Origin of the sequence: Pseudoprevotella muciniphila, assembly GCF_003265305.2 — a bacterium.
GTDB classification, from domain to species: domain Bacteria; phylum Bacteroidota; class Bacteroidia; order Bacteroidales; family Bacteroidaceae; genus Alloprevotella; species Alloprevotella muciniphila.
Genome location: NZ_CP033459.1, coordinates 2,479,016 through 2,709,701 on the forward strand (window position 1 = coordinate 2,479,016; position 230,686 = coordinate 2,709,701).

The 230,686-nt window shown below is 45.6% G+C and carries 184 protein-coding genes, 4 tRNA genes and 3 rRNA genes (2 of these 191 cut by a window edge); 82 read left to right on the forward strand and 109 right to left on the reverse strand.

The annotated features are described in order from the left end of the window. The 6 genes from C7Y71_RS10070 to C7Y71_RS10095 form a co-directional block, all read left to right on the forward strand. Nucleotides 1-1,837 carry the 3' portion of a SusC/RagA family TonB-linked outer membrane protein gene (locus C7Y71_RS10070; protein ID WP_111897571.1) on the forward strand. It extends 1,517 nt beyond the left edge of the window, so the window shows 1,837 of its 3,354 coding nt (coding positions 1,518-3,354); its start codon lies beyond the left edge, outside the window; its stop codon occupies nucleotides 1,835-1,837. 20 nt (nucleotides 1,838-1,857) lie between these two features. Beyond that, entirely contained in the window at nucleotides 1,858-3,276 is a 1,419-nt protein-coding gene (locus C7Y71_RS10075; RefSeq protein ID WP_111897572.1) for a RagB/SusD family nutrient uptake outer membrane protein, read from the forward strand. 41 nt (nucleotides 3,277-3,317) lie between these two features. Then, entirely contained in the window at nucleotides 3,318-4,607 is a 1,290-nt protein-coding gene (locus C7Y71_RS10080; RefSeq protein WP_111897573.1) for a DUF4843 domain-containing protein, read from the forward strand. Nucleotides 4,608-4,658: 51 nt separating this feature from the next. Further along, on the forward strand, nucleotides 4,659-6,305 hold the full coding sequence (locus C7Y71_RS10085) for a PKD-like family lipoprotein (protein WP_111897574.1): 1,647 nt from the start codon (nucleotides 4,659-4,661) through the stop codon (nucleotides 6,303-6,305). Between the two features lie 9 nt (nucleotides 6,306-6,314). Further along, a complete protein-coding gene (locus C7Y71_RS10090; RefSeq protein ID WP_111897575.1) occupies nucleotides 6,315-8,528 on the forward strand; it encodes a tetratricopeptide repeat protein in 2,214 nt (737 codons plus the stop codon). A gap of 124 nt (nucleotides 8,529-8,652) precedes the next feature. Then, nucleotides 8,653-9,030: a GxxExxY protein gene (locus tag C7Y71_RS10095; RefSeq protein ID WP_111897576.1), complete on the forward strand. Its 378-nt coding sequence runs from the start codon at nucleotides 8,653-8,655 to the stop codon at nucleotides 9,028-9,030. Between the two features lie 212 nt (nucleotides 9,031-9,242). Here C7Y71_RS10095 and asnA read toward each other — a convergent pair whose 3' ends face one another. The 3 genes from asnA to C7Y71_RS10110 form a co-directional block, all read right to left on the reverse strand. Continuing rightward, a complete protein-coding gene (asnA, locus tag C7Y71_RS10100) occupies nucleotides 9,243-10,280 on the reverse strand; it encodes an aspartate--ammonia ligase (protein WP_111897577.1) in 1,038 nt (345 codons plus the stop codon). Nucleotides 10,281-10,422: 142 nt separating this feature from the next. After that, nucleotides 10,423-15,081 (reverse strand): translocation/assembly module TamB domain-containing protein, encoded by a 4,659-nt coding sequence (locus C7Y71_RS10105; RefSeq protein ID WP_111897578.1) that lies wholly within the window; start codon nucleotides 15,079-15,081, stop codon nucleotides 10,423-10,425. Between the two features lie 60 nt (nucleotides 15,082-15,141). Beyond that, nucleotides 15,142-17,490 (reverse strand): ATP-dependent helicase, encoded by a 2,349-nt coding sequence (locus C7Y71_RS10110; RefSeq protein ID WP_111897579.1) that lies wholly within the window; start codon nucleotides 17,488-17,490, stop codon nucleotides 15,142-15,144. Between the two features lie 187 nt (nucleotides 17,491-17,677). Between C7Y71_RS10110 and C7Y71_RS10115 the strand changes: the two genes are divergently transcribed. Together C7Y71_RS10115 and C7Y71_RS10120 are read left to right on the forward strand one after the other, a co-directional pair. Beyond that, the gene (locus tag C7Y71_RS10115; RefSeq protein WP_111897580.1) at nucleotides 17,678-18,946 is read left to right on the forward strand and encodes an MFS transporter; all 1,269 of its coding nucleotides are present in this window, start codon (nucleotides 17,678-17,680) and stop codon (nucleotides 18,944-18,946) included. A gap of 164 nt (nucleotides 18,947-19,110) precedes the next feature. Further along, on the forward strand, nucleotides 19,111-20,628 hold the full coding sequence (locus C7Y71_RS10120) for a DUF4301 family protein (protein ID WP_111897581.1): 1,518 nt from the start codon (nucleotides 19,111-19,113) through the stop codon (nucleotides 20,626-20,628). Nucleotides 20,629-20,999: 371 nt separating this feature from the next. On the opposite strand, the gene C7Y71_RS10125 is transcribed toward C7Y71_RS10120, so the two are convergent. Then, complete coding sequence (locus tag C7Y71_RS10125) at nucleotides 21,000-23,327, reverse strand: NADP-dependent malic enzyme (protein WP_111897582.1); 2,328 nt, start codon at nucleotides 23,325-23,327, stop codon at nucleotides 21,000-21,002. 191 nt (nucleotides 23,328-23,518) lie between these two features. On the opposite strand from C7Y71_RS10125, the gene C7Y71_RS10130 reads away from it, so the two are divergent. Together C7Y71_RS10130 and fabG are read left to right on the forward strand one after the other, a co-directional pair. Beyond that, entirely contained in the window at nucleotides 23,519-24,127 is a 609-nt protein-coding gene (locus C7Y71_RS10130) for a TetR/AcrR family transcriptional regulator (protein ID WP_111897583.1), read from the forward strand. 232 nt (nucleotides 24,128-24,359) lie between these two features. Next, nucleotides 24,360-25,106, forward strand: a complete 747-nt coding sequence (gene fabG, locus C7Y71_RS10135; RefSeq protein WP_111897584.1) for a 3-oxoacyl-[acyl-carrier-protein] reductase — start codon at nucleotides 24,360-24,362, stop codon at nucleotides 25,104-25,106. A gap of 15 nt (nucleotides 25,107-25,121) precedes the next feature. Here the strand turns inward: fabG and C7Y71_RS12130 are convergent, their stop codons facing one another. From C7Y71_RS12130 to C7Y71_RS10160, 6 genes are all read right to left on the reverse strand, one after another. Beyond that, on the reverse strand, nucleotides 25,122-25,253 hold the full coding sequence (locus C7Y71_RS12130) for a hypothetical protein (protein ID WP_262883950.1): 132 nt from the start codon (nucleotides 25,251-25,253) through the stop codon (nucleotides 25,122-25,124). A gap of 745 nt (nucleotides 25,254-25,998) precedes the next feature. After that, nucleotides 25,999-26,080 (reverse strand) — tRNA-Leu (locus C7Y71_RS10140). A gap of 299 nt (nucleotides 26,081-26,379) precedes the next feature. Beyond that, nucleotides 26,380-27,063: an FKBP-type peptidyl-prolyl cis-trans isomerase gene (locus C7Y71_RS10145; RefSeq protein WP_111897586.1), complete on the reverse strand. Its 684-nt coding sequence runs from the start codon at nucleotides 27,061-27,063 to the stop codon at nucleotides 26,380-26,382. Between the two features lie 12 nt (nucleotides 27,064-27,075). Continuing rightward, entirely contained in the window at nucleotides 27,076-28,614 is a 1,539-nt protein-coding gene (locus C7Y71_RS10150; RefSeq protein ID WP_111897587.1) for a glycine--tRNA ligase, read from the reverse strand. Between the two features lie 154 nt (nucleotides 28,615-28,768). After that, a complete protein-coding gene (locus C7Y71_RS10155; protein WP_146739339.1) occupies nucleotides 28,769-29,257 on the reverse strand; it encodes a hypothetical protein in 489 nt (162 codons plus the stop codon). A 115-nt stretch (nucleotides 29,258-29,372) separates the two neighbouring features. Continuing rightward, nucleotides 29,373-30,017: a hypothetical protein gene (locus tag C7Y71_RS10160; protein ID WP_111897589.1), complete on the reverse strand. Its 645-nt coding sequence runs from the start codon at nucleotides 30,015-30,017 to the stop codon at nucleotides 29,373-29,375. 355 nt (nucleotides 30,018-30,372) lie between these two features. On the opposite strand from C7Y71_RS10160, the gene C7Y71_RS10165 reads away from it, so the two are divergent. The 5 genes from C7Y71_RS10165 (at nucleotide 30,373) to C7Y71_RS10185 (ending at nucleotide 35,155) form a co-directional block, all read left to right on the forward strand. Beyond that, nucleotides 30,373-30,600 (forward strand): hypothetical protein, encoded by a 228-nt coding sequence (locus C7Y71_RS10165; protein WP_146739340.1) that lies wholly within the window; start codon nucleotides 30,373-30,375, stop codon nucleotides 30,598-30,600. A 148-nt stretch (nucleotides 30,601-30,748) separates the two neighbouring features. Continuing rightward, nucleotides 30,749-31,309 carry a hypothetical protein gene (locus C7Y71_RS10170; protein ID WP_146739341.1) on the forward strand — a complete coding sequence of 187 codons (561 nt, stop codon included), beginning with the start codon at nucleotides 30,749-30,751 and terminating at the stop codon, nucleotides 31,307-31,309. Then, a complete protein-coding gene (locus tag C7Y71_RS10175) occupies nucleotides 31,306-31,872 on the forward strand; it encodes a T9SS type A sorting domain-containing protein (protein WP_111897591.1) in 567 nt (188 codons plus the stop codon). Before C7Y71_RS10170 ends, C7Y71_RS10175 begins: the two co-directional genes overlap by 4 nt. Before the next feature lie 215 nt (nucleotides 31,873-32,087). Then, nucleotides 32,088-34,223: a fibronectin type III domain-containing protein gene (locus C7Y71_RS10180; RefSeq protein ID WP_146739342.1), complete on the forward strand. Its 2,136-nt coding sequence runs from the start codon at nucleotides 32,088-32,090 to the stop codon at nucleotides 34,221-34,223. 299 nt (nucleotides 34,224-34,522) lie between these two features. Continuing rightward, nucleotides 34,523-35,155, forward strand: coding sequence for a hypothetical protein (locus tag C7Y71_RS10185; RefSeq protein WP_111897593.1), 633 nt, complete (start codon nucleotides 34,523-34,525; stop codon nucleotides 35,153-35,155). Nucleotides 35,156-35,606: 451 nt separating this feature from the next. On the opposite strand, the gene C7Y71_RS10190 is transcribed toward C7Y71_RS10185, so the two are convergent. Beyond that, entirely contained in the window at nucleotides 35,607-37,460 is a 1,854-nt protein-coding gene (locus C7Y71_RS10190; RefSeq protein WP_111897594.1) for a bifunctional serine/threonine-protein kinase/formylglycine-generating enzyme family protein, read from the reverse strand. A gap of 12 nt (nucleotides 37,461-37,472) precedes the next feature. After that, the gene (locus C7Y71_RS10195) at nucleotides 37,473-38,792 is read right to left on the reverse strand and encodes a formylglycine-generating enzyme family protein (RefSeq protein ID WP_111897595.1); all 1,320 of its coding nucleotides are present in this window, start codon (nucleotides 38,790-38,792) and stop codon (nucleotides 37,473-37,475) included. A 126-nt stretch (nucleotides 38,793-38,918) separates the two neighbouring features. On the opposite strand from C7Y71_RS10195, the gene C7Y71_RS10200 reads away from it, so the two are divergent. From C7Y71_RS10200 to C7Y71_RS10230, 7 genes are all read left to right on the forward strand, one after another. Further along, the gene (locus C7Y71_RS10200) at nucleotides 38,919-40,286 is read left to right on the forward strand and encodes a hypothetical protein (protein ID WP_146739343.1); all 1,368 of its coding nucleotides are present in this window, start codon (nucleotides 38,919-38,921) and stop codon (nucleotides 40,284-40,286) included. Between the two features lie 12 nt (nucleotides 40,287-40,298). After that, nucleotides 40,299-40,877, forward strand: a complete 579-nt coding sequence (locus C7Y71_RS10205; RefSeq protein WP_146739344.1) for a hypothetical protein — start codon at nucleotides 40,299-40,301, stop codon at nucleotides 40,875-40,877. A 697-nt stretch (nucleotides 40,878-41,574) separates the two neighbouring features. Beyond that, the gene (gene xpt / locus C7Y71_RS10210) at nucleotides 41,575-42,162 is read left to right on the forward strand and encodes a xanthine phosphoribosyltransferase (RefSeq protein ID WP_111897599.1); all 588 of its coding nucleotides are present in this window, start codon (nucleotides 41,575-41,577) and stop codon (nucleotides 42,160-42,162) included. Nucleotides 42,163-42,190: 28 nt separating this feature from the next. Beyond that, nucleotides 42,191-43,384: an anti-sigma factor antagonist gene (locus C7Y71_RS10215; protein WP_111897600.1), complete on the forward strand. Its 1,194-nt coding sequence runs from the start codon at nucleotides 42,191-42,193 to the stop codon at nucleotides 43,382-43,384. Between the two features lie 347 nt (nucleotides 43,385-43,731). After that, nucleotides 43,732-45,807, forward strand: coding sequence for a SpoIIE family protein phosphatase (locus tag C7Y71_RS10220; protein ID WP_193215909.1), 2,076 nt, complete (start codon nucleotides 43,732-43,734; stop codon nucleotides 45,805-45,807). After that, on the forward strand, nucleotides 45,804-46,112 hold the full coding sequence (locus C7Y71_RS10225; protein WP_111897602.1) for an STAS domain-containing protein: 309 nt from the start codon (nucleotides 45,804-45,806) through the stop codon (nucleotides 46,110-46,112). Before C7Y71_RS10220 ends, C7Y71_RS10225 begins: the two co-directional genes overlap by 4 nt. An 84-nt stretch (nucleotides 46,113-46,196) precedes the next feature. Then, nucleotides 46,197-46,997 (forward strand): tyrosine-protein phosphatase, encoded by an 801-nt coding sequence (locus C7Y71_RS10230; protein ID WP_111897603.1) that lies wholly within the window; start codon nucleotides 46,197-46,199, stop codon nucleotides 46,995-46,997. A gap of 215 nt (nucleotides 46,998-47,212) precedes the next feature. On the opposite strand, the gene C7Y71_RS10235 is transcribed toward C7Y71_RS10230, so the two are convergent. Then, on the reverse strand, nucleotides 47,213-47,383 hold the full coding sequence (locus tag C7Y71_RS10235) for a DUF362 domain-containing protein (protein ID WP_111897604.1): 171 nt from the start codon (nucleotides 47,381-47,383) through the stop codon (nucleotides 47,213-47,215). Between the two features lie 256 nt (nucleotides 47,384-47,639). Between C7Y71_RS10235 and porT the strand changes: the two genes are divergently transcribed. Further along, on the forward strand, nucleotides 47,640-48,356 hold the full coding sequence (gene porT / locus C7Y71_RS10240) for a type IX secretion/gliding motility protein PorT/SprT (protein WP_111897605.1): 717 nt from the start codon (nucleotides 47,640-47,642) through the stop codon (nucleotides 48,354-48,356). Between the two features lie 67 nt (nucleotides 48,357-48,423). Here the strand turns inward: porT and trmB are convergent, their stop codons facing one another. From trmB to C7Y71_RS10265, 5 genes are read right to left on the reverse strand one after another with little or no spacing between them, the layout of a single operon-like run. Continuing rightward, nucleotides 48,424-49,197 (reverse strand): tRNA (guanosine(46)-N7)-methyltransferase TrmB, encoded by a 774-nt coding sequence (gene trmB, locus C7Y71_RS10245; protein WP_111897606.1) that lies wholly within the window; start codon nucleotides 49,195-49,197, stop codon nucleotides 48,424-48,426. Then, nucleotides 49,184-49,378 (reverse strand): exodeoxyribonuclease VII small subunit, encoded by a 195-nt coding sequence (gene xseB / locus C7Y71_RS10250; RefSeq protein WP_111897607.1) that lies wholly within the window; start codon nucleotides 49,376-49,378, stop codon nucleotides 49,184-49,186. The genes trmB and xseB overlap by 14 nt, the downstream gene beginning before the upstream one ends. Nucleotides 49,379-49,390: 12 nt before the next feature. Continuing rightward, entirely contained in the window at nucleotides 49,391-50,770 is a 1,380-nt protein-coding gene (gene xseA, locus C7Y71_RS10255; protein ID WP_111897608.1) for an exodeoxyribonuclease VII large subunit, read from the reverse strand. A 4-nt stretch (nucleotides 50,771-50,774) separates the two neighbouring features. Continuing rightward, entirely contained in the window at nucleotides 50,775-52,154 is a 1,380-nt protein-coding gene (locus C7Y71_RS10260) for a S8 family serine peptidase (protein WP_226943445.1), read from the reverse strand. Nucleotides 52,155-52,187: 33 nt separating this feature from the next. Next, nucleotides 52,188-53,207, reverse strand: coding sequence for a branched-chain amino acid aminotransferase (locus C7Y71_RS10265; protein ID WP_111897701.1), 1,020 nt, complete (start codon nucleotides 53,205-53,207; stop codon nucleotides 52,188-52,190). A 225-nt stretch (nucleotides 53,208-53,432) separates the two neighbouring features. Here C7Y71_RS10265 and C7Y71_RS10270 point away from each other — a divergent pair, with 225 nt between their 5' ends. From C7Y71_RS10270 to C7Y71_RS10385, 24 genes are all read left to right on the forward strand, one after another. Next, nucleotides 53,433-54,206, forward strand: a complete 774-nt coding sequence (locus tag C7Y71_RS10270; protein WP_111897609.1) for a hypothetical protein — start codon at nucleotides 53,433-53,435, stop codon at nucleotides 54,204-54,206. Nucleotides 54,207-54,262: 56 nt separating this feature from the next. Beyond that, nucleotides 54,263-55,237: a hypothetical protein gene (locus C7Y71_RS10275; protein WP_146739345.1), complete on the forward strand. Its 975-nt coding sequence runs from the start codon at nucleotides 54,263-54,265 to the stop codon at nucleotides 55,235-55,237. 327 nt (nucleotides 55,238-55,564) lie between these two features. Further along, complete coding sequence (locus C7Y71_RS10280; protein ID WP_111897611.1) at nucleotides 55,565-56,485, forward strand: MotA/TolQ/ExbB proton channel family protein; 921 nt, start codon at nucleotides 55,565-55,567, stop codon at nucleotides 56,483-56,485. A 21-nt stretch (nucleotides 56,486-56,506) separates the two neighbouring features. After that, nucleotides 56,507-57,115 carry an ExbD/TolR family protein gene (locus C7Y71_RS10285; protein WP_111897612.1) on the forward strand — a complete coding sequence of 203 codons (609 nt, stop codon included), beginning with the start codon at nucleotides 56,507-56,509 and terminating at the stop codon, nucleotides 57,113-57,115. Nucleotides 57,116-57,119: 4 nt separating this feature from the next. Next, the gene (locus C7Y71_RS10290; RefSeq protein ID WP_111897613.1) at nucleotides 57,120-57,749 is read left to right on the forward strand and encodes an ExbD/TolR family protein; all 630 of its coding nucleotides are present in this window, start codon (nucleotides 57,120-57,122) and stop codon (nucleotides 57,747-57,749) included. 10 nt (nucleotides 57,750-57,759) lie between these two features. After that, nucleotides 57,760-58,749 (forward strand): energy transducer TonB, encoded by a 990-nt coding sequence (locus tag C7Y71_RS10295; protein WP_111897614.1) that lies wholly within the window; start codon nucleotides 57,760-57,762, stop codon nucleotides 58,747-58,749. 177 nt (nucleotides 58,750-58,926) lie between these two features. Continuing rightward, the gene (locus C7Y71_RS10300) at nucleotides 58,927-59,868 is read left to right on the forward strand and encodes a PstS family phosphate ABC transporter substrate-binding protein (protein WP_111897615.1); all 942 of its coding nucleotides are present in this window, start codon (nucleotides 58,927-58,929) and stop codon (nucleotides 59,866-59,868) included. Nucleotides 59,869-60,034: 166 nt separating this feature from the next. Next, the gene (locus C7Y71_RS10305) at nucleotides 60,035-61,543 is read left to right on the forward strand and encodes a tetratricopeptide repeat protein (protein WP_111897616.1); all 1,509 of its coding nucleotides are present in this window, start codon (nucleotides 60,035-60,037) and stop codon (nucleotides 61,541-61,543) included. 92 nt (nucleotides 61,544-61,635) lie between these two features. Then, nucleotides 61,636-63,216 (forward strand): Gfo/Idh/MocA family protein, encoded by a 1,581-nt coding sequence (locus tag C7Y71_RS10310; RefSeq protein WP_394366627.1) that lies wholly within the window; start codon nucleotides 61,636-61,638, stop codon nucleotides 63,214-63,216. Nucleotides 63,217-63,357: 141 nt separating this feature from the next. After that, nucleotides 63,358-64,464: a nucleotidyltransferase domain-containing protein gene (locus C7Y71_RS10315; protein ID WP_111897618.1), complete on the forward strand. Its 1,107-nt coding sequence runs from the start codon at nucleotides 63,358-63,360 to the stop codon at nucleotides 64,462-64,464. Nucleotides 64,465-64,515: 51 nt separating this feature from the next. Continuing rightward, a complete protein-coding gene (locus C7Y71_RS10320) occupies nucleotides 64,516-65,610 on the forward strand; it encodes an endonuclease/exonuclease/phosphatase family protein (RefSeq protein ID WP_146739346.1) in 1,095 nt (364 codons plus the stop codon). Nucleotides 65,611-65,624: 14 nt separating this feature from the next. Next, nucleotides 65,625-66,716: a nucleotidyltransferase family protein gene (locus C7Y71_RS10325; RefSeq protein WP_111897620.1), complete on the forward strand. Its 1,092-nt coding sequence runs from the start codon at nucleotides 65,625-65,627 to the stop codon at nucleotides 66,714-66,716. A gap of 133 nt (nucleotides 66,717-66,849) precedes the next feature. Further along, nucleotides 66,850-67,008 carry a 50S ribosomal protein L34 gene (rpmH, locus tag C7Y71_RS10330; protein ID WP_111897621.1) on the forward strand — a complete coding sequence of 53 codons (159 nt, stop codon included), beginning with the start codon at nucleotides 66,850-66,852 and terminating at the stop codon, nucleotides 67,006-67,008. A 169-nt stretch (nucleotides 67,009-67,177) separates the two neighbouring features. Then, on the forward strand, nucleotides 67,178-67,915 hold the full coding sequence (locus C7Y71_RS10335; protein WP_193215910.1) for a PASTA domain-containing protein: 738 nt from the start codon (nucleotides 67,178-67,180) through the stop codon (nucleotides 67,913-67,915). A gap of 5 nt (nucleotides 67,916-67,920) precedes the next feature. Next, entirely contained in the window at nucleotides 67,921-68,985 is a 1,065-nt protein-coding gene (locus tag C7Y71_RS10340; RefSeq protein ID WP_111897623.1) for an RluA family pseudouridine synthase, read from the forward strand. 41 nt (nucleotides 68,986-69,026) lie between these two features. Next, nucleotides 69,027-70,013 carry a D-alanine--D-alanine ligase gene (locus tag C7Y71_RS10345; RefSeq protein ID WP_111897624.1) on the forward strand — a complete coding sequence of 329 codons (987 nt, stop codon included), beginning with the start codon at nucleotides 69,027-69,029 and terminating at the stop codon, nucleotides 70,011-70,013. 84 nt (nucleotides 70,014-70,097) lie between these two features. Next, entirely contained in the window at nucleotides 70,098-71,252 is a 1,155-nt protein-coding gene (locus C7Y71_RS10350; RefSeq protein ID WP_111897702.1) for a 1-acyl-sn-glycerol-3-phosphate acyltransferase, read from the forward strand. A 9-nt stretch (nucleotides 71,253-71,261) separates the two neighbouring features. Continuing rightward, a complete protein-coding gene (locus C7Y71_RS10355; protein WP_111897625.1) occupies nucleotides 71,262-71,933 on the forward strand; it encodes a NigD1/NigD2 family lipoprotein in 672 nt (223 codons plus the stop codon). A gap of 106 nt (nucleotides 71,934-72,039) precedes the next feature. Next, nucleotides 72,040-73,101, forward strand: a complete 1,062-nt coding sequence (locus tag C7Y71_RS10360; protein WP_111897626.1) for an esterase-like activity of phytase family protein — start codon at nucleotides 72,040-72,042, stop codon at nucleotides 73,099-73,101. Nucleotides 73,102-73,121: 20 nt separating this feature from the next. Next, nucleotides 73,122-73,724 (forward strand): response regulator transcription factor, encoded by a 603-nt coding sequence (locus C7Y71_RS10365; protein WP_111897627.1) that lies wholly within the window; start codon nucleotides 73,122-73,124, stop codon nucleotides 73,722-73,724. A 191-nt stretch (nucleotides 73,725-73,915) separates the two neighbouring features. After that, a complete protein-coding gene (locus C7Y71_RS10370; RefSeq protein WP_111897628.1) occupies nucleotides 73,916-75,196 on the forward strand; it encodes an adenylosuccinate synthase in 1,281 nt (426 codons plus the stop codon). A gap of 40 nt (nucleotides 75,197-75,236) precedes the next feature. Continuing rightward, complete coding sequence (locus C7Y71_RS10375; protein WP_146739347.1) at nucleotides 75,237-75,995, forward strand: hypothetical protein; 759 nt, start codon at nucleotides 75,237-75,239, stop codon at nucleotides 75,993-75,995. Nucleotides 75,996-76,171: 176 nt separating this feature from the next. Continuing rightward, a complete protein-coding gene (locus C7Y71_RS10380; protein ID WP_111897630.1) occupies nucleotides 76,172-77,224 on the forward strand; it encodes an acyltransferase in 1,053 nt (350 codons plus the stop codon). Between the two features lie 69 nt (nucleotides 77,225-77,293). After that, complete coding sequence (locus C7Y71_RS10385) at nucleotides 77,294-79,126, forward strand: AAA domain-containing protein (protein ID WP_111897631.1); 1,833 nt, start codon at nucleotides 77,294-77,296, stop codon at nucleotides 79,124-79,126. A 95-nt stretch (nucleotides 79,127-79,221) separates the two neighbouring features. Here the strand turns inward: C7Y71_RS10385 and C7Y71_RS10390 are convergent, their stop codons facing one another. From C7Y71_RS10390 to dapF, 29 genes are all read right to left on the reverse strand, one after another. Further along, nucleotides 79,222-80,397 (reverse strand): glycosyltransferase family 4 protein, encoded by a 1,176-nt coding sequence (locus C7Y71_RS10390; protein WP_111897632.1) that lies wholly within the window; start codon nucleotides 80,395-80,397, stop codon nucleotides 79,222-79,224. Nucleotides 80,398-80,411: 14 nt separating this feature from the next. Beyond that, nucleotides 80,412-81,389: an acyltransferase family protein gene (locus tag C7Y71_RS10395; protein ID WP_111897633.1), complete on the reverse strand. Its 978-nt coding sequence runs from the start codon at nucleotides 81,387-81,389 to the stop codon at nucleotides 80,412-80,414. A gap of 79 nt (nucleotides 81,390-81,468) precedes the next feature. Further along, nucleotides 81,469-82,617, reverse strand: a complete 1,149-nt coding sequence (locus C7Y71_RS10400) for a glycosyltransferase (RefSeq protein WP_111897634.1) — start codon at nucleotides 82,615-82,617, stop codon at nucleotides 81,469-81,471. Between the two features lie 6 nt (nucleotides 82,618-82,623). Then, nucleotides 82,624-83,523, reverse strand: a complete 900-nt coding sequence (locus tag C7Y71_RS10405; RefSeq protein ID WP_111897635.1) for a glycosyltransferase family 2 protein — start codon at nucleotides 83,521-83,523, stop codon at nucleotides 82,624-82,626. Between the two features lie 12 nt (nucleotides 83,524-83,535). Beyond that, nucleotides 83,536-84,441, reverse strand: a complete 906-nt coding sequence (locus C7Y71_RS10410; protein ID WP_146739348.1) for an SGNH/GDSL hydrolase family protein — start codon at nucleotides 84,439-84,441, stop codon at nucleotides 83,536-83,538. Nucleotides 84,442-84,567: 126 nt separating this feature from the next. Next, nucleotides 84,568-85,002, reverse strand: coding sequence for a GxxExxY protein (locus C7Y71_RS10415; RefSeq protein WP_111897637.1), 435 nt, complete (start codon nucleotides 85,000-85,002; stop codon nucleotides 84,568-84,570). 108 nt (nucleotides 85,003-85,110) lie between these two features. Further along, a complete protein-coding gene (locus C7Y71_RS10420; protein WP_111897638.1) occupies nucleotides 85,111-86,433 on the reverse strand; it encodes an MBOAT family O-acyltransferase in 1,323 nt (440 codons plus the stop codon). Between the two features lie 153 nt (nucleotides 86,434-86,586). Continuing rightward, nucleotides 86,587-87,882, reverse strand: coding sequence for an O-antigen ligase family protein (locus C7Y71_RS10425; RefSeq protein ID WP_111897639.1), 1,296 nt, complete (start codon nucleotides 87,880-87,882; stop codon nucleotides 86,587-86,589). A gap of 269 nt (nucleotides 87,883-88,151) precedes the next feature. Further along, entirely contained in the window at nucleotides 88,152-89,279 is a 1,128-nt protein-coding gene (locus tag C7Y71_RS10430; protein ID WP_111897640.1) for a glycosyltransferase, read from the reverse strand. 16 nt (nucleotides 89,280-89,295) lie between these two features. Further along, the gene (locus C7Y71_RS10435) at nucleotides 89,296-90,411 is read right to left on the reverse strand and encodes an ATP-grasp domain-containing protein (protein WP_111897641.1); all 1,116 of its coding nucleotides are present in this window, start codon (nucleotides 90,409-90,411) and stop codon (nucleotides 89,296-89,298) included. Then, on the reverse strand, nucleotides 90,412-91,143 hold the full coding sequence (locus tag C7Y71_RS10440; RefSeq protein WP_111897642.1) for a PIG-L deacetylase family protein: 732 nt from the start codon (nucleotides 91,141-91,143) through the stop codon (nucleotides 90,412-90,414). 7 nt (nucleotides 91,144-91,150) lie between these two features. Continuing rightward, complete coding sequence (locus C7Y71_RS10445; RefSeq protein ID WP_111897643.1) at nucleotides 91,151-92,218, reverse strand: acyltransferase; 1,068 nt, start codon at nucleotides 92,216-92,218, stop codon at nucleotides 91,151-91,153. Between the two features lie 3 nt (nucleotides 92,219-92,221). Further along, complete coding sequence (locus tag C7Y71_RS10450; protein WP_111897644.1) at nucleotides 92,222-93,184, reverse strand: glycosyltransferase; 963 nt, start codon at nucleotides 93,182-93,184, stop codon at nucleotides 92,222-92,224. An 18-nt stretch (nucleotides 93,185-93,202) separates the two neighbouring features. Further along, the gene (locus C7Y71_RS10455; RefSeq protein WP_111897645.1) at nucleotides 93,203-94,156 is read right to left on the reverse strand and encodes a glycosyltransferase family 2 protein; all 954 of its coding nucleotides are present in this window, start codon (nucleotides 94,154-94,156) and stop codon (nucleotides 93,203-93,205) included. An 11-nt stretch (nucleotides 94,157-94,167) separates the two neighbouring features. After that, nucleotides 94,168-94,998, reverse strand: coding sequence for a glycosyltransferase family 2 protein (locus C7Y71_RS10460; protein WP_111897703.1), 831 nt, complete (start codon nucleotides 94,996-94,998; stop codon nucleotides 94,168-94,170). Continuing rightward, nucleotides 94,995-95,567 carry a serine acetyltransferase gene (locus tag C7Y71_RS10465; protein WP_111897646.1) on the reverse strand — a complete coding sequence of 191 codons (573 nt, stop codon included), beginning with the start codon at nucleotides 95,565-95,567 and terminating at the stop codon, nucleotides 94,995-94,997. The genes C7Y71_RS10460 and C7Y71_RS10465 overlap by 4 nt, the downstream gene beginning before the upstream one ends. Nucleotides 95,568-95,569: 2 nt before the next feature. Beyond that, entirely contained in the window at nucleotides 95,570-96,787 is a 1,218-nt protein-coding gene (locus tag C7Y71_RS10470) for a glycosyltransferase (protein WP_226943447.1), read from the reverse strand. Between the two features lie 98 nt (nucleotides 96,788-96,885). Continuing rightward, nucleotides 96,886-97,869: a glycosyltransferase gene (locus C7Y71_RS10475; protein ID WP_111897705.1), complete on the reverse strand. Its 984-nt coding sequence runs from the start codon at nucleotides 97,867-97,869 to the stop codon at nucleotides 96,886-96,888. A 314-nt stretch (nucleotides 97,870-98,183) separates the two neighbouring features. After that, complete coding sequence (locus C7Y71_RS10480) at nucleotides 98,184-98,744, reverse strand: GNAT family N-acetyltransferase (protein WP_226943448.1); 561 nt, start codon at nucleotides 98,742-98,744, stop codon at nucleotides 98,184-98,186. Next, nucleotides 98,741-99,697 (reverse strand): hypothetical protein, encoded by a 957-nt coding sequence (locus C7Y71_RS10485; protein WP_111897647.1) that lies wholly within the window; start codon nucleotides 99,695-99,697, stop codon nucleotides 98,741-98,743. The genes C7Y71_RS10480 and C7Y71_RS10485 overlap by 4 nt, the downstream gene beginning before the upstream one ends. Further along, nucleotides 99,698-100,906 (reverse strand): ATP-grasp domain-containing protein, encoded by a 1,209-nt coding sequence (locus C7Y71_RS10490; protein ID WP_111897648.1) that lies wholly within the window; start codon nucleotides 100,904-100,906, stop codon nucleotides 99,698-99,700. Continuing rightward, nucleotides 100,906-102,006, reverse strand: a complete 1,101-nt coding sequence (locus C7Y71_RS10495) for a DegT/DnrJ/EryC1/StrS family aminotransferase (RefSeq protein ID WP_111897649.1) — start codon at nucleotides 102,004-102,006, stop codon at nucleotides 100,906-100,908. Before C7Y71_RS10495 ends, C7Y71_RS10490 begins: the two co-directional genes overlap by 1 nt. A gap of 6 nt (nucleotides 102,007-102,012) precedes the next feature. Further along, nucleotides 102,013-103,470, reverse strand: coding sequence for a lipopolysaccharide biosynthesis protein (locus C7Y71_RS10500; protein WP_111897650.1), 1,458 nt, complete (start codon nucleotides 103,468-103,470; stop codon nucleotides 102,013-102,015). 2 nt (nucleotides 103,471-103,472) lie between these two features. Further along, nucleotides 103,473-104,993 (reverse strand): lipopolysaccharide biosynthesis protein, encoded by a 1,521-nt coding sequence (locus C7Y71_RS10505; RefSeq protein ID WP_111897651.1) that lies wholly within the window; start codon nucleotides 104,991-104,993, stop codon nucleotides 103,473-103,475. Between the two features lie 41 nt (nucleotides 104,994-105,034). Beyond that, the gene (locus C7Y71_RS10510) at nucleotides 105,035-106,129 is read right to left on the reverse strand and encodes a polysaccharide pyruvyl transferase family protein (protein ID WP_193215911.1); all 1,095 of its coding nucleotides are present in this window, start codon (nucleotides 106,127-106,129) and stop codon (nucleotides 105,035-105,037) included. A gap of 91 nt (nucleotides 106,130-106,220) precedes the next feature. Next, complete coding sequence (locus tag C7Y71_RS10515) at nucleotides 106,221-108,725, reverse strand: GumC family protein (protein WP_111897653.1); 2,505 nt, start codon at nucleotides 108,723-108,725, stop codon at nucleotides 106,221-106,223. 54 nt (nucleotides 108,726-108,779) lie between these two features. After that, nucleotides 108,780-109,565: a polysaccharide biosynthesis/export family protein gene (locus C7Y71_RS10520; protein ID WP_111897654.1), complete on the reverse strand. Its 786-nt coding sequence runs from the start codon at nucleotides 109,563-109,565 to the stop codon at nucleotides 108,780-108,782. A gap of 354 nt (nucleotides 109,566-109,919) precedes the next feature. Beyond that, nucleotides 109,920-111,167, reverse strand: coding sequence for an LL-diaminopimelate aminotransferase (locus tag C7Y71_RS10525; RefSeq protein ID WP_111897655.1), 1,248 nt, complete (start codon nucleotides 111,165-111,167; stop codon nucleotides 109,920-109,922). A 12-nt stretch (nucleotides 111,168-111,179) separates the two neighbouring features. Further along, the gene (gene dapF, locus C7Y71_RS10530) at nucleotides 111,180-111,992 is read right to left on the reverse strand and encodes a diaminopimelate epimerase (protein ID WP_111897656.1); all 813 of its coding nucleotides are present in this window, start codon (nucleotides 111,990-111,992) and stop codon (nucleotides 111,180-111,182) included. Nucleotides 111,993-112,152: 160 nt separating this feature from the next. On the opposite strand from dapF, the gene C7Y71_RS10535 reads away from it, so the two are divergent. Continuing rightward, nucleotides 112,153-113,754 (forward strand): CTP synthase, encoded by a 1,602-nt coding sequence (locus C7Y71_RS10535; protein ID WP_111897657.1) that lies wholly within the window; start codon nucleotides 112,153-112,155, stop codon nucleotides 113,752-113,754. A gap of 13 nt (nucleotides 113,755-113,767) precedes the next feature. Beyond that, nucleotides 113,768-115,432: an asparagine synthase B gene (gene asnB / locus C7Y71_RS10540; RefSeq protein WP_111897658.1), complete on the forward strand. Its 1,665-nt coding sequence runs from the start codon at nucleotides 113,768-113,770 to the stop codon at nucleotides 115,430-115,432. Between the two features lie 60 nt (nucleotides 115,433-115,492). Here the strand turns inward: asnB and C7Y71_RS10545 are convergent. The 5 genes from C7Y71_RS10545 to C7Y71_RS10565 all read right to left on the reverse strand — a co-directional run bounded on the left by C7Y71_RS10545 (nucleotide 115,493) and on the right by C7Y71_RS10565 (nucleotide 119,269). Next, nucleotides 115,493-115,563, reverse strand: a tRNA-Gln gene (locus C7Y71_RS10545). A gap of 121 nt (nucleotides 115,564-115,684) precedes the next feature. Further along, on the reverse strand, nucleotides 115,685-117,439 hold the full coding sequence (locus C7Y71_RS10550; protein WP_226943451.1) for a bifunctional metallophosphatase/5'-nucleotidase: 1,755 nt from the start codon (nucleotides 117,437-117,439) through the stop codon (nucleotides 115,685-115,687). Further along, nucleotides 117,420-117,914, reverse strand: a complete 495-nt coding sequence (locus C7Y71_RS10555) for a dihydrofolate reductase (RefSeq protein WP_111897660.1) — start codon at nucleotides 117,912-117,914, stop codon at nucleotides 117,420-117,422. The genes C7Y71_RS10550 and C7Y71_RS10555 overlap by 20 nt, the downstream gene beginning before the upstream one ends. 27 nt (nucleotides 117,915-117,941) lie before the next feature. After that, nucleotides 117,942-118,736 (reverse strand): thymidylate synthase, encoded by a 795-nt coding sequence (locus C7Y71_RS10560; RefSeq protein ID WP_111897661.1) that lies wholly within the window; start codon nucleotides 118,734-118,736, stop codon nucleotides 117,942-117,944. Beyond that, nucleotides 118,733-119,269, reverse strand: a complete 537-nt coding sequence (locus tag C7Y71_RS10565; protein WP_111897662.1) for an NUDIX hydrolase — start codon at nucleotides 119,267-119,269, stop codon at nucleotides 118,733-118,735. The genes C7Y71_RS10560 and C7Y71_RS10565 overlap by 4 nt, the downstream gene beginning before the upstream one ends. Before the next feature lie 79 nt (nucleotides 119,270-119,348). On the opposite strand from C7Y71_RS10565, the gene C7Y71_RS10570 reads away from it, so the two are divergent. The 6 genes from C7Y71_RS10570 to dnaA all read left to right on the forward strand — a co-directional run bounded on the left by C7Y71_RS10570 (nucleotide 119,349) and on the right by dnaA (nucleotide 126,860). Then, complete coding sequence (locus C7Y71_RS10570) at nucleotides 119,349-120,683, forward strand: methyltransferase RsmF C-terminal domain-like protein (protein ID WP_226943453.1); 1,335 nt, start codon at nucleotides 119,349-119,351, stop codon at nucleotides 120,681-120,683. A 10-nt stretch (nucleotides 120,684-120,693) separates the two neighbouring features. Continuing rightward, a complete protein-coding gene (gene prmA, locus C7Y71_RS10575) occupies nucleotides 120,694-121,548 on the forward strand; it encodes a 50S ribosomal protein L11 methyltransferase (RefSeq protein WP_111897663.1) in 855 nt (284 codons plus the stop codon). A gap of 61 nt (nucleotides 121,549-121,609) precedes the next feature. Further along, nucleotides 121,610-122,941: an MATE family efflux transporter gene (locus C7Y71_RS10580; protein ID WP_111897664.1), complete on the forward strand. Its 1,332-nt coding sequence runs from the start codon at nucleotides 121,610-121,612 to the stop codon at nucleotides 122,939-122,941. 74 nt (nucleotides 122,942-123,015) lie between these two features. Further along, entirely contained in the window at nucleotides 123,016-124,317 is a 1,302-nt protein-coding gene (locus C7Y71_RS10585) for an N-acetylmuramoyl-L-alanine amidase family protein (RefSeq protein WP_111897665.1), read from the forward strand. A gap of 107 nt (nucleotides 124,318-124,424) precedes the next feature. Continuing rightward, nucleotides 124,425-125,480, forward strand: a complete 1,056-nt coding sequence (locus C7Y71_RS10590) for an MlaD family protein (RefSeq protein ID WP_111897666.1) — start codon at nucleotides 124,425-124,427, stop codon at nucleotides 125,478-125,480. A gap of 45 nt (nucleotides 125,481-125,525) precedes the next feature. Continuing rightward, the gene (gene dnaA / locus C7Y71_RS10595; RefSeq protein ID WP_111897667.1) at nucleotides 125,526-126,860 is read left to right on the forward strand and encodes a chromosomal replication initiator protein DnaA; all 1,335 of its coding nucleotides are present in this window, start codon (nucleotides 125,526-125,528) and stop codon (nucleotides 126,858-126,860) included. Between the two features lie 40 nt (nucleotides 126,861-126,900). On the opposite strand, the gene C7Y71_RS10600 is transcribed toward dnaA, so the two are convergent. From C7Y71_RS10600 to C7Y71_RS10615, 4 genes are all read right to left on the reverse strand, one after another. Then, nucleotides 126,901-127,395 carry a hypothetical protein gene (locus C7Y71_RS10600; protein WP_111897668.1) on the reverse strand — a complete coding sequence of 165 codons (495 nt, stop codon included), beginning with the start codon at nucleotides 127,393-127,395 and terminating at the stop codon, nucleotides 126,901-126,903. A 67-nt stretch (nucleotides 127,396-127,462) separates the two neighbouring features. Next, nucleotides 127,463-128,086, reverse strand: coding sequence for a radical SAM protein (locus tag C7Y71_RS10605; protein ID WP_111897669.1), 624 nt, complete (start codon nucleotides 128,084-128,086; stop codon nucleotides 127,463-127,465). Between the two features lie 171 nt (nucleotides 128,087-128,257). Further along, entirely contained in the window at nucleotides 128,258-130,453 is a 2,196-nt protein-coding gene (locus tag C7Y71_RS10610; protein ID WP_226943455.1) for a DUF349 domain-containing protein, read from the reverse strand. Nucleotides 130,454-130,603: 150 nt separating this feature from the next. Beyond that, nucleotides 130,604-131,533: a magnesium transporter CorA family protein gene (locus C7Y71_RS10615; protein ID WP_111897670.1), complete on the reverse strand. Its 930-nt coding sequence runs from the start codon at nucleotides 131,531-131,533 to the stop codon at nucleotides 130,604-130,606. A 256-nt stretch (nucleotides 131,534-131,789) separates the two neighbouring features. On the opposite strand from C7Y71_RS10615, the gene C7Y71_RS10620 reads away from it, so the two are divergent. Beyond that, entirely contained in the window at nucleotides 131,790-132,764 is a 975-nt protein-coding gene (locus tag C7Y71_RS10620; RefSeq protein WP_193215912.1) for a glycoside hydrolase family protein, read from the forward strand. Further along, nucleotides 132,743-133,357: a methylated-DNA--[protein]-cysteine S-methyltransferase gene (locus tag C7Y71_RS10625; protein ID WP_226943457.1), complete on the forward strand. Its 615-nt coding sequence runs from the start codon at nucleotides 132,743-132,745 to the stop codon at nucleotides 133,355-133,357. The genes C7Y71_RS10620 and C7Y71_RS10625 overlap by 22 nt, the downstream gene beginning before the upstream one ends. Nucleotides 133,358-133,496: 139 nt before the next feature. Here C7Y71_RS10625 and C7Y71_RS10630 read toward each other — a convergent pair whose 3' ends face one another. Then, nucleotides 133,497-134,123: a hypothetical protein gene (locus C7Y71_RS10630; protein ID WP_111897673.1), complete on the reverse strand. Its 627-nt coding sequence runs from the start codon at nucleotides 134,121-134,123 to the stop codon at nucleotides 133,497-133,499. 149 nt (nucleotides 134,124-134,272) lie between these two features. Here C7Y71_RS10630 and C7Y71_RS10635 point away from each other — a divergent pair, with 149 nt between their 5' ends. The 3 genes from C7Y71_RS10635 (at nucleotide 134,273) to C7Y71_RS10645 (ending at nucleotide 137,102) form a co-directional block, all read left to right on the forward strand. Next, complete coding sequence (locus tag C7Y71_RS10635; protein WP_146739349.1) at nucleotides 134,273-134,887, forward strand: carbohydrate-binding family 9-like protein; 615 nt, start codon at nucleotides 134,273-134,275, stop codon at nucleotides 134,885-134,887. A 120-nt stretch (nucleotides 134,888-135,007) separates the two neighbouring features. After that, nucleotides 135,008-136,087, forward strand: coding sequence for a redoxin domain-containing protein (locus C7Y71_RS10640; protein WP_111897675.1), 1,080 nt, complete (start codon nucleotides 135,008-135,010; stop codon nucleotides 136,085-136,087). A 205-nt stretch (nucleotides 136,088-136,292) separates the two neighbouring features. Next, nucleotides 136,293-137,102 (forward strand): M15 family metallopeptidase, encoded by an 810-nt coding sequence (locus C7Y71_RS10645; RefSeq protein WP_111897676.1) that lies wholly within the window; start codon nucleotides 136,293-136,295, stop codon nucleotides 137,100-137,102. Between the two features lie 62 nt (nucleotides 137,103-137,164). Here C7Y71_RS10645 and C7Y71_RS10650 read toward each other — a convergent pair whose 3' ends face one another. Both C7Y71_RS10650 and recJ read right to left on the reverse strand, forming a co-directional pair. Continuing rightward, nucleotides 137,165-139,078 carry a RecQ family ATP-dependent DNA helicase gene (locus C7Y71_RS10650; protein ID WP_111897677.1) on the reverse strand — a complete coding sequence of 638 codons (1,914 nt, stop codon included), beginning with the start codon at nucleotides 139,076-139,078 and terminating at the stop codon, nucleotides 137,165-137,167. Then, the gene (recJ, locus tag C7Y71_RS10655) at nucleotides 139,075-140,793 is read right to left on the reverse strand and encodes a single-stranded-DNA-specific exonuclease RecJ (RefSeq protein ID WP_111897678.1); all 1,719 of its coding nucleotides are present in this window, start codon (nucleotides 140,791-140,793) and stop codon (nucleotides 139,075-139,077) included. The genes C7Y71_RS10650 and recJ overlap by 4 nt, the downstream gene beginning before the upstream one ends. A gap of 275 nt (nucleotides 140,794-141,068) precedes the next feature. Between recJ and hflX the strand changes: the two genes are divergently transcribed. Together hflX and C7Y71_RS10665 are read left to right on the forward strand one after the other, a co-directional pair. After that, entirely contained in the window at nucleotides 141,069-142,340 is a 1,272-nt protein-coding gene (hflX, locus tag C7Y71_RS10660; RefSeq protein ID WP_111897679.1) for a GTPase HflX, read from the forward strand. A gap of 32 nt (nucleotides 142,341-142,372) precedes the next feature. Further along, nucleotides 142,373-144,862: a glycoside hydrolase domain-containing protein gene (locus C7Y71_RS10665; RefSeq protein WP_111897680.1), complete on the forward strand. Its 2,490-nt coding sequence runs from the start codon at nucleotides 142,373-142,375 to the stop codon at nucleotides 144,860-144,862. Between the two features lie 37 nt (nucleotides 144,863-144,899). Here the strand turns inward: C7Y71_RS10665 and C7Y71_RS10670 are convergent, their stop codons facing one another. From C7Y71_RS10670 to C7Y71_RS10720, 11 genes are all read right to left on the reverse strand, one after another. Next, entirely contained in the window at nucleotides 144,900-145,529 is a 630-nt protein-coding gene (locus tag C7Y71_RS10670) for a glutathione peroxidase (RefSeq protein ID WP_111897681.1), read from the reverse strand. 8 nt (nucleotides 145,530-145,537) lie between these two features. Further along, nucleotides 145,538-146,059: a low molecular weight protein-tyrosine-phosphatase gene (locus tag C7Y71_RS10675; protein ID WP_111897682.1), complete on the reverse strand. Its 522-nt coding sequence runs from the start codon at nucleotides 146,057-146,059 to the stop codon at nucleotides 145,538-145,540. 85 nt (nucleotides 146,060-146,144) lie between these two features. After that, nucleotides 146,145-147,296, reverse strand: a complete 1,152-nt coding sequence (locus C7Y71_RS10680; protein ID WP_146739350.1) for a hypothetical protein — start codon at nucleotides 147,294-147,296, stop codon at nucleotides 146,145-146,147. A 227-nt stretch (nucleotides 147,297-147,523) separates the two neighbouring features. Continuing rightward, nucleotides 147,524-151,081, reverse strand: coding sequence for a pyruvate:ferredoxin (flavodoxin) oxidoreductase (gene nifJ, locus C7Y71_RS10685; protein ID WP_111897684.1), 3,558 nt, complete (start codon nucleotides 151,079-151,081; stop codon nucleotides 147,524-147,526). Between the two features lie 149 nt (nucleotides 151,082-151,230). Continuing rightward, entirely contained in the window at nucleotides 151,231-152,412 is a 1,182-nt protein-coding gene (locus C7Y71_RS10690) for an AAA family ATPase (RefSeq protein ID WP_111897709.1), read from the reverse strand. 218 nt (nucleotides 152,413-152,630) lie between these two features. Then, nucleotides 152,631-153,677 carry a FecCD family ABC transporter permease gene (locus C7Y71_RS10695; RefSeq protein WP_226943461.1) on the reverse strand — a complete coding sequence of 349 codons (1,047 nt, stop codon included), beginning with the start codon at nucleotides 153,675-153,677 and terminating at the stop codon, nucleotides 152,631-152,633. A 7-nt stretch (nucleotides 153,678-153,684) separates the two neighbouring features. Next, nucleotides 153,685-154,824 carry an ABC transporter substrate-binding protein gene (locus C7Y71_RS10700; protein WP_111897686.1) on the reverse strand — a complete coding sequence of 380 codons (1,140 nt, stop codon included), beginning with the start codon at nucleotides 154,822-154,824 and terminating at the stop codon, nucleotides 153,685-153,687. Between the two features lie 74 nt (nucleotides 154,825-154,898). Next, nucleotides 154,899-156,041 (reverse strand): MraY family glycosyltransferase, encoded by a 1,143-nt coding sequence (locus tag C7Y71_RS10705; protein WP_111897687.1) that lies wholly within the window; start codon nucleotides 156,039-156,041, stop codon nucleotides 154,899-154,901. Nucleotides 156,042-156,263: 222 nt separating this feature from the next. Continuing rightward, nucleotides 156,264-157,052 (reverse strand): Omp28 family outer membrane lipoprotein, encoded by a 789-nt coding sequence (locus tag C7Y71_RS10710; protein ID WP_111897688.1) that lies wholly within the window; start codon nucleotides 157,050-157,052, stop codon nucleotides 156,264-156,266. A gap of 14 nt (nucleotides 157,053-157,066) precedes the next feature. Continuing rightward, nucleotides 157,067-158,830 carry a DUF6029 family protein gene (locus C7Y71_RS10715; protein WP_226943464.1) on the reverse strand — a complete coding sequence of 588 codons (1,764 nt, stop codon included), beginning with the start codon at nucleotides 158,828-158,830 and terminating at the stop codon, nucleotides 157,067-157,069. Between the two features lie 9 nt (nucleotides 158,831-158,839). Further along, nucleotides 158,840-159,358: a peroxiredoxin family protein gene (locus C7Y71_RS10720; RefSeq protein WP_111897689.1), complete on the reverse strand. Its 519-nt coding sequence runs from the start codon at nucleotides 159,356-159,358 to the stop codon at nucleotides 158,840-158,842. Nucleotides 159,359-159,896: 538 nt separating this feature from the next. Between C7Y71_RS10720 and C7Y71_RS10725 the strand changes: the two genes are divergently transcribed. From C7Y71_RS10725 to rrf, 5 genes are all read left to right on the forward strand, one after another. Then, nucleotides 159,897-161,429 (forward strand): 16S ribosomal RNA (locus C7Y71_RS10725). A 216-nt stretch (nucleotides 161,430-161,645) separates the two neighbouring features. Further along, nucleotides 161,646-161,719 (forward strand) — tRNA-Ile (locus tag C7Y71_RS10730). A 30-nt stretch (nucleotides 161,720-161,749) separates the two neighbouring features. Next, a tRNA-Ala gene (locus C7Y71_RS10735) sits at nucleotides 161,750-161,823 on the forward strand. A gap of 188 nt (nucleotides 161,824-162,011) precedes the next feature. Next, nucleotides 162,012-164,904: ribosomal RNA gene (locus C7Y71_RS10740) — 23S ribosomal RNA — on the forward strand. Nucleotides 164,905-165,003: 99 nt separating this feature from the next. After that, nucleotides 165,004-165,114 (forward strand): 5S ribosomal RNA (gene rrf / locus C7Y71_RS10745). The 16S, 23S and 5S rRNA genes sit together here with 2 tRNA genes alongside, the layout of an rRNA operon. Before the next feature lie 133 nt (nucleotides 165,115-165,247). On the opposite strand, the gene glyA is transcribed toward rrf, so the two are convergent. The 12 genes from glyA to C7Y71_RS10805 all read right to left on the reverse strand — a co-directional run bounded on the left by glyA (nucleotide 165,248) and on the right by C7Y71_RS10805 (nucleotide 176,400). Continuing rightward, nucleotides 165,248-166,522 (reverse strand): serine hydroxymethyltransferase, encoded by a 1,275-nt coding sequence (gene glyA, locus C7Y71_RS10750; protein WP_111898862.1) that lies wholly within the window; start codon nucleotides 166,520-166,522, stop codon nucleotides 165,248-165,250. A gap of 50 nt (nucleotides 166,523-166,572) precedes the next feature. Further along, nucleotides 166,573-167,139, reverse strand: a complete 567-nt coding sequence (locus C7Y71_RS10755; RefSeq protein WP_111898861.1) for a flavin reductase family protein — start codon at nucleotides 167,137-167,139, stop codon at nucleotides 166,573-166,575. A gap of 10 nt (nucleotides 167,140-167,149) precedes the next feature. Next, nucleotides 167,150-167,599 (reverse strand): aspartate carbamoyltransferase regulatory subunit, encoded by a 450-nt coding sequence (gene pyrI / locus C7Y71_RS10760; RefSeq protein ID WP_111898860.1) that lies wholly within the window; start codon nucleotides 167,597-167,599, stop codon nucleotides 167,150-167,152. 17 nt (nucleotides 167,600-167,616) lie between these two features. Next, the gene (pyrB, locus tag C7Y71_RS10765; RefSeq protein ID WP_111898859.1) at nucleotides 167,617-168,564 is read right to left on the reverse strand and encodes an aspartate carbamoyltransferase; all 948 of its coding nucleotides are present in this window, start codon (nucleotides 168,562-168,564) and stop codon (nucleotides 167,617-167,619) included. Nucleotides 168,565-168,661: 97 nt separating this feature from the next. After that, nucleotides 168,662-169,216, reverse strand: coding sequence for a thiamine phosphate synthase (locus C7Y71_RS10770; RefSeq protein WP_111898858.1), 555 nt, complete (start codon nucleotides 169,214-169,216; stop codon nucleotides 168,662-168,664). A gap of 120 nt (nucleotides 169,217-169,336) precedes the next feature. After that, nucleotides 169,337-169,705: a preprotein translocase subunit SecG gene (gene secG, locus C7Y71_RS10775; protein WP_111898857.1), complete on the reverse strand. Its 369-nt coding sequence runs from the start codon at nucleotides 169,703-169,705 to the stop codon at nucleotides 169,337-169,339. A 4-nt stretch (nucleotides 169,706-169,709) separates the two neighbouring features. Next, nucleotides 169,710-170,531 carry a tetratricopeptide repeat protein gene (locus C7Y71_RS10780; protein ID WP_111898856.1) on the reverse strand — a complete coding sequence of 274 codons (822 nt, stop codon included), beginning with the start codon at nucleotides 170,529-170,531 and terminating at the stop codon, nucleotides 169,710-169,712. Between the two features lie 30 nt (nucleotides 170,532-170,561). Then, the gene (lptE, locus tag C7Y71_RS10785; protein WP_111898872.1) at nucleotides 170,562-171,068 is read right to left on the reverse strand and encodes an LPS assembly lipoprotein LptE; all 507 of its coding nucleotides are present in this window, start codon (nucleotides 171,066-171,068) and stop codon (nucleotides 170,562-170,564) included. A gap of 28 nt (nucleotides 171,069-171,096) precedes the next feature. Next, nucleotides 171,097-172,110: a sigma 54-interacting transcriptional regulator gene (locus tag C7Y71_RS10790; RefSeq protein ID WP_111898855.1), complete on the reverse strand. Its 1,014-nt coding sequence runs from the start codon at nucleotides 172,108-172,110 to the stop codon at nucleotides 171,097-171,099. Between the two features lie 153 nt (nucleotides 172,111-172,263). Beyond that, nucleotides 172,264-174,471: a S9 family peptidase gene (locus C7Y71_RS10795; protein WP_111898854.1), complete on the reverse strand. Its 2,208-nt coding sequence runs from the start codon at nucleotides 174,469-174,471 to the stop codon at nucleotides 172,264-172,266. A gap of 12 nt (nucleotides 174,472-174,483) precedes the next feature. Beyond that, complete coding sequence (locus C7Y71_RS10800) at nucleotides 174,484-175,404, reverse strand: hypothetical protein (protein ID WP_146739456.1); 921 nt, start codon at nucleotides 175,402-175,404, stop codon at nucleotides 174,484-174,486. 261 nt (nucleotides 175,405-175,665) lie between these two features. After that, nucleotides 175,666-176,400, reverse strand: a complete 735-nt coding sequence (locus tag C7Y71_RS10805) for a nitroreductase family protein (RefSeq protein WP_111898852.1) — start codon at nucleotides 176,398-176,400, stop codon at nucleotides 175,666-175,668. Nucleotides 176,401-176,601: 201 nt separating this feature from the next. Between C7Y71_RS10805 and C7Y71_RS10810 the strand changes: the two genes are divergently transcribed. The 7 genes from C7Y71_RS10810 to C7Y71_RS10840 all read left to right on the forward strand — a co-directional run bounded on the left by C7Y71_RS10810 (nucleotide 176,602) and on the right by C7Y71_RS10840 (nucleotide 186,003). After that, nucleotides 176,602-178,791, forward strand: a complete 2,190-nt coding sequence (locus tag C7Y71_RS10810; RefSeq protein WP_111898851.1) for a glutamine synthetase III family protein — start codon at nucleotides 176,602-176,604, stop codon at nucleotides 178,789-178,791. 230 nt (nucleotides 178,792-179,021) lie between these two features. After that, nucleotides 179,022-180,821 carry a dihydroxy-acid dehydratase gene (gene ilvD, locus C7Y71_RS10815; RefSeq protein ID WP_111898871.1) on the forward strand — a complete coding sequence of 600 codons (1,800 nt, stop codon included), beginning with the start codon at nucleotides 179,022-179,024 and terminating at the stop codon, nucleotides 180,819-180,821. Between the two features lie 26 nt (nucleotides 180,822-180,847). Continuing rightward, nucleotides 180,848-182,548, forward strand: coding sequence for a biosynthetic-type acetolactate synthase large subunit (gene ilvB, locus C7Y71_RS10820; RefSeq protein WP_111898850.1), 1,701 nt, complete (start codon nucleotides 180,848-180,850; stop codon nucleotides 182,546-182,548). Between the two features lie 5 nt (nucleotides 182,549-182,553). Next, nucleotides 182,554-183,195, forward strand: a complete 642-nt coding sequence (gene ilvN, locus C7Y71_RS10825; protein WP_226943467.1) for an acetolactate synthase small subunit — start codon at nucleotides 182,554-182,556, stop codon at nucleotides 183,193-183,195. A gap of 32 nt (nucleotides 183,196-183,227) precedes the next feature. Then, entirely contained in the window at nucleotides 183,228-184,271 is a 1,044-nt protein-coding gene (gene ilvC / locus C7Y71_RS10830) for a ketol-acid reductoisomerase (RefSeq protein WP_111898848.1), read from the forward strand. A gap of 122 nt (nucleotides 184,272-184,393) precedes the next feature. Next, nucleotides 184,394-185,143, forward strand: a complete 750-nt coding sequence (locus C7Y71_RS10835; RefSeq protein ID WP_111898847.1) for an acyl-[acyl-carrier-protein] thioesterase — start codon at nucleotides 184,394-184,396, stop codon at nucleotides 185,141-185,143. Nucleotides 185,144-185,175: 32 nt separating this feature from the next. Then, complete coding sequence (locus tag C7Y71_RS10840; RefSeq protein WP_111898846.1) at nucleotides 185,176-186,003, forward strand: VanW family protein; 828 nt, start codon at nucleotides 185,176-185,178, stop codon at nucleotides 186,001-186,003. Between the two features lie 181 nt (nucleotides 186,004-186,184). Here C7Y71_RS10840 and C7Y71_RS10845 read toward each other — a convergent pair whose 3' ends face one another. Both C7Y71_RS10845 and C7Y71_RS10850 read right to left on the reverse strand, forming a co-directional pair. Next, nucleotides 186,185-186,703 carry a DUF4488 domain-containing protein gene (locus C7Y71_RS10845; protein ID WP_111898845.1) on the reverse strand — a complete coding sequence of 173 codons (519 nt, stop codon included), beginning with the start codon at nucleotides 186,701-186,703 and terminating at the stop codon, nucleotides 186,185-186,187. A 375-nt stretch (nucleotides 186,704-187,078) separates the two neighbouring features. Next, on the reverse strand, nucleotides 187,079-187,960 hold the full coding sequence (locus C7Y71_RS10850) for a DNA-binding protein (RefSeq protein WP_111898844.1): 882 nt from the start codon (nucleotides 187,958-187,960) through the stop codon (nucleotides 187,079-187,081). Between the two features lie 221 nt (nucleotides 187,961-188,181). Here C7Y71_RS10850 and C7Y71_RS10855 point away from each other — a divergent pair, with 221 nt between their 5' ends. Continuing rightward, the gene (locus tag C7Y71_RS10855; RefSeq protein ID WP_111898843.1) at nucleotides 188,182-189,267 is read left to right on the forward strand and encodes a phosphotransferase enzyme family protein; all 1,086 of its coding nucleotides are present in this window, start codon (nucleotides 188,182-188,184) and stop codon (nucleotides 189,265-189,267) included. 75 nt (nucleotides 189,268-189,342) lie between these two features. On the opposite strand, the gene C7Y71_RS10860 is transcribed toward C7Y71_RS10855, so the two are convergent. The 13 genes from C7Y71_RS10860 to ubiE form a co-directional block, all read right to left on the reverse strand. Continuing rightward, a complete protein-coding gene (locus tag C7Y71_RS10860; RefSeq protein WP_111898842.1) occupies nucleotides 189,343-191,391 on the reverse strand; it encodes a CotH kinase family protein in 2,049 nt (682 codons plus the stop codon). Between the two features lie 337 nt (nucleotides 191,392-191,728). Beyond that, nucleotides 191,729-192,103 (reverse strand): dihydroneopterin aldolase, encoded by a 375-nt coding sequence (gene folB, locus C7Y71_RS10865; protein WP_111898841.1) that lies wholly within the window; start codon nucleotides 192,101-192,103, stop codon nucleotides 191,729-191,731. A gap of 1 nt (nucleotide 192,104) precedes the next feature. Next, nucleotides 192,105-194,660: an adenosylcobalamin-dependent ribonucleoside-diphosphate reductase gene (locus tag C7Y71_RS10870; RefSeq protein ID WP_111898840.1), complete on the reverse strand. Its 2,556-nt coding sequence runs from the start codon at nucleotides 194,658-194,660 to the stop codon at nucleotides 192,105-192,107. A 232-nt stretch (nucleotides 194,661-194,892) separates the two neighbouring features. Continuing rightward, nucleotides 194,893-196,155 carry an ABC transporter permease gene (locus C7Y71_RS10875; RefSeq protein ID WP_111898839.1) on the reverse strand — a complete coding sequence of 421 codons (1,263 nt, stop codon included), beginning with the start codon at nucleotides 196,153-196,155 and terminating at the stop codon, nucleotides 194,893-194,895. A gap of 53 nt (nucleotides 196,156-196,208) precedes the next feature. Beyond that, a complete protein-coding gene (locus C7Y71_RS10880; protein ID WP_111898838.1) occupies nucleotides 196,209-197,810 on the reverse strand; it encodes a DUF4836 family protein in 1,602 nt (533 codons plus the stop codon). Nucleotides 197,811-197,985: 175 nt separating this feature from the next. Then, on the reverse strand, nucleotides 197,986-198,873 hold the full coding sequence (locus C7Y71_RS10885; RefSeq protein WP_111898837.1) for a zinc ribbon domain-containing protein: 888 nt from the start codon (nucleotides 198,871-198,873) through the stop codon (nucleotides 197,986-197,988). Between the two features lie 154 nt (nucleotides 198,874-199,027). Further along, nucleotides 199,028-199,516: a hypothetical protein gene (locus C7Y71_RS10890; protein WP_111898836.1), complete on the reverse strand. Its 489-nt coding sequence runs from the start codon at nucleotides 199,514-199,516 to the stop codon at nucleotides 199,028-199,030. A gap of 118 nt (nucleotides 199,517-199,634) precedes the next feature. Further along, a complete protein-coding gene (locus tag C7Y71_RS10895; protein WP_146739455.1) occupies nucleotides 199,635-200,078 on the reverse strand; it encodes a hypothetical protein in 444 nt (147 codons plus the stop codon). 161 nt (nucleotides 200,079-200,239) lie between these two features. Continuing rightward, nucleotides 200,240-200,650 carry a LytTR family DNA-binding domain-containing protein gene (locus C7Y71_RS10900; protein ID WP_111898834.1) on the reverse strand — a complete coding sequence of 137 codons (411 nt, stop codon included), beginning with the start codon at nucleotides 200,648-200,650 and terminating at the stop codon, nucleotides 200,240-200,242. 246 nt (nucleotides 200,651-200,896) lie between these two features. Further along, on the reverse strand, nucleotides 200,897-201,976 hold the full coding sequence (locus C7Y71_RS12070) for an A1S_2505 family phage non-structural protein (protein ID WP_226943469.1): 1,080 nt from the start codon (nucleotides 201,974-201,976) through the stop codon (nucleotides 200,897-200,899). A gap of 254 nt (nucleotides 201,977-202,230) precedes the next feature. Further along, the gene (locus C7Y71_RS10910; RefSeq protein ID WP_111898833.1) at nucleotides 202,231-203,028 is read right to left on the reverse strand and encodes an NUDIX hydrolase; all 798 of its coding nucleotides are present in this window, start codon (nucleotides 203,026-203,028) and stop codon (nucleotides 202,231-202,233) included. A 125-nt stretch (nucleotides 203,029-203,153) separates the two neighbouring features. After that, the gene (locus C7Y71_RS10915) at nucleotides 203,154-203,906 is read right to left on the reverse strand and encodes a shikimate dehydrogenase family protein (protein WP_111898832.1); all 753 of its coding nucleotides are present in this window, start codon (nucleotides 203,904-203,906) and stop codon (nucleotides 203,154-203,156) included. Between the two features lie 12 nt (nucleotides 203,907-203,918). Continuing rightward, a complete protein-coding gene (ubiE, locus tag C7Y71_RS10920; RefSeq protein ID WP_111898831.1) occupies nucleotides 203,919-204,656 on the reverse strand; it encodes a bifunctional demethylmenaquinone methyltransferase/2-methoxy-6-polyprenyl-1,4-benzoquinol methylase UbiE in 738 nt (245 codons plus the stop codon). Between the two features lie 187 nt (nucleotides 204,657-204,843). On the opposite strand from ubiE, the gene nagB reads away from it, so the two are divergent. Beyond that, nucleotides 204,844-205,635, forward strand: a complete 792-nt coding sequence (nagB, locus tag C7Y71_RS10925; RefSeq protein WP_111898830.1) for a glucosamine-6-phosphate deaminase — start codon at nucleotides 204,844-204,846, stop codon at nucleotides 205,633-205,635. Nucleotides 205,636-205,720: 85 nt separating this feature from the next. On the opposite strand, the gene C7Y71_RS10930 is transcribed toward nagB, so the two are convergent. After that, complete coding sequence (locus tag C7Y71_RS10930; protein ID WP_111898829.1) at nucleotides 205,721-207,685, reverse strand: NAD(+) synthase; 1,965 nt, start codon at nucleotides 207,683-207,685, stop codon at nucleotides 205,721-205,723. Between the two features lie 35 nt (nucleotides 207,686-207,720). After that, a complete protein-coding gene (locus C7Y71_RS10935; RefSeq protein ID WP_111898828.1) occupies nucleotides 207,721-208,677 on the reverse strand; it encodes a diacylglycerol/lipid kinase family protein in 957 nt (318 codons plus the stop codon). A 393-nt stretch (nucleotides 208,678-209,070) separates the two neighbouring features. On the opposite strand from C7Y71_RS10935, the gene spt reads away from it, so the two are divergent. Beyond that, nucleotides 209,071-210,276 carry a serine palmitoyltransferase gene (gene spt / locus C7Y71_RS10940; RefSeq protein ID WP_111898827.1) on the forward strand — a complete coding sequence of 402 codons (1,206 nt, stop codon included), beginning with the start codon at nucleotides 209,071-209,073 and terminating at the stop codon, nucleotides 210,274-210,276. A gap of 137 nt (nucleotides 210,277-210,413) precedes the next feature. Here the strand turns inward: spt and C7Y71_RS10945 are convergent, their stop codons facing one another. The 5 genes from C7Y71_RS10945 to C7Y71_RS10965 form a co-directional block, all read right to left on the reverse strand. Next, nucleotides 210,414-211,877 (reverse strand): Do family serine endopeptidase, encoded by a 1,464-nt coding sequence (locus tag C7Y71_RS10945; protein WP_111898869.1) that lies wholly within the window; start codon nucleotides 211,875-211,877, stop codon nucleotides 210,414-210,416. Between the two features lie 403 nt (nucleotides 211,878-212,280). After that, complete coding sequence (locus tag C7Y71_RS10950) at nucleotides 212,281-213,126, reverse strand: zinc ribbon domain-containing protein (protein WP_111898826.1); 846 nt, start codon at nucleotides 213,124-213,126, stop codon at nucleotides 212,281-212,283. Between the two features lie 47 nt (nucleotides 213,127-213,173). Next, a complete protein-coding gene (locus C7Y71_RS10955) occupies nucleotides 213,174-213,959 on the reverse strand; it encodes a Nif3-like dinuclear metal center hexameric protein (protein WP_111898825.1) in 786 nt (261 codons plus the stop codon). Between the two features lie 144 nt (nucleotides 213,960-214,103). Then, a complete protein-coding gene (locus C7Y71_RS10960; RefSeq protein WP_111898824.1) occupies nucleotides 214,104-214,961 on the reverse strand; it encodes a glycoside hydrolase family 25 protein in 858 nt (285 codons plus the stop codon). A 215-nt stretch (nucleotides 214,962-215,176) separates the two neighbouring features. Continuing rightward, nucleotides 215,177-218,353, reverse strand: a complete 3,177-nt coding sequence (locus C7Y71_RS10965; RefSeq protein ID WP_111898823.1) for a sialidase family protein — start codon at nucleotides 218,351-218,353, stop codon at nucleotides 215,177-215,179. A gap of 285 nt (nucleotides 218,354-218,638) precedes the next feature. Between C7Y71_RS10965 and clpB the strand changes: the two genes are divergently transcribed. The 3 genes from clpB (at nucleotide 218,639) to C7Y71_RS10980 (ending at nucleotide 222,777) form a co-directional block, all read left to right on the forward strand. Next, nucleotides 218,639-221,221: an ATP-dependent chaperone ClpB gene (gene clpB, locus C7Y71_RS10970; protein WP_111898822.1), complete on the forward strand. Its 2,583-nt coding sequence runs from the start codon at nucleotides 218,639-218,641 to the stop codon at nucleotides 221,219-221,221. 149 nt (nucleotides 221,222-221,370) lie between these two features. Further along, nucleotides 221,371-221,901 carry an HD domain-containing protein gene (locus C7Y71_RS10975; RefSeq protein WP_111898821.1) on the forward strand — a complete coding sequence of 177 codons (531 nt, stop codon included), beginning with the start codon at nucleotides 221,371-221,373 and terminating at the stop codon, nucleotides 221,899-221,901. A gap of 18 nt (nucleotides 221,902-221,919) precedes the next feature. Further along, a complete protein-coding gene (locus tag C7Y71_RS10980; RefSeq protein ID WP_111898820.1) occupies nucleotides 221,920-222,777 on the forward strand; it encodes a hypothetical protein in 858 nt (285 codons plus the stop codon). A gap of 162 nt (nucleotides 222,778-222,939) precedes the next feature. On the opposite strand, the gene C7Y71_RS10985 is transcribed toward C7Y71_RS10980, so the two are convergent. The 5 genes from C7Y71_RS10985 to C7Y71_RS11000 form a co-directional block, all read right to left on the reverse strand. Next, the gene (locus C7Y71_RS10985; protein ID WP_111898819.1) at nucleotides 222,940-223,416 is read right to left on the reverse strand and encodes a putative signal transducing protein; all 477 of its coding nucleotides are present in this window, start codon (nucleotides 223,414-223,416) and stop codon (nucleotides 222,940-222,942) included. 26 nt (nucleotides 223,417-223,442) lie between these two features. After that, entirely contained in the window at nucleotides 223,443-224,468 is a 1,026-nt protein-coding gene (locus tag C7Y71_RS10990) for a DHH family phosphoesterase (RefSeq protein WP_111898818.1), read from the reverse strand. Between the two features lie 5 nt (nucleotides 224,469-224,473). Beyond that, nucleotides 224,474-225,118: a ribulose-phosphate 3-epimerase gene (gene rpe / locus C7Y71_RS10995; protein WP_111898868.1), complete on the reverse strand. Its 645-nt coding sequence runs from the start codon at nucleotides 225,116-225,118 to the stop codon at nucleotides 224,474-224,476. Nucleotides 225,119-225,242: 124 nt separating this feature from the next. Next, entirely contained in the window at nucleotides 225,243-225,368 is a 126-nt protein-coding gene (locus C7Y71_RS12135; protein ID WP_262883952.1) for a hypothetical protein, read from the reverse strand. A gap of 195 nt (nucleotides 225,369-225,563) precedes the next feature. Continuing rightward, nucleotides 225,564-226,148 carry an RNA polymerase sigma factor gene (locus C7Y71_RS11000; RefSeq protein ID WP_111898817.1) on the reverse strand — a complete coding sequence of 195 codons (585 nt, stop codon included), beginning with the start codon at nucleotides 226,146-226,148 and terminating at the stop codon, nucleotides 225,564-225,566. A gap of 216 nt (nucleotides 226,149-226,364) precedes the next feature. Here C7Y71_RS11000 and C7Y71_RS11005 point away from each other — a divergent pair, with 216 nt between their 5' ends. Both C7Y71_RS11005 and C7Y71_RS11010 read left to right on the forward strand, forming a co-directional pair. Continuing rightward, the gene (locus tag C7Y71_RS11005; RefSeq protein ID WP_111898816.1) at nucleotides 226,365-227,264 is read left to right on the forward strand and encodes a TIGR01212 family radical SAM protein; all 900 of its coding nucleotides are present in this window, start codon (nucleotides 226,365-226,367) and stop codon (nucleotides 227,262-227,264) included. A gap of 302 nt (nucleotides 227,265-227,566) precedes the next feature. Next, nucleotides 227,567-230,686, forward strand: the 5' portion of a protein-coding gene (locus C7Y71_RS11010) for a fasciclin domain-containing protein (RefSeq protein ID WP_193215914.1). 63 nt of this gene lie beyond the right edge of the window; the window shows 3,120 of its 3,183 coding nt (coding positions 1-3,120); its start codon is at nucleotides 227,567-227,569; its stop codon lies beyond the right edge, outside the window.

Here is a 230,686-nt window from a genome sequence, read left to right on the forward strand (position 1 = left end):
CACGCAAGCCAACCCCTACTATCCGATGAAGAATGCAGAGGGCGGCTACGACCTCATTCTCGACAACCATACCGGCACGGGAAGCGTGCTCATCACCAACCCGCTCTACAATGCCACGACGGGCGTGAAGGACATTTCAAGGAACACCACCATCGCCACAACGATGAACATAGAATACCGCCTGCTGCCCAACCTGCGCTTTACCGAACAACTGTCCTACACACGGGGCATGGCGCGCACGGAAGTGTTCTATCCGGCTGACCACACCATGTTTGCCACAGAGACAGACCTCACCAAGAAAGGGTCGTACAGCAAGAATACGGGCGAGATGACGTCGTGGTCGAGCAACCTCGGCGTGAACTGGAACGCACCGGTAGGAAAGCACCTCTTCAGCCTCTTCGGCAACTGGACGGTGAACGAGGACCGCAACAACTACGTGAACCTCTACGCCACAGGTTTCCCTGACCGACACATGGACGATTTCATCTTCGGCTACACCATGAGCACCAACCCAACCGGCACAGAGGCACTCTCGCGCGCCATGGGGCTCATCACCCAGTTCTCCTACAGTTACGACAACCGCTATTCGTTCGACTTCAACCTCAGCGCAGAGAACTCTTCACGATATGGCGACGACCATTCCATGACACCTTTCTGGTCAACAGGTGTCCGCTGGAACGCCTATCGCGAGAAATTCCTGCAAGGCAGGGTGTCCAACCTCGTGTTCCGTGCCAACTATGGTGTAACGGGCGAACAAAATTACAATCCCTATCAGGCTATAGAATTCTACACCTACAGCCAGACCATGAAGCCCTATACGTCGTTCACCACACTCGGTGCAATGCTCGCCGGACTGAACAACACCGAACTGGGCTGGGCTAAGACGCACAACCTCAGCCTCGGCGTGGACATAGGCTTCTGGAAAAACCGCATCAATGCCACGTTCAATTATTACAACAACATCACCAAGCAACTACTCACAGAGTACGACCTGGCACCCTCCACCGGCTTCCGGTCGCAGGTGATGAACGCCGGCGAACTGCAAAACCGCGGTTTCGACATAACGCTCAATGTCATAGCCCTTCAGAACGTGAAGAAACAACTCTACTGGACCATTTCTGCAAACGCCAACCACAACAGGAACAAAATCCGCAAGATTTCCGACTATCTCCGCAAACTGAACGAAGCACAACTTGCCACAGCCGGTGCACCGCTGCCCGTCTATCAGGAAGGGCAGAGCACATCCACGCTCTACACCGTGCGTTCATTGGGCATCGACCCTGTAACAGGTCAGGAAGTCTATCTCAAGCGCGACGGAACAAAGACGTTCACGTGGGACGCAGCAGACAAAGTGCCCGTAGGACATACCACACCCGACGTCAGCGGAACCATCAGTTCTTCGCTCTCATGGCGCGACTTCACGGCAACAGTGGGCTTTACCTACCACTGGGGCGGTGTGCAGTATAACCAGACACTCGTCGATAAACTCGAAAACCGCAGCATAGCCTTCAATATGGACGAGCGTGCTGCAGAAAACCGTTGGACCACACCAGGCGACGTGGCAATGTACAGACCCATCGACCCGGCAGGCTCGCAGACACCGCAGAGCAGCCGTTTCATCATGGACGACAACGAACTCAAATGCTCAACCATCAGCCTCGGCTATCGTTTCAGCAGCAACAGGTACAAGTTCCTCCGTCCGCTTAGTATAGACATGGCAAGCCTCTCGTTCACTACCAACGAACTCTTCCGGCTGTCCTCCATCAAGATGGAGCGCGGACTCGGCTATCCTTTCGCACGTAGTTTCACGTTCTCACTAAATATCATATTCAAGTAAAGCCTGAAAAAAGAACTGCAATGAAAAAATATATATTATCATCCATTTTGATGGCAACCGCCCTCCTCACGAGCGGATGCTCCGACTGGTTTGATGTCAGTCCGAAAACCGACATCAAGGCAGAAGAACTCTTTACCACAGAGAACGGCTTCCGGAGTGCTCTCGCAGGACTGTATATCTCCATGACGGACGATGATGCTTACGGCGACAACCTGTCTTTCGGCATGCTCGACCAGATGGCGCAACTCTATGATATGATACCCGACGGAACAACGTCGCGCGATGCCATCTACATCTACGACGTGCATACCAACGGCTACGACACCAAGACCAAACTCGAGCGCTCGTGGCTGAAGGCATACAACATCATAGCCAACTGCAACAACCTCCTAAAATGGCTCGACGCAAACGGTGCAGAAGTCATACGAAGCAGTCAGGACCGCGACAACCTACGGGCAGAAGCACTCGCCATTAGGGCTTACCTGCATTTCGACCTCCTCAGAGGTTGGGGACCGATCTACAAGAACGACAGCACAGCACGCTGCATCCCTTACCGCACTATAGCCGATGCCAGCCGTCAGCCGCTGCTCACCGCCAACGAGGTGGCACATAAGGTGCTCAACGATCTCAACGAAGCGATGCGCTTGCTTTCCTATGAGAAAAACCTCAGTCTCGCAGCAGACAAGGAACGTAGATTCAGATTCAATTATTACGCAGTAGAAGCACTCATGGCGCGCGTGTACTGCTGGATGGACGATGCCGATAATGCAGTGCTCCACGCACAGAATGTCATCGCAAACAGCGGACTGACGTTGCAGACATCAAATGCCGGCGACCCGGTGCTGTTCAACGAATGTCTCTGTGCACTCAACCTCTACAGAATGTCTGACAATATGTCCGCCAAATTTGCAGAAGGTCCGAAGTTCACTACACAGTACTATATCGGTACACAGTCCCTCAACACCATCTTCGAGTCAACAGGAACAAGCAGCGATGTTGATTTTCGTGCCAAGTCGGCGGCATTCATACGCTATGATGCACAGCAACAGGCAATCTCGCGGAAATATATAGACAATCCCAACGGCGCCATACCACTCATCCGACTGCCGGAAATGTATTATATCCTGGCGCAGATGTCGCCACTCGAAGAAGGTGCAAAATACGTCAATGCCGTGAGAAACGCGCGTGGATATTCCACATCGACGAATATCAGCGAATTCTTCGACGAATTGTATCGCGATGATGTGATGGATGCTGAAGTGAGGAAGGAATTCTATGCAGAAGGACAGTATTTCTTTTTCCTCAAGCAGCATGAAATCACATGGTTCTACAACTGCCCCGCAGGTTTTTCTGCAGAGAAGTTTGTCTTCCCGCTGCCTGATGCAGAAATAGAATATGGGTGGACGGCAGACAGTGCAACGCAGGAGACTGACAAATAATGAACTGAAATACCTATAGCAAAATAAAACACTCTTATGATATGAACAAATTGCTGAATTACATACTGTCAACAGTCATCGTTCTCACGTTCTTCTCGGCATGCACACAGGAGGAAGTGGACGTCTTCGCGCCCGGTAATGATGGTGCCTATTTCAGACCGAACAGCAATGGCAGCATGGACACCACAGTGAACTTCGCCAATCATCTGCTCGACGAAACACCAGAAGTGTCCATACCTATTGACGTCTCCATTCTCGGCTATATCAACGGCACAGGAACGCGGCGCGCAGTCATCAAAACTAAACCCGTTGAGGGCTATGACATGGCTGATGTGGCAGTGGACGAACTCGTCTTCGAAGCGGGCGAATATCAGAAATCGGTGAACGTCAGGGTATCGCCGCCCGACACGATGGGGAAAGTGTATGCCGTATGTCTCTATTTCGATAGCGAAGACCCGGCATCACAACTCGGAATGGGCATCAATGGCAGAACGGAATTTACGATATATGTCACGGAAAGTTATTCACGCCCGTCCAACTGGAACTCCAGCCTCTCGCTTTATCTCGGGGCATGGAGCGTGGAAAAGCACAAATTCATGGTGCATGTTCTCCACGACGACCAGTACACACAGTCGAGCAACTGGGGAGATTTCTCTAATTTCAACAAACTCGCAGTGGATAGTGCAAGGAAGTATAATCAGGCACACCCCGACGATCCGCTGCCGTTTGCCATTCCCTTCGTGGAGTATTGTACATACGACACACCGCCCTACTATTGGGGACCGCAGCAGGAGAAGTTCTTCGGCACATATACCTCACAACACTTCGTCTCGCTCGCAAAGGCTCTCAATATGACCACACAGAACGAGGTCGCTCTCGTCGGGACCAACGATGAAGCAGTACTCGCAGAGAACAACAGGCAGGCAGTGAGGGGCATGATGGTGCAGTATAACGAATATTACAGTTGGTACTATCTCAATGCGACAGACTATGAGGATTTTATCAATATCCCTGTTTTGCCAAATATTGATTACGACGTGGTGAAACCCAAGATGTGGAGCGAAGAACCCTCTGCAGAAGTGGTAAGAAACTATTACGGAGAGTATTCGCCGGAAAAGTATAGATTCATCCTCAGGACCCTTTCGGCAGCGCTCGGCAGCAATTTCACGCTTGCACGGCTCTTCCCGATGGATATCTTCTATGACTTTAATGGTCAGCTGAATGTGAATTGGAACAGCAAACTCGATGGCGAAAATCTCATGAAGCAGTATCACGACATCGTAAAGGCTGCATACGACAACACTCCGGGATTAGGATTCGAAATACCATAATACAGCATTTTTATCACACTTTCTATTGTTTTTCATAAGAAACGTACAACAATGAAAAGAATAACATATTGCCTGACCATATTGACCGCCCTGTTGCTCTCTTCGTGCTATGAAGATAAAGGCAACTACGACTACGATTTTGAAAATCTCAACTCGGTGGACGGCATCACCTTCAGTCCGACACCCTATAGGGGTATTCACGGCGAAACAGTGGAGTTTATCCAGCCTATGGGTAATGATACCGTAGGCAGATTATTAGCCACGGTGGAGCAGTCCATCGGAGAAAGTATAGACAACCTCGATTTCAAGTGGACAGTGACGGGAGAAGACTTCAGCGGAGTGTTCTATACGAAAGGGTATGTTGACCTTCCGCTCAAAGCAGGGCAGACTACAACCTATAACGTCATGCTCGAAGTGAAGGACCCTGTAACCACACTTGCACACTATGCGAAAGTGTATGTTTCCACACGTCCGCTCTATAAGAACTCGCTCTTTGTACTCCATGGTACAGGACCTGGCGCCATGAAACTTGGAAATGTGTCGCAGATAGGAGACCAACACCAACTCTATGCCGATGCCTGGGAGTATGCACACCCCGGCAGCGAAAATCCTTTTGCATACGCAGTGGGCATGACGTATGGTGCCTATTACGACTTCAAAATAGGTGAATCGGTCAATCTCGCAGTGTTCAACAATAACGGCACATCCGGCATTTATAATCCATACGGACTGGTACAGAAATATTCTGCCAACTATGTGTTGCCGCAGACGGGAGAGGCTTTCATCGTGTCGAAATATGGACAGGCAGGCGATGCAACAACCCTCACAGACTACCATTATGTCATAGCACGCGACGGAAGAGTGGCTATGGCAAGGTCGTTCCTGTGCTACCATATTCCGGCGCTGCAAACCACTGACCCGCTTGATGTGGGGACAGACTATGAAGTCACGGCAGGAGCCATTCTCGGAAGCAATACCGTGTTCTGGGATGCCAAGAACCAGCGGTTCATCTATGTGGGCAAAGGCGACTTTTTTGGTATGGACGAAGCAAACGCACGTGAACAGGCACAGATGACAATGCCTATGCTTGATGCAGAGGTGGATTTCTCAAAACTCTCCGCAACGCTCTCTCCAAAAGGAAAGACAGCCCTGTATGCCTATGTGAACGACCGCGAGAACTACGAATATGCGCATGCATTCTTCATCTTTGCTGACGCAGCAGGAAATATGTATCGCTACGAACTCACACCCAAGGATACGAAGGGCGGTGCAGGTGCTGACGAACCCGCATACACTATTGAGGCAATGCGACTGCCAAATATTCGGACAACACAACTGCGGACAGGCACGCTGACGTATAATGCACTCTTCTCCACTAACTACCTCTTCTATGCCAATGGAGGGGAAGTGGTGCGCTATAACGCACAGAACGGCGACAAACAGACCGTCTATCAGGCACCGGATGGATGGAGCGTGTCGTGCATCAAGTTCCGCACAGGCGACCCCAACGCGTTCTCTGGCGACCTCGGCAGATGGCTGTCCATAGGAATGACAAAGGGCAGTGAAGGTGCAGTGGCTGAAATGCGACTCACCAATTCGGCGGATATCGACAATACCGTTGCGCCTGTTCTGCATACAGGGTTCGGTCCGGTAGTGGATGTGCAGTTTGCACCGCTTTATTACTATCAGTCGGAATAAAAAAATGAAATGAAACAAAAACTGATTTTAGTATTCTTCTCGCTGTTCGCTCTGAATATGGTGCGTGCGCAGCACATTGCCGATCTTTCGCGTCTCGTGATGGAGGCAGAAAAGGGTGATGCACTCGCCATGACACAACTCGGAAAACTCTATCTTCAGGGAGAACGCATAAAACCTGACACTGCGAAGGCGTATGCCTATTTTCAGAATGCTGCAAGGCAAGGACTGCCGGAAGCAGCCTACTATCAGGCAAAATGTCTGGAGAACGGCTATGGTATAGTAGTTGATGAAGAACGCGCCGTAAGACTGTACGAAACAGCCTTTGAATGGATTGTGCAGCAGGCAGACAGCGGCAACCTTGAATGTCAGTTATTCCTCGTGCGGCGTTATGCAGAAGGTATTGGTACGGAGCGCGATATGCTGAAGGCTGCGGTCTGGATGGCAAAAGCGGCAGAGGCAGGAAGTCCTGAGGCGCAATATGCCCTGAGCCACTGTTATAATTCGGGCGAGGGGGTGAACAAGGACGATCAACTTGCTGCACGATGGTGTCTGACGGCTGCCGAAAACGGACTCGCCGAGGCGCAATATGAAACGGCACAGAGGTTCTTCAGGGGAGAAGGACTCAATAAAAGCGAATCGAAGGCTGTCAGTTGGCTCACAAAGGCAGCCGCACAGAATTATGGTCCTGCACAATATGCCCTCGCACAATGCTATGAAGAAGGTACGGGGGTGAAGCGTCAAGCCGAGAAAGCCAAACTCCTGTATGAGCAGGCAGCACAGAATGGTGTGAACGAGGCTGTCCTGAAAACGGCGCAGACATACGCCACGAAAGGCGATGAAGCAGCAAAGGCTGTGGAGTGGCTCAGGCAGGCTGCCGCTCAGGGCGATGATGCAGCGATGTGTGAACTCGCGAAGAGATACATGAAGGGCGATGGGGTGGAGAAGGATGTTGCAAAAGCCGCAGAACTCTACCGCAAGGCAGCGCAGAAGGGCAATCCTGAGGCACAGAATGCCTGGGGAGACTGTCTGCTTAATGGAGTAGGGACGGAGAAGGATGTGGAGCAGGCAGCAACTATGTATGCCAGGGCAGCAGAGAAAGGGTATGCCGTGGCACAGAGAAATCTCGCAGACTGTTACCTCGAAGGTATAGGAGTGGATAAGAATTCGGCACTCGCTGCAGCACATTACCTCTCAGCAGCCAATCAGGGCGACATACAGGCACAGAGTGCACTCGGCGAATGTTATCTCAGTGGAGTGGGAGTGGATAAAAATCCTGTTCAGGCAGTCTTGTGGCTTACGAAGGCAGCAGATGCCGGAGATCCGGCAGCGCAGGAAAGTCTCGGAGAGTGTTACTACAATGGAGACGGGGTGAAGAAAGACCTTAAAAAGGCTTTCCGTCTGTACGAAAAAGCAGCAGAGGCAGGCGATGCCGATGCGCAGTATAGCCTGGGATGGTGCTACGAGAAAGGCGAAGGAACAGGACGCGACATGAAGAAAGCAGTGGAGTGGTACACCAAGTCTGCCATGCAGGATAACGCAGAGGCGCAGTGCTGTCTCGGAAATAGGTATTACAATGGTGAAGGCGTGGAGCGCAATCTGCAAAAGGCAGCGGAGTGGTATGAAAAGGCTGCAGATGAAGGAGTGGCAGAGGCGCAATACAATCTGGCACTGTGCTATCTCAATGGAGAAGGGGTGGAGAAGAATGAAAGTATGGCAAGACGCTACCTCGAAGATGCAGCAGAACAGGATCTCGCAGATGCGCAGTTCAGGCTCGGAGAATGTTACGCCAACGGTATAGCCGTAACGAAGGATATGGAAGAGGCTGTGGCATGCTATGAAGATGCTGCCGAACAGAACCATGCCGAAGCGCTCAATGCCCTCGGCGACTGCTATTATCTCGCAAAAGGCGTTAGTCAGGACTATAACCGTGCCTTCAGTTATTATCAGAAAGCAGCCGAATTAGGAAATATGGCGGCTGTCAACAATATAGGCGATTGTTATCTCAACGGGCGCGGCACACCGTCTGACCATAAGCGTGCCGTACAACTCTTCCGCCAGGCAGCAGAAAAGAATGTACCCGATGCCATGTACAACATAGGCTGGTGCTACGAATATGGCAAGGGCGTCTCGCAAAGCAAGACAATGGCGAAATATTGGTACGAAAAAGCAGCAAAGGCAGGACAGAAAAACGCCGTCATTGCCTTACAAAGAAACAATCTCTGATTACAGCTGAATATAAAGAAATAATTGTCAGCTCTTTGATTATATGAACTCTCGCAGATTACGCTGATAGCGCAGAAAAAATCTGTGAAGTCAGCGAGCGACAAACAAGAACTAAGTTCGATATATGAACGAAGACGAAATAACATACAAAATAAGGGGAGCCATCTTCAAAGTGTACAACGAACTTGGTCCTGGCCTTTTAGAATCTGTCTATGAGGCTGCACTACTATATCAACTTCGCAAAGATGGTTTATATGTGGAGAGTCAGAAGAGACTCGATGTATATTTCGATGGCAACTTGCTTCCTGTGGATTTCAGACTTGATATTGTAGTAGAGGACAAAGTAATTATTGAACTGAAATCGGTTGAGATGTTGAAAGATGTGCATAAGAAACAACTGCTTACTTATCTGAAAATATCCGGAAGAAAAATCGGGTTGCTTGTAAACTTCAATACAACCGATTTGACAAAAGATATTGTGAGAATAGTGAATGGATTGTAAAACTCATTGAGAGACCTCTCGCAGATTGAAAACTCGCAGATTGAAAACTCTCGCAGATCTCGTAGATTTACGCAGATGATGTAGTAAAAATCTGTGAAATCAGCGAAATCAGCGAGCGAAGACTTTGATTGAAAACTCTCGCAGATCTCGCAGATTTAGGCAGATGATGCAGTAAAAATCTGTGAAATCAGCGAAATCAGCGAGTGTCTCAACTAAATAAGGGGTATATTGGCAGCGGAGCATTCTTCGCGCATCGCCTGCGGCCAGATGCTGGCTTGTATCTCACCGATGTGGGCTTTCTGCAGATAGTGCATGCAGAGGCGTGACTGTCCTATACCACCACCAATCGAGAGCGGCAGGTCGCCGTTGAGCAGGCGTTTGTGGAAATAGAGTTCAAGGCGGTCTTCTTTGCCCGATTCATGAAGTTGGCGTAAGAGTGCTTCCTTGTCCACACGGATGCCCATCGAACTGAGTTCAAGACCCTGTCCGATAACGTCGTTCCACACCAGTAAGTCACCATTCAATCCTTTAAAGCCTTCAGCATTGGGTGTGCTGTAGTCGTCATAGTCGGGAGCACGTCCGTCGTGCGGTTTACCATCAGACAATTCACCGCCAATACCTATGATGAATACTGATTTGTGAGCGCGACAGATGGCATTCTCGCGTTCTTTAGGCGTCATGTCAGGATACATGCGGCAAAGTTCATCGGAGTGGATGAACGTGATTTTTGGAGCCAATACGGAACCCAATTGCGGGAAACGCTCACGAATGAGGAATTCCGTGCGAAGCATGGCATAGTAGATGTTTTTTACCACACCTTTCAGGTAGTCCAGCGTGCGCTGTTCGGCAGTAATCACCTGTTCCCAGTCCCATTGATCCACATAAAGTGAGTGAATGTTGTCGAGTTCTTCGTCGGCGCGGATGGCGTTCATGTCGGTGTAGATGCCATAACCAGGCTTTACTTTGAAATCGGCAAGCGTCAGGCGCTTCCATTTGGCAAGCGAATGTACCACTTCCGCCTGAGCATCGTTCAGGTCTTTCACGGGGAAACGAACCGGGCGTTCTGTTCCGTTCAGGTCATCGTTGATACCCAGACCACTTTGAACAAAAAGGGGACCGGTCACACGACGCAGATGAAGACCTGTAGATAGGTTTTCCTGAAAAAAATCCTTGATAAGTTTGATGCCCTGCTCTGTTTCGTATTTGTCGAGCAGGGGACGGTAGCCCTCAGGCTTTATCAGTTTGCTCATTGCTCTCGTTTGTTATAAATTGCGGCAAAGATAATGACATATCGCGGATAAAACAAACGTTTTTCTTTTATTTTTCAAGAAAAACGCTCATTTTAATTAAAAAATTGCATAATTATAAATAATTGCTACATTTAAGTTGCAATCAATCATTCTTACCTTTTCCTCGCTGTTGTATCTGAAGCAGAGGTTGTGGTTGCATCGCAGCGGGAGCAGGTGCGTTGGGCGTTTTCTCTGGCTGAGGGCCACCCTTTTCACCTGGTGTTGCGCTTTTCGTCTTAATCGTTTGTCTATCCGCTTTTTTTGTCGTTCCCTTTTCCTTTTTGGTTGTTTTGTCCTTCTTCTTGTTCCGCTTGGTCTTGCGACTGAATAGTTCGCTAATGTTGTTGAAGTTGCGCTGTACCACGATGCCGACACCCTGTGTGGTGAGTGAGTTCTTGGTGAAATAGCGGTCATTGGTCTCGTTATAGGCTTTCAGGCGTATTTCGCCGCGCTTAGTCAGCAGGTATTGCACGTCGAAGTCACCCACGAAGTTGTCTGTGTTGGTCTGTGTGGAGCGGTAGCCGAAGTTGCCGTTCACGAGCAAACGGTTGTTCAGCAGACGGCCGCTCATCAGTCCCAGCGCCTGCATATCTGTCCACCCGTAGTTGCCCGTGCTGACGTTTGTGCCGAATGTCCAGTTCGACGAACCCATGGCATTGGAAATGACATTGTTGATTTGTCCGCTCAGAGTGTTGGAGATGAAAGAATTGACAGCGCCGGTAGATTGCGACTGTGTGGCAGCAGCGGTGGTGTTGGCATAATCGTAAGTATAGAAGCGTCCCACGGCAAGCAGATAGAGTATCTGGCGGTTCATCTCTTCGTCTGTGCTGATGAGCGATTTCACCATCTGTGAAACATCGTCGCTCACAGTGGGAAGACGTAGGCCGAACTTCACTTCCGGAGAACTGACCTTGCCGTTGAAGGCGAGTGTGCAGTCGGCGCGCACATTACCCGTACCCACGCCTGTGCCGAGATTGAGGTCGCCAAGTGAGGCAGATGGCACGGTATAGACGGCATTGAGGTGGAGTATGCCGTCGAAGGGCTTGCCGTTGAATTCCACGCTGCTGCCTTCTTCGAAAGTGAAGTCCTTGCGGATAACGTCCTGTATGCTCATGCGGTAGGTGCCGTGGTCAACGTTGAACGTGCCGAACATCTGGAAGTTGCCTTTGTTGTAATACGTGGCACTGATGGGGCTGCTCCCATAGATGAGTATGTCGTCGCCCGATTTCTCGTCCATGATGATGCGCAGACCCACATCGGGCTGCATGTCGATGAGCATGTTCATGTGGATGTCGAGCGTCTTCTCGTCCTGTTGTTTTATATCATTCTGATTCTTCGCGTGTGTGGCAGTGCCCGTGGATTCTTTGGCATGAAGTGCTGCCATAAGCAGGCTGTCTGTGCCCGACGCAGCAAACTTCGATGGTGTCTCGCGGAAGGTGAGGAGGCTCGAAGAAGCACTGTAGTCATCGGGCGAGTCGATGTAGTAAGTAAACGTGGTCTTCTTCTCTGGTCGCATGTCGAAGTTGGCAGTAAGATCTCCTGGTTTGCCGTCTATGCTGATAAGACCGCTGCCGTAGGCCGTGGCGGAAAATGGCAGGTCAGACGTGCGTGGGCGGTCATAGATGAGCATGTTGTCGGCATTGAAGTTAAAGGTGTAGCGCCAGTTTCTCAGATAGTCGTGAAGAACAGTGCCCTCTATCGTGGCAGTGCCGCCCTTGGGACTATGCGCCACACCATCGGAGAAACTCATTCTTGTGGGCTCAAGCACAGCATGAACCTTGTCAATCACATATTCACAACCGTTGATGGGCAGTTCGCCTGTTGCAGAACCTATGAGGTCGCCCGTAATCTCTACGTCCTTAAACGTACCGCCAATATGGGCATAGCCTGTGGCGCGACCTTCTATGTTCTTTAATATGCCGCCTATGTAGCGTTGAAGGAAGCGTATGTTCATATTGTCGGCATTGATGCCTATGTCGAGCCTGTTGTCTGCTATGGGGATAGTGCCTTCAACCTCCGAACGGTTCTTGCCGTCTCTGATGATGCCATGAAGATCCACCACCATGTTGCTCAGGTTGATGCCTCCGGTGATGTCGGCCTCGCCAAGGAGACCGTCGTTGAGCATGAAGTCTTCTATGTGAATACTGCTGCGGATATCCGGTGCACCGTCTTTGAACGTAATAAGGGCTTGACCTGAAGCAATACCGTCGAACTTAAGTGGCTTCAGATGTACGAAGTTGAATACATAGTCCAGGTCGATGCGCTGAAGATTAGCAGTGATGGCATCTTCAGAGTCTTTGGAGAAACGTCCGTTGACAGTGAGTATCTGGTCTTCGTGACTGAGTTTGAAACGCTGCACTTCGAAACTGTGGGCATCCCAGATGAAATTGCCGGATGCTATATCCCAAACAGAATCGTTGTAGAAAACTTCCGAGGGGCGCAGCATGGTGAACATGCGTTGTTCGCCATTGCTTTCGTCAATGCTTGTAATGGTGCTGATTTCACCATGGAATTTCTTGCTTGCCATGTCAGCCCAATTCACTGTGATGTCGAGGTCTTCATTACGTGTCAGTGCTTCTACAGACATCTTCATGTGCATTCTGCCCAATGCTTTCTCACCCTGTGCAAGAAGAGTGTAGTCCAGACCTTCGCCGTTGAGGTACAGGCTGGCATTGTCTATGCTGTTGCCGTCGATGTCCACCTTTTCGCTTTCCACGTTGAGTGTTGTCCTGCCGTTGCTGCGCAGATGCCCGTAGGCGGATATGGGACCGCTGAACTTCACAGGCAGGCGCACAAGAGCATTAAACACCTCGTCGTTCTTGTAGTCGATGCGGAATTTCCACTGAGGATTGGCGCCTGCATACGTGGCAAGATTGTTGGCTTGAGGAAAGGGAGAATAAGAAGCAAATTGGGGCAGGGCGGTGTTCATGATGTGATTGACACATGCCTTGAAGGCTTCCGGTGCGAGCGGTCCGTCTATGTCTGCGCTGGCAAAGTCGGTGTCAAGCAGCAGGTGGTGGCCCAGTTCTGAAGGAGATATGCTGAGTGCCACACTGTTGAGAGCATAGTTCAGTCGCGCTGATTTCACACTGAAACGCGAAAGGTTCAGGTCGGCTTTGGCTTGTGCTAAATTGAGCGTGTTGAACTGGGCTGTACCTTCAAGATTGAAGATTGGTGCACCCAGCCCCGTGCTGATGCCAAAGTCTTCGGGGGCAAGGTGGGAGATGTTGGCTGTTATTCTGCCATCGCGTACGTCGTTGGCGCTGATGGTGCCTTGTAGCGAGGCAGTCAGTACAGCCGATGGGTCTTTCGAGTCGATGTCTGCCTCGATGTGTTCGCCGTCAGTCCTGCCCTTCACATGGATGTTGCGATATGTGCGGCCGCGGAAGGTGGCTTGCGACAGGTTGACATCAGCATCTGTCAGGGGGAAGGCACTGCCGCGGAGCGTGGTTTTGCCTTCTATGCTGACGGCAAGGTTATCAGGCAGGTCGGAACGATCCAGCAACGAGGCGAGGGCGAAACGGTCTGTACTGGCTTTGCCGGATATGTCGTTGCCGTTGAATGTAACGTCGGCTTTGACGTTGCCCAATGCAGTTTCGGCATCGCCTGCAACATGGGTAGCACCCCCATTCTGCCATTCTGCCTTGCCTTTGAAGGCCACATCGCCGAGGCGTGCTGCCATTACAGGCAATTCTGCGTTTGTGGCAAAAGTATAAGCCTTACTAAGAAATGCACGATTGATGCGCATCTCGCCCACGTCGGCTTTGATGCCGCCAATCCCGTTCCCCTTGCGCAAAAGGTCGAAATTGCCCGATACGTGAAAGGTGTTGCCGGCATTGGCGAGGTCGAGGTTGGTCAGTTGTAGCAAAGCGGGGTTGAGACCTAATTTTGTATTTATGGTAAATGTTTCGTGCAAATTTGCCAGACGCGGAACGAGCGGAGCAATGTCGTCGGTACTGACTATGGCGTTCTTCAGCGTGGTGTTCAGGCGCAGTGTACCTGCAATGTCGCTTTCCGAGAATGTTGCCGTAAATTCGTCCTGTTCTATGCGCGTTTGCGGCAGTTCGAGCAACAGACGGGCAAGATGTACATAACCTTTTTTTGCATGAAGGTCCATGCGCAGACGCTTGATGTCGAAACCGCTTTGTTCGTGGGCGGAAAACGACCGCACACGCAGGTGAATACTGTCATTAGTGAGGCGTTTGAGACTGAGGTTGGCATCTATGTCGCTCACGTAGAGGTGGCGTGGGTCGAGGCGGTTCGACTGGCGGGGAGTGTCTTGCTGATTGTAGTGTACGCTGACGCGACGAATGATGAGCGAATTGATGCGCAGGTCAAGTTCAGACGGACCTTCTTCTTTCTTCTTGAAGGCATCGATGACGAACTGACAGTTGAGCGGACTGTCGGCATCTGCCTTGCTGAGGTTTACTTTAGCGTCGAGCAGTCCGATGGAGCGCAGACGTACCTTGCCTTCGAGAAGCGGACGGATCTCTATCTTCCCCGAAATCCATTTGGCGTCCAGCATGTCGCGGTGGTCGCGGTCCTGCATCTTAACGTCATGAAGCGTAACCTTATTGAACAAACCAAGTTCCGCACGACCTATTTCAACAGGTGCACCAACTTTCTCCGAGAGCATTTTCGCGGCTTCCCTGCCCAGCCATTCCTGCACAGGACCATAGTTCACGGCGAGCAACAGCAGCAAGTACGCGCCAAGTATCGTGGCGAGCACTATGCGGGCGGTATTTCGAAGGAACTTGTGCATGGATTGTCGGAATGAAGGGTTAAATGTCTCTGTGTCGTCGGGGAATGTGGTTTGTAGGGGTTATCCTATTATTCTGAATGCAGCATACTTTATCAGCAACTTCTTTTCGCCAACGTTGTCAAAAACTACTGTAATCTTCGAGTTTGAGCCTTCTTCTTCGATGGTTTTGACCCGTCCCTCGCCGAAACGGCCGTGTTCGATGCGCTGGCCGACACTGACGATGCCGTTGGGGGTGCTTATGCTGTCCACATTCCTGGCTGTGTCATCTGATTTTCTGAGACGTTGCAGGCCTGTGGTAGAGCGGGGCGGGACAGTGCCACCTGATGACGAAGAACCCGTTGCCCTGTGCCAGTTGTTGCTTTTGGAAGAACGCGTGCCGAAGATGCTGAAAGAGCCCGTGCCGTATGAACCGGTGGAATTCATGAAGACATTCTTTCCGGCACCTTCCGTTTTGGAACTCTTGTCCAGACAGGAAGCATCAATCTCATCGAGAAACGGGCTGGGGTCGCATATCTCTGTCTTGCCATACCGAAAGCGGTTTTTGCACCATGTGAGAATACAGCGTTTCTTGGCACGTGTTACAGCCACGTAGAACAGTCGCCGCTCTTCTTCCAGTTCAGCAGATGAAGCGAAATGACTTTCTGATGGGAAAAGTCCTTCCTCCATTCCTGTGATGAATATGGTGTCGTACTCCAGACCCTTTGCAGCATGAACCGTCATGAGCGTAACCTTGGGACTGCCGTCATCTGTCTTGTCTGTGTCGGTAAGCAGCGACACCTCCGTCAGGTATTGGCTCAGTGAGGCAGACTCTTCGCCCGACATCTCTCTGCGTTCTTCTGCAAAATGGGCAATGGAGGCAAGGAGTTCGTCCACATTCTGACGCTTCGACTCAGAGTCGTCGTCCGTCAGCAAGTCATTTTGAATGCCGCTGGTTGTAACAACGTATTTCGTGGCTTCTACAATGTCCAGTGTCTTCTCTTTTTCGCGGAAGTCGTCAATGAGTTGCAGGAATATGCCCAGTTTCCCCAATGTGCCTTTGTTCAGGTCGGCACCCATCTCTGTGGGGTGCTGGCAGGCTTCCCAAAGACTGCAGCCATTGTCGCTGGCGGCTTGCTGAAGTTTGCCAAGGGTGGTACTGCCGATGCCTCTTGCAGGATAGTTGATGACGCGGCGCAGCGCTTCGTCATCATGAGGATTGATGATGAGACGAAGGTAGGCTATCACGTCTTTTATCTCCTTGCGCTGGTAGAACGACAGTCCGCTGTAGATGCGATAGGGAATGTTCTTGTCGCGCAATGCTTCTTCGATGGCACGGCTCTGGGCGTTCGTGCGGTAGAGGATGGCAATGTCGTTAAGTTCAGTATGGTCGCGCAGGTGATAGTTTCCTATGAACTTAGATACGATGATGGCTTCTTCCTTGTCGCTGTAAGCCGAAATAACCTTTATCTTTTCACCTTCAGCCTCTTCGCTGAATACATCTTTGTGGATTTGCCGTTTGTTGTGGGCAATAATGCTGTTGGCTGCGCGCACAATGTTTTTCGTGGAGCGATAGTTGCGCTCAAGTTTCACAATCTTAGTGTCCTTGAACTGATCGCTGAAACTGAGAATGTTGCCGATGTTTGCTCCGCGAAAACTGTAGATGCTCTGTGCGTCGTCTCCTACCACGCAGATGCAGCCGCCGGGAGCCAGTTGCATCACTATGCGGTGCTGGGCATAGTTGGTGTCCTGATATTCATCCACGAGGATGTACCTGAAGCGGTCGGCATATTTCCGTCGTATGTCATCGTGGTCGCGGAAAAGAAGAAATGTCATCAGAAGCAGGTCGTCGAAGTCCATGGCATCGCTTTGCTGCAACAACTCGTTATAGCGCTTGTAGATGCGGTGCGTCTCGCTGATGTTGCGCGCGGCATTCCTGCGCATGATGGCAGTGTCGGCAGCGTAGGCGTCAGGCAGGACCAATCGGCTCTTGGCTTCTGAAATGCAAGACAGGATGCGGGCTGGCTTGTAAGTCTTATCGTCCAGACCCATCTCTTTCACTATGCGCCGGATGACTGACTGGCTGTCAGTGGTGTCATAAATAGTGAAGTTGGGGGAATAGCCTATGTTTGCTGCCTCCTGACGCAAGATGCGGGCAAAGATGGAATGAAAAGTGCCGGACCAGATATGACGCGTGCGACCCTCGCCAATGAGTTGCTCTATGCGGCGATTCATCTCACGGGCTGCTTTGTTGGTGAAGGTGAGCGACAATATCTCCCATGGCTTATAGCCGTTTTCCAGCAGATATGCCACCTTGTATGTCAGCACACGAGTCTTGCCCGACCCCGCACCTGCAATCACCAGCAATGGGGCATCGGTCAAGGTTACCGCTTTGATCTGACTTGCGTTCAGTTCTTTTTCTAATTCCAACATTCCACTGCAAAAATAACATTTTCACGCCACATTAGAGAAATAATTTGTAATTTTGCTTAATGTTTTCGCGTGTTTTTGTCTGTTTCAATGATTTTCAGTGTGATACAACAACTTTGCGAAACACCCAATCACCTACTTTCAGGGATTGACTGACAAGTTTAAAGTAAACAATATCACATAAAAAACAATGAACAATTCTTTCATCAAAATTCGCCTTACGGCGATGAATTTTATGCAGTTTGCCGCTTGGGGTGCATATCTCACGTCGATGGGCGGTTACTTGTTTGCCTCGGGTAATCCCGATATCATAGGTTGGTTTTACAGCATTCAAGGCATCGTGTCCATTTTTATGCCTGCAATTATGGGTATCATTGCAGACCGTTGGATAAACGCGGAAAAATTGCTTGGGCTCTGCCATTTAATAGCTGGAGGACTTATGATAGCAGCCGGTGTATATGGCGTGCAGGCAGGTGATGCTATGGATAAATGGACGCTTTTCACGCTTTATTCTTTTAGTGTGGCGTTCTATATGCCAACGCTCGCATTGTCTAACAGTGTGGCCTTTACGGCTTTGACCAAAGCAGGTCTTGATACTGTTAAGTCTTTCCCTCCCATACGTGTGTTTGGAACAGTTGGCTTTATTTGTACAATGTTAGCCGTTGACTTTGCGGGCTATCAACACACTGCAATGCAGTTTGTGGTAAGCGGTGCTATCAGTGTTCTGCTGGGTTTGTATGCTCCGACACTTCCCACTTGCCCAACCAGTAAAGACAAAGGGAAGAGTCTGGCAGAAGCGCTTGGCTTGAAAGCCTTTGCTTTGTTCAAGGACTATCGGATGGCACTATTCTTTATTTTCTCGTTCTTGTTAGGACTCCAACTTCAAATCTCCAACGGCTTTGCTAATGGTTTTATCAGTTCGTTTGCTGAAATTCCCGAATTTGCCGACACCTTCGGAGCGAAGCATGCCAATGCGCTCATTTCATTGTCGCAAATCAGTGAAACGTTATGCATATTGCTCATACCTTTCTTCATGAAACGTTTTGGCATCAAGCGTGTGATGGCGATTGCGATGGCGGCATGGGTGCTTCGGTTCGGTCTCTTCGGATTGGGCAATCCGGGCAGTGGAGTTTCATTGTTTATCCTTTCGTGTATCGTGTATGGTGTTGCTTTTGACTTCTTTAATATCAGCGGCGCACTCTTTGTCGACAAAAATACCAATGCTGACATTCGTTCTTCTGCTCAAGGGCTTTTCATGCTGATGACCAATGGTCTTGGGGCTACGGTAGGCTCGCTTGCAGCACAGGCAGTAGTGGATAAATATGTTAACACACAGACCGAGGCCTTAGCTAAAGTAGAAGGTTGGCAAACATCGTGGTTCATTTTTGCTGCATACGCACTCGTGGTGCTCGTGCTCTTCCTCTTATTCTTTAGGGAAAAGAAAGAAAAAGCAGCATAAGTAATAATACCATATTTCAGAAACGGGGGAGGACATCACTAAGAATGGTGTTCTCCTTTGTTCTTATAGGACTTCTTGAAAAAAATATGCGGAAATGTAAAAAAATGTGAAAAGAATGGAAATAAATTGTTAAATTTGCGGCATAACCCATAAAAATAAAGGACATGTTTACCGAAGAAGACAAAAAACAATTAACTGAAAAAGGTATTACCGAAGAGCAGGTGATGCATCAGTTGGACTGCTTCAAAACAGGTTTCCCCTTCCTGAAACTCGTCAGCGCAGCATCAGTAGGCAATGGCATACTGACCCCAGGAGAGTATGAGGCAAACGAGTATCTTGCTGCATGGGATGAATATCTCGCCGGCGACCACAGAATCGTGAAATTCGTGCCGGCATCAGGTGCAGCAAGCCGCATGTTCAAGGACGTGTTTGCCTTTGTTGATGCACCATACGATGTGCCGACCACAGACTTCGAGAAGTATTTCTTCGACAATATAGGCAAGGCAGCGTTCAAACCCACGCTTGATGCCACCTGTGTACGACTCTATGGAAAGAATGTCGATGCACTCGTTGCAGAAGGAAAATACAAGGAAGTGGTAAAGGCTTTGCTCGGAGCAGAGGGCATGAACTACGGACAACTGCCAAAGGGTGTGCTCCATTTCCACAGTTATGGCGGTGGCGCACGTACGCCCGTGGAGGAACACCTCGTGGAAGGTGCACTCTATGCACGCCAGCAGAATGGAAAAGTGAACATACATTTCACGGTGTCGCCGGAGCACAAACAACTCTTCGAAAACCTCGTCAGCAGCATCGTGCCAAAATATGAAGAAAAGTATGGTGTGAAATATGTGGTCAGTTTCTCAGAACAGAAGAGTTATACCGACACCATAGCCGTTACGCCCGACAACGAACCCTTCCGCAATGATGACGGGTCGCTTCTTTTCCGTCCGGCAGGCCATGGCGCGCTCATCGTCAATCTCAACGACATCAATGCAGATGTTATCTTTATCAAGAATATTGACAACGTGGTGCCCGACAGGCTTAAAGAGGATACCATTCGCTATAAAAAACTCATTGCAGGTGTGCTCGTCAGTTTGCAAAAGCAAATCTTTGCTTATCTCGAAGAACTGGAAAGTGGTGTGGCAGAGGATAAGTACCGCGAAATGCTTTCGTTCATCGAAAACAAACTGATGTGCCGAAACGAAAAGACTGCCACAATGTCAGATGCAGAACTGCGCGAATATATCGCAGGAAAACTCAACCGGCCTCTGCGCGTCTGTGGTATGGTGCGCAATGTGGGCGAAGCAGGAGGCGGTCCGTTCATCGCTGTAAATCCCGACGGATCAGCATCGCTGCAAATTCTCGAAAGTTCGCAAATTAACGTGAACGACCCGAAAGAGAAGGAAATGTTCAACCTCGGCACACACTTCAATCCGGTAGATCTTGTTTGTGCCACAACGAACTACAAAGGGCAATCATTCAATCTTCCCGATTATGTGGATCCCGCAACGGGTTTCATCTCTTCAAAGAGTAAAAACGGGCGTGAACTCAAAGCGCTCGAACTGCCGGGACTCTGGAATGGCAGCATGAGCGATTGGAACACGGTGTTCGTGGAGGTTCCACTTACCACATTCAATCCCGTAAAAACAGTCAACGACCTCTATCGCGAAGAACATAGATAAATCGCTCTGACCAGAATAAACAGCACGAAGGCATCCCAACATATCTTCAGGGTAGCCTTCTTGTTGTAGTGATACCTTTATATCTTAACAATATTTCTATAAAATCTGCCAATTCATCTATTTTATTTGGAGGCAGATTTCTGATTTGCTATTTTTGCATCGTCTTGTTGAGCATTGCTCTTCAATGTCAGGCTACGAAGCCTCATAGAACTTATGTCGAGTTATTTTTAGGTGTTTGAGATAACAGTCGTTTATTGTTCAAGGAACATACAAACGACTGTTATTCTGTATTTTTGGGGCATATAGAATTGTTAGGATATATGGGTTTTCCTATTCAGAAAAGTACGTATAGTCTGAATAGAAAAAATCAGTCAACTCTCAACGACTTTCAACTTCCTCCTGTCCTGAGGAACGATGCAGATGCGCCGTTCCTCAACTATGGCGTCGAGAACAGCCACTGCTGTGATGTTCACAATGTCATCAACCGATGACTCGAAGTCGGTGAAGTGGATGGGTTTGTTCAGTCCCATCTGTATGGGGCCGATAACCGATACATCGTCGCTCATCGTCTTGAGCATCTTATATGATGAGTTGGCAGAGTTGAGACAAGGGAAGATAAGCGTATTCACATCGAGTCCTTTCAGGCGTGTGAAGGGGTATTTGTCGTCGCGAAGAGTCTTGTCGAGCGCAAAGTTAAGCTGCATCTCGCCATCGATAGCCAAATGGGGAAACTCCTCCTGCATGCGCCGTACTACTTCGTGCACCACCGTAGGACTACCTGCTTTGTCCGTACCGAAATTGGAATAGGAGAGCATAGCCATAACGGGAGTGCGGTTAAAGAAACGTACAGTGTCGGCAGAGAGCTTCGTAATGTCGAGCAGTGTCTCGAGGTCTGGGTGGCGATTGATGAGCGTGTCTGCCACGAAGAATGTGCCTTTCTTTGAATTGATGATGTGCATCGTGCCGAAGTGTTTATACTCTGGCTGTATGCCGATGACTTCCTCTGCCACCTTGATGGTGTTGCTATATTTAGTGTAGAGACCTGTGATGAAAGCGTCCGCCTCGCCTGTCTCAACCATCATCATGCCGAAGTAGTTGCGCTCGTACATCTTGTCGTTCGCTTCCTGATAGGTATATCCTTCGCGCTGTTTCTTCTCGGCAAGGATGTGCGCATAGCGGTGGCGGCGGTTGGCTTGGTCGTCGCGGCGCAGGTCAATCACTTCCACACCGTCCATGTTTAGCTGCAGATCATTTGCCAGTTTGTAGATGCGATCAACATTGCCGAGCAGGATGGGCTTGCAGAAACCTTCTTCCTTCGCTTTCACGGCTGCCTGAAGCATGGTGGTGTGAGTGCCCTCTGCATAGACAACGCGCTTGGGATCGCTGCGCGCAGTGTCATACAGGTTCTGTGTGAACTTCGTCTCTTGCCCCATGAGCTCGCGCAGTTGCTGCTTGTAGGCTTTCCAGTCCTTGATGGGACGACGTGCTACACCGCTGTCCATAGCGGCTTTTGCCACTGCCATGCTGACCTCTGTGATGAGGCGCGGATCGATGGGCTTTGGAATGAAATAGTCGGGACCATATTCAAATTTACGCACATCGTAAGTGCGATTAACGATATCAGGCACAGGTCGGCGGGCGAGTTCCGCTATGGCGCGGGCAGCAGCCATCTTCATCTCTTCGTTGATGGCAGACGATGCCACGTCGAGTGCGCCGCGGAAGATGTAGGGGAAGACGATGACGTTATTGATTTGGTTGGGATAGTCCGTGCGTCCGGTACTCATCAGTACGTCCGGACGCGCTGCCATAGCGTCTTCGTAAGTGATTTCGGGTTCCGGATTAGCCAAGGCGAAGATGATGGGGTGGTCAGACATAGAACGCACCATGTCCTGTGAGAGAATGTTGCCCTTCGAAAGACCAACGAACACATCTGCACCCTCCAACGCCTCTGCCAGTGTGTTCACGTCCGTGCGGCTTGTTGCAAACTCACGCTTCTGCTCCGTAAGACCCGGGCGGTCGGTACGGATGGGGCCTTTTGAGTCGCACATCACGATGTTCTCGTGGCGGGCACCGAAAGCGCAGTAGAGGCGTGTGCAACTGATGGCGGCTGCACCGGCACCGCTGACCACGATTCTCACGTCCTCAATCTTCTTGCCTGCCACGTCGAGCGCATTGAGAAGACCGGCGGCACTGACGATGGCGGTGCCGTGCTGATCGTCATGCATTACGGGAATGTCGAGCTCCTCCTTCAGTCTGCGTTCTATCTCGAAACACTCAGGTGCCTTGATGTCCTCAAGGTTGATGCCGCCGAATGTGGGTGCTATGCGTTTCACTACCTCGATAAACTTGTCTGGGTCTTTCTCGTTGATTTCAATGTCGAACACATCGATGCCGCCATAAATCTTGAAAAGTAACCCCTTACCCTCCATCACGGGCTTGCCACTCATAGCACCGATGTCGCCAAGGCCCAACACTGCCGTGCCGTTTGAAATCACTGCCACAAGGTTGCCCTTCGATGTGTATTTGTATGCCTCATGCGGGTTTTCCTGTATCTCAAGGCAGGGGAATGCCACACCCGGGCTGTATGCCAGCGATAGGTCGGTCTGAGTGCGGTAAGGCTTTGTGGGTACTACTTCTATCTTGCCAGGGCGACCTTGTGCATGATACGTTAATGCAGCTTCTTTAGTTATCTTTACCATAAGTCTGATATTTTTTTTGAAAGAACGTGCTGTAATTAATTTATACGCAAAATTAAGAAATTTTGAGCATTTAGTTAAGAAGAAAACGCAGTATGTGGAATGTATAGAACATGAAACCCAAAAAAAACAGAAACTTTTTTAAAAATTTCCCATAAGTGTGTAACTTTGCAGCACAAAAAAAATAGTGTGCAATGTCAGTAAGTAAAACCCGTCAAAAACTGGTAGATGTAGCAAGGGAAATGTTTGCTCGCAAAGGTTTCGACAATACCACGATGAATGATGTTGCCCAGGCCTCACAGAAGGGCAGACGGACGCTATATACCTATTTCCGTAATAAAGAAGAACTCTATAATGCCGTGGTGGAGTGCGAATTGGATCGTCTCTCGGAAACGATGGACGAACTTGCCAACCGCAATATAGCACCTGAGCGCAAACTCTTCATGCTGTGCTATGCACACCTCAATTCCATTAAGGAAACCGTCTTGCGAAATGGTACGCTCCGGGCACAGTTCTTCCGTAACATCTGGATGGTGGAGAAGGTGAGGCGCACATTCGACCGTGAAGAACGCGATATCTTCAAGCGTGTACTGGCTGAAGGTGTGGAAAATGGTACATTCAAGGTGGATAGCATCATATTGATGGCGGATATCTTCCATTTTTCCCTTAAAGGACTTGAAGTTCCCTTTATTTATGACCGTCTCGGACCTGGAGTCTCTGAAGAACAGGCCGAACCTATTGTTATGCGACTCATAAGTCGTGTGCTCGGTATGGAACCTGCTGAAATGTGGGAACTGAAATAGTATAATCCAAGTTTCCACTTGCTTGAAGTAAAAAAGTGAGCGAATATTGCGGAGTTAAAGAAGTTAAAGAAGTTAAAGAAGTTAGCGAAGTTAACGACGATAGTGTTGGACCGATAACTTCAAAAAAAGAGGTAATGTCGTTAACTTCGAGCGAAGCGATAACTTCAGTAACTTCGATAACTTCAGAAAGTTGAGTAGTATAAAAACATAAAAACAAACAATAAGAAAGAAAATGGGATTACTAACAGGTAAGACCGCGCTCATTACGGGTGCGGCACGCGGTATCGGAAAGGCTATCGCGTTGAAGTTTGCCGAAGAAGGCGCAAACATAGCATTCACCGACCTCGTTATCGATGAGAATGGTAAAGCCACGGAAGCAGAAATAGCAGCCAAGGGCGTGAAGTGCATCGGATATGCATCGAATGCAGCCGACTTCGCTCAAACCGAAGAAGTAGTAAACACAGTCAAGGAAGAGTTCGGCTCAATCGACATTCTCGTCAACAATGCAGGTATCACGAAGGACGGACTCATGATGCGCATGACCGAACAGCAGTGGGATGCTGTAATAGCAGTCAATCTTAAGTCGGCGTTCAACTTCATCCATGCGTGCACACCCATCATGATGCGCCAACGCAGTGGCTCCATCATCAACATGGCAAGTGTGGTAGGTGTTCACGGTAATGCAGGTCAAAGCAACTATGCCGCATCAAAGGCAGGTCTCATCGCACTCGCCAAGAGTGTGGCGCAGGAAATGGGTAGTCGCGGCATCCGTGCTAATGCGATAGCACCGGGATTCATCGAAACAGCCATGACAGCATCCCTGCCCGATGAAGTACGCAAAGAATGGGTGCAGAAGATTCCTCTCCGCCGAGGCGGACAGGTGGAAGACATCGCCAATGTGGCAACCTTCCTCGCCAGCGAACTATCAAGTTACGTTAGCGGACAGGTCATCCAGGTAGATGGCGGTATGAATATGTAAAACGCACAGGAAGTATCAAAAAGATACATCAAGATTGAAAGGCATCGCACAGACGGTGCCTTTTTTAGTGTTCACAGTGTTCACAGTGTTCACAGTGTTCACGGTGTTCATGGCGTTCATGGCGTTCACAGCGTTCACGGTGTTCATGCGTTCACGGTGTTCACACTCCTCAAGCGTGAACGCGTGAACACTTTCGCTTAAATTATCAGGTAACAAACTGAATATCAGGTGTCTATGTAAATAAATAGGTATTCACGCTATTTGTCCGATAATATATATTATATATAATTATAATTATATAATAACATGAATTACCATTAAATATCAGAATGTTATTTTTCAAGAATTGGAGAATTATAGAATTTATTTCACTTCCGATTATCTGAAAAGGTGTCGCTGGAGGAATTAGGTTGAACGGGAAATAATAATTCTCAAATTTTCAAATTCTTGATAACTTGATATATTATCACTTATGGTTGTTGAGTAAATTGATATTTCAAAAGAAATTCCAAAATGTTCAGGTGTTCACATTATGAGAACATGTACACTTGAATGCCGTGAACATTTGAACATCATGAACATCGTAACACCGTGAACGCATCCTGGTTTATGATAAATGCTTGATATTTAGTTTGTTAAGTGGTCGTAAAGTTCAAGTGTTCACGCGTTCACGCTTGAGGAGTGTGAACACCGTGAACGCATGAACACCGTGAACGCTGTGAACGCCATGAACACCATGAACGCCATGAACGCCATGAACACTGTGAACACTCGATATTTGTATTGATGATAAATGTCTGTAAAGCGGGTGAAAGGTCGCCAAAAATGGCATAAAAAATGCCAAAAGTGAGATAATAAGACTGATTATCAAACTTTTGGCAAAATCTTGTTGTGCGCCTGACAGGACTCGAACCTGCACGAATTGCTTCACCAGATCCTAAGTCTGGCGCGTATACCAATTTCGCCACAGGCGCTTTTGCGGCGCGAAGATACGACTTTTAGTTGGAATAATACGCAAAAGTGGAAATAAACTTACGCGGTGTGGCTTGCAAGGTTGCAAGTTATTTTCAATTCATGTTTTGCAAGTTCCACTTGTTAGAAGTTAACGAAGTTAGCGAAGTTAAAGAAGTTAACGACGTATGTTTTGTCCAACAGAGGGCCATTTATATCCCGCATGGTGGTATCGTCGATAACTTCGTTACCTCTGTTAACTCCGAGCGTAGCGATAACTCCGTAAAGTTGAGTTTGCAATTTTTCTTTGCCTTACCAGTCGTTACCAGTCGCCTGCGATTTGTCCCTTTCTGTAGATACCCTTGAGTTGTATGGTAAAGGTGAGCATGGAGTGCTTGGGTATGGAATTTGTGGCGCTTTCGCCGTATCCCAGTTCGGGATGTATGTAGATGCGCCAGAGGTCGCCGATGTGCATGTGTTGAAGGGCTGTGGCAAAACCCTGTACGTTGTTACTCACAAGCAAGAGAGCAGGTGTGCAGAGTTTGTCGCTGAAAGTTTCGTCTTCGTTAACACTGGTGCCTGTGTTGGCGAAAAGATAACCATTAGGATGACCACTTGTAGGAATGAGTCTGCCAACATAGTTCGCACGCACGCTATCACTATAAAGTGGAACAACAGTTCCCGTGCCTTTGGCTATGATTTCAACAGGTATGCTGTCCGAAGTGTTGAATGTGCCGTCTGTAGGTATTGTATAGTTTCTGAGTATGCGCCAGTTGCAATGGTCTTCCCAGTCGGTGCCATAGTTCGCCTGTGCGTTCTTGATGGCTTGTTTTGCCTGCTGCAGGCGAGATGCGAAAGCCGAGTCGTTGCGGGCAGTCCAGTTACTGTATTCATCGACAACGTCCTCGTTGGTTTCTTCGCACGAAGTCAACAGTGGCGAAGCGAGCAGGATAACCAAAAGTACTCTCCCTAAATTGCGCAGCCAGGCGGATGTGGTTGTAGTCATCGTTTTTCTGTCTTAAACTAATTTTTTGAGCAATGATGTAATGCTTACCTTGTCCTCGATGAGTTCGCGAAGTTCGCTAATTTTCACACGTTGTTGCTCCATCGTGTCGCGGTTGCGCAGTGTAACTGTATCGTCCTTGAGTGTGTCGTGATCCACTGTGATGCAATAGGGAGTGCCCACTGCGTCCTGACGGCGGTAGCGCTTGCCGATGGTGTCCTTTTCTTCGTATTTGCAGTTGAAGTGGAACTTGAGGTCATCGAGTATTTCGCGAGCCTTTTCGGGCAGACCATCTTTGCGCACGAGTGGCAGAATGGCGAGTTTTGTAGGAGCGAGGGCTGCAGGCAGTTTCAGCACGGTGCGCGTCTCGCCGTTTTCGAGTTGCTCTTCCATGTAGGAATGACACATCACGGAGAGGAACATGCGGTCCACGCCTATACTTGTTTCAATGTCGTACGGCGTGTAACTTTCGTTTGTTTCGGGGTCGAAGTACTTGATGCTTCGTCCGGAGTATGTCTCGTGCTGCTTGAGGTCGAAGTCTGTGCGGCTGTGTATGCCTTCCACTTCCTTGAATCCGAATGGCATCTTAAACTCAATGTCGCAGGCTGCATTGGCATAGTGCGCCAGTTTCTCGTGGTCATGGAAACGATAGTTTTCAGCACCGAATCCGAGTGCCTGGTGCCACTTCATGCGCATTTCCTTCCATTTGTTGAACCATTCTATCTCTGTGCCCGGCTTAACGAAGAACTGCATCTCCATCTGTTCAAATTCGCGCATGCGGAAGATGAACTGGCGTGCCACAATTTCATTGCGGAAAGCCTTGCCAATTTGTGCAATACCGAAAGGAATCTTCATGCGCCCAGTCTTTTGCACATTGAGATAGTTCACGAAGATGCCTTGCGCTGTTTCTGGACGAAGATATATGGTTGAAGCACCTTCGGCTGTGGAACCTACTTCAGTTTTGAACATGAGGTTAAACTGGCGTACATCGGTCCAGTTGCGTGTGCCGCTAATGGGGCAAACAATGCCCTCATCGAGAATGATTTGCTTGAGGCCTTCAAGGTCGTTAGCATTCATGGCATCGCTGAAGCGCTGATGCAGGTCGTCGCGTTTCTTCTGGTTGTCGAGTACACGAGGATTTGTGGCGCGGAATTGGGCTTCATCAAAGGCTTCACCAAAACGCTTGCGTGCCTTAGTGATTTCCTTTGCGATTTTCTCCTCATACTTGCCAATCTGCTCTTCGATAAGCACATCGGCGCGATAACGTTTCTTCGAGTCGCGGTTGTCGATGAGTGGATCGTTGAAGGCATCCACGTGTCCCGAGGCTTTCCAGATGGTGGGGTGCATAAAGATGGCGCTGTCGATGCCCACGATGTTCTCGTGGAGCAAAACCATCGACTGCCACCAATATTGCTTAATGTTGTTCTTGAGTTCTACACCATTCTGCGCATAGTCATATACAGCGCCGAGGCCGTCGTATATTTCACTCGAAGGAAATACGAAACCATACTCCTTGCAATGCGACACTATTTTCTTGAAAACGTCTTCTGCCATGTTTTTTTGTTTTGTATGGGTTTTGCAAATCAAATCTCTTGCCAAACCTTGAATTTTTTAATTTTGTGCAAAATTAACACTCATCGCGCAATAGGCAAAATGCGCGAGTGTTTTTATTCGTGGAGTGTTCTAAAAACTCTATTTTGACGTTCGGTTAAAAGTTTCCTTTAGCAAAGAAATCGGGATAGTAGGAACGCAGTTGTTTGCGGAGCACTTCGCCAAGCACCTTGCTACCGAGAATGAGTTCGGCATCGCGTGTGTCTGTCTCTATGTAGATGCGCTGTATGGTGGCATCGAGGAGGCGGCGCAGGTCGGGCAGGGTGATGTCGTACTTCACCTGGTAGAGGCGGAACATGATGCATCCCACGCGCTTGGTGGTGAATACTTCTGCATTTTCTGCAGCGCGGAGGATAATGCTGCTGTCGCCCTTCAGTTCGAATTCTATTTCCCGTCCTTCGGAGGTCATGTTCACCGTGGGGTCGCCGAACTGAAACTGGAGTTGCATGTTGCCGTTGCTGCTACGTACGGGGCGTACGCGGCAGAACGAATTGCGGTCGCGGATAAAGTCTTCGAACACAGCCTGTTGCGCCATGATGCAGACGGGGAGAAAGAGAAGCAAAATCAGGAATGGTATTCGTTTCATCTTAGTCGTTATTTCTGCACAAAGATAGTCTTTTCTGTAAAATAACCACGAATTACACCAAATACACTAATATCCACTCTCAACTCACAACTCTCACACTCACAACTATCCACTTTCAACTCTCCACTTCCTCTTCTTCCGTTTCCTTTTCAACCTTGCGGAAAGTGATGCCGCCTCGCTGTCCACAGACGTATGGCATGATAGAAGTGTTTTCTGACTTATGAAGTTCGATGTATAGCGGTGCGCCTTTCACGAACAGGCTTGCGAGGAAGGTGTCGCCAGGTTTCAGTCTCGTTTTCTCGCTGTAGGTTACTTCGAAATGCAGACTGCCGTTATATTTCACGTGGCACACGCGCCCCGGCTCCCAATATAGTTCCACTTCGTCGCCCACCCTCAGTTCGGTAGGCACGTTGATGGTTCGCCCTGCGAGCGGTGAGGAAGGGGTGGGCTTGTCCGTGCCATCGTCTGCGGCGAGAAAGTCTTCCAAGTCTTTGTATCCGCATAGGCGTGCCAAAGTGTTGAGCGTGTGGCGACTCGGTGTATTCTTTGCTTCCACATAGCCCCACACGCGCTTCAGTGTGGAAAGACTGATCAGGGCGTCCAGCCTGTTGTGTATCTGCAAACGCAGCCAGTCAAAATCCCTCGGTGTGGCTAAAGACCTGCCCACAGCCGTCTCTACTGCTGTGCGCAAGGCCGCCACTACTTCGGGGCTGATTTTTATTGTGCTAACTTCGTGTTCCCTCGATTTCTCTTTCTTCATAATAATTAGGAATATATACTCGCCTTTCAGTCAAATCTTCTGCAAAGGAACTAAAAAAATGCACTTTTTTCTGCTCGGTGGACCTAAAATCCCCGATATAGACAAAATTGAACCAAATTGAACCAGCTATATCCGAATTTTTTGTTATTATTTTGTAAGCTTCAAATGACAAAATCTATTAAACAAATAAAAAAATAAACAATGAAAACAACAAATAACACAAAAACTCTTATGACAATGACAAATCTACGAAATGCTGTAATGTCATATCCCACTTGGACTTTATTTGATGGATTCATAGTGGAAGCGAATAATCTAACTTCCTACAACAAATTATTAAAAAAATAGAATGCACATGGCACAACAAGTAAGAGTCGGAACATTCATATATAGGATAAACCCAAATAACGATAAGGAATTGCAACGCTGCTCGTATGGCAGTAGCAGTTGGAGCAGAGTGGCAGAGTTCAATGGTTACCACATTCTGGATTTGTTGCTAATGCCTAACGGAAAAGATATAGAGGTATATACTGACCGCTATGTCTATGTGCGTGAAAATAGTGGCAATATTCGGAAAAGATGAGGTCATATAAGTTGCGGAAAAGTTTTGCTCTATCAACTGTTGATAAGACATGTTCTCAACGAGAGTAAAGTAAAAATTCGCGCTTTATATGTTATAGTTTGATAATAGTTTAACTCGTCACATTTTATTCAATCAAATATTTTAAATTATGAAAAGTTCTAATAATAGAATGTTAATGGTCCTATATGGCGCAGCAAACCAAGGCAAGACACTTGAGTTGTACAATCTACTGATTGCTTTGGTATGCGGTGGTAGCATTAGCCCAGGATTAGCAAAAGCTCTTTCGTCTTTCAAGAAAAGGAATGGGAGTTATATTGACAATCGTTTTGTAATTGATTATGAAGGAGCCATCATCGTTATTTGTTCTGGTGGAGATACTTGGAGTATATGTAAGAAAAATACACAAGTATTTGATGCCTCTATAAAGCATGGAGTAATTGTATATCGCGTGACAAGTAGTGGCATTGATAAGATGACCTCAAGTGACATTGAATCTATTAAGAAGGCTGATAAGCCTATAGTTTGTGTCACCGCTTGCAGACCATCAGGCGATGCGTATGGTGCCTTCAAGGTTTTGCACGCTTATAGTGAGAAAAGCATCATGGAGTATGACAATCAAGTTTGGTTGCACAAAAAGAGAAACATATCAAAACTTCACGAGATGCATACAATTATAGATAACTTTATTAAGAAAGGTCAAATAATATGAAACCAAAAAATTTATTATTCCATCTGCCTCATTCGGGAATGCTTGGGGCGATGAGCAAAGCTTTGCTGGTGGCAGCCTTCTTTACGGCAGCATCGGCTGCATGTCATGCACAAAGCACAGATGACGGCAGCATGATGCATGTATATACGAAGAACAGCACGGAAGCCGCCTTATATCAGCTGGACGATATCAGAAAAATTACGTTCAGCGAGAAAGGCGTACGTGTCTGGAACACCGATTTGCCTACGGAATATCCGTTTGCCAAGCTAAACATCATTTCTTTCAGGGACAGGAATAGCATCAGGCCGACAGGCGTCGGGACTATTCCTGTTGACGACAGCCTTGTCAGCATCGGTTACAACAAAAACAATGATGTACTGACAGTGAAGAGCGATGCCTATATGGATGGTGTCATCGTCTATAACTCTCAAGGGCAGCAGGTATCAGCAGACAACAGCAAGCGTCAGCTTTACCGCATATCCCTGAAAAATGTAGGAAAGGGAGTATATGTGGTAAGAGCCAGGGGACTGCATGGTGAGACCATCAAGAAAATCTTAAAGTAATAACGTAAACTTTCGCAAATGATTATTTATCAAGTTATCAAGAATTAGAGAATTAAAGAATTTATTCTCAAAACAAACTATCTTAATCAGAATTAATTAAAGGAGGGTTTGAATGGGAAAATAAATTCTCGTATTCTTATTATTCTTGACATATAAACAAATACTTGCGAAACTTGAATAACAACTAATAAATAGATATCATGAAAAAGATATATATGAAAAAGATATATTCTTTACTTGTTCTTTCACTGTTTGTGGGCTTGCAATGCTTCGGGCAACGATACATCAAGCTTTATCAGGATGATGTGGTAATCAAGCAACTGTCCACTGAAGAGATAGACAGCATAAGCATTACAGAAACCGAACCGCATATCGTCAATTTTTGGTATGACGGTAAAATTTTCCTGAATTACAACGCTGCAGGGATAGACAGCATCACTGTAACCAATAATGGAAAACCGCCACTGTCATACGCGGGAGTCGTAGCATTCAACAGTGAACTCAAAATAAAGGACTTGGATATTCTCGCTCCCTCTACAGCAGATGAATATGAAAACTTCATTAAATACGATTTGACTCAAAAAAATGGTACGATATTGTACTATGCATTTGACAAAGCCTTGAACATATTGCACGATAATGCCAACAACATTGTAACACCTCTGGAGAGTGTACATGTCATTACTTTTACTGATGGTTTGGACCAAGGTTCATTGATGCTGACTGACAAGTATGGTTCTTCAGTGGAATACCTTAATGCGCTCCGCAATCGTATGGCACAAACAAAAGTATCGGGCTTGTCTCCTCAATTCTATTCTGTTGGTTTGCGCGGCTCTGATGTCAGCAATGTAGAGCTGTTCAGACAAAATCTCAGAGGCCTGGCTTCTTCGGACGCAAATGCTTTTGAAGTGAACAGTATCAATGAAATCGGTTCTAAGTTTTACGATATAGAGAAACAGATTCAAAATGTCAGCACGCGTCAGTCTATGACTTTCAAGGTTCCCGGTGTTGAAAGCGGGACACGAATGCGCTTTGTCTTTGACAATCAGGCGGCAGAAAACAGTCAGCTTTACATAGAAGGCACGTTCAATCTCCAGGACCGTTGTCTCCATGATGTTGTCTATCATGGTATTAAAGCCGTGTCCGGTAAGACCATACAAGGCACCCAAGATGGCATCTTTTTGACTTATACATTTACAGGCATGCATCGGGAAACGGGAACCTCACTTATTCCTACTTCTTCTGTAGCACATTACTATAAATATCCTTCTTCTACATCGTGGCAATATAACTCAGAATTTTCCGGCACAACCAGTTCTCAGGAGAATGTCTCACATACCGGTACTGCCATTCTTCTCATTATCGACTGCTCCAGTTCCCTGACGGACGAAGATTTCTGGCAGATACGGCAATCTGCCAGCTCTTTCCTTAGCGGCGTTGCTGACAATGCAGAACGTTGGAAGTTGTCTGGTCCTCAGAATTTCAAAGCAGTGTTTGATGAAAACAAGAATGTTGTGAATCTTTCTTGGGATGCCGTAAATTATGCGCAGAGTTATCGAGTATATCGCAGTAGTGGCTTAAATGGAAATTACACATTAGTGGCAGATAATGTAAAAGGAAACTCATGGACAGATGAAAGTCCGTTGCAGGCTTGTTGCTATAAAGTAAGTGCAATATACTTAGGTGGAAAAAGTATATTAAGCGAAAGTATTTATTATGGCCTTGAATATATTGATTTAGGCTTGCCCAGCGGTCTGCTGTGGGCTACGTGCAATGTAGGCGCAAGCAAGCCCGAAGAATACGGCGACTATTTCGCCTGGGGTGAAACTAAACCTAAGGCAGATTACTCTTGGAGTACCTACAAGTGGGGCAGCGGAGAGAGATGGCTCACGAAGTATAACCCTTTTCTATCTTATGGCGCGAATAGCTTTACGGACAGAAAGATAACACTCGATCTTGCCGATGATGCCGCCTGCGCCAACTGGGGCGGTGAATGGCGTATGCCTACGAAGGCAGATATTAAAGAACTTTTGGATAATACAAGTACTCAGTGGGTAGATAATTACAACGGCACAGGTGTAGCAGGTATGCGCTTCACAGGTGCTAACGGCAATGACTTATTCCTTCCCGCTGCGGGCGACCGCGCCGGCACTTTGCTCAACAACGCAGGTTCGGACGGGTACTACTGGTCGAGTTCGCTCGGATGTGATGTCTCTGATAGCGGAGAAGCAACTGGCCGCCCGTGGGAAGCACGCGAACTGTACTTCAGTTCCTACGGCGCCTGGTGCGGCCCTGGCGGCAACCCCCGCTATGTTGGATTCCCGGTTCGCCCTGTGCGCCCCAAGAACTGACAGTGCATCCTTCCCCAAGGTGCAAAACCCACCCAACCATTTTCTTGGCGCTCTCCCTTCCCAAGGGGCGCAATACAGGGCTTTAGCCCGCGCCCCGCAAAAGGGAGCGCGTCAGGAGAATGAGTAACAAATAAAGAACGCTTTTTGTATTGCTCCGCTGGAGTTTATTCGTAAAACAAAATAGTTACAAAATATAACTAAGTATTGCTTATGCCGAACTAACGTTAAATTTAGTGAAGAAATATTCAAATTGTTAATTAGTAAAACCTCGCGATGTAAAGGATAATCGTAAAAAGAAGATGCTGGTAATAGGTAAACATTTGAAAAGATATCAACATCCACTGACACGGAAAGAAATCGTAGAATACGACTTTCCTGAAGAATGGGACATGGCGAAAAAATATGTGCAAACATTGGCTCATATGCAGACAGAAATCATAGAGCAAATAAAAAAAAGTAAGAATCTTTTGCCGCAAAAGTACGAAGAACTAAAGGGAAAAGATGCACAGATGAGACTTCTCAATTACATTCGTTTGTGTTCAATTTATTCACTTGCAAGTGAGCTCTTTGCAGCAATAAACGATTGTTGCATAAATTTGGCTGACGCAAGTAACTCAGGAGATCGGGATGGCATCGATGATGCAAAGCATCAGCTTGCTGAGCTGAGTAAAGCCAATTTAAATATATATATTACTGATGAAGTTTCAGGCTTTATGCGTTTATGCAATTTGTATGTTGATATGAAAAGGAAAATAAACATTATTGGTCCTTGTACAGTCTTTGGATTTTACAGTTGGACCCTGTCTGACATAATTGGAACAATAAATGGGTATGGTTTATGCAATGAAGGCTTATGGGAAGCAGCCGTTCGTGGTTCTTGTCCAAATAGCGTTATTGATGTTGAGATGTTGTTGAATGACGAAATAGTATGAATATATTAAATAGTTTTAGAGAGCGTTTGCTATGTAAATATAAACTTCCACAGACCAAGGGTTGAGTGGGAGTTTTTGATGAATACTTGCATTTCTTTGGAATTTCTAATTTATTAAACTATGTGTCTTGTCCTGAAATAGGTTGTGACTGCTCGCTCTGTTGGCTAGCGTAGTCAAGTTGAAGCAATATTTTCCTAAATTTGCAAGATTTCTCGCCTTTAGGTGACTTCTTTAATTTTTTTTGATACACTTTCAAAAGTATTGTGAATCAAACATTTACGCCAACACTTTTTGTCTATATATGCTTTTGCGCTTACAGCGCGCCAATGCTTATGATCATATTCACCCAGGACGTTGCCCTGGGCTATGAGCTTTTGGGGCTTTCAGCCCGTTTACCGGACACCAATATAAAACAATAGCCTCGTTAACCGACTTTTTCACTATTCCAAGATTATTGCACTGCCAGCACGAGTCGTAGTCCGAGGCGTGGTACTCTTGTGCTGGGCAGGAACCAGTTTCGGTCGGTGATTCGCTGGCCCCGGGCATCGTCGGAGAAACTGCCGCCGCGTGCTGCGTATGTGCTTCCTTCGGTCGGTCCTGTGGGGTTGTTTGTGGCGAGGCTGTCGTAACTGTTCTGGTAGATGTCCTGACAATGCTCCCATACGTTGCCGCTCATGTCGTATAAGCCGAGTTCGTTGGGCTGCTTTTTGGCGACAGGGTGTGTCCGGTGTTTCATTCCACTATGGCTGTTCTCTTTATACCATGCCACGTCGTCCACGCGGTTGGAGCCGCTATGCAGAAATCCGTGCGCATGGCGTCCGCCGCGTGCGGCATATTCCCATTCTGCTTCTGTGGGCAGGCGGAAGCGGCAGGTGGCGAGCGTCGGGGGGAGCAGGTCATGGCGCAGGGCATTGAGCCTTTCGATGAAGAGGAGACAGTCTTGCCGTGAGACATTTTCCACGGGATTTTCAGGTGAAGGAAATTTTGATGGGTTATAGCCCATTATGGCTTCCCATTGCTGCTGTGTAACTTCGGTGCGTCCGATGTAGTAGTCATCGAGACAGACGGGTCGCGTGGGGAGTTCGTCGTATTCGAAATGTAGAATCTGTTCGGCTGTTGCACCCATGGTGAATGTACCGCCTTCCACCTGTGTAAGGTGGAGCGGCACGCTGTCGGGGAGCATGACGGTCAGCGGTACGCTTTGGCTGGGCGAGGCTTCCTGAATGGGGTAGTTTCGCTGTGAGAATATCAGGTATGCCGCTCCTGCTATAATCAGGACGAAGAGAGCGTCTATGAATGCTCCGTATCTGAAGGTGTTTTTCTTGGTTGTGGGTGTTTCGTTAGTCGTTTCGTCCGTAGTAGGGGCGCTCTCCGTGAAGATAAATCCTGAGGGCGCTTCTTCGTCGGGTTCGTCGGTGGTTGCTGTGGCGAGGATGCTGTCGGAGGGCTGCGCCTTGTCTAACAATTCGATTGCTTCCTGGGCACTTTGAGGACGCTGCCTGAAGTCGCGTGCCAAGCATGTACGGATAAAATCTTTCACTCCCTGATCTGCTCCGTCGATATGCAAGTCGTTGCTGATGGCGTGGGGCGTGGTCGGTAATGGTGGTATTTTTCCTGTCAGTAGAAAATGGAGTGTGGCACCTACGGCATATATGTCTGTCCAAGGACCGATGTTTTTGGTGTCGCGGCATAGTTGTTCTATTGGTGCGTAGCCTGGAGAGAAGAGCAGTTCGTTTTCTCCGGTTGTGAAATCAGCATCAAGGAGTATGCTTGCGCCGAAGTCTGTCAGTACGGCGTTTTCATCATCATCGAGAAGGATGTTTGTGGGTTTTATGTCAAGATGACAGATGTTGGCACGATGGAGGACCGTCAGGGCGTTGAGCACTTGCCTTGTGTAGTCTGTAGCCTGCCGTTCGGTGAGTTTGCAAGCGTGTGTGTAGAGTGTGCCCTTCGCGAGGTAGTCCATCACGAAATAGGCTGTGCCACCCTCCTCGAATACGTCTGTCACGCTGACAATGCCCGGATGGTGCAACTCGTGCATTCGCATTGCTTCGTTGAAGAAGCGGTTGCGCAGGTGGTCGAATGAAGGTGTTTGCGATTTATAGGTTGTCAGGATGTCGCCTGTTTTTTGTTCGCGATGGTTGATATGTTTCAAGTAGAACTCCTTAACAGCCACAAGCCTGCTACCATCCGGGAAGTGGCTGTCTGTAGCAAGATAAGTGTTCGCGAAACCTCCGCTACCAAGGTGTTGCAGCAATCTGTACCGAGATGCGAGGATAGTGCCTGATGGGAGGAATTGTGTCATGAAAAATTGCCTTTATTGCGTCTGTACTTTTGGCGCAAGAACGATGCGAAAACCTAAATCAGATGCGGGAACATTCGGATAGCAAGCATGTCGCATGCAAAGCGAGGATACGTTTGCCGACAGGTTGTAGCAACTGCCCCGTATGACTCTGTAATGGGTCTGTGTCGTGTTGCACGGATTGAGAGTTGGGCTGCGATGGTAATATGTCACATCGTAGAAATCCATGCACATTTCTCTGACATTGCCGCTCATGTCGTATATACCGAGTTTGTTGGGCGTGAGTGTCTTAACCCGATGTGTACTATTCCTGCTGTTGTCCGCCAGCCAAGCCACTTTCCTGAAATCATTGCTCCCACTGTAGCGCAGATTTTCTGCTTGGTTACCTCCACGTGCGGCATATTCCCATTCTGCCTCTGTGGGTAGGCGGAACTCCCATCCTGCGTATTTTCCGAGCGGCATATTGCTGCGTCGGTCGTTTAGTAGTTTTAGGAAAGTCTGCGCATCTTCCCATGTGATGTTTTCTACGGGATGGTTGGTGCCTTTATGGATAGAAGGATTGTTGCCCATTATTGCTTCCCACTCTCGCTGCGTTACCTCACACTGCCCGATGAAGAAATCATCCAAAGTGACGGAATGTACGGGCTTTACTTCGGCATAGGTATCTGCCTGTTGCTCAAGCGTTGCGCCCATGACGAACGCGCTGCCAATAACGGGTATGAGCGTATGTTCTATATTGTTTGCAAGGGGTATGACGAGTTTCTGTTGATTTACGGCGATTGTGGGACCTGCTATCGGGGCAGGAGAGGGGGTGGTGGGGATGTCGGCGGTTTCGGCAGGTGTGCGGAGTGCCTGCCAGAGACATAATGCACCTATCGCGAATGTCGCAAGGAGGGCTGCCAGAGTTATGATGCTGCGCTTCCCGAACTTTCTCCTTCCTATGCTTTGGGACAGGTCCGTGTCGTAGATGACGATGTAGTCTGTGCCATGCTCATGAAAGAAATCCGTGGCTCTTGTTTCATGCGGTTTCTTTGCACGGGATAATTGTTCTGCCGCTTCGTGGAAGCGTTTGCGCCTATGCTCGATTTCCGTTGCAGCGGCAGAATCTTTCAGAACGATTTCTCCGGTTTGTCTGTTGCGCGTGTTCAGTCCGGGGATGAAGAACTCCTTAATAATCAACTCGCGCGCTGCATCTTGAAACTTCGTATCGGTGGCGATATACACGATGCACTGCCCGTCGTGGCCTATATGGCGCACAATGCGGTAGTGCCCTGCGAGCACTGTGCCTTTTGCAAGCGGGCAGTATGATGTTGAGCGTGGAGAGTTTAGAGTCAATGTCGAAATTCAACTATATTTGCAAAATTGCAAAAAAATGTTGAATAAAAGCATGATATTTTGCAGTAAGTGTTAAAAGTGCTATTTTTACGGCATGAAAGCGTAGAACTTTAAAAAACGTATGCCATGAGAAAATCGATTATAGTTTTCGTGCTATCGTTTATAGCAGGTGTTTCTTTTGCACAATTCCCTGTGCCACATGCTTCGTGTGCAGGTTGCGGTGCAAGTGATGGTCGTCCCCATAGTAGAGGTTGTCCATACGGTGGATCAGCGGAGGATGACGACGACGATAATTCTTCGACCAGTAGCACACCGTCCACACCTTCCAAGCCATCTACACCATCCAAACCATCAACAACTACCACTCCAAAGCCTGTTGAACGACATTTGTTAGATTATAAGTGTAATTTATGTGGTGCAACAGTTAAAGCCTATAGTGTGAATGATGCCATTAGAGACTTTGCTGTCAATCCTTGGTATCACAAGCCTACATGTCAGAATTACAAATCAAAGCCAGGACAGAACCAAAGCCATAGTCTGAAGGACTACATGCCGCGTCCCGAACAACCTGCTCAGCAGAACCATCCGAAGCCCGAGCCGCCATTGGCTTGCCCCATAGCGCAGCGCTTGCCGCAATTCTCCAGCATAAACGAGGAGAGTGTTCTCTATAACAATCCTCAGAGCCTCGAAGGCAGACACGAATGGGGCGAAGTGGATATGGAGGCGGTAGAAGCCTATAATTCCAGACATTCTTATGATGGCATACCTCTACATTATAATACCGAAGATTATACGCATACGGCTGGCAATGCTGTTGTGTTAGGTGCTATCATCGAAGTGGATGGTGTGGTGAGCAAGGTATATCACATCTTTGTGAAAGGACCTAATGGTAAGTATGTCCCTGCAAAACATTTCTTACAGAAGCATGAGAATGAAGGACGTGACCATCGAGGGAACTTAAAGAAATCACGTCTGCGCACTGTTGGCTTGCGTAGTGAGGGTGCGTTCATCGTCAAAGAATATGATGATAATGGCAGGGGCTATTATATAGAGGTTATATCAACAAAGACGGGTGAAGTAATCGCAATGGGCTATAATATCTCATTTCCTGCATACAAAGTGGACGGAAAGTGTTTGGTTTTGGAAGAACCTGACGATAGTAGAGGACAGGGGATAAGAGATATTTATTTCCTGAAAAACGAAGAAGGAAAAACAATAGTACTTGGTAATCAACTCAACTTTTATGACGATGCCATAGTGGTCAATTCAGATAACTTATACAAACTCTGTAATTGGTACGGGGAACCGTTCAAGGTACCCGATGGCGATTGGAATGAGTACTTCGTTGATGTAAAAGCCTTTAACAACAATGGATCGTACTATATTATTGAGACAAAAAATCACCATTTTGCAGTTGTGGGACGAGGCTTCAAACGAGTAGGAGGCTTATACAACTCCGCAGAAGAAGCCCATGCAGCATGGGCAAACAGATAAAAACCGCATGAAATGAAGAAGGCGAAGCAACTTATTCTCCTGTCTGCATTATTGCTGGCTATGCTGCCTATAAAGGCGCAGGTGAGCAATCCTATCCTGCAGAAAGTGGAAATACCGACGGACACCATCATCGACGTTCCGCAGGTGGCGCCCGTGCCTGGCAGTAACCCGTCGTGGACTGATCCGCAAAAAACGAGAGTGCTGCCCGATTCGCTTATCACTTTCCGGGATGGCGGCATAAAGCGCTTCTGCGTTCGGAACAAGCAAATTGACACGAACCGCGACGGAGAGATCTCTGTCAGAGAAGCCATGCAGGTGGAGGGGCTGAGCCTTATGAGTTTTAAGTCGTTTATATGCATTATCAGCCGATACGACGACCTGAAGCATTTCCCCAATCTGGAATGGCTGCACGCTGGTTCTTCGAAGGCGGACACACTCGATGTGTCGGGAAATAAGGCCTTGAAAGTGCTTGATCTGAGCGACTGCCGCGCACTCACCACAATCATCGTCGCCAAAGGCTGCAACCCGGAAATCATCATGCCCCGAAATCTCTATGACGGGAAGGAACCGGAGGTGATTGTCAAGGAATGATGACTTCCTGAAATAATGTTTTTTTGAACGCGAAAGGCGCGGTTTTTTTTTGGAACGCGAAGGACACTAATTTAACGGATATTGTCGCTCTGGAATGGATTTTTGCCATTGCTTCGCTTGGCGATTGCACGGATGGCTGCGCGGTGGATTTTCTACATGAATTTCCATGAATGCCCATGAATTTTTACCTGGACAAGCGTGTACGAACGTTACAAATATGGCGGTCCCAGCGGGACGCAACAGCATAGGCAGGGGTGGAAGGAGCGAAGCGACTGAAACCCCTGTTATATGCAGAAGAATATCATGAGCCCAGTATGGGCGGCACAGAAAATATTACCACATTTTGCACATTTCTGTATCGCTCCGCCGGAGCTCTGTATGATGGGTCTGAACATAACAGGGGTTTTATTCACTCCGCTTCGCTCCGTTCATTTCACCCCTGCCTATGCTGTAACGCTCCGATGGAGCTTACTCGTAGGATGCCGGCAGATTTATTCTGCATGGGTCTCCGTGGATTTCCGAGAATTTTCTTAAAAACTATCGGATTTCATAGTAACCTTTTAGGAAAACGAATTACGCGTCCTTCACGTTCTAAAACTCGCATCAATCCATGAGACTTATTTCTCTTTTTTTACAGGACACCAATTATTTTTTATACTTTTGCAAATGATATCTGTAATCACGACATAGAACAAAAATGGATGAACTGAGACAGCGAATAATGAAAGAAGGACGTGCCAAGTCTGAAGGCGGTATAGTTTTGGTGAGTTCCTTTATCAATCATCAACTTGATCCGCAGTTGATGATGCATTGTGGAGAGGAGTTTGCCCGTCTGTTTCAAGACCAAGGTATCAACAAAATCGTTACCATTGAGGCTTCGGGCATTGCACCAGCCATTATGACCGGCTATCTTATGAACCTGCCTGTCGTTTTCATCAAGAAGAAAACACCAAAAACTGTAGATGAATCGTGGAAGTCGTGGGTATGGTCGTTTACGAGAGGCGACGAGACCACTGTCTGCATCGACCGCCGTTTCCTGACGGACAAGGATCGCATACTTTTCATTGACGATTTCCTTGCGGACGGACATGCCTCAGGCAGTGTTATCCATTTATGCCGTCAGTCGGGTGCGAAAATCGTGGGGATGGGTTTTTTGGTAGAGAAAGGATTTGCACAGGGCGGCCAGTTCTTACGCGACCACAATATCAACTATCATGCTCTTGCCACCATCACCCGTATTAACGAGGACAACACTATCGAACTTGCTGATGATATTCACTTCTAAATCTAAATTCTCAATATAATCCAACAATATGATTACTCAACTGACAAACAATGGCGGAAAGGTTACGCTGACACTCGTTGGCAGGCTTGACACTGTGGCTGCGCAAGAATTAAATGCCGAGTTGCAACCATTGCTGGCAAAACAGAATAGCATAGAAAGCCTCGTGGTGGATGCGGAGGGTTTGGAATATATATCCAGTTCCGGACTACGCATTCTCCTGACACTGACAAAACAGTACAAGGATTTTCGTATCATCAGTGTACAACCGGCAGTGTATGATGTGCTAAATATGACAGGATTCACAAAAATCATGAATGTAGAGCGTGCACTTCGCAACCTCAGCGTTGATGGATGTGAAATTATTGGTATTGGCGGTGTGGGTACTGTCTATCGTTTGGACGACGACACGATTATTAAGGTATTCCGTGAGGGCACGACGATAGAAGAAGTGCGTGGCGAGATTAACATGTCGAAGGAGGCTTTCGTCATGGGTATGCCAACTGCCATATCGTTTGATGTGGTGAAAGTGGGCGGTCAGTATGGCTTGGTATATGAGTTATTGGATGCAGACACCTTAAGTGCTTGCATCAAGCGCGAACCGGAGCGCATAGACGAGTTTGCCCGTAGGTATGCGGAACTCTTCCGGCAACTTCATCAGATTGACGTTCCTGCCTCCAGCAGTGTGCCATGCGCCATGGAGAACGAACGGAAGCAAGTGATGCATATTCGTCGCTACTTCCCGCAGGAAAGTATCGACCTGCTGATGCAGATACTCGATGCGATTCCCAATGGTCGCAGTTTGCTGCATCTCGACTTGCAGACCAAGAATGCAATGGTTCAGAATGGAGAACTAATGTTAATCGATATGGGCGAAGTAGGATATGGTCATCCGTTGCTCGACCTCGGACACGCTTATTCGGCTATGGTAACGTTGGTTGGAGACTACGAGAAGATTATCGGCATGCCCAAGGCTTTGGGTGTGGAACTCTGGAATCGTGCCATCGGATATTACCTTGAAGGCCTGCCCGCAGATGTGGTGGAACAACGCAAACGGCAAATTGAAGTGGTTTCGTGCGTCAGAAACTTCAGTTGGCTCGCTCTGAGTGATTCGTTCCCCGAAGAGGTGGTAAATGAATGTAAGGACGTTTTCGAGGAACGCGTTGCTTCCCGACGCGATTATATTCTCGATGTATGCAAGACTTTCGGAGATTGGCAAATCTAAAGGGGCGTTCTATAAATAACGATAAGTAAGGCGATTCAACTTTCTGAAGTTATCGCTACGCTCGGAGTTTGCGAAGTTGAAGAAATAGAAGAAGTTATCGCTTAGCTCGAAGTTAACGAAGTTAATGAAGTTAACGAAGTTATCGACGATACCTTGGAACGATAAATAACAAAAGAAGAAAAAAATAGAAGATAACATCAGCATTAGTACCGTCGTTAACTTCGAGCGAAACGCTAACTTCGTTAACTTGAAGTAAGTGGAACTTGCGAAACTTGATTAAGGTGAGATAAAGTCAGATAATGCAGAAAACACAGAAAAAAATAGTATCAAGTAAAAACCGCGCCAGTATGTGGATACTGATTGTGGCTGCCGTAGTGCTGGAGGGCATAGCATGCTTTCAGTATTTTTATAGCAGATCAGCCATCCGTAAAGAAGCAGAGCGGCGTGCCAAGACAGAACTTTGCCGTGCTGAACTGGAAATAGAAATGCACACCATTGAGATGGAAACGGTAGCCAAGACCTTGGCAATGATGGCTGAAAAATATGTGGACATGCCGGATTCCATCTTCGCATCCACACGATCCATGGTCGCAGCGGTAAATAGTACGAGTAGTTTGGCTGTAGCCTACGTGCCTGGCTACTTCCCGAGTCAAGGCACATATTTTGAAGCATGTAGCAGTCGCATCTCGGATGACAGCATACACACCCGGCAGATAGGTAGTGCTGCTCACGACTATACGCAGATGGAGTGGTACAAGAACGGATTGGAGAAAGATTCCTGCTGGTGGACTGAACCATATCTTGACGACTCAGGGTCGCAGACATGGGTGGTCAGTTGTTCGTACCCGGTTCGTAAGAATGGTAAAGTGGTGGCAGTTGTGTGCGTGGACCTGTCGCTCGACTATCTGCAGAAACTTTCCGAATATCTGCAGATATACCAAGGCAGTTACTACTCCATACGTTCTTCAAAGGGCGTGGATATCGTAGCCAGTCCTGACACCGTTGCAGGACGCGATTATGAAATCTTCCATGAGGAAATTGACGCCACTGGATGGAATATCTCAATTATCATTCCTGACGATGTGATTTATGCAGAACTGAAACGCGTCAGTCTGATCCTAAGCGGTCTGATGCTGCTTGGTTTGGCTCTGTTGCTGTTTATTCTTTATCGTTCTACTAAGAATATCGCCAAAATAGTTGACCTGAGCAATCAGCAGGAGCGCATAGAGAGCGAACTCAACATCGCACGCAACATTCAGATGGCTATGCTGCCGACACGTTTTCCGCCATTCGAAAACAATCCTAATCTGACTGGCTATGGCGTTGTGGTTCCTGCCAAGGAAATTGGCGGAGACCTGTTCGATTTCCTAATCCGCGATAACAAATTGTTCTTCTGTATCGGCGATGTGAGTGGAAAAGGCGTGCCGGCTGCATTGGTAATGGCAGTAACACGCTCACTCTTCCGCAGTTTTACCAAGAATATAGACAGCCCGGCGCAAATCGTTTCGCAGATGAACGGCAGCCTTTCCGAAGATCCGGACAATCAAAACATGTTTGTAACACTCTTTATAGGGGTACTTGACCTCAACTCCGGGAACCTTCGCTACTGCAATGCAGGACATAATGCACCTGTGCAAATAACGAACAGTCAAAGTAAAACGGCTAATGGTCAATACGCAATGGTCGATTGCATCGCCAATATCCCGCTTGGTATATTGGCAGGATTTGATTACCAGGAGCAGGCCATGCAGATGGCAGTAGGAGACTCCCTGTTTTTATATACCGACGGGCTGACGGAGGCAGAGAATGAACAGCATGAACTCTTCGGCGAGCAAAGAATGTTGCAAACCATCAGGCAGTGGGATACACAAATATCTGCTGCTGAAAGTATTGCCGCTATGCAGGAAGCCGTATCTGACTTCGTGGGCGATGCTATACAGAGCGATGACCTGACGATGTTTACATTTCGCTTTTTAAGTCCCCCGCCAACGTCTCACCACTCTCTCGTCATGCGAAACGATATTGAACAAATCCCAACTCTTGCTGAATGGGTGGACTCACTCGAATTGCCGCAAGATATGAATATGACCATAAATCTTGCGATAGAAGAGGCGGTGAGCAATGTGATGCTTTATGCCTATCCTGAGAACGAAAGCGGACAGGTTCTCGTTGAGGCAGATAAATCTCCCGACATGGTGGTATTTACCATTACCGACTCCGGCAAACCATTCGACCCGACAGCGCAGGCCCAGCCAGATATTTCGTTGTCTGTTGAAGAACGGCCTATAGGCGGACTCGGCATACACCTCGTGCGACAGATTATGGACGTAATAAAATATGAGCGCAAGGATAATAACAATATCTTGACGCTCATAAAAAAGATTCAGAAATACCCAAACGACAACGACCTGATAAACCAATGAAAGTATTTATTATCAACGACGAACCTATCTGCGTAAAGTTGCAAGGTCGCTTAGACACAATGGCAGCAGTAGAAGTTACACCCGATTTCCAAAGCCTCAGTCAATATGCAGACCGACACTTAGTTCTTGATTGTGGCGAACTGGAGTATATCTCTTCATCCGGATTGCGCCTTCTGCTCGCTCTACGCAAGGAAGTCGCCGCGAAAGGCGGCAAGTTGCAAATTTGCAATTTGAGCAAAGATATCCTGCAAATCTTCAATATCACAGGTTTAATAAGTCTGTTCGATATAGATGTGCCCCAATAATTTCTGTTTCAGTGGCTACATGGCAAAAACAAGTGCCATAAAACGTTCCTTATGAGACAATAAAATACGCTTACCTATAATCAATTGAATATAGATTTTGAAAATATCGTAAATGCCCGCGATCTTGGCGGGCTAAATGCTACCGGCGGACGACAAGTGCGCTACGGTTGCCTGATGCGTACAGCCCACTTGCACGACGCCTCCGATGACGACGTGCAGCGTCTGTGCAATGAGTACCACATAAGACGCATTTTCGACTTCCGGTCATTAGACGAAGCCAAATATATGCCTGACCGAGACATACCGGGCTCCGTGCACCACCTGTTGCCAACCATCGATATGAGCGAGGAAAAACGTACTGGAAAGGCTATACCCGAAGAGGCGTTCCTCGATCTTGAAAGCCACATTGTCAACTACTCATTTTATCCCGAAGTGCAACAGATGGCGGCAGATATGTATCCCTCTCTCATTCGTAGCGAATACTCACAACTTCAATATGCCACCTTCATGCGCCTTATCATCGAAACGCCGGACGGAGGTGTGTTGTGGCATTGCTTTCAAGGTAAAGACCGTACCGGATGGGGTGCTGCATTCCTGTTGTCAGCATTAGGTGTCAGTCGCGATGACATCATCAGAGATTTTGACCTCTCCAATGCAGCCTATACCGGTCTTGTCGCAAGGCTATGCAAAGACGTGGAAGAACGAGGTGGAGGTGATAGAGAGAAGGAAGTCATAAGAGCATTTATGGGGGTAAGTACAAATAACTTCAAGCGTACCCTCAACCTTATCGACCAGGAATACGGCTCAATGAATGAGTACCTCCGGAACCAACTCATGATTACACAGAAAGACATACGGACACTCCGAAAGCGCTATCTTCATTGATTTCCCGACTTCGACCTTGTATATCCTTCGTAAACCAAATGTAGAATTATAGAACAGGAAAGTAACCTTATTTATTTGGGATCAGCAGATAAAGTAGGTTGGTCAACAGGTTTTTACGGATAGGATTCAGCGGAGCGATTCAGTACTATTAGGTCTATAAAAATAAGAGGATATGTCGTACTTGGCATATCCTCTCGTTTTTTTTGTGTTTGTTGTTATTCGCCTGGAATGATTGCTCCTGATGGGCAAACGTCAGCGCATGTGCCGCAGTCAACACATACATCGGGGTCGATTGAGTAGATGTCGCCTTCAGAGATTGCTCCAGCGGGGCATTCGTCGATACATGTGCCGCATGCTACGCAGCTGTCAGTGATTACATAAGCCATAATAGTGATAGATTAAATTGTTAATGTGTTGTCTTATTTGTTCGTAAGGCAAAAGTAGGTACTTTTTTCAAAATACAAAGGATTTGTGAATATTTTTTTTGCACGTTGAGTGTTTTTTGAGTAATAAAACGCTTTAGAGCGAGTTATTTATAATGAGGCAGATGAAAAGAAATGTTCTTTTCTCGAAAGAAAAATATAATTTTGCAGTGCAATGTGTCGTAAGATGTTTTGCATTATTAAAAGTATGACTGAAAGAATGACACATATAAGAAAGGTTTTTGTCCTCATGCTTCTGATGCTTATCGGGGCAGGGACTACGTTTGCACAGGAGCGCAAGTTGCAGAATAAGCCTTACATAGACCAGCGCCGGCTGCACTATGGCTTCTTTATCGGTATGCACGACCAGGGGCTTTCATTGGAGAATGCGGGTGCTATAGATCCTGCTACGGGCAAACAGTGGACGGTGAAGAACGACCATGCCAACTTTGGGTTCCATGTGGGTGTGTTGGGCGAACTGAAATTGCATGAAAACCTGGCGCTGCGCGTCGTTCCTACGCTATATTTCGGTTCGAAACATTTTGAGTTTTTTGACCAGAGTACGGGCGAGAAACAGTCGCAGGATATGAAGTCAACCTATATTTCTGTTCCTGTCCACCTAAAGGTAACTGCACCGCGCTGGAACAATTACCGCCCATATGTGGTAGGGGGTGTGAACATGGCTTACGACCTTACCACAGGTAAGCACACCCTGCTCCGCACGAATGCTTTCAACCCAATGGTGGAAGTGGGACTTGGCTGCGATTTCTACCTGCCTTTCTTCAAACTCATACCTGAACTGAAATTCAGTTTCGGTCTCGGTAATGTTCTTGACAAGAAGCGCGACGACCTGATGGAGAGCAGCGACATTATCTATACTAATGCCGTGAATAAAGCCACTACCAATATGGTAACGCTGACGCTCTATTTCGAGTAAAACCGAAGCGAAAAATATTTTCGTTATTTCTATCGCTATTTTTGAATTCTATCAAGCGCTTTCAACTTTATTTACTCACACTTAACCCTGACCTTTTGTTTCGGTTATAACTGCGGTATTCGTCAAGAGGAATCTCTACGTCAGGTTCCACAAGAACGCCTTTTTGGGGTAAGTGAAACTTGATATATTTAATGCTAAGTCCTCTTGATATCCATTGTTGTTCATAGTAAGTCTGTATGCCGAGAATGCGTTGCATTTCGGCATCTTTCGTATGGGAGAGTGTGTTGTATAGGTCTTCGGTACAAAAATCTACGGGCAAATTATTCTTTTCAACCAATAATTTGGTATAAGTGAAAAGGAAATTGCTGTCGGTCTTTACGTGGATTGTGCCATTGTCGGTAAGGAAGCGTCGGTAGCGTTCGAGAAAGTATGAGGATGTGAGGCGCTTCGTAGCCTTCTTCATCTGCGGGTCGCTGAAGGTGAGCCATAGTTCGCTGACTTCATCTGCCTCAAAGAAATGGTCGATGAACTCGATGTGCGTCCTGAGAAAGCCTACGTTGGTCATGTTGGCTTTAAGAGACTCCGTGGCGCCGGTCCACATTCGGGCTCCTTTGATATCTATGCCGATGAAATTCTTGCTGGGAAATAGCCTCCCGAGCCCTACGGTATATTCACCCCGTCCGCATCCCAGTTCAAGCACGATGGGGTGGTGGTTCCTGAAGAAATCAGTGCCCCACTTGCCGCGCAGATGGAAGTCTGAGCCTTCTTCGGGGAACGGCACTTCCACGACGTGTGGGTAGTTTGCCATATCGGCAAACTTTGCCAGTTTACCCTTCCCCATCTTCGAGAATCTTTTTTACGTCGTTTTCCACCTTGTTAAGGCGTGTTTTGCAGAATTTCAGCAGTTGTTGTGCTTCTTTAAGGCGTGTGCTGACGTCGTCGATGTCGAGTTGTCCGCTCTCGAGTTCGCTGACGATTTCCTCCACGCGCTCAATGGCTTCTGTGTAGGTTTGTTTTTCCATATAATTATTATTTCAGGGTTTCTTTTTATGTGAGATGCTCTCCACTTCGCTCTCAATGTAGCCATGTTCGAGCCGTGTGGTGATGCGGTCGCCGGGTTTTAATGTATCGGTGCTGTGCAGGGCTTTTCCGTTGTGTGTCGTTATGCTGAACCCGCGTTTCAGTGTGTTTTGCGGGTCAAGGATTTTTAATGAATTCTCTGCTCGGGTGATGGCATTTTGCTGGTCCTTGAACAGGTCGTTGGCGGCATGACGTATGCGTTGAGGCAGGATTTCCATGCTAATGCGTGCGTTTTGCAACTGTCGTAGGGTTGCGGTGTGCAGGCGTGTGGTGAATTGCTGCAGTTGCGTGAGCCTTTGCCGCGAGAACGTTGCTGATGCCATCTGCAGGCTTTGCTCGCACGCATGAAATCTTCGTTCTTCTCGCCTTATGACGTCAATGGCTGCTGTCTGCAGACGTAGTGAGGTGTTTTTTAGCCATTGCCTGTCGTTGTCGATGAGCGATGAAACACCTTCGAGAAGGCGTTGCCCGAGGTCATCTACAAGGTCGCATTCTCTCTGCTGTCGCTCTATGAGGAAGGCTGCCACAGCCGTAGGCGTCTTCAGGCGTGTGTTAGCCACGAAGTCGATAACGGTGTCGTCCCGCTCATGGCCAATGCCTGTCAGAATGGGTAGTGGGAATTGCGCCACGTTTGCCGCAAGCAGATAGGACTCGAAGCCCATGAGGTCGGAAGTGCTTCCTCCGCCGCGTATTATTGCCACCGCATCCCAGCAGTCTGTTTCTTTTGCTATTTCCTCGAGTGCTGCGATGATGCTCGGCTCTACCTGATTGCCCTGCATCACGGCCTCGAAGAGCCTGACGCGGAAGTGAAGCCCGGATTCCTGTATCTGTCTCAAAAAGTCGCCGTAGCCTGCTGCCCCGTTGCTCGAAATCACTGCTATGCGGTTGAGCGGGCGGGGTAGGGGTAGTTCCTTGTTCAGGTCGATTACGCCGTCCTTCTCCAGTTGGTCGAGTATCTCCTGCCGCTGCCGTGCCTGGTCGCCGAGTGTGTAGGTCGGGTCGATGCCTACGATGTTTAGCGACAGCCCGTAAATGTCGTGGAAATCAATCTGTACTTCCGCAAGAATCTTCAGGCCCGACTCCAGTTCCATGCCCGTACCATTCCTAAAAAGGAGTGAGAGCATGGGGTATAGCGACTTCCAGATGTGAGCATTGGCTCGTGCCACTATCTGGTTCGACTTTTCTGCCTTCTCGATGAGTGTCATGTAGCAATGGCCGTTTGCAGCCACGTGTACATCACTCAGTTCGGCAGTAATCCAATAGGAATGCCGGAACTGTAGCGCAATGGTCTCTCTTATGAGCGCATTGAACTCGGTCAGCGACAGATGCTCCACACCATTATTGGTTTTTCAGTATTTCGTATGCCTTCCACATGTCGGGTATGCCATACCCATAAATTTCATCAGGATTGTCGTATCGGTCTCCTGCGCGGTGTATGGCATCGATAATCAGTTCAGGGCGTTTGTCGGGGAATGCCTGCATCAGGCAGGTTACTGCTCCGCAAAGTATGGGACATGAGAAGGATGTGCCATCTACGTGAGTGATGCTGCCATCAGTGTCGAATGCACGGCACGATTGCCCCATCGCCATCGCGTCAGGTTTTACTCTGCCGTCGGCAGCAAAGCCTTGAGAAGTGAAACTGGTGGCATAGCCGTCAGCACGCACAGCACCTACGGCCAGCATGTCTTTGCCATCGGCAGGAGTGCCTATTTTTCTCCAAGGTTTGTTTCCGCTGTTGCCGGCACTGTTAAGTACCATTAAACCACGACTTGCAGCCAACGATGCAGAGCGGCTGTTGATGGCTGTGACACCATCAAGTGTGGCATGGGTATGGTTGAGCGAAACGTCGTCGAAAGTATTGTATCCAAGTGAACTCGTTATAACGTCAACACCAAGGCTGTCTGCAAATTCCACTGCTGCGCACCAGTTGTCCTCCTCTACGGGAAACTCCGTTGCGCCGTCTTCGCTTTGCAGGAGATAGAACGAAGCGCCTGGGGCTGTTCCGACAAGCACGTTAGGCACGTTGGCACCTATACATGAGAGCACCATCATGCCATGCGAACCGTCAAGGTAGGTGTCCATGTCAGGGCGCACGAAATTCTTTGTGCCCAGAATGTTTACAGAGGCGAGCCCTGCTATCTTGTCTGCATTATGGAACCCGCCGTCGATGACGGCGATGGTCATGCCTTCGCCCTTGAAGCCTGCTTCGTGGAGTTTCTGACCATTTATCAGTTCTATCTGTCGTTTGCCGGCGCCATAGAAGTCTTCTCTCTTCTCCGTTCTGTCGGTTACGTTGTCGCGTACAGAAGGCAGCGTGAGACTCTTTGGTGAGGAATAAACCAATTTCACTGAGTCAACGAATGCCAGGCGGCTCACCTTGTCCATTGTCTTTTCTTTCTTTACTTCGACAACGGCGGTGTTGTTCCATTTGCTGACGTTGCAAACCCTTGCGCCTGTCTTTTGAATAGCGGCAATGTAGTTGGCGCTTACAGGCAGGTCGTGCTCATCAACGGCAAGGTTGAACTTTTTGCGTCGTTCGATGGCTTTCTGAGAGAGGAAAGCCTCAGGGTTTTCCACACTATACCCGCAGTCTGCTTTGTCGTGCAGATATACACGGTATTTATAAGTCTTTTCAGGCTGTGTGGTCGAGGTGAAAATCTGTGCGAAACCTGTTGTGGCAATCATGGCAACTGCCATGGCGATGAGTCTTTTCTTCATGTCGGTGTTTGTTTTTTTTTTTGAGGTGCAGTGTCAATCTATTACGGTGTTCCACCCATGAATGTCGGGCTCTATGCCGTACTGTATGTTGCGGAACTTGTTGTAAAGTTTTTCGCTGATGGGACCTGGTTTGCCGTCCTTCGAGATGACATATTCTTTTCCGCTCTGCAGATCGACAATCTTGCCGATAGGACTGATTACTGCAGCAGTGCCTACTGCTCCTGCCTCCTCGAAGGTCTCGAGTTCGTCTTCCGGAATCTGTCGGCGTTCCACCTTCATGCCAAGGTCGATGGCAAGTTGCTGCATGCTCATGTTGGTAATCGATGGCAGGATGGAAGTGGACTCAGGTGTGACGTATGTGTTGTTCTTGATGCCGAAGAAGTTGGCTGCGCCACATTCGTCGATGTATTTCTTCTCCTTTGCATCGAGGTAGAACTCACTGGCATATCCGGCATCGTGGGCTAACTTGTTGGCAAGGAGCGATGCTGCATAGTTGCCTCCCACCTTGTATATGCCTGTGCCGAGCGGTGCAGCGCGGTCAAAATTCCTGACAATGGCATAATCGTTCGTGGCAAATCCGCCTTTGAAGTAAGGTCCTACAGGTGTGACGAAAATGAGGAAGAGGTATTCGTCGGCAGGATGTACCCCAACCTGTTCTCCAGTGCCGAGGAGCAGCGGGCGTATGTAGAGCGATGCTCCGCTTTCGTAAGGCGGTATGAATTCCTCGTTGAGTTTGATGACTTTCTTTGTCATTTCCACGAAAAGTTCCGTGGGTACTTCCGGCATCAAGATGCCTCGGCTCGTGCTTTGCAGGCGTGCTGCGTTCTCTTCGATGCGGAAGATGCGAATTTTTCCGTCGGGGCAGCGAAAAGCCTTCTGTCCTTCGAACGCTTCTTGGCCGTAGTGAAGACATGTCGCCGCCATGTGTATGTTGATGATTTCAGAAGAGGAAACTTCTATTTCTCCCCATTCTCCGTTGCGCCAATAGCAACGTACGTTGTAGTTTGTTTTGATGTAACCGAAAGGCAAATTGCCCCAATCAAATGAATCCATTTCCATATTTTTCGTTTATTCAATTTGGTCGCAAATTTACGCTATTTTTATTGAAGAATTCTCTTTTACGGTGTTTTTTTAATATAAGGCGAAGCAATATTGCAAAAATGTGATGCTCGCACTTCAAAAATAAGTAATTTGTTTTTGTTTATTTGTTTTTTTATGCTTATTTTTGCAGTGATTTAATATAGTGTTTGTATATATAATCACTTAATATAAGAAACCATGAAAAAAACTATTTTTTTGATCCTTGGACTTATTGTAATGCTGCCAGTATGTGCTCAAAAGCAAGACAAAGAACTATTCAATCATGTGTCTCTCGGTGTTTCACTCGGTACAGATGGTATTGGTATCGAGGCGGCTACACCTATAGGACACTACGTGCAAACACGTGTTGGAGTTGGAATTATGCCTAAATTTTCGTATAGCGACGACGTGCATATTTATACTTCAAATACACTTGGAGACGGAATGGAGTTGGAAAACACTGTAAAAGCAAAAGGCGTTCTTCACAACACCACGTTTAAGTGGCTCTTTGACATTTATCCCTCTAAGCATAGTGCTTTCCATTTTACAACAGGTTTCTTCCTCGCTAACGAAAATGTAGTAAAAGGTAAGAATACCACGACCGATCCATTACTAAAACATGGAGGCGCAATACTTATTGGCGGTCAACCCTTTGGTGCCAATCAAGCCGGAATCGCTAATGTACGTGTCCGTGCAAACAGTTTCCGTCCATACGTTGGAATTGGGTTTGGACGTGCTGTGCCTAAAAAGCATCGTTTTGCCATTACATGCGATTTGGGCATGCAACTTTGGGGAAAGCCGAAAGTTTACGCCTATAATGATGATATCCTACATGGCGGCATGAAGGAAGTCCGTTATCAGGATATTGATAAAAACAGTAGTGCCGCAGACTGCCGAGATGCTATAAGAATCGCAAACCGCATTTTTGCATGGCCAGTAATCAATATACGTCTGAATGGCAAAATCTTCTAAAATTTCGACTATTTAAACAAATACTTCAAATCAATTCACTTAAAAAAATTATTTCAATGAAAAAGTTGTTTATTCTTATGGCCTTAATGGCCCTTCCATTTGCAATTACAAGTTGTGGTGGCGATGACGATGTCAGTGGCGGTTCAGAAACTGGCTATGTCGGAAAACCTCTTACCAAACCCAAGAATTCCGACCTTTCTGATAAATATTACGGAATTACAGACAAGAGCAAACTTCCTGCTGAAATTGAAGATGTGCGTATATATGTACTTGGTGATGGTTATGCTCTCGTTCTTTCTAAAGGCGGAGATATTTTGGGAAATTCTGCTCCTTCGGATAAGGCCCGTAAGTATCTTAAAAATGCAGATGAAACAGATGTTTATGCTCACACTTGCAAGATAACCCAAACGGCGAATGGTGTTTTCACACTCGATATGTATGGTACGCTCGATATAAATAAAAATGCTATTACATTCAGCGTAGGTCCGATGGCACAGCAAGAACTTATGCTTTCCGTACTCACTTCCGGTGTGCTTACTTCTACAACGCTTGTTGATAACCTTTGCCGCGATTGGAACATTATTCAGACCAATATCGAAGTTACGGGTGGTGATCTTGGAAGTGATGGCTATTCCAAGAATTTCAAGTTTAATGATGCCCGCGACCTGAATGTTATCGCAACCGATATTGATGGCCAACAGAAACTGAAAAATGTACAAATGAAGCAACACCTCGGAGACCGTTGCACAAAAATTGACCACATCACTCTTTCACGCACAGGAAAGATAACTGTGGCATACGGTAACGGGCTTGTAGATGTAGGTGATTTGCTAAGTATAGCAAATAACGGAAATGTTTCAATCGAATGGCCCAATGTAAACCTTTGCAATGAATACCTGCGTGGCGAACTTGGCGTTACGGCAAAGATTGAAAGTAATTGCTTGCGCCTTGCGTTTAAGAGTAAAGTTATGGGAAATGTGGCGGAACCTTACAACGTAAAGGTTGAATTCGTTATGGAATGGGCGAATTAATGAAACCATGACTGACAATAGAAAGGGAGCATAAAAGTTCCCTTTTTTTTGTATTTTTATGCTGTATTATCTTAAGGTCCGCAAATTTTTCTTCAATTTTATTTTTACATTTCATATTCTCTGTTTACCTTTGCCGAATAAAGTGTATTTACGAAAGTGCTCTATAATAATCAAACATCATAGAAAACGTTAATTTTCAGTTGATTGTATTTTTGTTGGACTATACAAAGTATCTGCAGCATAGAACTTACTTTTCGTTGTACTAAATATAAAATTCAAATAAAATCAATAATCAAAACTAAACATTTAACAACAAAAAACAAAAAAATGGAAACAAAAAACACGAATGCACCTCAGAGTGCACCTAAGGCCCCTGCAAAGGCAGCGCCTAAGGCTCCCAAAGCCGCTCCTGTAAAGAAGGAAAGCAAAGGCTTTACCGGCATCAAATCCGGTTTGTCTGTAATCTGCGCATGCGCTGTTCTTGCTGTATGTATCTACCTGTTTATTTTCGGTGCCATTGGCAACTTCCAGGGTGGCGAATCTGCAGGTGCTCCGTTCTCTTTCTTGACAAGCGGTGACGTAGAACTCAGTCCTGCGAACCTTATGGGTACGGTTTACAAAGGTGGTTTCGTTGTGCCTATCATCTGGACACTTCTCCTCACTGTAATCGCCCTTGCTATTGAGCGTTTCTTTGCGCTTCGCACTGCTTATGGTAAAGAAAGCCTGGCTAAGTTCGTTGCTAAAATCAAGAGCGCGCTCACAAAGCACGACCTCGAAGGTGCAAAGAAAGTTTGCGATGCTCAGAAGGGTTCTGTTGCAGCAGTAGTAGGCGCTACTCTGAAGAAATATGCAGAAATGGACAGCAACGAGCGTCTGACCAAGGAGCAGAAACTTCTTGCTATCCGTCAGGAACTTGAAGAGGCTACTGCTCTCGAAATGCCTATGCTTCAGGAAAACATGCCTATCATCGGTACTATCGTATCTCTCGGTACACTTACCGGTCTTCTCGGTACGGTGCTCGGTATGATCCGTTCATTCGGCGCTATGAACGCTGGTGAAGGTGGTGCTGACTCAGCTGCACTTGCTACCGGTATTTCCGAGGCTCTTGTAAATACGGCTTCCGGTATTGCAACTGGTGCTGTTGCTACAATCGCTTACAACTACTACACAAATAAGATTGACCGTTTGACTTTCAGCCTCGACGAAGTAGGCTTCTCAATTGTAGAAACTTTCAACGCAACCCACTAATCATAAAAAGGTAAATAAGACATGGGACGATTTAAAATCAATAAACAAGACACGTTCATCGACATGACGCCGATGAGCGACGTCATGGTCCTGCTGCTTACCTTCTTTATGCTTACTGCAACATTCGTCAAGGAAGAACCGGTAAAGGTCGTAGCCCCCGGCTCTGTGTCTGAAATCAAAATTCCCGAGAGCAACCTGCTCACCATCTTCGTAGAGAAGAATGGCAAGGTTTTTATGAATCTGGATTCACCTGCACACATGCAGGCTATGGCCGATAATATGAGCAACAAACTGAACCTGACCCCTGCAGAAATGAAAGATTTTGTACAGGTGCCTATGTTCGGTACGCCCATCGGCGCTGTGAAGTCCTGGCTCAAGCAAGACCCTCAAGTGCGTAACAAGACATTGACGGATGATCCCAAGGCGGGCATTCCCTGCGACACTACATCGAGTGATGAACTTCGTGTATGGGTAGAGGCTGCACGTAAAGGTTGTGGCGATGATATGCGTATCGCCATTAAGGCTGATAAAAACACTTCATACGCTGTCATTAAGAAGGTAATGGCTTCATTACGAGCCATTCACGAGAATAAGTATAATTTGATTACTGCACTCAAAAACGAAGAATAAGACAATGGCAAAGACTGGTAAAAGTAAACAGAAAAAAATGAATGCCCGCGTCGACTTTACGCCGATGGTGGACATGATCATGTTGCTTGTCACGTTCTTCATGCTGTGTACCACGCTCATCAAGCCACAGACCATGGAAATTGCCATGCCTGCCGACTTGGAGACAAATGAGGAAAACAGTACACAGGTAGAGGAGTCAAAAGCAGTGACACTTCTTCTCGACGAAGGCGATGCTATCTATTATTTCGAAGGAATACCCGGTCAGGCTACTCCCGAAAAGACCACCTATGGTAAAGGTGGCGTTCGCGACAAACTGCTCCGCAAGAACCAAGTTGCCTATCAGAAGATTCAGCAACTGAAGAAGGAGTTCCAACTCCAGCAGAGTTCTGACCCGCAGACTTTCGCAAAGAACAAAGAAGCATACGAAGCCAAAGTGAAGGAGATTACAGGTGGCGACGACACGCCAAATGTGATTATCAAAGCATCGGACAAAGCAACATACTACAATCTTGTAGATGCACTTGACGAAATGAAAATTTGCAACATCGGTAAGTTCATGATCAACGACTTTACTGAAGATGACCAGAAGATACTCGATGAAGCAAAAGGTATAGGAACACCAACAAACCAATAAATTCTGAATTATGGCAAAGATAGATTTAAAATCAAAAGAATGGGTTGACCTCATTTTCGAAGGCCGTAACAAGGAGTATGGTGCCTATAGACTGCGTAAGAACGCAGGTAAGCGTACTTTGTACGCTGTGATATGGGTGGCTGTCGGTATTGTTGCTATTCTTATGGCAGTAGGTCTCTATATGGGTGTTAGCGCTGCTATCGCTTCCATAAGTGATGATTCTGCCACCGAACTTTCCAACCTCGAATATGAGGACAAGAAACAAGACGAGAAGAAAGAAGAGGAGAAGAAGGACGAGCCCAAGCAGATTGAAAAGCCCAAGCAGGAGGAACAGGTACAGCAGACCGAAGTACAGCAAGACCAGCCCAAACAGGCTGAGGTGGCTCCTCCTAAACTTGCTCAGGACCTCCAGCAGTTGACCAACGTAGTCGTAAAGAAGGACAACGAAGTTAACAAGGAGAGTGTCATGAAGGCTCAGGATGACGTCATGAAGAACACTGCAGCTATATCCGACCGCGCCTTCAAGGGTGTGAAGGGTGGCGACTTTGCTACTTCTAAAGACTATATTACGAACGACCGCAATGCAGGTGTAACAGGCAACAAGTTCTCTGGCCCCGGTAAGAAGGAGAGTACGGGTACCGCCCCGAAACTCGACGTGAAGAACGTGGCTAAGAACGCAGCAAAGGACGACTCACACATCGAGCGTCACCCGGCTGTTGAAGCCAAGTATCCTGGTAACTGGATACAGTACTTGCAGTCGCACCTGAAGTACCCGGCCATTGCCATTGAGCAGGAGGTGCAGGGTATCGTAAGAATCGAGTTCGTAGTAGGCAAGGACGGTTCCATCTCGCAGATGAAGGTCCTCAAGTCTCTTTCCAAGGAGTGCGATGCAGAAGCCATGCGCGTTATTCGCAGTGCCAAGTGGACGCCGGGTAAGGACGAGCAAGGTAACGCTATTACTTCAATCAAGGTTCAGGAAGTGCAGTATGTGCTCCAGTAATCTTGACAGAGTATCTATAACTAAAGGAGGGGTTTTTGAAACCTCTCTTTTTTTTGTTTATGCAAAACGCTATCATTTTCTCAAAAAACCGGAATAAATTGCTTACCTTTGTAGTTGTTCTTGACAGGAACATATCAATCATGTTTAAAAAAAGAATAAACAAACACAAGATATAATATGAAGAAGTTATTTTATTTGTTTTCAGCAGTAATATTGTGCTTTTCCTGCACAGGCAAGACGAATACTGATGCCAAGGCAGTGCTGTCGAAAGACGAAGTGAAAGTTGCTATCGATGAAACTTTTGCACCTATCATGGAGGAAGAACTGGGCTCCTTTTCGCTGCTTCATCCCGATGCCGACACCTTGCCCATTTATTGTTCTGAAGACAGCGCTGTGCGCATGTTCCTGTCCGACTCTGTTCACATGGCAATCATTACACGCAAAATTTCAAAAGAAGAGGAGCAATACCTCAAGAGCCGCTCCTACAAGTTGATGCAGGCACCCATTGCGTCTGATGCCTTTGCGTTGATTGTCAATTCTCAGAATAACGACACACTCATTGCGCTCGAAGAAGTGAAGGGTATTGTCAACGGGTCTATCAAGCAATGGAACCAACTTGCCAATTCCAACCGCTCAGGCGACATTAAACTCGTTTTCGACAAATCAGGATCGAGCACAGTTCGCTATATGAAAGACTCTCTGAATAATGGCAAGGACCTTGCCCCGAATGCCTTTGCGCAAGGCAGCGCAGAGAAAGTGATTGAAGCCGTGAATCACGACCCCAATGTGATAGGTGTGGTAGGTGTTGATTGGCTGAAGGAAAGAGGCGACTCTACGCTCGCCAATTTCAATGGGCTGGGTTTCAATGTGATGAAGGTCAGTGCGCTACCGCTTGCAAGTGCGCAATACAAACATCCGTATCAGTATTATATTGCCACGGGTGCTTACCCACTTGTGCGTCGTGTCTATGCCGTATGTAAAGACCCGCTTGTCAAGAGCAAACTCAAACTTTTCTACCACTTCCTCAAGGGTGAGCGCGGGCAACTCATCATTTGCAAAAACTCGCAGTTGCTTCCCAATAGCCCTGTCTTTGTCAAGAGTGTGGCGATAAAGAATTAAACCTAAGAGAAAGAAAGTTGTCATTGTTATATAATAACAAGTGATAGCAAAATCGAGAAATTCGCAACATCATGCAACAAAATCCGTAAAGTTTGTAGTTTGCCGCGTTTTTTTTGTAATTTTGCATTCACGCAAAAATGTCTAAAATAATATAACAAACAAACCAATGAGAAAGAAACTGATTTACAGTGTTATCATGGGCCTCGTGTTCATCTTGGGTTCACAGAACGCCCTTGGACAGGCTGAGTATGAAAAGTACGTGAAGTCCGAAACACCGGACTCCTCAATTTTGCTGATGGCAGACGAGGTACTCGCCCTTGAAATGGACGATGCTGAAAAAGCCACAAAATTGATTGAGAAATTGTATAAGAAAGTGCAGAAGAAGCCATATCAGATGATAGGTCTCTCCAACTACTTCCTTCAGAAGAAGTCCATTCCAACAGCAAAGATGACGGCAGAGCGTGCCTATAAACTCTTTCCCGAAGATCCCAGCGTAATGATTCAGTTGGGCGATATTTATCAGAGCATCCGTGCATACGGTAAGGCTACGCAGTATTATGACGAGGCTTTGAGCAAAGACCCTGAAAACCTTTATGCCATGACAATGGCTGCCTATCTTTACAAAGATACCAATCCTGCAAAGTGTGTGGAATATCTGCAGATGATGGACAAGGTGGCTCCCTCGAGCGTAATGGTAAGCCGCTATCTCGGCGACATCTATTATGGTGACAGCCAGAACGACAAGGCGCTTGAGAATTACGTGAACTATTACAAGATTGTTCCTCACGATATTGACAACCTCAACGAAAACTCTTGTATCAATTATGTGGCATTGCTCCGCATGAATGAAAAGTATGATGAGGTTGAAACTCTATCTACCGAACTTAATGGAGTATTCCCGAAGAATACTTTCTTCAAGCGTTCCATTATCGATGCTATCATCAGTACAAGGTATGCTAACCTTAGCGAAGAAGACATTAACCGCGTTATAGAGAAGTCAGACTTTGTCATCAATAATGAGTTGCCCGACACTTCATACAACTATCGCGATTATGCCTATCTGGCAGAGGCTTATAAAGCAAAGCAGGAGTATGATGAATACATCAAATGGGCAGAAAAAGCCATTCAGAAAGAGCCTCGTGCAGCCACAACCCTGTTGCCTGAGATAGCTGATGCTTATTCAAGAGCAGGTAACTATGACAAGGCCATCGAAATGTGTGAGAAATTCATCGCAACAGGTGATACACTCGTACAACCCACCGACTATTTCTTCCTCGCAGGCTATTATGGCAACAAGGCACTCAAACTTGAAGGAGCAGAGCAGGAAGCCGCTCTTGCCAAGGCAGAGGAAATCTACGACAATTACGAAACTATGGTTGACGTGGACGAACAGTATCGCGGCACATTTATGATGGCAGAGTACTACAACGCACTTCAGAACACAGACAAGATGGTTGAATACTTCGTCTTCGCACTCAACAAGATGGGAGAGCCCAATGATGTGAACAAGGCTCACTACGTTCGTGCCAACAAGATGCTCCTCGGTGTTGAAACAGATAAAGATTCTCCCGATGTGGCAAGTATCAAGAAATACTGCTCCGCCATTCTCTCTGTCGATCCGGAAGATGAATTTGCTAATAACGTGAATGAAATTCTCAAGCAGAACGGTCTCTGATTGTCCTTTGAAATAATTAATCTTAATATACAACAATTTATACAACAATTATGAAATTCAAGAAAGTTTTATCGTTCGTGGTGGTTGCTGCGATGGCATTGGGCATCCAGTCTGTGGCTCAGTCGCTGTCTCCCTCTACTACGTGGCATTGGAACAAGGGTACTATCGTAGTTGATACTCCGGCACGTCCGGCAGGACAGAAGTCTGCACTCGGTCTTACTGTTGAGAAACTTCCTGTTGTTCGCGTGGCTTTCGTAGGCCTTGGTATGCGTGGCCCCGGTGCCGTTGAGCGCTTTACCTACATCCCTGGTGTAGAAATCGTAGCCCTCTGCGACTACGTTGAGGCACGTGCAGAAGCATGTCAAAAGTATCTCCGCAAGGCAGGTCTTCCTCCAGCACAAATCTTCAGTGGCGAAAAAGGCTATGAAGAAGTATGCAAACTGCCTAACGTAGATCTCGTTTATGTGGCAACAGACTGGGACCATCACTTCCCTGTAGCAAAGTGCGCTCTTGAGAATGGCAAGAACACTGCCATCGAAGTGCCCTCTGCCATGAATTTGGAACAGTGCTGGGAACTCATCGACCTCAGCGAAAAGACACGCAAGCATTGCATGATTCTTGAAAACTGCTGCTACGACTGGTATGAGATGAATACGCTCAATATGGCTCAGCATGGCGTGTTCGGCGAAGTGCTTCGTGCCGAAGGTGCTTACATCCACAACCTCGACGACTACTGGGATGATTACTGGAAGAACCCTGACGGCAGCGATCCCGACCAACTCGGCTGGCGCATGAAGTACAACATGGAAAACCGTGGAGACGTTTATGCTACTCACGGACTTGGCCCTGTGGCACAGGCTCTGGATATTCACCGTGGCGACCGTTTCACCACCCTCGTTGCCATGGACACCAAGAGTGCTCACGGCAAGGAATATGTGGAGAAGAAGACCGGCAGGCCTTGCAACAACTTCCGCAACGGCGACAACACGACAACGCTTATGCGTACAGAAAACGGCAAAGTGGTTGAAATTCAGCACAATGTAATGAATCCGCAACCATACAATCGCCTTTATAAGTTGAGTGGAACTCGTGGATATGCAACAAAGTATCCAGAAGAACATTATGCAATTGATGCCAACCAACTCAAGGCTACAGGACATAAGCCAAAATTTGACAATTTGACTTCACATGGCTTCATGCCTAAGGCTGAACAAGATGCACTCAAAGCACAATACGAACACCCCATATTGAAAAAATATGGTGGATTGGCAAAAGAAGTAGGTGGTCATGGTGGTATGGACTTTATCATGGACAGCCGTCTTGTTTATTGCTTACAGAACGGGTTGCCTCTCGATATGGACGTTTACGACCTTGCTGAATGGTGCTGCCTTGCTGAACTTGGCACACTCTCGATGGACAACAACTGTGCAAGCGTAGCATTCCCCGACTTCACTCGTGGTGAATGGAACGTTGTAAAGGGTTTTCGTCATGCTTTCGCTAATGCCGACGATGAAGCAGAAGCAGAAAGAGTTGCAAAGGACTTTACTGCCAAGTTGAAGGAAAAGGCTGCGGCTGACAACGTATGGGAAAAGTACGATAAAGCAAAGGCTAAGGCTGCTGAAAAAGCCCAGAAGGCTGCAGAAAAGGCTGCCAAGAAAGCCGCTAAACAATAATCAAACCATACAAACTTTTTAATATGTGGCGGGAACGAGCAATCGTTCTCGCTTTTTTCATTTGAAACTTAGAAGTTTATCGTCAAAAAATGTTATTTTTGCAGTAAGATAATAACTTCAATTTAACCATTCTATAACAAAATGGACAGAACCTTAAGTTGCTTTTTTGCGCTTTTGCGGGCAGGTTTGTGGGGCCATCCGATAGACGTGAGTCTCTTTGAGAATTTTACTGACTGGCAGGAAATACAGCGTTTGGCACGTGCTCAGACTGTGGTTGGTGTAGTTCTTGAAGGTATCTCTTCCCTGCCTCAGAATATGCGCCCTGTGAAGAGCGAGTATATGCAATGGCTCTCTTTGGTGATGCAGATAGAGAATGCCAACGATATGCTCAATGATGGTGTAACGGAGGTTTATTCCATGTTTCGCAAGGCAGGTTTTGAGGGTGTATTGCTGAAAGGACAAGGTATCGCTCAGTATTATCGCGAGCCCCGACATCGTCAGCCGGGCGATATTGATCTTTATTTTGGTGAAGAAAACTATCAGACAACTACCAAGTTTATTGAGGATTCGGGCTTCGCTCTCGAGATGGAAACATCATACCACAGCAGTTTCAAGTATGGTGAAATTGAGGTGGAAAACCATCGCGTCTTCGTAGATTTTTATAATAATAAGAACAAGAAGAAACTTCGCATTTGGCAAGGCCGGCAAGACGAATACACTAACGCTGCTTTTGTCCACAAAGGCATAACTGTTCCCACTCTCTCGCATCAGACCAATGCCGTGTATATCTTCCTGCATCTGCTCCACCATTTCCTGCAAGTGGGCATCGGACTGCGACAAGTGTGCGATTGGGCGGTTTATCTCACTGTAAATCAGAAGTATATCGATAGCAAACAGTTTGCTGCCGATTTGGAGTATCTTCCGATAAAGCGTGCAGCAACTGCATTCGCATGCCTCTGTGTAAACTATCTGGGCATGAATGCTGAAATGTTCCCTTTCCCTGTTGATACAACTCAGGCGCGTAAAGATGGTGAATGGTTAGTTCGCGATGTGATTGTGGCTGGCAATTTTGGTGATGACATCCTGCAGCATTTCAAGACAAAGCACAAGTGGGAAAGGATAAAGGCATATTACAAAGCCGTTAAGCGGCATTTAAGTGTTTACAGGCTTTGTCCTTCTGAAGTGAGGGCTTATCCCTTGAAATGGCTCAAGTCGAAGATAAAGAAGGAAGAATTTTACGAGCATTAAGTAGGTAAAATAGTAAGTAAGGTGAAGGGCGATAGGGACGAAAAGAGAAAAATGGATGTAAGGAAAATACTGAAAGTTATGAGATGGGTAGCCACATTTGTGGCCATACTTTCAGTATTTCTCCTTACACTATGCTCTCTCAGTGTATATATTAACCCTGAAAGGTGTCAGTATGTCTCCGTTTTCTGCCTGCTCTTTCCGCTGTGGCTTGTCATGTCTTTGACGATGACGGTGGTTGTGCTGTTTTATAATCGCAAACTCGCCCTCGTGCTTTTTGCTGTTTTATGCTGCAATATACCGAGCATAAGGAACTATTGCCCGCTGAATTTGCCTGTGTCAGCCGAAGAGGTAAAAGGTCAAACACTGAAGGTGATGTCTTACAACGTACAAGGTTTCGGACTTGCCGCCAAAGGAGAGAAGTCGCTCCACGCTTTCAGGGCTTTTCTTGACACTTGTGATGCTGATATCGTGAGTTTTCAGGAGGGCTCGTTCAAAAAGGTCGTAGATACATGTCTGATTGCTCCTGCGAGAAGGAATTATCCATATTTCATGAAGAACAAAGGTGTGTATTGGCATAGTTGGGTAGGCGTGTTTTCAAAGTATCCCATTCTGTCGTATGAAACGATTGATACCACAGGCAACAATATTTGCTGCGCTTTCAAAGTGGAACTGCCGAAAGGAGATACACTTATCGTGGTCAATGCCCACATGCCGAGTCTTCGGCTCTCTGCAGAAGAACGCCTCTTGTTGAAAGATGTCATCGATGTGGCTCATAAAGAAACGAACAATGCAGGATTTCCTTCGCTCATCGCATCAGTGTGTGCCGCAGGGAAACTACGGGCACGCCAGGTGGATAATATCTGTAACTATCTGAAACTCCATCAAGGCGAGAATATTATTCTGACAGGCGATTTTAATGACACTCCTGTGTCGTATGCACACCAACGAATTAGCGATTACCTCCAGGACTGTTTCAAGGCGGTTGGCAATGGTATAGGACGAACTTTCAATAAAGATGCGCTCTATGTGCGTATTGATAATGTTTTTTCCTCGGAATGGTGGAAACCTGTTGCATGTGAAATCAGGGACGATGTCCACTTGTCCGATCATTATCCGATTGTGTGCACCCTGAAGCGTACAGAGTAAGAAATATACGAGATATGCAAGCATTCTTCGAATTGATAGAAGTTACCACCGGCAAACGTGCGGCTTTGAGCGAGACCTTGAATGAAGCACAGTGGGAGACTTTGCTGCAACAGATTAAGGAACAGACGCTTATAGGTCCCCTTTACTACGGTGTAACAAAGTTGCCTAAGGAGCAACAGCCCGATGCTGAATTTATGCTTAGTTGGTGTGCTATGGTGGAACGGATCAAGCAGATAAACCGACGCATGAACGCAGCGGCTGTAAAATTGTATGCAAGGCTGAAACAAGATGGTTTCAACAACGTCTTGCTCAAGGGGCAAGGCGTGGCTCAACTCTATCCTGACCCGTTGCTCCGTACACCTGGAGACCTGGACTATTGGATAGCCGGCGGACGTGAGAAAGTGGTGGACTATGTGCGCCACTATTTCCCGACTATGCCTGTTGTTTACCATCACATGGATTTTCCAGTGTTCAAAGACGTCTCCGTCGAGGCTCATTTTATGCCATCGTGGATGTATTCCTACTTCACGAACAAGCGCCTTCAGGCATATTTCAGCGAGCATGAGGCAGAAGAGATGCAGCATGAGGTGGAATTGCCGGAAGGAGCCGGTCGCATAGCCGTGTCGTCGGTGTCGTTCAACCGTATCTATATCCTTGTCCACACCTATCGCCATCTTCTTGATGAAGGCGTGGGTCTGCGGCAAGTGCTCGACTATTATTTTGTCCTGAAACATTCCAAGACTGATGCTGCCACGAAGGCTGAGACTGTCAGAGTGCTCAGGAGACTGAAAATGCTCCGTTTCGCTGCTGCCATGATGTATGTGCAGCAGGAACTTTTTGGTTTGGAGGATGAATACCTCATCGTCGAACCTAATGAACGGGAGGGGCGTTTCTTTCTTGATGAAATCATGGAGGCAGGCAATTTCGGGCATCATGACAGTCGGTATCTTTATAAAGGCAGCGACAAGGAATCGCGTAAGCATTATTTCTTCCGCAAGCAGCGACGCAATTTCCGCTTTCTTACACACTATCCTTCAGAAGTGCTTTGGCACCCGGTGTTCAGAATTTGGCAATATTTCTGGAGGAGAAAGAACGGATATTTGTAAAAATAAGAAGGAATAAATTTGCGGAGTAAAAATAAATGCTTAACTTTGCCGCCCGAAAGTATCCCTTGCAGATGTAATTGTGAGTTGAATAGGGGATAATGATAACAAGCAAACAATAAAAATAAGATAGAAAATGAAAAGAACTTTTCAACCGCACAACAGAAAAAGAAACAACAAGCATGGTTTCCGTCAGCGTATGCTCACGGCTAACGGACGTCGCGTGTTGGCGGCTCGCCGCGCAAAGGGCCGTAAGAAATTGACAGTTTCAGACGAAGTACACGGAAAGAAATAATACGTTTCCGGTAACCTCGTCGGCTGATGCTGGCACTAATCTTAAGGAGAGAGGTAGGTTTTTTGTTAAAACCAATACTTCTCTCATTTTTTTATGCTAATTTTGCGCATAGAATTGTGGATTGGTAAGAATGGTCCACAGCAAAAAGTTTAACACTATACGCTTCGATATGAATATCTTTAGGAAGATACCTGGTCTTCTCACCTCGCTCAACTGTCTCGGCATGTTGGTAATATTGGCATTGCTGATTTATTTTGGGTATAACATGCTTAGCGGTTATACTCATCATGGCGAAAGCACAAAAGTGCCAAACGTTTTTGGCAAGTCGTACGACGAGGCCAAGAAAATTCTGGAAGATGCAGGACTCACGGTTGAAGTTTCCGATACGGGCTTTGTAGATTCTTTGAAAGCAAATGTGGTATTGACTCAGTCGTTGCGCCCGGGCGACAATGTGAAACCCGGACGAATTATAGAACTCTCTGTTAATGCCGATCACCCGCTTCCCAAACCATTGCCCGACCTTGCAGAGAATTCTTCACTTCGTGAGGCACAGGCGCGTTTGTTGGAAGAAGGTTTCAAACTTGGCGAAGTGGAATATGTGCCGAGTCCCGACCGCGATTGGGTGATTGCCGTCAAGTCGAATGGCAAGAATGTCATGGCAGGCGATTTGGTGTCAGTTGTAACGCCGGTTGTTCTTGTAGTGGGTGATGGAAAGAAAGTTGAAGTCTTCAATGGCGAGGAATATACGAAAGATCCCGAATTCAAGACGGACACAGTTCTCGTAACTGAATTGGGAAGTCTGGGTGAAGGTGATGTTATTCTTGACCATCCTGAATACATTGGTTTCGAGAATGAAATAGACGACATCAAGACTGCATTAAAGCCTGGCAACAAATTAAAACCGTAGCCCAGATGCAGGACGATTTTGAAGGATTGCAAGATTTCGATGATGCGGTCAGTGAAGAAGCCGAGGGGCTGTATGAGCATTTTCGGGTAGTGGCGGACAAGGGACAGGAACTGCTCCGTGTGGACAAGTTCCTGATGTACCATCTGCCTAACACTTCACGCAACAGAATTCAGCAGGCTGCAACGGCAGGTTTTATCCATGTAAATGATAAGCCGGTTAAGAGTAACTATCGCGTTAAACCCCACGATGTTGTAACGATGTTGCTCGACCGCCCGCGGTATGACAGCACTATCGTTCCAGAAGACATCCCACTCGACATAGTATATGAAGACGAAGCCCTGATGGTCATCAACAAACCTGCGGGGCTCGTTGTGCATCCGGGGTGCGGCAACTATACCGGTACACTTGTGCATGCTGTGGCATGGCACCTTCGTGATAATCCCCAATACGACCCCAATGACCCGGGGGTAGGCTTAGTGCATCGCATAGACAAGGATACGTCTGGACTGCTTGTTGTAGCAAAGACACCTGAAGCAAAGTCGAATCTTGGCATACAGTTCTTCAACAAAACCACTCGCCGCAAGTATCAGGCCCTCGTTTGGGGCAATGTGGCATCGGAAAAAGGAAGGATTGAAGGGAATATCGCGCGTAATCCGCATGACAGATTACAGATGGCTGTATTTCCACCAGATAGCGAGATAGGTAAGCCCGCTGTGACGCACTATAGTGTACTTGAGCGTTTTGGATACGTCACATTAGTGGAGTGTGTGCTCGAAACTGGCAGGACACATCAGATACGAGCCCACATGTCTCACATAGGGCATCCGCTCTTCAATGATGCCAGATATGGTGGCGACCGCACACTTCGCGGAACTCAGTCGGGTACTTACAACACCTACATTCGCCATTGTTTTGAAATCTGTCCGCGTCAGGCACTTCATGCCAAGACTCTGGGCTTTCGCCATCCTGTAACGGGTCAGGAGTTGGACTTTACGAGCGAACCTGCCGCTGATATGGCTGCGTTGCTCAACCGGTGGCGTACTTACATTGGTGGGCTGAAAAATGCCTGACATTCAGAAAAGGATAATAATAAACAAATATAAAAAAGGAAATGAAAAGAAGAATTGCAATAGTTGCAGGCGGCGACTCATCAGAGCACGATGTGTCGATGAGAAGCGCCGACGGGCTGATGAGTTTCATGGACCATGAAAAGTACGATTGTCTCGTGGTGGACATGGCAGGCGACAAATGGACCGTGCATTATGGTAGTGAGCGTCTGCCCATCGACAAAAACGACTTCTCGTTCACAACAGCCGATGGTAAACATAATTTCGATTTCGCATATATCACCATTCACGGGACACCTGGCGAAAATGGAATTCTTCAAGGCTATTTCGACCTCATTGGCTTGCCTTATTCCACCTCCGATGTGTTAGTGGAGTCGCTGACTTTCAATAAATTCGCCCTTAATAATTTCCTGAGGGCATATTCCCAATTCCACCTGAGCGATTCCATTCTAGTACGCAGAGGTATGGCGCGTCCTGCTGATGAAGCCATTATTGAGCGTTTAGGTCTGCCTTGTTTTGTAAAGCCCAATGCCGGTGGCAGTAGTTTTGGTATTACGAAGGTGAAAACTTTGGAAGACCTGGCGCCTGCCATAGACAAAGCCATGAACGAGAGCGATGAAGTGATGATTGAAAAACTCATGGTCGGCACGGAAGTAACGTGTGGCTGTTACCACAATGGTACGGAAATCATCACATTCCCCATTACGGAAGTGGTTACAACACAGGAGTTTTTCGACTACGATGCAAAATACAATGGTAAAGTGGACGAAATCACCCCTGCACGTATAGCGGATGAAACTGCCGCTCGTGTATCAAATCTGACAAAAGAGATTTATGCCATTCTCAACTGTTATGGTATTATTCGCATTGACTATATTCTCAGCGGTGAACGCGGCAATGAGGAAATAAATATTCTCGAAATAAATACCACGCCCGGGATGACGGTAACGAGTTTTATTCCGCAGCAAGTGCGGGCAGCAGGTCTCGATATCAAGGACGTGCTCAGCCAGATCATTGAGGGGCGCTTCTGAAAGGTAAATAACCGGCGGAGAGGTTGGCAAAGGGGAGTGGATTTGCAGTTATAAACGTATTTGTTAAAAACAAAACATCCAGCCATGAATATACCATCTGAATATGATGAAATCAGACCTTACGAGCCCGAGGAACTTCCAGAGGTTTTCAAGGAATTGTTGGCAGATTCGCAGTTTCTTTCTGTAGTGAACCTGCTTCCCGTTTTGGGCGATATGCCGCAGCAGGACTTACAGGGAGCATTGTTATCCTGCAAGACCAACCTCGACTTTCAGAAACGGCTGATTTATCCCATACTGAAGCACTTGCTCAGTAAGGCCGCCACATCGTACCGTATCAATGTCAGTGCACTCGCAGACAAGAAGGGTGCTTACACTTATATCTCCAATCATCGAGATATAGTGCTCGACTCAGCCATTCTGAGCCTGTTGCTTTTGGAGGATGGTTTTGAGGATACGGTGGAGATTGCTATTGGCGATAACCTGTTGGCATATCCGTGGATAGAAAAAATCGTGCGGGTAAACAGGGCCTTTATTGTCCGTCGTTCGCTCGGTATGCGTGAGATGCTGGCGAGCAGTAAGCGACTTAGTGGCTACATCCACTTTGCCATCAACGAGAAGAAACGCAGCCTTTGGATCGCTCAGCGAGAGGGCAGGGCAAAGGACTCCAACGACCGAACGCAGGAGTCGCTCATAAAAATGCTGGCGATGGCAGGAAACGGTTCTCCTGCTGAATGCCTTTCGCAGATCAATATCGTTCCACTCTCCATCTCCTACGAGTACGACCCATGCGACTTCCTGAAAGCCAAGGAGATGCAGCAAAAACGCGACAATCCTGCACATGTAAAGAGCCGTGAGGACGATTTGCTGAATATGCAGACAGGTATTTTCGGCTTTAAGGGCGATATCCACTATCAGGTTGCTCCGTGCATCAATGCCTGGCTGCCGGAATTGGCAGGCTTGCCTAAAGGTGATTTCTTTGCAGAAGTGGTGCGGCGTATAGATAAAGGCATCCACTCGTCTTACAAACTTTTCCCGGGGAATTATGTGGCAGCAGACCTCCTCGATGGTACAGATAACAGCAACTATTATACCCCTGAAGAAAAAGCACGTTTCGAGAAATATCTGGCAAGTAGGGTAAAACTGGTTGATTTGCCGGACAAGGATGAGGACTTCCTGCGCAACCGTATCCTTGAGATGTATGCAAACCCTTTGAAAAACTATATAGGTGCAAAAGTATAATATAAGTAAATGACTCGTTACACCCCACTTCGCTCGCATTGTCATAGTTTCATATTTTTCGTTGTGTCTTTGGTTGCTATGCTATGCCTTACTTCGTGCGGCAACGATGATGACGGCTTTCTCGATGCATATACCAACGCTCTCGGTGAGTTCAGGACGAATCATAATGGCAAGGTTCAGACTTTCCGTCTCGATGATGGCACCGGATATTCGCTGACTAACGACGTCAGCGGTCTGACGGCAGATAGTGTTTATCGTGTGCAGGCACTTTATATTGCAGGAGAAGACAGGGTAACGATAACACAATATGTAGAGGTGCTGGCGCCTATGCCGAGACAAATCGAAGAGGGCAAACAAAAAACGGACCCTGTGAACGTGTCTGCTTTCTGGAATGGCGGGCGATATGTCAATCTCAGGTTAGCATTGCTCACTCAAGGGAATACGCACTATTTCACGTTCATTGATCAAGGTACGGATACACACGAGGATGGCACGCGAGTGAAGCGGATTATGCTTTATCACGACCAAAATGGGAATGGCACCTATTACACACGGGAACTGTTCATGTCGTGTCCTGTTTATCAATATGCAGGAGATTTGCAGTCGGGCAAAGACTCTCTGGCTTTAACCATACATACTTACGAAGGCGAAAAGACGTATAAGACGCGTCTGGCATTCTGATACCCCTAAAAACCTATAAATACAAAATAAATCGTAACTTTGCAATCAAAGACATACCGAAGGAAGACTAACGAAAGTTTTCATTAGGTTTTATAAGAAAAGAATCATGCGAAAAATAATTTTTTTGACACTCAGTATCGTAGCGTTGACCGTTTCAGCGCAGCGTGTGGAACTTCTCAAACAGCAAAAATTGTCACAATGGGCAATCGCACCAGGTAATTATAGCGGTATCACTCCGCTTGGCAATGACCGCTATGCTGTCGTAAGCGACAAAGATTCCGCCGATGGATTCCATATATGGAAAATAGAACTCAACTCAGGAACAGGTATCGTGACGAACGTTGAAGACGAAGGTTTTTTTGCAAATCCTACTCCTAAAGTGAATCATAACGGCATCAGTTTGCGTGATTGTGAAGATATTGTCTATTTCAAACCAGCCAACACTGTCTTCATTTGTGGCGAAGGCGATCAGGAGATTCTTGAGTATGCCATGGACGGTAAGCCAACCGGGCGTCGTCTTGAGGTGCCTGCCATGTTCGGCAAGGATAAGATATCTGCCAATCTCGGTTTTGAAGCATTGGCTTACGACGAAAAGAACCACTGCTTCTGGACCATGACAGAATCCACACTACCCGCAGACGGTCTGCACACCTCTCCGCAAACACCGAGTATCCTCAATGTGATGCGACTATTGTGCTTCAACGACAGCCTGAAGTGTATTGGTCAGTATGCCTACCGCATGAATGTCGGTACTACCAAGAAAGACGGCACGCACTATGCCTATGGTGTGCCGGCTATGACGGTGTTGCCCGATGGCACGTTGCTCGTCATGGAGCGTGAAGCCAATGTCTCGACCACAAAATTACGCGGCGAGACATTCATAAGAATTTTTACCGTTGAGCCCACAAAAGATAACCTCGTGGAAGAGAGTGAGAGCCTGCGCAATTTCGATATAACAAAGTTTGTGCAAAAGCGACAACTCACCTCTTTCAGCACAAAGGTCAACCCGCCCAGCGTACAACTCGCCAACTATGAAGGCATGTGTGTCGGTCCCACGCTTGAAGCCAATCGCAGAACGCTTTTGCTTCTCAACGACTCGCAGAACAATGCCGGAATAAAAATTGCCCATCTCAAGGACTATATCAAAGTGGTCATCCTTTATCAATAACCGCTTAAGAAGTCGATTGCTTGAAACCTGCTATCGCCATAATATCACCGAATACGCTCGCTGCAGTAGGCCTCTCGGGGCTTATACAGGGTATGATGCCAATGGCGAGTATAAACATTTTCCGCAACTACAAGGAAATGTCGGACGAGGGTGATGAGCAGCAGTATTTCCATTATTTCATCACTGCAAGCGTACTCCTCGAGAATCCCAAGTTTTTCATCAGCCATCAGCACAAAACGCTTCTTCTCGTAGAAGGCGACTCAGCAGGTAATATACCTGCGCAGTTTCGTAAGATAGACATCAGTGTGCCCCACAACGAATTGGTCAAAAGCCTGATGAGGCTCGAACAGTCTGTTCATGGTGCTCACAGGGAACAACCCGAACCGGTTAGGGTGGCACAGTCGCCTCTAAAGCAAACTGCCCTGACGCCGCGTGAAACGGAGGTGCTCCGACTCCTTGTGCTCGGAAAAACCAACAAAGAGGTGGCAGCCGACCTGAATGTAGGCCTGACAACAATCATCACTCACCGAAAGAATCTAACCGAAAAACTCAATATCAAGACACTCTCCGGACTGACTGTGTTTGCCGTGTCGCGCGGCATCGTGAAAGTGGAGGAAATTTAGGGGAGGGAATAACGGGCGGAAACCGTTTCACAATGTAGGATGTATGTTTTTTGAAAATCAAAGGTTATAATCGTCGTGCATCTTGTTAAACAATGTTACATGATGCATTACTTCACGGATAAATTGTATTTTTGTACCATAAATAGTAAAATAAAGAAGCAGGCAAAATAAGTTTGCCGCAAAGAATAATTATGGCAAAAGGAAAAGTAGATGCACTTTTAGGTATCGTCTTTGGTGACGAAGGAAAAGGAAAAGTTGTGGATTATTTCACACCACGATATGATGTAGTAGCACGTTTTGCAGGGGGACCTAATGCTGGTCATACCATCATTTTCGACGGCAAGAAATTTGTGCTGCGGTCTATACCAAGCGGTATTTTCGACGAGGGTAAGTTGAATATCATCGGTAATGGTTGTGTTATTGCGCCCGACCTTTTCATGGCAGAAGCGAAAGAATTGGAAGCCGCAGGTTATAGTCTTACAGAACGCTTACACATCAGTCGCCGCGCACATCTCATCCTGCCTACGCACCGTTTGCTCGACCGTGCTTACGAGGCTGCTAAAGGCAAGAACAAGGTGGGTACCACGGGTAAGGGCATAGGTCCCACCTATAGCGACAAGGCTGCGCGTATAGGCCTTCGCGTTGGTGACATTTTAGAAAACTTTGAAGAGAAATATGCTCGTCTCAAGACTCGCCACGAACAAATCCTTCGCGACATGAACTTCACCGATTACGACATTGCTGATGAAGAACGTTTGTGGATGGAAGGTGTGGACTATATGCGCAAATTCCGGCTAACCGATACGGAGATAGAAATCAATCGCTATCTCGAAGAGGGCAAGACTGTGCTTGCAGAAGGCGCACAAGGTTCACAACTTGACATAGACCACGGAACATATCCCTTTGTGTCGTCATCGAGCACCACGGCAGGTGGCGTTTGTACTGGTCTTGGTATCGCACCGAATAAGATTGACCGTGTGTTCGGTATCTTTAAGGCATATACCACTCGTGTAGGCGCAGGACCATTCCCAGTGGAACTCTTCGATGAGACTGGCGACAAAATCCGCGACATCGGACATGAATACGGTGCTGTAACGGGTCGTAATCGCCGCTGCGGCTGGCTCGATCTTGTAGCACTGAAATACACTATCATGATAAATGGTGTAACCGACCTTATCATGATGAAGGGCGATGTGCTTGACGAGTTCGATACAATCAAGGTTTGCGTGGCTTACCGCAAGGGAGAAGAAACGATCACCACCATGCCATACGACACAGAAGGTTGGGAGGCTGTGTATGAAGAACTTCCCGGATGGAAAACCCCGCTATCAGGTGTTCGTACTGTTTCAGAGTTTCCACAGGCGTATCAGGATTACATCGATTACATAGAGCGTGCGCTCGACACTCCGATTTCCATAGTATCCGTCAGTCCTGACCGCGAGGCGACTATCGTACTCCGCAAAATTGAGTAAGCCGACTAACAATCATAAAAAACTTCAAACGACAAAACCTATGAGATGGCTCACAGTCTTTATGCTCCTCCTCTCTGTGCCGGCTATGGCACAGGAATATGCTGTTCAGGATTCGGCATTCGCAGAGCAGGCATACAGTCAGGGTGGTTATGCTGCGAATGAGGAATGTGGAAAGGATGACACACCTTTCAGCATAGCCATGCCCATGTATAATGGTCTGTATGGCTCGCCATATATGTTCGGCGGGTATTATGGTGGTGCTTATGATCTCTGGCATCTTCATCAGGGCTTCAATGTACAACTTTCCGCCGGTGTTACTGTAGCATCGGGCAGGCATACACCAAAAGGAGCAGGCTTTGGACAAAGCATATCGTTGGCATACGCCGGCAAACTCAATCGTAATTTCTCCTATGCCGTTATTCTGCAAGGGATGCACAGCACATGGGGACCGGTGCGCAATGTAGGCGCAAGTGTGTCGGGTATAGTGGCTTATCAGCCCTCCGACCGTTTCACTCTTTATGCCTATTTCACGAAGAGTCTCATGAACCATCCCTCGCGCAGGATGATGCCTTATCCTTTCTATGACGAGCCGGCGATTGACCGGATTGGTGCAATGGCAGACATTAAACTCGGAGAGACCAGTAATCTGAGAATAGCCGTAGAAATGGCGCGCATGAAAAATGCCTACTTCGATGGCGACTACTATGCGGGTTATAATCCCTATGAGCCCTCAAGAAACTACGGCTTCGGACTCCATCGCTCTATGCTGCCCTTCGGAGGATATACCATACCGTATTAGGGAAAAATTCTCAAGATGTTGTTTCTTTCTTGGATAATCACGATACTTAGGAACTTTCCTTGGACTGAGAATTCAATAGATATTTTACACTTTTTGGAAGACTCCAATTAGTAGCACGTATTGTTGGATAATTGGAGTCTAAGCGTAAATAATTTGGATAATAAGATTGTATAATTATGAGCAAATACAGAGAGACGGCAAACTGTCCGATAATTCAGGAAAAGAAACATCCTCAGCAAAGGGCTCTGAATCTTGAACTTTTGCGCATAGTCGCCATGTTCATGGTTCTCGTTATCCATTATGACCTTCCTATTAGAGGGATTCCTACAGTAGAGTTGTGGCAATCTGATTCGGGTAGCGTAAGTCTTACCATTATTATTCAATCTTTTGTTGTGGTATGTGTTAACTGCTTTATACTAATTTCAGGTTATTTTGGCATCCGCTGGAAGTGGAAGTCATTTAGTAATCTAATGTTTCAGATATTGTTTTTCATACTTGTAGCATATATCGCATCTCAATTTTTAATAACAGAGACAGCGGTGCCGAAAGGGATCTTATCATTTTTTTTGACAAAATTTACGACTATTTGGTTTATAATCGCATATTTAGGCCTTTATATGATTGCTCCCGTTTTGGAAGCATATATTGCTACAGTTTCTGTCCGTCAGTTGGCAACGTTTATAATGGTGTTTTATGGATTTAGTACATTCATGGGATACATTTTGAGATGTTCGCCAGAATTCAACGAGGGAATGAGTTTTGTAAGTTTGGGTGGAATGTATCTTATAGGAGGACTATTAAGAAAAAGCAAAGAATATCTTAAAAAGATAAAAGAATGGTATGCTTTTGCGGGATATTTGATTTGCGCTATTATGCTGACATCAATATTTCTGTTTGAACTTTATATGGGGTACGATCATAGTCCGTTAGGCACTTTGAATCCAATAGTGATTATAGAAAGTGTCTGTCTTTTTGTGTTTTTCCTAAAACTGCAAATATCAAATAAGTGGCGAAGAAGCATATTGTTCTTCTCTTCTTCAGCATTTGCTGTTTTTTTGCTGCATGTTTATATAAGGAATACTTTTGATACACTATGCACATGGGCACATAATGTTTCTAAAGGCTCGTTTTTCTGTGTATTAGCAGTTCTAATAGGGGTATTTCTGTTGTCTGTGCTTGTTGACAAACTTCGTCAGATTTCATTCAGGGCGTTAATGAATTTGTTTTAGAGTGGAGTCGTTTTTATGTCAACCAAACATAATTCATTTTCTTTGCAAAAACAGCGTGCCCTCCTTCGCATGGAATACGAACATGAGAAGGAGGAATTTCGTCGTGAGACGGAGGCAATGGGCATCGACCGCAAGGTGAAGCGAGGGGAGTGTTGGTATCCGGTGAGCGTGGGGCGATATTACTACAATTCGCTCAACCGCCTCGTTATAGAGATTTTTCGGATAGACGATACTGAAATTGAGCATAATTTCGAGTATGGTCGCAGTCTTACTTTCTTTGAGCAAGATGCCTCAGGGATGTTGCATTATGTCAACTTCTCGGGTTCGGTAAGTTATGTTGATGGTGACCGCATGGTCGTTTGTTTACCTCATGAGGATGCTGCCGCAGTCTTGCAGAATGCAGAGCGTCTTGGTGTGCAGCGTAACTTCGATGAACGCACCTATCAACTCATGTTCGATGCGATAGACCGTACAATGGCAGCGGAGAAGGGAAGGGTAGCACACCTGCGCGATATTTTTCATGGCGGTGTGAAACCCGAGTTTGCGCCTCCGCGCATGCCTGTCAGTCTGCCTTGGCTCAATCCTTCGCAAGAAAGGGCAGTGAACGATGTATTGCGTACGCGGGATGTACTCATTGTTCACGGCCCTCCCGGTACGGGTAAGACCACAACGCTCGTTGAAGCGATTAGTGAGGTGCTGCGGCGCGAACCGCAAGTCATGGTATGCGCACAGAGCAATACGGCAGTGGATTGGATAGCGGAGCAACTCTACGACCGTGGCATCTCTGTCCTTCGCATCGGTAACCCCACTCGCGTTACTGACAAGATGCTGGCACAGACCTACGAACGCCGTTTCGCCGACCATCCCGATTATCCACAACTTTGGCAGATACGCCGCAATGTCCGGCAACTCCTGTCGTCGCCGCGCAAGGAGCGTGCAGCGAATTTCCATCAGAAGATTTCGCGTTTGCGTGAGCGGGCTGATGAACTTGAGATACGCATCCGCTATGCTTTGTTCGACACCTCGCGCGTCATAGCGTGTACGCTCGCTGGTGCTGCTAATCCTGTGCTGTCTGGTCAACACTACCACACTCTCTTCGTTGATGAGGCAGCGCAAGCACTTGAAGCGGCTTGTTGGATTGCATTACAAAAAGCCGATCGTGTGGTCTTTGCTGGCGACCATCAGCAGTTGCCACCGACGGTGAAATGTCCGGAGGCGATGCGCAGCGGTCTCGGAGTGACGCTGATGGAACATGCCGCGAAGAAACTTCCTGAATGTGTGCGGTTGCTCACTGTGCAGTATCGAATGAACGAGGAACTTATGCGTTTCTCTTCTGATTGGTTCTATGACGGAAAACTCACGGCAGCACCGGAGGTACATCATCGGAGTATTCTGTCCGACCTTGATGCCCCGTTGCAATGGGTGGATACCGCAGTGCTTGATAGCGGCGAAGAGTTTGTGGGTAATGGCTATGGTCGCATAAATAAAGAAGAGGCACAACTCACAGTGCGTGTGTTGTGCCAATATGCCGACCGCGTGGGGATGCGGCGGTTGTTAGATGAATGCGTCGATATCGGCGTTATTTCGCCCTATCGCGCGCAGGTGCAATATCTACGTAAAATTATTCGTCAGTGTGCAACACTCAAACCACTTCGCCGCCAAATCACGGTTAACACAGTGGATGCCTTTCAAGGACAGGAGCGCGATGTTATAGTGGTTAGTCTTGTGCGAGCCAACGAACAAGGCGACATCGGTTTCCTTCGTGACTTGCGTCGTATGAATGTAGCGATGACGCGTGCGCGGATGAAACTTATTATTCTTGGTAATTCTGCAACGCTTTGCCGCCATCGGTTCTATCGCGAACTATTCTGTCGGTGTGATTTAGCGGATTTTGACGATTAGTCTTGCTCTGCGTGGGGTAGTCCTCCATATAATTCTTGCTAAGGCAAGCGAGCATAGAATAACATGAATTACCATATAATTTTTGGTAATTTGAATTATTTTTTTTGACATTTCTCGTGCGTAGCACGACTTACGATTGAGCGGAAGCGGTTGTAGAATTGCTCGGAGCTGTATTGAGTCGTGAGTTTTTCAAAGGCTGCGTGTCCGAGCGTGGTGATTTCTTCTTCTGGTGCGTTCCAAAGGCGCACGACTTGCTGTTCCAGGTCGTTGATGTCGTTAGGCTTAAAGAGTCTGCCGATGGCGTTTCCTCCCTTGCCGATAATCTCGCTAAAACCGCCATGGTCGGGTCCGATGGTGGGTTTACCCTGGGCTGCAGCCTCAAGAATCGCCATAGGAAAACCTTCGTAGCAACGACTGGGCATCACGATGAAACGAGCATTTCTTACGAAATCCTCATATTCTTGTCCAGAAATATGCCCCATTAGAGCAATATTTCCAGGCATTTCATCTATGCTGCCTTCCCGCAAGGCACCGGCGAACTTGAAAGGTATATCAGGATGTTTGCGTGCCACTTCCAATAACAGGTCAAATCCCTTTTCAAAACTTAGCCTACCACAATATGCCACATAGTAGCCTACCTTATACTCTGGCTCTGTCGTAGCGTCAAGAAAGTTCGGGTTGACGGCAATTTTTCCTTCAGGTATCCCTGCGGCGATGAGTTTCTGTCGCTGAAAATCCGTGATGCACGAAAAAACATCTACATTGTCCAGAAAAGCTCTCGTGCGTCTTGCATGAACACTACGTAGGGTGTATGCCAAAGATTTCAGCCAATTCCCTTCGCAATTATGTTGCAGACACCCCCATTCGCTATGTCGCTCTAAACATTCTTCACAAGGTAACCCGCCTCGCATAAAAAGTCCTGTAGGGCATATCAATCGGAAATTATGTACCGTCATAATAACAGGTACTCCCGCTTTTTTGCATTCCGCTAATGCCGCCGGACTGATGAAAGGAAAGACATTATGCACATTCACCACATCCGGTTGCTCTCGCTCCAGCGCCTCACGCATACCGCGTACACCGTCCGGCGAGTATATCCCGGCAAAGAAACTTCGCACTTTGCCTCTCAAAGACTCACGCACACCTGCCGTAGTGCGCTCATAGCGACATACTTCATCTCCATGAGCCGCCAAAATAGCCGCAATACGGTCAACAACGGCCTCCTCACCGCTATACTTACCGTAGGCGTTATGTGCTATGAGGACTTTCATTTCTTTTTATACCTTTAGCCAATAAGATATTTCCAAAAACCACAAGGGTATTTTTTGTTAAGCCAAATCGCCGCTTTTTCTTGTAAATATGCTAAAACAATACCACCTAAAAGTAAAATGGGAAATTTTATTGTCCAACTAAAATTTAATTTAGTACAAACGTTAAAGAATGGTGTGTGATATAAGTATATCCACAAGGTGTGTGATCCAATGAATACTGTAAATTTATTTATAAAAGGAGTGAAGAATTTTCTTAATTGATAAAGAAGTAAAGAAATACCTATGCCATAAAATATAAAATAAGACGTTGGTGGATATTTATAATTGTTGATTGGTATTATCCCGCTCCAGCCATTGTTGATATGGTAGTAAATGAATAAAGATACAATACTTATACACCAAATTGTTATTTCCTTGATGTTACGTTCCTTCAACCCTGTCGCAGCAAGAAATACAATGCCGTATCCCAAACCATACAGTACAAATTCTCTAATGAAATAATTGTCCATACAAAATTTAGTGCTTACAAGATAAGTTTGCAGAGCAATCAGTAACAGACAAAATATTGCAATGAATTGTTTTATACACTTACTCAGCCAAAGCATGAAAGGGGTTAAGATGGCTACAAGAAGGAATACCTTAATAATCCAGCCCCAACTATATCCGGTCTCTAATAAGAAACTTCCAATGACGTGTTTCCTTGTTATGCCAAAATCTATTCCTGCTAACTTGAAGATGAGAACCAATAAAAAATAGGCAATGAAAAAAAGATATGTTGGAATAAGCAGTCTTTTTGTTCTTTTCCAAATAAATGATTTATATGAATGAATCTCTTTGCCTGCAAAACAAAGTCCGGAAACGAAAACCATCAATGGCACATCAAATGCACGAACGTGAAAAAGAACTGTGTCTGGACTTATGCTATGTGCTAAAACGATAAGCACCATACCTATGCAGCGCATAAAATCTATGGATAAGTCGCGTTGTGTCATATTGTATATTTTGCTTGAGTTAGAGATTTGTGTATTCTATTGAAAAGATAAATGTTTCTAATCTTGAATGCTTGATAGACTATTTTTGATATTTCTTTATCATATCTGCTATAGCATGATAACTGAAAGCATCTTTCATCTTTTCTGCATTGTGCTTTTTATTGATGTAGAACCCCTCTTCTTTTATAGTCTCAATGGCATCCTTTAACTCCTCTTTATTGCCTGTTTTGAGGTAGATGCCATTGTCGTATTCTATGTAATGACTTGTGTTTCCTGATTCTTTGACAATAAGCGGTGTCCCGCACGATATGGCATCCTCTATCAGTGAAGTATGAAGAAGTGGCCATACTGCAACATCTGCCAATTTTAGCAATGATAGAGTCTCTATTCTGTTGCACCAACCTATGGAAATAATATCCTTATTATTGTTTATCTTTTGTTTTACAGCATCATCACATTTACCGAAAAGCAATAGACAAATGTCGGGATAGGATTCCTTTAATTCTTCTACGGCTTCAATAAGTTCCAACGTACCCTTATCTTTACCCATTTTTCCACCGCTTACAATGATAAATTTATCTGTAGGAATGTGGAACTTTTTGCGTAGTTCGTCGCGTGAATCTTTTATACTGTCAACAAGTTCCGTGTCTCCGCCAAGAGGTAAAAGTTCTATCTTCTTTTTTCGTATGCGATATCGTTTGTTAAGATATTCGCATCTTAAAGGTGATACACCAAAGAACTTTTTGACAAAAGGACTAACAATGAAACCTATAAAAGGCAACCATATACTATCGTTGCAAAGCAACCATAATTTGTTTTTCGACTGGTTGATATAGTCAGCGTGGCTATCTACGAAAAGAGTGGTCTTTGGGTGAAAAATCTTGTAAATTGTACTGACAACGAGTGAAGAACTGTCAATGCCGTGATGAAAGATGATGTCAGGTCTTTCTTCTTTAAGAATGCGGTACACCCCCCTGCAAAAAAAAGATGAATTTGTCGTATTTAGCGAGCACTTCATCTTTCTTATTCTTATCCCATCGAATGTGTACTCATCTCCCTTCTTCAATATTTCGTCAATGTCTTCTTGGCTCATTGATACAGGGAAATGGCAAGTGTCTGTTATTACCACAACGTTGTCTCCTGCCAGTTTTTGGTATTTAGGCAGAAGATTGTCTTGATAACCCCATCCGTCAGTGTAATGATGTGTAACATTGACAATTTTCATCATTATTCTTTATTGAGTTTTTTTCAAAGGAATAATGTTTATCAAAATATACGCGTATAGTTTGTAATTGAAAACATTGTATTTCAATGCTTTCAGCGCTTCTCTGATGCTATTCTTTTTTTCGCCTAATTGGTAATAAATGGCGCATCTCATCTTGTGCCAATGCGAAATATAACTTTTTATGCCCTTTATTTGAGGAAACGATTCCTTAAGGATACGCAATTCTTGAGACACAATGTCAATGTCTGCAGGCCTACGCCTTGGTTTTGTGTTGAAGACAAAAGTTTCTTTGATAAATACCGCTAATGGTTTTTTAGAATAGGCAATATCGTTTCTGACAGCAAGGCGAGCCCATGTTAACAAATCTTCGCCCGCTGCTATTCCTACAGGGAATCCTCCAATCTCTTGAATGGCAGTTTTGCGAACCATGATGGTGATAGAGCAAATTGGTGGATGCGAATGACTGGCCACTTCGAAATAGTTGGTCACGACGCCGTCTTCGCCATCGAAGGGTAAGCGGCGGATGATAGTCGGGCGCGTGTTTCCTTCTGCATCTCGGAATTCATAGTTGGTAGCGAAGACATTGCATTGCGGATATTTCTCGGCGAGCGCCATCTGCGTTTCGAGATAGGTTGGCTTCCACTCGTCATCAGCATCGAGAAAGGCAATAAGATCATATCTAGCTTCTTCTATGCCGCGATTACGTGCCGCAGACACACCAGCATTCTCCTGACTGACAATACGGATGCGTGGGTCATTCACTTTTCTCGCTTCGCTGACACTATTGTCTGTAGAGCCATCGTCCACGATGACAATCTCAAAATCCTGATATGTCTGACCAAGAACAGCCTCCAGTGTGTGTTGGATAAATTGCTCTTTATTGTATAGGGGGATTACTACTGAAATCACAGTATGAACGGCTTATTTTGATGTAGAAAGTTCTAAAATTTTATTAGCGATTTTTTTCGAACAAACTTTCTGTCCTTCGTTATTAAGATGGATGTTGTCGAAAAAAAGGTCATATTGTCTTGATATTTCTTTGTCGAATGTCCAGAAGTCTATCTGTGGGTGTTTTGCTATTTCTTCGTACATCTTAATGATGCTACGGTAGGCGTCGCCGTTGGATGCTATAAGTGGGAATACGTTGGGTGTGTTAAGCAATACCACTCGGTAGCCCTTGCCGACGATATAGTTGATGGTTTCTTTGAAAACCCTTATTTGTGCCGTGTCGGGCGCAATTTTTGTAATTCTTCCCTCGTTGGCTGCTGCAATTGTGTTTTTGATGTTTACCTTGCCGAATTTCATATTGTCCCAGTTCTTGAGCCAGCCGCGAACAGAGCAGTTGATGAGTTCGTCATTGTATCGGCTGCAGCATATTAATTTGTGGGCATAATAGTCAAAGTCGTCTTTGGCGTTATTGCGAATATAGACGTCGAAATTATCTTCGCCTATGAAGGGATAGAATAGTTTATAGGAATTATTGGAAAGTTCACCGGCATCGTTGAAAAGAAATGGATCTACGCCATAGATGACTGTCTTTAGAGAGTCGGCTACGGGCAGACTAAAATAATGCATCACCATCTCGTAGCGGTCGCGGATGTTCACGCCCTGACGGCAATATTTGGATATTTTCTTGCCTGTCTGCTGTTCCATGGCGGACTTATCCACAGCGAGCATCAATTCCGAATGACCAATCATCAGAATCTCCGAGTGCTGATCCAAACCATAGTATTTGTCAGTTCCTGTGCGCAGGAACCACCCTATGCCACGGTCCGCCACCACGAATGCAATGATTATTATTAATATGTATTTTATTTTTCTAAACACTAATCTTTTATTCTAATGTTGTGTTTAATATACTTACAATTAACAAACTTAAAATTCATTAATATGCTTCTATTTAAGTTTTCTTTTATTACGTGAATTATCATGAATTACCATGAATTATTTTCATTAAATATCTTCTTTTTTGATAGGTGTTAAGTCCTTGTCGAGCAGAACACACTCGTTTGTTCTTTCAATAAAAGCATATCTTTCACTTTGAAGACTTGGCTTTCCAAAATTGATGAGCAGTCCAAGCGGAGCCTTCGTTAGGCGCATGTAATTGAATAGTTGTGCGCGGTGAACTGGCAGGAGTGAACTTACAGATTTTAGTTCTACAACTATATCGCCAACTACAATGTCCATTTGGTAGTATTTCTCTAATAGACGATTCTTGTAGTAACATGGCAAATGTTTCTCTGTATCGTTTTCTATACTGCGATTAAGCAATTCAAGATGGAGTGATTCTGTGTATATAGGCTCCTGTAATCCCCAACCCAATTCTCTGTGAACTTCCATTGCTGCACCGATGATATTATATATCAATTGCTTATAGTCCTGTGGCATGTTATAATTAAATGAATAAAAATTAATGGTAATTCATGATAATTCGTGTAAAAAAAAACCAAAAGACAAATTCAATTCAAGCAAAGTTTAATAGGTCTTTTGAACCAACTAAAATTGGAAGTATACGAACTGTTCGGAGGTAACGCTGAACAGGGCGATGAAGATGAGCAGGAAGACAAGTTCTGCGATGCTCCGCTTTTCGCTTCCGACTCTGTACGACACGAATTCTCTCACAATGAAAGCTAAGAGCAAGCAGGCTGTGAGGATGGTAGTGAATGCCGAGCTGCCGAGAAGGGGCGTGTGCATAAAGTCCGTGCAGATGCGCCAAATGATTTGGCAGGACAATGTAGCATCTTCTGTGCGGAAGAAAATCCAAGCGAAGGTTATCAGTATGAAAATCAGAATATGGTACAGAACGTTTGGCTGTTTCGGACCAAAGTATTTCTCAAGTAGGTAGTACACTGCATGGAGTGCTCCCCAGATGGCAAAAGCCGCCGTCGCACCATGCCATATCCCACTAAGAATGAACACCAACGAAATATTCAGCATCCACCGCGCCTTGCTCACGCGGTTGCCGCCGAGAGAAATATACACATATTCCGTGAACCATGATGTGAGCGAGATGTGCCAACGACGCCAAAACTCCTTAATGGTACGCACACAGTAGGGAAGGCGAAAGTTTTGCATGATGCGAAATCCCATCATCCGCCCGCTACCAATCGCCATATCGGCATAGCCACTGAAGTCGCAGTAAATTTGGAAACTGTAGAAGAATGCCGCTAATGCAAGTGTGGCACCATTGTGCGCTTCCGGGGCGGCATAAATCATGTTGACATAATCTGCCAGTCGGTCAGCGATAACGATTTTCTTGAACAGACCCCAAATGAACCATTGTGCGCCAATTATCAGATTTGTACTATGGAAAGGAATGCGACGGCTGAGTTGTGGTAGCATGTTCTGTGCACGCTCAATGGGACCAGAGAGTAGGGTGGGGAAGAAACTGATGAAGAGTGCAACTTTAATTAAGTCCTTGTCTGCATGTATCTTGCCTCGGTAGATGTCGATGCTATATGTCAGTGCCATGAACGTGAAGAACGACATGCCTACCGGCAGCATGATGTTTGAGTTAAAGATATAGAAATACTTAAAAACAACGAGTGCCGCCAGCGTCAATATGACCGTCGTCCAAAGTGCCGCCTTAACCTTCCCCTTTCTTTCTCTTTCGCGATCAATCCACAACCCTCCTACATAATTCACAACCGTTGCATAGCCTAAAAGCAACAGATACCACCAATGCAGTTGTGCATAGAAAAACCACGATGCCGCTAATAGGAAAATATTTCTCCACCGAGTGCTGAAACTGTTCAGTGTATAGAAAGCAATCAGTGTGGGAATGAGAAAATAGAAATATGTCGGGGTGTTGAAGAGCATTGGCTATGAGAGTACGCTCACATGCAGAAATTGAACAGATATTTAAAAAAATGAAGAAAATATAGTTGAATTTACATGGGTATTTATGGTAATTTGTGGAGAAAATTCTTACATAAATTGCCATGAATTAATCATATAATTAGTAAAACTATATTATGTTTCACGTTCTGTTTTTAGTAGCCCGAGCATCATGCCGTAGAATCCAAACGGATAGCCTAACGTGGCCATAGAGTAGAGAATGGTGTTATCTGAATACATCGTGAATATCATACCCGCGATGGCACCTCCTGAAGTGATGGCTGCTAATCGGATGGAGACAGGATAGTCTTTGCGATTGTAAACAATGAAACAATGAACAATCATAAAGAAGAATATAAGCAAATAGAGTATTAGACCGATAATGCCCAAATCGCAAAGAATCATCAGAAACTCGTTGTGAGCCACTTTGATACCTCCGAATGTTTTCCGTGGAGCCGTATACATATAGTTCTGCGAAGAACCAGTACCGCTACCAATTGCCTCTTTCCCATAGTATTGGTGTTTTTTCAGATTATCCCAAATCATATAACGTGCATTATCGTTTACGTCATCTTGGTTCAACTTACCTTCTTGGAATTCTTCGAGAGTTACATCTTTATCTCGAAACATTTTTTCACGCAGGCTTGGAATAGTAAAAACAGCGACAACACCTGCGATGATAATAAACAAGACGATTGGAAGAGAACGTAACTTGTATTTGAAGAAGAAGAAAACCATGAGCGCAATGCCACTACCGGCAATACTTGTTCTGAATACCCATACGAAACATGGTATAAGGAATGCTAATGATAATAGCAAATCAATTCTCCGCTTGCCCAAGAAGAAATACATTGCCCATGAAAGCGCCATCATGAAAATAAAATTTATGGCGAGAGCCGTACCGTATGCAAAGACTGGTAAGATAGACACAGCGTATGGGATAAAACTGATAATAAAGACTATTATAGCGAGTCCTCGTGCAAAAATAGTGGCTTTATAGAATACTTCTTTATCCCTTACCACAGCAGAAGCAAACAGCATCATCAGAAGCGGATATATGTATTTCAATATAGTTCTGATACCAAAACTTAACGAAGAAGTGTAGAACAAACCGATGACCGCCCAAATCAAGAAAATAATGAACGCAGAACCGGCAAAACCCAAAATCGGTTTATTGCTGACATATAACAGCCCCACAATGGCAAAGAGTTCTACTGACATCATGCGGATGGCTGAAAGGTCGATGGCCCCCCTTGCGCCTAATGACAAGATTCCTGTGGAGAAAAGCAGAATCCAAAGTGCCTCTGGACCGGTCAGTGCAAGGAGTTGCTCGCGATTAAGTGGATTTTTTACAACAATACGTTTTGCATTGAGCAAATAGAACGCATATATGGTTAGAATAATGAAGTATATGTAGTTTAATGCTGTCACTTTGTTTTAATTTAGTCGTGCGGTGCACGAGAAATTATTCAGAATTAATATTCACAGAAAAATTATATGATAAATCCGTGGCTAATTCATGAGGATTTGTGTGAAATGTTTTTTACACGAATTATCGTGAATTATCATAAATTTTCTTAAATAATCATTATCAGTTTATTTGTGGATAATTTATGGCAATTACATGGAGGATGTTCCTCCATAAAAAAATCGTCATTTTTTATAGAAATTTGTTCAATTTCTGCCCGTTAGGACACTCTCTAAAGCCCCTCGTAGAGGCGGTTGTGGAGCAAGGCATAGCGTTCGAAACTGAATGTTTCGGCACGCTTGATGGCACATGCCGACATGCTACGGAGCAGAGTTAAATCTTGCAAGAGTCCGCACGAGACATCTGCCAATGCCGTAACATTTCCGCTTGTCACGGTAATACCGGAAGTTCCGTCCTTACCTATGACTTCGGGCAAACCGCCTACATCGGATGCCACAACTACACAGCCACGTGCCATACCTTCTAATGCACTCAGCCCGAAGCCCTCGCTGCGGCTGGGCATCCAGAGAACGTCGATGGCATCGTATGCAGCCGGCAATTCGTCAGGCGCCTGACGACCCATAAAAGTGATGCGGTCGGCAAAGGGAGACGCCTTCGCTCCTTCCTCCATTTGCTGCCGCAAACTGCCATCGCCCACCACAAGAAGGCGGACTTCGCGCTCGGTATTCGCAGCCAGTTGCTGGAATGCCGGCAGGACCAGATCCATACCTTTGATGCGCTCCAAGCGGCTGACCACGCCAATCGTTATTGGCTTACCTTCGGAGAATTCTCGCGGCTCGGAGCGTAGGGGGATATGTGGCGGCAAGGCGTTGTGTATGGTGAAATGGTTGCGTTTGCCGACAATGCTTTTCTCGCTAAACAGTTCCGATGACCCGAAAAACGAACGTTCTGCAATTTCCGTGATGCAGAGAAAAGCACGCCCCACGTGTTGCTGCAGGAAATGAATGAGCCGCAGGTTGGGGTAGATGTCCGCTGCGGTGTGTAACGTGGCGATGATGTTCTTCGCGCCCAGCAACTTATAGATAAAGATTGGCAAGGCACCTGGTGCCATATATTGCACATGCACCACGTCGGGCTTTACATCCTTAACTGCCCTACGCAGTCCTTTCCAAAGGAAGTCAATCGTCCGAAATATCCCTTTTGGTCGCACCCCATCAGAACTAAGCAACACCACCTTACTCCCCGCAGCCTCATATTGCCGTACCATGCTCTCCGTATGCTCGAAATAGCAAACAGTAGTTACCTCATGCCCGCCACCAACAAGCGCCCGCACCAACTGCAACGTCTGCACCTCAGTGCCACCAATCAGCAAACAGGGAATGGAAATAAGGATGCGCATGGATTTTTGTGGTTTCCTATCTGTTTTTATAAAATTTGCTCTTAATCTTGTGCCAATAATAGCAACGTGTAGGACGAGTGTCGTGACGATTGAAATTTATGAAACAGCGTGTGCGAAAGAAATCGCGAAGCCATGTACGAAGAGGAACTTCTCCTGATTTAACATATAAAAAATCAATAGAATAATTCATCATATAATTCTTTCTGGCTTTTGGGGCATTTGAAATGGGATTAATGTATATCTCAGGAAGATTCACTCCGCCTACGGTGGCAGCATAAGCAATTCCATCGTTACGAAAATTGACTTCCATAAAGATACTCCGTTCTCCTTTTCGCAGAAATTCTATACTGAAAAGACCATAATAACCAGTTTGTTTTAATAACTCATTGATTTTAGGAATATCAAGTTTGAGTTCGTCTGTAGGTAGGAAGATTCCGTATGCTCCAGCACCAGTCCCAGCTGGGAAATGACGTATTTTTCTTACGCCTCCAGGTATTATCACGCCTTCTTCAGTTCTCACTCCAAACACATCAAGTTCAAAGTCTTTCTCTATATATTCTTGTATGACGAATTTTGGACAATTACTCTCCGCTTGTAATGCTGATTGTAATTCTTCTTTATTATTACATTTGTGTATATCCTCTTTTGCCCCTTCTATGCTGTGTAAGGGCTTAATCATTACTGGGAATGTGATTTTGTCGGTCGGAATATCTTCTGAACGATTATAGATTATAGTTCTTGGTACTTCAAGTCCACATTTTTCTGCTAAATCGCATAAAGTCGCCTTATTGAAATATTGTAGGATGTGACTTCCGCGAGCAGGTGTTCGAAACAATTTAGATAGTTCTTCTTCATGTTTGTCAATAAACATGGCTACTTCATCAAAAGTACACATTAGTGATTGCTCGTATTCAGAATTGTGAATGCTTAAGAGCAAGGGCATTAATTCCTCGATATTTTTTATGCGATACAAATTACCATGTCTCACATATTTACTTTCTGACACGAACCACGGATCTTTTTCTGCAATTAGAATTAGAATGAGAGGTACTTTTTTTAAACCAAGGCTCCGTACAACTCCCAATGTGTTATTCGTGGCATCACCTAATATAATAGCTTGCTTAATCTTCACTTATTTCTCTACTTTGAAAAACAACTCCATTGACCATGAGTTGGCTTTAAGAAATACTTTAGGTAGAACGCCCGACCATGGCTTGCCACATGGCGCAACTGACGTAGTATAGTCTGAAATGGCTTTCAACTTCTTCTGATATTGTTCTGAAGTCATTTTCAAAACGCGTGCATCTCGCCAACGAATATTCCACACATTGTAATACCAAAACCATACACAGTATTCGTATAACTGCACCTTAATGCTATGTGCAGAGATTAGTCGTTTTACAATATCTCCTGCTGCAATATGGTCAGACCATCCCTCGCCCTGCTGTATAGGAAATAAGATGGCATCAGGCTGAACTTCTTGAATAATCTTCAGCAACTTGGCTTCTTGCACCGAATCTCCAGTGGAAATGTTTCCGTCTTCAAAATCAAGCAGATGCAGACACCCTTTAGGTAATCCAATCTCTGCATTGATTCTTTGCGCCATATTGCGCCTCTCGCGTTTGATATCATCAGCAGAAGTGTCGCAGCAACCATGATGCGATGCCCCACCGCCAGTAAGTATTACGACATTTACACACTTTCCAGGCGTGTATCTCTGAATAAGGCCTCCGCACCCAATAATCTCATCATCAGGATGTGGTGCAATGAGCAATATATTATCGCCGATGTCGCCCGATTTGCCTAAAATTCTTGCCAAAAGGCGAATTACGTAAATGCGTATATAGCGAATAAAGTTTTTCATATAATCTTTATCCTAATAGATATTTTCCTAACTTCGTTTTTTGAAAAAGGTACGTTACTATGTATGATGCTATGAATGTAGCAATGCTGAAAACTATTGGGAATATGTAGTAATGTTCTGCAAATGCTTCTAAATGAAAGACACGCTTTGCTGTAGAAGAAATAATAATAGGCGCAAGCCAATAATGGAATATATAAATACCGAAACTATATTTACTGATAGATTTGACAAGATTATTCGTAAATATCTTTTCTATTTTCTCACTCTTTGTCAAATCTTCGAATACGATAAACAACGCAATGATAAATATAGAAATGATAACAAATTCAGATGCAATAAATTGCGGTCGTTTATAGTCTGGGAAACCGAAGAAATGAATAAGTCCTATTTCACAAACACAAACTAACAAAAGTAATGTGATTTTTCTATTCCTATTGGAAAATAACAACATGAGGCTATCTCTAAACTTGAAATACGTATATCCAAGTAAGAACCAATAAAACCATGGCGCAACTTTCCCAAGGTTAAAAAGAAAGCCAGAAACCGGTATAACAAATGCTAAAATATATGCTATGACCAAAAAGAGAAGTAGCACTATTTTGGAATTTGATAGCCTTTCAAAAATTCTAATAATGATAAAACACCAAAATAAGACAGGTAGATACCAAAGATGGTTGTATGCACCAAAAGCGATGCAGTGTCCAATATGTTTTATTAGGGTCGTAAGGTCTGTTTGTTGAAATTCTGTTGTGATGCAGAAAAATGTAACAAAGAATATGAACGGCAGCAAGAGCCTTCTAACCTTATTTTTGATAAATGGTTTATCCTTTGAATACTTCCCTATTCCTCTCAGATAAGCGTATAAGTAGCCTGAAATAAATGTAAAGAGAGGCATCGCAATAACAATAGGTCCACAATAGTTGATTCTATCAAACTGCAAATACGTTTCTCTCATTGCTAGAAAATGACCATGAGTGAGAAATGCATAGCAGTGGAAGACTACAACAGTAAGAACGCAAAGTCCTCTAAGGAAGTCAAGATGGGCTAAGTGTGTACCTTTGGTAGTCTTAATCATAAGTTAAAAGATTTTTTGTGCAAGTGAACAACTAAGCTTAAAACCTAAAATGTCAAGAATAAAAGCAAGTGTTCTTCTTTTAAAACTCCACTTGATGCCTAACTCCCTCATCTTCTTCCGATGTGTACACGATTCTCTGTGCATTTCATCATCTTTATTGCGGAAACACCATATATACTCATGAAAACTATGTTTTTGAGTACTTTTTATGAGATAATTTAATAAGGTTTTAGAATTGTCTTCTTGTTTTAATAATTCTTCGATTAGGAAAATATGATTTACAACAAGCGTACTTTCCATTTTTGCAGAAGAAAGATGTCCGCTCTCGCTTTCTTTGTGTAATCTATATGAAGAAAGAGGTTTCATCAATCCAAGAACTGGAGTATATCTTCCCACACGAAAGAAAAAATCGTCATCGGCAATCATTCCAGCCTCTTTGCGATATTTGCACACTTTGAATATGTCCCTATGGGTAATAACTCCAGGACAGCGATGAACGTGGGGAGTCCCTAAATTGATGTAAGCATCGATATATTCCTCTGCAGAATAAACAATTATCCTATTGGTACAATAGTTTGGTTCTTTTGTTATTTTTCCATTCTCGTCTATGTAGTTACAAGGCACGAAGAAATGCTTGCATTCAGGATGTGCAGTTAATGCTTTTTCTGCCTCTTCAAGGAAAGTCGGTGCTAATAAATCATCTTGATGAAGAATGGAAATATATTCGCATGTGGCATATTTAATAGCATTGTTCCAACCATTTACGAAGCCAGAAGGACCAGCCTCATTTTTATAAATCTTTATTTTGTCTGCATATTTTTCGCTAATAGATAATGTCTTGTCTGACGAGTTGTCATCAGAGATTATAATCTCATTAGCGGGACGTGTCTGATTAAGTGCAGAAAGCAAGGCTTCTTCAATGTAACGCTCGCCATTATATGTTGGAATCACTATTGAAAAGGTCATGGTTTCTTGAGTCTTCGTTTATTTTCTAAGGTGATTAATTGTCTTAATTAATCCGTATAAGCCACAACACGATAGGTAACAAAGAATACCTTTTGATTTAGGGTAATTTCCACTTGCTAATACAGCCTTTCTATATCTAAAGAAGTATCTTGTGAAATCGCTCCAAGAAAGCATTCGCGCATTGTATAAATTAACAATTTGGTGCGATTTATATGATGTAATTATCTTTTTTGAAATTGCATGTCCGTTCAAAATCGATAAAATTAAGTTAAGAATGTCGTTAGAGTATTTATAATATGCTTTATCGTATTGGGTATTTTTAGTGATTGAATTAGGGTTAGAGTTTACAACGTAATGATATAGTCCTTTATTGACATAGGTAACATTAATGTCAAGGCTAAGTAATCTTGTGTTAAAGATGAGATCTTCTTGTATATACAACTCATTGTTGTATTTGAAGTTGTTATCTTTAATAATAGAAGCCTTAACAAGTTTATTACATGGTCCAGCACTTTGAATCTTTATTAAATTATTTAAAATTTCAAGACTGGACATCCCATTTTGGAATTCAAATATACCTTTACTAATACTTATGTTCTCTCCATTCTCATATATGATATCGCAAATAGCCATATCGCTATTATTTTCAGTTACGGAATGATGAAGTTCATAGAGAAAATCTGGATCTACATAGTCGTCAGGGTCAACGTGTATGATGTATTTCCCAGTACTTTTATCAAGTCCAAACTGTCTTGTAGCTGCAACTCCCTCGTTTTCTTTGTGAAACACCTTTATTCGCGGGTCTTGCTCTGCATAACTATCACATATCTTACCACTCTTATCTGGACTTCCATCATCTATCAACATAATCTCAAAGTCCTTAAAACTTTGAGACAAGAGAGACTCTATACATTTTTCAATATAGAGCTCTGCCTTATATATTGCTACAATGACTGAAATTTCGGGAAACATGATTTCTTTTACTACGTTTTCTTTATTCTTATTTTATAACCCAATCTTCTTCTCAGCTTGAAAACACTGTTAATGCAACGGAAAGGGAATACAAATATTTTTTTTATAATGTGATTCTGATTGTATATCCATCGTATGGAATTAAATACACACTCATCCATGAAATAATCTTCCCACACACGTGGATAGTGTTTCGAAATATAATCGTCCTCTTCTATATTGCCAGCTTTGTGATTAGTACTACTTACACCATCGCATACAAATGTAGTTACCAATATATCAAAATACCGATATGAACAATTGTTCCAAATAAGCGATTGTACAAAATAAGTCCAATCTGATATGATGCGATAAGATTCATCATACAATGTGGTCCTATTGAATAAATCTCTTTTTATGAATGTAGATGGATGTGATAGTGATGAATGTTGTACAGAATAAAGAGTGATTCTTTTTGGTGGATAGTGGTCTATGGTTGTACCGTTTTCCCATACATCATGACATCCGCAGCTCACAATATCCTCATCAAACTCATTCTCAAAAACTTTCTCCAAAACATCATCAGCATAAAGATAATCTCCTGAATTAAGAAACAAAGTATATTTACCCTTTGCAGCTAAAATGCCCTTATTCATGGCATTGTATATGCCATTGTCTTTTTCCGATACCCAATAACTGAGACCATCGGCATATTTTCTGATAATATCTACACTACCATCCGTTGAAGCACCATCTATCACAATGTGCTCAAAATCTCTATAAGTCTGAGCTCGCACACTTCCGATAGTGCGTTTTAAGCCATCTGCATTGTTGAAATTTATTGTAATGATAGATAATCTCATAATACACATTTTTTTATAACTGCAGGATTCCCTGCTACAATAGCATTCTTAGGGATGTCTTTTAAAACTACGGCACCACCAGCAATTGTGCAATTATCATCAACTTTTATATTACCTATAATAAGTGAGTTTGTGCATATTTTGACATTGTTGCCTACAATAGGCCTATTCTCGACTGGTTCCGTGTTTTTTTTTCCTATAGTGCATAGCTGCCATATTTGGCAATCTTCTCCAATAGATTGTGCATTTATAACAGTTCCATATCCATGCCAAATCATTAAGCCTCTTCCTATCAACTCAGATGGTGTGTGAAAATATAGGTTAGTTTGTCCTTTTGCGAAGTGTCTAAGATAACTCGCCTTAGTTCTATAGTAAAATAGTGAACGATATTCGGGAAAGATATTTAGCAAAAACAAAAATCCTCTTAATCCTTTTTTCTCGAATCTATTTAATTTAAGCCATATATCACGTTCATAAATTAACAATGATTTATCTTTTTTGTTTCTTGTATAAAAGACTAGTATATGAGGAATTAGTCTTAGAGACTTTATTAGGCTGAATAACTTCATATTTAATAAATTAAACTGGTGTAAAGTTCTATATACTTCTTTGCTTGAACATCAGGAGCAAATTTCTTATGAGCATTTACCGCAATTTTTTTATTATTGAATCTGTCTTTATTGTCAATAAATGCGGTAATTGCATCGCCCAAACCTTTTGCATCAATAGTCTTAGATATATATCCATTTACTCCATCTTGGATGTTTTCTGCCATACCACCATTTGGCATAGATATTACAGGTGTCCCACAACAAAGAGATTCAAGCATTGTGTTTGGGAGATTGTCTTCACGACTTGGGAGGATAAATGCGTCAGCAGCGGCATATAGCTTAGCCAATTTTTCTTCGTCTTGGATGCTTCCTAAATAATGTGTTTTCGCATTGATGCCTTTTGGCTCTCCTTGTCCAATTATTATAAACTCGCAATCAAAATTATTCGTTGAAGCTACTTCAGCAAGGATGTCAGAACCTTTCCTAAAATGTGTGGTGTATTGCGATGCAAACATTAGAAACGGTTTGTCTGTGTTCAGACCAAACTCTCGGCGAACCTCTTTCTTTTCACGAAACTTGAAGATGTTAGTATCCAAACTGTTTGGATTAATATAATGCTCGTATGGAGAAAACGTTTCAGACAGTATAGAACATCTTTTCATCCAGTCGCATAGAGTTACGATGGTCAAATTCTTGTTTTGGTGTATAGCATCGCGTTTTAGCAATCTAATCTTCTCTTCCAATTCAAAATGTTCAGTGTTTTTTTCTTTGTCTCCCATATAATGGGCAATCCCCAAAAATGGATTCATGTCGTGAAGCGTCCAAACAATAGGTTGTTTAATCTTTCTGAAAAACGATTTGTAATTAAGGCAACTACCAACCCAATGCAGATTAATTATATCTGCTTCTTGGATAAGACGAGAATCGGATATGTCGTATATGGCTTCTGGGAAAGAGAGACATTCATAATCACAACTGTGCAATTTTATGAATCTATTGTACTTGTTCTGACGATATGGAATGCCCGAATGAGTAATTACTTTGCTCAACAAACTGCGCTTGTACTGAACAACACCTTTTTCTCCGGTCGTTTTATGGATTACTAAGAGGGTTGAGTCTATACCGTTTTGCAATAACCCTTTATGCAGACGTAGTGCAGCTTTTCCCGCTCCTCCGTTATCTGATGAGCAGAAATGAACAATTTTCATCTTATTACTTAATTTGGCTTTTCCATTCATAATGTTATTGAACGGAATGTTTAGATGTTATTTAATATTTTGTTTATACAATTGTAAATAATTTTACTCTTTTTGGGATTTTCTTTAGCAAATTATAATCAGTGGTTATATACTCTATATAACCAAGAAATACACTTGAACAGATGTTTTTCTCTAAAGAAGTAGTAGAAAAAAAGTTTTATGCGGTGCTTAAATTTACCAAAATATTTTTTTTCATTGTAAAAGTCTTTATACGCTTCATAATTATTTGTAAGAAGTGAATAATGAATTAAATGATTCAAATACCTAAATTTTACACTATTAATTATTACTATATTATTGATGGGGTGGAACTCTAACATTGCAATTTTTAACTTCCCTGTATCTTTAAACATCTTGTAAATTTGACTTTTTTCTGTAAAATGACAACCAGACTCGCGTAATATCCTATATACACTTGTGATATCCTTCACTATTCTAAACGTTCCCATTATACTAGCTGTCATCCATAAATAAATGTCGCCACTGAAAGCATCTTGGGGAATGGGGGGAAGCTTTTCAAGAATATCCTTTCTTATACATACAGTAAGTGTTAATACATTAATTTTGTCTTCTTCGTAATGTGAAAACATTTTTTCATATAAGTATCCCTCTTTCTCAACAATAACGTCATCCATGAATCTATCTTCATCTTGAATATATCTTCTATAAGAAGTATAAACCAAACTACACTCAGGGTCGCTTTCGAGAATATCCACCTGCTTCTGAAGCTTATATGGGTCAATCCAATAGTCATCGCCCTCACAATAGGCTACATATTTACCTTTAATTGCTTTTTGTAAAATATTTTGGATTTGATAAAAGTCTCCATTGTACTTTGAGTATTGGTTCTCTGTTTCGTAGATGGCATTAAAAAGGTCTGGGTACTTCTTTTCGTATTCGCGAATAATGTCAGCAGTACCATCTGTTGAAGCATCGTCATGGATAACAATCTCATATCGAAAGTTCGTTTTCTGCATAACGAAACCATCAAGACACTCACGAATATAAGGTGCATGATTGTATGTTAAACAGTGTATAGAAACCAGTATCTCATTATCCATATTCATATTATTCTCGTTGGTGTGAAGAAATTTTAAACTTTCTTGTTTAAGAAGATTCGTCCTTTTAGTCTTGTATAGTTGTGTTTAACGTATTTCCTTATCTCATCTTTATTCTTCTAAGGAAATATACTCAAAATATAGAGTGATCTTCTTAATTTTCTCTTTGTCGCGGTTCACCATATACACTATAGTCCCGCCTAATGACGCAAATAATTCTGATACATTGGTACCTATTTTGTTCCGTTTGCGCCAACAACTGTGACAATCTTTATTTTAACATACTTATTTTTGTTTCATGGTTTGGTGTCTAATACTTACAGATTCCAATAATGGTTTTCTTCTATAAGTTTCTTATAATCACTTTCTAAAACTCCTATCATTGTCAAATCACGCCAAACACCATGCTTATAGATGCATTCTCGTTTAACACCTTCTTCTTTCCATCCACATTTTGAATAAAGGTGTTTTGAGGCTGCATTGGAATCAAACCGACAACTCTCAAGCCGATGTAGTCCTAACTCATCGAAAGCATAACGCATAATAGCCATGACGGTATCCGTTCCAATACCTCTTCTACAAAACTGTTTATTAGCCAATTTTATCCCATGTATAGCAGTACGGTTTTTCCAATCTATATCAGTCAAAGTTGCAATTCCAATGGATCCATCCTCTTTTGTTTCAATAACAAAACGGTGATTGAGACCATTTGAAGAAAGGCTATTATCAAACCATTTATTTTGCTGCTCAATAGACAAAGGGAAAGCCCATCCGACAACTACATCTTCCAATTCTGTGTCATTAAACATATCGCAAATTAATTGCATGTCATTCCGTGTCATTGCACGGAGCATAACAATCTTTCCTTTAATATTCATATCGGATATTGTTTTACAATTTCAATAATTCTTTTCATGTTCTCCTTGTCATATCTCTGGTCAATAGGTAGTGGTTGCAGCTGGTATGCAAGAAAGTATTCAACATCATCTTTAGTAGTCCAATTCAACACATTAGGCCAATAGCGTGCTACAAAAATCTTATTCTCAATTAACTTCTCACGTAATCCTTTGATTGGTGCAAGGAAAGGATAAGCCATTGGGACGGCATCTTTATCAAGTGATAACTTCAAGTTGTTTTCTCTGCCATGTGACTTATTCAAATACAAAAAATTCTCTCTACGCTTCTTTGCCACAGCATCATAGTCGATTGACTGCATGATACGCTGAGTTAACTTAGACATCTTGCGAATAGGCTGATTATCCAAGCCATCATCAACTTTTTGAAAATCAACATAGCCTTGTTCTGCAGAGAGGTCTATGCGCTTTAACAGATGTGCCATCCTATCGTAGGATTTGTCCTGAACAAATTCATCATCCAACAACATATCAGTATAGAGATATGCACCATCTGCTACTCCAAAGAATTTGCGGCAAGTATAGAACGTATCTATACCTTGTAAGGGTTTAGCATAAAAGGCTTGTGTATTATCAACAATTAAGCGAGAGCCCGTTTTCTCTGCCAACTGCTCAACATAGCGTTGTTTCAGTCCAAAGTAGTTGGTATAAAGTAGAGCCTCGTCATCCTTTAGCCTAAAATGGTCTTTTATCTCAAAATGAATATTTATATGATAGAATTCAGATTGTATGCCCAGCTTGTTGATAGGCTCAATCACTGCTTCGCATGTATAATAAGGTACATACAACTTCTTATAACCCCGTGCTCGTAGGATGTACTCCAAACAATTACGTCCAGTATTAAGACGTATAGAATTTTTATGAAATTCCTCTTGGATAGGAAGTTCTAACGAAAAGTAACCGCCTATTGCTTCCATCTATTTTACTACTACTTTCAACCAGATATGCTGATTGGTAATGGCTTTTTCCAGTTCTTCTGCTGTTTGGAATTTAAGAACCAGTGTTCCAATTGCATTATTTGCTCCCTCAAATGTTTCAACCCTATCTCCTTTCTTTACCCATAAATCTTCCTCAACAATTTCAGCAGGTAAATCCTTGCTAATCTCTATATGGTCAAATAGGCCACTTTGGTCTGCATGGAGTATAATTTCTGCCCAGTGCCCGTTGTAAGGTTTTTGCTCAATGGTTTCCAAGATGGGGTCTCCTACTATGGCGCGAGTAATGGCTGTTATCATATCCACTCCAGTTGCATAGCGAAGCATCTCACAAAGACGATTACCCCCTCCTCGCGGTGTAAGTTCCATAATATATGGTTTTCCATTAGGTGCTACACGTGTCTCAATATTATATACTACAGTTTTCAAATTAAGCAGTGTTATCAATCGTTGTATCTCAGAAGTGAGATACTCTTCCTGTTCCTTTGTGAACGTGGAAGGCCATGAATAGGCTGCGGGGGTATATGGGTTAGTGGCTTGTGCGTCAAAACGCTGAGCACAGAAACTAGTGAACACTAACTTGCCGTCCACAGACATGCTATCTGTGTCGGATGAACATCCTTGTTTCTCAATAAACTCCTCAATAATAATATGACCTGATATGCTATGCTCCATGGCATACTCTAATGCAGGTCTTAAATCTTCTTTCGTATCTACACGGCTTACTCCCTTGCTTCCAGCAGCATCAGTTGGCTTAACAATCACAGGCCAAGGACACCAATTAACATCTTGCATTGCATCCTCAACGCTATCAAAACCTTTTGCTTGAGGCACATTGAAGCCATTTTTTGCAAGAAATTCGCGGAACTTATCTTTATTTTGAAGAATTTCCACTGATTCAAACGAACCAAATGAAGGCAAATGCATCTTGTTTTGTACATAACTTGCGGCAATCACACCAGGATCGCATGCAAAAGACATAATACCATCTATCTTCAGACGTTGTGCCTCACGCAAAACCGCCTCTTTGTCTATGATGCTGACGTTACAATATTCATCGCTCCACTTATGAGCAATATTGTTCGGTATATAGTCTGCAGTTATCACATAGTAACCCTGATTATGTGCTGCATCTATTACTGGTTTCAGGTAGCGTAAGCCACCAAGGAGCATTAATTTCTTCTGGCCCATTATTTTACCATTAAATCTAGTATATGATTTATCTCTGTGTCAGTAAGTCCATGGTGCATAGGCAAGCAAATCACCTCGTTAGCTATTCTTGTTGCCACAGGTAAATTTGCAGGAGAGGCACTTGGCAAACCACGATATGTACTGAAAGTGCTGATAAGCGGATAGAAGTAACGCCTTCCCCAAATGTCATTTTCACGCAGTTTAAAATATAGTTCATCGCGGCTCATCCCATATTCTTTTTCGTTGATGAAGATAGGGAAATAACTATAATTATGGCGAACACCAGGCATATCCTCAAAGAAACGCACACCAGGAACGTTTCTTAATGCCACGCGGTATGCCTGTGCTACCTGCTGACGCTTTGCGATGGCGTCATCTATCTGTTTTAAGTTCAGAAGGCCGTAGGCGCAACGCACCTCATCCACCTTGCTGTTAATGCCAGGAGCAACAACTTCTGTTTCTCCTGCAAAACCGAAATTCTTGAGATAATCTGTGCGTTTCTTGGTTTGCTCATCTTGCATTACTAAGGCACCTCCTTCAAGAGTGTTATAAACTTTCGTAGCATGAAAACTCAATGTGCTCATATCACCAGCTTTCAGCACGCTCTCGCCATCTACTTCTACACCAAAAGCATGAGCAGCGTCATAAATCACCTTCAAACCGTACTTGTCGGCAATTTCCTGAATCTGCTTCATCTTCACAGGTTTGCCATAGCAATGCACAGGCATGATGGCTGTGGTCTTTGGAGTGATGGCTGCCTCAATCTTATCAGGGTCTATACCGCAAGTTTCCTCTTCTATGTCAACAAACACAGGACGGCAACCATTCCACCAAATGCTATGAGTGGTGGCAACAAAACTATATGGTGTAGTGATTACCTCGCCATTGATGCGAAGCGCTTGCAGAGCTGTAATCAGTGGCAACGTACCATTGGTAAAAAGACTAACGTATGGCACTTTCAAATATTCTGCTAAAGCGGCTTCCAATTGCTTATGAAAACTACCATTATTGGTAATCCATTTGCTATCCCAAATTTGCTGAAGTAGTTTGTGGAACTCGTCCAAATCTGGCAGTAATGGAGATGTTACTGTAATTTGCATTATGTTTTATTTGTTTGCTTTCTCTTTATTCTTTCTGAGTTCAATAAGTTCTTTTAATTCAGGGAATCGTAGCATACGAGCCATCCCTATATAGAACAATGTACCTGCTATAATGCCTATAATCAGGTTATATAGATATTGTATAGGACAGAACGTGGAAATGCAGAACACCAATGTTCCCATTGCTAAACTGAGAATAATTGTTTTCGACATATCACCCATTTGTCTGAAGAATCCCACATGAATGATTTTACCTGTATAATACGTGTTGACAACAAGGCAGAAAATAGACGAAAAAATACCACCAACGCACATCGCTTCAATGCCGAAAGGTGCTGAAACAACGAGGAAAAATACACCGATGCACTTTTTGATGATTTCAAGTCTAAGAAACAAGTCGGAACGCCCTTTAACCAAAAGCAGATTGAGGTTAATGGCATGGATGGGATACCACATCATTCTGAAGCAGATAATTTGGAGCAAAAGTATCGAGAATGACCATTTTTCTCCAACTAACGTTATAACAAGAGGCTTAGCGCAACCAGCCAATCCCATCATCATAGGGAAAATAACGAATGCTGAGATGCGGATAAACTTTCTATATGTTGTGGCGAGGCGCGCATCATCATTTTGCAGCGTGCAGAGCGCAGGATAACTAACACCTTGAATGATGTTTGTTACATTTGAAGAAGGTAATGCCGCAAAATTCTCAGCGCGTGTATAAAAACCTAAAGTTGCTGCACTATATAATTTGCCGACAATCAAAGGATAAATGTTATTGTATGTAGTATCAAGTAATCCTGAGAAAAGCAATTTAGACCCAAAACCGAACAATTCGCGAAAAGACTTCCATGAATAGACAAAGGCGGGGCGCCATTTTGAATAATACCAAAAGAGTAGAACTCTGAATATCGCGGACGAAATCTGTTGACCGACCAATGCCCAACATCCGAAATCATTGAATGCCATTGTCAGACCAACTGCACCAGATGCAATAGCAGTTATTAATGAAATTTTTGCAGTGGTCTTAAAGTTCATTTTTGCGGTCATCAATGATTCCTGTACAAGGTTGAAGCCATTGATAATAAGTGTGAGGCTGATGACACGCGTGAGATCGGTGAGTTGCGGCTCGTTGTAGAAATCGGCAATGTAAGGAGCTGCAAAAAATAGAAGAATATAAAAGAAGGTTGCCGCCACAATATTGAAGTAGAATACAGTGGAGCAGTCCGCGTTTGTTCTATCTTGTTTACGTATAAGTGCTGAACCGAAACCACTGCTGACGAAACTGCCAGAAATGGCAATGAATATGGTCAACATACCTAGCAAACCATAATCTTTTGGTGTAAGCAATCGCGCCATTACAATCATGACAACAAATTGTACACCTTTCACAGAAAAGTTTCCGAGTGCATTCCAAAATACACCCTTAACGGTCTTCTGTTTTAATGAGGGTTCTTCGGGCATTTTTACTTTAATAATACGAATTTACTGCGTATCTTTTCAACCGCATAACTCCTTTCTCTATAGGTCATGCCGAGTGCATAGACGAGTGCAATGACTACGCACGTACTTATGACACAGGTCAGCAAGAAGCGCAGTAGGGGAGTGCTTATGGTGTTGTGTACTAATATGGGGAGTATCGGACTGAGCACTGCTATGGGCAGGATGCGACCATATACACTCAAGAGATAATCCTTGATGTTGATAGGCATCATTCGGCGGAGCATCACGAGACGCACACCTATGGCGATGAGGAATACTGCCAGTTGCGCCCAGAAAACGGCTTCCGGACTGCCCGTGAGTTTCAGGGCTGCTATGGTGAGAGGGAAACCGAGCAGGAGTGTGCCGCCTGTTACTATCTGATAGTTACGAATGTCGCCATGCGCCAGTGCCATCGTGATGATGGGCGTGGTGGTGGCATCGAACAGGCTGATGATGAGTATGATGCGCAGGAAACTGACGGAATGGTCGGGATAGCGTCCGAGCCAAAGTTCAAGCACGTATGGTGCTTCAATCATCAGTGGCAGGGCGATGATCCAGAGGATAAAGAACGAGTACTTGCTCGAGGCGTATGCCAGAGTGTACATGCGTTCGTTGTTGCCAGAGGCATAACTCTTCGTAATCTGCGGGTTGATGGCAGTCTGCACGTTACGCACAAACATACTCACGTAGGTCTCCACCTGCACGGCAATGGCTCGCGCGGCATTCACCGTAACACCGCAGAAGAAATTGAGTACGAGATTGATGCCCTGCGCGTAGAGCGGTATGGTGGCTGTGCCGATGGTGTTCCAGCCTGCAAAGGCAAACATCTCGCGGAAAAGTTTTCTGTCTCGTGTATGGCGATAGCGTGCGAAAGGCAATTTGCTGCGGCAATATACTATATAGATAATACGATCTGCCACTTGCAATAGGAATAGCCAAACGCCCATGAAGATGAGCCTGTCGCACGTGACGAAGGGCAGGATGATTGCCATCGCAAGGCGCATACCTGCATCAAATAGGCTGATGTAGGCGAAAGCGCCCATTTTCTCGGCGGCTATGATGGCTGCATCGTAAGGGTAGGAGATGATGAGCAGGAAGGTGGTGGCTATGCTCAACTGATAAATCACGAGGGCAGCCGTCATGCGCCCGTCGGGAATTACCATCTTCGTGCAGACATACCAAAGACCAACTGTTTCGGCAAGAAGAACGATGACAAGTGCAATGTACACATGAATCTTCGTTGCCATCGAGAATACGTCGCGCAAACGTTCTGTATCGCCTTTGCCAAGGTGAAAGGTGATGTATCGGCTCGTAGCGCCCGTCATCGTGGCATGAAGGAACGTGAAGAGCGTGATAAAACCGGTTACTACGTTGTTGGTGCCGTAGTCCGCATCACCGAGAGCATTGAATATCGCGCGACTCGTATAGAGGCCTATGATGAGCAGCACGAACATCCGCAGATAAAGGTAAAGCGTGTTTCGTGCTATGCGAGAATTTGCGGACATTCAAATAGTTTTCACTTGAACTGTGGACTCAAGTTTAACCTTTAACTAAAAGCACTCTCAAGAAAAGATTGAGCCCTTTTTCGCTGTTCCGAAAGGGTGGCGGCTATGCGCTCATGTGGCAGTTCGTAGTCGCAGTTCGCATTGTATTCCTTCGGACTGTTGAGAAAGTTCTGCGGGATATCGAAAAGCCGGGCAATACTGCTGAATCTTGCCGCGCCGCGCTCCTTGTTGATTATGCAGACAAAAGGTTTGTCGAAAAGGATGGCGAAAACGCTTGCGTGGTATGAATCTGTCAGAATGAATCTTGCCGAATTAAATGCGTTCAGCCACCATTCCACGCTTGGTTGAATGCGCGCCTCTAACGGATACTTATTACCATCCACTGGCGCCACTGCTGCAAATGGTGTCAGTCCTTGTTCGCGGGCTATGCGGCTGGCGAGGGCTGTCTTTTCTTCTGTTGCATCAAGGAAACAGCAGAGCAAATTACCCGACGGTGCTTCAGGCTGTGTTTCCGAAACGATTTGACGATAGTCATCGGCATTGAGCAACATCACGGGGTCTGGCATCTGCTGTACCTTCGCGCCGAGGTGATTTCTGCATAACTCAATGCCGCTGTCCTCGCGTACGGAAGCGGCATCGAACAAACGTATCAAATCACTGCAAACAGCAGTCTCTTCAGGTGTGTATTCCCATTTTTCAGTCCCGAAAGAGGCTGCGTAGGCAATGCGGTGTACATCCTTCCAACCGGATGCAAAGTTGAGGTAGTAATCAGCGATGCGTTCCACAAATGGTGGGCGCCACACCTGATCGCTACCCACCACGAGTGCATCATATTCGCCCTCTTTTATCTCGCTGAAACGGCGTACTATGCGGCGTCTTATGTTGTGCTCAATAAAGGGAGTGATGCGTTGCATCACCGCATCGAACTCGCTATTCAACCTCCGCTCGTTGCGGATATATACCGGCTTGCGCAAGACATATTTGCGGAAAAAGCGCCAAGAGTAAGCAAGCGGTGCTTTCCATGCCGGCAAGTGCCAATGATACGGGCAGTCGATGAGCGTGACATCGTGCCCCTTCTCTTGCAACACCTGTTGCAAAGCGTAAGCCTGCAATATCCCGCCGAAATTTACATCCAAAGAATGTGTAAAAACGGCTATCCGCATCCGAAGTGCTTGCAGAGTTTATGTTATAAGAAAGAATGAAAACAGTCGGGAAATCTCTCAACAATCATCCTTTCTTATGGTGTTTCTTTTTCTTTTTCTTCTTACTACCAAACAAGCGTTCGAGAAGTCCTTTGCGAGTACCCGTCTTTCCCTTCTGTGCATCGACTTGGTTGTCTTCATAGCCGTAACCATAGCCGTATCCATAGCCGTAACCATATCCATAGCCGTAACCATATCCGTAGCCGTAACCATATCCATAGCCGCCATATTTACTACCAACTGTTTTGCAGTCGTTAAGGATGAGGCAAAGGTGGTTGAATTGTTTGCTTTGGTAAATGTTCTCCAGTTCGGGAAGATAACGGCGGTCAATCTTACCGGTACGCATCACGTATAATGTAACATCTGCCACGTGTGCCAAAAGTTTTGCATCTGCCAAAATCTGGCTTGGCACACAGTCGATAAGAATATAGTCGTACATCTCGCGAAGTTGAGTAATCAACTTGTCGAGGCGCTCGTTTGTGAAAAGTTCCGTAGGATTAGGTGGCTTCGGACCTGCAAAGATACAGTCAACTCCATTGAAGAAAGAATCTCTTTCAATGATTTCGCTGATATCATCGTCTATGCCTGAAAGATATGTACTCGTACCATGTGCTGCATGAGTTCCGATAAGTTTACTCTGTGTACGCTTGCGAAGGTCGGTGTCGAGCAGACAAACACGTTTGCCCTGGATAGCCATCGCTACAGCAAGGTTGCGTGATACGAACGATTTACCTTCGTTGGGGATGGTAGAAGTAAGGAGGAATACTTTGGCTTCTTTATCCACAAAGAGCACGTTTGTTCGTAATATACGGAAGGCTTCTGTGATTTGGCTGTGCTTTTTCTCGTCGAACACGATGATGTTGCTACTGTCTTTCTTGTCGAGAGAAGGAATCTCACCAAGAATAGGAATTGTGGTGTAATCCTCGATGTCGCGACGACCGCGAACACTCGTATTCCAGAAGAAGCGCAGAAGTTGAATCAAAACAGGTAACAACATACCGACGATGAGTGCTACACCATAAATGAGCGACTTGTTAGGTGATACAATGGCACCACCGGTAGGCTCTTCCACAATGCGCACGTTGGCTTCGGTAATCGCCTTTTGCAGAGCATTTTCTTCGCGTTTATTGAGCAGATAGTTGTAGAGGTTCTCTTTCAGGCTCTTCTGCCGCATAATGCTCAGTGCCGTCTTTTCCAACTGGGGCATGGTGCTGAAATTGGCATCGGCTGTGGCGAGTTCTGCCTTGGCATGGTCCAGGCGGACGTTTTGCTGTGCGATGTGGTTGTCAATAGAATTGAGCAACGCCTGTCGCATCGAAGTGCGATTGTTGTTCAGAAGCGTAACTTCTTTGTTGTCGGAATGGCGGGCCGTGTTATTGAGTTTGGCACGGTCGCGTTCGAGGGTCAGTTCGTTGTATTTCTGAATCTGGCTCTGGATGGCAATGTCGCTGAGCCCCCCAACAGCCGGAATAAGGTCTTCGCGTTTCGAAACATCATTCAGGTAGTCGCGCACGGCCTTGGCAATGGAAATTTCAGTCTCTATCTCAACTGCTTTCTTTTCGGCAGCACTGCTTTGCGACATGTATTGAGAACTACCCGACGTAACGTCAAAAATGTTGTTGCGCTTTTTGAAATCAGCCAGATCGCTTTCCACGTCGGCAAGTTCCTGGCCGATGATACCGACACGCTGATCTATGAATCGTTCAGTATTTACTGCTACACGATTCTTGTCCTCAATGATTGATTTGGAATATTCATCGAAGAGCGCGTGCAGAATGGAGTCTGAACGTTCTGGTATGGGATCAGTGCTTGACAGGCGGATAAGTTGCGTTTCTTCACTGACGAGTTCGCTTGCAATCTGTCCCTGATAACGTGCGGCGGCATTGAACAGGCCAAGTCGATTTACGATGACAGTGCTGCCTGTGCTGTGAGCAGTGGTGGGTTTGGCGGTAACAATCATGCTGCCTGCATTGCATGTTACCTTCTGCCCGAAGGTGAATGTCTGCGGGTTGACGTCTTGCCCATTGACAGAAATGATTTGGTATTTATCTGCAGATTTGATTTTTATCTCGCAACTTACCGGCTTTGTGAATTCGTTGGTGAATATAACCTCAATCGGACACGATGTGTTATAAACAGGATGATCGCGGAAAACTCCCTTCAAACTGTATGACACGTCCAAATGAAGACGTTCTACTACACCACGCATCAGTTGGTTCGTCTTAAGCAGATAGAGTTCATTGCTCACACCGCTACCCGACAGACCTCCGGTTACTACAATGTCGCCCATCACGTCGTTGCGCGACTTGGTCTTGTTTTCGTTGGTCTTGAAAAGCATGACCATCTGACTCTTGTAAGTGGGTGTCAGAGTGGCATAATACATGCGTGCACCAACAAGGAAAATGATAGTGGACAACAGAATCCAATGCCAGTTGCCGATAATCAGACCGACAACGTCTTTCAGATTGATACCACCTTCGTTTTTCTTCTTTGAAGAAGAATTTTCGGTTGTTTCTTTGATATATTCCACTTTTTCAGGATTTTATCGTTATGAATTAAGTACTTTTCTTTGAATACGAGAGCCTTATTTTGTGAATACGGCAATTAGAGCAATGATAGATGATACTATACCAATGACTGAACCTGCTGCTGCAAGGGTAGAGAACGTGGAACTTCCCTTTACGCGAGCGGTGTTGTTGGGTTTCACATAAACCACATCGTTTTGCTGCAGGTAGTAGGCTGGCGAGTTGAAAATGTCAGCGCTCTTCGTCAAATCGATGTAATAGGCACTACGCAGTCCTCTGTCTTCGCGAACAACGAGAATGCTGTCTCTTCGAGCGGTCTCGGGGAGATCGCCTGCCATGCTGAGTGCTTCAAGGATGGTAACGCGTTCTCCTGTGATAGTTTTCTGTCCGGGATTTTTTACTTCGCCCATTACGCTGATCTTGTAATCAGCCATTCGTACTGTGACGTTGGGCTCTTTCATATAATCTTCCGCAATGAGACGTTTACGTATATCTTCGGATAGTTGACTTGTTGTCTTTCCTGATGCCAGAATCTTACCAACATAGGGGATGGTAACATAGCCTTGTGGGTCAATCAGAAAGCCTGCACCTTGCTGCCCCGATGATGTGGTTGTGCCAAGCATTTGAGAATTTTTGAAAGGCTTCATCAGTTCCTCGTTGTAGCCTGTAACGGTAACGTAAACGATGTCGTTCGGTTTCAGGCGAATAGCGTAAGTGTCGGCAATCCGCTGGGGCATGTTGACCAAATCCTCTGAGCCTTGAAGATAAATCATTTTCTTCATGGAAACACAGGAGGAAAGCACTACTGCAATTAGTAGCAATAGGGATAAGTTGATTTTTTTCATTATGATTTAATTTATTTTTTTTTCTTTATAAACGTGATTTTGTAATGTTGAATTGACGAAAGTTTGTGGCATACAGGATGCAACTTGGAAATCGTCTGAAAAAAGAAGCAAAGCGATGGGGAGATAGCACAATATCTCTCCCTCTCGCTGCAGAACCTGTTTCTGCTCGAGAACACTATGTCTCTCAAGGATAAAGGCAACGCATGCAAACCCGTACCAGAGTATAAACTCACGGGTTTTTATGCCACGTTACACTCTACCAAGTGCAAAGTTAACATTTTTTTATAAATAAGGAGTTTTTTTCTTTTTTTTATGAGTTTTAGATAAGGCTTTTTTTTTGTAAAATGAAGTTAGTCAGTTGTTGCGCAGGTCCTCTGTCCATTCGCTGATGCGCCGTAAGGCTTCTGCTGTCTTTTCATGTGTGCCAAAGGCTGTAAAGCGGACATATCCTTCTCCACTTGGTCCGAAACCGGCGCCTGGCGTGCAAACCACATTGGCACCCAGTAGCATATCCTCGAAGAATTGCCACGAACTGATGTCGGCGGGTGTGCGCATCCATACGTATGGTGCATTTTCTCCGCCATAAACATCGAACCCGAGACCGCGCAAGGTGGAAACCATGAGGTCGGCGTTGTGCATGTAGTAATCGATGACAGAGCGAATTTGCGCTTTGCCTTCTGGCGTATAGATGGCTTCGGCAGCACGCTGTGAAATGTAGCTGGCGCCATTGAACTTCGTGCATTGCCGACGCAGCCATAGGGGATTGAGAGCTATGCTGCCACCTTGCCTTGTCTTGGCTGTAACATCCTTCGGAATGATGGTGTAGCCGCAGCGGACACCCGTAAAACCCGCAGTCTTGGAAAAACTGCGGAATTCAATAGCGCATTTTCGTGCGCCACTGATTTCGTATATCGAATGCGGTATCTCAGCGTCTCGGATGTATGCTTCGTAGGCTGAGTCGTAGAAAATGATGACGTCGTTCTCAAGGGCATAATCCACCCATTTCTGCAGTTCTGCGCGAGTGATGACAGTGCCTGTGGGGTTGTTGGGGTAACAGAGGTAAATCACATCGATGGTGCGGTCTGGTAACTTCGGTATAAAGTCATTCTCGGCATTGCATGGCAGATATGTCACGTTTGACCATCTTCCCCTCGCGTCCTTTTCTCCTGTGCGTCCGTTCATGGCGTTGGAGTCAACATAGACGGGATAAACAGGGTCGGTAACGCCGATGACAGCATCGCTACTGATGAGCTCCTGTATGTTTCCTGTATCGCTTTTGGCGCCGTCATTGATAAATATTTCCTCTATGCAGAGGTCTATGCCACGAGGCAGGAAGTCGTTCTTGAGGATGGCCTCGCGCAGGAAAGCGTAGCCCTGTTCGGGTCCATAGCCATGGAAGCCAGGCGAGGACGACATCTCGTCTGCCACCTTTCTGATGGCTTCGCATACAGCGGGACAGAGCGGTTGCGTTACATCGCCTATGCCTAAACTGATGATTTCTGCGTCGGGACATGCCTCTTTGTATGCTTTTACCTTTCCGGCAATGTCGGCGAATAAATAATTAGCTTGAAGTTTTAAGAAATTTTCGTTTACAAATGCCATGACTGATATGTTTTATGGAATATCGATTTCACCTTCAAATACAAATGTGGCAGGTCCAGTCATGTAAACATGATTGTCTGTTTCCCTCCATTCAATGTGGAGTGCTCCGCCATCCATCACAACGTTGCTCGTCCTTCCGCAGCGGTGGGTGAGTGCGGCTGCCACAGCCGTTGCGCAAGCACCAGTGCCACAAGCCATCGTGATACCGCTTCCGCGTTCCCATACGCGGGTGCGGAGGCTACCATCTTCGTTGAGCCGTACGAATTCTATGTTGCAACGCTCAGGAAAAGCCGTATGGCACTCGAGAGTCTTACCCAGAACTCCGACGCAATCCACATTATCCGTAAATATGACGTAATGCGGATTTCCTATGGAAACGAATGTCCCTTCGGGCAGGTTGGCTTTTGGACAGAACTGTTCAGGGCAATCAAGAATGGGCTCGCCCATATCTACTGTAACCGAAGTAACAGTGTCATTGACGTCCACTTGCAGATCAAGCATTTTGATGCCAGAGAGCGTCTGAAGTCTGATTAGTTTCTCGCGGGTAAGTCCCTTTTCGTAAACGTATTTTCCTATACATCGGGAAGCGTTGCCGCACATCATGGCTTCGCTGCCATCGGCATTGAAGATGCGCATGGAAAAATCGGCACCTCCTATTGTGGGTTTGCCTATGAGTACTAAACCATCGCTGCCAATGCCTTTGTGTCTGTCGCTCCATTGTGTAGAAAAAGCATTTGGGGCGCCTATTTTGTATAAGGAGCTGTCTATGTATATGTAGTCATTCCCGATGCCGTGCATTTTTGTGAAGTGAATTTTTCGTCCCATTCGATAAAATAATGTTTGGATTTCGTCTGCAAATATAAGACATTTTCAAGATAAAATGAAAAAATAATAGAAAAATTAAAGAAAAATATTGAAAAATGTTTTGAAATGAAAGAATAATTATAATTTTGCACGCAAATTAAAAGAAAAAAACAGCTTTTTTATGGCAGCAACGAAATACATCTTTGTGACGGGAGGCGTGGTAAGTAGCCTCGGAAAGGGCATTATTTCTGCTTCAATAGGAAAACTCTTGCAGGCGAGAGGCTACCGGATAACCATTCAGAAGTTCGATCCCTACATCAATATCGACTCCGGCACGCTTAATCCTTACGAGCACGGCGAATGTTATGTTACAGCAGACGGTATGGAGACCGACCTCGACCTCGGACACTATGAACGGTTCACTGGCATTCAGACAACGAGGCATAACTCACAGACCACGGGGAGAATTTATAAGACCGTTATCGAAAAAGAGCGCCGAGGTGATTTTCTGGGACACACCATTCAGGTTGTTCCTCATATCACCGATGAAATAAAGCGAAGGATAAGATTTCTTGAGAAAGGTGGCTATGACTTTATTATCACAGAGATTGGCGGTACGATAGGAGATATAGAGAGTGCGCCATTTCTTGAGGCTATCAGGCAACTGAAATGGGAGCTTGGCAAGGATGCTTTGTGTGTGCATCTCACATACGTGCCTTATCTCAAGGCGGCTGACGAACTGAAAACAAAACCTACGCAACACAGTGTGAAAGAATTGCAGAGTAACGGCATTCAATGCGACATCCTTATTCTTCGCACTGAAAAGCACCTGGACGACGGCTTGCGTCGCAAAGTAGCCGGATTTTGCAACGTGCCTTTCCAATGTGTCATACAGAGTGAAGACCTACAGAGCATTTATGAAGTTCCTGTCAATATGCAGCGGCAGGGACTCGATGCTGTCATTCTGGAGCGTATGGGGCTCGCTGTGGGCGAAACACCAAAACTGGGACCATGGAACAATTATCTTAATCTTCAGCGCACGGCAAAGGAGGAGGTGCGCATAGGACTTGTTGGAAAATACAGTCTTCATGATGCTTATAAAAGCATAGAAGAGAGCCTCGTACATGCTGCTACGTACCACTCCCGAAAAGCGGCGATTACTTTCATCGATTCAGAGCAGTTGGAACAGAATCACATTCAGGAATGGTCTGCATTAAAGGCGCAGGACGGATTAGTTGTCTGTCCGGGATTCGGCAGCAGGGGTACAGAGGGGAAGATACGTGCGACGCAATTTGCGCGAGAGTCTGATGTGCCATGTTTAGGCATTTGTCTCGGTATGCAGATGATGGTTATAGAATTTGCACGCAATGTCCTTGGGCTTGAAACCGCGAACAGCAGGGAAATTGATGAACAGACGCCGGCAAATGTCATAGATTTGATGGAGAAACAGAAAAGTATTTCTCAAATGGGTGGCACCATGCGACTTGGTGCTTATGGCTGTGAACTCAAAGAAGACTCGAAAGTAGCTGCGATATATGGTGCAACACATATAAAGGAGCGACACAGGCATCGGTATGAGTTCAACAACCACTATATGTCCGTCTTCGAGAAGAATGGTATGAAGTGTGTAGGGAAAAATCCTGAGACTAATCTTGTGGAAATAGTAGAAATGCCAGCGCTAAAATGGTATGTGGGTGTGCAGTTTCATCCTGAATATCAGAGCACAGTGTTGAAACCGCATCCGCTTTTTATGGATCTTATAAAAACAATTATCAATCAATAACAGAAAAGAAAATATGTGTGGAATAGTTGGAATCTTCAATGTGAAAGAACAAACCCCCGAACTGAGAAAAAAAGCCTTGTCGATGAGTCAGAAAATCCGCCACCGCGGACCAGATTGGAGTGGTATCTGGTGTGGAGGAACCGCCGTTCTGGCACACGAGCGGTTGAGTGTCGTTGACCCGGAGAGCGGAAAGCAACCACTCTTTTCGCCCGACGACAAACAAGTGCTTGCTGTGAATGGCGAGATATATAACCACAGGGAAATACGAAAAGCTTTTGCAGGAAAGTATGATTTCCAGACAGGGAGCGACTGCGAAGTGATTCTTGCGCTCTATCGTGAGAAAGGGATAGACTTCCTTGAAGACCTTTCCGGTATCTTCGCCTTTGCGCTTTATGATACATCGCGCGACGAGTTTCTGATAGCTCGGGATCCTATCGGGGTGATACCGCTTTACATAGGTTACGACCCTGACGGGAAAGTGTATGTGGCATCGGAGCTTAAAGCTCTCGAAGGACAATGCGAACGCTATGAACCCTTCCTGCCAGGTCATTATTATTGGAGCAGGGAGGGCAAGATGAAGCGATATTATAAACGTGATTGGTTCTCATACGAAGCCGTAAAAGACAATGCTGCCTCAGTTGATGAAATAAGACAGGCGTTGTGCAGTGCCGTAAAACGTCAGCTAATGTCGGATGTGCCGTATGGGGTCTTGCTGAGCGGGGGCTTGGACAGCAGTATTATTGCTGCCGTGGCAGAGTTTTATTCTGAAAATCGTATAGAGGACAATGGAAAGACACGCGCTTATTGGCCCAGACTTCATTCATTTGCTGTGGGTCTGAAGGGAGCGCCCGACCTCGAAAAGGCGAAAATCGTAGCAGGGCATATTGGCACTGTTCATCACGAAATAAACTATACTATCCAAGAAGGGCTTGATGCTATTCGCGATGTCATCTATTTCATAGAAACATACGATGTAACCACTGTGCGAGCTTCAACACCGATGTATCTTCTTTCAAGGGTCATCAAGTCGATGGGCATTAAAATGGTGCTATCGGGCGAAGGTGCGGATGAGATTTTCGGAGGTTATCTCTATTTCCATAAAGCCCCGTCGGCAAAGGATTTTCATGAAGAAACGGTGAGGAAACTCTCGAAGCTTTATATGTATGACTGCTTGCGGGCGAACAAAAGTCTTTCTGCCTGGGGGGTAGAAGGGCGTGTGCCTTTCCTCGATAAGGAATTTCTTGATGTGGCAATGCGTACCAATCCTGAGACAAAGATGTGTCCCGGAAAAACTATTGAGAAGAAAATTGTGCGCGAGGCATTCTGCGATATTCTGCCAGATGAGGTGGCATGGCGACAAAAAGAGCAATTTAGCGATGGAGTGGGCTATTCATGGATAGATACTTTGAAAAAAATAACAGAGGAACAAGTAACCGATGACCAGATGGCACATGCAGCAGAACGCTTCCCTATCAACACTCCGCTTAACAAAGAGGAATACTTCTACCGATCGATATTTACAGAGCATTTCCCAAGCAATTCCGCAGCATTGAGTGTACCTCAGGAGGCGAGTGTGGCTTGCTCCACTGCTATTGCAAGGGAATGGGACGAGGCGTTCAAAAAGCTCAACGATCCGAGCGGCAGAGCAGTAAGCGGTGTACACGAGCAGTCATATTAAATCCAAACAAATTGAGCATAAATAATCGCTAAGTGTTTGATTACTTAGCGATTATCTTTGTTGGGGTACCCGGACTCGAACCAGGAAAGGCAGGACCAGAATCTGCAGTGTTACCATTACACCATACCCCAAACTTGGGTGCATTCAGGACTACCCGTCCCGTTTGCGGCTGCAAATTTACGTCAAGATTTTATAATTGCAAAATTTATACGTTATTTTTTACTATTTTTAGAAATAAAGTTGTCTGAGCAGTTATTTGAATAGCAATCGTTCTTCTCTGTCGCGGGCCGTATTTGCCCAATCTTCAGGAACGAATTTCCAGTTTGTTGGTGTTTCAATCCTAAGCTCAGGCGTGCTTTCTATGAGTTGCATCAGGTAGTAGCGCAAGTCTCGATCGGTAGTTGTCATGATGCGTTGCGGCAGTTCTTCTTTCGGTATGCCGGCTCCTTTTGTGAGCAAGTTGCCGCCTCCATTACCACGATAGGAATTGATAGCAACAGAGTAGATACTGTCTGGGCTAAAAGGCTTACCATTGCTCATGCCGCTGATTTCAATCCGTTGTCCTTTCGGTTTGTCTAAATGAACGACGTAGTCTATTCCCGCAGCACAATCGAAGTTGTATGATGGCGTGCGCAGTCTCTGCCAGCCTTCTGCATATTGCATTGGGTTTTGACGGAATGCTATCATCGTGTCATTCGCGCTGTGCATGGTGTTAACCCAACCATCGTATGAATATTCCAGATAGTCTTTTATTTCGCTACCTTTGAGGAGCATGGTGTAGAGATAATTCTGATAGTGATATAACTTAAACATGTCGCTTACGGTAATGTCGCCTGCTTCTATGTGGGTGTCGAAAGATAAAGGTGCAGCAAACGATATGTCAGCACCAGTCAGTTGCAACTGCATCTGTTGAATCAAGTTGATGAATGCTGACGGTCCGAAAAAGGCTTCGCGCGATGAAATGGTGGTGGAGAGATTTCCAATTTTCTTTTCTGTAAACGTTTTTACTTCCTTTGCCTGTGGTGCAAATGTGTTAATATATGCAGGTAGTGGTTGTACGTTGGTTAGGCTTACGATTTCACCTGAAACTTTCTTCTCGCCTTTTCGTGAAATGGCGATGTCAGCCTGAGCCACGTTCTTGCCGTTGCTCCCCGGATTGATGACAAGAACTTCCTTATTTTCTGTGTTCTTAACTATGTGTTTCGATGCTCGGTGGTCGTGTCCGCTAAAAATGATATCGAAGCCTGACACCTCGCGTGCCACTTGCAGGGCGGCATTCTCATTGACGCTCCCAATCAGTTTTTCATGCCCAATGCCCGAATGGAATAGTCCGACGATAATGTCTGCCTTCTCTTTATCGCGAAGTGTGGGCATCCATCTTCTTGCGCATGCCACCATGTCTTCAAAGGCCATGCCTTTCCATAAACTCTGAGGTAGCCATTTGGGAATGGCGGGGGTAATCATTCCGAGTACCGCAATTCGTGCACCGCCGCGTTCAAAGATGGTATAGGGTTTCCAATAGGGGAGTCCCGTGCGAGTGTCGATAGCGTTAGCACAAAGCACAGGAAAATGGCATTCAAGAGTCCAACGATCATAGACACTGTGTCCTGTCTCGATGTCGTGATTGCCAATAGTTGCCGCATCGTAGCCTATGAAATTCATTGCGTCAGCACACACATGCTGCGACTTCGTATCAATGAAGTTGTAATAGTAAGCAGTGGGTTGTCCTTGCAGGATGTCTCCATTGTCGAGGAGCAGAACATTCTTTTCAGATAAGAGTTTGCGTTGCTCATCAACGTATGTGGCGATACGTGACAGGCCGCCTTCCGTAGGCTGTTTTTCTATGAAGTCGTATGAGAAATAGTTGCCGTGGATATCGCTCGATTCGATGATGCGGATTGTCGTTTTTTTATTTGTCTGAGCAGGGAGGGACACACTACTCAGCATCAAAGCCAGCGATATTAAAAATGTTGCACGTATTGACGTGTTATTTTTCTTTTCTGACATAATCTACGAAGGTGTATGGTACGGCATTCTTTTCGTCCGGATGGTGAGATTCTGAATGTTCGACAGTCCAATTTTCCTCGATGAAATCGGGGAAAAATACGTCGGCACGTTCTGGAACAGCATCAATCAGTGTCAATAAAAGTTTGTCGGCATAAGGTAGAGCCTCTTTGTATAACGAGGCACCTCCTATTATAAAAACTTGTTCTTCTGCATCGCAATGTGCCAATGCATCCTCTAATGAAGAGAACACTTCGCATCCCGGAAAACTGATGCCTTTCTGGCGCGTCAGTACAATGTTGCGTCGATTAGGAAGAGCACCTTTGGGCAGAGACTCGTAGGTGCGCCGCCCCATGATGATGGTGTGGCCAGTTGTGAGTGCCTTGAAACGCTTCAAGTCAGCTGAAATGTGATAGAGCAGACGGTTCTTGTAGCCTATGCCTTTGTTCCTGGCTACTGCGGCTATGATGGATATCATATTGTGAACTTAGGTTTATAATGATTGTTATACAGAAACCTTTCCTGGGATGTGCGGCCACGGATTGTAGCCCTCGAGTATAAAGTCTTCGTATTTGAAGTCGAAAATGTTCTTGACGTCGGGATTGATGACCATTCTGGGCAGTGGCCGTGGAGTTCGTGTCATTTGCAGTTTTACCTGTTCCAGATGATTGGTGTATATGTGTGTGTCACCTGTTGTATGTACGAAGTCTCCCGGTTCAAGCCCCGTAACTTGTGCCATCATTTGTAGCAGCAGGGCATAACTAGCGATGTTGAACGGCACACCAAGGAAAGTGTCTGCCGAGCGTTGGTAGAGTTGCAGTGATAGTTTGCCGTTGGCTACGTAGAATTGGAAAAGCAGATGACATGGTGGGAGGTGCATGGCCTTCAGGTCGCCTACATTCCATGCGCTGACAATGATGCGCCGTGAGTCAGGATTGTTTTTGATTGTGTCCACCGCTTGTTGTATCTGGTCTATGGTCCCTCCGTCATAGTCCTTCCACGAGCGCCATTGATAGCCATAGATGGGACCTAACTCACCACCTTCATCAGCCCATTCGTTCCAAATGCGCACGCCATGTTCTTGTAAGTATCGCGCATTCGTGTCGCCTTTGAGAAACCACAGGAGTTCGTAAATAATCGATTTTAAATGCAGTTTCTTGGTTGTAAGTAGTGGAAAACCATCTGACATATTGAAACGCATCTGGTGTCCGAAGACGCTGATGGTGCCTGTGCCTGTACGGTCGTGTTTCGTTACACCCTCTTCTGTTATGCGGTGTAGCAAGTCGAGGTATTGTTTCATATCTTTTGTTTGTTTATTTCTTGTTGTTTTACCCAGGGGAGGATAATGTCTTGGTATTCGCCTTCGAAATTGGGTGTAAAGAAATGGGTGCCAATTTTTTCTGCAATTTCTTCTGTCGTGAAGAACTGCCCGCCATCGGTTTCAGCAGATGGCTTCGGTGATTCAGTCGTTATGGCGGCGAAAACGTGTACCAGTTCACGATCGCGGTTGGAGGAGAAGACGTAGCGTCGGATGAAATGTGGTGTAAAGACTGTCAGTCCGAGTTCCTCGCGTACCTCACGCTTGAGAGCATCGTCAATATTCTCGCCATAATCAACATGGCCACCGACGGCGGTATCCCATTTGTCCGGTTGAATGTCTTTCCATGGCGGGCGTTTCTGAAGGAAAATCCGCCCGCTATCGTCAAACACATGCAAGTGAACCACGGGATGCAGCAATCCGCTGCCGGAATGACATTCGCCACGTGTGGCACAACCGACGATGTGACCAGCCTCGTCCACTAAAGGCAGCAATTCCTTCGCGTTGTCTTGCATATACTGTTGGCATTAAATTGTGCAAATTTATGAATTTTCGGCGGCATTTGCTTATCTTTGCGAATTAAAATCAGATAAGTTGGAACTCCGCCCCTCGATACCAGACGAATTTATTGCTCAGCAGACACGTCTCATAGGTTCGGAAAATGCCTTAAGGCTCGCAGAGAGTCTTGAGAGAGCGAGTCCTGTCTCTGTGCGCATGAATTCGGCGAAACGTTCCTCGCTATTTTCGGAAGCAGAGCTTGTGCCTTGGTGCACCACGGGGCGCTTTCTCGACAAAAGGCCTGAATTTACGCTCAATCCTTTGCTTCATGCGGGTGCTTTTTATGTTCAGGAGGCAGCCTCTATGTTTTTGGAACAGGCTTATAATGCCTTTGACGAGACACCGCAGCGAGTGCTTGACCTTTGTGCTGCACCTGGCGGTAAGAGCACTTTGTGGAGGTCGTTATTGCCGGAAGGAGCACTCCTTGTCGCCAATGAACCTCTGCGTCAGCGTGCCATGATTTTGGCTGAGAATTTAGCAAAGTGGGGTCATGCAGACGTGGTTGTTACTCAGGCATATCCGGAAGAGTTTGCTGCATTGCGGGGTTTTTTCGATGTGATAGCAACAGATGTGCCCTGCTCGGGCGAAGGCATGTTCCGTAAGGACGACGACGCACGACGAATGTGGAGCATGGCGAATGTGGCAATGTGTGCCGAACGTCAGCGAAAAATACTGTCTGACGTATGGCCCGCGCTGAGAAACGGTGGTTGGATCGTGTATAGCACGTGCACATTCAATGATGAAGAAAATGAGAAGAATGTTCAATTCATTTGCGAAGAACTTGGTGCGGAAGTGGTGCCGTTGAGCATTGACCCTGCCTGGGGTATCGTGGATACACCCTTCGGCTATCATTTCTATCCCCATCTTACGCGCAGTGAGGGCTTTTTTATAGCATTGTTGCGAAAGACTTCGCCATCGGGTACTCAGAAAATGAAAATAAAACACCGACCCTTGGTGGACTTCCCCAAATGGTTGAAGAATAATGATGAATTTGTTGGTTTGAGGAGCTGCGAAACACTTATTACCGCAGTGAGAAAATCTATAGCAGATGATGTGCTTGCTGTCGGACAAATAGTACGCTGCCTTTCCGCAGGTATAGCGATGGCTGAAGAAATAAAAGGCAAGAAAACAGTACCGCAACATCCGTTGGCTCTTGCCTTGGATTTCGACGAAGCGGTTTTCCCGAGAGTGTCCCTCAGTTTGGATGAAGCCCTGTCATACCTTCGCAGAGAGACGCTCTGTCTGCCGGCAGATGTTCCACGAGGCTATGTCAATGTAGTTTACGAAGACCATTCACTCGGATTTGTCAATAATTTGGGGAACAGGGCAAACAATATGTACCCACAAGAATGGAGAATACGAAGAAAATAGCACTATATCAATGAAGTATTACGAATTTAAATTTACGATGCAACCTACTTCGTCCGACCTTCAGGACGTATTGAGCGCTGTTCTCGGCGAGGCAGGTTTTGACAGTTTTGTACCGACGGTAGATGGGAATAATCCCTTGCTGGCATATATCAAAGTGGCTGAATTTGATGAAAAAAACTTAGCATCAGCCCTCAGGAGTTTTCCTGTTGCCAATGTAGAAATCTCATATACGATGACAGAAGCAGAGGACAAAGACTGGAATAAACTATGGGAAGAAAACTACTTTCAGCCGCTTGTCGTGGATGGCAGGTGTGTGGTGTATGGCACCATGCACAAAGATGTGCCTACTGCAGAGTACAACATCATTATCAATCCAAAGATGTCTTTCGGCACGGGGCACCATGCCACGACTTCGCAGATGCTGAGCGAAATTCTTAAAACAGATGTCCGTGGTTTTGAGGTGCTTGATATGGGCTGTGGCACGAGTATCTTGGCTATTTTGGCAAAAATGTGCGGTGCCGCGCATTGTGTGGCGATAGACAACGACGAATGGTGTGTAGATAATTCCATAGAGAATATCGCCCTCAATGGTGTTGAAAATATAGACGTTGAATTAGGCGATGCAAATGTACTGAAAGAAAAAGGACCGTTCGACCTGGTCCTGGCAAACATCAATCGCAATATCCTTTTGGCTGACATGGGGGCATACACGCAAGTGATGAAGTCTGGTGCACAAATCTTCATGAGCGGTTTTTATGAGGAGGATGTCCCGGTGTTGAAAGAAGAAGCCCTTAGGCAAAATCTGCATTTGGTTCGTGTACATAGTCTGAACCGCTGGGCGTGCGCTGTGTTTGAGAAGGTATAAAACTCCCAAGACATTGTCTGAACGACTTGATTTGACTACTTCCGACCGGCATTATATCAAAATGACGGAAACGCCAGTTCCCAAACTTATTTACGAACTGGCTACTCCTACCATTATCAGTATGCTCGTTGCCTCGCTCTACAACTTGGTAACGACATTCTACGTTGGTCAAATCGATACACAGTCAACCGCTGCCGTAGGAATTTCGTTTTCTGTCATGGCCATCATTCAGGCTTTGGGCTTTTTCTTTGGACATGGGGCGGGGAATTATGTTTCGCGGCAACTTGGAAAACGTGACGAGGAGGGTGCTCAGCGCATGGCAGCAACAGGCTTTTTTACTACCGTTGTATGTGGCATTGTCGTGATGATTGCAGGTGAATTGTTTTTGACACCGCTATGCCATCTGCTCGGCTCAACTCCCACCATACAACCTTACATAGAAAAATACCTGAGCATATTACTGTTTTCTGCGCCCATCATGGCGGCTTCGTTCTTCCTGAACAACCTGTTGCGTTATCAGGGTAATGCTAGATATGCCATGGTAGGCATCGTGTGCGGTGCCGTTCTCAATATCTTGATTGCTCCAGTCTTTATCTTTGTAATGGGGTGGGGCATAGCAGGTGCTGCTTGGGCAACGGTGCTGTGTGAAAGTGTGAGCCTGCTTGTTTTGTGGATAATGACCACTCGGCGCGGCATAGTGCCCATTTCGGTAAAGAACATAACATTAAAAGGCGCATATTTCCGCGAGATATGCAGAGGCGGACTGCCTTCCTTGGCTCGGCAAGGATTGGCGAGTGTCGCCATACTTCTGCTCAATCTGTCTGCCAGCGTTTATGGCGATGATGCTATTGCAGGTATGAGTATCGTAACGCGGGTTATCCACTTTATTTATGCATTCTTCCTCGGATTTTGCCAAGGCTACCAACCGCTCTGCGGATTCAATTATGGCGCAGGGAAATATACACGTGTTCTTGATGCTTTCTGGTTCTGTGTTAAGGTGGGTACATCAGGACTTATACTGTGTTCTGCTTTTGGCGTGTGGTTTGCAGAAGATATTGTCCGGCTGTTTCGCGATGCTCCTGATGTAGTGGAAGTGGGAAAGGCTGCTTTAACCTATCAGTTTCTGGTCTATCCCTTGAATATTTTCATGACCATGAGCAGTATGACACTTCAAACCATCGGCAAAGCGCGACCTGCTGTGGTATTAGCATCTGCCCGACAAGGTGTTTTCTTTATTCCTGCTATTCTGCTTCTTCCGCGCGTTTGTGGACTGGTTGGCGTGGAAATAGCATTGCCGGTGGCAGATGTCTTCAGTTTTATTCTTGCGATATTACTTATCAAAGGCACGCTTAAAGGTTTGGCAGCATTTGGGCGGCAAGAACACTTGCGTTAAGCACCATTTTTATCTGTTAAAACATTCCGTAGATACCCGAATTTTGTTTTAAAAGTTGTAACTTCGCAGTCGCAATGGTGAAACGTTCCTTCAAATATGTTGTCATCGCGCTGCTTTTCATGGCTTTTGGTGTAAAATCCATGGCAAAGGAGTTTGTGCTTGTTATTGACCCTGGACATGGCGGACACGATGCAGGCGCTTGTGGCGCTTTTTCGAAGGAAAAGGACATCAATCTGACGGTGGCCCTTGAATTGGGTAAACTCGTCAAGACGCATTGTCGCAACGTCAAGGTGATTTACACTCGCACAACAGATGTGTTCATCCCCTTACAGACGAGGGCAGATATAGCCAACAAGGCGAATGCGGATTTGTTCGTGTCAGTACACACCAACGCTCTTCCAGAAGGCAGGATAGCCTATGGTTCGGAAACATACACGCTCGGTATGCATCGTGCAGCGGCTAATCTTGAAGTGGCGAAACGCGAGAACTCTGTAATCAGAATGGAATCGGGCTACAAGATGCGCTATGAAGGTTTTGATCCAAGTAAGTCGGAGAGTTACATCATCTTCGAATTCATGCAGGATAAATTCATGAAACAGAGTGTGTTCTTAGCCAAAAGCATTCAGAAGTACTATTCTCGTGCAGGGCGGCAAAACAAAGGCGTTCACCAGGCAGGCTTTCTTGTGCTTCGTCAAACGTCGATGCCAGCCATACTTACCGAACTCGGTTTTATCTCTACGCCAGAAGAGGAAACATACCTCAACTCGAAAGAAGGGGTAAGAAACCTTGCTGCCAGTATCTATAATGGTATTGCAGAATATCTGGAGGTTTATGCTAAGACTGATGTGAAGCGCGTGTCTATAGTGGCTTCGCCAAAGTCTGAGCCTAATAACCAAGTGAAGGATGACCTGCCTAAGAAAAAAGAAGAAAAAACTTCGTCAAAGCCTTCAGCAACGGATAGGAAGCAGGAGGAAAGCAACAGGAAAGAACCTACTAAACCACAATCTGCAAACCCACCTCGGAAAGATGCAGTAAATGAAGCAAAATCTCCAACGAGAGTGGGCAAGACAGAAGAGGACGATAATAAAAAAGATGCACAAAGTAATGTTCCTGTCTACAAGGTCCAGTTCTTGGTTTCGCCAACTGAACTACCTGCTAATGACAGGCAATTACAGGGGTTGAGTAATGTGTCATGCTATCGTGATGGCGGAAAGACATATAAATACACTTCTGGATCTACGACCGACTATAATGAGATTCGTCGTCTATGTAACAAACTCAAAGAGAAGTACCCCGATGCCTTTGTCGTGGCATTTGTGGACGGGAAACGAGTTAGTGTGCAGGAAGCCCTTTCATTGCAAAAGAAAACGAAATAAGAAAGTAAATCAGCGCTTTAAGCAGAACGTAAAACGCCCGGGAGAAAGATCTTGGGAAGACTGTTTTTCTGCTCCAATAAGACTATAATAGTAGAAATAAGGACAATATGAAATTCTTTACAAAAGAAGTAAAAATAGCGATTACAGCAATAGTTGCCGTGGTATTGTTGTTCTTTACCATCAATTTCCTGAAAGGGAGAAATGTGTTTAAAACGCGTAATATCTACTATGTGGAATTTGCAAATACGGCAGGAATAGTAGAGACAAATGTTGTTTATGCCAACGGCTATCCTGTAGGATCTGTCGTAAGCCTGAATTTTGACTACAAGAACATGAACCGCGTCATTGTAGGTATCGACCTCAATGAAAACATGAAGATACCAAAAGGTTCACGTGCAGAACTGGAGACAAGTTTGATGGGTGGTGTAACGATGAATCTGATTCTTGGACCAAATCCCACAGATCTGCTTGCTCAAGGTGATACCATAAAGGGCGGGCTTCATCTGGGGCTTATGGACAAAGGTGAAGAACTTGTTCCCGACGTTGCTCGCCTGTTGCCAAAACTTGATTCTATCTTAGCCAACATCAATGCCTTGTCTGCTAATCCAGCGCTGTCTCAAACACTCGAGAATGCTGGTAATGCTTCGGCAAACCTCAACAAATCGACTATCCTTCTCAATCAGATGTTGCAAGGTGAAATAGGCAATCTTGCACAGTCGCTGAAAGCATCAGGTGCCAATGTACAGGCTTTTACGGATAATCTTGCAAAAATCAATGTAAATAGTTCTGTGCAAGATGTTAATCGTATGCTGTCGGATTTGAACGTAGTTTCCGCCGACTTGAAGAATATATCAAGCAATGTAAGTGGATTTACAGGCGACCTTGGTGAACTTTCGAAGAATTTGCAGCACCTGCTTACTAATGTCAATACGCTTTCGTCTTCGCTCGACAATACCATCAACGACCTGAACCGTCAACTCAATAGCAAGGATAACACAGCCGGCATGTTGCTCAACGACCGCCAGTTATATGATAATCTTAACGCAACAGCAAGCAGTCTTAACGCAACAGCCAAAAGTGCAGACAGCCTCCTGACAGACCTGAAGGCACATCCTAAACGCTATGTGCATTTTTCAGTGTTCGGTCGTAAGGACAAGAAATAGCAACGTTGACATATCTTAATGTAAACACTAACCTACCTAATTGCAATGGGACTCTCAGGAGAACATCTATGGACATCCTGTCTTGAAATAGTGCGATCGCAGGTAACACAGAAAACCTACGACACTTGGATTGCACACCTAAAGTTCGTTTCGTATAACGATAACGACCTTACTGTTTCTGCACCCAATGAGTTTGTAAAGGAATTCATTGAAGAACATTGTATCGAGGCACTGAAGAAAGGCCTCTATGAAACTTTCGGCACTAATGTTCGGCTGCTTTACAGTATACCCAGAGATAACGCAGAAACCACAAAAAAGGAACCGCAACAGCCGTACGGAACTGCAAAGGTGCCCAAATTGGACTCCAACCTAAGTTGGAATTATACTTTCGAGAATTTCGTGGAGGGCACGAGCAACAGGTTGGCGCTCACTGTGGCGAAATCAATAGCCCGAAATCCGGATCAGGCAACTTTCAATCCGTTTTTTATTTACGGTCCAAGTGGAATAGGAAAGACGCACCTCGCTAATGCCATAGGTATGAGTGTGTTGCAGCAACATCCATCAAAGCGGGTACTTTTCGTTCCGGTACACGTCTTTCAGGCGCAGTACACACAATCGGTCAAAAACAATAAGTTTAACGACTTTGTGGCATTCTATCAGACTATAGATGTTCTGATTATAGACGATGTGCAGGAACTTACTACTCCCAAGACACAGCAAGTGTTCTTTCACATATTCAATCATCTGCACCAGAACAAACGTTACATCGTCCTGACATGCGACCGTGCACCCTCTCAGCTCGAAGGTCTTGAGGAACGTATGCTGACACGCTTCAAGTGGGGAATGACGGCTGAGATAGAACGCCCCGACATACAACTGAGGAAGGATATCCTTATCAGCAAGACATACGTTGACGGACTGACCGTGAGCGAAGAAGTCATAGACTATATAGCACAGAATGTGAGCGACAGCGTTCGCGAATTGGAAGGAGTGGTCAATTCAATGATGGCTTACAGCATTGCTTTGAATCGTGAAATCGATTGCGAATTGGCGGAACAAATCATTGCAAAAACGATAAAGAAGAACAAGAAAGACGTTACGCTTGAAAAAATCTGTAAGCAGGTCTGCGCTGAGTTCGGTGTCAAGATAAAGGATATCGCCTCAACGAGCAGGAAGAAAGAGATTGTAGGTGCCAGACAACTCGCTATGTATCTTTGCCGGCAGATGCTTTCCTTACCTTACTTGCAGATAGGCAAGGAAATCGGCAAACGTGACCATACAACTGTTATGCATTCATGCAAACAAGTCGAAAATCAACTTTCCATTGATGCTGATTATAGAAAATTAGTTGACAAAGTGCAACGCAAAATTAAAGGCTAACTTCCGTTAGCCTTTTGTTTTGATGATACTTATCCTAAACCTATTTCTTTAAGGATTCCATTTCTTCTTTCGTTACCAAATAGGTCTTTTTTGAGGTGCTGTCGGGCGAAGAAGATTTAGCAGAGTCGGGAGTAACTTTCGCGTTTGGATTTGGCATATAACCTTCGGGCACTCTTTCTACATCTCCATCTAAAACATGTGATTTTTTTTCAACTTTTTCTGCTGGCATTTTCCCGCGAATGACGTCTTTTCCGAACATCCCATTTGGAGTAGATTTACATGAACTTAGTCCACCTGCTGCTACACCTAATGCCAAAGAAGTGGAAATGCCTATTACTGATACGGCTTTGCCTAATTTGCGACGTTTAATAAGTTGACTTTCAATGTATTTTGTTTCTGCTTCGCAGGCTGGACAGGTACCAGCACAATCGCCTTTGTGAGTACAAACATTGGGTTCATACTCAATATCGTTAGCCACCGCAATCTGCTTGCGAATCGTTTTTAGTTTCTTACAGATGTGTTTGCCGTTGTTCATGATATGTAGAGTTTATATAATTAGTATTGTTATAACTATTCTTTTGACTTTGTATTTTTAGAAAGGTTTATTCGGGTTGGGTAATATACACAAATTCATCAAATTTTCTGAAGCCCATTTCTTGAAGCAAAGCCTTGCTTTTTGCTACGTCAGCAAGCGTGTTGAAGTCCTTGATGAGTGGTAGTCGGATAACTACGCAATCAGCCATGTCTTCCTTCTGATTAAGTAGCCATCTCAGATTCTCAAGTACAATAGCATTATTGCGGCCTGTGTAGCGCTGGTATATGTCAGGGTTGGTGTCCTTAATGTCGATGAGGTAATAGTTGATGTAGGGTAGGAGGAGCTCTAAGCGTTTACGGTCATAGTTAAGCGCTGTTTCTACCGTGAAAATCCATCCTTTCGGTGCTGCATCACAAATAGTCTTGATGAACTCTGCATGAAGATAGGGTTCACCACCGCCGAAGCACAGTCCTCCACCAGTAGCAAGGTAGTATATGTTGTCGGGCATGACGGCTTCAAGAACTTCATCTACTGTTAGCGTCTTCCAAATGCCGTCTGGATCAAAGCACTGCCGATTGAGGCAATATTTGCAACGCAGTGTGCAACCATGAAATGCAACCAATGAGGTCACACCTTCGCCGTCTATGCCTAAGCGGTGTCGTCCTATGCCTATTATCGGTGCTGATAACATCAGATAAAGATTTTGTTTTCTTTTTGCAAATGTAATATTTTTATGACATAAGTCATGATGTAAACGTCTTTTTCTTTACCAATCGATAGCAAAGTCAGTTATTTATAATGAAAAAATCCCAAAATAGCATGGAGCCATTTCGGGATTTGAGAATATTAACTTAGAACTTTTTTATTCTGCAGCCTCTTCTTTTGTTACCTCAGGTTCAGCGGCTACTTCTACTGTAGCCTCTTCTGCTGCTTCCGCTGTAGGTGCTTCGGACTCTTCTGGTGCCTCTGCTGCAGTTGCGGGTTCTTCTTTAGGTTTGCCGCCATTCTTAATCTGTTCTTTTACGGCTGCAATCTTTTCCTGAATAATCTTGAGATCTTCTTTCAGTCTTCCAATCTTACGCTGTATATCATCTACAAGTGCGTTGCCGGTTTTCGACTTACTGCTGAAGAAAGAAAGGTTGGTCTCGTAGTTCTTGATTTCGTCTTCTTTGCTTTCGAGAGTTGCTTTCAGACGGCTGAGTTCACGCTCCAACTGGCTACCGCCTTTTTCTGCCATGCGGTTACGGAAATTTTCTACATTGCGTCTGCCTGCATTGATGTGGAACTCTGTGCGCAGACGGTCCAAAGCCTCGCGGTACTTCTTGTAGATGGCATCTTTCTTGCGGAAGGGAACATGTCCGATTTCTCCCCACTGTGCAGTGAGTTCATGAACTTTCTCTTGGGCATTTTCAGCGCCTTCAGCCAGAATCTTTTCCAATTCTGCAATGATGGCATTTTTCTTTTCGAGATTGGCATTCTCTTCTTCGCGCTGGTTGCCAAGTACGGCATTTTTTGCATTGAAGAAGGCATTGCATGCATCGTTAAACCGTTTCCATACAGCCTCTGAAACCTTGTGGGCAGTAGGACCGATGGTCTTCCATTGCTTTTGCAACTCAATCATCTTGTTTGTCGTGGCAGTCCAATCAGTACTGTCCTTGAGTGCCTCAGCCTCTTCGCAAAGCTTGGTCTTTTCTGCAAGATTAGCAGCCCATGTCTCACGGAGTTGTTTGAAATATTCTGACTTCTTCTGGAAGAAATTGTCGCATGCAGTGCGGAACCGCTCGAAAATCTTGGCATTTACCTTCCTCGGTGTGAAACCTATGGTTTTCCATTCTGCCTGAAGGTCGAGCACTTCTTTGGTCTTCTTGTCCCAATCGCCGAATGTCTTGAGTTTTTCAAGATCCAAAGCCTCCATCTTTTCACAAAGCGCAGTCTTTTTTGCCAAATTCTCTTCTTCCTGAGCCTTGAGTGTTTCAAAATGCTCTTGGTGGCGCTTGTTCACTACTGTTGATGCAGCCTTGAAGCGTGTCCATACCTCTTCGCGGAGATCTTTTGCCACGGGACCGGTCTCGCGGAACTGCTGATGTAGTTGTTGCAGTTGGTGGAATGCTGAAACGGGGTCTTCCACATCAGCAAGACGTTCGGCTGCCTCACAAATGGCAGTCTTTATTTCAAGGTTCTTCTTGAAGTCGTAGTTGCGGAATTCGTAGTTCAGGCGAAGCAGGTCGTAGAATTTTTCCACCTCCATCTGATAGGATTTCCATATTTCTGTGGCCTTTCCTTCTGGCACTTCGCCTATGGTTTTCCATTCTGCCTGAAGTTCCTTGAATTCTTTGTATGACTTGTCTGCCACGTCAGCATCCACCGTCATTTCCTTTACTCGGTCGATGATTTCAAGTTTGCGTTTCAAGTTGGCTTCCTTTTCCTGTCCTACTTGTTCTGCTGCTTTTGCGCGCATTTCTTTCACGCGGTTCATCTCAGCCTTGAATTCCTCTTCCGTGGGGTCAACTGTGGGTGTGAATTCTTCTGCCACACCGCCTGCTTCTACGAATGCTTCGCGTGCAGCAAGCACTTCTGCATTGTGGATACGATAGTACACCTGCTTCAACACTTCCAGGTGCTGGCGGTCTATCTGTTCCTCGTTGTCAGCAATAGCCTTAAGGCGTGCAATGACTTCTTCTTTTGTGGTATATTCAGGCTCTGCCGGTAATTCCTCGGCAGGAGTCTCTTCTGTTGATGACTCTGCAAGACTGCTTTCTTCCACTTTGCTCTCTTTGGGAGCATCTTCTTTCGGTTCCTCTTCTGTTTCCTTTTCTGCCGGTGCTTCTTCAGTAGGCGTTTCCTCTGCAGGCATCTCTTCTGCCGGAACAGCCTCTGCCGTAGTCTTTTCTACAGGTGCTTCCTCGTCAGGAGTTTCAGACGCGGGAGTCTCTGCAGGTTGCGCTTCTTCTACTGATGCAACTGCGGCTTCTGTGGTTTCTTCTACAGTTTCTTCTTGTACAGTTCCTTGAATTTCTTCTTGAACTTCTTCGTTTGAGATAGGTCTTGTTTCGTCCATGATATTATTCGAATAATTTATGAGAGTACAAAATAAAGCGATTTTTTCTTTGTGGCAAAACTTTTGTGCTTTTTTTTCAAGCCTAATTTTAGAACGCTCCTTAACTTTTCCTTATTGATTTTATTGTGCCACGATATGTGTACTTGCAAATCAAATCCATTCGCGTTGTTTGAAGAACCAGTAGAATAGTCCTGTTATGGCGATGGATCCAACCACTACGAGCGGGAATCCCCATACTTCGTGCTCCATGCCGTTGAGCAGGTTCATACCGAAGATGCTGGCTATGAGCGTAGGGAACATCAGGACGATGCTGATGGATGTCATCATTTTCATGACACCTCCCATGTTGTTGTTGATGATGCTGGCATACGTCTCCATCGTGGAGTCGAGAATGTTGGAATAGATGTTTGCCGTTTCGCGAGCCTGGTTAATCTCGATGTTTACGTCTTCGATAAGGTCGGCATCAAGTTCGTCAACCGGCAGTTTGAACTTTAGTTTGGCAAGCAATGTCTCGTTGCCGCGGATAGATGTAACGAAGTAGGTCAGACTGTCCTGCAAGCGGGAAAGGCTGATAAGATCTTCATTGTCGATTACCCTGTCCTCAAGGTTCTGTTTTGCTTCTTCAATCAGGCTGTTGATTTGCTTCAGGCGTTTCAGGTACCATACGGCACTCGACAGGAAGAGACGGAAAACGAGGTCCACAGAGTCAGTGAAACCCAGATTGCGCTTCTGCTGGTATGCTACGAAGTCAATCATCATGTTCGTCTCGAAATTGCACACCGTGATGCAGATATCCTTTTTCAGAATGATGCCCAGTGGTATCGTGGTGTGGGGTGTGCGCGACTGCACCTCGCGCACGTAGGGTATGCGCAAGATGATGAGTTGCCAGCCTTCGTCGTAGTCGTAGCGGGCACGTTCATCCTTGTCTCGGATGTCATCGAGAAAATAAGCCGGGATTTTCAGTTCCTCAACGAGGAATGCTTCGTCTTCTGTGGTGGGGCAAGTTACCTGTGTCCAGCAATTTGGACTCCAGTCTTCCATTATACGCAGTCCTTGGTTGTAGTTCCAGTAAGTTCGCATTGGGTTGTCCTCCTTTCGTTTTTATAGACATGGAGGCAACGGGCTGCGATGCTTCCAGTCCTATCTGTTAAAAGTTTCCGCGTGATAATCGTCCATTTGGGGATTAGAATTTGTTTACGGGCGCAAAATTAGGGAAAAAAACTGAAAAATAGTTAATTTTGCAAAAATAATCTTTTCACCAACCATGAAGAAAACCGTCTTTTTGCTGTTGTTAACGCTTTTCAGCGGAATGATTGCCACAAATGCACAAAAACCTTTGAAAAGACCTTTGCACTACGTCGATGCCGACAGTGTGTTCTATATGAGCAAGGATTTCACCAATTTCCGCCTCTTTCCGCTCTTTGTGGACAAAGATGCCGAGTTCAGGCGACCACAGGCAGACAAAAATCGTTTCAAGGCGCGGCAGAAGCGTTGGCAGGAAAAGATTTTGCCCACGGTAAACATCGTAGGCGGTGCAGGCGATGAAGTGGGCGAGGCGCAAGCGTTCGGTGCAGCGAGCGCCATCTTCGAAGCGGCAGACCTTTTCCTGCATACCGCCGATGCTCATTATATGAATATCGTGGAGCGTGCATTGTACAATGCCGTTCCCGAAACGTTCTTCGGGCTTTCCACGGTAATCGACCGCAGAGTGGCGGCAACTGCCATGCTCGTGGCATCATGCTGCACATACGCCACAGATAAGCAAGGCATATATGTCAATCTGTATTCCAACAGTTATGCACACATAGCAACAAAGGACTTTGATGTCCGTATCGACCAAGTCACGAACATGCCCTTCCTCGCGCAGGTGAAGTTCCGCTTCGGAGGTATAGACGCAAAAGGGCAGACACTCACCATGCGTTTCCGTATTCCTGAATGGGTAACCACGGATATGCCACTGTATGTCAACGGGCACGACACGCCTTACGAAATCATCAACGGCTATGCAGTAGTGAAGCGGACATGGAAAACGAACGATGAAGTCTATTTCATCCTTCCCATCGACCCGCATTTTGAAGAACACGGCGACAGCCTCATAATGCGCTCAGGTCCAATGCTCTATACCTTCGATACGCTGCCCGCCGATGCCGTACCCGAAGAAATCGTCAGTTCTGAAGAGGACGAACAGTCCCAGATGTTCTTCTACGACGTGCGATTCTCAACGACGGCCGAGGAAAAAGTCTATACCGCCAAGCCCTATCTCTTGTCCACAGACAACAAAAGGCAACTTTGGGTGAGAAAAAAACACTAAATCTCTTTGCTCCTATCCATAAAAGAAGTATATTTGTAGGCATGAAGAAGGCTGTTGTCCATAATGCGGTTGTGTACAAGTCGCCGATAGGTGAAATGGTACTTTGTGCGCGTGGGCGTGCGCTTACCGGTGCGTGGTTTGTAGGACAGCAACATTTTGCAGAAGGTTTTAATGTCAAAATGGTAGAAAAACCTGCGCCAGTCTTGAAGAAAACTATGCAGTGGTTGGATAAGTATTTTCAAGGCGAAAACCCCGAAATAGATTTTCCCATTGAGTTTTATGGAACACCATTTCAGAAGAATGTGTGGCAACTCCTGCGCATCATCCCGATGGGTGTAACGATTTCTTATTCAGAACTTGCCAAATGCCTGAAAGCGCTGACCGGAATAGGCGGCGGGTGCGCCAGGGCCATGGGTAGTGCGGTGGGCAGAAATCCCGTTTCCGTTATTGTGCCGTGTCATCGCGTTGTAGGAAAAAGAGGTAAACTGACAGGGTATGCCGGAGGACTTGAGCGAAAACTCTATCTCCTTGAGCATGAGAATGCCTGGAATTTCCTCCAGATGAAAAACATGTTTGAGCCCAAACCGGTTTGAACGTAAAGGATCAAGTAAAGTAAGACAATTTGATGTCAGATTGTTTTATCTTCAAGATTTAGAAATAAATTCTATAATTCTCTGATTCTTGAATAACAAAACTTGATATTATAATAATGTACGACATTTGGCGATGTCCTTATTCAAGACTTTTCTGTATCTCCTTTGCGCGGTTGATATAGCCGCGAAGCATTCGCTTTGCCATTTCCTTGGTTTGGACCATCTGTGTGTTTAGGGTTAAGGTCAGCGACCAAAACAACTTATTCCCCTCTACGGTGTATTCCAGGTGCTCGCCGTTGTTATTGTCGTTGAAACAGTCGCGTAGTGCATCTGCCCTGCTGCGCGAGGTGAGTGTGCTTTCTTTCAATCTGCTTATATACAATATAGGTGTACCGTCGAACGTACGCTTGCAGGCGATGTCGCCGAGGAAAGGCACCATGAAATGCGTTACTGTCTGACCGCTATAATCGGTATCAGTGTGGAAATGGTAATTCATCTGTATGGCTGCCATGCCGATGAGTTGTTCCACAGAGTTGCTCTCCACTGCCGATTTCCACAGCCGTTCAGACATCTTGCGCCGCGAAATAAAAACGAAAACGATGGAAACGAGCAGGATGAGCAGGAAAATCAGTTGACCGGTGTTGGATATGTTGAAAGAGGGGATTGTGGGGAACATTGTGTCGATGTTTTTGTAGCTTGATGCAAAGTTAATACAAATACTCATTTCAGCGATACTTTCTGTGAGTGCAGTGAGGCGAACTGCCATTTTAGTCGCCTGCTGGCGAGAAGTCGAAAATCTTGAGGTTCACTAATTATAGCGAACATTTCTTGTTGCGTGTTTATTTTTTAGTGTGTAAATAAATAATTTTGTATTTTTGCGTTACAAATGATAAGAACAAAAAAACTATTACGATTATGACCCATTCAGCAAAAGACGTTTCAAGGTGGTTTGACGAAAACAACGTGCCTTTCAAACCCGTAACAACGCTCAACTGGGCGAAAGACTTTCCTTATAGACCGGAATTTACGTTCCGGCTTGCCCGTACCGAAGATGCCCTCTTGCTCAACTATCGTGTGAAGGAGAGCGCAGTGCGCGGAGTGGAGGCCGTGGACAACGGCTCGGTGTGGGAAGACGATTGTGTGGAATGTTTCATCAAAGCGCCGGAATCGGATGTTTATTACAACATTGAGTGTAACTGTGTAGGCACACTCCTCATCGGCTGTGGAGAAGGCCGTGCCTACAGATTGCGCTATACACCAAGCATCCTGTCGCAAGTATCGAGAATAAGCACTCTCGGCAACGAACCCATTGGCACCCTCAACGAAGAAACAGAATGGGAACTCTCCCTCATAGTGCCTTTCTCCCTCCTTCCCGAACTCCACGACGATGGCAAACGCACCGACTACATCGGCAATATCTACAAATGTGGCGACAAACAACCAACCCCCCACTTCGTCACCCGCTTCCCCATCAACACCCCATCGCCCGACTACCACCGCCCAGAATTCTTCCAACCGCTGTGGGAGTAAGAGGGTATAAACTATAGAAGCATATTTTTAGAAAAATAAACTCAAAATAAAAATAGTAATTACATCTTTTTCGCGTTTTCAGCGGAAACTATTGATAACCAAAACAACAATTCAAAACTTATGAAGAAATTATTTTTATTGATGATGCTGTTAGGCATCATATTGTCCGCTACAGCGCAGGACTATAAGATTACAGGTGTGGCACCTCAAGGAGAGAAAATGGTGTATCTTCGCAACCTTTCAACGGAGACGGTGGATTCTGTGGCAGTTGATGCTAAGGGAAATTTCTCTTTCAGCGGTGATGCTGCAGGAGACCATTTCGCAGGTGTTATTCTTGGCAGTAAAGTGCAGCGCCAGCTTTTAGTTTTCCTTGAAGGCAATGTGCAAGTAGATTTGGTCAATATGACTGTAAAGGGCAATGCAGATAACGAAGGCCTTCACGCTTGGCAGAAGTTAGAACTCAATGCTGCAGAATCTTTACAAAAGACTGTTGAACGCATCAGGGAATACCAAGAGGCGGGCAAGGATGTGCCAGAAGATTTGGTGACAGAATATCGTCAGTCTTACCAAAAGTTAACCGAAGATTTGGGAGTAAAGGCAAAGGAAGTCTTGACGAACAATATAGACAAGCGTTATCCAGCATACACCCTCTTTAGCGTGTATTCGCTCTTGGATCAAGATTTTATCATAGACCTACAAGAGAAGAATCCTGCCTATATGAAAGAATCATTGGCTCAAAAAGTAGTCAAACAAATAGATGGCTGGAAGCGTCAGAAGGTGGGTACTCCTTTTACCGACCTTGAAATGGCAGATACAGCAGGTGTGATGCACAAACTGAGCGAGTATGTGGGCAAAGGCAACTATGTGCTTATTGATTTCTGGGCTTCATGGTGCGGGCCATGTATGAAGGAAGTGCCAAACGTGATTGCAGCATACGAAAAGTATCACCCCAAAGGTTTCGATATAGTAGGCCTTTCGTTTGATAATGCTGCAGATGCCTGGAAGGGTGCTATCGTACGTAAGAATCTGCCTTGGCACAACTTGAGCGACCTTAAGGGATGGAAGAGTGAAGCCGCTGCAGTTTATGGTGTTACTGCCATACCGCAAACACTCCTTATTGCTCCCGACGGCACTATAGCCGCCAATGGTCTGCATGGTGAAGGACTGCAGCAAAAACTGGCAGAAATTTATGGTGAATAATTCAACTTTTTGAAGTTATCGCTTCGCTCGAAGTTAACGAAGTCAGTGGCAATACTTTGGGATGATAAATAATAAAAGAAGAAAGAAAGATAAAAACATCAGCATTAGGTAACGTCGTTAACTTCGAGCGAAGCGATAACTTCAATAACTTCGTTAACTTCAAGCAATTGAAACTTGCAAAACATTAATATGTTTATAAAAAGCAATGAAAAGGTCGTATTTTATCTCTGTATTCATTCTTGCTCTGCTGTACTTGTCGGCTTGCAGGGCAGAACCTGTTAGGAAAACCGCGACTGATGTCGTTGCAACACCAACGGCTCAAAAGGATACAGTACCGACTGATACCGTAGGAGAACAGGAAACCATCGACTCTGCCGCGCAGAATTACACAGTGTCGAAGGAGGGATTTGTCTCACTCAAAGAGTTTGCGCCTGAAATAACGCAAGAAATCCGATACTATACCGACTACAACTTCGTAGGCAAACGCGTTGATGGCTATGAGGAGCCTTTGGCGCTTATGACTTTAGAGGCCGCAAAAGCACTTAAGGCAGCCAATGAAGAACTGATGAAGAAGGGGTATCGGATAAAAGTATATGATACTTACCGGCCACAGAAAGCCGTAAGCCATTTCGTGAGATGGGCAAAAGACCTGAAAGATACGAAAATGAAAAAGGATTTCTATCCGGAAAAAAACAAGTCTGTCCTCTTCAAGGAAGGGTATATCGCCTCGAAGTCGGGTCATAGCCGAGGAAGTACGGTGGATTTGACCATAGTACACCTTGATTCAGGCAAAGATGTTGATATGGGCGGTACGTTCGACTACTTCGGTGTTCGTTCCCACCCATCGTACACCAAAATAACAAAAGACCAATACCGCAACCGTATGCTCCTGAGGGACGTCATGCTTCGTCATGGCTTCAAACCGCTTAGCACGGAATGGTGGCACTTTACGCTGAAAAACGAACCATACCCTAACACATACTTTACGTTCCCTGTGAAATGGCCGCAGGAGTAACGAATTGCTTATCAATATATGAATTAACCGCCGTTGTTTATAGCAGCGGCGGTTTATGTATCTTATCTCAAACGGAACGTTCCGTCCTTGAATTCAATTTTTTCTTCAGAAATAAGCCATTCTATAGCCTTTTTTCTTGCTACATCCGAGAATCCGTCGTAATTAAAATCAGAAGGAAGATGTGGTTCTCCGTCTGAAAGAATTTTCAAAAATCGCTCTGCGAGTATGAGATAGTCCTTGCCTCGCTTGTCATCAATGCAGACGTCGCAGTTACCACAATCCCCTGCTTTTTCACCAAAGTAAGCCAATAGATATTTACTGCGGCAAGTGCCATTCCCCGATGCATATTCAAGTACGGATGTTATGCGTTTGGAGAACTGTTCGATGCGATCCTCATACACATTCTTCGGAATGTGGAGATGCCTGGTTTCTACGCGACGTTGCCGGAATGTGATATGGGGAATGTTCTTTTTCGGTATGTAGTTGAGAATGCGCTGATACGTTACGGCTTTCAGTGCCTCGTACACGTCGTTCACCGTGCAATCGCATGCCTGTGCTATGCGGTCCTCTTCTATGTAGGCGTAATCGCTGAATATGCCCGTATAGTTTCGCAGGACGTATTGGATGATGTCTTCCGTTAGGCGGGGCAGATGGTGAATGCGATAAAGTTCGTCGCGTGTCAGGATGAAAATGAGGCGCGAGCGGTTTTCTTCCTCTTCATGGTATGATATGTATCCTGCGTTGTCAAGAATTTTGAGCGCGCTTGTCATTGTGGTGGGGAAGAACTTGAAAATCCTGCAAAACTTCTGTGCATTGAATTCGTATGTTACGTCGAAACCATCGCCCACTGCAAGTTGATAGAACGAGCCCAGCGACTCATAGACGCGTGCAATATACTTTTTTTCAGGATAGGTCTCCGGTATGCGGTGGAGGAGTTTCCTTTGGTCGTTGTTGTTGAAGAGCAGTACGGCGTATGATGTCTTTCCGTCTCTTCCGGCCCGTCCTGCCTCTTGGAAATAGGCTTCCACGCTGTCCGGTACGTCGGCATGGATAACGAGGCGTACGTTAGGTTTGTCGATGCCCATGCCGAAGGCGTTGGTTGCCACCATCACCCGCACTTTTTCGTCCTGCCACATGTGCTGTCGTACATCTTTTTCCGTATTGCTCAGGCCTGCGTGGTAGAAGATGGCTTCCACTCCGCTATCCGTGAGATGTTGTGCTATTTCCCGGCTCCCGTCGCGACTGCGGGTATAGACGATTGAGGGACCATCCACACTCTTGAGAATATGAAGGAGCATGGCAAATTTGTCCTCGGCAGGGCGCACGATGTAGCGCAGGTTCTTGCGTTCAAACGACATTTTGAAGACATTGAAATCGTGCAGCCCGTCTTTGGCATCTAAAGTGAGTTTGCTACAAATGTCGTTCACTACTTCAGGTGTGGCAGTAGCCGTGAGTGCCAGAACAGGAGCATTTGGCAACAACCGACGGATTTCTGCAATACGGAGATATGATGGGCGGAAATCATAACCCCATTGTGAAATGCAGTGCGACTCGTCCACCGTGATGAAACTGATGTTCATACGCTTCAGTTTCGTAATGAAAATATCGCTTTCAAGCCGTTCGGGAGAAACATACAGAAATTTGTAGTCGCCCAGGATGCAGTTGTCCAAATTGCGGAGCATGTCTTGTCTCGACTGTCCTGCATGAACGGTGAGCGAAGGAATGCCTCGGCGCGACAGGTGGCTGACCTGGTCTTTCATCAGGGCAATCAGCGGGGTTATGACCAGGCATGTGCCAGGCATAGAAAGAGCCGGCACCTGGAACGTGATGCTCTTGCCTCCACCTGTTGGCATGAGCCCCAGCGTGTCGTGTCCGCTGCCTATGCTGCGGATGATGTCGAGTTGAATACCGCGAAAATCGGGGTAGCCCCAATTCTCGCGGAGTATTTGTCGGTATTTCTCGTCAGAAAATGTCATAATGAAGGACGTATGTCCTCTATTTGAAGTTGGATTTCGTTCTTTTTGTGGGTATTCTCTTCTATTGTATAGCAGATGTCAAAAGCATTCTTGGTCTTGATAAATCTTGCTTGCGAACTCTGACCAAATGCAATACCGTTGATTACTTTTCCTGATCTGTCGTCGATGAGTTCCAGTTTTATGTGTTCCTGCCCTCTACCAACTACTTTACTGGTGCCATAATCATACACTCGCTTTGTACAGAAAATGGGCTTCTCATTGCCGGGCCCGAATGGTGCAAAGCGTTTGAGTTGTTTGTAGAAATTGAAGTTGATGTCGCTGAACTCCAATATACCATTTATGTTCAGAATAGGCTGAGTTTGTACCTCTTCGATGTGACTGTCGATATATTCCAGAAAACGCGTGCAGAATTCGTTTACATGCTCCACTTTCATCGTCATGCCTGCCGCATAGGTGTGTCCGCCAAAGTTCTCAAGAAGGTCTGCGCATTGCTGCACTGCCTTGTAGATGTCGAAACCTCCTACAGAGCGGGCAGAGCCAGTGGCAAACCCCTCATTTTCGGTAAGTACGACGGCTGGCTTATGAAACTGCTCGGTGAGGCGGGATGCAACAATGCCTATAACACCTTTGTGCCAATCCTTACTGTAGATGGCTATGGCATGGTGCTCTTCGAAGCCTGTGAGTGATTTGGCGCGATTCATGGCTTCTTCTGTCATGGCCTTGTCGAGTTCTTTACGCTGCTCGTTGTATTGGTTGATGTTAGCGGCCTGTTCCAAGGCTGCATTGAAGTCTTTCTCTACAAGCAGTTTTACCGACTCTCCGCCATTCTGTACACGTCCCGATGCATTGATTCGAGGACCTATCTTGAAAATGATATCACTCATCGACAGTTCCTTGCCGTGCAGACCGCAAGACTGGATAATTGCTTGTAAACCTACGGATGGTGTAGAATTCAGGCAGTTTAAGCCGTGGTGAGCCAGAATGCGATTTTCGCCTGTTACGGGGACAATGTCGCTCGCAATACTTACTGCGCAGAGGTCCAGTAGTGATGTTACCTTGTTGAATTCTATGCCGTTGTTCTCGGCGAAAGCCTGCATGAATTTGAAACCTACACCGCAACCGCTCAGGTGCTCGTAAGGATAATGGTTGTCCGCACGTTTGGGATTGAGTATGGCAACGGCAGGCGGCAATTCTTCATCAGGAACGTGGTGGTCGCAGATAATGAAATCTACACCTCGCTCCTTTGCGTAGGAAATTTCCTCAACAGCCTTGATGCCACAATCGAGAACGATGATGAGTTTGACACCTGTTTCTGCGGCAAAGTCAACACCCTTCATCGAAATGCCATAGCCTTCTTCGTAACGGTCAGGGATGTAATAGTCTATGTTTGAGTAATACTGCTGCAGGAATTTATATACTAATGCAACAGCAGTCACACCATCCACGTCGTAGTCTCCATAAACGAGGATGCGTTCTTTCCGACCCATCGCCTTGTTCAGGCGGTCCACCGCTTTCTGCATGTCGTTCATGAGGAACGGATCGTGCAGGTAGGTGAGTTTGGGGCTGAAGAAGCGACGGACAGCATCCTCTTCGGTAATCCCGCGGTCTGCCAAAAGTTTGCCCAAGATAGGGTGGATGTTTAACTTTTTGGCAAGACGGGTCGCCGTGCCGACAGCGGATGCCTCGGGCGCCTCGTACTTCCAGTTGTAATTCATTATATGTCATTTTTATTATTATTCTTATTTGGATGAAACTTAGTGGGTCTGATTCGCTCTCTCATTGTCAACCTTTTATCGAAAATCTTCCCTCCTTCGCACAAAATCAGCAAGTTGGAGCGTTTTTTAATCTCGGTAAAGCCGTATTAACCCATTTAATCGGTAAAATTATAAATAAAAAATGAGATTTCGCATATTATTCTTTCAAAAAATGCACGATTTTCAGTTTTATAGTTTTCGTTGTTATTCCGCAAATTCTTAGTATTTTTGCAACAATGAACAATGAAACTTCAAAAATAACAGAGGAAAGAAAAGAGCGTTGTGTGCTCGTAGCACTGATTACCAAGCAACAAGACGAGCGCAAGACCGCTGAATATCTCGATGAGTTGGAATTTCTTGCAGAAACGGCTGGTGCTGCGACGGTAAGGCGTTTTACACAGCGTGCGGCAGGTCCGAGCAGTGTAACTTATCTTGGTAAAGGTAAACTGCAGGAAATAAGAGAGTTTATAGAAAGAGAAGAAGACGCTGGGCATGAAATCGACTTGGCGATTTTCGATGACGAACTCACTGCAAAACAGTTGCGTAACATTGAGAAGGAACTCCATGTGCGCATTCTCGACCGCACATCGCTAATCCTCGACATCTTTGCCATGCGTGCGCAGACGGCGAGTGCCAAAACACAGGTGGAACTGGCACAAAATCAATATATGCTGCCTCGCTTGCAGCGTATGTGGACGCACTTGGAACGACAAGGTGGCGGTTCGGGTTCCGGCGGCGGAAAGGGTAGTGTAGGTCTGCGCGGGCCTGGAGAAACGCAGTTGGAGATGGACAGGCGTATTATCCTTAACCGCATGGCACTACTGAAAAGACGTCTTGCTGAGATAGACAAGCAAAAGACCACCCAGCGCCAAAGCAGAGGACGACTTATACGTGTGGCACTCGTGGGATATACCAACGTGGGTAAGAGTACACTTATAAACCTGCTCTCGAAGAGCGATGTCTTTGCGGAAAATAAACTCTTTGCAACGCTCGACACTACTGTAAGAAAGGTGATAATCAATAATTTACCTTTTTTGCTTAGTGATACTGTGGGTTTTATCAGGAAACTTCCGACCGAACTTGTCAGTTCATTCAAATCCACGCTCGATGAAGTGCGTGAAGCAGACCTCCTACTTCATGTGGTTGATGTGAGCCATCCTGATTTTGAGGACCAAATCAGAGTGGTGGACCGCACGCTCGCAGACCTTGGGTGCGCAGAAAAGCCCATCGTGATTGTATTCAATAAAATGGATGCCTACAAATGGGTTGAGAAGGAAGCCGACGACCTTACGCCAGCAACGAAGGAGAATATATCGCTCGACGAACTGGAACGAACGTGGATGGCAAAACTCAATGGAGAGTGTATTTTCATTTCTGCACGAGAAAAGCAGAACATCGAAGCACTACGAAAGTTGATGTATATGAAAATCAGGGAACTCCATGTACAGAAATATCCCTATAACGATTTCCTATTCATCAACTATGATGAGCAGGGCAATCCGCTTTAATACAATAAATTCATACCTAAAAAAATATAACGATGAATATAAATAGAACGTTAGCATTATTCCTGTTTGGATGCATAACAATTACGTCTGTAAAGGCTCAGATTGGTATCAATGCCGACTATGCAGAGATAACAGACAATTATACCTACGATTTGAGCGGTTGGGAAAAAATCGAAGACGGGCTTCATGCCAGTTGGGCATCGAAAGATGTGCATTACAAGAAAAAAGAGGTGCCTGCAATTAAGTTGAAGACAGACACGGTAGTATATGGATGGCGCGGTGAAAGGGTGTTTGCAGAAGCTTTGATTTTTGGAAAAAATACCACTGATGCACTGAAACTCTCCTTGAGCGAGTGGAAGAAAGGAAATAAAATCATTCCCGCTTCACAAGGGCAGGCGCGATTTGTGAATTACGTGCTTTCAGATGATAAAAAAGGTTGCGGAACAAATCCAAAAACGTCCACAACATTGCATCGCCCTGATGTTATAGATATTGAGACTACGAAAGTGCTCTACGGACGTAGCACACGCCCTGTTTGGATAACACTTGAAATACCACGCGATGCGGAATCAGGCGAATATACTGCAACACTCGATATTTCAAGCAGCAAAACAGGTAAAATCCTGAAAACACTGACATTGCGCATAAATGTCGTTGACCAAACACTTCCTCTTCCGTCAGAACAAACATTCCATTTGGATTTCTGGCAGCAACCATACAGTGTGCCGCGCTATTATAAGGTGCAAAAGTGGAGTCAAGCGCATTTCGATGCTATGCGTCCTTATATGGAATTGCTCGCTCGTGCGGGACAACGCTGTGTAACGGCTATCCTGTTCTACGAGCCATGGGGAGTGCAAAGTAATGACAAGCACGATGAAATGGTAAAGACTACCAAAAACGCAGATGGTACCTGGAGTTACGACTATACCATTTTCGACAGATGGGTGGAGTTTATGGAATCTTGTGGTATCAATCAGCAAATCAACTGTTATTCGATGATACCATGGGACAAGACGTTCAAGTACTATGACGCAGCACAGGGTAAGGATGTTAACCTTAAGTGCGAAGTGTCGAGCACAGAATATTCCGACTTATGGATACCGTTCCTGAAAGCCTTTGCGGCACACCTCAAAGAGAAAGGGTGGTACGAAAAAACATGTATCGCAATGGACGAAAGAGAACTTTCCGATATGCTCAAGGCATACGAGATATTACAGACGGCTGTACCTGGAATGAAGATGTCGCTCGCAGGCAATCATCACAGCCAACTCGCAGACAAACTCTTCGACTACAGTGTGAATTCAGCCGCTCGTTTCACAGAATCGGAACTGAAAGTAAGACGCGAAAAAGGATACCACTCAACGGTTTACTATTGCTGCTCGGAATACGCACCAAACATTTTTACCAACAGCCCGCCTGCAGAAGGAGCCTATCTTCCATTCTTCAGCCTTGCCAACGATTTTGAAGGCTTGCTTCATTGGTCATATATGGACTGGGTGGACGATCCGCTTCGCGATTCTCGTTTCAAACTCTTCCCAGCAGGCGACACCTATTGCATCTATCCGGGAGGACGTTCAAGCATACGTTTCGAACGCCTTATAGAAGGCATACAAGGCACAGAAAAAGTGCGCATCCTCCGCAAGCAATATAAGACTGCCGGAGAAACAGAAAAACTGCAGAAACTTGAAGATGCTCTCCAACTCTTTGCTTCTGGAGCAGTGGATAGCAACTATCCCGCTTCCTATGCAGTGAATTATATTGAAAGCATATTGAACGGGGCACCGGAGCCTGTGCAGGAAATAACAGATTATTGCGATGTAAAAGTGGAGGAAATCAAAAATAGTTACACTAATCGTTATCTCACAAAAGTGAGTACATCCGATGCAACTATCAACCAAACATTCGCAGTAAACACGCCTCCGTCTAATGGAATTGCAGAAATGCCAGGAATAGTAAAAGTGAAGAAAGGCTCAACGTTCAAAGTTGAAACAACAGCCTTGCAGAATAGCGACGATTTGCGTTATTGCAGGGCTGCATTATATGCTGATTGGAACAACGACTCGGTGTTCAGTCTTGTGGACGATGAACTTATAGAGCGCGTAGGAAAAGCAAATACGGCTAACACAGAACTCCTCGACAAGTCTTTCTCTGTCACTGTCCCGGAAAATGCGGCAATCGGCAAGACAAAGATGCGATTGGTTTATGCAGATGCTTGGCGTCCGGAACCCACTCCTTGTGGAACACTCACGAAAGGCTATTGCTTCGATATGCCTCTCGATATCTACGAAGGAGACCTGACCTCCGTGGCGTCTCACGCTGTTGCACAGGACTATTCATGGTCTGGCGGTATTCTCACACTCGGACAACCGGCAACTCTGACTGTTTACAATGCCTCCGGAGCATACATCGACCGAAAAGACGCCGCAAAAACATACGACACATCAAACTTTATGCCAGGCAATTATATCATAGCCATACACGATGGCAAAGCCAAGCACCAAAGCATCAAATTCGTGAAATAATGTTTGAGAGCCACCGCAATGCTGATGGCTCTCTTATTTATTTGATAGCACTTACCACTACTTTTGCGAGTTCTCTTATAATCGCTGCCTCCACTTCGCTGATGGGGGCTGTAGGTTCAAAGCGCATGACGGGTTTACCTTTAGTGTTTACCAGAAATTTGGTAAAATTCCACTTGACGTCGCTTTTCCTATCATAGTTGGCATCTTGCTTACGAAGCATGTTGTCCATAAAGGCTCCAGTTTGGTTAGAAGTGTCGAAACCCTTGAATGGCAGTTTTTTCTTTAGGAAAGTGAATAGGGGAGTTTCTCCTTCTCCATTGACGAGAACCTTGCTGAATTGCGGGAATGTAACGTTGAAGTTGGCAGAGCAAAAATTTTGTATTTCCTTCATTGAGCCTGGTGCCTGATTGCCGAATTGGTTGCAAGGAAAGTCAAGGATGACGAGTCCACGGTCCTTATACTTTTCGTAAAAGGCTTGCAGTTCTGTGTATTGTGGTGTGAAACCGCATTTTGTAGCGGTGTTTACGATGAGAATTACTTTGCCTTTGTATGCCGACATGGAAACATCGCGTTCTTTAGCGTCAAGGGCATAGAAGCCATAAATGTTCTTTTGTGCGGATGCTGTCAGGCAGATAACTGCTACTATCAGTAAGAGAATTCTTTTCATAATGTACTTTATTGTTTAGTAATATTATCGAGTAAATAGTCCATTAGCCGTTCACAACTTGCCTCGAGCATGTCGAGTACGAGTTCAAATCCTTCAGGACCTTCGTAGTATGGGTCTGGCACTTCGTCATAGTTGTCGAAACCGACAAGAAAATCCGCCATGCGCAGTATTTTTCTTTCTTCTTCTCCTGTTCGCGCCATACGGCAGATGTTGCGGTAATTCGACTCGTCCATCGTAACTATAGCGTCAAAGCGTTTGAAGTCGTCAGAGTTAATCAGTCGGGCGCGATGCGTAAGGTCATAACCCCTGGCAGATGCATGTTGCCGCATGCGATAATCGGGGAGGTCGCCGGAATGTCCCCCGTAAGTGCCGGCAGAATCTACATAAAATGCATCGGCAAGCCCTTCCTTCTCAACAGTCGAAGCAAAAACCCCTTCTGCCGCCGGAGAACGACAAATGTTTCCAAGACAGACGAAGAGAACTCCTATTCTCTGATTATCATTCGGTTTTATACTCTTTTTTTCGGCCATTCTATTATTTTATCTGCCTTATGCCGTATGTGGCGTAATTACGGCATGAATGGTGTCAATGTGTTTTATTTGTTAGAACATCGTTTTATGGTTTTCTGATTATTCTCGCATTCTCTGTAAAGGCGCATATTTCTGCCGCTATTGTGTTGAGATTATGGAAGCGGCTGTAGTCTGAGTTTGCCGGCACGCCCTCCACCGGTCTCATCTCGTCGAGTCCCCACGGCGCCAGTATGAGCAGACTGCCATCGGCGCAGGCATCAAAACGTTTTCGCTCCGGTTTCCAAAAGGAGGTTATCGGTGTGTCCTGCAAGTGAATGAGCGGATAGCCCTTCTCCAGGCATTCGTTCTTCATGATCTGTTCGCCGCGCGAGATGCCCGGTGTTACGATGGCTGTACCGCCACCAACGATGGCACTGACCCATTCGCGGTGCTGCCTGGCGTAGTCGTCGGTCTGTTCGTAAGGCAGACCGCTGTCGGGATGCCTCCTGTGGCAATGCACCTGTATCTTGTTTGCCCACCTGAGCAGGAACAGATTGCCGAAAGCCCCGTATGAGCGCTCGCCTATCTGCACATGCAGGCTACGCTGCATCACGTCCGGCAACGCATGCCGCAGGATGGCTCGCCGCGGGTTGTCGTTGACGTAGGCTATCATGGCTTCACGGTGCCGCTCGTTGAGGCATACCGTGTCGTCGTAGTTCTCGTCGAACAGCGGGCAATGTTCCCGTCCCGGCATGGCATAGTATTCGCGACGCTCGCGCTTTGACATGGTGCGGATAAGTTCGCCCTCGCTGTCGCATTTCAGGGCTTTTTCGCGCAGCCATGCCGGAGCCTCGTCGCTGAAGCAATCGGCCGATATCGGACGATTGACGGACGGAGGAAGCCCCTGCAGCCGCTGCCAGAGACTGGTGCATACCGCCTTGAAGGTCTGCATAATATCGCCAAGGCTCCACGCCATGGGCTCAAGCACCTCAATCACACCATGGAAATGGTCGGGCATGCAGACGCACGCATGTACCGTCACACGGTTGCCATGCTCCGCCTGCTTTTCCGGCAACTGCTCCCACGCCTGCTGCACTGCCTCACCCAACGGCGACAACATCACTCTCGGAGCGGTAGGTTTACAGCCTAATTGTCCAAACAAAGCCTCCCTCCGGCTCACCACCAATGTGACGAGATAGACACCTACACCATAATAGTCGTGCCCGGGGTTGCGTGGACGATAGGTTTGGTTTGTCATGGCTTGAATTTCTACTTGAAGTCTTTCTGTGTAGCCATTTTTTTGCCAACAATTTTCTTGCCAAAGATGGCCATGGATTATCCGTAGACAAACTTCTCAAGTGCTACATCAAATTAGCATTATAGGCTTATTTTTGTGTAAAGTTACGTAAAAAACGCGTAATGACAAAAAAACGGGCGCGTTCCGGAATGAAACGCGCCCGTTGTCAGTATGATAACTGAAGTGCATCAGATGATTTCGCTCCAGTCTTCCTGTGTCTTGCGGATATAACTTTGATAGCGACGCTTTGCAGCTTTCTCGGTTTCCTGGAACAGTACGTCAGCCTCCTCGGGGAATGCCTTAGAGAGTGATGAGAAGCGTACTTCGTGCTGCAAGTAGTCCTGGAAGTCTTCCCACTTCGGTGCCTTGCTGTCGAGCGTGAATGGATTCTTGCCTTCGTTAGCATTTTCTGGGTTGTAGCGCCAGAGGTGCCAGTAACCGCATGCCACAGCACGTGCTTCTTCTTCTTGAGAACGTCCCATGCCGCCCTTGATCTTCAGACCATGATTGATACATGGTGCGTAAGCGATGACGAGTGAAGGTCCTGGATAGGCTTCTGCTTCGCGGATAGCCTTGAGGCACTGTGCGTTGTCTGCACCCATAGCCACTTGTGCAACGTAAACGTAACCGTATGTGGCTTGCATGAGACCAAGATCTTTCTTCGTTACGCGCTTACCTGAAGCAGCAAATTGTGCAATGGCACCGATAGGAGTAGCCTTTGATGCCTGACCACCAGTGTTGGAATATACTTCGGTGTCGAGCACGAGGATGTTAATGTCCTCTCCGCTGGCGAGTACGTGGTCGAGACCACCATAACCGATATCATAACTTGCACCGTCGCCACCGATAATCCACTGGCTGCGTTTGGTCAGGAAGTGGGTAAGTTCGGCGAGTTGCTTGCATGTAGCGCAACCTTTCTCTGCGGCAGCCTTAATCATAGGCTCAAGTTTCTTGCCTGCCTCGCGGCTCAGTTTGCTGTCGTCCTTGCCTGCAATCCATTCTTCGGCTGCTGCCTTGAATTCTGCAGGAGTTTCGTCTTCTGCAATGGCACCTTCAAGGAGTTTCTGAATGCGTTGGCGCATCTTCTTACCCGCCAATTCCATACCGAGACCGAATTCGCAGAAGTCCTCGAAGAGAGAGTTTGCCCAAGCGGGACCCTGACCTTCTTCATTCGTGGTGTAAGGTGTGGAAGGAATAGAACCGGAGTAGATAGAAGAGCAACCTGTGGCATTTGCTACCATCTGACGGTCGCCGAAGAGTTGTGAAACGAGTTTTACGTATGGTGTTTCACCGCAACCTGCACACGCACCGCTGAACTCGAAGAGTGGGGTAGCGAATTGTGAGTTTTTGGGGTTCAATGCGATGTCAACGAGCGTCTGTTTCGACTTCACATTCTTCACCATATATGTCCAGTTGGCATCTTCTTCGAGTTGTGTGTCGAGTGCCACCATGGCAAGAGCCTTGTTGCCACGCATACCAGGACATACGTCAACACAGTTGCCGCAACCTGTACAGTCCATAACACTGGTTTGAATGCGGAACTTCATGCCCTTGAGCGCTGCAGGAGCCTTCATTTCAAGCATAGGCACGTCGATGCCTGCAGCCTCTTTCTCGTCGAGTACGAACGGGCGGATACAAGCGTGAGGACAAACGTATGAACATTTGTTACATTGGATACAGTTTTCGCTATTCCATACTGGCACGAATGGTGCCACACCACGTTTCTCGTAGGCTGCAGTTCCTTGGGGCCATGTACCATCAATACTATCTGCGTATGCACTTACAGGGAGCAAATCGCCGTTCTGCGCATTGATAGGACGCATGACGTTAGTGATGAATTCGGGCTCGTCGCGTACAATGGCTTCGTCTTCAGGAAGGTTAGCCCATGCGGGATCAACAGCGAGTTGCTTGTATTCGCCACCACGATCTACGGCAGCATAGTTCTTGTCAACGATGTCCTGACCTTTACGACCGTATGATTTTACGATGAATTTCTTCATCTGCTCAATGGCAAGGTCAATAGGAATTACCTCCGTAATGCGGAAGAATGCTGACTGAAGAATGGTGTTTGTGCGGTTGCCAAGACCAATTTCTTGAGCAATCTTGGTAGCATTGATGTAGTAAACTGTGATGTTGTGCTCTGCAAAGTAGCGCTTCACATTGTTTGGCAGATTCTTTGCGAGTTCTTCGCCTTCCCAAATGGTGTTGAGAAGGAATGTACCATTGTCGCGCAAACCGCGTAGCACATCGTACATGTGTAGATATGCTTGAACATGACATGCTACGAAATTAGGCGTCTTAATCTGATAAGTGGAACGAATAGGTGTGTCGCCGAAACGAAGGTGAGAACAAGTGAAACCGCCAGACTTCTTGGAGTCGTATGAGAAGTATGCCTGGCAATATTTGTCTGTGTTATCACCGATTATCTTTACAGAGTTCTTGTTAGCACCTACTGTACCATCTGCACCGAGACCATAGAATTTGGCTTCGAAAATGCCTTCGCCACCGAGTGCCATCTCTTTTTCAAGAGGCAGACTCGTGAATGTAACGTCATCAACTATGCCGAGAGTGAAGTGGTCTTTCGGTTCAGCGAGTTTAAGGTTGTCGAATACAGAAATAATCATCGTTGGTGTGGTGTCGCATGAACCAAGACCATAACGACCACCAATGATGAGAGGACGATTCTCAACATCGTAGAATGCACTCTTTACGTCAAGATAGAGAGGCTCGCCTTCTGCACCTGGTTCCTTAGTGCGGTCGAGAACGGCAATGCGCTTCACTGTCTTAGGCACTGCATCGAGGAAGTGCTTTACAGAGAAAGGACGATAGAGGTGTACGCTGACCATACCCACTTTTTCGCCTTTGGCTATCATGTGGTCAATAGCTTCGCGAGCAGCCTCTGTTACAGAACCCATAGCGATGATGATGCTTTCTGCATCTTCTGCGCCGTAGTAGCTAAACAACTTGTATTCGCGACCAGTAATCTTGCTCACTGCTGCCATGTATTTTTCAACAATTTCAGGCACAGCGTTGTAGTAACTATTGCAACTTTCTCTATGAGCAAAGAATGTTTCTGGATTCTCTGCCATACCGCGTGCTACGGGCTGTTCGGGATTGAGTGCACGGGCACGGAATTCTGCAAGTGCTTCCTGATTGATCAGCGGACGGAGTTCCTCTTGGTCAATTTCCTCAATCTTCTGGTATTCATGCGATGTGCGGAAACCATCGAAGAAATTGATGAAAGGCACACGGCTCTCAATAGTAGCAAGGTGAGCCACTGCAGAGAGGTCCATTACTTCCTGTACACTGCCTTCGCAAAGCATAGCAAAACCTGTCTGGCGGCAAGCCATGACGTCACTGTGGTCGCCGAAAATACAGAGAGAGTGGGTGGCGATGGTACGGGCTGATACGTGGAATACACTCGGAATGAGTTCGCCTGCTATCTTGTACATGTTTGGAATCATCAGGAGCAAACCCTGAGACGCCGTAAATGTACTGGTAAGCGCACCTGCTTGAAGCGAGCCATGGACGGCACCGGCAGCACCGCCCTCCGATTGCATTTCCTGAACGTGCACTGTGTCGCCAAAGAGGTTCTTGCGGCCCTGTGCTGCCCATTCATCAACGTGTTCAGCCATAGGCGATGACGGTGTGATGGGATAGATGGCTGCAACCTCAGAAAACATGTAGGCTACATGAGCGGCGGCCTGATTGCCGTCACAAGTAATCATTTTCTTTTCTTTTGCCATTTTGATAAAATGTGAAAAGGCCTTGCAACTTGACACTCCAACGAGGAGAGCCAAAATTGAAGGCTGTTATTAAACGGTTATGTTATTGTAATATATAAGTTGTCATTGATATATGCGCGAGCCGGATGAGGGGCATGTCGCTTGCTGTGTTAATGTGCAAATCCGAAAAGCCAGATGGGGATGTCTTTGCCGAGACCCGACTCAAGGTTGTAACGGGCAAAAACCGTGTCGCCCGGAGTCTTGATGCGTTTCAGTTTGTCGCAAACACAAATGTCGTATTCATCGTTTATCAGGAAGAAACCGGGACGTCTGCCTTTGTTAACCTTGTGGTGACGCCACAGACAATTCACTAAGTAAGTTTCATAGATGTTTTGCTCGTCCATGTTGGGCACATTGAGTGCATACATCAGGTTGGTATTGTGCAACTTGACTGCTGCGGGTTTCTTCGGGAATACGTCGCCGGGGCGATAGATCAGGTTAATGAAACGTCCTTCTTCAAGGTATCTAAGGTAGTTCATCACGGTAGCCCTCGATGTGCCGATTTCTTCTGCAAGTTTGCTTACATTCGGCGCACTCTCTTCAGAGATGGCAAGCAAGTAGAGCAACTTCTTGATGCGCGACAGATATTTCAGTTCTATTTGCTTGGAGAGCAAAATGTCCGTTTCTATCATGCTATTCATCGACTTGAGCAAACTCTCCGTGAAATTGCGGTTCTCGATGTAGAATGGATAGTGACCATGACGGAGGTATTTCTCGAAATGATCCCAAGGTTCAACCTCATGGAGAATGGAACGAACGATTTGTTCGTGGTCGTTTACTATCTCCTCAAGGCTGTAGGAAGGAAAATTGTTGTCGGTCTGCTGATTGATGTATTCGCGGAACGAGAAGCCGTGGAGGTGGTAGAAACGGCATACCTGGCTTAGTTCACTGTCTTCTTCTTCACTGTCGGTCAGGGAAGTGGTTGTAAATACAATGCGGAGACGCGGGTACTTGTTGTAGCACGCTATAAGTTGCTCTTTCCAACCGCGAAGTTTGAACATCTGGTCTATGAGAAGCACCTGTCCGCCATTGCGAACAAATTCGCCTGCAAAGTCCACTATGCCGCAACCCTGAAAATAGAAGTTGTTCATGCTGATGAACAGGCATTGATGCATGTATGGCGCAAAATTATCCTTCGCAAATTGAAGGAGGAAAGAAGTACGGCCAACACCGCGAGGTCCTCGGATGCCTATGAGGCGATAACTCCAGTCAATATTGTCCATTAATGAACGGCGGACTGAAAACTTGGCATGCTCCATCCAGAAATCGTGCGTCTGGTAGAATTTGCTCATTGAGTCTATTACCATAGTGCGTCTTATTTGATTTTAAGGAAAGGTTCTGGTTTTTAATTATTATATATCTGCCGCAAAATGCTGCAAAGCATCGCTGACGGCCTTGTGTTCACTGCAATAGTGCAATGGCAAGCCGATATTACGACTTCAAACGCAAAAGTAATAAAATTTTGTGAAAAATATATAAACAATATTAAAAAATGTTGCTAAATAATTTTCTATATATTTTTCCGCCTGATAAGCAGATAAAGCACCACGGGAACTCCAAGCAGAGATGTCAGTGAGTTGACGGGGAGTGCGATATTGGAACCCGGGAGATGTGATACGACATTGCAGAGCAGGGCTGTGTTGCAGCCAAGTAGCAATGTGGCAGGGATAAGAGTGCGATGGTTGGACGTAGAAAATAAGAAACGTGCAGCATGCGGCACAGCCAGTCCGATGAATGAAATCGGCCCGCAAAAGGCTGTTACAATGGCTGAGAGCCATCCTACACTCAAAAGCAGTGTCGTGCGTGCGCTTCTCAAGCGAATACCTAAACTTTTGGCATAGTCTTCGCCTAAAAGCAACGCATTGAGAGGCTTGACGAGAAGAATGATGCTGCAGACACCTGCAAGGATGGAGATGGAGTAGGGAATAAGGCGGTCGCTTGTTACGGCACTGAAATCGCCAAGACCCCAAAATACATACGACTGAACGCCATAATCAGTGGAATAGAAACTGAGCAATGATACAACAGAGGACGTAAGATAACTGATCATCACACCTGCGATGAGAAGCATCAGGTTGTTGTGTAGGAATGTGGAACAAACAACGAGCAGAACTATGACAATCACAGCACCCGCAAGAGCAAACAATGCCGTAAGCATGAAGCCCGACAATAACATTTCGCCTGCCATGAAACTGCCGCCGAGGAGTAGTATGGCGATAGCCGCGCCAAGACTTGCACCTGAATTAACGCCAAGTATGGAAGGGTCGGCGAGCGGATTGGAGAATATGGTCTGCATCACGAGACCGCTCAAGCCCAGAGCAGTGCCACCCAACGCCGCTGTAACGAGTTGTGGTATTCGAGACTCAATAATGATGAAGTGGCTCGTGTCGCTACACTCTCCACCTGTCAATGCACCAACGATTTCGGAAAATGGTATGTTTGTGCTCCCAAAGGCTATAGTGCAAAACGCAAGCACAGCGAAAAGGCACATTTGCAGAGACAAATGGAATGTGGTGCGCGATGACGATGACTTCGTATGTGAGGTAGTGCTGGCCATGGGATGCTTATTCTTTTAGTGCTTTGAAATACCTGTATTTGTCAAAACCTAACTCCGGGTGAGCAATCGCAACCACTTCTTTCAGTACCCGCTCAGGATGGAACGGCGTTTCTTCAAAAAATGCAACGTTTAGCGTGTTGCAGCCATATATGTGCCTCGTCTTGAAGGCCTTGAACTCTGCATAGCGCTTGTCGTCAGTCAAGAGTGAGCGGTAAGTCAGGTCTTTCGGGGACCCATATTTCATCAGCCATAAATCTGCATCAGAGGCTTTAGAAAAGACCGTCTCGAAGTTGAGGCTCACAGACCCGCTCTCCCTTAAATCGGCAAAGACGTACCGGCATCCGGCATCTTCATAGAGACGGCCCATCGTACTCCTGCCGCCTGGCATGTACCAGACCGGGCCTGTCTTTTTATCAACAATCAAAGTCGGGCGAGAAGTAGTTCGGGCTGCTTTTTCTTTCCATGAGTTGTATGACGTCTCTATCTCTTTGAACATGCTGTCTGCCAACGCTTCACAATCGTAAAGCATTCCAAAGAGAATCACCCACTCAGCGCGGCCCAAAGGACTGGTTTCCATATAATCAGCACACTCTATGATAGGAATGTTCAACTTTTCAATCGGGCCGTAGGTGTTATTCTCAAAAGGTGATACCAACAGTGCATCGGCATTCGATGCTATGATGCGTTCAATGTTGGGCTGCAGCGACTGACCCATATCAGTCATCTTACCGCTGCTTATTAAATTCTTAAGCGTATCAGAAAGAATGTAGTTGCAATCGCAGATGCCGCACACGCTACCTGTTTTACCGAGTTCATGAAGCAGGCTGGCATGAACACTTGAAAACGTGATGCTGCGTTTGAGAGGTGTTCGTACTACAGTGCCTGTAGGCATGTCTTTGGGAATACTGTCTGTGTATGCTATGAGATTGTAACGATGCAGAACCTTATCTTTATGCCACGCATCTTTCACAATGACTTCTGTGTAGCCCTCATGCCTGACGATTTGCAATAATTCGGAATGTCGCAAACGTAAAGTGTCGCCTTTGTTGTCTTGGGCTGTATTTGAAACGTCTTTACAACTGTTTGTCAGCGTAACAAGAGCAAGCGAAAGGAATATGAGAATGGATGCAATCCGTTTGTTTATCATGATAATAAAGACAGATGCTTGTGGTTGTCATTTCGCAACTGCTACAAACATCTGTCGTATGGGGATTGTTTTTGTTATGACATTGTTGCTGCTTTCTCTTTCGCCTCTTTTTCGCGCTTGTGCTTGTTGCCGAAGTGTGTTACGATACAATGGAAAAGCACCCAAACCGCAATATCGATGACTACAATGATATTGATGTTGATGTTTTTCGTCATCAAAGTGTTGATAATGATGAAGAAACCGCTGAAAAGCAAAATAGTTATCATCACCCAGCGTGCACGCATGCCCGTACGGAGCAATTTGTGGTGAAAATGATTCTTGTCAGGAAGGAATGGATTCTTCTTGTTGATCACGCGGCGGAAAACTACGCGTACAACATCAAATACTGGTACAATGAGTGTGCTGAAAACGATAATCATTGTGTGATTTACGTCATTAGGGCGCCCTGTCATGTTCTGACTCATGTTAATCGCCAAAAAACCGAGGACTAAGCCTAAGGTCAGACTGCCTGTGTCGCCCATGAAAATCTTGTGACCATGTTTGGCATTACCGAAAACGTTGTAAACCCAAAAAGGTACTATCACGCCAAATGTGCTCGCCCCTAAGAGAGCAAAATAGTATTGTTGGTGATAAACATTGATGATGGTTAAAATTCCTAAGGCTATGCAGCAAAGACCACTCGCCAATCCGTCAATACCATCAATCAAGTTAATCGCATTTGTGATATATATCACAAGGAAAATGGTAATGGGCATGCCCACGTAAGCAGGAATGTCGTAGATACCAAACAAACCGTTTAGTGTGTTTAGCCATGTTCCGCTCGCGGCAAGAAATGATGCTGCAATCAGTTGTGCTAAAAACTTGGGCTTATAACTCAATCCAACGAGGTCGTCGCAAATGCCTATCAAATAAAGAATGGTCATGCCTACAATGAGCATAAGGTACTTGCACATTGTAGCCTCTTGTGGACCTGCAGAGTCGATGGAGAGGCCTAAAAGGAAACGTAGGCCTACAATGAAACCGCAAGTAATAATGATTTCAGGAAAAAACGACAGGCCGCCGAGACGAGGAATGGGCGTGTCGTGGACCTTACGGCTATTTGGTAGGTCGAAGAGTTTCTTCTTTTGGGAAATAAACAAAATCTTCGGCATAATCATGGCGCCCAGTCCTGCTGCCAGGCAGAAAGCGAAGATAATGTACAAACTGTTGTTTAGCATATTTAAAAAGTCTTATCATGCAAAATTACATCAAATTTTGAAATAAATGCTTGCATGTTGAGTTTTTTTGAAGGAATGTGAGGCAAACCAAGATACATGAGGTGTATTCTGTTAATTATGTTGAGACGTTTTATAGATGCGGAAACAAAATATAAAACGACCAACATGGAACATATCTGAAGGTTATACGCAATTATCAGAATTGATAGGACATACCATAAACTATTTGCACTTTGCTTTCTCTGCTTGCAAAACACCATCACTGTCGTTGTAGATAAAAGCAACAACGTAAAGTTGTGATGTATCCCACATGTCGTTGAGTTGATATTCGTAACAGACTGTTTGTCTTGAGCCTGCAGTCATGGAAATGTCATCGCCGTAAGGTGCATTCACACTTGCGCGGAAAACGTGGCGGTGCAAATAGAAACCATCAATTTCTCCGTCGGGCATAATCTGTGGGCAGCAGACGCTGTCTTCTGTAAGCCATATCTGCAGTTTGCCGATAAAGTCTTGTTCTGCTTCAGTCGTTACGTCAATTTTCAATCTGTTGTTTTCTGTATCAAGTATGTTGGCAATGGAAATTGTTGCTTGAGGGGACTCTTGTAAACGTTGAGTAACCATTCCGCTCCAGGATGTGTGTTCGAGAATGCCTTTACGGTCCACCATGCCACAAGGCCAATGATTGACGCCCCAATATCTCTGATAAGCAGTGCCTTGGGGTGTGGCTAAACCGAGAGGATTTGTGGTCTCGTCGATTGACAGGTCGCCACCATGGATGGCCACTGCTATGATATGGTCTTCTCCATAAAGACGTTGGATGTCGCGGATAGTCTCTGCAGCGTATGGGCAATTATGACACAGTTGACCGGTAAAGTCCTCTATCAATACTTTCTTGCTCGTTTCTATAGGTAGAGGAATTACAGAAAAACGGTTTTCTTCTGAAATATCGTCGCAAGAATAGATAAATAATATAAGGAGTAAAGTGAGTAATAACGTAGCCTTGAATTTCATAACTATAATAAGGATTAGAAAGTGAAAGTATAAGAGAGTTGTAATCCTTTCTGCGCAGGTTGCCAGCGACAAACACCTCCCGTACAGTTGTAACCATCCGCAGTGCGCCCATATCCCACTATGAGCGAGTGGGATGCGTGTGTATAGGCTATCGAAGCCATGTAGTAGTGGACGGCGTGTGTTAAATCAGGATTTTTTGCCTCACTAACCCTCTTGCACCACTCGTCGCTCAGAGTAAACATGAAATGGGGTGGGAGACTTAATTCAATGAGACCATATAACCTGTCTCCTTCGTCTTGCTTGGTTCGTAAATATTGTGTCTCACATCTTAGTTTTACCTTTCGGCTGATGCTGAAATTGCCTTCAAGAACAAAGATGTTCGCATGAACGGTTTCGCCTTCTCCCTCAATGACAGAAGTGTTATACAACTGATTCATAAACATACCGTTCAATTTAAAATTCTTGGATATCTTTTTTTCAAATTGAATGTTGATGTCGTGATAGTAGGAATGTGTGCCCCATTTCCAGAAAGAGGTGTTATACCCCTTCGTGCCTTTAAGGTCGGTTATTGGCTCACCGTTCATGTCGCAGAGTGGATTTGTCTTGATGCCGCAAGTATGGGAGGCATTAATTCTTATAAGTGTGCCATATTTGCCGCCAAGTAAGGTGTGACGAATGAAATTATAACTCAAAGAGCCTTGAAATGCCCATTCTCCAGGAACGTTTTGTGTGGCATAAGGATATGAAGATGCAAGGAAGTAAGTGTGTTCCATCGTGAATGCGGGCAGGTTGTTGATGAAGGATGAATTACCGGTTTGAGAACGTCTGCTCCGAAAATTCATGTCCTCGCTACGCTTTGCCTGTAGCAAAGCACTTAAGCCTTTGCGCGAATATGATGCCGACAAGAGTAGTGTCTTTCCGTGTCGGTAAGTGTAGCCGTTGTCGAATGAGGGGTCATGGCTCTTTTGGGCATATTCTGCCAGAAAATGCCAACGTGATGTTTGTAAGTCAGCACGAATATCAAAACCACCAGTGTTCTTAGGTAAATGGAGTTTGTATGCACCGATAATATCGGCATCATAGGCATCCTTTTCGCCCGTAGGCCGTATAGATAGGATGTCTTCATCGCTCTCGTGCTTGCTTACACCCGAAAGGCCTATGGTCAAAATCGTGTTCCTGTTGCGCAGTGGTTTAATCCAATGCGATAGTTCCATTTCAATGTCCCCTCCATAAACAAAGGATTTGTTGTGGTGCCAGTAACGACGCTGTTTACCGCCAATGAGTTTCACTTGTAATCCCTCAATAGGGCGGAGAATGAGCCGCCCGCCACGCAGGGCATTATCCACACCAAGTTCACGTTCTTCATAACAACGGAGAATGAGACCCGATCCGAATTGTTCATAAAAGTCGCACAAAGTCAGTTCTGCCCGTTTAAGGTGTCCTTTAACGTAGAAATAAGGCACGCCCCAACCCTTGAACTCTTTTTCGTATCCCGGCAGAGGATGTTCCGTAAATTGAAAACGACCGCCAATTTCTATGTGCCTGTTTGCTAGGCGAAGGTCTGCGTATGTGTTGGAGAGTGCCCAGTTGCTATGTTCCCCAGTCCTGATTTTTCGGTCCTTTTCCGGAATCAAGACATCGCTCTGTATGCTACCGGAAAATTTCAGACCACTCAACAAACTCTCATCCTTCTTTCCGTTTATGATACTGTCGGTTTGAGCATTAACAGGCAGTGATACAAAAACAATCAGTAATATTTGTAGTAAGCGCTTGAACATAAGAGTTTATTATTGCTTTTTCTTAGAAACGTATTTTTCAGAAGCAGGGTATGCATTTTCAAGAACTTTGTCGTATAGAATTTCTTCGCAGCCCTCACTGTATCCGTTTCGACTATAGATAATCCTGCCTTTCCCGTCAATAACGAAAACATGAGGGATGGTGTGAACGTTCATCGCACGGCAAAATTCACTGTTAGGGTCAAGAAGCACATCGAAAGTCCAACTATAGCCATCTGCAAGAGGTCTTACTTTCTGAGTATTCTGAGCATCGTCTATAGATACTGCGATGACGCGCACACCGCTTTCTTTGTGCCAGTCGGCATAATTCTCGCTGATCGCATTGAGTTCCCGTATGCATGGCTTACACCAAGTTGCAAAGAAACTGATGATAATAGGCTTTCCATTATTCGATATGGTATCAGTAAAAACGATGTTGCCGTAAATGTCTCTGAGCGATACGCGTGGTAATTGTCCGTATGCGGAAACACAAAACATCAGTAAGGAAACAAAGGAGAAGTATTTCTTCATGACGCTTCATATATTATATGGTGCAAAGGTACACAAACAAAAACATAAAACAACCAACATGAAACATATATGAAGGATGTAAACAATAATCAGAATAAACAAAACATACCAAATAAAACTGCATATATAAGCATGGCAAAACGAGTGAATAATTTCTGAAAGTGCAATCTGGAGTTGACAAACAAAATAATATGGGAAATTTTTAATGCTTGATAATCAGGTGATTGAAGAAATAATCAAAATAAAAATAAAAAAAATATCAAAATTTCTTTGTTGGTAAAAATACTCGCCGTATCTTTGCAGTCGCCGCTTTTGAAAAATGGGCGGTTTTAAGATATCGTTCTTTGAAATTTTTCCATTACTGAAAAGAGAAGTACAAGAGAGATTCTTGCTTATTGTTCATATTATTTTGTACATGAGCGAGAAAGGGTAAAAAAGTTTTTTTACATCTCCGTCAATTGAAGTATTCGATACTCCATTTGATCCAAGACTTTATAATTAGTCACCGAGCCAAGGAAACAATTTATTATATTTTTTTACAATGAAGAGTTTGATCCTGGCTCAGGATGAACGCTAGCTACAGGCTTAACACATGCAAGTCGAGGGGCAGCATGCAGGAAGCTTGCTTTCTGTGATGGCGACCGGCGCACGGGTGCGTAACGCGTATCCAATCTACCCTGCACACGGGAATAGCCCTGCGAAAGTAGGATTAATGCCCGATGTTCTTTTTTTGTTGCATGACAGAGAAAGCAAAGATTTATCGGTACAGGATGAGGATGCGTCCCATTAGGCAGTAGGCGGGGTAACGGCCCACCTAACCTACGATGGGTAGGGGTTCTGAGAGGAAGGTCCCCCACATTGGAACTGAGACACGGTCCAAACTCCTACGGGAGGCAGCAGTGAGGAATATTGGTCAATGGTCGCAAGACTGAACCAGCCAAGTAGCGTGCAGGATGACGGCCTTACAGGTTGTAAACTGCTTTTATGCGAGGGTAAAGTGTGCCACGTGTGGCATATTGCAAGTATCGCATGAATAAGGACCGGCTAATTCCGTGCCAGCAGCCGCGGTAATACGGAAGGTCCGGGCGTTATCCGGATTTATTGGGTTTAAAGGGAGCGTAGGCGGGTATCTAAGTCAGCTGTGAAATTGCGTCGCTCAACGTCGCACCTGCAGTTGAAACTGGATATCTTGAGTGCGCACAGCGGCGCTGGAATTCGTGGTGTAGCGGTGAAATGCTTAGATATCACGAAGAACTCCGATCGCGAAGGCAGGTGCCGGGGGCGCAACTGACGCTGAGGCTCGAAAGTGTGGGTATCAAACAGGATTAGATACCCTGGTAGTCCACACAGTAAACGATGGATACTCGCGGTATGCGATATACTGTATGCCGCTGAGCGAAAGTATTAAGTATCCCACCTGGGGAGTACGCCGGCAACGGTGAAACTCAAAGGAATTGACGGGGGCCCGCACAAGCGGAGGAACATGTGGTTTAATTCGATGATACGCGAGGAACCTTACCCGGGCTTGAACTGTGGTGGCCGTTGGGCAGAGACGCCTGATTTCCTTCGGGACCGCCATAGAGGTGCTGCATGGTTGTCGTCAGCTCGTGCCGTGAGGTGTCGGCTTAAGTGCCATAACGAGCGCAACCCTTTTCTGCGTTTGCCATCAGGTTATGCTGGGCACTCCGCAGATACTGCCATCGCAAGATGTGAGGAAGGTGGGGATGACGTCAAATCAGCACGGCCCTTACGTCCGGGGCTACACACGTGTTACAATGGAGGTTACAGAGGGCTGCTACCTGGTGACAGGACGCTAATCCGTTAAAATCCTCCTCAGTTCGGACTGGAGTCTGCAACCCGACTCCACGAAGCTGGATTCGCTAGTAATCGCGCATCAGCCATGGCGCGGTGAATACGTTCCCGGGCCTTGTACACACCGCCCGTCAAGCCATGAAAGCTGGGGGTGCCTGAAAGCTGTGACCGCAAGGATCGGCCTAGGGTAAAACTGGTGATTGGGGCTAAGTCGTAACAAGGTAGCCGTACCGGAAGGTGCGGCTGGAACACCTCCTTTCTGGAGGCTTTGGTGATATAGTTGATATAGTTATTTTTTCAGGAGATGTTTTTTCCCATCTTTCCTGTGCTGTCTCTTTCGGTAATTGGATTTATTGGATATAACGGCGGGATGGAGCCATGTTTTCGTATGAAGATGCAGATTCGCATGAAGATACTGAAATGCAGATTGGTCATCCCTTTAAGCCCGCCGCCCCGTTGCGGCCCGGGCGTTGCCAGTCCTATAGCTCAGTTGGTTAGAGCGCCACACTGATAATGTGGAGGTCGGCAGTTCAAGTCTGCCTGGGACTACGAATGCTAATATCGATTAGCACCGCCGAAGGGGGATTAGCTCAGCTGGCTAGAGCACCTGCTTTGCAAGCAGGGGGTCATCGGTTCGAATCCGATATTCTCCACACCCGGACTTAAATCCACTTTATTGATAGTGGTAGTCCGAAGCGATCCATGACATGTTGTACAAACCGTAAACAATCGTAAGAAAACAATTTCATTAAGGTGATCTGAAAAGAAGTACAGCTTTTAGTATATGCGTCTTGCGTTTTACGGAATGTTTTTTTTCATTTCCGTATGATGTGATATAGACAAGTAAGTACGAAAGGGCGTACGGTGGATGCCTAGGCTCTTACAGGCGATGAAGGACGTGACAAGCTGCGATAAGCCGCGGTTAGGCGCAAATAGCCTTTGACCCGCGGATTTCCGAATGGGACAACCCGGCAGTATGAAGTACTGTCATCCCTTTTTTGGGAGGCGAACCCGGCGAACTGAAACATCTTAGTAGCCGGAGGAAGAGAAAACAAAAGTGATTCCCCAAGTAGTGGCGAGCGAACGGGGATTAGCCCAAACCACGGGGGTTCCGGCCCTTGTGGGGTTGTAGGACAGCGTTATTGTACATCAGATGGCGAGCGGAACGTATTGGAAAGTGCGTCCGTAGAGGGTGACAGGCCCGTACGCGAAGTTATCTGTGACATAGCTGTATCCTGAGTAGCGCGGGACACGAGAAATCCTGTGTGAATCCGGCGGGCCCATCCGCCAAGGCTAAATACTCGTAAGAGACCGATAGTGTACCAGTACCGTGAGGGAAAGGTGAAAAGCACCCCGTGCAGGGGAGTGAAATAGTTCCTGAAACCGTACGCCTACAAGCGGTCGGAGCCATATTTTTTATGGTGACGGCGTGCCTTTTGCATAATGAACCTACGAGTTGTCGTACGCGGCGAGGTTAAGCGCAATGATGCGCGCAGCCGAAGCGAAAGCGAGTCTTAAAAGGGCGGCTAGTCACGTGCGGCAGACGCGAAACCAAGTGATCTACCCTTGTCCAGGGTGAAGTCCCGGTAACACGGGATGGAGGCCCGCACCAATAAGCGTTGAAAAGCTTCTGGATGAGGTGAGGGTAGGAGTGAAAGGCCAATCAAACTTGGAGATAGCTCGTACTCCCCGAAATGCATTTAGGTGCAGCCCCGATTGTTTCCTGCATGAGGTAGAGCGACTGATCGGATGCGAGGGCTTCACCGCCTATCAAGTCCGGACAAACTCCGAATGCGTGCAGGTTAAGATTGGGAGTGAGGGCGCGGGTGCTAAGGTCCACGCCCGAGAGGAGAAGAATCCAGACCGCCGGCTAAGGCCCCGAAATAATGGTTAAGTTAGACTAACGAGGTGTGGTTCCGGTGACAGCTAGGATGTTGGCTTGGAAGCAGCCATTCATTCAAAGAGTGCGTAACAGCTCACTAGTCGAGGGACCGTGCATGGATAATAATCGGGTATTAAACCATTTGCCGAAGCCGCGGGATGCATATTTATTGTGTATCGGTAGGGGAGCATTCCCTTCTGCCTTGAAGGCGCATGGTGATGTGCGCTGGAGCGTTGGGAAAAGCAAATGTAGGTATAAGTAACGATAAGGAGGGTGAGATGCCCTCCCGCCGAAAGACCAAGGTTTCCCGGGCAACGCTAATCGTCCCGGGGTTAGTCGGGTCCTAAGGATAAGCCGAATGGCGAGGCCGATGGCAGAAACGGTTAATATTCCGTTACTGCCGCAACGGGCGATGTGGAGACGGAGAAGTGACACTCCCGCGCGCTGACGGAATAGCGCGTTTAAGGATGTAGGTGTTGATGGGGGCAGGCAAATCCACCCCCTGAGCTGAACTCTGAAAGTACGCAAGGCCTTCGGGCTGCGCGAGTGGAGGTAATCATGCTTCCTAGAAAATCCGCTAAGCTTAACCGTTGCGGCACCCGTACCGTAAACGGACACACGTGGTCGGGTAGAATATACTAAGGCGCTTGGAAGATTCACGGTTAAGGAACTAGGCAAATTGACCCTGTAACTTCGGGAAAAAGGGTCCTCACATTTTAGTGAGGCGCAGAGAATAGGTCCAGGCAACTGTTTACCAAAAACACAGGGCTGTGCAAATTACAGAGAAGACGTATACAGCCTGACACCTGCCCGGTGCTGGAAGGTTAAGAGGAGAGGTCATCCTTCGGGTGCAGCCTTGAATTGAAGCCCCAGTAAACGGCGGCCGTAACTATAACGGTCCTAAGGTAGCGAAATTCCTTGTCGGGTAAGTTCCGACCTGCACGAATGGTGTAATGATCCGGACACTGTCTCAACCGTGATTCCAGTGAAATTGTAGTATCGGTGAAGATGCCGATTACCCGCGATGGGACGAAAAGACCCCGTGAACCTTTACTACAGCTTAACGTTGTGACCGGGCCGTGGATGTGTAGGATAGGCCGGAGGCTATGAAGTAGGTACGCCAGTATTTATGGAGCCGCCGTTGAAATACGGCCCTTCCGCTGTTTGGTTTCTAACGCGCTTGTTGCGCGGACAGCGTTTGGTGGGTAGTTTGACTGGGGTGGTCGCCTCCAAAAGCGTAACGGAGGCTTCTAAAGGTGCCCTCAGGCCGATTGGTAACCGGCCGCAGAGTGTAATGGCATAAGGGCGCTTGACTGGGAGGCCGACAGGCCGCACAGGTAGGAAACTAGAGCATAGTGATCCGGTGGTTCCGTATGGAAGGGCCATCGCTCAAAGGATAAAAGGTACTCCGGGGATAACAGGCTGATCCCTCCCAAGAGCTCATATCGACGGAGTGGTTTGGCACCTCGATGTCGGCTCGTCACATCCTGGGGCTGGAGAAGGTCCCAAGGGTTGGGCTGTTCGCCCATTAAAGTGGCACGCGAGCTGGGTTCAGAACGTCGTGAGACAGTTCGGTCTCTATCTATCGTGGGCGCAGGAAATTTGCGGGGCTCTGACACTAGTACGAGAGGACCGTGTCGGACTGACCTCTGGTCTGCCGGTTGTGCCGCCAGGTGCACTGCCGGGTAGCCATGTCGGGATCGGATAAGCGCTGAAAGCATCTAAGTGCGAAGCCGGCCCCAAGATTAGATTTCCTTATGAGGGTCGTCATAGACGATGACGTTGATAGGCTGCAGGTGTAAAGTCGGCGACGGCAAAGCCGAGCAGTACTAATTGCCCGAAACTTACTGTTTATTATGGCGCAGATACTAAGCGCTGTATGATACATGAAGATTGGTCTGAGAATTGTTTTTTATCAGATTGTTTTCGGTTTTGACATGTCACTGTTATTTACGGTGGTTATAGCGCCGGGGTTCCACCTCTTCCCATTCCGAACAGAGCAGTTAAGCCCGGTCGCGCCGATGATACTGCATAACTGCGGGAAAGTAGGTCGCCGCCATTTTATTCTGGTCCGCCAAGTGCGGACCTTTTTTTGTGCCTATATGTTACAGGGTAGAACTTAGCGGGCACACAAGAAACGGCAAGCAAAGCGCGATGCAATGCTTGCCGTTGTTTTAGTTTTTTCAGTGGGTGTGTTACATCTTGAAGAGAGGGTATGCAGACATCATTTCGTTAACTTCTGTACGTACGCCTGCAATGACGTTCTCGTCTTCAGGTGAGTTGAGCACTCTCTCGATGAGTTCTGCAATGACAACCATCATGTCTGTGTCAGCACCGCGAGTGGTGATGGCAGGTGTGCCAAGACGTATTCCACTTGTTTGGAATGCTGATCGGGTGTCGTAGGGTACCATGTTCTTATTTACGGTGATATCTGCTGCCACAAGTGCGTTTTCTGCCACTTTACCTGTCAGATCCGGGTACTTTGAACGCAAATCAACAAGCATGCTATGATTGTCTGTACCACCGCTCACTATGCCGAAACCTCGTTTTACCATTTCTTCTGCAAGTCTTGCAGCATTCTGTTTCACACGGGTGGCGTATGCCTTGAATTCAGGTTGTAAGGCTTCACCAAAGGCAACTGCTTTTGCGGCTATTACATGCTCTAAAGGACCACCTTGGATACCAGGGAACACTGCACTGTTTAACAGCGAACTCATCATGCGAATTTCGCCTTTCTTTGTCTTCTTTCCCCAAGGATTTTCAAAGTCTTTACCCATGAGGATGATGCCGCCACGCGGACCACGAAGTGTCTTGTGAGTGGTAGAGGTAACGATATGTGCATATTTTACAGGGTTATCGAGAAGTCCTGCTGCAATGAGACCGGCTGGATGTGCCATGTCAACCATGAAGATGGCGCCAACCTTATCTGCAATTGCACGCATACGCGCATAGTCCCATTCGCGGCTATATGCTGATCCTCCGCCGATGATGAGTTTAGGCTTGTGTTCCAATGCAAGTTTCTCCATTTCATCGTAGTTCACGCGATCTGTCTCCTTGTCGAGGTTATAGCCTATGGGATGGTAAAGGATACCGGATGTGTTAACTGCAGAACCATGGCTCAAGTGGCCACCATGGTCGAGATTAAGTCCCATGAATGTGTCGCCAGGATTAAGGCATGCGAGGAATACGGCTGCATTTGCCTGTGCACCGGAGTGCGGCTGTACATTTGCATATTCTGCACCGAAAAGTTTCTTGATGCGCTCAATGGCGATGGTCTCAGTCAGGTCAACGACACCGCAACCTCCGTAATAACGATGGCCAGGGTAACCTTCAGCATATTTGTTGGTCAACCATGAACCCATGGCACGCATAACATCATCGCTCACGAAATTCTCAGAAGCAATGAGTTCCATACCGCGAAGCTGGCGCTGATGCTCGGCTTCAATTAGATCAAATATTTCTTTATCCATAAATTATGTGTATTATTGTTAATTGTCTGAATTATATGATATAAATAATCTTACACTTCTTTCTTTACGCTCCAGCCAAACTTACCTATAAAATCTCCCAATTTGTAATATCCGCCATGAAGATATACCAAAGGATTAGACTTTTCAAGATGCCATTTTCCGCTCTCCTTGTCCATGTATTTTTCGTCAGCAAGTACGTTTAGAACTTCTGCGATGAACATGTCGTGTGTGCCAAGTGATATGATTTCGCGCACACGGCATTCAATGCTCAGTGGCGATTCTTCAACGATGGGGCAGGGTAACATAGTGGCTTTTCCCGGAGTAAGGCCCATTTCTTCAAATTTGTGATAGTCTTTCCCGGAACGCACACCGCACCAATCCGTTGCGAATGCCATCTCCTCTGTCGTCAGGTTGATAACGAAAGCCATATCGCGTTTTATGATGTCGTATGAATGGCGCTCGGGGCGTACGGAAATGTAGCACATAGCAGGGTCTGTGCACAAAGTTCCGCACCAGGAAATGGTCAGCAGGTTATATTCCTCAGGCTTGCTGCCGCAAGAAACAAGTACCGCCGGCAGTGGATAAATCATTGTTCCTGGTTTCCAGTTAAGTTTCATAATACGTAGTCTAAACCAGTTTTACTTCGTCAAGATCCAGTTCCCACTCGCAATAGTGGCACTTGACAGAATGCTTATTGTCGCTTACGTGGAAAATAGTGTCCATGGGTTCGTTGTTCGTGATGCACTTGGGATTGGCGCATTTTACGATGCCGCGTAATTCCTTGGGGAGTTTCACAGGCTTCTTTTCCACTACTTCATAGTCCTTAATGATGCAGAGCGACACGTTTGGCGCTACGACACTCAACTGATTGAGTTCGGCGTCGGTAAAGAATTTGTCGGCTACTTTGATAATACTCTTGCTGCCCATCTTTTTGCTCTGAAGGTTGCAACCTATCATAATGGAGGAGGAAACCGACTTCAGGTTAAGCAAATTGATGACTTCGAATAATTTAGAAGAGGGAATATGGTCGATAACTGTGCCGTTCTTGATGGCAGCGACTAATAGTTCTTTATTCATGTTTGTCAGATTATATTCTATTGCTTTCTACCATCATTTTGTACATCTTCGAGTGTCAGGCCAAGGCAATCGCTGATGATTGCTTCGCGCATGTACAACCCATTCTGTGCTTGTTCAAAATAGTAAGCATGTGGATTGGCATCAACGTCGTAGGCTATTTCGTTTACGCGGGGCAGCGGATGGAGAATCTTCATGTTCTCACGGCATTTGCCAAGCATAGAGGCCTTGAGTATGTACACATCCTTCACGCGCTCATACACTTGAAGGTCGGTGAAACGCTCACGCTGAACCCGTGTCATGTACAGAATGTCTGCCTCGCTGATAATGTCCTCGTTGAAGTCCTCGTATTCTTCGTAATGTATCCCGTGTTTGTCAAGATACAATTTGTATTCTTCGGGCATCGCCAGTTCTTTGGGTGCAATGAAGTGGAACGTGGGATTGAAATGGCGCATCGCCATAATCAACGAATGTACCGTTCTACCGTATTTCAGGTCGCCGACGAGATATATGTTCAGGTTTTCCAGCGTGCCCTGTGTCTTATAGATGCTATAGAGGTCGAGCATTGTTTGCGAAGGATGCTGATGCGCTCCATCGCCGGCATTGACAATGGGCACAGATGAAATCTCACTGGCATAGAGCGAAGCACCCTCCAAGTGGTGGCGCATCACGATGACATCGGCATAATTGCTTACCATCTTTATGGTATCATTGAGCGTCTCTCCTTTTATAGAACTGGTTACTTTCGGATCGGTAAATCCGATGACACGTGCGCCCAAACGATTGGCGGCAGTCTCGAAAGAGAGGCGTGTGCGTGTGGAAGGCTCGAAAAAGAGCGTTGCAACCACTTTGTCATCGAGCAATTTACGGTTTGGAATGGCTTCGAACTCGCTTGCCATCGTAATGAGATACATAATCTGCTCTTTCGTGATGTCAGCAATGCTTACGAAACTTTTCTTTTTTGCCATACTTGTAAAATGAAGGTGTTTGATGCTTCCGCTGCGAAGTTATAAAATATTAGTGGTTTGCGAGAACTGTTATGAAGATTTTGTGAAAAAGTTTTTGTCAACTGAACCGGTTTATGATGTCCCAAATGTCCTTTTTCAGGAATGACAGGTCAGATGTCGTTATGGCGCGCAGTCCTGTGGCAGAAAGCGTTGGGATGTCGTCGGGCACGATGTTGCCGTAAACCGACAACGGAAGCATTACGTCTGCTTCATAAAGCCTGATGATGAGATTGCGTAATTCTTCTGTGTTGAATTTTTCCCGAGGGCCTATGTCGATATAATCAACACTTTCCTTTTTTGCCCGACAAATTTCCTCTGATGTGCTCAGTGTGGCACCGATGAGATACTGTTCACCAATCGCTCTGCGTGTTTTTGCTACCGATGCCCCATTGTTGAAGTGAACGCCATCTGCACCTATTTCCCTGGCCAATTCCGGGCTGTCGTCGATGATGAAAGTGGCATCGTTCTTGCGGCAGATTTTCAGCATCTCTTCCGCAAGGGGGCGTAAGTCGTTGTCCGGAATGCCTGCTGTGTTTAGTCGTATCCACTTACAACCGTTCTTCAGCGCTTGCTTGGCATCTGAAAGATTATTGGTCCTAAATTGTATGTTCATGTCTTTACTGTTAACTGACGCAAAAATACGGAAAACTCTGCAATAGTGAGGCTGATAAGGGTACAAAAAATGAGGCTCGAATCAATGCCCGAACCTCAAAAGTCGTTTCTTTTGTCCTTTTTATTTTTTTTGAGCAGTATTGCCTTGTTGCTGCTGTTGCTGTGCGGCACCTTGCTGCTGTGCGGCGTTCTGACCTGCCGCTTGTTGCTGTCCGGGGAGGGGAGCCTGAGTGGGTGTGGTTACGCTGCCGATACGGCTACTGCTTTCGCGCGGAACAACGTATGTTGTTGCTACGCTGAGCACCACGAGGAGCCCTGCAAGTGTCCATGTGGCTTTCTCCACAACGTCGGTTGTCTTCTTTACACCAAGCAGATTGTTGCCTGAAGCATAGTCGGAAGCCAAACCGCCTCCCTTTGATTCTTGAATGAGTACAACGAAAATTAAAAGTACGGCAACGATTACTGCCAAAACTACAATTACTGAGTACATTTTTTTATGTATTTTTTTTACTATTTATTATCAATTTTTCTAAAAATCGGATTTGGTCTGCAAAGTAACTATTTTTTTTCGGATAATTCAAACTTAAAGTGCGGATAATTTCAAGTGCTTTCTCGTATTTTCCTTGTTTGATGTATATTTTTGCCAAAGTTTCTGTGAAATAACTGTCGTCCGTCTCCTGAAGGATGCTTTCTGTTGCAGTTTTTTTCTTTGAGTCCTTTGTTTCCTTGTGTGCGTTCTTTTCAGCCTTTTCCTTCTTAGTGTTATCAGTACCTTCCTGAGTAGGCTGTTCCTTTTCTTCAGGTTTAATTTTGATGCCGCCGCTTTCTATAAAGTCGTTCAGGAGTCTGTCGCCGCGACTCTGCTCTTTCTTTGACTTCTGACTCTTGTTTTCCGGACCTTTCTGTCTGTTGAGGAACTCAATGTAATTCGTGGTAGCATCAGCTGCTGTAGGCTTGTGGTCGATGCTGCCGCCCCCTTCAGCCTTTTCCGTCTCTTTGATGAATTTGTCTATGATGCTGTCTGTGCTGTCTTTACCCTTTGTAGATTTTTCTGTTTTGCCCGTTTGTTCATTCTCTGTTTTAATGTCGTAGTTGCTCGCCTCTACAAGGTCGAATAGCACCCGCCTGTCGGGCAGGAAAAGTGCCGACTTGTGCAGTTCTTCGCTGAAGGTGGCGTCGTGGAGCAAGAACAGGTTTTTGAGGAAGAGCAGGCGTGCCGGCTGATGGTACGGGTGTTTAGCCAACAATGTGCGCAACTCGAAAAGTGTTTGCTTGTCGAGTTTCTCCGGTCTGTTGATGTATTCCGAAATTCTCAAAATGATGTATTGTTGCTTTTATGCTTAATTTTACCAATCCGACACGGTAGCATTGAAAATCTGGTCGGTAAGGTCGTCAATCATCTCGTTCACCAGCGTTTCCTGTACACTCGACAACTGCTGCGTGGAGTTGTACTGCGTCGTAGCCGTAAACTGCCGCTCCCACTGCTGATTCTTGGGGAAATTCTCGAAACGGATGTTTACGGTCATCTTCAGTTGTACTTGCGAAGAATAGCCGTCCGATGAAATACCCTTGTTGTATTGGTCGTAGGCAGTGATTTCACCGGCTATGTGCAGGTCGCCTTTGCGCTTCACGAGTTTCAGTTTAGTCTGATTGGCATATTTGTCCTGCAGCTTGTTGTTGAACATCGCCTCCATAGGAGCCCAACCGTATGGTGCACGGTTGTTGACCTTGTCTATTTGTATGCTCTTGATGATGTCGTAGTTAATCGACGTGCCCGTAAACGTGTAGCTCACGGTGCATGCCGTTGTCAGCAATAGGCAGAAAAGTGCTGTTATGAGTTTGGCTGGGTGCATGTGCATTGAGTGAATAATGTATGTGTGTCTATTTTTTCTGCTCTGTATCTCTCACTTCTTCCACAATCGCTTCCTGTACATCTTTTGTAGGAGGTAATTCTTTTTTCTTATCAACTTGAATTCCCGCATTTTTCAGTGCCTCTTTTATTTTGTTGATGTCATCGCTCATTCCTTTGTACATTGTTAAAAGTATTGGAACGATGTTCTTATAGTCAATATTGTCTTCAAGTTGGCGCGGCAAGCTCTTCTTTGTGTTGAATGGTGGGTGCTTTTTCAAAATCTCTGCTGAAATTACGCGCTCTTCTGTAAGAATTGTAAGCGATTCCGCAAGGTTCTTCAGTTGCCTAATGTTGCCAGGCCAGTTGTAGTTCAGTAGCATTTTTTTTGCGCTCTCCTCAATGCGGATAGGGGGTATCTCGTGCTTTTGAGCCATGTTGAGGGCAAAGTGGCGGAAAAGGTCGATGATGTCGCCTCCTCGCTCGCGCAAAGGCGGGATGCGGATGGTGATGCCGCTCAAACGGTAATACAAGTCCTCTCGGAATTTGCCTCTTTCCACTGCTTCAAGCAAGTTGACATTCGTTGCAGCAACGATGCGTACGTCCGTCTTTTCCACTTTTGTGGCACCAACAGGAAGATATTCGCCCGTTTCGAGCACACGCAGCAAGCGCGACTGAGTACCCAGCGGCAGCTCGCCAATCTCGTCAAGAAAAAGTGTGCCGCCGTCTGCTGTGCCGAAATAGCCCTTGCTGTCCTCCAAAGCATCGGTATAAGCGCCTTTCTTATGCCCAAAAAGTTCTGAATCAATCGTCCCTTCAGGTATCGCACCGCAGTTAATCGCCATCAGCTTCTTCCGGCTCCTTTTACTACTATCATGGATGATATGCGAGAAAATCTCTTTGCCAGAACCATTCTCACCGATGACGAGCACAGATAAATCAACTGGCGCAATCTTCAAAGCAATTTTAATGGCATGATTCATGCCATCGCAGTTGCCCACGATTTCGTATTTCTTCTTTATCTTATTCAGTTCAGATTCTTTCATTTAGTCGGATTCCAAATGTATATCTTTTTATAAAGATTAACGAACTGCAAATTTACAACTTTTTTGTCTTTAACCCAAATCGCTCAATTGAACAATTACAAAAAGAGCGCAAGCAAATCTGCTTGCGCCCACATTATGATTTAACTCCTGTGGTTATTTTAGTTTCTCCATGAGAAAGTTGGTTATCTTCGTGAAGAGTTGATAGCGGGTGTTTCCGCCGTAGATGCTGTGGTTGCGGTTGGTGTAGATGGCTTGGTCGAATTGCTTGTCGGCTTGCACGAGGGCTTCTGTCATTTCCGTGAAGTTTCGGAAATGTACGTTGTCGTCGGCTGTACCGTGGATAAGGAGGAGGTCGCCGTGCAGTTTACTGGCGCGCTGTATGGGGTTGCAGGCATAACCGTTGGGATTCTCGCTCGGTGTGCGCATGTAGCGCTCGGTATATACCGTGTCGTAGAATTTCCAGTTGCTTGGTGCTGCTACTGCTACGCCGGCACGGAACACGGGGCGTCCTTCCGACATCGACATGAGTGTGTTGAAACCGCCGAAACTCCAACCCCAGATGGCGATGCGGTCCTTATCTATGTAGGGCAGTGAACCGAGATAGATAGCGGCTTCCACTTGGTCCTTCGACTCCTTGTCGCCGATGTTGAGGTAGGTGCATTGTTCGAAGTCGATGCCGCGACCGCCTGTGCCGCGCCCGTCAACGCATGCCACGATGATGCCTTCCTGTGCAAGATAACTTTCAAACACGGCGCCTTGTCCCAAGAATCCCATGCCCCAGGCGTCTTTCACTTCCTGACTGCCGGGACCGCTGTATTGATACATCACGACGGGATATTTCCTCGTGGGGTCGAAGTTGCGCGGTTTTACCATCCAACCATTAAGCAGGACGCCCTCCGATGTGGTGAAAGAGAAAAATTCCTTCTGTCCGAGAACGGTCTCGGCTTTCTTCGCCAAGGCGGCATTGTCCTTGAGTGTGGAGAGCATCTTGCCTTTGTTGTCGCAAAGGGTGGTGACGGGGACATTCGTGCTTGAGGAATAGACGTTCATAAAGTATTTCATCGAGGCAGAGAACGTAGCGCTGTTGTCGCCTGCTTCTTTAGAAAGTTTTGTTACCTTGCCCTTCTTGTCCACACAGAACACCGCCTGGCGCATCGGGCTGCCATCCTTGGCGGCATAGTAGAAGTGGTCTGCCTTCGGGTCGTAGCCGTATAGTTCCGTCACATCGTCCGTGCCTTTCGTGGCTTGGCGCACGAGGTTGCCGTTGAGGTCATAGAGATAGATGTGCTGGTGACCATCGCGAGCAGAGATGTATGCGAATTTGTCGCCATAGAAGTTCAGACTTTCATAGGCGGTTTCTTTGACGTATTTGTCACTCGTTTCGCTCAGAGTGAGCGAGGCAGTGCCGTCGGAGGGATTGACCATGTAGATGTTCATGCGGTCCTGATGACGGTTGAGCGTAACGACGGCGAGTTTGGCAGGGTCGCTCGTAAATCGGATGCGGGGTATGTATCCGTCGGTTTCCAAGGGCACGTTCATTCTCGTGGTGGCACCGTTGTCCAGATTGTATGACAGAACGGACACTTCGCTGTTCTTCTCGCCCGCAACGGGATATTTATAGTCGTATTTCCCCGGATAGACGTCATTCTCCTTGTGCTCCGGCATCAGTCCCTTGAACATCTGCATGCTGTAGATGGGCACCTGGCTCTCATCGTAGCGCACCCAAGCGAGGTTTTTCGAGTCGGCACTGAAGTCGAACGAGCAGGCTGTGGTAAATTCTTCCTCGTTTACCCAGTCGGGCAGGCCGTTGATGACTTCGTTGAACTTCCCGTCGGTAGTAATCTGCGTCTCTGTATTAGCAGCGAGGTCCACGATGAAGAGATTGCCCTCCCTTACGAATGCCACCTTCTTGCCGTCGGGCGAGAAGTGCGGCTGCTGCTGCGGTCCGCCTTGCGACAGCGGGCGGATTTCCTTCGTCTCAAGGTTGCATACGTAGTACACGGCGGTGTAGGAGTGCCGGTAAATGCTCTTGTGCTGAGTCTCGAACAGAATTGTCTTCTCGTCAGGCGACATGGTATAACCACCAATGCGCCTTACGGGGCAGCCCGGAACGGCAGAGCAGTCGAACACGGTGCCCACCTCAGAGGCGTCCTTGAACGACTTACGGATGATGCGTGTGGCATCGTCTGAAAGTTGGCTGTACGTCTCACCGTCTGCCATGGGCGTAACGCCATAGACATACTCGGGGTAATACGCGCCGGTAACGCAGTCGCGGATGGTCAGTGTGTCGGTTTCTGCTGAATATGCATTATATGCCGTACCTCCGCATATCAGTATTGCTGCAAGAAATGTTTTCTTCATAATCCTGAATTCTTATTTTTCAACACTCAGTTTTGTTATAGTTTTCATAGAGGTCTGTTCTCCAATAAAAGAACCGGTTGCGTCTGTGGTCAACTTTTCTACCCAGCCATCTTCGCCGATTTCATAAACATTCTTTGAAACCACTTCTATCTTGGCTTGTCCGCTTTCAATAACCATATCGAGGATAGGTGCCATTTCGGACATCATTGGCTTTATCTTGCTAAACATCTCTGTAAGCAGTTGCTTTGTTTCTTCTTTCGTCAGATTAAGTTTTGCGTCAACAATCACTTTGTTGCCTTCAACTGCGTATGTCTTATGCATCTTGAATCCCTTGAAGTTGGAGATAATCTCTGTATCGCCGTCCTTAATGGTTTTCCCGTTGAGCGTCAGTACACTTTCGTTGAATTTGTATCCATCGAGAACGGACGCTTCTGTAATGTAGTCCATAATCAGGTTAGTAAGCCCCTGCATGACCATAAGTGCCTCATTGGAACTAATGCCACTTTTAGTTGCCTCCTTGTTGAAAGACTCAGTTATATTTTTCCTTGTTTCTTCCTTGATGTATTTGAAGTTCTTTATGCCAACGGGTGTAGTGTTTTTATCCAGGTTGATGAGAACTGGGGTGTTTCCAATAAATGCAGCAACGGAACCTAACATAGAATTTGCGGAAGACATGCCATTAATGGTCAGACCGGAGCCATCTTCAGGAAAGGATGTGTTTTGTTCTATAACATAGCCTTTCTTTGAAGCATTGACCACTTTGAATCGTGTGGTGGAATTTTGCGATATGTCAACCTTTCCATTGGTGCTGGCCTCTGTGATATACGTGCGCACATCGCCTTTCTTCATTTGGGGCACTACTGTGATTTCGCCTTGTGCTTGGATGGTCATTGCGCAGATAGCCATTGCGCAACAGAATAATGTCCTTTTCATTCTTATTTATATATTTATATTCTTTTGTTTTTCTATTCAACTTTTGCGAGTAATTATTTATCATGTTGTCAAGAATTTGAGAATTTGAGAATTATTATTCTCTGTACAACCAACATCTTCCAATCTGCCCTTTTCAGATAATCAGTAGTGGAATAAATTCTATAATTTTTCGCATACGCTCAACAACACGTCTTCAATTCTTGAAAATAAGACTTTCTGATATTATAATGCTTGAATGCTTGACAACTTACGAAACTTGATTTATTCTATAAATCCTTGATGGCGGAGGGCAGCAAAGAGTCCTTCCGACATGGCTTCGTTGTCCTTCTTCGTATAGCGGATGTCGGTAAAGATCTGTGCCAGGGTCTCCTTGTCGTTGATGCGCAGGAACTCCTGATTTTCGGGCAGGTTTTCTTTTGCCGTATAGTCGCGGTCGATGCTCTCCGACGTGACGGGTTGGTAAGTCTCGTTATGACGTATGGCACTTAGGGGCAGTCTGTCTGTCTGCGGAGGAGTCTCGTCGGGCCAGCCGAGCGTTATCGTGGCTACGGGGAAAACCAACTTCGGCAGTTTCAGCACGTCGATAATTTGCTGCGGCATGTATATCGTGGTGCCGAGATAGCACAGCCCGAGTCCTTCTGCCTCTGCCAATGTGCAGAAATTCTGACAATAGAGCAACGCGTCGCTCGCTGCATTGAAGAATGACAGGAAATTGTCGTAACCTGGCATCGCCTTCCTGTTGCGGCACCACTCGGCGGTCCTGTTGAAATCGGCGCAGAATGTCAGCACAACAGGTGCCTGCGTCACCATAGGCTGGTTGAAATGCAAGGGCGCCAAACGCGCCTTCATGTCCTTATCCCTTGTTACCACCACGCTGTAGAGTTGCAGATTTCCCATCGTCTGCGTCCGCTCCGCCTCTGTCAGCAGCCTGTTGAGCAACGCATCGTCAACAACTGCATCCTTATACTTACGTATGCTTCGTCTGTTTTCAATCATATCTTTGCAATTTTATGCAAATGTACGAAAAGAATTGCAAATCGATTGAAATAAAAATTATCAGAATTAAAAGAACTTACCTTTACTTTGTTACGCCTTAACTTTTCTTTGCAGTCTGTTTCCCTACTAACACAATTTGAACTATCTTTGCACTTTGAATTACATTTTTGGCGCAAATAGTTTTTTAATCATACACAAGTTATGACATCATTAAGATTTAAAGCCGTGGAGGCCGCTTCAAAAAAACGTCCTCTGGAAGTGGCAGTACCTTCAGAACGTCCGAGTGAATACTATGCAAAGTACGTATTCAATCAGGAAAAGATGTTCAAGTATCTACCGCTAAGCACATACACGAAACTTCGCGAAGCCATCGACGAGGGAACGCCCCTGACGATGGAGGTGGCCAATGAAGTGGCTGATGGCATGAAGCGCTGGGCAATAGAGAACGGCGTTACGCACTGCACTCATTGGTTTCAACCTCTTACAGAAGGCACGGCAGAGAAACATGATGCATTCGTGGAGCACGACCGCAAGGGAGGTATGATAGAAAACTTTTCGGGCAAGGAACTGATACAGCAGGAGCCCGATGCATCGTCGTTCCCCAACGGCGGTATCCGCTCCACGTTCGAGGCACGCGGCTACTCGGCATGGGACCCATCTTCACCAGTTTTCATCATCGGCGACACGCTGATGATACCGACGGTGTTCATATCCTATACCGGAGAGGCACTCGACTACAAAGCCCCACTGAAAAAAGCCCTTGCTGCACTCGACAAGGCGGCAACTGCTGTGGCACAATACTTCTATCCTAATGTGACGAAAGTTACAGCCAATTTGGGATGGGAACAGGAGTATTTCCTCGTAGATGAGGACCTGTATGGTGCGCGCCCAGACCTGATGCTGACAGGGCGTACGCTGATGGGGCACGATTCTGCAAAGAACCAGCAGATGAACGACCACTATTTCGGTGCTATCCCCGAACGTGTGGCAGAATTCATGAAAGACCTTGAAATTCAGGCATTGGAACTCGGTATTCCCTGCAAGACAAGGCATAATGAGGTAGCACCAAACCAATTTGAGTTAGCGCCCATCTTTGAAGAATGCAGTCTCGCGGTGGACCACAATATGCTCCTGATGTCGCTGATGCGAAAGATAGCCAAAAAGCATGGTTTTCATTGTCTGCTCCACGAAAAGCCCTTTGCTGGTATCAACGGAAGTGGTAAGCACAACAACTGGTCGCTCACAACCGACACCGGTACACTCCTCCACGGTCCGGGCAAGACACCGGAGGATAACCTGCGTTTCGCCGTGTTTATCGTAGAGTCGCTTATGGCTGTATATAAACACAATGGTCTGCTGAAAGCCTCCATCATCAGCGCATCGAATGCCCACCGTCTCGGTGCCAACGAGGCTCCTCCTGCCATCATCAGCGCATTCCTCGGAAGGCAGATAACAGAGATCCTGCGAAAAATCGAGGAGTCAACGACAGAGGAACTGTTCAACATTGAAGGTCGTCACGGCATAAAACTCGACATTCCGCAGATACCCGAAATCATGGTGGACAACACCGACCGCAACCGCACATCGCCTTTCGCTTTTACAGGAAACCGCTTCGAGTTCCGCGCAGTGGGAAGTAGTGCCAACTGTGCTGCTGCGATGATAGTGCTCAATACTGCAATGGCAGAGGCACTGACGCTCTTCAAGCAGCGTGTGGATGCTTTGATTGAAGGTGGACAGAGCATAATCGGGGCTGTCCTCGATGTCCTGCGCGAGGATATTAAGGCTTGCAAACCAATCGTGTTCGAAGGTAACGGCTATTCGGACGAATGGAAAGAAGAAGCCAACCGGCGCGGACTCGACTGCGAAACAAGTGTGCCGCTCATCATTGACCGCTATCTGTTGCCTTCGAGCATAAAGATGTTTGAGGACATGAACGTGATGCACAAGAATGAACTCGAAGCACGCGACGAAATAAAGTGGGAAACGTATCAGAAACGCATACAGATAGAGAGTCGTGTACTCGGCGACCTCTGCATGAACCACATCATTCCTGTTGCCACAAAATATCAGACGGTGCTTGTGGACAATGTACAGAAGATACAATCGGCATTCTCAACAGAAGATGCAAAGCGACTGACATCCTACAATATAGACCTCATTGAGAAAATAAATGTCCACACCAATACCATCGCAGAACAGGCAGACAAAATGGTGGAGGCAAGAAAGCAGGCGAACCTCATTGAGAACATACGCGAAAAGGCGATTGCCTATCATGATAACATCGTGCCCTATCTCGAAGAAATACGGCGCCATATCGACAAACTCGAACTCATCGTGGAGGACGAGATGTGGACGCTGCCCAAATATCGTGAACTGCTTTTCATAAGATAGGGTAGTTGTTAGGTTGAACGACCGGAAAGAGATTCAGAAGCGAGGATGTACCGAGGCGTTCATTCTCGCTTGTTTGTAGCCTATATGTAACAAAATGCTCGTTTTTAGGTGATTTTAATAACAAATCAACGAATAAAATGCTGCGAAAGGTTGAAAAAATGGTATTTTTTGACTAAATTTGCGTTTTTGAAAAGACGACGATACATTACGACATGGACAATACGCAAAATATGAAGATTAAATTGCGCAGCAGTTTATGTACCGATGGCCGCCGCATGGCAGGTGCGAGGGCCCTTTGGGTGGCTACCGGTATGAAGCGCGGACAATTCGGCAAACCCATCATAGCCATAGCAAATTCATTCACACAGTTTGTTCCCGGTCACACGCACCTGCACGATGCCGGTCAGATTGTGAAACGCGAGATAGAGCGGCTTGGTTGCTATGCGGCAGAATTCAATACGATTGCCGTGGACGACGGTATAGCCATGGGGCACGACGGTATGCTGTATTCACTCCCTTCGCGCGACATCATAGCCGACAGTGTGGAGTATATGGTGAATGCCCACAAGGCAGACGCGTTGGTTTGCATTAGCAACTGCGATAAGGTAACGCCAGGCATGCTGCTCGCTGCGATGCGCCTGAACATACCGACCATCTTCGTTAGCGGAGGTCCTATGGAAGCCGGAAAATGGAAAGGGGAGAACATCGACCTCGTAACAGCAATGGTGAAAGGTGCAGATAAAGATATCAGTGATGAAGAATTGGCAGAGATAGAAAACCGTGCTTGTCCGGGCTGTGGATCATGCTCAGGCATGTTTACTGCAAACTCCATGAACTCGCTCACGGAAGCCATCGGATTGTCCTTGCCAGGCAATGGTACGATATTGGCATCGCACGTCAATCGTCGCCGCCTGTTTGAAAATGCTGCACGACAAATAGTGGAGAATGCCATGAAGTATTACGGTGAGGGCGATGAAAGCGTACTACCGAAAAGCATAGCCACACGCGAGGCATTCCTCAATGCCATGACGCTTGATATTGCCATGGGGGGGTCAACGAATACGATTCTCCACCTCCTGGCCGTTGCAACAGAGGCAGGTGTGGATTTCAAAATGAGCGACATCGATGCCTTGAGCCGCAAGGTGCCATGCCTCTGCAAACTGGCTCCCAATACACAGAAATTCAGTGTGCAGGAATGTGGTCGCGCCGGCGGTATCCTGAACATCATAGGCGAACTCGACAAGGGTGGGCTGATCAATCGCGATACCATCAGAGTGAATGGTGCTACACTTGGAGAAGACATCCAGAAATACAATATATGCGCAGAAAAACTTGACGCAGAAGCCAAGCGGATTTACTCCAGTGCCCCCGGCGGTAAGTTTACAACAGAAATGGGATCTCAGGATGCTGTGTGGACTACACTCGACACCGACCGTGCAGAGGGGTGCATTCGCGACATAGAACATGCTTACACCAAAGATGGCGGGCTTGCTGTGCTTTTCGGTAATATCGCACAAGACGGCTGTGTGGTCAAATCTGCAGGTGTGGACAAGAGTTGCTGGTACTTCAAAGGTCCGGCACGTGTCTTCGATAGTCAGGAGGATGCTTGCGACGGCATCCTCAACGGAACAGTGAAGGCTGGAGATGTGGTGGTAATTACGCATGAAGGACCGAAAGGTGGACCTGGTATGCAGGAAATGCTCTATCCCACATCATACCTCAAGAGCCGCCATCTCGGCAAGGCTTGCGCGCTCATCACTGACGGACGTTTCTCGGGCGGTACGAGCGGTCTGAGCCTCGGACATATCTCGCCTGAAGCCGCAGCAGGAGGAAACATCGGAAAAATAGTTGATGGGGACATCATTGAGATAGACATCCCTAATCGTAAGATTAACGTATTGCTTTCCGATGAAGAACTGGCAGCGCGACCTATAGTGCCGCTCAAACGCAAGAGGGTGGTGTCGAAAGCCCTGAGAGCATACGCTGCAATGGTCACGAGTGCCGACAAGGGTGGAGTAAGAGAAATTTAATCAACAACAGATACAAATCATTCTCAATGGGCAAAATACTTAGTGGAGGTCAGATTTTGATGGAATCGCTGATAAACGAAGGTGTAGATACCATCTTCGGTTATCCCGGTGGAGCCATCATGCCCACATACGACTTCCTGTATGATTACAGAGATCGCATCAACCACGTATTGGTGCGTCATGAACAAGGTGCCTCGCATGCTGCAGAAGGTTACGCTCGCGTGAGCGGAAAGACGGGTGTCTGTCTCGTTACGAGCGGACCTGGTGTAACAAATACCGTTACGGGTGTGGCTGATGCGATGATCGACAGCACACCGATAGTTGTCATTGCCGGTCAGGTAGGTGCTTCTCTGCTTGGTAGCGACGCTTTTCAGGAAGTGGACGTGGTGGACATGATGCAGCCTGTCTGCAAATGGGCTTACCAGATACGCGATGCAAAGGACGTGGCTTGGGCGGTCAGCCGTGCTTTCTATATAGCCAGTAGCGGACGTCCGGGACCGGTAGTGCTCGACTTTGCAAAGAACGCACAAGTGGAGAAAGCCGAGTATGAACCGATGAAAGTAAATTTTATCCGCAGTTACATACCCGTGCCCGAAACGGATGAAGAAAGCATTGTAAATGCCGCGCGTCTTATCAATCAGGCAGAGCGACCACTTGTTTTGGTAGGGCAGGGCGTAGAACTCGGTTATGCAACTGCAGAACTACGCGCTTTCATAGAAAAGGCAGGTATGCCGGCAGGATGTACACTTTTGGGCTTGTCTGCGCTGCCTTCCGACCATCCGCTGAACGTGGGTATGCTGGGTATGCATGGCAGTCTCGGATCGAACAAAATGACGCAGAAGTGCGACTTGCTTATTGCCGTAGGTATGCGTTTCGACGACCGTATCACAGGAAAACTCAGCACTTATGCCACTCAAGCCAAGAAAATCCATTTCGATATCGACCCGTCTGAAATAAATAAAAATGTGCCTGTAGATGTGTCGGTGCTCGGTGATTGTAAAACCACCTTGCCAGCCGTTACGGCTCTCCTCGAAAAGAAGGAGCACAAAGAATGGCGAGAGGCTTTCCGGCCCTACGATGAAGAAGAAAACCGTGTGGTCATCGAACCGCAAATTCACCCCAAAGAGGGACCGTTGCGTATGGGTGAAGTCATACGTAAAGTTTCGGAACTCACACAGAACAAGGCGGTAATGGTAACCGATGTGGGGCAGAACCAGATGATGTCGGCACGTTATTTCAAGTTTACGCAGTGTCGCAGCGTGGTAACTTCTGGTGGTATGGGCACAATGGGATATGGCCTTCCTGCAGCCATAGGAGCGACATTTGGTGCGCCCGAACGAACAGTTTGTGTGTTCCTTGGAGACGGCGGACTTCAGATGACTATACAGGAGTTGGGTACCATCATGGAGCAGGGTGCGCCAGTGAAAATCATTCTGCTCAACAATAATTATCTTGGCAATGTGCGCCAATGGCAGCAACTGTTCTTCCGGCGCAGGTATTCATTCACGCCAATGCTCAACCCCGACTATGAGAAAATTGCAGAAGCATACAACATTCCGTGTGCAACTGTGATAGAGCGCAAAGACTTGGAGGCCGAGATAGAGAAGATGGTGAACACACCCGGACCATATTTGCTGCAATGTGCAATAATGGAGGAGGACAATGTGTTCCCCATGTGCTTCCCGGGGCATGATGTTGACGATATGGTATTGAAATTAGAAGATTAGAACCTATGATGAATGATAATATTTTTGCATCTGAGATGTCTGGCAGTAGCAATGTGCCAGAAAACAAGATATCAAAGTTTCCGGTTGTCAACGATGGTAAGACCTGGTACACACTGATTATTTTCTCCGAGAACCTTGCCGGTGTTCTGAACCAGATTACTAATGTGTTTACACGTCGTCAGTTGAACATAGAGAGCCTAAATGTGTCGCCATCGGGTTTTAAAGGACTGCACCGTTATACGGTAACGTGTCGCAGCGACTTTGAAACGATGAAGAAGGTGGTCAAGCAGATAGAGAAGAAAATAGATGTCGTGCTCGCGCGTTTCTACACAGAGGACCATGTCTATGTGATGGAACAGGCACTCTATAAGATTGAAACATCGAAACTTATCGCAGATCACGACATTTCAAAGGCTATCCGAAAACATGAAGCAAAGATAGTGGAGGTAAACGCCACTTATTCCATTGTTTCTATTGAAGGACTGCCAAGCGATATAGTGGAACTACGGCATATTCTCCGCGACCATGGATGTATGTTGCAGTTCGTTTCGAGTGGTATTGTGGCTGTAACAAAGTCGAGCCATGAAGAACTCAACAGTTTCCTGAAAGTCAGAAAATTACAGAAAGAAGCAATAACTGAAGATTAACAAATAATATAAATTCTAAAAAAAACAAAACAATGGCAAAAATCAATTTTGGTGGTGTAATAGAAGAAGTTGCTACCCGTGAAGAATTTCCCTTGGAAAAGGCACGCGAAGTCCTGAAAGACGAGACCATTGCCGTAATCGGATATGGTGTACAAGGTCCCGGACAGGCATGCAACCTGCGCGACAATGGCTTCAAGGTTATCGTAGGTCAGCGCGAAGGAAAGACATTCGAAAAAGCAGTTGCGGATGGCTGGGTACCCGGCGAAACGCTCTTCAGCATAGAAGAAGCCTGCGAGCGCGGAACCATTATTTGCTATCTTCTAAGCGATGCAGCACAAATTGCACAGTGGCCCAACGTGAAGAAGCACCTCACAGCAGGTAAGGCGCTTTATTTCTCACATGGCTTTGGTATCACCTATAAGGAACGCACAGGAATTATTCCTCCCGCAGACATTGACGTTATCATGGTAGCACCAAAAGGTTCTGGAACTTCTCTGCGTACACTCTTCCTCGAAGGACGCGGTTTGAATAGTTCTTACGCTGTATTCCAGGATGCAACAGGTCGCGCAGAAGAGCGCACACTCGCCGTAGGTATCGGTGTAGGTTCAGGCTATCTTTTCAAGACCGATTTCAAGCGCGAAGTGTTCAGCGACCTTACAGGCGAACGCGGTGCATTGATGGGGGCTGTTCAGGGGCTGTTCCTCGCACAGTACGAAACGCTCCGTGAACATGGCCACACACCTTCAGAAGCCTTCAATGAAACAGTAGAGGAATTCACGCAGTCGCTCCTTCCTATGGTTGGCGCACATGGCATGGACTGGATGTATGCCAACTGCTCCACAACGGCACAGCGTGGTGCTCTCGACTGGATGGGTCCTTTCCACGATGCTATCAAGCCCGTAATGGAAAAACTCTATCAGAGTGTGGCTACAGGCGAGGAGGCACAGCGCAGTATCGACAGCAACAGTCAGCCTGATTATCGTGTAAAACTTGAGGCAGAACTCGCTGCATTGAGAGACAGCGAAATGTGGCGTACCGGTGAAACTGTTCGCAAACTTCGCCCGGAGAACAACTAAACAGATAGCGCAACACATCTCAAAAAGACGGCTTGCAGTGATAATGCAGGCCGTTTTTCATTGATAAGGTTATACAAGAAATATATTTTTGTTTAATTTTGTGCAAAAATCAGACAAGGTTAATGGATACTTATAAATTCACTGTCGAACCTTTTACGGAAGATGTTACAGGCAGACTCTCATGGAGCGTGCTTGGTAACCATCTGTTGCGGGTGGCTAACCTCAGCGCTTCTTCGCACCATTTTGGATTCAGCGACATGCAGACAGCAAAGCATGCTTGGGTGCTCTCGCGTTTGGTTATCGAAATGTACGATATGCCAAGAACGGGCGAATGTTATGACATCACTACGTGGGTAAGCAAAATCTATCGTCAGTTTACAGACCGCCTTTTTTCAATTAAAAAGCCTGACGGAAGCGCATACGGCCATGCATATAGCATTTGGGCACTCATTGATTTGGATACGCGTATGCCGGCGGATTTGCAACATCTGCCCAACGGCAGTTTTCATGATGCTGTGGAAACTCAGGTGATACCCATCGATGGTCCCTCCCGAATCAGAGTGAAGACAGATGGTGCAGTACGCGATACACATGCCATGTACGGCGACCTTGATATTAACGGACATGTGAATTCCATACGGTATTTACAGATGGCACTCGATACGATTTATCAGCAGTATCCTGATGACCTTAAACCTTTAATGAGTCGAGTGCGAAGGGTGGAAATGACATATAGTGCTGAAAGTTATTTTGGAGACCATCTTCAATTCTTTATTGAAAAACAGTCGCATCAGAAATATGCTTGTGAAATCAAGAAACCCAATGCAGAAAGTGTTGTAAAGTGCTTAATTGATTTTTTTCCGGCTAAGTAATCGTACAATCACAGCATTGTTCAAACAAACCAATGGCAAAGAAACTTTTTTGCGAAATAAGCCCGCTGACATACGCCATATCGCTCCGGAAGGAGATAATGAAACGAAAGATAAGGAATGTGTTGAGCAAAGAAGTGTATTCAAATGAACGCGCAGAGGAAAAACTGCCGGTCTTGTTATCAAGCAATAGCAACTATATGATAAAGAAAGGACCGGGCATAGACCCTGTCCTGCAAGATAACAAGGCAGATAATATACGTCTGGCATCCAGCAAGATGAACGGATTGGTATTTCAACCCGGGGAATCATTCTCCTTTTGGAAATACGTAGGCAAAACGTCAAAACGCAATGGATTCAAAGAAGGTCGTGTTATCGTAAACGGCAAACTGATTTCAGGAATGGGCGGGGGATTGTGCAATCTGGCTAATACGATAAACCTGGTTGTGCTGCATAGTCCGTTGACCATAACGGAAATACATCACCATTCAGACGCACTGGCACCCGACCCGGATGGCATACGTGTGCCATATAGTGCAGGAACATCAGTCAACTACAATTTTATAGACTACCGGTTCAGAAACGATACTAATCTGCCCATTCAACTCTGCACATGGTGTGAAGATGATTATTTGTATGCAGAACTAAGAACGACAGATTTTTTTCCATACAGATACCGACTCGTTGAAGAAAACCACCATTTCCACAAGGCTGATAACGGAAAGTTCTATCGCATCTCAAAAATCTACAGGGAAACAGTTGAGCACGATACAGGTGAAGTGGTGGAAAAGAAACTCGTGTGGGACAACCATTCGGAAGTGATGTTCGATTATTCGCTTATACCTGCGGAAATGATAAGATGATCCGCTTGAACCCAAAGCGTTCAAGTGTTCAAATATATATAAACATGAACACCAAAACGCCTTAAACACCTCGAACACTAAAAAAGGCATCGTTAGTGCGATGCCTTTCATTTTTGATGTATATTTTGATACTTCCTGCGCGGTTTAAGTTTGCTCTGGAGTTTCTGTACAGGACATTCTTTTATTTTACGCCTTCGGGCACTTTCATCTGAATGCGTTCCCATGACTCCACGATGGGCTTATCCTGACTTGGAATCATATATCTGATTTCCATGAGGTTGGGCTCAATGAGTACATATTCGATGGGAATCTCAAGTCCTTCCAATTCAGGGTTGGTCAGACTCTTATGAACACGCTGAAGGAAAAGACCGTCTCGCTTTGCAGAATGGAAATTACCTTCCATAATGAGGAATGCCGGAGCATTGGGCTTTGCAATAACGAATGAGAGGAAATGGCCATCGCCTTGCATCACTCTCCAAACAGGGAGATATACGAGTGTTTGGTCTGCACTGTTACGCTGTACTTGCTGCCAAATGCCTGCAAGTTTCAGTTCACGCGGACCATGATGGCGCGGACCATTCTTGTCGCCGGGGCGTGCAGGTGCGCCTTGTGGAGGTTGCTGCTCGTTGTCTTGCTGAGCATAAACACCCGTGGATGCACCTATCAAAAGTGCTAAAAGCAATAATTGTATCCTTTTCATGATAAAAAATAGATATAGTTGTTCGTTTCAAGGCGCAAGTTACAAAAAAAAAAAGAAATTCAAACGTATAAACATTTTTTTTGAATAATAGTGTCTTTGCGATCATCTTTTTTCTCAATCCTTGCTTTAATCCGTTCTGGATTGTGTACCTTTGCTGCGAGGTTAGCTGTTTATATTTCATATGCAACACAAAAGTAGTTAATCTCAGGGAGATGAAAGTCTCCCTTTTGCTTTTATGTTGCTACTTGATGTCTCTGACTTACATTTCAATCAGTGAATCCCACAGGATGAGTCTTGCACTTCTTATTTGAATTTAAGGACAGAAACTATTCCAGTTCAAGAAATAAAGTGTATTCTTATTTATAGGACATTCCCTTAATACTTGATTCTGAAATAGTCAAGCAATACCTTATAAGAATCCTGAGCCGTGAGGCACGTGTCGCGTAGAAATCCGTTTATCTTCCCCCAATTCTGTATGCCGCGATAATAAAAGAATCGCAGTTCTTCGTTAATAATAAACGGAACAATGCCACTTTGCAGGCATTGCCAAAACATTAGCAACCTACCTACGCGGCCATTTCCGTCCTGAAACGGATGTATCCGCTCAAACTGCACATGGAAATTCAAAATATCATCAAAGTCAACGACGTCTATCGATTGATACTCCAAAAGAAGGCTCTTTATGTGCTTGTGCACATCTTTCGGTAGCACGGTCTCTGCACCGCCCACTTCATTGGGAAGTTTTTTATAATCGCCGACAGCAAACCATGACTTCTGACTGTCAGAGGTGTTGGTTTTCAGAATATGATGCAGTTGCTTGATGTGGTATTCCGTAATCTTGTCAGTTGCGTGGTTGATGATATAGTCAATGCAACGGAAGTGATTGACAGTTTCCAGAATATCGTCAATGTGCGTATATTCTGTTGTGATGCCAAGGGTGTTTGTCTCAAAGATGTAGCGAGTCTGTTCTTTTGTCAGGCGGCTGCCTTCAATGTGATTGGAATTGTATGTCAAGTCTATCTGCGTCCGGTGATAAATGCCTCCTTTTAACCTGGTTTCCTTTTCTTCGCGTAAACGCGAAAGCAAGGGAGACAATTTCTTCTTTCCTTTTCGTGGTAAGACGGCATCAACAGGAATGTTCCATGTCTTTCCCGTCTGAAAAGCACCTTCAATCTTACCTATGGCGCAATAATTGCGGGCTGTACGCTCGCTAATGCCATATTTCCTGGCAAACTCTTTGACAGAGACGTATTCCATGCTATCGGCAAATTTTTGTTGAAATCAATGCAAAAATACTTATTTTTGCCGATAACGGCAAGGTTTGTCGTTTCAAAGTCTATATATAATTTGTTATGACTGGAAGAGCCACATTTGGAGATAATGTTTCCATCTTAAATTTATCTTGATTTTCCGATTTTTCAATTTTTATATTATTTTTGCATATCGAAATATTATAAACCTTTTAAATATCAATTACCATGTCAGAAATGCTTGATATCGTTGGCAAATTTGCCATCAAGGGCACTCCCGAAGAGGTGAAGCCTCTCGGTAATGGCCTGATTAATACCACGTACAAAGTTAAGACGGTTGAGCCAGATGCACCGGACTATGTGTTGCAGAGTGTGAACAATGCCGTGTTCCCCGACCTCGATATGCTCATGGGCAACATCGTGGCTGTAACGAACCACATCCGTGCAAAACTTGAAGCAGCCAATACGCCTGACATCAACCGAAAAGTCCTGGAATTCGTTCCGCTCAAGGATGAAGATAAGTATTACTATTTCGATGGAGAAAAGTATTGGCGTATCATGGTGTTCATCCCCGACACGCTCTCTGTCTCTGAAGTAACCCCCGAAAGTGCTGCAACTGTGGGCGAAACGTTCGGTGAATTCCAGGCTATGCTTGCAGATATTCCTATAGAACTCGGAGAAACCATCAAGGACTTCCACAACATAGAGTTCCGCTTGCAGCAGCTTCGTGATGCTGTGGCAGCAGACCCAAAAGGACGCGCTGCCGAAGTAAAGGACCTGCTGGAAGAAATTGCAAAGCGTGAAGAAGAGATGACCAAGAGCGAGCGCCTCTATCGCGAAGGCAAGTTGCCCAAGCGCATCTGCCACTGCGACACAAAGGTGGACAATATCCTCTTCGACAAGGATGGCAGTGTGCTCTGTGTTATCGACCTTGACACTGTGATGCCCTCGTTTGTGTTCTCAGACTACGGCGACTATCTCCGCTCTGCTGCCAACCCATTGGCAGAGGACGATCCAAATGTAGATGCTATTGATTTCCGCGTGGACATCTTCAAGGCATTTACTAAGGGATACCTCAAAACTGCCGGTGCGTTCCTCACACCGATAGAGGTAGAGAACCTGCCATACGCAGCCGCTTTGTTCCCCTACATGCAACTCGTGCGTTTCCTTGCCGACTACATCAATGGCGATACCTACTTCGGCATCAAGTATCCTACGCACAACCTCGTGCGCTCAAGAAACCAGTTTGCACTTCTCAAGAGTGTAGAGGCACACCAGAAAGAATTGCAGGACTTCATAGCCTCTCTGTTGTAATCATCTTCAGACAGCAATCAACAAAAACGGGACGCAAAAACGGCGGCCTGTTTTTTTTGCAGATTTATTGCTTACTTATTCAATCTTGAGTTTTGCTGAGTGTCCTGTGCCTCCTGTCACCCAATTCACGATGTATATGCCACTCGGCAGTTCTGCCACGGAACATTCGTCTGATGCGCGGAACGTCTTTACGCGTCTGCCTTGCAGAGAATAGATGTGTATGTCGAAATCAAGCAGTGTGCGGTCGTTTGCAATGATGCGCAAAGTCTTTGCGGTCGGGGCGTATCTCAAGGCATAGATCAACGCTTGGTTTGCCAATATACCAGTGGAAGTGGAATCCGTCGGTGTGATGGTGCTGTCTGCGTCCGCTGAATCCTTGTGATGTATGAGTTCGTCTTTGTCTGGTAGCCATAGCCTGTTGGAAAAGAGAGAATCCTTGCTGCTGGGTGTGTAACTGATAATCTCTGTCCCGTTCTTGTATGTAGCATGGCGGATGTCGATGATACGACCTGTTGAGGTGTTGTAGATGTTGTAGAATCCTTCTCTTCCTACGGCGACCATTTCCCATAGTTGGCGATTGTCTTGCTCGTCGGGTTGATAGAGCACCAAACTGTAAGAATATGGTTCACTATTGTTGTAATCGCTCAGTGCCAGACCGTTTACGGCATTTATAAACATGAATCTGTTTCCGATTTGCCTGATTATCCATTTTTGTGTATCGTGCGAGGGTAGGTTCTCGTACAGACATACCTGTGCTCCTTCAGTAGAGTTCTGATCAACCACGTCCATCACGTACGAAGCATCCCCGCGTGTGACCAATCGGTAGTAATAGGCTGTATCGGCTGTGAATGCGGCTGTAGGCGGGGTGGGAGCGCGGTTTTCGAAGGCTTCCAACAGGTAGTCGTTATGCTTTCTGACAAACGTTTTCAGACATTCTGTGTATTCTTCGTAACTGTTGAAGAGTTCCAACTCTTCATATACACGTTTATTTATATCCCAACGCTCAAAATTCCTGTCGGCAGAAGTTCTGATATTGGTAGCCATTGAATCGATAGCGTTTATCATGAATTCTGTCAGTCCATTGTTGTAAATCTTCTCGTAGTGATTTTTTACAGCATTCTTCCACCATCCGTCTTCCCATAGGCGCAGCACCCATTTTTTGCCTACGCTCTTTCCGAATCCTACATCTGCCATGAGCGACTGACTGACATCGCCTGCACGCGTGGTGTTGTTGTAAGCGATATCAAAATCCCATAACGGACCCCAGTATAGTCGTGGGTCGTCCTTTTGCTTGTAAATGTATATGCTCCAGAGCGCATCGAGATTTGCCGTTATCTCGCTGGCAAGGTACCACTGGAGCATGGTGGTTGTGTCAACGTATGTGCGGAAATCGCCGACAGGGTCTTCGTACAGGCAGTCTTCGAACTTTTGAACGTGTTCACTTATATAACTGATTTGTCGCTCAACGATGCTGTCGGGTTCTGGGCTGTGAATTCTGATATTGACGCCATTCAGAGTGCTGAAGTATGTGGCATCGGTGTCTTTGAAACCGTCTACTTCAAGGAGGTAGCCGCCTGTGATGTTTGTGGTGTCATCGCGTACCATCAACTCTTGTTCCTCAACGTTTACACGGCGTTTCCTGACGTCAATCTTGTCGCTGACATCGTAGGTGCCATAATATTCGTTGTTGATATAGAGATCTACGGGCTGCATCGGTGGGTTGTAAGGCAGACCAATCCATTTACCCAGCGCTTGTGAGAGTGCGTTGCGAATCAAACTCTTGTCGTCTGCATTAGCCAGAAGCACCCAATTCTTGGCACTGGCATAGGGCTGACCGAGCAATCGGGTCTTGGTGTTGAATTTCAGTCGGTAAGGCTTCTTGTCTGTCTTCATGTTCAGCCAACTGGAGTTGCCGCGGCCTCTGATTCTAAGACTGTCGATAAAGCGCGTTCCGGCATCATCAACGATAGTCAGACTGCCCCATTTGTAGTCTGTCCTGCTCGTAATGTCCAACCCATCGTATGTCTCTAAATAGTACGTTGGCAAGTTTGTCAATCGCTCCTGACCTGAAACTTTTACAGATGTAAGAAGCATTGACAGTATGAGATATGCGACCTTCTTCATTGATTTTTTGACTTGTATTGGCAAAATTAGATATTTTTATCCTAAAACAGACCACTTATTGACCGGAAGGTAAGTTTGAAATGCAAAAAATATTTAAAACTTAAAAAACCGAATCGTTTTTTTTGGTTTATTTCTAAACGATATTTACTTTTGCATTGTAAAAATACTCTTCAATCAATAGTTTACAATAGTTTTTTAAGGTGAGCATTCCATTTGCCGTGAGGTAAGTGGAATGTGTTTTTTATGCCTGAGTTTAAAGCCGTAGGCAAAAAAGAAAAAGGGACAGGATGCAAAAGCAAGTCCCTGTCCCAACCTTTCCTACTTCCTTTGTAGAGGATTATTCTCTGTTAGCGGTTATTGTTACTGAAGCACCGTCCATGACTGCTCCCACAATGGGAGGATTGTCCTTCTGCACAGTGACTGTAACAGAATCTACTAATGAAAAGTCATCGAATATCGCTTCAGCGATTCGTCCTGCTACGTGCTCAATCAAGTCGGAAGGATCTTTCATCTCTTTCGCTATTGTTTCGTAAACTTCAGAGTAGTCCGCTGCATCGTATATGCTGTCCGACTCAACTGCTTCGCAGTTGTTCAGTTTCATCTTCACCGAGACTGTGAACCATCCGCCCATTTCACGTTCTTCAGGCATGACCCCATGATATGAATAGAACTTCATATTGTTGAGGCTAATAAAGCATTGCTCAATTTGCATGTTATCCACAGCGTGATGCACCGCAGTTGGTGCAGATGAGACAACCTTCCTGATATACCAGTGATTCCTGACCGCAGTTGGGGCATTTCTGTCCGCGCGCTGCTGTGCCGTCGGTGATGTATTTCTTCAAGGCACGTTCCACACCAACCTTCCATGTGTTGATGTTCTCACTGCCTAACTGCAGTTGGCTGACGAGTTTGATGACGTGCTCCAAAGGCATACGATAGCGTAAAACACCAGAAATCAGTTTTGCGTAGTTCCAGTATTCAGGGTTGAACTTTTCAGACAATCCCTCAACAGTAGTCTTGTATCCACGCTTGTTTTCAAACTGGAAGTCGTAACGCTTGTTGCCGTCTGCGCCAGTGTGCTTGATGATGCGCCCCTTAGTTACGGTTTTGGGAAGCACAATGCCTTCATCATCGTCTTGCAGACCGGTGAAGATTTCGTATGGAACACCTTCAAGAAGTCCGACGAAAGCCACCCATTTTTCTTTATTGTTCTGGAAACGCACAACATCGCACTCCAACACTTCTGGACGATGCTCTACGACCTGTGGCGGCTGGCATGGCGGAAGTTCGCTTTCTGCTTTCTTCTCTTTCTTCTTTTTGTCGTCAACGCTGATGAGCACGCCGCTGCGGCAACCGTCGCGGTAAATCGTACAACCCTTGCAGCCACTCTTCCAGGCTGTCATGTAGAGGCGGTCAACGAGTTCCTCGTCCACATTGTTGGGCAGGTTAACCGTGACGCTGATGCTGTGGTCCACCCATTTCTGAATGGCGCCCTGCATCTCTACTTTCATCAGCCAGTCCACATCGTTAGCAGTGGCTTTATGGTATGGAGAACGTGCAACAAGTTCGTCAATTTCTTCCTGGCTGTAGTTTTTCTCCGTATCGATGCCGTTGACCTGCATCCATGTGATGAATTTATGGTGGTAAACGATGTATTCTTCAAAAGCATCGCCAGTTTCGTCCACGTAGTCCACACGAACTTCCGGATCGTTCGGGTTAACCTTGCGACGGCGTTTGTATACGGGCATAAAGACGGGCTCAATTCCACTCGTGGTCTGTGTCATAAGACTCGTTGTACCAGTCGGGGCAATGGTGAGGCAAGCAATGTTGCGACGACCATATTTTACCATATCCTTGTATAGCGCAGGGTCGTTCTCTTTGATACGAAGAATGAACGGATTGTTCTTCTCGCGCTCTGCGTCGAATATCTCGAAACTGCCGCGTTCCTTAGCCATTGTTACGGATGAGCGGTAAGCATTCAATGCCAAAGTCTTTTGCACTTCTACAGCAAAGTCGGTAGCATCCTGTGTGCCGTAGCGCAGACCGAGAGCGGCTATCATGTCGCCTTCTGCAGTGATGCCGACACCTGTCCTGCGCCCCATACCCGACTTGCGGTAAATCTTTTCCCAAAGGTGGCGCTCCGTGCTTTTTACTTCTTCTGACTGTGGGTCGCTCTCAACCTTTGCCATAATCAGCTCAATCTTTTCAAGTTCGAGGTCGATGATGTCGTCCATCATGCGCTGTGCAACCTGCACATGTTTCTTGAAGAGGTCGAAATCGAAAGTGGCTTCTGGGGTAAAGGGCTTCTTTACGTAAGAATAGAGATTGATGCAGAGCAAGCGGCAACTGTCGTATGGGCAGAGCGGTATTTCGCCGCAGGGGTTGGTGGATATGGTCTCAAAACCGAGGTCTGCATAGCAGTCGGGTATGCTTTCGCGAATGATGGTGTCCCAAAACAGTACACCTGGCTCAGCGCTTTTCCAAGCATTGTGAACGATTTTCTTCCATAGTGCCTGCGCATCGATGTCTTTTTTTACAAGTGGGCTGTCGCCCTTGATGGGGTATTGCTGTGTGTAAGGTTTCCCCTCAGCAGCCGATTGCATGAAATCGTCATCTATACGAACACTTACGTTGGCCCCCGTAACCTTGCCTTCCGTCATCTTGGCATCGATGAATGCTTCTGCATCGGGATGCTTGATGCTGACAGACAACATCAAGGCTCCTCGACGGCCGTCTTGAGCCACCTCGCGGGTACTGTTGCTAAAGCGCTCCATGAAGGGTACGATGCCGGTAGATGTGAGTGCGGAATTCTTTACGGGCGACCCTTTTGGGCGAATTTGCGACAAGTCATGTCCCACACCCCCACGGCGCTTCATCAACTGCACTTGCTCCTCGTCTTCCTTCATGATGGCGCCGTAGGAGTCGGCATTACCATCAATGCCTATGACGAAGCAGTTGGAGAGTGAGGCTATCTGAAAATTGTTGCCAATGCCCGTCATCGGACTGCCTGCAGGAACAATGTAGCGGAAATGGTCAAGAAGGTCGAAGATCTCTTGTGCTGAGAGTGGGTTTTCGTATTTCTTTTCAATCCGGGCTATCTCGTTTGCAATACGCCAATGCATGTCGGCTGGCGACTGCTCGTAAATGTTGCCGAAAGAATCTTTCATCGCATACTTGTTCACCCATACGCGAGCGGCGAGTTCATCACCCGCAAAATAGTCCAATGAAGCAGAAAAGGCTTCTTCGTAAGTATAAGTCTTGAGATCCACTGATTATGAATATTTTAGTTTTTTAATGTCTCTTTTCGCAAAACTTTGCAAAACTACAAACAACATTTAAACTAACAAAACATAATGCGTGGGAATTTTAAAGTTTTCCAAAAATAAACAACAATTTGCTGATATTCAGGTAAATAAAATTTTACAAAAACTGAAAAGTTTTCCAAAAAGGAAAACTCTGTGTGATATTTGCTGTGGCAAAATCCTGTTTTCGGACAACCCTTTAGTTTTTGTGCATATCCCAAATAGACAAGACTTTCCTGCGTATAGCACTGAAATTAAGCACAGCCATAAGTGCGAATAGTACAAGTCCGACGATGGTACTGGGAACAGTGCCGGCAGCCTCATATTTCGGTGAGAGGTCGCCAAACATGGGTAAATAATAAGAACGGGAAAGAACAGTTAAAACAACAGCCAAAACAAGCACCAGAGCGTTGATGCCCAAGGCGAGCAGATGGAATGGTCTTGCAACGTCGCTCGGGGAGTGGCCTATCAAAAGCAAATTGTCGATTTTCTCAGTATGCTTCTGAAGGAGCAGGAATATGCTGAGAAGGAGCAGGTAGAAGGCGAGTGTGCAGATGACAAGTCCTATGACCATGACAAGTACTACGATAATACGGAAAAACGTGGCAGCACGCGATGCGTCGGCATCATTGCCTTCTGTGTCGTAGTTGTGTTCTTGCAGATATTTGGTAATGTTTTCGTCTGCAAGGTTTTTTACGCGGACGACAAGGCGCGAGGCACTTGTCTTTTCATTATTCTCGTACGTGTTGTCCTGCACGTTTTTTGTTGTCAGTTCTTCGTTCATGGCATCCATAAACGGTTGAGGTACGAGAATGGTGTTCAGCCGTCGGGAGAAGCCAACAACACGGCCTAACAGGTGTTTTTGACCTTTGTTGCCTTGCAAGAATAACTGTATCCCGATTTTCTTAACAGTGCCCTCTGATATGGTCGGTAATCCCCGGCTCGTAGCGAAGCCGAAATTATAAAGATTGAGGTAATTGTGCGGAAGAATTATAGGAACGATGCTGTCGCCAGGCGTGTATGACCATTCTGAGAGGTCCACGTCGATGTATTCGTTCGGTATCGACTCAAAAAACATTTCTGTTGAGTACTGCATACCAAGAAGTTTGTTGCCAATGGTGGCATATACACCATAGCGCGATGGTGTGAAAAGTGCCAGATCTTCCACAAATGGCTGTTCGCGCAACTCTTCTATCTCGCTCTTGCGAAAAACCTGAGGAGAGGCAGTAAGCGTGCGAGCCATATTCACACGCTTGTTCACTACTATCTGCTCAGGTTTCATGAAACTGTCGTTACCCGTCAGCAGAGGAATTACATCTACATAAAACTGAACGGCAATCAAAATAATAGCCATGCCCAGCAGATTGGCAAGCGTGAAACCTGCCATCTGCCAAGCGCTGATTTGCTTGCCAAGCAGTTTGTAAACAAGCGTATGTCTGCTGTCGGTGTGAGAGCGATGCATATTTTGGAAAATATAGTGAAGAGTGACTAACGCCACTCTTCACTCTTAATCATTCAATTCAAGTCCATTTCCTTATTTGATGTGTCTGCAGAAGAATAGTCTGGCTCGTACATTCTTACTCGGTTGTTGAAGGCGTCGTAAAGGTCGTAGGCGAGGTCTATCAGGCTCGCTGCAGGTGTCTTTGCCTTGTCCTTCGTTACGAGGCGGAGCACATATTTGCCCTGTCCTTCATAGAATAATTCAGCATAGTCGCAAATCTTTGCCAATTTTTTGACTATCTCTGCATCTTCTGAATTATCACTGTTTGCCATCTTTTCGAGTGCTGTAAATCCCAAGCGCACGTAAAGTTTCTTGCCCTTAATGTCGTTCATGCTGTATGCATTGGCAGGTTGGGTGAAGATTGTTGGCGACTCGCCCATGGCAATGTACGATATGTTGTTTTTGTAGCCGAAACTGGCATTGAACGCGCCTGCGCCAGCAGCACCGTTGCCCGGTTGCTTAATGAGGTATTCTTGTTCACCTACTTTCTGTGCCTGTCCTTCTGTTATTTGTGCCAATAGGTTGACTATCGCATCGTCCTTCGTCTGTACGTAGGCAGACATGACGGGCAGTTGTTCCTGCATCTTGACATCGGTAATGTTTATGGCGAGGTCGCCATTCACAGAGGGCAGTAATTTATATATTTCATTGTTGTCGCCCGATTCTTCCAGTAGCCCCGCGTCTTTCAGTGCGTCAAGAATATGCTGGCCATTGATGTTTGCAATAACAGAAAGACCGTCCTTTGAAATGTATTTCAGCAAGTCGCCTTTCACGTCACCCAATTTTTCGTCATTCTTCTTAAGGTATTCTGTCCATTGGCTCGATGTAGTGAGGAATTCACCAGTAACCGCCATCTCGCCGTTGTCTAAAGTAAGGTCGAACATGTATGTGGCATCCTTCAACTTCACGTCTTTGGGAAGCAGTTCATCGACTTGCTTGATGCGTTCTTCTTTTACAATTTTGTCAAGACCTTTACCGTTGAAGAGAATCTGCATCACACCACCGCTGTTGCCCATCTTCTTGAATTCTTCAGAATCAGCGAAGGAAGGCGCATCGTTTTTATCCATCTTCTTTGCGATGTCAGCAACAAAGGCTTCAGAGTCTTTGTTTTCGTTAATGTCGCCGCAATAGAACCAATCGTCATCGAAAACGATGTATGAGCCGCCGGCTTCCACGTAACTCACGCCGTCGCTCGTCTCTTTCACCTTTTTAGAGTCCACTTCTTTGGCAAAGGCGTTGATGAGGTCGGCGAAATCGCTTTCGCTGTGCAGGGCGCCGACGACAGCCGTTTCTTCGTACGAACCATCTTTGCTTGCATAGAGGAATACGGGTTTACGAAGGTCAAGACCAGATGTGGCAGGCTTATCGAAAATCTGTTCAATCCTGTCGCGCAAATCTCGGCTGAGGTCGCTCTCTTTCAGTGCATCTGTCAGGCTTTTCTTAACCTTGGAGTTCTCCTGCAGACCGCATTTCTCCACAGTCTGCTTCACGTCGAGACGCATAACGAAATATGCATCATCAGGAATCATCTTGGCATACTTCAGGTCGTCCGTACAAGATGACATAAACAATGCCAAAAGCGCAAACAGCGCTAAATAAACATTCTTAATCTTCATAATTTTTGTTTTTAAGAGTTATAAATACAATTTTTGCAAATGTATAAAATTTTCTCATTATGCAATGTGCATCTGCGCGGTTTATTGAAAAAATCTGGCTGTAACCGCAAAAACGGATTACAGCCGGAGTCGGATTTCAAGTAATCTTCAATGTTGTTTTTCAAAAGTTGGAACTTTACATTGTTTCGTTATTTTTCTCAAAATAGAAACCATAGACCTTTCCAGACGGCTTGTTAATGAACGTTCCTGCATAGGTGCCGTTGCTGTTGATAGAACCGGTAAAGCGTCCGGTATTTGCTTCGGTTTTCCCTTCGTATTCTTCAAGAATCATTCTGCCATCGTCTTCAATGTACCCTCTCAGCCGTATATTCTGGTCGCTATGGTTGTCATAGTAGCCCCATCCTTCAACATTGTATTTGTCGGTCGTAAGAAATAAATGGATGCCATATTGACCTATTTTCCCTCTTAGGCTTGTTTGAAGATATTTTGTCTGAGAGTACGTTTCTTCACCCCATTTTATTGAAACAGGGGTACCTGTATTTATGGCTGGTGAGACGCTTGGCGTAGGAGTCACAGTCTCTTTTTTGTTGTAGCCGTTGTTTGAGATAGGATCTTTTTGTGGTTTATTCACAGGTGCGATTTGTTGAGAACCAACTCTTTTCGCAGGGGTTGTAGGAGGTACATAAACGTTTTCCTTTTCGATTATGTAATCATTGTTATTAGTGTTATTGTCTGATTGATTGTGAGAAACTTCTTTTTGTGGGGAATTTGAAGTCTTCTGATCAGGTTTATTGGTGTTGTACTCTTGAGCAATGCTTTCATCAGATTTTTTATTGCTATCCCATTGGTTATATAAATAGAAACCGATGAAAACGACCGCTGCAATGGCAATAATGCCCTGTGTAACTGCTTTTATGACATTATATATTCCGTTGTCGTTCGTATGTTTCGTAGAGATTTCGGGAGATGATTTGTAAAGTCTGGAAGGTGAACCGCAGTAGGGGCAGAAGTGGTCGCCTGTTTCCAATTCATGCCCGCAGTATGTACATCTGTAAATAGCCATTTTTAGTAATGATTATAAGGTTGAAGATTATAGTAAGATTTGAGGTTGAAATCGGGTGTGACAATGGCATTATGCCACACCCGATAGTAGTCAATTTGAAGATAATGTGAGAAAATTTCTTTTGTCGTAGTTCTTGGAGATTATTGCAAATCTGTTACAACCGGATTTCTGTGTCCATCGCAACATGGGCAACGACTTCTGTGCCAGCCTGTGCTTCTGCGCGTTCTCCGCAGATGAAACAGCAGGGTATAGCGGCAAAGCAGAAGAGTAATACCGAAAGTGTAGTGCGATTATCTCCCTTAACATAAAGGTCGCCATTAGAGAGTGGGACTGAATATCCATTCATTAAGTCAACCTCATTGAGTTTAATACCTAAACGACCTCTTGTTCCCCACCATGAGGAACGCTTGGCTTCATATACGGTACCGACTACCGGTGTGCCATATTTAATGGCTACCTTGCCATCGACTATGACATCGTTCGACACAGTGAATTGTACCTTGTCGCCAACATCTACTTTCGCGCCACGTACGTTGTTGACCAATTTGCAATGAACTCTTGTTCCTGCCGGAATAGTAAATTTTTGGGCTGCAATGCTCAGAGTCATCAATGACATCAGAGCAATAAATAAAAATTTTTTCATAAATTGTGAGTATTTAGGAGGTTAATAAAAACAATCGCATTACTGTTTAGCGTCTTCCAGTTTTGGGAATATGTATAAAACTCCTCTAAGAAAGCAATACATCAAGATTGTGAGGATTTTATTTCAGTGTAAGGACAAATCGATCTTCTTCTTTGATTTTTGCTCCTGTACCAGGTACAAACACCATAATTACAGTCCAGCTAAGCCAAAATTTGACATTGCATCTGTTCTTGCCGCGTATATAGATGTCATCGTGTTCTAAAGGGATGAGTTTATTAGGGGTTTCTATGTAAAGTGGACGTAGAACCATGTATCCTTCTTGTCCAAAAATGTTGCTTTTTCTACGTTGCATTACTTTACAAATTATAGGGCAGGTAATAAGTGATTTGTCTGTTGCATTTTCTACTCTAAGAGCTTTAACCTCTGATCCCACCTTGAAATTACTACTGGAGGCAATTTCGGGACTTAAATAGCGCATTGCTATAATTTCTTTATTAGAGTTTTGGGCGTTTGAGCAAATGGCGATAGTAAAAGCCATCATTAAAATTAAAATTCTTTTCATTGTGTTTATTTTAATAAGTTAGTAATGTTCGTATTCTATGTTGTGTCTTACAAATTTAGAGATAAAGGGGAAGGAAATGAGGTGGCGGGAAGGGGAAAGGTACGAACTGTGTTTTGTAGGGTATGAGTTTTCTCTTTACCGCCATGAAGCTTCTCCTTTTCTTATTCTGCCGGCATGGGGTTTTGCCTTTCTGCATCGCGTTTTTCCATGATGGTAATGAGTTCGCGCAAGGCTGGTGGGGTGCATTCCACCTGGATTTTCTTTTCCGTTCCGAAGGGATTGCCTATGAAAGTGAGTTTGCGGGCTGCAGGATGAATGTGCATCACGTGGTTAAGGTTGATCAAGTACGTGCGTCCCACGAGTGCGAAGTCGCGTTTCCATATTTCGGGTGCCTGTTGCTCAATCATGCGTGCCACTTCGGCGCGCTGGTAACTCACGGTTTCTATCACGTGTCCGTTGGAGAGGTGGATGTCGCAGTAGTTGCCGTCGGCTTTTACATACACAATGTCGTTGAATGGGATATAATAAACTTCATTGAAGTTTTTGATAATCAGCTTTTGTGGTGTGTCCATTGATGCTCGGTGGTGCTGTCAGATTGTTTTTCGTTTCTTATATTTCTGCTAAATTAGTGCAAAACATTGCATACTACAGCCCAAAAAAACAGGGGGGGGTACGAAGTGTGTTTCATAGGGTATGAAAATATTCTTTTTGCAGAGAAAAACTTTGGAGGCTCATCAGAACCTCCAAGTTCCTCTCATTCCTTTTGCTTTGCATACAAGCCGCGGGGTTAATTTCTGATGTATATTTCCCCTCTTTTATTAAGCACCCCTTAACAGTATGTCGATAAATGATTTTGGAAGATAGATGTTGGGGATTGACATGGCTTCTACGAACAGGGGTGCTATCTGTTCATCGGTGTAGCCTGCATTTCCGCAACCGATGCGTGTAACGTAGAATCGCGTGTCGGGAAGCATTCTTGCGTGTTCTATGAAGTTCTCGATTGCGAGATGGGTTTCCATGAAGCTGCATGATGTGGTGGGGATGGCGTACGATTGTCCTTGCGGACCTTCACCTCGTCCCCGGATGGCACCGAAGTGACGCACGGCATACGCAGCTGCTCCGCCATCATGAATGCCATTCATGTCGCTGCCGAATACGAATACCTCGTCGGGCTGCAGCGATGTGATAGTATCCGGAGTAACACGTCCTTTCAGCTCTTCTTCATCGTAGAAGAAATTGCGACTTGACAGATACATCTTTTGGCGGAACTCATTCATGCTACTTGAAGTTTTCATGCGCATCCGAGCCTTTGAGAAGTATAAGTCTCTGCTGCTTCTTTGTCTGCTCCACATCCTGTTAGAGTCTTCTTCATTCGCTTCGAATTGCATACTGTTGTCGATATGGAAACTTCTCGCTACGGATGCTGCATCGATGTTGGCACCGATGAAGTTGAAATTCCAGCCGAGTTCCTTGAAGCGGTCGATGAGTTCTACTATCTGTGCTCCAGTAAAGTGCTGTGAGTCATTCTCGTAGCCGTCTGTGATGATGGTTACTGATGCAAGTGCGCCTTCAGTCTTCGATGTCAGTTTCTCAAGGTCTTTAAGTGTGAAGCCTATGGCGTCATAGAGTGGTGTGCATCCCCATGGGCGGTAGTCTTTGTCGGAGATGTGCTTTGCTTCGTTAGCCGGAATGTTCTCACAAAGGTATCGCGAGGGAACTTCAGAAGATGACTGGAAACAGTAGATTGACACATAGTGTTCCTGCGAGTCAGCGTTCTTTTCCTGAATGTTCTTGATGCTGTTGATGGTTTCGTTGCACCCGCTGATGGTGGAACTTACGAGGTGGGACATAGAGCCGCTCTCGTCGAGAATGATTAGGTTGAAAAATGTTGCTTTCATAGCATGAAGTGTTTGATGTTTTTATTGTTGTTAAATGTTTGATGAGTCTTTTTTAGGAGTGTCCTGCAAATTAGGTTTGAATAATTCTTCTTCAAGTCAGGTATGTTCCCTAATTCGTAGAACACTCCTTTACCCCCTTCGATAAGGGCGGTGCGCTGTGTTTTTCAGTTTTTCCTTTTTTTTGTTTGTTTTAGATTTTTGTTTTCTGTTTTTGTGTTTTTCTGTGTTTTTTTTAGTTTTAGAGTGCTGCTTGTTCAGAATAGCAGCGAGTCGGTTTGAGATGGGTTATCTGTTTCGTCTTCTTTAAATTGTTTTGTGTCAAATGAAAATAGGTCAGGGCGTCGGTTGGGCGTAGGCTCCTCGCTCTTTCCCTCGTTTTGTAAATATCCCGACGATATCATCTTTCTGTAGAAATTGCGCCGGTCGTAGTTCTCGCCCTTGATGGCTTCATACACCTGTTGCAGTTCGCTGATGCTGAATTTTTCGTTGAGCAGGTTGAATGCTATCGGCTCTATCCGCATGCGTTCCTTGAGATGATTGCGTGCTGCCTTTACGATTTCTTCGTGGTCGAATGCAAGAGGCGGCAATTCATCCTCCTTGAACCATTGAGCCTTCTTTGCATCGGAACCGCCAATGACTTCAAAATCCGACTTGCGCACAAGTGCCACGAATCCAACTGTGACTACACGACATCTGGGATCGCGGTCTATCGCGCTGAACACCCCGAATTGCTCCTTATAGACGTCGCGAACTTTCGTTTCTTCCCAGAGCTCGCGTTCTGCACATTCTTCAATAGTCTCGTTGGGGTTCATAAAACCGCCGGGAAGTGCCCACATGCCTTTGAAGGCTTCTATGCCACGTTCGATGAGTAGAATGTGCAAATCCTTACCGTCGAAGCCGAATACTACACAATCGGCCGTAAGCGAACATTTAGGAAATCTATATTCCAGCCTGACTTGTTGCTGACCGTCGTAATTAAAGTAGTGGCTGTTGTAATAACGACCTTCTTCCTCTTTTTCGGGCTTGATTTTATCTAATGGGAATAATGACATAGAGCTATGTGTTATTTTGACACAAAATTAAAATTCGCATATTTTACATGCAAATAAACCAACAAATAATTTACTAAATTTAACAATATTTAACAATCCTTTGTGTCTTTTGTACTCAAAGAGACCTATTTCGTACATTTCCGGTTCCAAATATCCCACGCAGCCAGCGCTTGCAGGTGAAGCATATCGAGTCCGTTTTTCGTGGTAGAACCTTGTGCTTTTCCGCGTTGCAGGAACTGTGTCTCCAGCGGATTGTAAACGAGGTCGTAGAGCAAGTGTTTCTCATTAAGGAGGTTGTATGGTATGGCAGGTGCCTCGTCAGTGTGAGGGTGCATACCCACGGGGCTGCAGTTCGCTATGACCGTATATTCCTGCATGACTTCCGGTGTTATGTCGGCGTATGTGATTCTGCCTGCTGATGCGCTGCGACTGACATAGAGCGTGTCAATGCCCAGTTTGTGCAACCCGAACGTGACGGCTTTCGACGCACCGCCCGTGCCGAGGACGAGTGCCTTGCGGTGGTGGGGCAGGAGGAGTGGGCGAATGGACTCGGTAAATCCAATGACGTCGGTGTTATGCCCCTCGAGAAAAGTTTTCCCGGACTCCTTTATAATACGAATGACATTCACGGCTCCAATCTCCATGGCATCGTCGCTCATGGCGTCCAACATTGGAATGACGGCCTGCTTGTGGGGAATCGTTACGTTGAGGCCGCGAAGATTTTCGTGTTTTTTGACTATCCGGAGAACTTCCTGCGCGTTCTCTATCTCGAAATTCCTGTATTGGGCATCAAGCCCTTCTTTGCTGAATTTTTCTGTGAAAAACCTGGCGGAGAAGGAATGGCCGAGGGGGAAACCGATAAGTCCGTATAAGTCCATTATTCTTATGATTTATTTTGTTGCACAATAGAGCGTGCTGAGTCCGAAGGTGAAACGCTTGAATGTAACATCCTGATAGCCTGCGTTGGTCAGGATTTCTTTCATTTTTTCGCCTTGCGGAAAGGCTTCCATAGTGGCAGGAAGGTATTTGTAAGCGCGTTTGTCTTTTGAAAACAGACGGCCTACGGCGGGCATGAACAGGTGGGAATAACACCAGAACAACTGTTTCATGGGGAATTTTCGTGGGGCTGTAAGTTCAATGATGACGAGTCGCCCGCCCGGCTTCATCACGCGGCGCATTTCGCGCAACCCTTTGTCGAGGTCGGGGAAGTTTCTTACGCCGTATGCCACCATAACGGCATCAAACTCATCGTCTGCCAGCGAAAGGCTCATACAGTCGTCCTTCTGAAATGTAACGATGTTTTCCAGACCGGCTTTCTTCACTTTCTTACGACCAACATTGAGCATACCTTCTGAAATGTCTGTACCTAAAAGTCGTTCAGGCGAGAGTTGTTTGGCGGCTAATATGGCGAAATCGCCTGTACCTGTAGCCACATCGAGAATCTGCTTAGGATGAAAGGGCTCGAGCGATTTTATGGCAGCCTTGCGCCATCGCTTGTCTATTCCGAAAGAGAGCAAATGGTTCAACAAGTCGTAGCTATGCGAGATGTTGTCGAACATCTGTTCTACCTGTCCGCCCTTTTCACCTGCAGCATCGTAAGGCTTTATATGTTCTTGCTTATACGACATAATCAATGCTCGTTCTTTACCGATACTGCAAAGATAACATATTTTTCAGACAGGTAAACAATGAAAACATTATTGTATAACAAATGAATACAAATATTTTGCAGGTTAAAGATTTTCGGTTAATTTTGCATATCCTCAACAAGACTATTCCTTAATCAGATAATATAACTAAAAAATAACAGATATTATGAGAGTAATCATTGAGCCCGATTATGCAAGATTGTCGAAATGGGCTGCCGACTATGTAATCAACAAGATTAACGCTGCCAATCCCACAGCAGAAAAACCTTTCGTTTTGGGTTTGCCGACAGGTTCTTCACCCATCGGTATGTACAAGGAACTGGTAAAGGCAAACAAAGAAGGGCGCGTGTCATTCAAGCATGTCCTGACGTTCAATATGGACGAATATGTAGGTCTGCCTGAAGAACATCCCGAAAGTTACCACAGTTTCATGGCAACGAACCTCTTCAACCACATCGATTGCCCTAAGGAGAATATCCATATCCTCAATGGCAACGCACCCGACCTTGAAGCAGAATGTGAGCACTACGAAAAGATGATAGAAGAGGCTGGAGGCATCGACCTCTTCATCGGTGGTATCGGTCCCGACGGACACATTGCATTCAACGAACCCGGTTCATCTTTGACCAGTCGCACACGTCAAAAGACACTTACCACTGATACACGTATTGCCAACAGCCGTTTCTTCGGAGGCGATCCGAATAATGTGCCGGCACACGCACTAACGGTAGGTGTGGGCACCGTGATGTCTGCAAAAGAAGTGCTTATCCTCTGCAATGGTCATAACAAAGCCCGTGCGCTGCAAGCAGCAGTGGAAGGTCCCGTAACGCAGATGTGGACCATCAGCGTGCTTCAGATGCACCGCCATGGCATCATCGTATGCGATGAACCTGCATGCGAAGAACTCAAGCACGGCACATACAACTATTTCAAAGATATCGAGAAGGACCAGTTGTAATCATCCTGCCATCTACCACACAAAGACAACACCGAAGCATAGCGCTCGGTGTTGTTTTTGCTTTTTTTATAAGCCTATTGTCAGTCTATGCCAACGATGCCTCTATTTCCTCGCATTCATCTATCCACGCAGACGACTGTGCGTCGCTGGGCATTCGCCAATCACCGCGTGGGCTTAGCGCACAGGAACCCACTTTGGGTCCATCGGGCATGCAACTGCGTTTGTACTGTTGAGCGAAGAATCGGCGGAAGAAAGTGGTCATCCATTTGCAAATGGTCTCGCTGTCGTACAGGCTGACGCGTTGGTCTTTACCATTGAAGGCCTGTTTGGCAAGATAGAAAATCTTCTTCGGGCGGAAACCGTTGCGCAACGTGTGATAGAGGAAGAAATCGTGCAACTCGTAAGGACCTACCAAATCTTCTGTCTTTTGAACAATGTTTCCGTCTTCGTCTGCAGGGATAAGTTCCGGACTGACGGGGGTGTCAACGATATCGAGCAACGTGGCTCGTGATACATCGTCTGCATGAGTTTCAGCAAACCAGCGCACAAGGTGCCTTACAAGTGTCTTGGGCACGGAAGAATTTACGCCGTACATGCTCATCTGGTCGCCATTGTAAGTTGCCCAACCGAGCGCCAATTCGCTTAAGTCGCCCGTTCCCACGACAAAGCCGTTCAGTTTGTTCGCCATATCCATGAGAATCTGTGTGCGCTCGCGCGCCTGACTGTTCTCATAGGTTACATCGTGATTGTCGGGATTGACGTTGATGTCCCTGAAGTGTTGCAGGCATGCTTCTTTGATGCTGATTTCGTGCATGGTGATGCCCAACTGCTGCATGAGGTTCACAGCGTTGGTGTATGTGCGGTCGGTTGTACCGAAACCGGGCATAGTGATACCGACAATGCCATGGCGGTCTTTGTGTAACTTGTCGAAGGCTGAGACGCATACCAGCAATGCCAATGTAGAGTCGAGCCCGCCACTGATGCCGACGACAACGGTTTTTGCTTTAGTGTGTGTTATGCGGCGTGCAAGTGCCATCGACTGAATGTTGATGATGTCTTCGCAGCGCTTGTTGAGCCTGCTGTCGGACGGCACAAAAGGCAATGGGTCGATGGTGCGCGAAAGCACAAAGTTCGTTGATGTGTAGTCGTCCAGTTCAAGTTCTATGCGGCGGTAGCGTTCAGTGTTGTTAGCACGATTGAAAGGGAAGTCGGTGTTCACACGCCGTGATGCACGCATGGCTGCAACGTCGATCTCTCCGATAACCAACTGCTCGTTCATGCAGAAACGCTCGCCCTCTGCCATCATCTTACCGTTCTCTGCGATGTATGCCAAGCCGCCGAAGACAACGTCCTGTGTGCTCTCGCCATAGCCGGCACCGGCATAAATGTATCCCGAGATGCAGCGCGCGCTTTGGCTGAGGATAAGTGAGCGTAGATAGGCATTCTTGCTGACTACTTCGTTGCTTGCGCTGAGATTGAACACCATTTCTGCGCCTTGAAGTGTGAGATATGAACTTGGAGGAATCTGAGTCCAGAGGTCTTCGCAGATTTCTACACCAAAACTGCAATGCGACATCTCGAAAATCAGGTCTATGCCGAATGGGACAGTCTGACCGCAGAAGTTTACTGTCATGCCACGAGGAATTTCTAGACCGGAAGTAAACCAGCGTTCTTCGTAGAATTCTTTGTAGTTAGGAATGTACGATTTAGGTACTATGCCGGCTATTTTCCCTTTTTGAATAATGGCGGCACAGTTGTATAAAACGCCTTCATGGCTAAAGGGCAACCCAACAATCATTACTATAGAAAACGAACGGGAGAACTCCATAAGACTCAAAAGCCCAGTCTCAGCATTTTCAAGGAGAAGTTGCTGTTGGAACAAGTCCTGGCAAGAGTACCCTGTAAGACATAGTTCTGGAAAACATACTATTTCTACGCCTTGCGCAGCCGCCTGGGCCGTCATGTTTTCTATGGCGTTGATGTTGCGCTTGCAGTCGGCAAGACGCACCTCCGGTACTGCTGCTGCAACTTTAATGAAACCATTGTACATAGTATATCTTGTTTATAGGTGTTTTATAGTCAAGTTTATTTGTCAAAATCTTTTTTCAGTCGCACAGTCCTCAGCAGGTTTTTTACTCGTCGGTAGGGGCTATGTGCTTCCGGGTTTACCACGATGTTCAATGCCTTTGGCACAATCTCTATCTCTATTTGTTTGCCGCCTTTATATGGGTCGCCGTCGCAATGATAAGGCCCTTCCTGGTCGCGAGTAATCAAAATCTTTCGGGTCTTGAAGGTCTTAACCTTGCTGTTTCTTGGCAATGTCTTGCTGAACATTCCGATAACGATGCCCGGCGCGCCGATTACACCGAACGGGCTTATCATCGTTACATCCATCAGACCGTCTTTCATAGAGGCATGGGGCGCGATATAGCAGTTGTTGCCGTATTGTGAGGCGTTGGCACAGGTGATTACATATGCCTTATAACGCAATTTTGTTTCTTCGTCCTCTATCACGTAAAGTTCAGGCTTGTATCTCAAACCTTCTTTCAGCATGATCTCAGCGTAAGAAATAGGTCCTCGTTTACCGTGGTTGGCAAATTTTTCGCTAATAAATGCATCAAAGCCTACGCCACATGTGCAGAAGAAAGGACGTCCGTCGCAAAGACCATAGTCCAAGCGGTGGATTTCGCACGTGTTGATGATATGTAGGGCGGAGTTGACGGACAAGGGTATGTGCAGATGTCGCGCCAGGCCGTTGCCGGAGCCGCAAGGAATGATACCGAGCGAAGTGTCGGTATGAACAAGCGAACGAGCCACTTCGTTGATGGTGCCATCGCCACCTACGGCAACCACGATGTCCGCACCCTCACCTACAGCATCAGCCGCGAGTTGCGTGGCATGTCCAGCATATTCCGTGAAACGGATTGATGGGTCGAAAAGTCCTTTGTCTGTTTTCGTCTCAATCTTTTCCACAATACGCTTCTTGCGTGTTGTGCCGGATGTGGGGTTGACGATGAAAATTATTTTTTTCCGCTCGTTCATAACGCAAAAATACACATTTATCGCGATTTGCATAAAAAGGCTCAATAAAATCTTTCGAAACAGCATCCGAAACCCCTTCTGTTCATCTCTCAATATGTGTTTGCAGAATTGTGGCGTGAACAGTGCGGAATTTTGTAGGTGAAAGACTTCTGATTTGCTATATAAGTGCCTGAATTAAAGCACATTGAAATAAAAAGATCTGCAATTTTCAGTGTAAATTAACTGAAAACCGTTGCACACAAAGCGGTTTTTCGTGCTTTTTTTAAGATTTTAAGTGAGATTTATGAACAAATCTGCGTATCTTTGTGCCCAATTTGAAACAATGTTGCGCATTTAGTTATAAGAACGGCATATTTATATGTCATATAGCGCGATAAATGTAATCGAAATAAAATGAATCTTCTACAAGAAAGATTGGCTAAGTACGACCTGCCTCAAAGAGTGAAGGCGGTTGATGCATACCCGTATTTCAGAGAAATAGACGGAAAACAAGGTACGGAAGTCGATATGGGCGGACATAAAGTCCTCATGTTCGGTTCTAATGCCTATACAGGATTAACTGGTGACGAGCGCGTCATAGAAGCCGGCGTGAGAGCCTTGAGAAAATATGGTTCAGGTTGTGCCGGTTCCAGATTTCTCAATGGAACGCTCGATATTCACGTACAGTTGGAGAAAGAACTGGCAGCGTTCATAGGAAAAGACGATGCTTTGTGTTTCAGCACAGGTTTTAGTGTTAATTCCGGCGTCATAGCCTGTCTTACAGGTAAGGATGACTACATCATCTGTGATGACCGCGACCATGCTTCAATCGTAGATGGCAGAAGGCTGTCATTCTCGAAGCAACTCAAATACAAGCACAACGACATGGCAGACCTTGAGCGCAAACTGCAAAGTTGCCCAGATGACTGCGTGAAACTTATCGTTGTGGATGGTGTGTTCTCTATGGAGGGCGATTTGGCAAAACTGCCCGAAATTGTAGAACTCAAGAAAAAGTACAAGAATGTTTCCATCATGGTTGATGAGGCACATAGTATTGGTGTGTTCGGAAAACAGGGCAGGGGAGTGTGCGACCATTTTGGGTTGGCTGACGAGGTGGACCTTATCATGGGTACATTCAGCAAGTCGCTTGCCTCTATCGGCGGATTTATTGCTGCTGACAACATTATCATCAACTATCTCCGTCATAATGCCAGAACATACATTTTCAGTGCCAGCGACACACCTGCAGCAACAGCGTCTGCTATGGAAGCCCTGCACATCATTCAACAGGAACCCGAGCGCATAGAGCGCCTGTGGGATATTACCCGTTATGCACTGAAGGAGTTCCGTAAAGCCGGCTTTGAAATAGGCGATACAGAAAGTCCTATCATTCCGCTCTATGTGCGCGATATGGAAAAGACTTTCTTCGCTACAAAGTACGCTTTTGATCACGGCATTTTTATCAATCCTGTTATCCCACCGGCATGTGCTCCGCAGGACACGCTCGTGAGAGTCGCCCTGATGGCAACGCATACAAAAGAACAGGTGGATCGTGCAGTGAAAGAACTCAGTGAGGTGTTCAGACAACTCGAAATACCTCTCCATCCTGTGGAGGATTGACAGGGAAGGCAAAGCAAATTTATTTATAACCCATATAACAAAAAACAACTGCAAGTCTGTACGATTTGCAGTTGTTTTTTTGCTATAGGGGTATTCTATAAATCAGAGTCCTGATTTTATTTAGTAACCGGTTTGGGTTAGTTGCTGCCCAATTCTACGGCATAAGACACACGGCGTCCGCTCTTCTTCATTGCCCTGATCCAGAGTACGCGCTCCGTGCTCATGTTGGCTTCGCGAACAGCCTGTTCGAAGTCTTCTTTGCTGTTCATAGGTTTGTCGTTCACTTGGATGATGATGTCGTCTTTCGTTACGCCACCTTCTTTCATCTTGCCGTCGCGCACAGCAACAACCAGCAGTCCGTAGCGGAGATTGAGCTCTGACTTCTCGTCTGCGGTGAGTGCGCGAAGACCTACGCCCATGTCGTCCGAGTCCACACTTTCTATGATGCTTGTGGTGCCCTGTTCGTTGCGTAGAGTAACGGTCGTGGTGTGTTCTTTCTTATCGCGGAGATACTTCACTTGCACCTTGTCGCCCGGCTTGTGGTTAACGAGGAGCTCCTGCATTTCACCGAACTTGGAAATTTTCTTGTTGTCGATGCTGATGATGACATCGCCTTTCTGTATGCCTGCTTTTGCTGCTGCGCCACCATCCTTTGCCTCTCCAACGTAAACACCTGTCAGTGTGCCGAGGTCAACCTTGTTGCCTTTTTCGTTTTCTTGATCTATGTAGTTAGTAACGTCCATTCCTGAAATCTCAAGCATAGCACGTTGCACAGTGCCATATTGCTTCAAATCTTCAACAACTTTGTTCATGATGGAAGTGGGAATGGCAAAGCCATAGCCAGCGTACGACCCTGTCTGTGAATAGATCATGGCATTGATGCCAACCAGGTCGCCGCGAGCATTGACAAGTGCACCGCCTGAGTTGCCCGGATTGATGGCTGCATCAGTCTGTATAAATGACTCTATGCCGCCTGATGCACCGAGCGAACGTGCTTTGGCGCTTACTATACCAGCCGTAACAGTCGAGGTGAGGCTGAATGGATTGCCGATGGCAAGTACCCATTCGCCAAGTTTCAGATTGTCGCTGTTGCCAATGGTAATGGCAGGCAGGTCTTTCGCTTCTACCTTAATCAGTGCTAAGTCGGTGGTCTTGTCGGTGCCTATGATGCGTCCCTTGAATTCTCTGTTGTCGTTGAGTTTCACCTCAATAATGTCAGCATTCTCAACTACATGGTTGTTCGTTACGATGTAGCCATCCTGAGAAATTATGACACCTGAACCTGAACCTTGTCTCTTAGGTGTTTTTTGCTGATATTGTCGGCGTCCTCCGTTACCTCTGCCAAAGAAGTCGCCAAAGAAATCTTCGAATGGATCGTAGTACTCAATACTCTGCGTCTTGCTGTTTATCGTAACCTTAATGCTGACAACAGAATTCACTGCTTTTTCTGCTGCAATGGTAAGATCCACAGGCTGTCCTGGTATGCCTGCAATGGGAGTGGCAGTCTTGCCATCTTTGTCGTTAGCCTCAGTGTTTGCACATGCCACATTGAAGCCCAGCATTACAGCGAGTACTGAAATGCCAAAAAGTCTTTTTTTCATAAGAATTATTTTTTGTTTGAATTTTTTAATGTCCATAATTTTACCTTTTCATTCCTTATATTTTAATACCTTTTCTCTTGCTTAAGTGAACAATCGACACTTTGGAATATAGACACGCATGGTGTATATGCACAAAATGTGCCAAATTGTTTTCTTTTGGAGAACATCCTTTGCCAACTTTAGAAAAGAGGCGTAGCGGATGCCTGTTATTTCTAAAAGCATAGCAAAATTATGGCTAAAATATAAAACAATAAAATTATCAAAATTAAAAAATCTTAATCAATGTTTAATGATTGTTAATAGGCTTTGATGAATTTACTTGTTATGTATGCAGAGTTCATAAAAAACGCATCCGGCAAAGTGTGCTGAATGCGTTGTATAAAGTGAATCAGTAACGTCTGTATTACTTTTCTTCTTCTTCCTTTTTTTTCTCAGTTTTCGCCTTTTTTGTAGACAATCTTCTCTTTTTAGGCTTTTCTTCTGCTGGTTTTTCAACCTTGATGCCAGCGAGTTCCGGGTCTATCATGATGCGTCCACAATACTCGCAAACGATAATCTTCTTGCGCATACGGATGTCGAGTTGGCGCTGTGGCGGTATCTTGTTGAAGCAACCTCCGCAAGCATCGCGTTCAACGCAGACGATACCCAAACCATTGCGGCTGTTCTTTCTGATGCGCTTAAAAGAAGTCAGCAAGCGCTGGTCTATGGTCATCTCAATGGCATTGGCTTTTTCGCGAAGTTTTTCTTCTTCGTTTCGGGTTTCTTCGATGATGTTACCCAGTTCTTCGCGTTTGCTGTCTAATTCTGAGCGATGGTCGTTGAGTGAAGATTTGCTTGCTAAAAGCGTTTGCTGACGCTCTTCTATGGCGCGTTCTGCCTCGCCGATACGCTTCTCCTGAAGTTCGATGTCCAGATCCTGATATTTAATCTCATGCGAGAGCATATCATATTCGCGGTTGTTCTTTACTTCGTTCATCTGTTGTTCATAGCGCTCCTTGAGTGCCTTTGCTTCGGCAATCTTGGCTTTGCCTGAAGAAATTTTTGACTTGTAGTCTTCTATTTCCTCTGTAAGTTTGCCAATGCGATGAGTGAAGCCTTCAATTTCGTCTTCCAAATCCTGTATCTCCAGTGGAAGTTCTCCGCGAAGTGTCCTGATTTCATCGATTTGTGAAAGCAGTTGTTGCAGATTGTACAGTGCCTCCAACTTCTGTTCTACGGTCATTTCCGCATTTTCTGATTTTCTTGCCATAGTTATAGTGTTTTGTTTTTATATTCTCTTTTATTCTGTCATGTCAATCAAAGGTATGAAATGGCATTGGTGTTGACTTTCGTTTTAATGGTTTCGAGTTCCGGACACAGTGTAGCAAGTACCTCTTGCAGCAGTTCAATGGTGTATTGCTCACTCTCGTAATGACCGACAACGCAAATCTGTATTTGCTTTTCTAAACCGAAATAGCGATGGTAGCCCATCTCTCCTGTGATGAATGCGTCAGCACCCTGTTTCAGCGCTTCTTCGAGAAGGAAATCTCCTGCGCCCCCACAAACTGCCACTTTCTGAACGCTCTTCTTTGTGCAACGGTTGTGCATCAGTACATCAGCACTAAAGGCCTCTTTCACCAACCGGAGAAATTCGTCAGTAGGTATAGATGATTTAGTTGTTCCAATGATTCCGCTTCCGCCCTCAATTCCCTGCCGTGAGATGTTTTGCAGAAAAGAAACTCTCTCAAGTTCCAGTTGTTCTGCAATTTTGAAATTCACTCCTGCCATGGCATTATCCAGATTCGTATGTGCTGCGTAGATGGCTATGTCGTTCTTTACGGCTTCTCTGACACATCTTTGCACATAGTTGGCATCGGAGATGCATTTCAAACCACGAAACAAGAGCGGGTGGTGCGCAATTATCAAATTGCACCCACAAGTCTTGGCTTCTGCTATAATTTCTTCAGTAACGTCAAGACACAATAATGCCCTTGATACTTCCACATCTGTTAATCCAATCTGCAAGCCAGCATTGTCATAGCCTTCTTCCAGCGGCAGAGGTGCGAACCTTTCAAGGGCGTCGGCCACTTCTCGTATTTTCATTGATGGTGCAAAGATAGGCAAAAAAAATGGAAATAAAGAATTGTGAATAAAAAACTATGTCCGCATGCGAAGGGGTGATCTCATTTCTAAAAAAAAGAAGCCCAATAGGACTTCTTTAATCTATTCTGTTATAAAAAGGGCTGTTTACATACCCAATTCGTGCAACTTGTAACTACCCATAATTCTGCTGCGGTCAACATTTCCTTTAATGCCGGAAATGCTTCCTTTGTCGCTATATTGCCACATGATGTAATCTTTTCCATCATTAAGCCATGGCTCATTACTTTGATATCGGGCAATCATGAACTGATAGTCACCGAATTCGCCGAGCAGGTGGTTGTTGTAGAAGTTGTGGTAAGTATAGAGCAAGGGCTTTTTGCCATAGTGCTCTGTTACCATTTCAACGAATTCGCGCAAGTCGGAAATGAAACGTGATTTAGGTTCTTTGCCGCGGAATTCAATGTCGATTAGCGGTACCAAATCTTGCTCATCTGCCTTTACTATGCGTGTCATATTTGCAAATTGCACTTTAGGAGAAACGTTCGGGCGATAGAAGTGATAACTGCCAACGCTCAGACCAACACGCCGTGCCTCGCTACGGTTATATTCATAGTAACTATCTACATAATTGGCGCCTTCTGTGGCTTTGATGTAAACGTATGATATGGGCTCATCGCCAACCAGGTCCCAGTTGATGCTACCCTGATAGTGCGAAATGTCGATACCCTCTGTGAATTTGTTGTTGATGTTGCTGTTTCGGTTGCCACGAAAAGTCTTGTTGTTCATAATTATGCCATGCCCTGAAAGGTCGGCAAGTTCGGGAGTTTCCAACGGCTCATCGTGCCATGACATCTTCACCGGTGCGTCCGGTTCTGTTTCTACCTGCTCCATGTCATCTTTGCTGTGCTTCTTATGATGCTTCTGGGCAGACGCATTCTGCGGTGCAAATAAAAAAGCAGACATGGCTATAATCAAAACTAACCTTTTTCTTGAAGTCTTCATAAAAATCTTTTAGGGATTTCGGTGCAAAAATAGACTTTATTTATTTAACAAACGACATTTTATGTCTTAAATTATGCTAAAATGCCCAATAATCAACCACTTTACACGATTTTTAGGTTCTGAAAATGTCAAAAGTGTATCTTACTGACAAAAAACGCGCAAAGAGAGAAAACCTCCTTGCGCGTTTAGAATATACTGATTATCAAGTGTAACTCCTATAGCATTACTTTTTTGCCATTGATAATGTAGATGCCCTTTTCAGGATTGTTCACGCGACGTCCCTGAAGGTCGTAAATCACATTGCGTCCCGTAGGAGCAACAGTTGTAGTGGAATTGATTCCTGTCACGTCTTCACTCTTCCCAATCGTCTTGTAGAGACCATTGGTAATAGTCTCGATCGTCAGTGGAACATATACCATGTCGTAATTACCGCCCCAAAGGCTTTCTTCCTGATAGAAACCGATGACGCCATCCTTCTGTTCAATCATAGTGGAGTAGGCTGCAGAATGGTCGCACACTTCATACTTAGCCCAATTCTTTGCGAAGATGGCAGGTGTTGCCCAATGTGATGCGCGTGATTTGAGTTCCTTATAGAAAATGGCAGTCTTCTCGCGGTTGTTGCCTGTAGGTACAGACTGTAAAGCCAAGGTGATGGTGTCATTGTTTGAAACTTTAACGGCCTTTACCATGAGTATTTCGCCATTGCAGGAGTTGCTGCCGTATGCGATGCCGCCTTCGCTGCTGTAGGAGTTTGTCTTAACTTCTGAACTCCAACTTCCGGTGGCATTCTTCTGATTGGTATAGTAGAAGATATTGATGTTTCTGCCATAACTGTTACGTGCACTGATAAGAACGCTTCCGTCGGGAAGTTCTTCGCATTTAGGTTCGTTGCCGGTAGCATGGAAACTGTTATAGCCGCCCAATACGCTCCAAGTCTTGCCAAAGTCGTCTGAATAGATGACGTAGTTGCCCCATGCGCTGTTGCTCTCTTTGATAGCAAGGACAGAACAGTAAAGCCTGTAGAATTTGTCTTTCTTTATGATGCGTGACTGCGCAATGCGTCCGGAACCAATGAACATACTCTTGACGTTGCTGGCGAATGTACCTATATAAATGTCTTCTGCCATGTCGCCTATTTCTTCACTGCGAACCCAGTTGCCTGTGCCGTCGGGCACCAAGATGCAGTGTGCCATGCCTTGATGTCTTGAAAGTGTGCCGTTGGGGAACATCGTGTTGCCAGAGCAACTTACTAACAAGCAGATGTTGGAGTCGCGGTCGCAAACGGCTGCCGGGTCGCCGTAGCCCCAAGATGATGTGCCATCAAACCAGTTGATGTCTTCGTTCCAGGTTTTGCCATTGTCATTACTGATACGTCCAACCACGTCCAAGTGCCCCGAACCAATGTCGCCACCAGAATAACGACGATCGTTGAATGCCAAAAGGTCGCCATTGGGAGCGCATGCAATTGAAGGAATACGATATGGTACACCGATGGGGTCGCGCTCAATGCCGTTGAAGTAAAGGTATCTCACACCCGGATTAGTGTTTTCGTATGTTGCAACAATATCCACAGAACCAGTCTTGGCTACTTTAACAGTGTTAGTGGTTGCGCCTCCGTTTACACTAAATCCTTTGAACTCAAAACCTGTACCTACAGCAGTACTCGAAAGCGTGAGATTGCCGCCTTCAGACACATAGAGTTTCTTTGTCCATGCTCCTGTGTTGAAGTTCTTGTCAGTTACCCTGATGGTTCCTTCGCTACATGCGATGTTGCCTACGTATGGGCAAACTCTTGAAATGGAGTCAAGGCCGGCAATGGTGAATGATATTTCAATAGAGGCATCTGAAATCTTCCAGAAACTACCTGTATTTGTACTTCCTGATGTGAAGTATCTGAGATCGCGCATACCAGCGCCTCCATACATGTTTACACCGTAATTGCCAGTTTCTTCTCTGTCTCGGAATATGTAGCCTAAGGATTCTGCATAGGTGTCAACCACTTTCCATGGGCGGGCATTCTGTGTTGGTACTAAAGAAACGTATGTTCCATTGGAAACAGGAACAGTGTTTGTGGTCAGAGCATAACTTTCTCCAAGCATACGGTTGTATATCATACAACTGTCCTCTGTACCCACAATGCACCAAAGTTGCGCCTCGCTGCCCGCGTCGTTGGTGTTAGTCATTGGAATGTATGAACTTTCAAGTACAGCATCCCAAGAATAGTTGCTGTTTTCGGCAGAAGTTATACGTACCCATTTCTCACCGTATGTGGAACTGAACATGGAACTCTTGTCGGAACTGTCGTAAGCAAGAGTGGCTTGATAAACCGGGGCCTGTGTGTCATAAACCGTTCCGCCTGCATTCAGTTGGGGACCATAGGTCGTGTTGGTAAGTACGCGAATACGCTGTCCCACAGAAGTATAATTACCCCCGTCAGGTATGTTACTACTTACAAAATAGAGATAATACGTGCTACTACCTGTAAGTTCTACGGGTGTGCTGAATGTATAAGTTTCCATCGAACCGGATGAACTCGATGGTGTAATAGCATTGTTGGAAACTGCAACCACATCGCTTGCTGCAAGACTTCCGCTTGTTGTGGTGTTAGTCTTAGCAATGGCAAGATAACTTGTGGATGATTTGTAACCACTTGCCTCCTTCAGAGAGAAAGAAGACATGGTGTATTTTGTGGCTATACCCGGAGTTTCAACACCTATCCAATAAACACCTCCGGAAACATTGTTGTCTGTTACCGAGTTAGTCCAATTTACTGTTGAACCAGCAGCATCTTTATCAAGCACTTCAACATCGATGTCGAGAATGGCACCACCATTTTTTACAATGTCATTTCCGGACACTGTAGAGCCTCCCGGATCGATGCTGCACCAGTCCACTTTGAAACGCATCTTATATGTGCCGGGTGCAAGACTTGCAGGTACTACGAACGTGGGGAGGCTGATGTTGTTACCATTGGCCAACGTCTCGCCTGCGCTGTTCTTGCGCACACCTCCAATTACATAGTAAGAATAGGAAACAAGTTCATTGTCTTCATTAAGTGTGCCATCAGTATTGGGCTCCTGAACATCAAAGTTCTTGTTGCCATCGTAGTCAATATAAACGTAGGCGTTCATCCATTGTCCAGAAAATGATACCGATGGTGTAACTACTTGCCCTGCACGAACGGTAAGTTTTTCATCCGTCACGTTGTTGTAGAGTTTCGTGTTGTCTGGAACATCAACAGAGATTCCATCAACCGAAACACTATTAAGCGACCTACCTACATATGTAACGTCTGTAGATTTGTCATAGTTGATTGGATAATCATCTGCAAACGCTGTAACAGCCGTCGTGGTAGTCAGTAAGGCTGCCAGCAAAAGGACTTTGTTTGTCATTTTTGTTTTATTTATTGTTTATTGTTACTCCGTGGTTATAATAATTTTTCAGTTACTCCGTGGTTATAAAAATTTTTCATCACAAAATACGTAAGTATTTGTAGTGCCTATCTTTTCAGTTTGCAAAAATACATTAAAAATTTGAGTTTCAAAACGTTTTAATACATAATTGAGAATTACAAAAGTTAAAAAAACTTTCTTGACTAAAAGACTATTTTTATGCCAATAGAAACCATTTTGGCACTCAATTTGCCATTGTAATTTTAGAAACTAAAAAATAAAGCTATGAATTTCAACAATTTTACAATCAAAGCACAAGAAGCCGTTCAGTCAGCAATTAACGTTGCTGAAAAGAACGGTCAGCAATCCATAGGAGTGTTACATTTGCTCCATGGTGTATTGAGCGTTGGTGAAAACGTTACGCGCTTTCTCTTTGGTAAGATGGGAGTGAATGGAGAACGTCTTCAAAACGTAGTAGAAACTGAAATGAGCCGTCTGCCAAAAGTATCGGGTGGCGAACCCTATTTTGACCGTGAAACTAATGCGGTATTGCAAACCGCAGCCGACATCGCGCATAAGGATGGCGACGATTATGTGGGAATAGAGCCTATGCTTATGGCATTGCTCACTACGCCGTCTGCTGCCAGCACGATGCTAAAAGATGCAGGTATTTCCAAAGACGCATTGCAAGCAGCCATAAAGGAACTCCGAGGCGGCAGGAAAGCCGATTCTGCCTCAAGTGAGGATAACTATCAAGCGCTGAAAAAGTATGCGCGTAACCTTGTAGACGAAGCGCGCGAGGGCAAACTGGACCCAGTTATCGGACGTGATGACGAAATCCGGAGAGTGCTCCAAATCCTGTCTCGACGAACCAAGAACAATCCTGTGCTGATAGGTGAACCCGGTACAGGTAAGACAGCCATTGTGGAAGGGCTTGCGCAGCGTATTCTCAGAGGCGATGTGCCAGACAATCTTCGCAACAAGCAACTCTATTCGCTCGACATGGGCGCTCTGATTGCAGGAGCCAAGTATAAGGGTGAATTTGAAGAGCGCCTGAAGAGTGTTGTTAATGAGGTGAAAGCGGCTGAAGGAAACATCATCCTCTTTATCGATGAAATCCACACACTCGTGGGAGCAGGAAAGAGCGAAGGTGCTATGGACGCCGCTAATATACTGAAGCCGGCATTGGCACGAGGAGAACTGCGCAGCATAGGTGCAACAACCCTTGAAGAATACCAAAAATACTTCGAGAAAGACAAGGCATTGGAACGCAGATTCCAGACAGTGATGGTGGATGAACCAAGTGTGGAGGACGCTATCAGTATTCTCCGTGGTCTCAAGGAACGGTATGAAAACCACCACAAAGTGAGAATTCAGGACGATGCCATCATCAGCGCAGTACAACTCTCACATCGCTACATCAGCGAACGCCACCTGCCCGACAAGGCCATCGATTTAATGGACGAGGCTGCTGCGAAACTGCGTATGGAACGCGACTCTCAGCCCGAAGAACTGGATGAAATCACGCGACGCCTCAATCAACTCGAAATAGAGCGCGAGGCAATCAAGCGCGAAAATGATCAGCCAAAACTTGATGCATTGAATAAGGAAATTGCAGAGTTGAGCGAACAACAGAAAGAACTTAAGGCTAAATGGGAAGGAGAGCGCGAACTCTTGAACAAAATTCAGCAAAACAAGCAACAGATGGAAAACCTCAAGTTCGAAGCCGAACGTGCCGAACGTGAGGGGAACTTCGGAAAAGTGGCTGAGATACGCTATGGCAGACTCCAGGAATTGGCAAATGACAATGAAAAAATCCTGGAAGAACTCAAGACAAGACAAAGCGGAGATGCTTTGGTAAAAGAGGAAGTGACTGCTGACGACATTGCAGACGTGGTTAGTCGTTGGACGGGGATTCCTGTAACCAGAATGATGCAGAGCGAAAGAGAGAAACTATTACATTTGGAAGAAGAACTCCACAAGAGAGTAATAGGGCAAGACGAAGCCATCAATGCCGTTAGTGATGCCGTCAGGAGAAGTAGGGCAGGATTGCAAGACCCCAAGCGACCTATAGGCTCATTCATCTTTCTCGGTACAACAGGAGTAGGTAAAACAGAACTGGCGAAGGCACTTGCTGAATATCTCTTCAACGATGAAAACATGATGACACGTATAGACATGTCGGAGTACATGGAAAAGCACAGTGTCAGCCGACTTATAGGTGCACCTCCGGGATACGTGGGATACGACGAGGGAGGACAACTCACGGAAGCCGTGAGAAGAAAACCTTACTCCGTACTTTTGTTTGATGAGATTGAGAAAGCGCATCCCGATGTGTTTAATATCCTCCTGCAGGTGCTCGACGATGGGAGACTGACTGACAATAAGGGGCGTGTGGTAAATTTCAAGAATACGATAATTATCATGACATCGAATTTGGGAAGCCAGTATATTCAAAGTCAGATGGAGAAAGGAACTTCCGATGAAATCATCAAGGAAACAGAGACTCATCTGCTCGAAATGCTCAAACAGACCATCCGACCGGAATTTCTGAACCGAATAGACGATATCGTGATGTTCCAGCCACTTTCGCAACCTCAGATCGAACAGATTGTCCGCTTGCAGATACGCACCATCAAGCGACGTCTGGAAGAGCAGAATATTGTCCTTGACGTGGCAGATGATGCAGTGGCACTGATAAGTCGTGAAGGATTTGACCCAGAGTTTGGTGCACGCCCCGTGAAACGCGCCCTGCAACGCCTCTTGCTAAACGACTTGAGCAAAGCACTGCTCGGAGGGAATGTGGATGCTTCGAAACCAATAAATGTTACTGCTCTTGGTAATGAATTGCACTTTTCCAACGAATAAAGTGGATAAAACTAAGTGATACTCTGAAAATACATGTGAGAACGGCTGTTACTTGGCATCAGACCTGAGTAATGGTCGTTTTTCTTTTTTTCTTAAAAAAAACTTATATTTGCAGTGAAATAAGAATCGGATAAGACTACCTGTCCTTTATGCACCCATTCATACTGAAATACTATCCCGATGACACACCGCTCCGCCGTTTGCTTATTCATCATAGTGAGCAAGTGGCGCAAAAAGCATTAGAAATTGCAGACAAACATCCTGAATTGCAACTTAACAGGGATTTTCTTCGCGAGGCGGCAATGCTTCACGATATTGGTATCTTCCTGACCGATGCACCCGGCATTTATTGTCATGGCAATCAGCCATATTTGCTGCATGGGAAATTGGGGGCAGACTTGATGCGAAAAGAACACAGGGAAGACCTTGCGCGTGTCTGTGAAAGACATACTGGAACGGGATTGACAAAAGAAAACATTAAAGCGCAGAATTTACCATTGCCGTTGGCTGATTATGTGCCGGAAACCCTTGAAGAACAGGTGGTTTGCTATGCTGATAAGTTTTTCTCAAAGTCGCATCCCGAGCGGGTCAGAACAGTTCAACAAACAGTCGAAAGTCTGAAGAAATTCGGTGAGGAAGGTGTAAGAAAATTTTTGATTTGGGCGGATAGATTTGAATAAAATAGCAATTTTGAATTTTTGGAGAAAAATCTCTATATTTACACGAATGAATTCTTACTACAAATGATACAGAAAAAAACAATTAGCAAGTACACCCAAAAGAATTGTTTCTACATGGGCGAGCGAAACACAAACAGATTCCTCTATAAATATATGGACTTGGAATCTGCCATTATTTCTCTCACGAAAGGAACTATAAGGTTCGTTGAACCATATACGTGGCCAGATAAGTTTGAAGGCCGTTTCTATAATGCATCTTATGTCCAAGTGGAAGGTGCATCTGGCAACACGCCGCCCGTGTTGGCATGCTGTCTTACTCATGCTCCTGTCAATGAAGCATCCTGGAAAGTTTATTCTTCTGGGAAAACTGGAATAGGTTCCCGTTGTGTGCAGTTCAAGATCAATAAGAAAGCATTTCGTGAAGCCATAGCCAAAAGTGCTAAGGGATTTGCCCTGTATGAGGGTTTGGTTAACTATGAACTTGATGATTACAATATCCTGCACCTCCATGAGCGTTATTCATCGGTAGGAACGGAAAAAGAATTGTTTCTCGAATTCTTCAAGGACTTTGACTTGGCGTCTTATCTGTCATTGCTTTTGATTAAACGTCAGGCTTTTCGCCATGAACAGGAACAGCGGTATTTCCTTGTGCCAGGAGAGAATGAGATGGACCTTAAAGGAGATTTTGGAGCAAAAGACCTTAGTGTCTGTTGGACTGATTTCCTCGAAGATGTGAAGATCAGCGAAGATTGTACCGATACTGAATTAGTTATTTTAACGAATGTGCTTAGACTTCAAAACATCATGATTGAGCCCAAACGTCAATATATCTATGCCGCAGATGAAGAACCAATAACTATTGATTCGAATTTGTAGAATCTGGGGATGGTTCTCCAACCCGCTGAAAGAATCAAAGAAAAAAACGGAGTCAGGCAGGTGAGGTTAATTATTAAGACATACTTCCAAGCCTTTTCTCCTATTCTTGTAGGCTTGTTTCGGCTTGTTCATCGTGTGTACTTGCAGATTTGAGATGCAGTATTAACTGTGCTTGAAGTCTTTTCCGCATTTGTTGCAATGGTATATTTTCTCTTTTACCCCGATAATTATGGTGAGAACAACAAGCGCAACACCCACGATAGGGATAATTATGCTTTTAACGTAAAACATGATAAGTCCGGCTATAAGAATGATGATGGTGCACATCAGAACAACTGTTGACGAACTATGCGATTTCTTTTCCTCTGGTCCGCTAATGTCTTCGCCCTCGCAATAAGGACACCATAATGGCGCGTTGCTGTTACGCAACTTTTCTAATTCCTCTACAATTGTCCTCGCCTTTTCATACTTGTTCTCGTCCACCATGATGACGTAACCCACCGCGTCGTGGTTAATCGTTGTGCCGAGTGGGTTGCTGCTCTCTTTGATTAGGCAGAAAATGCCTTGTTCGCTAAGTTTTTCTTTTATTTCTTCTGCGAAAATGGCATTGTTGCAATTGATGAGGTATTTCGTATGCATCGTGTTGAAATCATTTTTTTAGGGGATTAAAAATCTATGGACTCGATGGCTTTCTCCGCTGTTTTTACGGCCTCTTCCATAGGCATCGGTAATTTGCCTCCTGCTGCATCTTCATGTCCGCCACCGTTGAACCATTCTTCTGCAAGTTGACGACAGTGAAAACCATTTGCACTTCGCATGGATACACGGATAATGTTTTCTTCTGTGTCTTCCCGAAGAGCAATGCTGAGTTTCATGCCCTTAATTTTTAAGGGCTCGTTGACCAAGCCTTCGGCATCGCCACGGATATATTTGTAGGTCTTCATCTCTTCTCGCGTCAATGTGTATATGCAAGCACTGTTATTCGCGTAGAATGTGAGATTGTTGTTCAGTATGTAACTCCACAATTTCAATTTGTTTGCAGACCATGAATGATATACTTTTTTGTAAATTTCATCTTTGTCTATACCGCGTTTCATCAATAAGGCAATGATGTAGAACGTTTCGGGGTTGTTACTGTTGTATGTAAATGCACCGGTATCAGTCATCATGCCTGTGTATATGCAGGCTGCGTGAGAGCGCGACATTTTTTCGTATGCACCAAGTTGATAGATGATATGGAAAATCATCTCGCTCGTTGATGGCATTTGAGGCTGTGAAATCACGAGGTTGAATTTCTCTTCCTCTGGATTCTCATGATGGTCTATCATCACTTTAATGGCCTTCGACTTTTCCAAAATCTCCTGCATGGCATTAAGGCGGTGGAAAGCATTGAAATCGAGGCAAAAAATAAGATCTGCAGAATCAATCAAATGGATGGCGGTACTCTTCTGTTCGCTATATACAGTGATACTTCGATTCTCGGGCATCCATTTCAGAAAGTCCGGGTATGGGCTTGGGGCCACGATGTTGGTCTTTTTATGAAGACCGCGTAAATAGAACTGCAAACCCAACGATGAGCCTATGGCATCTCCGTCTGGTCCATGATGGCAGCAAATCACAATATTGCGGCTGTTCTGAATCAGCCGCATAAGTTCGAAAAGTTCCTTGGAAGAGAGTAGGGGAGTAAGCATGAGGATTAAAGGTGTTTTAAGTAATCGATCTCTGCCTCGGGCTGCTCCGCTTTGAAAATGAAATTGCCTGAAACTAATATGTCCGCTCCTGCATCAGCCAAGCGCTTCCCCGTTTCGCGATTTACGCCACCGTCAATCTCAATAAGAGCGTTACTGTTGCGACGCAGTATCATTTCCTTGAGTCGGCGTGTTTTGTCAACGCTACCTTCTATAAATTTTTGCCCCCCGAAACCGGGATTTACAGACATGAGCATAACCAGATCGAGATCAGGGATGATTTCCTCAAGCAGGCTGACCGGACTGCTCGGATTGAGCGTGACGCCAGCCATCATGCCTTCGTTCTTTATTTGCTGGACGACGCGGTGCAGATGGGTGCATGCCTCGTAATGCACGTTCATAACTTTTGCTCCCAAATCCTTCACCTCTTTGACGAACTTCTCGGGCTCCACAATCATGAGATGTACATCGAGCGGTTTTCTGGCGTGTTTGGCAATCGCTTTCATCACAGGAAAGCCAAATGAAATGTTAGGAACAAAAACCCCGTCCATTACATCCAGATGAAGCCAGTCACAGTTGCTCTTGTTGAGCATTTCTATATCGTGCTGTAAGTTTCCGAAATCGGCTGACAGCACTGAAGGTGCTACAAGCATGTCGTATTTGTTTCTTTTATTTTCTGCAAAATTAACAAATTTTGTCGATATGGTGCCCAAGCAGCGTAAAACTTACTCTGACTTTCATACAAAAAAGGAGCCTTTGTGGCTCCAGCGTCATTTCTCATGCAAGTGCTATGCTTGCACCTTTGTCATTTCCTTTGTTTGTTGGTCGGTAGATGCGTGCAAAAAGTCGGATAATTTGCAGAGTATCTTCTCGCGGTTGAGGTGTAGAGGTAGAGTTTGTCATAAGCAGAATGATATCGTTTATGTTTATAACGAGATAAAACTGCCGTTATTGTGAAATTTTCTTCTTTTTTCAAATAAATTGTCGGCTAAATAATGAAAAAGCACCGGAAAGACCTTTTTCAAAGTTTTCCGTGTGCTCTTCGTGGCCTATTTATGGCTTAATATTACAAATAGTTATACGAGATTACTGTAGTGACTATAGAGCGATGCAACGCTCATCAGCCATTTTTCGCATGTTAAGTATGGCATAGCGCATGCGTCCAAGTGCAGTGTTGATACTCACTCCTGTTGTTTCTGCAATTTCTTTGAAACTTAGCCCTTGAAAAAAACGCATATAAACCACCTCACGCTGATTCATTGGCAATTCGTCCATCAGCTGACAAGCCTCTTCCAGCATTTGTTCTGTAAGCATTTGGTTTTCTACGGGCTGTACTGAAATGCGCACATCGTTGAAAATGTCTCCTTCGCAGTCGTCGTTTGAGATGGTGTTTTCGCTTTTATTGAGGCGGAACTGGTCGATAATCTGATTGCGTGCAATGCGCGTTATCCAAGCCTGAAACTTGCCTGCAGCAGTGTAGCGCCCCTGCTGTATGGTTATGATGGCGCGAACGAACGTCTCCTGAAAGATGTCGTTTGCCATGTCCTCGTTGTGAACATTGAAAAAAATGTAGGAATACAACTTGTCCTTATAGCGGGCAAGCAGTTCATCGAACGCCTCGTTGTTACTTTGAACGTACAACTCAACCAACTGGTCGTCAGTGAGTTTCTTCAAATTATCCATTACTTTTCTTTTGTTGATTATAGAAGTAATGCTGTGTCGATAGGCGTTAATGTTTTAGAGTTTAACGGGGCAAAGATACATCTTTCTTAATACCAGACAAATTTTTTCGCCAATTTTTTTATTTTTGAAGGGTTAGTGGACGCTGTGTTTATAATTTTCAAGTTAAATTAAACGTAATTATTACATAGTCAACTTTTCTTCTTATTTTTGCATACCATGCAAAAACTTTATAAGACCTATTCAGATTTCCTTTCAGAGCATTTCTCAGGGAAAATACAGAAAATTGCCGTGAATATGGGAATGTCTTGTCCTAACAGAGACGGCACAATTGGAAAGGGTGGGTGCACATACTGCAATAATCTGTCGTTTGTGCCCGAGTATTGCAGACCTGATCTCACAGTGGCTGAGCAACTTGAACAAGGAAAACTGTTTTTTGGAAGGAAATATCCTCAAATGCGCTACCTGGCTTATTTTCAGGCTTATTCAAATACTTATGCTCCTTTAGAAGTGCTGAAGAAACACTATGAGGAAGCACTGATGGTAGATAAAATTGTAGGACTTGTAATTGCAACGAGGCCCGATTGCGTCTCTGAGGAACTGTTGGATTATCTCGGTGAACTTTCTCAAAGGTGCTTTGTGATGGTTGAATATGGTGTGGAGTCATGTACAGACAGAACTTTGAAGAGGATAAACAGAGGACATGACTTCGCTTGCTCAGTAAAGGCAATCAAGTGTACTGCAAAAAGAAAGATACATGTAGGCGTTCATCTGATTTTAGGGCTTCCCGGAGAGTCGAGAAAGGAAATGCTGAATCAGGCTGATGAAATTTCTGCATTGCCTGTTGATGTAGTCAAACTGCATCAACTACAAATTCTCAAAGGAACAAGAATGGAGAAGGACTATCAAGAATCCTCCTCCGACTTCCACTTGTTCTCACCGGAAGAATATGCGCGTCTTGTTGTGGAATTCCTCCAAAAACTGCGCTCCGGCATCGCTGTGGAGAGATTTACAAACCAGTCGCCGCCGCATCTTCTTGCCACAGAGGGGTGGGGACTGAAAAATCATGAGTTTGTCCACATCCTGATACGTGTTGCCAATGAAAGTCAAGGTTCATAGAGCGCCCCTTGAATGTGTGAAACATGGTGACAGAATCGTACATCTTTTTTTACGTGTTTTTTTGTTGATAGCCTTTTCCTTGAACTACGAAATATGAAAAAACGCCGTATTTGTTAACAAATGTTAAATAATGTTAACATCACCCTATTTAGTAGGTCTGTTTGTGCATGAAAAATAAAAAAACATTAAATTTGCTCGCTATATTGTCATTTCAACTTACCAAAATAGACAGAAATAAACACTTAATAATAGATAACTAATTGAAATTCAAAATCAATCAAATAATTATAAACTCAACGCGTATGAAAAACCGTTTTTGCAAAATGGCTAAGTCATTGCTATATGCAATGTGCTTGATTTCAATTTGCGGAGTGAACTATTCTTGCTCGGACGATTACGATTTGGACGAAACAACTCCTGATTTTCTCGGTGCAAGTCTCTACGACGAATTGAAATCTCGAAAAGACCGTAGTTTTAACACGGTAATTCGACTAATCGACGATCTTGGCTATCAACCCGTGCTAAGCGCAACAGGTAGCAAGACGTTGTTTGTGGCTGATGACGATGCATGGGCTCGCTTCTTTGCGAGCGGCACATGGAAAGATGGAAATGGTAATCCCATCACCAGTTACGAACAACTCTCTATCAACCAGAAGCGTTTCCTCTTCAAAAACGCTATGCTTGACAATGCTTACCTGCTCGAGATGATGGCTAACGTAACGCTCAACTCCGTTTTGAGCAAGAACCAGTGTCTCAGACAAGGTACTGCGTATATGGCTACTGATACAGTGCCATATTGGAAGTACAATGAATTGCCGGTGATGCTCAACGAGCCGGACACTACAGGTACTGCAGCAACAGTGAGTGACCTGGAATGGTGGAACGGAACCGACTTCTGGGGACGTAGAAACATTCAGAGTGCAGGCGGCATGTATATGTCTGTCGATGGTACTTCCGGAATGATGACACACTTCCTCGAAGGACAACTCAAAGAAAAGAATATCAAGCACAGCGACGTGAACTTTATACTTAACGGTAAGGAAGAATGGTCGGAAAGCCAAAACCGCAGTTATATTTACGACCGCCAGGTTGTGGATGCTGACGTGGTTTGCATGAATGGTTACTATCACGTGCTCGACGAAGTACTCGTGCCACCATCAAGCATGGCAGAGGTAATCCGTCAGAACCCATCAACGAGTTATTTCTCAGCAATGCTCGACAGATTTTCTGCTCCTTATTATAATAGTACACTTACAGCGAACTATCGTGCGCTGCATGATATAGGCACAGACTCTGTGTTTGAAAAACTATACGTAGCGGACAATAACTCCAGAGGCGGACTGACGGTTGACCCGGATGGCCATACTCTGAGTGCCAACTTCCCGAAACTGAACTACGACCCGGGATGGAACCAGTATTCAGTAAACAGCACTACTGCCAAGGAGCAGGATATGGCTGCGATGTTCGTACCATCGAACGACGCTATGATGTACTACTTCACTAAGGGCTCCGGTGTTATCTTGATGGAACGTTTCGGTAAGGTTCCCGTTAATCAGATTAACGAAAGCAACTTCCTTGAGAATCTCTATCAGATACCTCTCGACATCATGAAGTCGCTCATCAACAACTTGATGAAAACGTCATTCATTGAAACAGTTCCCTCAAAGTGGAAGACCATCATGAACGATGCACAAGATCAAATGTTCCCACCATCACAATATGGCAGTGAAGAAGGCTATCGCAAACTCTTCGACAAGGTGATGCTCGCTAATAATGGTGCTGTGTACGTGATGAACGACGTTATCTCGCCAGCCGACTATGCCAGCGTTATAGCACCCGCGCTTTACAGCACGAACACGCAAATCATGAAGTCGTTGGTACAGGCTGACGATAACTTCATCGAAGGTTCAAGTGCATTTGCTAATGCTCCGCTACAGAAGTATTACAGCACATACCTCAAGGCAATGCAGTCCAACTTCTCGTTCTTTGTTCCTACAGACGAAGCACTATACAATCACGGACTTGTTGACCCATATATGTTCTCGCTCAACAGGACTGCTGCGAATATCCAGCGTCTGCGCTATTGGAGCTTTGAATATGTAAAACCAAGCACATCGAATACTACAGGTAAGGTAATCCCCGTTCAGGCAACAGCACGCACATGGAATCCTAACGGACAACGTGATGCTACCGTGGATCCTACAGCAAGAGGTGTTGCCATCAATCGCGCCACTGCTTCCCTTACGACAGAATGGGGACTTGTGAAGAAAACCATCCTTACAGAAATGGTTGACCAGCACATCGTTGTACACAACAACAATGAAGCGGATGGTGTGGCAAGTTCACCAAACTGGTATTTGTCGCGTAACGGAGCTCCTGTATTTATCAAGACTAAGGGTAGCGACAAATATGGTACAGGTATGGTGGTAGATGGTGGTTTCCAGCTGATGCAAAATTCAGACGACGTGGCAGACAATGATGAAGACTGCAACGTTACGGCCGGATACGACCAAACAGGTGTCAAGACTGCAGAAGACGGATCAAAGGAAAAAACCTATGGTAATGGTATGACCTACCTCATTGACCGCCCAATGCAACCTATGATGTATTCTGCGTACCACCAGCTCAACGCTAACAGCGAATACAGCGAATTCCTTAAACAATGCAACGGAGTCTCTACAGAACTCTTGCAACGTGCAGGATTTGACTTGGTAAAGCCAGACTCTGCAATGGCTGCAAGGGATTGGGAAAAAGAACGTCAGAAATACCTTATCTTTAAAGAGGCAAGTAGCACGTTCTTCACACCTTCTCAAGAACCGTTAGTGCGCTTCTTCAATAACTATCATTACACAATCTATGCTCCAACGAACACAGCAATGGAACAAGCCTACGCTGCAGGTCTGCCCACATGGGACGATATTGACCAGTTCATAGCAAATAATATAGATAGTTTGACTATTCCTGCACCAAACCCAAATCCGGCAGGTGAAGACCCTGAAAGAGATGCAGCTATACAAAAGAAATATCAGCTCCAGCAGCAGGCGATGGCTATGTGTACATCACTGCTCAATTTCCTGAAGTACCACTTCCAGGACCACAGTATTTTTGTTGACAACATTACAGCAGACAACGAATACCAGACATCATGTGTTGACAACACAACAAATGCATACATCATGCTGGGCACTCACCAAACAAATGGCGCGCTCTCTGTAACCGACAATAATGGAAATACACATTCAGTCATCTCGCCATATAACATCTTGGCAAATGACATGGAGTTCACGAGGAGTGTAGCTCAAGGAACTTATGCAACATCCGGATGCGTAAAGGTCAACTCAAATGTTGTTATCCACACACTCAATAGTTACCTCAACTTTATGAGCAAGAGTTCTTGGAACCAGAGCGGAGGCAAATTCTCC

Bases quoted from the DNA above. Each gene is read 5' to 3' on its own strand.
- C7Y71_RS10075 (WP_111897572.1), top strand. From the start codon at position 1,858: ATGAAAAAATATATATTATCATCCATTTTGATGGCAACCGCCCTCCTC.
- C7Y71_RS10080 (WP_111897573.1), top strand. From the start codon at position 3,318: ATGAACAAATTGCTGAATTACATACTGTCAACAGTCATCGTTCTCACG.
- C7Y71_RS10085 (WP_111897574.1), top strand. From the start codon at position 4,659: ATGAAAAGAATAACATATTGCCTGACCATATTGACCGCCCTGTTGCTC.
- C7Y71_RS10090 (WP_111897575.1), top strand. From the start codon at position 6,315: ATGAAACAAAAACTGATTTTAGTATTCTTCTCGCTGTTCGCTCTGAAT.
- C7Y71_RS10095 (WP_111897576.1), top strand. From the start codon at position 8,653: ATGAACGAAGACGAAATAACATACAAAATAAGGGGAGCCATCTTCAAA.
- asnA (WP_111897577.1), bottom strand. From the start codon at position 10,280: ATGAGCAAACTGATAAAGCCTGAGGGCTACCGTCCCCTGCTCGACAAA.
- C7Y71_RS10105 (WP_111897578.1), bottom strand. From the start codon at position 15,081: ATGCACAAGTTCCTTCGAAATACCGCCCGCATAGTGCTCGCCACGATA.
- C7Y71_RS10110 (WP_111897579.1), bottom strand. From the start codon at position 17,490: ATGTTGGAATTAGAAAAAGAACTGAACGCAAGTCAGATCAAAGCGGTA.
- C7Y71_RS10115 (WP_111897580.1), top strand. From the start codon at position 17,678: ATGAACAATTCTTTCATCAAAATTCGCCTTACGGCGATGAATTTTATG.
- C7Y71_RS10120 (WP_111897581.1), top strand. From the start codon at position 19,111: ATGTTTACCGAAGAAGACAAAAAACAATTAACTGAAAAAGGTATTACC.
- C7Y71_RS10125 (WP_111897582.1), bottom strand. From the start codon at position 23,327: ATGGTAAAGATAACTAAAGAAGCTGCATTAACGTATCATGCACAAGGT.
- C7Y71_RS10130 (WP_111897583.1), top strand. From the start codon at position 23,519: ATGTCAGTAAGTAAAACCCGTCAAAAACTGGTAGATGTAGCAAGGGAA.
- fabG (WP_111897584.1), top strand. From the start codon at position 24,360: ATGGGATTACTAACAGGTAAGACCGCGCTCATTACGGGTGCGGCACGC.
- C7Y71_RS12130 (WP_262883950.1), bottom strand. From the start codon at position 25,253: ATGAACACCGTGAACGCTGTGAACGCCATGAACGCCATGAACACCGTG.
- C7Y71_RS10145 (WP_111897586.1), bottom strand. From the start codon at position 27,063: ATGACTACAACCACATCCGCCTGGCTGCGCAATTTAGGGAGAGTACTT.
- C7Y71_RS10150 (WP_111897587.1), bottom strand. From the start codon at position 28,614: ATGGCAGAAGACGTTTTCAAGAAAATAGTGTCGCATTGCAAGGAGTAT.
- C7Y71_RS10155 (WP_146739339.1), bottom strand. From the start codon at position 29,257: ATGAAACGAATACCATTCCTGATTTTGCTTCTCTTTCTCCCCGTCTGC.
- C7Y71_RS10160 (WP_111897589.1), bottom strand. From the start codon at position 30,017: ATGAAGAAAGAGAAATCGAGGGAACACGAAGTTAGCACAATAAAAATC.
- C7Y71_RS10165 (WP_146739340.1), top strand. From the start codon at position 30,373: ATGGCACAACAAGTAAGAGTCGGAACATTCATATATAGGATAAACCCA.
- C7Y71_RS10170 (WP_146739341.1), top strand. From the start codon at position 30,749: ATGAAAAGTTCTAATAATAGAATGTTAATGGTCCTATATGGCGCAGCA.
- C7Y71_RS10175 (WP_111897591.1), top strand. From the start codon at position 31,306: ATGAAACCAAAAAATTTATTATTCCATCTGCCTCATTCGGGAATGCTT.
- C7Y71_RS10180 (WP_146739342.1), top strand. From the start codon at position 32,088: ATGAAAAAGATATATTCTTTACTTGTTCTTTCACTGTTTGTGGGCTTG.
- C7Y71_RS10185 (WP_111897593.1), top strand. From the start codon at position 34,523: ATGCTGGTAATAGGTAAACATTTGAAAAGATATCAACATCCACTGACA.
- C7Y71_RS10190 (WP_111897594.1), bottom strand. From the start codon at position 37,460: ATGACACAATTCCTCCCATCAGGCACTATCCTCGCATCTCGGTACAGA.
- C7Y71_RS10200 (WP_146739343.1), top strand. From the start codon at position 38,919: ATGAGAAAATCGATTATAGTTTTCGTGCTATCGTTTATAGCAGGTGTT.
- C7Y71_RS10205 (WP_146739344.1), top strand. From the start codon at position 40,299: ATGAAGAAGGCGAAGCAACTTATTCTCCTGTCTGCATTATTGCTGGCT.
- xpt (WP_111897599.1), top strand. From the start codon at position 41,575: ATGGATGAACTGAGACAGCGAATAATGAAAGAAGGACGTGCCAAGTCT.
- C7Y71_RS10215 (WP_111897600.1), top strand. From the start codon at position 42,191: ATGATTACTCAACTGACAAACAATGGCGGAAAGGTTACGCTGACACTC.
- C7Y71_RS10220 (WP_193215909.1), top strand. From the start codon at position 43,732: ATGTGGATACTGATTGTGGCTGCCGTAGTGCTGGAGGGCATAGCATGC.
- C7Y71_RS10225 (WP_111897602.1), top strand. From the start codon at position 45,804: ATGAAAGTATTTATTATCAACGACGAACCTATCTGCGTAAAGTTGCAA.
- C7Y71_RS10235 (WP_111897604.1), bottom strand. From the start codon at position 47,383: ATGGCTTATGTAATCACTGACAGCTGCGTAGCATGCGGCACATGTATC.
- porT (WP_111897605.1), top strand. From the start codon at position 47,640: ATGACACATATAAGAAAGGTTTTTGTCCTCATGCTTCTGATGCTTATC.
- trmB (WP_111897606.1), bottom strand. From the start codon at position 49,197: ATGGGGAAGGGTAAACTGGCAAAGTTTGCCGATATGGCAAACTACCCA.
- xseB (WP_111897607.1), bottom strand. From the start codon at position 49,378: ATGGAAAAACAAACCTACACAGAAGCCATTGAGCGCGTGGAGGAAATC.
- C7Y71_RS10260 (WP_226943445.1), bottom strand. From the start codon at position 52,154: ATGAAGAAAAGACTCATCGCCATGGCAGTTGCCATGATTGCCACAACA.
- C7Y71_RS10265 (WP_111897701.1), bottom strand. From the start codon at position 53,207: ATGGATTCATTTGATTGGGGCAATTTGCCTTTCGGTTACATCAAAACA.
- C7Y71_RS10270 (WP_111897609.1), top strand. From the start codon at position 53,433: ATGAAAAAAACTATTTTTTTGATCCTTGGACTTATTGTAATGCTGCCA.
- C7Y71_RS10275 (WP_146739345.1), top strand. From the start codon at position 54,263: ATGAAAAAGTTGTTTATTCTTATGGCCTTAATGGCCCTTCCATTTGCA.
- C7Y71_RS10280 (WP_111897611.1), top strand. From the start codon at position 55,565: ATGGAAACAAAAAACACGAATGCACCTCAGAGTGCACCTAAGGCCCCT.
- C7Y71_RS10285 (WP_111897612.1), top strand. From the start codon at position 56,507: ATGGGACGATTTAAAATCAATAAACAAGACACGTTCATCGACATGACG.
- C7Y71_RS10290 (WP_111897613.1), top strand. From the start codon at position 57,120: ATGGCAAAGACTGGTAAAAGTAAACAGAAAAAAATGAATGCCCGCGTC.
- C7Y71_RS10295 (WP_111897614.1), top strand. From the start codon at position 57,760: ATGGCAAAGATAGATTTAAAATCAAAAGAATGGGTTGACCTCATTTTC.
- C7Y71_RS10300 (WP_111897615.1), top strand. From the start codon at position 58,927: ATGAAGAAGTTATTTTATTTGTTTTCAGCAGTAATATTGTGCTTTTCC.
- C7Y71_RS10305 (WP_111897616.1), top strand. From the start codon at position 60,035: ATGAGAAAGAAACTGATTTACAGTGTTATCATGGGCCTCGTGTTCATC.
- C7Y71_RS10310 (WP_394366627.1), top strand. From the start codon at position 61,636: ATGGCATTGGGCATCCAGTCTGTGGCTCAGTCGCTGTCTCCCTCTACT.
- C7Y71_RS10315 (WP_111897618.1), top strand. From the start codon at position 63,358: ATGGACAGAACCTTAAGTTGCTTTTTTGCGCTTTTGCGGGCAGGTTTG.
- C7Y71_RS10320 (WP_146739346.1), top strand. From the start codon at position 64,516: ATGGATGTAAGGAAAATACTGAAAGTTATGAGATGGGTAGCCACATTT.
- C7Y71_RS10325 (WP_111897620.1), top strand. From the start codon at position 65,625: ATGCAAGCATTCTTCGAATTGATAGAAGTTACCACCGGCAAACGTGCG.
- rpmH (WP_111897621.1), top strand. From the start codon at position 66,850: ATGAAAAGAACTTTTCAACCGCACAACAGAAAAAGAAACAACAAGCAT.
- C7Y71_RS10335 (WP_193215910.1), top strand. From the start codon at position 67,178: ATGAATATCTTTAGGAAGATACCTGGTCTTCTCACCTCGCTCAACTGT.
- C7Y71_RS10340 (WP_111897623.1), top strand. From the start codon at position 67,921: ATGCAGGACGATTTTGAAGGATTGCAAGATTTCGATGATGCGGTCAGT.
- C7Y71_RS10345 (WP_111897624.1), top strand. From the start codon at position 69,027: ATGAAAAGAAGAATTGCAATAGTTGCAGGCGGCGACTCATCAGAGCAC.
- C7Y71_RS10350 (WP_111897702.1), top strand. From the start codon at position 70,098: ATGAATATACCATCTGAATATGATGAAATCAGACCTTACGAGCCCGAG.
- C7Y71_RS10355 (WP_111897625.1), top strand. From the start codon at position 71,262: ATGACTCGTTACACCCCACTTCGCTCGCATTGTCATAGTTTCATATTT.
- C7Y71_RS10360 (WP_111897626.1), top strand. From the start codon at position 72,040: ATGCGAAAAATAATTTTTTTGACACTCAGTATCGTAGCGTTGACCGTT.
- C7Y71_RS10370 (WP_111897628.1), top strand. From the start codon at position 73,916: ATGGCAAAAGGAAAAGTAGATGCACTTTTAGGTATCGTCTTTGGTGAC.
- C7Y71_RS10375 (WP_146739347.1), top strand. From the start codon at position 75,237: ATGAGATGGCTCACAGTCTTTATGCTCCTCCTCTCTGTGCCGGCTATG.
- C7Y71_RS10380 (WP_111897630.1), top strand. From the start codon at position 76,172: ATGAGCAAATACAGAGAGACGGCAAACTGTCCGATAATTCAGGAAAAG.
- C7Y71_RS10385 (WP_111897631.1), top strand. From the start codon at position 77,294: ATGGAATACGAACATGAGAAGGAGGAATTTCGTCGTGAGACGGAGGCA.
- C7Y71_RS10390 (WP_111897632.1), bottom strand. From the start codon at position 80,397: ATGAAAGTCCTCATAGCACATAACGCCTACGGTAAGTATAGCGGTGAG.
- C7Y71_RS10395 (WP_111897633.1), bottom strand. From the start codon at position 81,389: ATGACACAACGCGACTTATCCATAGATTTTATGCGCTGCATAGGTATG.
- C7Y71_RS10400 (WP_111897634.1), bottom strand. From the start codon at position 82,617: ATGATGAAAATTGTCAATGTTACACATCATTACACTGACGGATGGGGT.
- C7Y71_RS10415 (WP_111897637.1), bottom strand. From the start codon at position 85,002: ATGCCACAGGACTATAAGCAATTGATATATAATATCATCGGTGCAGCA.
- C7Y71_RS10420 (WP_111897638.1), bottom strand. From the start codon at position 86,433: ATGCTCTTCAACACCCCGACATATTTCTATTTTCTCATTCCCACACTG.
- C7Y71_RS10430 (WP_111897640.1), bottom strand. From the start codon at position 89,279: ATGCGCATCCTTATTTCCATTCCCTGTTTGCTGATTGGTGGCACTGAG.
- C7Y71_RS10440 (WP_111897642.1), bottom strand. From the start codon at position 91,143: ATGAAAAACTTTATTCGCTATATACGCATTTACGTAATTCGCCTTTTG.
- C7Y71_RS10445 (WP_111897643.1), bottom strand. From the start codon at position 92,218: ATGATTAAGACTACCAAAGGTACACACTTAGCCCATCTTGACTTCCTT.
- C7Y71_RS10450 (WP_111897644.1), bottom strand. From the start codon at position 93,184: ATGACCTTTTCAATAGTGATTCCAACATATAATGGCGAGCGTTACATT.
- C7Y71_RS10455 (WP_111897645.1), bottom strand. From the start codon at position 94,156: ATGTTTCCCGAAATTTCAGTCATTGTAGCAATATATAAGGCAGAGCTC.
- C7Y71_RS10460 (WP_111897703.1), bottom strand. From the start codon at position 94,998: ATGAGATTATCTATCATTACAATAAATTTCAACAATGCAGATGGCTTA.
- C7Y71_RS10465 (WP_111897646.1), bottom strand. From the start codon at position 95,567: ATGAAGTTATTCAGCCTAATAAAGTCTCTAAGACTAATTCCTCATATA.
- C7Y71_RS10470 (WP_226943447.1), bottom strand. From the start codon at position 96,787: ATGAATGGAAAAGCCAAATTAAGTAATAAGATGAAAATTGTTCATTTC.
- C7Y71_RS10475 (WP_111897705.1), bottom strand. From the start codon at position 97,869: ATGGATAATGAGATACTGGTTTCTATACACTGTTTAACATACAATCAT.
- C7Y71_RS10480 (WP_226943448.1), bottom strand. From the start codon at position 98,744: ATGAATATTAAAGGAAAGATTGTTATGCTCCGTGCAATGACACGGAAT.
- C7Y71_RS10485 (WP_111897647.1), bottom strand. From the start codon at position 99,697: ATGGAAGCAATAGGCGGTTACTTTTCGTTAGAACTTCCTATCCAAGAG.
- C7Y71_RS10490 (WP_111897648.1), bottom strand. From the start codon at position 100,906: ATGGGCCAGAAGAAATTAATGCTCCTTGGTGGCTTACGCTACCTGAAA.
- C7Y71_RS10495 (WP_111897649.1), bottom strand. From the start codon at position 102,006: ATGCAAATTACAGTAACATCTCCATTACTGCCAGATTTGGACGAGTTC.
- C7Y71_RS10500 (WP_111897650.1), bottom strand. From the start codon at position 103,470: ATGCCCGAAGAACCCTCATTAAAACAGAAGACCGTTAAGGGTGTATTT.
- C7Y71_RS10505 (WP_111897651.1), bottom strand. From the start codon at position 104,993: ATGTCCGCAAATTCTCGCATAGCACGAAACACGCTTTACCTTTATCTG.
- C7Y71_RS10520 (WP_111897654.1), bottom strand. From the start codon at position 109,565: ATGAAAAAAATCAACTTATCCCTATTGCTACTAATTGCAGTAGTGCTT.
- C7Y71_RS10525 (WP_111897655.1), bottom strand. From the start codon at position 111,167: ATGGCATTTGTAAACGAAAATTTCTTAAAACTTCAAGCTAATTATTTA.
- dapF (WP_111897656.1), bottom strand. From the start codon at position 111,992: ATGGGACGAAAAATTCACTTCACAAAAATGCACGGCATCGGGAATGAC.
- C7Y71_RS10535 (WP_111897657.1), top strand. From the start codon at position 112,153: ATGGCAGCAACGAAATACATCTTTGTGACGGGAGGCGTGGTAAGTAGC.
- asnB (WP_111897658.1), top strand. From the start codon at position 113,768: ATGTGTGGAATAGTTGGAATCTTCAATGTGAAAGAACAAACCCCCGAA.
- C7Y71_RS10550 (WP_226943451.1), bottom strand. From the start codon at position 117,439: ATGTCAGAAAAGAAAAATAACACGTCAATACGTGCAACATTTTTAATA.
- C7Y71_RS10555 (WP_111897660.1), bottom strand. From the start codon at position 117,914: ATGATATCCATCATAGCCGCAGTAGCCAGGAACAAAGGCATAGGCTAC.
- C7Y71_RS10560 (WP_111897661.1), bottom strand. From the start codon at position 118,736: ATGAAACAATACCTCGACTTGCTACACCGCATAACAGAAGAGGGTGTA.
- C7Y71_RS10565 (WP_111897662.1), bottom strand. From the start codon at position 119,269: ATGCAAGACAACGCGAAGGAATTGCTGCCTTTAGTGGACGAGGCTGGT.
- prmA (WP_111897663.1), top strand. From the start codon at position 120,694: ATGAAGTATTACGAATTTAAATTTACGATGCAACCTACTTCGTCCGAC.
- C7Y71_RS10580 (WP_111897664.1), top strand. From the start codon at position 121,610: ATGACGGAAACGCCAGTTCCCAAACTTATTTACGAACTGGCTACTCCT.
- C7Y71_RS10585 (WP_111897665.1), top strand. From the start codon at position 123,016: ATGGTGAAACGTTCCTTCAAATATGTTGTCATCGCGCTGCTTTTCATG.
- C7Y71_RS10590 (WP_111897666.1), top strand. From the start codon at position 124,425: ATGAAATTCTTTACAAAAGAAGTAAAAATAGCGATTACAGCAATAGTT.
- dnaA (WP_111897667.1), top strand. From the start codon at position 125,526: ATGGGACTCTCAGGAGAACATCTATGGACATCCTGTCTTGAAATAGTG.
- C7Y71_RS10600 (WP_111897668.1), bottom strand. From the start codon at position 127,395: ATGAACAACGGCAAACACATCTGTAAGAAACTAAAAACGATTCGCAAG.
- C7Y71_RS10605 (WP_111897669.1), bottom strand. From the start codon at position 128,086: ATGTTATCAGCACCGATAATAGGCATAGGACGACACCGCTTAGGCATA.
- C7Y71_RS10610 (WP_226943455.1), bottom strand. From the start codon at position 130,453: ATGGACGAAACAAGACCTATCTCAAACGAAGAAGTTCAAGAAGAAATT.
- C7Y71_RS10615 (WP_111897670.1), bottom strand. From the start codon at position 131,533: ATGCGAACTTACTGGAACTACAACCAAGGACTGCGTATAATGGAAGAC.
- C7Y71_RS10630 (WP_111897673.1), bottom strand. From the start codon at position 134,123: ATGGCAGTTCGCCTCACTGCACTCACAGAAAGTATCGCTGAAATGAGT.
- C7Y71_RS10635 (WP_146739349.1), top strand. From the start codon at position 134,273: ATGACCCATTCAGCAAAAGACGTTTCAAGGTGGTTTGACGAAAACAAC.
- C7Y71_RS10640 (WP_111897675.1), top strand. From the start codon at position 135,008: ATGAAGAAATTATTTTTATTGATGATGCTGTTAGGCATCATATTGTCC.
- C7Y71_RS10645 (WP_111897676.1), top strand. From the start codon at position 136,293: ATGAAAAGGTCGTATTTTATCTCTGTATTCATTCTTGCTCTGCTGTAC.
- C7Y71_RS10650 (WP_111897677.1), bottom strand. From the start codon at position 139,078: ATGACATTTTCTGACGAGAAATACCGACAAATACTCCGCGAGAATTGG.
- recJ (WP_111897678.1), bottom strand. From the start codon at position 140,793: ATGAATTACAACTGGAAGTACGAGGCGCCCGAGGCATCCGCTGTCGGC.
- hflX (WP_111897679.1), top strand. From the start codon at position 141,069: ATGAACAATGAAACTTCAAAAATAACAGAGGAAAGAAAAGAGCGTTGT.
- C7Y71_RS10665 (WP_111897680.1), top strand. From the start codon at position 142,373: ATGAATATAAATAGAACGTTAGCATTATTCCTGTTTGGATGCATAACA.
- C7Y71_RS10670 (WP_111897681.1), bottom strand. From the start codon at position 145,529: ATGAAAAGAATTCTCTTACTGATAGTAGCAGTTATCTGCCTGACAGCA.
- C7Y71_RS10675 (WP_111897682.1), bottom strand. From the start codon at position 146,059: ATGGCCGAAAAAAAGAGTATAAAACCGAATGATAATCAGAGAATAGGA.
- C7Y71_RS10680 (WP_146739350.1), bottom strand. From the start codon at position 147,296: ATGACAAACCAAACCTATCGTCCACGCAACCCCGGGCACGACTATTAT.
- nifJ (WP_111897684.1), bottom strand. From the start codon at position 151,081: ATGGCAAAAGAAAAGAAAATGATTACTTGTGACGGCAATCAGGCCGCC.
- C7Y71_RS10690 (WP_111897709.1), bottom strand. From the start codon at position 152,412: ATGAGCAAATTCTACCAGACGCACGATTTCTGGATGGAGCATGCCAAG.
- C7Y71_RS10695 (WP_226943461.1), bottom strand. From the start codon at position 153,677: ATGGCCAGCACTACCTCACATACGAAGTCATCGTCATCGCGCACCACA.
- C7Y71_RS10700 (WP_111897686.1), bottom strand. From the start codon at position 154,824: ATGATAAACAAACGGATTGCATCCATTCTCATATTCCTTTCGCTTGCT.
- C7Y71_RS10705 (WP_111897687.1), bottom strand. From the start codon at position 156,041: ATGCTAAACAACAGTTTGTACATTATCTTCGCTTTCTGCCTGGCAGCA.
- C7Y71_RS10710 (WP_111897688.1), bottom strand. From the start codon at position 157,052: ATGAAATTCAAGGCTACGTTATTACTCACTTTACTCCTTATATTATTT.
- C7Y71_RS10715 (WP_226943464.1), bottom strand. From the start codon at position 158,830: ATGTTCAAGCGCTTACTACAAATATTACTGATTGTTTTTGTATCACTG.
- C7Y71_RS10720 (WP_111897689.1), bottom strand. From the start codon at position 159,358: ATGAAGAAATACTTCTCCTTTGTTTCCTTACTGATGTTTTGTGTTTCC.
- glyA (WP_111898862.1), bottom strand. From the start codon at position 166,522: ATGGATAAAGAAATATTTGATCTAATTGAAGCCGAGCATCAGCGCCAG.
- C7Y71_RS10755 (WP_111898861.1), bottom strand. From the start codon at position 167,139: ATGAAACTTAACTGGAAACCAGGAACAATGATTTATCCACTGCCGGCG.
- pyrI (WP_111898860.1), bottom strand. From the start codon at position 167,599: ATGAATAAAGAACTATTAGTCGCTGCCATCAAGAACGGCACAGTTATC.
- pyrB (WP_111898859.1), bottom strand. From the start codon at position 168,564: ATGGCAAAAAAGAAAAGTTTCGTAAGCATTGCTGACATCACGAAAGAG.
- C7Y71_RS10770 (WP_111898858.1), bottom strand. From the start codon at position 169,216: ATGAACATACAATTTAGGACCAATAATCTTTCAGATGCCAAGCAAGCG.
- secG (WP_111898857.1), bottom strand. From the start codon at position 169,705: ATGTACTCAGTAATTGTAGTTTTGGCAGTAATCGTTGCCGTACTTTTA.
- lptE (WP_111898872.1), bottom strand. From the start codon at position 171,068: ATGCACCCAGCCAAACTCATAACAGCACTTTTCTGCCTATTGCTGACA.
- C7Y71_RS10790 (WP_111898855.1), bottom strand. From the start codon at position 172,110: ATGAAAGAATCTGAACTGAATAAGATAAAGAAGAAATACGAAATCGTG.
- C7Y71_RS10795 (WP_111898854.1), bottom strand. From the start codon at position 174,471: ATGAAGAAAACATTTCTTGCAGCAATACTGATATGCGGAGGTACGGCA.
- C7Y71_RS10800 (WP_146739456.1), bottom strand. From the start codon at position 175,404: ATGAAAAGGACATTATTCTGTTGCGCAATGGCTATCTGCGCAATGACC.
- C7Y71_RS10805 (WP_111898852.1), bottom strand. From the start codon at position 176,400: ATGATTGAAAACAGACGAAGCATACGTAAGTATAAGGATGCAGTTGTT.
- C7Y71_RS10810 (WP_111898851.1), top strand. From the start codon at position 176,602: ATGACATCATTAAGATTTAAAGCCGTGGAGGCCGCTTCAAAAAAACGT.
- ilvD (WP_111898871.1), top strand. From the start codon at position 179,022: ATGAAGATTAAATTGCGCAGCAGTTTATGTACCGATGGCCGCCGCATG.
- ilvB (WP_111898850.1), top strand. From the start codon at position 180,848: ATGGGCAAAATACTTAGTGGAGGTCAGATTTTGATGGAATCGCTGATA.
- ilvN (WP_226943467.1), top strand. From the start codon at position 182,554: ATGATGAATGATAATATTTTTGCATCTGAGATGTCTGGCAGTAGCAAT.
- ilvC (WP_111898848.1), top strand. From the start codon at position 183,228: ATGGCAAAAATCAATTTTGGTGGTGTAATAGAAGAAGTTGCTACCCGT.
- C7Y71_RS10835 (WP_111898847.1), top strand. From the start codon at position 184,394: ATGGATACTTATAAATTCACTGTCGAACCTTTTACGGAAGATGTTACA.
- C7Y71_RS10840 (WP_111898846.1), top strand. From the start codon at position 185,176: ATGGCAAAGAAACTTTTTTGCGAAATAAGCCCGCTGACATACGCCATA.
- C7Y71_RS10845 (WP_111898845.1), bottom strand. From the start codon at position 186,703: ATGAAAAGGATACAATTATTGCTTTTAGCACTTTTGATAGGTGCATCC.
- C7Y71_RS10850 (WP_111898844.1), bottom strand. From the start codon at position 187,960: ATGGAATACGTCTCTGTCAAAGAGTTTGCCAGGAAATATGGCATTAGC.
- C7Y71_RS10855 (WP_111898843.1), top strand. From the start codon at position 188,182: ATGTCAGAAATGCTTGATATCGTTGGCAAATTTGCCATCAAGGGCACT.
- C7Y71_RS10860 (WP_111898842.1), bottom strand. From the start codon at position 191,391: ATGAAGAAGGTCGCATATCTCATACTGTCAATGCTTCTTACATCTGTA.
- folB (WP_111898841.1), bottom strand. From the start codon at position 192,103: ATGCAAATTGAGCAATGCTTTATTAGCCTCAACAATATGAAGTTCTAT.
- C7Y71_RS10875 (WP_111898839.1), bottom strand. From the start codon at position 196,155: ATGCATCGCTCTCACACCGACAGCAGACATACGCTTGTTTACAAACTG.
- C7Y71_RS10880 (WP_111898838.1), bottom strand. From the start codon at position 197,810: ATGAAGATTAAGAATGTTTATTTAGCGCTGTTTGCGCTTTTGGCATTG.
- C7Y71_RS10885 (WP_111898837.1), bottom strand. From the start codon at position 198,873: ATGGCTATTTACAGATGTACATACTGCGGGCATGAATTGGAAACAGGC.
- C7Y71_RS10890 (WP_111898836.1), bottom strand. From the start codon at position 199,516: ATGAAAAAATTTTTATTTATTGCTCTGATGTCATTGATGACTCTGAGC.
- C7Y71_RS10895 (WP_146739455.1), bottom strand. From the start codon at position 200,078: ATGAAAAGAATTTTAATTTTAATGATGGCTTTTACTATCGCCATTTGC.
- C7Y71_RS10900 (WP_111898834.1), bottom strand. From the start codon at position 200,650: ATGGACACACCACAAAAGCTGATTATCAAAAACTTCAATGAAGTTTAT.
- C7Y71_RS12070 (WP_226943469.1), bottom strand. From the start codon at position 201,976: ATGAAAGCAACATTTTTCAACCTAATCATTCTCGACGAGAGCGGCTCT.
- C7Y71_RS10910 (WP_111898833.1), bottom strand. From the start codon at position 203,028: ATGTCATTATTCCCATTAGATAAAATCAAGCCCGAAAAAGAGGAAGAA.
- C7Y71_RS10915 (WP_111898832.1), bottom strand. From the start codon at position 203,906: ATGGACTTATACGGACTTATCGGTTTCCCCCTCGGCCATTCCTTCTCC.
- ubiE (WP_111898831.1), bottom strand. From the start codon at position 204,656: ATGTCGTATAAGCAAGAACATATAAAGCCTTACGATGCTGCAGGTGAA.
- nagB (WP_111898830.1), top strand. From the start codon at position 204,844: ATGAGAGTAATCATTGAGCCCGATTATGCAAGATTGTCGAAATGGGCT.
- C7Y71_RS10930 (WP_111898829.1), bottom strand. From the start codon at position 207,685: ATGTACAATGGTTTCATTAAAGTTGCAGCAGCAGTACCGGAGGTGCGT.
- C7Y71_RS10935 (WP_111898828.1), bottom strand. From the start codon at position 208,677: ATGAACGAGCGGAAAAAAATAATTTTCATCGTCAACCCCACATCCGGC.
- spt (WP_111898827.1), top strand. From the start codon at position 209,071: ATGAATCTTCTACAAGAAAGATTGGCTAAGTACGACCTGCCTCAAAGA.
- C7Y71_RS10945 (WP_111898869.1), bottom strand. From the start codon at position 211,877: ATGAAAAAAAGACTTTTTGGCATTTCAGTACTCGCTGTAATGCTGGGC.
- C7Y71_RS10950 (WP_111898826.1), bottom strand. From the start codon at position 213,126: ATGGCAAGAAAATCAGAAAATGCGGAAATGACCGTAGAACAGAAGTTG.
- C7Y71_RS10955 (WP_111898825.1), bottom strand. From the start codon at position 213,959: ATGAAAATACGAGAAGTGGCCGACGCCCTTGAAAGGTTCGCACCTCTG.
- C7Y71_RS10960 (WP_111898824.1), bottom strand. From the start codon at position 214,961: ATGAAGACTTCAAGAAAAAGGTTAGTTTTGATTATAGCCATGTCTGCT.
- C7Y71_RS10965 (WP_111898823.1), bottom strand. From the start codon at position 218,353: ATGACAAACAAAGTCCTTTTGCTGGCAGCCTTACTGACTACCACGACG.
- clpB (WP_111898822.1), top strand. From the start codon at position 218,639: ATGAATTTCAACAATTTTACAATCAAAGCACAAGAAGCCGTTCAGTCA.
- C7Y71_RS10975 (WP_111898821.1), top strand. From the start codon at position 221,371: ATGCACCCATTCATACTGAAATACTATCCCGATGACACACCGCTCCGC.
- C7Y71_RS10985 (WP_111898819.1), bottom strand. From the start codon at position 223,416: ATGCATACGAAATACCTCATCAATTGCAACAATGCCATTTTCGCAGAA.
- C7Y71_RS10990 (WP_111898818.1), bottom strand. From the start codon at position 224,468: ATGCTTACTCCCCTACTCTCTTCCAAGGAACTTTTCGAACTTATGCGG.
- rpe (WP_111898868.1), bottom strand. From the start codon at position 225,118: ATGCTTGTAGCACCTTCAGTGCTGTCAGCCGATTTCGGAAACTTACAG.
- C7Y71_RS12135 (WP_262883952.1), bottom strand. From the start codon at position 225,368: ATGACAAACTCTACCTCTACACCTCAACCGCGAGAAGATACTCTGCAA.
- C7Y71_RS11000 (WP_111898817.1), bottom strand. From the start codon at position 226,148: ATGGATAATTTGAAGAAACTCACTGACGACCAGTTGGTTGAGTTGTAC.
- C7Y71_RS11005 (WP_111898816.1), top strand. From the start codon at position 226,365: ATGCAAAAACTTTATAAGACCTATTCAGATTTCCTTTCAGAGCATTTC.